Origin of the sequence: Candidatus Uabimicrobium helgolandensis (assembly GCF_041508025.1) — a bacterium.
In the GTDB taxonomy this organism is placed as follows: domain Bacteria; phylum Planctomycetota; class Uabimicrobiia; order Uabimicrobiales; family Uabimicrobiaceae; genus Uabimicrobium; species Uabimicrobium helgolandensis.
In genome coordinates, this window is the sequence record NZ_CP165719.1 from 6,742,391 (window position 1) to 6,973,076 (window position 230,686).

Here is a 230,686-nt window from a genome sequence, read left to right on the forward strand (position 1 = left end):
TGACTGTATTGTGGACCAGGGTAACGAATGCGATCAAGATGCAAACCATCAATATCATAGCGCGTAACTAAATCGCGGATAACTTTGCGTAGATATTCTTGTACCTTTGGGTTTCCCATCGAAAAGTAGTAGTAAGCCGCTGCCTTCGCGTCCATTACTTTGCCATCTTCATCAATACATACCCATGGGTCTTTAGAATTAGGCCCATGTTTGTAAAAAATGTGGTTTTTATTTTGCGGTGGTTTTCTATCAACCCACAACACCATAGGTACTGGATTAATATAAGCGTGAAATTGAATACCATGTTTACGTGCTTGTTTGATAGCAAACTCTAGTGGATCAAAGCCAGGATCTTTACCACCTATTAATTCAGACCATGGTTCTAATTCACTTGGATATAATACATCTGCTTCACCGCGGATTTGAAAAAAAACAGCGTTAAAATTTGCTTTCGCCATATCTTCAAAGCATTTTTGTATTTTCGCGCGACATTTTTGAGGGTCTTTATCCGGCCATTCAAAACGCGTAACCCACAAACCTCTTAACTCTTCATTTTCACTCACCAACATTGGCAAGCACAATAAACATATTAACAGTACACTAATTAATTTAATCATAATTAACAACCTAAAGTATGGAATACCCATCCTGATTTGAAAAACTTGTATTTCTTGTTTTTTGGTGCTATAAACATAGTAGTGATCTATCTAGTCACTGCTCATCATGATAACAAAAAGCCCATCTTCTCGCAAATTCAAAGATCGATATTTCAAGGAGCAACAAATGAAGGCTATTGTAACTGTCGTTAGCTGTCGAAACTCACATTTTGTCAGTAAAAACAACTCCCCACTAATTTCTCTTATTACCGGACTTGGTGTTGAAGGAGATGCTCATATGGGAACAACAGTAAAGCATCGTTCGCGTGTTGCGAAAGACCCAACACAACCAAATTTGCGCCAAGTACATTTGATTCATAATGAATTATACGATGAGTTAAAGGAAAAAGGATTCGAAGTTAGTCCAGGACAAATGGGAGAAAATATAACCACGCGCAACGTTGCTCTTTTAAAACTCCCTACAGGAACAAAACTTTATTTAGGAGAGTCCGCCATAGTTGAAATAACTGGATTAAGAAATCCTTGTAATCAATTGAATCAGCTACAGGAAGGCTTGATGAATGCTGTTTTAGATAAAGATAAGGAAGGTAATTTAATTCGTAAAGCTGGAATTATGGGAATTGTTATTGCCGGAGGAATTGTTAAACCAGATGATATAATAAAAGTCGAATTACCCGAAAAGCCACATAAACCATTAATGCCGGTGTAATACTGAACGTTGCATGTGGCAAAAGCGTTACCAAGCATGCAACGTTCAAGATAACGAGAGCGTTGATCTTTTTTGTATAAAGTACAAGGAAGATCAATCTAATTACTTTATTTTTCTCGCGTTTTATACACACGTACATAGTCAAAATATACATGATCGGGAAGTACCGCTTTTGTAATATCTCCTGTCCACTCTGCAACCTCTGTGCTGAGAATAATATATTGATGGATATGAGAAACCGCTGTTTTTGTTCTCCATGTTTCTTTTCCATCTACATAAAAAATATAGTGCTCTTTTGTCCACTCAACTCCTACTGTGTGCCACCCAGTACTTATCGGTATTTTCGGATGGCGTGGTCGCCCTTCTCTTTTATGGTGCTTGCCGTAACCGTTCCAGTGAATTCCTTGTAGAAGTTGTCCACCATTAGTAGTAAGGTATTCAAATATATCAACCTCTACTCCTGATTTATGCGGATTATCGGTATACATACTTATTTTAGGAGACATTAACCAAAATGTTGGCCAATGACCTTGCTGAGTCTGAAATTTTACACGACATTCATAATAGCCAAATCGGTGTTCAAATTTTTTGTGAGTGCTAATCATACCTGTATAATAATTAGTTCCATTTTTACTTGTTGTAATAATTAGCTGTCCTTTACCATTTAGTTTTACTGCCTCGACAACATTCATGCCACCTTTTCTTTTGCCAAGACCACGGTAACTCCATTTTCCTAAATCTAACTTTGTACCATCAAACTCATCTTGCCATATCAAGTTGCTATTTTTCGGTGAATGAATGATTTGAGAATATGTAGTGCTTATTTTCGAACCGCATAACTGCAATAACCATTTTTGCGCATCATTTTCACGTGGTTGGGCGTGACAAACTGCTCCATAGCGTTTCTTGTTGGCATAAAAAACATCCAGACAATGTCCGCTAAATTTGGATGTGAGAGTGTAGTACCCCTTGTATTCGCTAGGTTGAATGAGCCATTTTTGTAAGTCAGAATTATCGGGTTTTGCATGACATAGTGGTCCACCATCAATTCTGTTGCCCGCAAAAACTTCCAAACGGTAGCCACTAAACTTAGATGTTAATGTGTAATATCCGGGCTCTTCCTGTACAGGAGAAATTAACCATTGTTGTGTGATAACTTTACTGTTTTTATCTTGGCAAATTGGACCTTTGTTTGTTTTGTTTTTCGCAAATATCGTTAGCGCGTAGCCGCTAGATTTAGCAGTAAGAGTGTAATAAGCTTGTGCAATCTGTTCGCCAAAACAGCAACAGTGAGCGATAATAAGTATTAATAAATACTTCATTGTATTCTCTTTCAGAATAGTTATATTTTACATATGTTGATATTCGAATAGAAATTGTAGTCTATCTCACTAAGTGCTATCTTGGTTGTTATGTTAAATGTCGATAAGCTGTAATAACTTATTCAATCGATAACACTTTTGTTAGTCAAGTACATTGACGAACAGAAAATAAAATAGTTTAGAGTGGGTCATTAATTTTGAAAATACAATTTTATTTGTGTTTTGTAGGTGTGGCATGTCGTAATCGTTGAGATCAATAGGGAAGTGAGGTACTAGAAATTTTCTGTATATCAGTAAATAAAAGAGCATATCGAATAAATTATAGATTCGTAGATATTACATTTATTCAACTCAATTAAACGGTTATAGTCGCGTTTAATTGAATTAAGTAAAGCTATCTATTTTTCTCTTTAAAACGATTATGCATCGCTGGAGTCAGGGTCACTTAGAAAGTTTTCCGAAATAGGCTCGATACTACTCACAGTATTACAATATAAGACAATGATATTTTAACGACATCTGTTATTCTCACGTCCTAATTGCGGTATTTTTTTATTTCTTTTTCTAAAGCTAAGAGTTCTTCAGTTCTATGGGATTGAGGATCAATGGCAAGTGCATTTTGAATAGCCTCGACAGTCAAATCCCAATAAATTTTTGCCTTGAGTAAGTGTTGTTGTTTTTTTTGTTGTGAAGTAACTAAAGACTTTTGGTAACTTTCCATTCCTTGGCTGTGATATATATGAGCTTGTGCTTCGTAAACTTTGTACTTTTCGTTTGCGACCATCTTTTCTATATTGGCAAAGGAAAACCAAACTAGAGCCAAGAACAAAAATCCTATTATTAGATAATCTACGGTTTGGAGATAGTGAAGCCGTAGCTTTGTTTTCTTACATATTTTTTCAAAAAATGTGTCTTTGTAAGCAATCATTTCACTATCATTTAGATAAGCATTTATATCTTGTAGTAACCGTTTGGTGTTGCTATATCGTTGATTTCGATCTTTTTCTAACGCTTTTTGTGCTATAGAAACAAGACGACGATTTAATTTGTTTTTGATATCTTTTTGGGAAAAGTCAATTGGATCGTTGATCGTTTGCATAAGCAAAGCCATAGGAGACATTCCATCGTATGCAGGACGCAGGTATATCATTTCGTAAAGAATTGCACCAAGACCAAAAATGTCAGCACGAATGTCGACTTGTTCTCCTCTGCATTGTTCGGGAGGCATATAACCGGGAGTTCCGACCATTTCTTGCGGATTACTCTTCGCATTTATTGTGCGATTTTTAGCGATACCCCAGTCCAATAAATATACTTGACCATGTGACGCGATCATCACATTATCTGGCTTTAAATCACGGTGGATAATTTTGCGATCGTGGGCATAACTTATTGCCTGACAAATTTTTTCAAAGATAAGTAATCGCTCATTTATTGGCCAACATTTTTGACTCCGTTTTACTTCATCAATTACTTCATGAAGAGTTTGTCCTTCAACGTGTTTCATAATCAAATGTAAATTACCATTATCCTCCATAATATCGTAAATTGGTACGATATTTGGATGTTCTAACTGCGAAGTAATTTGCGCTTCCGTTAAAAACATTTCACGGTGAATTTTGTCGGTTTCTCTTTTTAGCGATTTCTGCACAACATTGCGTTGAAGAGTATTGTCTCCAATCAAATATATGCTTCCCATCCCTCCTTCAGCAATTTTTTTTAAACGTGAATAACGTTGGGATGGCGATTTAGATCTGGGATCGACTGTGGGTTTGGAGTTTCTGCGAATTGTAGGCTTGGGATTCGAACTAGCTTCGAAAAAAGATAGATCTAAGGTAGTTTTTTGTGGTTGTCCTACCGTGGATTTGCATTGTTGGCAAGGAAAGGGAATTTTGTGAAGGTCTACATTATACTTTTGTCCACAGAAACCACACTCTAAAGATAGTTTTTGCATGAATTTCTCCTAGATATAAATTAAAATTTTGAGCGGACTTTATTGTTCGCTCAAAATTTGATATTTACTACTTAATGAGTTTTTTCCATCTTTTATCTTTTGGAGATTTCTCTTTCCATTCTTTACTTATTTTTTTCAAAATAGACTTAGTTTTAGGATCTAAGTGGTTTTTTAATAGTAAGGCACTCTTATAAGCTTGATCAAATTCTTTTGTTTGAATAGAACTCAACGACAAGTATTGTAACAACTCTACGTCTTTTGCCGAAATTGCTAAACCTGTTTGCGCTTCTTCTAGTGATTTTTGGTAATTTTTATTTAGATAAAAGTTTTTTGCAAAAGAGCGATGTTTGTTAATTTTTTTGTATATCTCAAGTGTAAAATCCACTGGTTCTGAGAATGGAGAGAAAAACCCTTTCTCATTTTCAACACAAACACGTAAATAAAATATTCCATCTTTATCAGGGTGGTTTTGCAAAGAACCATTTGCCTTTTGTAGTTGGTCTTCAAACAAAAACAAATTAAACTCGTCGTCTACTGCACACTCCCAGTAATACGCTCCTGCTCCACTCACTCTTTCACTTTTTACAGAAATTGGAACTTGCGTAACATTACTCGCAGAATTGGGCATTTTGACTACTGGAGTAACTGGTAAATCAGAAGGTGCTCCAATTCCAGAAGAATCTACGACCACACCTTGCCCTTCATCAACTACTGCTAAATCTCCTTGATGTTCAACTTCTACTTCTCCGGAGAAAACAGAAACAATTGTCTTTTCTTCTACAAGACGAATATTTGCGTGAGCATTTAAGAGATTTACATTTCCTTGAGGAGTATTGACAATGATGTTTTCATTATTTTTTACTTCTAGAGAGCCCGTTGTTAACTCAACTTTTTTATTTTCTGTAAATACTACATTCGCTTGTGAGTTAAGCTTTATAACACCTCCGTTTGGCATTTGTAAAAAACATTTCGATCTTTCTTTTAAGCTAACCGACATTCCTTCGGGTACCTTATCTCCTACTTTCAAAGGTGTTTGCTCTTCATTCTCGATAAAAGCTCCTCCCATGAGATAAATCACTTTAATCTCACCGGAACTCTTTAAATAATTCATAGCACCGTAAGCCGCTACAGCTAAACATGCTAGTATAAATAATGGCTTTATTTTACTCATAAAAATATCCTAATAAATATTAGTGCAACTATTGTTAGGAATTTACATTCCCGTTTTTATGTGCTAGTATGCCTTTCTCCACTGGAGAAAAGACTAACACTTTATAAAAATTCCTTTGGAAACTATATCACAAATAAAGGCTTATCTCAAACTGTAAATCAAAGACCATATACATAAAGACAATTAGAATCTACTAGATTTTTTCAGTGTAAATCACGTATACTTGACGATTTCCTATAGCACTCGATAAAACGGTAGTCCCTACAAGAAGGGAAATTTTATGTTTCCAAGTAATACACTCCCTCCTCATTTAAAAAAACTAGATAAAGAATTTTTCGATATTCGCAGAGTTGATGAAAAAATAGGTAGCGCGCTAAAAAAGAGTCCTTTATTGCTATTACCAAAAAGAGATAGATTTTTCGATATTGTGCCAGTAGGTTTTAATTACACAATGTTGAGCTGTGTTTCTCCTCAATGGGCCGAAGAACTTCTCCTTATTAAAGTGAAACTAAAGATACTTTTTCAAACATATTATGAACTTGCGGATCTATCCCACAATTTACAACACTCTCAAAAAATTATATTACTAGAAGAATTATATAAACTTCCTTTGCTGGATAAACATGTAGATTCTAAGCGATTAAAAGGAGAAGAAGCCGAGATTTTAAATTTTTGCATAGACCTATGGCAGGAAATAATAAATTTTTTACCTAAATTACCATACTATCATGTATTTAAAAAATTCTTCTTTTTCGACGTCCAACAATTTTATATTGCAAATCGCTATTGGCAGCTGATTCGTAAATACCCTGAAATGTCAAACAAAGTGGAGAATCGTTCTTTTCTCTCGCACCATATGGGAATTGTTATTGGAGGTGTTCTTGACTTTATGGGAACAACAGAAGAATGTTTTGATGAGCTTGGAGCGATGAGAAATATTCTTTATAAAGCGCAAATAATTTGTCGCATTAGTAGAGTCCTCAATACTCTTCAGAGAAGTATTCTCCATGAAGATATTAGTAATGAAGTAATAGCAGTTGCCATAGAAAATATGTTACTCGCCACAGAAATTCGAGGAAAAAGCAACAAAGAACTCAAAGAAATATTTGCTCCTGTCATTGAGAAAATACATTTGGATATAGAAAAACTTTATCGAGAGATTTCAACATCTTCTATTACGAGTTTTTGTGTTTGCGACTTTGCTCGTGGATTGAAAGCTCTTCATCATCTTTTTAATCGTTTTTATGATACTGGAGAAGTACGCTATATTCACTGGGATGATGTAGACAAAATAGATATAGTTTAAAAACATAGAATGTTATAAACGCAAAATATTACTTTGGCTATTCTAAATAACCGCCAAAAGTATTACCTGTTCGCATTTTGTTCTTTTAATTTCGAGCTTTGCTCCTTAGTTACACAGCTGTAGCTGTGCTCTCGTCGCATCGCACCAGAAAATTAAAATCCTGTATTCAATGGGTAACTACTTTTGCTAGGTCACTTATTAAAATAGAAACAACGATTACTGGTATCCATGTTGAGAAAGTGAAATATACTATGTCTACACCTTTTAAACTCCCTCCACATATACAAAAACTAAGTAAAGATGAATTTGATCTACACCGAATTTCGAACGCAATTGCTGATCTTCTAAAGAAATATCCATTATTTAAAGATCGTAATCCCGCTCTCTTTTTGCGTTTTCTTCCTACCGGATATAGCTATGTTACCTTGTCCTGCGTCGCTCCTGAGTATGTAGAAGATCTTGTTACTGCAAAAACAAAAATTGGAATGTGGATTACTCTATATGATGATCTTGCTGACAATCCCAAATACCGAAATTTAAAGCTATTGGAAGAACTTTATAAAATTCCCAATCAAAATCAGCATATTGAATATACTAAATTAAACGAAGAAGAGAAAAAAATTGTGGAGCTATCTTTAGCCTTATGGGATGATATTTTTGCAACTATATCGAACCTTCCACATTACCAAAGATTCAAAGAATTCTTTGAATTCGATATCCAACAGTTTTATGTTGCTAATCGTTATAGTGAATTGGTAAGCGAATATCCAAAGATGGCAAACCAAACAGAAAATCGCATCTATTTATCATATAACATGGGAATGGTAATTGTGGGAATGATGGACTTAATGGGAATGCGAAATGGAGTGTTTGCAGAATTAGGAGCAATGCGCAATATTCTTTTTCAAGGACAAGTATTGGGACGTATTAGCAATGTATTAAACACTCTGGAAAGAGAGTTAAAGGAGGGAGACTTCACTAATGAGGTGATCAGTCTTGCCTTGCAAAATATGGATCTTAATCTCAATGACTTTGAAGAGCGAAGTAAACAAGAGTTAGAAGAGATCCTAAATCCTTTGGCTGAAAAATTACTTGAAGAAAGAAAAAAACTCTACCAAGAAATCCGCGAAATTTCTATAAAAACATTTGATGTAGATACCTTTGTTTCAGGGTTACAATCTTTACATGAACTCCATGAAAATATGAAAAGCAAAATTTAAAGTACAATAGATTTATTTTTTCGACACTCATCAAGAGCACAAGTAAAAATTCTTTTAGCTCTTATATTGAGATCATCGCGCCCAACAAGTTCTTCTAGCTTTTTTTCATTATACGGCTGGATAATTTGCAACCATAGATTTTGTATTTCTTCTTGTTCATAGTTCCAAGGATGCTCATAGTGTTCAGCTATTGTTTTCAATGGAAATTTAAATATTATTTGGTCAAGTTCAAGAAATAAAAGGCTAAGATTTCTTGGTTTCATTGCCCATTTCCAATCCTGAAAACGATTTCAAAGCTTTTAACCAAACAAAGAAGTATTTGTTATAACTCGCCAAAAATTCTGTTTTTTTACTAGGGCGTGTCATCATTCAATACAGATAAAAATATAACGGATTCATTTAATGATACGCCAGTAGTATCGAGCCCGAGCCCGTTTGCGAGCCCGCGCCCGAAAACTTTTTGAGAGCAACAGAAAGTGATTTATTGGTTCAATACTAGTTTTTTGCGATGGAAAAAGAAACTTTGCTTCTTTGATAAATTGTTAGTGAAAGTTTCGGAAATGGGCTCGCAAACGGGCTCGGGCTCGAAAAAACACACAATATTTTGAATGATAACACGCCCTAGAAAGTTTTTGGAAACGGCTCGATACTGCTCGCAATATCAGAATATAAAACAAAATAATAAGTTTCTGTTAGTCACTATAACTTATATATTATTTACCTCAAATATTTACAGAGTATGTTATCTCGCGTTAAATGTGAGATAACATACTCTGTTTATTTGCTTAACGCATATATTAACAACTATTTATCTTCTATCATTTGCTATTACCAGCAATTTCCAGAATTTGGCAGTTTAGTATAGCTTTTGTATTTCCAATTGCGTTTTCCCTTTGGAGATAGTATGCCTAAATGAATAGTTACTCCACCAAGCCCTATAGATAGCTGCAAATCACTGCTCCAATAATTCGCGCATAGATAACCTTGTGCTTTGGCGCGGCTTTTGGCAGATCGAAAATCAAGATCTACAGCGAAAGCCTGTACATGGTCACTCCCTTTAGCACCACCAACTTTTTCATTGTAGCATGAGGGTCTCCACCAATTACGCATTTTTACAGGCTCATTTACTAGCGCACGTAATTTATCTGCAAGTAAAGCAAGGGCAGCGCCTTTGGCCCAATCACCATGCGATGGCAAGAGATTGTTAAATCCGCATTGTCTAGCTATATCTGGATGGTTTGGTCTTGTCATTTCTTTTGCGGAAAAATATCTCACTCCAACAGCATCAAGATACATTTGAAATCCATCCACTGTTTTAGGAAACATTGTTGGTTTTACTACACTACCACCTAGTTTTCTAATAACATTTTCAAATGAATTAGCACTGATTGTAGCTGGAGTATTTAAAATTTCGTTGTGCACTTTAAATGCTACAATGTTAGTAGGATTTTCTGCTGTTTCTTGGCTTCCTAAAATATCACCATTTGGAGACATGAAGTAAACTCGGTTGCTTGCAGATGTGCTAATGGCAAATATACCTTTATTTTTGTCCTTACCATCAGGCAAGAAACTTACTGCTAATGTTCCAGTTCCTTTTTGCCCAAAGGAATCGAACAATTCAACATGTTTAATTTCTTTACCTCTTCTCAAAATGATTATACTTGAACCAGAGGAATCATTTTGCGAATTTGTGACGACAAATGAGCCAGCACCATAAGTAAGGCCCTTGAGGAATTTATGTCCTGTATATATAGCATTTTGTCCATCTACAACTGTTTTACCAGTATTAAAATTGGCTGGTACTCCTTCACTATTGAATACAGACACTGAAGCGTTTTGTGGGTTTGTAACCAAAAATACATCATCACCAAAAACAATTTCTTTCGCCCCAAATCCTACGAAACTTTTGCGAGCAGGCAAAGAAATTTCCATGGTTTCGCCTTCTCTATAGACTAGTGTTTGTAGGGTTGTGTTCTGTGCATGGTTATTCTTAGATAAAGTAGTCAAATCGCGAACGTTAGGGTTTTTGAAAAAATAAACATCGCCATCAAAACTAGTAACAGCAAACAATCCATTACCAAAACTAACATTACCCGCTTTACGAGAAATAGTTATGTGTCCTCTATATTGACCATGTTCATCGATAAAGAAAAGCCCTTTATTACGAGATAGTACAGCAAACTCTCCATCATGAAATGTTATAGATTGAATCAGGTCTCCAGCAGCAATACCTTCCTTAATGATTTTCCCCGAACGGTTGATTAAATCAACTTGTCCTTGCTTCATTTGGGCTACTGCTAATATAGACCGGGCTTCATTACTCGCTAAACTTCTAATGCGAACATCCTTTTTTAGAAATAAAGCTTTGTTTTTTCCCAACTCTATAGGAAATGTATGTAAACTAATTTTGTGCGAACTACTACTACTAACAGCAAATACATCAACTAGATTTTCTTCTGCTGTAACGCAACAATCTTCTGCCACACCACAAATTTCTTGTGCGGTGATACAGTTAATAATACCAACTAAAACTACAATCGCGATTTTAATCGTATTTTTCATTTTTACCTCCCAAAAATAAAGTATTTTCTTACTAGTATATTTATAATCGCTAGTTATTCTATGAGTCCAAATATTTTCTCTATAACTTCTTGGTCTTCTGCATCTATTGCTTTTTGATACCACACCATAGCTTTGTGCATATTTTTAGTTACCAATTTTCCTGCTTTATAGATAGAGGCAAGCTTTTTCATTGCGATGCTGTTTCCTGCTGTTGCAGATACTTCCCACCACTCTATCGCTTTTTCTAAATCTTTTTTTACGCCGTGTCCACTAAAGTAACAATTTCCTAAGGAATAACTAGCTAGATTGTTTTTAAATCTATGAGCTTTCTGATACCATCTAACAGCTTTAGTATAATCTCGTCCAGTGCCAATACCATGAAAAAAACAATCTCCTGCAAGATTCATTGCATATGGATCTCCAAGTTTAGCAGATTCCTGGTATAGTTCTAAAGCTTTGTTTAAATTTTGCTTGACACCTTCTCCTTTTTGGTACATAAGACCTAAAAGTGCAATAGCAGTTGAGTCTTTGTTCTCTGCTGCTTTTTGAAAATACTCCATTGCTTTTTTGAAGTTTTTTTCTACTCCGATTCCACCTCGATGCATATGCCCTAAAAAATAGTACGCTTTATCATAATTTTGTTTTGCTGATCTTTTTAACCAATAAATAGTTTCTTTGTCATTCTTTATCGTAGCAATCTGATCTTTGAACATAAATGCTAGCTCTACTTGAGCTTCTGGAGATTCATCTTTTGCCGCTTTGTATATCCATCTCTTCGCTTCTTTATAATTTTTTCTTTGTCCTTTTGTGCCATGTAAATAGGTTTTTCCTACTTTAACCATCGCCTGGATATTTTGTTGTACAGCAAGTTGCAATTGAGGAAGTTTATTTTTGGATTCTAAACCATTTTTTTGGCAGTATATAAGGTTTTGTTTGGCATCTTGCAAACCAAAAAAAGATGCTTTCTCGTACCACTTTACCGCACGTTTATAGTCTTGTCTAACTCCTTCTCCACTATAATAACAATTTCCTAAAAAATTCATTGCATAAGGATTGTCTAAATTTGCCGCTTTTAACCATAAGTAGATAGCTCGTTGTTTGCTTTGTCTAACTCCAACTCCATAGTAGTAACAAGCTCCTAAATCGTATATTGCAGAACTATTGTTGCATGCCATTGCTTTCCGCCACCACTGCAAAGCCACTTCATAATCTTGCTCAACACCTTCTCCGTAGTAAAAGCAACATCCTAGGTTATACATTGCTTGAGCATTATCATTTCTAATAAGGTTACGATACCAGTAAACTTTTGTTTCATGATCGATAACCGACGTGAGTTTCTGGTCGCTACTTATGATCATACCATCAACGTAGTGATCAAGAATAGCATTAGCAATATCGCTTTGACCAAATTTTACAATACGAGATTGTTTTTTTTCTGATCGAGATATAATACCGATTACCCCACTGGAGTCAATAACTGGTCCACCACTAAAACCAGATCCCAAAGGTTTGTCGAGAACAAACCATTCGTTTTTAACAGAAGTAACTAGTAAGTCTGTTTTTACTTGTGGATTAACGGTAGAAGGAAAACCCCACGCTTTTACTTTTTGTTCAATAACTGGAGATGTGCTAGACAAAGACAACTGTTTCAGAGTAAGTAAACGACTATCTTCTTTAGAAAGTTTTAGGATAGCAATATCTTTATCTGGAGAAATATAAATAGTGGTAGGAGTAAAACTACTGCTACTTACCCGTACCCTACAATTACTGGAGTGAATTTTATTGTTTTTAAGAGAAAAGTCTATCTTGCCTAATTTTGCAATTTGGCTAGGCATTTTTCCTGTTACTACATGCCTTGCCGTTATAATATAGTCACCGATTAAAAAACCAGCGCCTGATACGATTTCTGAAAAAGTAGACGTTTTAGTTGTTGTTCCCCATAGTTTGCGAGGCTCTTGGTAGGTGCACTTATACTCTATTTCACTAGCAATATGGACAATTTTATCACTTTTTTGAGCAAATAGAAAATGGCTAGCAAAAAATAAAAGCAAAGTAATGATATAATTATTAAACATACAAATATCTTTAATATTTTCCGAAGGGAGCGTTTACAACATTGTAAGCCACAGACATTAACACTTTTTCAATAACTTTGATAACCTTGTCTTCTGTTTCTTCATCACCTTGAATATACATTGCAGTGAGTACTCCACTTGCAAAAACAACCGCAATAAGCCCCGTTCCTAAAAAAACTTCTTTTCCTGCTGCATTAGAATCAACTTGCTTAATTTTCTTCAAAGCAAGGTTTTCTTCAAGTTTGTCTTTTGCTAAAACAGCATATAGATGAAACATTTGAGCAAAATAAACATTACTTGGATCATAAGCAACAGCTCTTTTAATTTTCTTTAATGCTTGCTTGTGGACTACGAGAGCTTCTTTTTCGTCATTGATGTTATTTGTCCATATTGAATACGCAAGTGCTTGTAGTGCATAAAGACCAGCCTTGTCTTTGTTTTCTTTTAAGTAAAAAAAGCCCTTCTCGTAGAGTTCTACAGCTTCTTCAAATTTATTCATAGTGGTCAAGGCCGAACCTGAATAAACATAATTCTGAAAAGTATGATCGCCAGCTTTAATATCTTTTTGAATTTTTACTAAAAGTTCTTTGGGTTTTTCACACATTTCTTTAAAGTCAAAAATAACTTTTTCTTCTGTATAAGCAACTACACTGAAAAATATACACCCAAAAACAATAAGGATTTTCATTGTATTTCCCCTCAAAATTTCGTATTTAAAATACCTAAAGCTATTATAGCTACCACAAGTAAATTTGTCCAGAAACAGATGTTTAAAGTACAATTTGCGTTAATATTTTCAACATTGTTACTTCGAGAACACTAAAAAACTACCTAAAGCAAATTATAATTTAGCCAAAGCTAACCTACTTTAAATAGAAAAAACAACGCTAGAATTATTTAACGGAATTTCTGACAATGAAAAAAAACAGCCCAAAAATCGATAAGTTCATCAAAGAAAACAACTGTGTGTGCTTTAATGTACGCAAAATATCGCGATTAGTCACCCAAGTATACGATGAAGCTTTTCGCTCTACAGGTTTTAAAGCAACTCAAATAGCAGTACTTTTTTCGGTAAGCGATCTATCTCCAATAACAATTTCCCAACTAGCACAAGCAATGACCACTGACCGCACTACTATTTCAAGAAACCTAAAACCATTGCAACGAGAACACTTGGTTCTTATAAAACCTGGGGAAGATAAACGCCAAAAAAATATTCATATAACCACTAAAGGAAAAAAACTAGTAGAGGAAATACTACCATTGTGGAAAAAATGTCAGCAGAAATTATTTTCTGCTATCGGAGATGAGAGATTGGCAAAAATACTAAGTGAATTAGCTGATATTAGTTCTATTATTCAAAAAGAGCCTTAGATTTGCTACACTTTAATTACACTTTACTCCTCACTTTTCTTTTCATAGAATTGGTAAGCATTTTTTTAAGTTCCTATTGTGACTATGGAAAAGAGTTCTTGTCTATAGCGCGTTTTTTTGTTTACATATAGACAATTATTCCTTAGGTGTATTGACATTTGTTTTCCTGATAACTTACTTCCTAGAGATTAACCTCCTTACTTTCAATTACAGTGAAATACTTCACAACAATTAAAAAAATTTAAATTTCGATACGCCCTAACTACAATTAATTCCGTTAATAAACGACTGTTGCAAAACACAATAAAATTAAGCGATGTAATGGAATTAATCACAAAAAAAATTATGGAAAAAAATGAATATAATACAAGATCAATCGGTAATCAATCGCTACAAAATACTAAAAGAAATTGGTAGTGGAGGTATGGGGCGTGTGTATCAGGCTTATGATAACAAGCTTGAAAAGCAAGTCGCGATTAAAGTACTATTGGCAGGCAAAAATGCTACAAAGGAACAAAAAAAGCGTTTTTTGCGCGAAGTAGAGGCCATTTATAGTTTACGCCATAATAATATTATTTCAATTTATGATATTTATTCACAACCACAACTATTTTTTTCCATGGCCTATATTGATGGAAGTAGTTTAAAGGATTATCAACATCAACATTCGCGAAAGCAAATGATTAGCATTCTTATCAAAGTAGCAAAAGCAGTTCACTACATGCATGAAAATGGAGTAATTCATCGCGACTTGAAACCAAGTAACATTCTCATTTCGAAAGAAAATGAACCGATTATTATGGATTTTGGTTTAGCAAAAATAATGCATTCTGCTGATAATTTGACACAAACAGGTGATGCCATGGGAACTGTTAAATATGCTTCACCAGAACAAATTTTTGGAAAACCTGTCGACAAAACTACCGATATTTATTCACTTGGTGTGATGTTGTATGAAATTGTTTACAAACGCCCTCTTTTTGATGCACAAAGCCACGAAAATTTGTTATTTGCCGTCTTAAATGAAAAGCCTAATTTTTCTAAAAAAAGTGTCGCAAAAGAATTGCAAATGATTTGTCAGAAAGCTCTCGCAAAAAAAACCAAAGAACGCTATCAAAATGCTGCGCAATTTGCGCGTGATTTACGTAACTTTCAAAAAAAAGCCAGAGTAACAAATCGCCCTCCTCAGAAATCACCTGCATTACCAATTACTTTAGTTAGTCTCGTATTGATTGTTTTTTTAGCAATATGGTTTTTTCAATCACCTAAAAATAATATAGAACAAACACACAAACAATCAAAAACGCAAAAAAATTCTGTAGAGAAACAAGCCCAAAAGCACTTTGCTAGCCATAAAGAACACTTTGCTAACTATCAAAAACACTTTGCTAATGATGAATTTCAAAAAGCTTGGGAAGAATTAAAGTTAGCCATCTCTGATTCTCCCAAACCAGCATATCATGTTCATGCATGGATTTTAAACAGTCAATTGGTAAGAGATGCCTGGCTCGAACCTATCAGGACACGTAAAATGCAGCTCATAAACAAGCAATTTTTACACCAAGAGAATTTAGAAACCGTTTTAGAAAAAAGTGATGATATTCTCGATATTTATGCTCTTGCCATACTAAAAATCCAAAAAAATCAGCTCAATGATTCTCTTCTTTTACTCGAAAAATGTTGGAAAAAAGCGCGCTACCTTCCTGCTGCTGAAAGGTTATTTAGCCTATACTACAGGCAAAAGTATCCATTTGAAAAGATAGAAAAGTTGTTTAACAGTATAGAAAACAAAACGGCGAATTTGTACATCAACTATATACACATAAGCAAAAAATACAACAGAAATAACCAACATATGTATTCAATAGCAGCTGAGCTAGGAAACATCAATGCGAAATGTAGCATAGGAGACTTTTCGGCAACGCACTTCGCTCGTGCTCTTCGTGGAAAGTGTCAAGAGTTATTAAAAACGCATTCTAAAGATGCCGCATTTTGGTTGCAGAGACTACAGGAAAAACAACAAGAACTCTTAGCGTATAATTTTTACGAATTAGAAGATTTTGCAAAGATAAAAAACGTCAAGAAAGCTAAAGCGCAACATCATTTTCAAAATTATCTTTTATTGTTAGATTGTTTTTATATTGATCTCGCTTGGCACGAAATAAAAAAAGCCATTGAATTCGAACCAGATAACTTTGTGTACTATGTATGTGCGTCTGAAATTTTAATGATTATTGCGAATCAAATATACCACAAGCCACAAGATAAAGGCCTGGTGAGACCTCTTAAGCGCAAAATTACAACACAGACACTTGAGATTACAAAATCGCTACCTAAGAATAATAAGCACACTCATGCAAAATATGCAAGAGCTTTGTTAGCCTTATACGCCCAAAAAAAAGCGCACGCAGCAAATCTTTTTGAGAATTGTTACCGTGAAGGAATAAAAGAAGCTGGACGTTATTCTGTAAACATCTCAAAAAACTCAAAAATCAGAAATGCATATATCGATAAAAATTTCCACAGCAATAATCCATCCGCATTAATGATGCTTTCCTTAGGAAGGGTAACAAGAAACCCCAAATACGACCAAAAAGCAGCATCTCTTGGTAATATTAACGCTCTATGCACTATATACGCAAATAGTCAAACATCCCTTCGTCAGTGGTTATTTATTGCGGTGTTTGATTTTTATCGCATTTTTTCTGCGCTGCGCGATGTCGCATTACGCACCGGAAGACCACAAGATGCAAACTACTGGTATGAACACATGCAACGCAAAGAAAAACAATGGTTAGGTTATACAATGGATAGTTTACGTCAGAAGTAATACCTTCATTCCGAAATTTCACAACTTTCCTTATATAGCACAAATTGACATTTAGATTTTATAAAAGAGCGTTTAGATTCACATTTTTTAGTGCAATTAAATTTATCTTTGTTTATAGTTAAGGAATAAATAAACTTATTCCTTAACTAAGTTACCTAAACTACTAACAAATTTAAGGGCAAAAAATTGCAGTATCATTATTCCCTGCGAATCATTCTCTTGGCTTTCTTGTGCATATTAACCGCATGCAAAACAACCACCGATTTAGATATTTGGCCTTTAGTATACTACGAAAAAAATAAAAGTGAACAGACAACACAACTTGACATGCTTGCTTCTGTTTACTCTCAAACTGATTCGTTAGAAAAAACAACCTATTCATTTCGCCCTTTCTTCGTCGGAGAATTTTCTAAAGACGGCAAAAAAAGTGAGATTCTTGCTTTATGGCCACTAGTTCGTTACACTAAAGAACCAAACGATACTCTCGTCAGTGTACTACCGTTTTACTACAGTAGAGACTTAAAAAAAACTAGCACTGGAGAGCGCGACTACGATTGGTTTTTTTTACCATTTGCTGCATTTGGTGGCTCTGATACCAAAGAAGGTTCTTATCTTTATATGGGATTTTGGGGAAATATCAAAGGGCTCCTTGGTTATGATGAGATTACAGGAAAACCTTTTCCTTTTTATGTAACTGCTAAAGATGGTGAATATTTTTCGCAAGCATACATGTGGCCTTTTTTTCGTTTTGGTAACGGCGATGGTAAAACCTTTCGTTTTTATGCATTTTTATATAGCTACTATAAAAATAAAAACAAATATGAAAGACGTAGTTTTGTCTGGCCTTTTGTACATTATAATAAAGAAGATTTAAACACCAAATATCCGCGAACAGATTTTATGGTCTTCCCGCTATATGGACAATCCACCAGCGAACAATCTTTGGCTTGGATGTTTATGTGGCCATTCTTCTCTTATTCTGCACACGACAATGGATATAGAGAGTATAATCTTCCTTGGCCTTTCTTCAAATACCGTAGCGCAAAAGGCATTGATGAATTTCGCATATGGCCTTTTTATTGGAAAAATAATCAAAAAGATGGTACCCAAAGTCACGAAGACTTAGTTTTAATGTGGCCTTTCTACTGGTCCTTTCAAAGTGATTACCCTACACATACAAAGAAAAGCTTGTATATATTACCTTTTTACTCACAACATTGGAGCAAAGGCAAAGATGCGAATGCTAAAGAAGAGATGCGTTTAAAAATTTGGCCTATTTTTGATTATAATGTTAAAGAAGACGGTTCTTTTCGCAGCCGCATTTTAAGCCCACTGTGGTTTGAAGATTATGTTCCTTATGGGTTTGAAAAATCTTGGTTACCACTGTTTACTTTTTTCGACTACAATCAGGGAAATAATGGAGAGAAAGCAGTGACCTTCCTTGGACCACTTTATACAGCAAAGAAAAAGGATAACTTAGAATATCAGCGTTTCTTATTTTTTTCATATAAAAATGAAAAAATACCAAAGGGTGATCAAGGTAGATTTTCAGTTTTAGGTGGGCTTTTTGAATACAACTGGCTTTCTAGTGAGCGTGGTTTACGATTCTTCTATTTGCCTACATGGCCAACTTGGAGTAAGTAATGATCGCTAAACTTGGAAAGCAAATTATAGATATCTTTGAAAATTTAGGTTTCATCTGCCGACTATTTTGGGCAACTCTAAAATGCTATAAATCTGTCATTTTTCGTTCGCGAATGATCTTGGATCAATTTTTTATTTGCGGTATACAGAGTTTGCCTGTAACAATTGTCGTTGGTGTTTTTACTGGTATGATACTTGCGTTGCAGTCAGGTCTTATTTTAAAAGATTACCGCTTAGAAAATTACATTGGCGTTGTTATTTTACTTACAATGTGTAAAGAAGCTGGTCCATTCATGACCGCTTTTATTCTGGCAGGTCGCGTAGGGTCAGCAATGGCTGCAGAGCTTGGCACAATGAAAGTCTCAGAAGAAATAGACGCCTTAGAAGTTATGTGTATAGATCCTGTAGAATATTTAGTTTTGCCGCGAATGATCGCTCTCGCAATTTGCGCACCAATTCTTATTGTTTATGTCAATTTACTCGGTGTTCTAGGGGGGGCAGTTGTAGCAAAATACCAAATTGGTTTAGAACCAGTTATATATTTTAAACGCATTTTGACTTATATGAGCACATACAACCTTACAATTGTATTTGCTGGTTTGCTCAAGGGCATTGTGTTTGGATTTATCATCACATCTGTCAGTTGCGCTTACGGATTGCGAGCTCGCAATGGTGCCGAAGGTGTTGGAGAAGCAGCACGCCAAAGCGTCGTCTATATTTTTTTGATGGTTCTAATCAGCAACTATTTTATGTCAGCACTTATTGAAAGAATATTTGGAAGTTGATGATGATTGAACTTAGCGATGTCTACAAAACACTTGATGGTCGAAAAATACTACAGGGATTAAATCTATCTATCCGCGAAGGAGAAACTTACGTAATTATAGGCCGCAGTGGTACAGGTAAGAGCGTTACTCTTAAAAATATAATTGGCTTAATGCAGCCTGATCGCGGAGAAGTCAAAATAATGGGACAATGTATCAGTCAAATGAGTAAAACAGAGTCATATGAAATTCGACAAAAAATGGGAGTACTATTTCAAAGTGGTGCTTTGATTAATTGGTTAAATGTAGAAGATAATGTTGCTTTACCTCTGACAGAACATAAACGCCACTTACCAAAATCAGAAGTTGTTGAAATTGTCAGGCAAAAACTTGAGTTGGTTGAATTGTCTCATGCGGGAAAGCGTATGCCTTCTGAATTGTCTGGAGGAATGAAGAAACGCGCGGGTTTAGCTCGTGCAATCGTTGGTGGACCTAAAATTATTTTATATGACGAGCCAACAAGTGGACTCGATCCAGTAATGAGTAACCAAATCAATGACCTTATTATTTCTATGCAAAAAAAACTAGGCGTTACATCTATTTGTGTTACACATGATATGTCTTCTGCCTATAGAATTGCGAATCGCATTGGTATGATATTCGAAGGAAAAATTATTGAAGAGGGCACTCCCCAAGAAATAAAAAACACTCAGAACCCGATTGTAAAACAATTTATATCAGGAAGCACTGTGGGTCCTTTAACACAATAGAAAATACGCAATAGAAAGAATAAAATGGACAGTGCGTTTTTACAAAATATACAAAAAAAATACAATTTGCCAAATTTTCGCATAAATCAAATGCAAAAAGCTTTTTTCGAGCAAAATATATCGAGCTATGATAAAATCAGTACACTATCGAAAAGTTTGCGATTGCAGTTAGCCAACGAAAAAATATTATCTTTTTCGGTGCACCATTTAGCGGCTTCGCAAGACAAGAATGCTTATAAAGCAATACTGCGGCTTCACGATAATCGTTTAATCGAAACTGTACTTCTTAATCCTAAACCTGGACTATGGTCATGTTGTATTAGTAGTCAGGCGGGATGTGCTCTTGCTTGCACTTTTTGCGCTACAGGAAAATTAGGATTTATGCGTCACCTAACTTCAGAAGAAATAACAGACCAAGTTCTTTTTTGGCGCTTTTTTATAGAAGACAAAAACTTGAAAGCCCACCTAAGTAATGTTGTTTATATGGGTATGGGTGAGCCCCTACATAACAAACAGGAAGTATTTGCAAGTATTGATGAATTAACAAATCCCAAAACTTTCCGCATTGGAGCACGTCATATTTCAGTATCAACATCGGGCCTTGTTCCTGCTATGTACGAATTTACTGACAAATTCTCGCAAGTAAACTTGGCAATTTCTTTACATGCTGCAACTGATGAAGAGCGTTTAAAAATGATGCCGATAAATAAAGCTCATCCTCTTAGGGATCTTATCCAAGTGGTAAATTACTATTTAAATAAGAACAATCGCAAGGTTTTTATGGAATATATACTCTTAAAAAATGAAAATGACCGCTTGCAAGATGCTGAAAATCTTGTCAAACTTTATAAAAATATTGAAAAAAAGCACTTAGTTCACACGAACTTAATCGTGTATAATCAAATAGATAGTCACCACTGTGAGTCATCAAAAGCAAAAGCGCGCGAGTTTAAAGAGTACCTACAAACACATGGTATTTCAGTCACTATTCGCAAAAACTTAGGACGCGATATTGACGGAGCTTGTGGACAACTAGCTTTAAAAGAAATGAATACAAATCCACATATAGGGCGTGTTGACACACCCTAAATTTAATTTAGGAGCTTTTAGTGAGAAAATTATATATCGTCGGATTGTTGTTAATGGTAGCCCTTACGAGTTGCCAAACTGTTAAATATACAGCAGAACCAACGCCACTGATCACTTTTAAAAAAGTACAACCACTACCTGAAAACTTTCACTACAGTGAAAACGTTCATTTTTTCTTATGGGGAATTACTCCAAATCCAGCAACAGTGAATATCACGAAAATAGCACGTGAGAACGGAGCACCTGCAGGACTTACTAACTTAAGAATTTATGAAGAACTGACATTATGGACATGGTTTATTAATTTTATTACTTTAGGTATTTATTCTCCTCGTTATGTTGAAGTGCATGGAGTAAAAATCCCTGGGGGCTTAGATCTATATTAGACGGAGGAAGTCATGAAAAAGTTAGCTGTTGTTTTATTTGTACTATGCGTATTATCAGGATGTCAAATTATAGAATTAGAAAGTACAGGAGGACAAGACGTACAACTTTCTAATACAAATTGGTCTCAAGGACAACCTGTATATGCTCACAAAAAAGCTTGGTATATTATAGATCTTGGTCCTGTTAATGATGCTTCTTTGCGAAGTGTTGTACGTCATAAACTGCCTCGAAGTGGTGATTTACATAGCGCAACTATTACTACAACATTTAATTGGTTTGATAGTGTTCTTCGCTTTGCTCAGGATGTTTATATTGGACTACCTATTGTTGGTTCACGTACGATTATCGTTGAAGGTCAAACAAATTATTAAGAATGGAAAGTTATTATGCCAACATCAGATGACTTAGAATTCAAAAACGTTGTTCTTGAACGAAACTTAGTTTCACCTGAAAAAATAGAAGAATGCCTTCAAGAATTAGAAAATTATGAAAAAGCTGGTATTCCTAAACCATTATCAGGTGTACTCCTTGACAAAGAACTGATATCCCAAGATCAGGTAAGTGGCATATACAAATTGCTAAATAAAGGCGATATGCACTTTGTACGTGGTTATACTATATTAGAGACTCTAGGGCAAGGTGGCTTAGGAATTGTATATAAAGCGCGACGCGACAATACGGGAATGTTAGTAGCATTAAAAATCATGTATCCTAATTTTTCTAGTAACAAAGAATTTGTCCGGCGCTTTATGAAAGAAGCTAAATTTTCTTGCCAACTTAGTCATATACATGTTGTTAAAGGTATTGATTTTGGTGATTCTAATGATGTTTTTTATTTTGCAATGGAATATGTCGAAGGTTTTACTTTAAAACAGTATATTAAAAATCTAGGGCGTATATCTGAAAAAGAAGCTATTGAAATAATTCTGCAAGCAACAAAAGGATTAAAACACATAGAAAATCAGAATCTAATTCATCGTGACATTAAACCAGATAACATTATGTTGACTCAAGAAGATCAAGTAGTAAAATTATGCGACCTTGGATTAGCAAAATGTATGGAAGATGCTTTAGAATTAACAGCTCCAGGAGTTGTTATGGGGACTCCGCATTATATGTCTCCAGAACAAGGAATTGCCGGTGGAGTAATAGATATTCGTTCAGATATATATTCTTTGGGAATTACGCTATTCCATATGGTTAGTGGGGAAGTGCCTTATCAAGGAAATACTGCTGTAAGCATTTTAAATCAACATGTTTCCTCTGATTTACCATCTCCAAAAGACATTAAGACCGATCTATCTGAAAGTATATGTAGCATTATTTCAAAAATGATGGCTAAAAAACAAGAAGATCGCTACCAGTGTTGTCAGGATCTTATTGTTGACTTAAATAGATATTTAAGATCTGAGCCTCCTCTTCTTGTTAGTGAAGTGCGCGTTATATCAAATCAACGCAATGAAGAAATGGATATTACTCAGCAACGCACTGTTGCAATGAGCACAACAAATCCACAAATAGAGGCAGCAGAAAAAGAAGAAAAAATTACTTCATCAGAGACGGCAACAGCTAATGCCTTAAAGCAACAAAAAGCAAATGTTGAACACTGGGAAGAAATCACAAAAACTCCGTCAAAACGAATAGGATTGCGAGTTGGTGTCTTATTTTTCTTAGCCGCTGTTTTAGGCTCTGGTTATCATTTTCGCGATGAAATACGCAATTATGTTGAATACCAGATATTAGAAAAAAAACCAGAAAAAACAATTATCGATAAGCCTAAAAAACAAATACCAAAAATATCTCTACGAGAAAAATCTCTAAAAAATTTCAATTCCAAAATAAAAGCAATTAAGTCTAAAAATTTATCAGAAAGCGACCTTAAAGATACGATGTCTTATATTCCTGAAGGCAAGTATTCTTTAAATGATAAAAGCTATACTGAAACAAATGGATTTTGGATAGATCGTTATGAAGTAAGTAATAAAGACTATTGGGAATTTTGCCAAGATACTCAATATCCATTGCCAAAACATTGGAATAATGAACCTCCTAAGAATATGAATCTTCCTGTTGCGAATATTACTTGGTATGATGCAAATATTTATGCTTCGTGGGCAGGAAAACGCTTACCTACAGAAAAAGAATGGGAATGTGTTGCGAGCTCATTAAAAGGTCGTGCTTATCCTTGGGGAAATTCTTTTAATGCAAAGTATGTGAATGTCAATTCGCAAAAAGTGACTGAAGTCGATTCCATGTCAAAAGGAAAAACTCAAAACAATGTTTTTCATATGGCTGGTAATGTTTGGGAATGGACAGATAGTTTTTTTAGTGAAGAAAAAGACAATCAAGTAATTAAAGGAGGAAGTTTTTCTTATGGAGAGAAAGAATCATTGTCATCTTATCGAGACGGCTTTTATCCTCACTCATCTAGAAAAGATATTGGTTTTCGTTGTGTATATTCGAAGAAGTAGTTTATTTAGAGCGTGTTAACACGCCCTAACTCAGAAAATAAATATTTTTTGTATATAAAATCACAGAAAATTCTGTGATTTTATATATTTCAGTCAAGTAAGATGTATTATCTTACCATTCTTCGTCGCCGGAATCATCGCCAGAGTCATCTCCGAAATCGTCACCGAAATCATCGCCTCCATCGCCGAAATCATCACCGCCAGCATCGTCGCCAGCAGTATCATCACCGAAGCCATCATCACCAGCAGCATCGTCACCGAAGCCATCGTCACCAGCAGCATCGTCACCAGCAGCATCGTCACCGAAGCCATCATCACCAGCAGCGTCGTCACCGAAGCCATCATCGCCAGCAGCATCGTCACCGAAGCCATCGTCGCCAGCAGCATCGTCACCAGCAGCATCATCACCGAAGCCATCGTCGCCAGCAGCATCGTCACCAAAGCCATCATCGCCAGCAGCATCGTCACCGAAGCCATCGTCGCCAGCAGCATCATCACCGAAGCCATCGTCACCAGCAGCATCGTCACCAGCAGCATCATCACCGAAGCCATCGTCACCAGCAGCATCATCACCGAAGCCATCGTCACCAGCAGCATCGTCACCGAAGCCATCGTCACCAGCAGCATCGTCACCGAAACCATCGTCACCAGCATCATCACCGAAGCCATCGTCACCAGCAGCATCGTCGCCACCACCGACAGTATCATCGAAGTCGCTCGTATCATCAGAACCGCCGATTGTATCATCGAATGTGCCATCAGCAGGCAAATCTTCCATTACAGGATCAGAACCACCTGTAGAGTCAGAGAAATCACTTGAAAAATCACTTGATGAATCAGAAGAACCGCTATCTCCGCTATCTCCGCCGAATAAACCGCCGTCTCCTGAATCAGAAGAACCGCTATCTCCGCTATCTCCGCCGAATAAACCGCCGTCTCCTGAATCAGAAGAACCACTATCTCCGCCGAATAAACCGCCGTCACCTGATGAATCAGAAGAACCACTGTCTCCACCGAATAGACCATCACCTGATGAATCAGAAGAACCACTATCTCCGCCTAGTAAGCTGTCGCCACCTGAGCTATCGCCTCCAAGTAAACCATCACCACCTGAAGAACCATCATCGCCACCAAGTAAACTGTCACCACCTGAACTGTCACCTGATGAATCGGTATCTGTATCAGTATCTGTGTCACCAGAATCTGCTTTAGGTCGTTTAGTTGAAGTTTCAAATTTTTCTGGAGCGCGTGGAGTAGGCTCTTCGTTCATTAAATCAAAAACGTTGTATGTTGCCGTGTTTACAACGCGTATTGGAGTGTCAATAAATAGCGTTTTTGCTACTTCGCCAGGAGAAGAACACCCCACAACAAGTAAAGTAAGCAAGCAAACAACAAATACACTTTTAAGCATGTTGTATCCTCTTTATCAGAAATTTGTCAGAATATTCTAACATGATATTTGATGAGTTGAAATATTAGGTTATCTAACCTGTACATCGCAAAACAAATGTTTTATAAGGCATATCTTTTCAATAGATATGTTAGGACGTGTCCCTATTAAAATCGTACAAATTCGAATTATTTTAGATAGTAGCACTTTTGAAGTGCGTAGATATTGTTATGTGTTTTAAAGTAACAAAACTAATATCTAAAAGCACCGAATTATGTAAATATGAATAGGAACGCCCCAAGTAAAGATTTTTTTGTTTAAACGCATTATCTTTTCACAACAAATTATTATTTTACAAAATATGTTATATCTAAAAAACACGTTATCTTTACGCAAATTTTGCGTTAAATATATCTATTATCACTATTTTTGGCTTATTTGACAACTATTATTTAAATTTTATTTACGTCTAAGTTGTTAAACGAGTAAGTTGTTATCATTCAGTACGCAAAAATGACAAATGATTTTTGATATTCAGTAATTTGTTATACTGATGAATGTATTGGTAAACTAATGATAAATTCACTTCCTACACTAACTTTACTTGTTACATTTACTTTTCCCTTATGCGCGTCAACAATAGAAGAAACTAAGGCAAGTCCCAATCCAGTTCCTTCTATTTTCGCAGCACGTCGGTCTTCTACGCGATAAAATTTTTGAAAAATGCGTTGCTGTTCGTGTCTTGGAACACCAATGCCGTTATCTTTAACGCGTATTTCTAAATATTTACCTTTTTTCGCACAACTAATTACAATGTTTTTGTTTTCTTTTTCTGTATACTTATATGCATTGGAAAGTAAATTCATGAGAGCTTGATTAACAGCGTCTACGTCAATAGCTATTTTAGGTAAATTATCATTAATATTGAGCTTTATTGAGCAATCAGGTCTTTTTTCTTGGAACTGAGTTGAAGTACTTGCAATGACTTTCCCTAAGTCTTCTTTTGTAAAATAAAAATTACGCTTATTTTCTTTCATTTTGGCAAAATCGAGAATACGATCAATAAGTCTACTTAAGCGATCACTTTCAGCAGCAATAACATTCAAGCATTGTAATTGCTCTTTTTCATCATCAACACGTCCCATTAACAACGTTTCAACAAACATTTTTATTGATGTTAAAGGTGTTTTGAGTTCATGAGTCACATTGCTCACAAAATCCGATTGTAACCGAGAGCTTTTTATTTCTTTGATAAAAGAAGATATAAAAACATAGAGCCCCATGAACAACAAAATAATAACAAAAAATATTCCACCGAAATAAAGATATGACTTTTGGCGCGTTAAATTTTCTAAAGAACTCGCATTTTGAGAATAAATAGCAATACTCCAAAAAGGGAAACTAGGAGATATCGGGCGTGATATGATTAAATGCGCTTCTTTATTAATTGTATTAATAGAGTTTCCAGCGTCGTCAATAATGGTAAGGAAAAATTCTTGCCCTAATTGTTTATTACTAACAATAGAACTCAAGCTGTTTTTTAATGCATCGATATTAATTTTGTATAATGCAATGTTATAGGCAAAACGAAAAAAATATATAAAATGTTGTTCTTCCTTATCTTTATACTGGAGATAACCACTGATCTTATTTTCTTTTTGGATATAATCAATTAAATGATGAATTTTTTTTAACAGCTGTTCCTGCTCTTGCTTTTTTTCATATAAAGTAATTATTTGAGAATGTTGCTGCAGTAAATTGTTTTTTACTTCTGATGGTAGGTCGTGATTATTTTTGATTTTTTTTATATCACTGTTAACTATTTCTTTGTAGTATTCGTAAATATTTTGCGGTATGCACAACTTGTTGGCATACAAAAACTCAAGAAGAAACAAGCTATTTTCATGTGCTTTTTTCATATCTTGTTGGTATTTGCTTATTGATATAATCTGCAATTTAGCATTTACCACAAGCTGAAACTCACGGAGACTTTTCGAATCCTGAAATAAAGTAGCCAAATCGTTATAAGTATCTAAAGCTTTGGCGTAACTACCATTTTTTTTATAACAGCGTGCGATTGCCAATAAAGTTATTCCCAATGTTGTTTTATCTTTAGGAATTTTCCGATAAGCCTCTATCGCACTAAGGTAATCACGCTTTTGGAATTCATAGTAGTGTCCCTGTTGGAATTCGTTATAATTATGCAAATCTAAAGTAGTGAGTTCTGAGAAATTTTTATTGCGTTGTGCAGGATAAATTGTTTTACCATTACGCACGATAAAAATATGAGAGTAAAGTGGGTCTAATATTTGCATTTGACTTAATTCATTTTCTGCGTACTCTTTAAGAGAGAAGTAAATTTTATCCTCTTTTTCTTCCAGTTTCTCAGCAATTCTTTGTTGTGTACTTCTTAATAAATGTAGGTACGTCTCTTCTATTTTTCTAGTGATAATCGCTTTTTGGCCAAGTATGGCATAAATAGCAAATGACGACAGAAGTATGCTGGGAAAAGCTAAAAGAAAAATTTGTGATATAAAAAATTTACGATAATTCATAATTTAGAAATACTCTCTAAAGCCAAATTGTAAGCAAGATAAACGTTAACATGCCTACTCTACTTGCTGAACTTTTTGCAAACGATCATTGCGATTATCTAACTGCTTATGCGATATTTCGCTAAAAGAAATAATTTCATTTTCCAACTTGTTATCAGAACAAATAGTCAGGAATTTATCAACGAGCTCAGTAAGTGTACTCATATAACCTTTGAGTTCTTCTGAATGTGAAAGAGCGGTTTGTAATTCCGTATGGGTTTCCATATAGCGCTCTGAAATTTCAGTTGCAAGATCAGAAATGGAGATAGTAGCTTCTGATTGTGTTTCGGCGGAATTTGCAATTCCTGATATCATTCCAGTTACTCTTTTCGCGCCAGCAACAATTAACTGTAAATTGACTCCTGCCCTTACGGCAAAAGCAGTACCTTGGTCAATTTCTTTTTTGCTGTTATCCATTGCTTTTACTGCAGCTGTTGATTCTTCTTGTATGGCTGACAAAGTTTCGGCAATTTCTTTAGTTGCATGAGTGGTTTTTTCAGCGAGCGTTCTAATTTGATCTGCAACAACGGCAAATCCTCGTCCTTGTTCTCCAGCACGCGCTGCTTGAATTGCAGCATTCAAAGCAAGTAGTTCTGTTTGATCTGCAATGTCATCAATGACATTGATGATGTCTCCTATTTGATGAGAGCGTTTTGCAAGTTCTTTCATCACTTCTGCTGAGTTAGAAACAGTTTTTGTGATTTTATTCATATGTAGAATAAGCTGCTGAACAACTTCACCACCTTTTTTAGCATTTGTTTCCGATTTCCGAGAAGTTCCCACTGTTTTATCAGCACTTGAAGATACGTTCTTAATTGCTGTCGAGATATTTGTGAGGGAAGCGGTCATTGTTTTTACTTTTTCATTTTGTTTGTCAAGCGCCACGTAAACCATTTGTAATTGTTGAAAAATTTCCGTTAAGTCTGAACCGAAATGTTCATTCATTCGCAACGTTTCACTTACAGAAGATTGTAAATTGATTTTACGTTCTTCTATACGATTCTTTAAATTTTCTGTTAGACTTTGGTTTTCAACAAGCACTCGCCTAGCAAAATCTACTTCTTCGAGTACGTCCTTTTTGAACTTTGCAATTTTTGGCCAAATGCCATTAAAAATAAGAACAGAAAATACATAGACAAAAAGACTACCAACAGAACACAAGCAAAGTACTAGAAAAACAATGTGTGGAATCATCTTCTCTAAAGTAACCTGTACTTTATTACCAACTATTACCACTACAGCATCGCGAAAACTTACTGTGGAAACGATGACTTTTTTTCCATTTATGGAAAAAATTTCTGTGGTATCGCGTTCTATTCTATCAGAAATAGATAAAGGCAAATTGGTAATGCTCAAATTCCCCCACCCTCCAAGGGATTTCCATTTATTTTTTTCATCTTCCACTAATAAATCGATACCATATTCTTTACCAAGAAGAGGATGTAAAAAACCTTGCCACTTTTTTTCTAAGCTGTTGAAAGATGTTTTTCCTGTTAGGCAGTCAGCTGGTATTTTTGCTGAAATACTGCGGCATAATTCTTTGACTTTTTCTTGGTAGTGGTCATTATGAATAGAATGTAAACTCATAACAAGCACAGTAACACTTATAACACAAAGAATCGCCAAGAAGGTTAGAAAAATAACGAAGACTTTCACACCTAGGCGATGTCGAAAAAGTTCCCAGCGCATATTTACCCTCATTCTATTTCGTCATGCAAAATTTTGTCAATATCCAACAACATAATAATTGAGTCTTCTGTTCGGGCTACGCCCTTAGTGCATTCGCTATCAATTGTATTTGTTATAGTAGAGGGCTTTTGCACAACATGTTTATCAATTTTACGAATTCCTAAAACCATATCTACTAAAAATCCTACCAGAGATGCTTCAAACTCAATTACAATAACTCTTGTGCGATCTTTATTTTCAAGAGAGGCTAATTTAAACCTTTTGCGTAAATCTACAATCGGAATGACAGTACCGCGCAAATTAATAACACCTTCAATAAAATACGGGCTTTTAGGAACTATTGTAATGTCAGGAACACGAATGATCTCTTTTATTTCGAAAATGTCAAATGCAAACATTTCCTTACCTATTTGGAAAGTAACAACCTGGGTATGATCTTCTTCGTGATTTGTATCTGCACTTTGATTGGACATATCATCAAACCTTACTAGATTCTAGTGCTTCTCCGTTAGAAAAAAAACGTAGATAACCTTGTAAAGTAGATACTTGGGACAATATTTCTTCAGAATCTCTTTTGATTTCACTAATCACTTGTAAATTGTCCACAACAATTCGATCCATATCATCAATATCTTTTTTCGCAACGTTACTATGGGATTTTTGATGTTCTACCGTAGTAGAAAATTCTTTCGATATTTTTGATATTTCTTCAATATTCGAATTGATTCTTTGATTCAAATTAACTTGATTGCTGTAACTTTCCTTTAATTTTTGAATCAACTCGTTAAATTGATCAATAGAAGAGGCAATACGGCGTAATGAGCGTCCACCTTTTTCAGCCATGACTACGCCTCCTTCGACTTCTTTCTTTCCTCCTTGCATTGACGACACAGCACTTGTCGCCTCAACTTGAAGACCTTTGATCATAATCACAATTTCTTTAGTTGCTTTTTGGGTTTTTTCTGCAAGATTACGCACTGCCTCTGCAACCACTGCAAAACCACGTCCTTGTTCTCCTGCACGCGCTGCCTCAATTGCAGCATTTAACGCAAGCAAATTTGTCTGGTCAGCAATATCATCGATTACACTAATAATTTCGCCTATTTCGTCGGAACTTTGTCCTAAATTTTCTAGCTTTTCCGAGGCACCTTTTACATTAGAAGATATGCGATCCATTCCTTCTTGCATTTCGCGAATAACTGAATTTCCTTCTTGTGCTACATCTACTGCCTCTTGAGAAATTTTGCTTACATTTTCCATTGTTGTCGATTCAATGTTTATCATATCGTCAAGACTCTTTACTACTTGGCAAGTTTTTAAAGTCGATTCAGAAAGATTTGTGGCTCTCGTTGATAGGCGATCAATACTATTATCTATCTCCATAGATTTCGTCAGTAGTTTTCGCATAACATCTCCCTGACTTTTTGTACTCTTACCAACCTTTTCAATACGCAACACCACATGTTGGACAAGGCGAACAATTTCTCGTAAATTTTTCTGGAGGTTGTGTAAAGAATTAAACGTTTCTTCGTAAAAAGAGTCAATGCTCTCCATTAAATCGCTAATGCTATCTTCGGTAAAGAAAATTGTATTTATTGAATTGTAACGTTGAAAAGTCTTCTCTTTTGTTCGTTTACTGAGCATTTGAATGCGATTTTCAATATGCCACCCTAACAAATACCCTAAAAAAACAGCGGTAAAAATGGAAAATATCCACGCAAACCCTAAAATATAATAACTCGAAACGTCTTTGCTCAATTGCAAAGTGATCGCTGTGATCATTGCTGACACAACACTAATTAAAATTGCCTTTGCTTGAATGGATATCCTCATATCAATTCCCTATCAGTAATCTTTGTATGGCCTCTATTAATTTTTTATCGTTACACGGTTTGGTAAAATAATTATCTATTCCAACTTCCATACCTTTAATGCGATTTATAATCTCGCGATGACTAGAAATTACTATAACAGGTATGTTTTTGTATTGGGGATCTTTTTTTATTTTTCTTGCAAACTCATAACCGTCTATATCTGGCATTTCTAAATCAGTTAGAACTAAATCTATGTAATAGTTCTCTAATTGTCCTAAAGCTTCTCGACCATCTTGAGCTTCAACAACTCGAAAACTGGCACTGTGCAAAGCTTTGCAAATTCGCTTTCGTTCGTTTTTTGAGTCTTCCACAACAAGAATAGTATAACGTCGCTCTTTAGAAGTTTCTTCATCTTTTTGTCTAACTTCATGTTTTACAGCCCCCAAATTAACTTTTTTGGGAAGTAAACGCACTACTCCTGCTAAATCTAGTATCAAGATAACGCGACCATCTCCTGCCAAACATGCTCCCGAAATCCCAGGAATATTATCTAAAATATTTCCCAGTGATTTTACAACAATCTCCTGTTGCCCTAATATTTTATCGACAACAAGTCCGATACTTTGGTCGGCGACGCGAGTGATGATGACGTACACTTTATCACTTTGCTCTTGACTTTTAGGCAAAGAAAACAATGAACTTAAACGAATAAGAGGAATGATATTTTTGCGAAACCTAATCACTTCTTGGCCAGAGACTGTTTCAATTTTGTGGGCGTAAGTACGAATTGTTTCTACAACAGAACTTAAAGGAACAGCAAAAATCTCATTGCTGACGTTAATTTTTAAAGCTTGGACAATTGCAAGAGTCAATGGAAGACGTATTGTAAACACCGAACCTTTGTTTATTTCCGAAGAAATCTCAATAAAACCATTTAATTTTTCTATATTGCTTTTTACAACATCCATTCCAATACCGCGGCCTGAAATACTCGTTACTTCTCCCGCTGTAGAAAAGCCTGGAGTAAAAACTAAATTAACTAAGTTTTCAGGAGGAACATGTTCAATATCCGCAAGCGAAACAATTCCCATGCCAAGAGCTTTGGCTTTTACTTTTTCAGGATCTATTCCCTTTCCATCGTCGGAAATTCTTATAATAATTTGATTTCCTTCGTGGTAGGCAGAAAGGCGGATTACTCCGGTGACAGGCTTGCCTTTTTTTTGTCTTTCATCTATTGTTTCTATACCATGGTCAACAGCATTACGTAACAAGTGGATAAGAGGGTCACCAATTTCTTCAATCACTGATTTGTCAAGTTCTGTATCAGCCCCATCTATAACTAAATTTACTTTTTTATTAAGTTCGCGTGCTAAATCACGTACTGTACGATTAAAACGATTAAAAATTTTTCCGATGGGTTGCATACGCGTTTTTAAAACAGCCATTTGTAATTCAGAAGTCACAAAATTCAAAAAATCGGATGCAGAATTTAGCATCTGCTTACTTTGTTGAAGTTGTTCTGATTTACTTGTTAAAGACTTTGACTTTTTATAATGAAAGTCATCACCAACAACATCCTCTAAGTGGTGCATAGCTTGTAATAGTTGATTACGACCAAGAACAAGTTCACCAACTAAATTCATAAGGTGATCTAATCTCTTTGTGTCTACGCGAATATTTGTATCCTGAGGTAAAGCACTTGGTCTTCTTTGTGTTTCGTTCATATTGTTGTCTATAGAATTCAACAATACTTCTTGTATTCGTTGCGTTTGTTGGGCTGATATTTTGGGTTTTTGTAGAGTCCTCGTTCGCAGTAAAAATTGTCGCAATTGCTTCTCAATAAGATCCTCGTCTAAATCAATACTTGGATTTGAGAAAAGAGTCTTTATGCTGTCAACGCTACGCAATATCGAATCCATAATTTCGGCTGTCATCATAAGTTTATTATTACGGAGAGCATCCATCACATCTTCAGCAGCATGCGCAATTTTTCCCATTTTGAAAAAATTTTTCTTACCTTTAAGAAAATTGGCAGTGCCTTTTATCGTATGTAAGTGTCGAAAAATACGTTCAATATATTCGCTGTTTTGTGGTTCTATTTCAAGTGTCACAAGATCTTGGTCTATTTTTAGTAATAAGTCTGTAGATTCGACAGTAAAATCATCAATGATTTCTTGGACATCTTCTTCATCTAAACCTGTATCTTGTTCTACAAATTGTTCACTTTCTTGTTGTGGAGGTTCCGAAGATAGCGTGCTTTGTAGGTGATTACAAGTGACTTCGATATCGAAGTCACTTATTTTTCCTTGCTTTTCATTAAGAAATAAAATTTTGAGGATATCTACGGCTTGCAAAATATAATCCATAATCTCAGAAGAGACTCGTACTTTTCCTTCAAGTAACACACCTAAAACATCTTCAGCCACATGGGATACTTTTGCCATTTTTGCAAAGTTGGGCTTTTGTTCTAAGAAATTAGCGGTTCCCTTTATTGTATGTAGGTTACGAAAAATTCTTTTTAAACATTCGTTGTTTTCAGGATCAGCTTCTAAAGCAACGAGATCTTGATCTATTTGCTCTATCGATTCTGTTGCTTCAATAATAAAATCGTCTATGATTTCCTTGATATCTTCTTCGTCCATATTACAATTTTTCTTTCACATATTGAATGCGTTCTTTTACTTTTTTTACCATCGTTGCATCGTGTAGCTTTTCGTAAAGTTGTATCGATTTTTCTAAATACCATAGTGAGCGGGCATAGTTTTTGTGATTGTAATGCAAAATAGCGATGTTGTTGTAAGAAGTCGCGATTCCGCGTTTGTCATTTAACTTTTTAGAAATATCAAGATCCATATTGTAGTACTTTAGTGCTAATTCGTAATTGTTTTTTGCATCATGAATTAGACCTATGTTGTTATAGGAAGCAGAAAGACCAACATAATCACTAATAACATTTTGAATTTTAGCGCTTTTTTCAAAAAAGTTTAGTGCGTTTTCGAAATCGGCTTTTTCTTTATAAAGAAGACCAATGCTATTGTAAACATTACCGAGTAGGCGATTCTCTCCTATTTTCTCTAGCATCTCAGAACAGCTTATATAACAAGCCAAAGCTTTTGCTTTGTCTCCTTCCAATTTATAAATAAGTGCTTCTGTTCCTTTTGTAGTTGCAATTCCTTTATAGTCTTTGATCTTTTGATATAACTTACGGCATTCCATTAGTGTTTCTAATGCTTTTTTGAGTTTATTAGTGTGAGCCATAACCACTACCATATTATTATATACTTCCGCGATACCTTTTGTATTTTTAATCGATTGATAAATCTTAAGGCTATCGTTGTAGTGTTTATTCGCTTTATCATATTTTTTTTGCGTATAGTACAAAACACCTAACTCGTTGTGAATATCTGCCAAACCTTCCTGGTCTTCGTTGCGCTTGTAGATTTCTAGTGAGCGAAAATATTTATCTAAAGCTGATTTATACTGCTTTACTTTAAAATCTTGCTTACCTGATTTGAAAAAACATTTTGCCAGCTTTTTCTCGTCGCCGAGCTCACGAAGAATAAACATCGATTTTTCAATGTACAGCTTGCTGTCATCTGTTTTATCTAATTTTTCGTAAACTTCACTTAAATTCATATATAAATCGACTAATGCAACTCTATCGTCTAACACTTCGTATACATTTAGAGCCTGTAAGTAATTAATTACGGCTTTTTCGTAATCGTAATTTTGTTGGTATATTTTTGCAGTAGTGTATTTTACATTACCTATTTTATACTGGTCCCCAGTATCAGAAAATATTTGCAGTGCTTCATCTAGAAGGTCGAGAGATTTATCCTTTTCTTTTTGTAAGTAATAAATGCGAGCTACATTTTCTAGGGCATACCCTACTTTATTTTCATTATTTAAATTTTCATATGTTTTTTCTTGTAACTGAAAATACTCTATTGCTTTTGGATAGTTGCCTTTTTTCTCTTCGAGATAACCAAATTCGCTATACAAAGAAGCTTCGAGGTATGTGTTTTTAATTTTTTTATGCAGAGGTTTAATTTTTTCTAAAAACAAAGCTGCCTTTTCGTAGTCATTCATTTCGCGATGGGCTTGTGCTAGTAACAAAGATATTTCTAGTTCTAGATTTGTGCCTTGGACTTTCTTAACAATTTTGTAACTTTTTTTGTATAGTTTGGTTGCACGCTTTATATTCCCACATTTTTGATAACTTCTTGCTGCAAGAATTAAAACCGAAACTTCATCGTATTCTTGGATAATTGTTTTTATAGTTTCAGAAAGTTTTTCAAACATAACAGCAGCAGCAAAATAATGACGCGTACTATATAAATAAGTAGCTACATCTGCAACTGCGACTAAACAACTTTCATTCTCTGCCTGAAGTAATGCTCCCACAAATTCATCAATAGCATTACCTTTTCCTACAAGATAATTACAAGACCTAACTTTAAAAAGAAGTATTTGTGAAGTAATTCCACGCGCAAAAGCATTGTAATTTCCTGCTTTTTTTATGACTAGTGCCAAACGATCAAAATATTGTTTATCAGCTAAACGCGTTAATGCAAAATAAACAACGCCAACCAAGGGAAAGTTCCCTTTTTCCAATTTTTGTAGGTATGAGATTAGGAGATCATCGCCGTGTTGTCCGGATAAAGCAAAGCAGCGATAAAATAGGTAGTATTTTACTAAAGATATAGGAATATCTAGACCAGTTACTTCACCTTGTCTTTCATATGTTGATACCCATTCTACAATTCCTTTTTTTCTTAGTATTGGAACTGCCGCTGTAGAAGAAAGATTTATCATACTTTGCACAAAATCATCATTATCAGACTCAACAACCTCATCTAAAGTAATATTCATACGTGCTGATCTCACCAACACTTCTGTATATTTATCAATTAAATCGCGGTATTTTTTATTTATGCTAATCTCGTTCATAACGAAGCCTTCCATAATATCTCGTATGCCAAGATTATAAGGGACTTCGCGATTTTTAAGTGCTTGGATGAAAATAAAAGCAAGCGATGGGTTCAATATCATCGCTCGCAAATCTTGGGAAAAAGAGTCATATGGGGTTACTGGACCAAGCTTACGATTTGTAACAGCGCTATACAACGCTTTACCTACAAAAAAAGATGGCAAACTTAGTTGATAGTGATGTAATCTCGATTCAACTAAAGGGCATTTTCCCTCTATTGGCATGAACATACTCAACTTTAAATATTTTTTCAAATATAAGTAAAAAATGCTGGAAACAGATAAAATCACCTTGACATTTTTTTGGTATTTATGAGTAAAATTAGTTATCGCATTTACTAATTTTTCAGGTTCAGGATTATTGCTTATTTCGTCGAAAATTAAAATGAGTCGTTGCGGTGTTTCTTGAAATTTATTTATAAAATCATTATAAGAAAAGTAGTAATCGAGAAATGTTTCAATATTTGGGCAAATAGCATCTACAAAAACAACAACATCACCTTGTGAAGACCATTTCCTAGCTCTTTCTAGAAGCAAAGTACTTTTCCCGGCCCCAAACTCTCCGCTCAAACAAAACATTGGATAAAGATTACTTTTGTCCACGAAACTTTCTAAAACAGATTCGCAATTTCGCCGAGGAAAATATTGATTGTATAAACCACACTCTCTTAGATCTCTTGCGCGGTCCTCTATTTTTTGGAAAGAAAACTCCCAAATATTTTTTACGTCTAATGGTTTAGAGAAACACAACTGATATTCTTGCCAAAGTGCCTGATAATCTTCATAATGCTCTCTGATAGCGACTTCGTGTTTATAGCCAGAATAGTACAATCGCTTACTAGAGGCGAATTGAAAAAGAAACAGCTCTTTGTTGGTAAAAGACTCTTCGCGAATACAATAATAACAGTCTTGGTATACAACAAAGGGATGAAGAGATAAGAATATATTTTTTTTCTTATTATAGATGTATACATGGTGTTGTTTTAATTTTGTCGTGGTGTTTAGTTCGTATTGTGGAAATTTGCTACTTGTTCCTTGGAAATAACAAATAAGATAACTAGAAGGGGTTTCTTCTTCCACTGCAATTAGCAGGTACTGGCCGAGTAAATCATCCATACTTTTAAAAATAACATCAAGTGCCTTTTCACATAAGTCAAGGTAAGATGAAATTTCATCTTCGTTAAGAATGTCTAAAATCGGTATGATGAACTGACCTATTTCCCATAAACAATCCAAAGAGTTTGTTGTTCGATCTTCGTATTTTAAATCTTTAATTTCTCTTAGATAAACATGGCTTTGTTGTAACTTGATTATCCACGACTTTATGTCGCTAAAAACGGGATGAGAAATATCTTGACTTAGTAAGAGTTTAAATGTCTGAAGAGTATTACTTTCATAGAGAAATTGCCGTGAGAAAGGATCATGGTGTTTGAAACAACCCAGCCGTTTTTTTTCGCGATATACAGAAAGGAGTACTAAGTTGATATAACGCAACAAATATTCATTTGTCTGCAATAGCGTTCTAAGTCGATCTTTGGCTTCTTTTTGTCCTACAAACGACTTGTACATAGAAGCTATTGGAAAAGGATAGTTATCAAGAATATAGTTTTTATTCATCACCTTGTGACGAGGATACCAACAACCAAGTGGTCTAAGCCAAAACTGATTTGCCACTCAAATGCAAAAATCAAATTGACTTACCTCGTATCTCCTTTTGTGAGTAAAAATAGTCATCAACTCTTTCTAAGTGATATTCAAAAGTATTTTCACCGCATCTCTTAAGTTTGTCTCTTTTCTAACTTATTTTCGTTAAAAAACTTGCGTATAGAGTTGGGTAACTACTTTTGTTAGGTCACTTACTCACTTACAGTAGCAGCTGAAAATACTGCCGCATTTTTAAGTGTAAGTTAAACAAAAATGTAGACATGTTCATATAAAATTTTCATTTTAATAGCTATCTTTAAAAAAGGCAAGTACTTTTGGTTAGAGAGTAACGCTCTTTGGTCTAAGGCATATAGAAATAAATGCGATACTCTACTACTTGATCTTTTATCCGCCAGTGTCGTTCTCTCTCTTGTAGAAATAAATTATGTGTGTTCGAAATACTTAACCGTGAATAAAATTCACAGCACATTATATTATTTCTGTATAACTAAACTCTCTAAAATAGAGAGAGTAATGATTTTCTCATTGATGACTGGTAGCTATTTCACTACAATATAAAAACTTAAATCAGCAAAACATTAGTGTTTGATTGGTTATAAATGCTAAGTTTAGTGAGTCACTAAAAAAGGAATGACATGAATAAAATTTTACTAATAGTAGTTTTTTTTACTGTTGCTTGTGGTTCTACTCAAAAAAATTCTTCTTCGCAAAATAGTAGTAGCAACAACGCCTACGAAACAGCAAAACAAACTTGGGCTGCTGGCGATGAACAAAAAGCCAAACAACTTTTTATTCAAGTAACAAAAGAGCTCGCAGCGAAAGATAATCTTAGTTCTACAGAACACCTTGCTCTAGGGGATAGTAACTTCTATTTACAGAACTATGAAAAAGCACAGTATTACTTAGGAAAGTACTTAGAAACAAATAGTAGTGATACTATAGCGGTTTGTAAAATGGGAAAGACGAAATTTCACATGGAGTTCTACAAAGATGCAATTCCATATCTTCAGAAATGTCATAAAAATTCGCCGCAAGATGCACAAATTAGCTATTTTTTAGCTCGCAGTATGCAAAAATCTAACCAAGGTGTAAATAAAGAAGCATTAACTTTATATCAAAAAAGTGCTGAAAATGGCAACACGAAGGCAATGCTTGAGTTAGCAGAAATTTATCGTTATAACAAATACAATTCTCGTGCGAAGAAGTTATATGAAAAATACATTCGCCAAGGAGGCAAATTAGGGCCTCAAGCGCAAGAGTGGCTAAGTGGACAACAACCACCTGTTGTAGCAGTTGCACCTACACCAGAACAATCAACTTCAGTAGAAGTACCTGTAGAAGAAGCGCAGCCAGAAGAAATACTTATGGTTTGTCCTGTTTGTGGTCGTTTAGGAGAAAAAGACTCACAGTTATGTACTTTTGATGGGGAACCTTTAGAACCGCTTAATTAGAGTATACATTTAGATTTTATTGAGTTATTCTAAAGAGTAGCAAGACTTTGAAATATTTAAGTTTTCTTCAACTAACCGACTTAATAAATTGAGTGCTACAGTTCTATTTTGCGAGTAGAAAGAAATAATCTATCCATTTTGGATACAAAATAAAAGAGGTTATTTCTTTCTACATTTTTTATTCTTTGGAAATTTTAACACGCATAGTGAAATTTTGCGTCATTTCTTTGTCTGTTTTTCCTTGCTGTTGAACATTTAGTAGCAAGTGGCTTAGAGAATCTGAATTATTTTTAATGAAAACAAAACCGCGATTTTGTTCTTGTGGCCCTAGCAAAACACCTTTAAAATGTTTCTTATCATAATCAATTTCAAGAAGTTCGTTTGAAATACTCACGCTTTCGTGAATACCTGGCGCAATAAAAACCCCAGGTATAATAATGATCCAAAATGGAATTGCTCTGCTGTGGGAAAATTTTACATTTTCAATCACTTCAGAAATAGGTACAGGATTTAACTTATCACCTTTTTCAGTAACAATTGCAATATTTTGATTTGTTATTTTAAATGGGCTATCTGCGGTATTTTCAGCATTCAATAATATACTAGTGTATCCTTTACTAGCTAGATCCATTCCTAAGTATTGTTCATTTTTTTTACCGCTTAGTTTTGTTGCTGCTATACGTAAACCGTTTTTATCGGCACTATTTATATCTTGACTAGCTGGCTGCTTCAGATTATCCATTTCTAAAGTGTCATAGCTAGCAGTACATCCGATAAAAAAAGTAGAACACAGTAAAGATAGAAAAAAAAGTTTCATTTATTCTCCTGTTCACGTTTTAGATGAGAGTTTATAGATTTGCGATTTAGTAATTATAGGAATATTCAAATGCACGGCAAGTTACTTTTTTTACAAAAAGCTGTTTCTTTAAATTATCTTCCCCAGCAAAAACTCAGCGAACTTCTCAAGTTATATGGCACAACCATACCTGAAAATATAGAAGATATACTAATAGACCAGCAAATATTAACAGAGGAACAAGTCAGAACAGTTTATAATAAAATCGAAATACAAAAAGAGGTTGCTCGATTAGATCAAACTATTAGCGAAGATGAAACCATTAAAGCTGGAGATAGTTTGATAATAGCTAACGAAACGCAAAGTGATATGAGCGAAGGCTCTCACTTAGATGTTTCATATGTTAGTAATAACGATAATATAATTGATTTTTCAGAAGATTCTCAAGGAGCGCCTCTACACTTAACAATGCCTGAAGGAAATTCTCAGGAACAAAACTTACATCAAACAATGCCTGAAGCTTTACAAAAAAATATACCGTTAGATGTTACAATGGCTGCAGGTAATGAATATTCAACAGAACAGCCTTCTCTTGATCTTACAATGGCTGCAAATGATAAAGGTTTATCAGAAAATTTACCTCTTGATCTTACAATGGCTGCAAATGATAAAAGTTTATCAGAAAATTTACCTCTCGATATAACAATGCCTGCAATAGGCGAAGGGGCCCCTGTAGAGCAGGTAAAGCCAACAACATCTTTCGATATGACAGTAACAGACAACGAACAAGATAGTATTATTTCTACAAGTGATAAAATTTCGTTTCATACACTTAGTGATTTCGAACGCGGTAAAATAAGTGCGCAACTTCCACAAGCAGGTAGCTCAGAGGATATGGCCGTTGCTCAGAAAGCTGTAGAGCAGAAAAAAATAAGCGTTAGTGATTTACAGAGTTGCATGAAAGAGAAACAAAGCCTATCACAAACAGGAAACAATATTTCGATATGCCAGTTACTCTTAGAAAGAGATGTTCTTTCTCCAAGTGAAATTCTTTCTCTTATGAAAGAAAAAAAAACAGAACCTGCTGTTGTTGCTACAGCTGGTCAACACTTTGCCCCTGGCCAAGTACTCGCCGACAAATTTCGTGTTGAGAAAAAATTGGGTAGTGGTGGTATGGGGGCTGTTTACAAAGTGCAACACACGATGATGAGTAACCGTTATTTTGCCCTCAAAATAATGCACTCTAACATTGCCGCAAACGAGAATAATTACCGCCGATTTGTTCGCGAAGTAGAAGCGACTATGAGTGTTATGCATCGCAACATTATACCTGTTCGCGAATTTGGCCGTTTAGAAAATGGTAGTCCATACCTAACAATGGATTGTAGTACGGGACAGCCACTTGATGAGATTCTTCAAAAAAACTGGAATAAAGACATTCCAAGATCTTTAGAAATTACTAAGCAAATATTGCAAGGCTTAGAGGAAGCGCATAATAAAAGCATAATTCACCGCGACTTAAAACCAGCTAATATACTTGTCGAAAAAGATGAGCAGCAAAAAGATTTAATCAAGATAGTTGACTTTGGGTTAGCAAAATTAGTAGAAGAATCCGAGATAGAGTCTATTACGCAAGGTGCTATAGGTACACCATTCTATATGTCTCCGCAACAAGCAGGAGGAGAAAAAGTAGATCATTGTACAGATATATATGCTGTCGGAGTAATTCTTTATGAAATGACAACAGGAAGCTTGCCTTTCAAAAGCAATACTTTACGCGAACTTCTAAAAAAGCAAATGTTCGAATTACCAGACCCACCAAAAACTGTGCGACCTGATTTGCCTGATAACTTAGAACGCATCATTTTAAAAGCATTGTCAAAACCAGTAGAGGAACGGTATCAAAACTGCGCTGAGTTTATTGCAGATATAGATCGCTTTCTCGGCGGAGAAAAAGTTGAAGCGAAAAAAGTTCGCAACAAAAACAGCAAACCTTTACTGGCAATTGCAGCCACCATAGTTATTATTGGTGTAGGTACTATCGGATATTTTGCAATGTTTAATAAAAATACGGCCCCAGCAGGAGAAAGTGGTACAGCAGGGACCTCTAACCAACAAATTAACAATACGAATAACTCAGAACGCTTTAAAGCTTTTGAAGGCAAAATCAACATTTATTTACAGCAAAAATTATGGCAAGAAGCACGCTCTATTTTAACGCAAACAGTTAATATGAATTTATCGGTAGAGCAAGTCAATAAAGTAAGTGAATATAGACGCTTAATTGATCGCAAAATTCAAGAGCAATTAGATTACCAAACTCTCACCACAAGTGTGAATATTGCACGTAATCAGCAGCAATTTGAAAAAGCAATTGCTCTACTCACTGCCTATCAAAAATCTCACCCAAATAATTCGTACGAAGAAACGATAAAACAACAACTAAAAAATATAAAGGATTTTCGCAAACAAAATGAGCAACAGCAACAGCTACAAGAAGAGTATCAATTTTCAACGGCCAAGAATGAGCTGCTTTCTCTAGTACAACAAAAGTTGTGGCAAGCTGCTTACAAAGCTCTTTTAGATTTAGAAAAGCTCCCTGTTCCAAATAAAAAAGCTGAAAGTGAAATCAGCGAAGTAAAAACCAAAATTGTTCAGCGTTTGAACGAAGCACGTGAATACGAAAAAACAAAAGTATCTACGGAATTACAACAAAGCAAAAAACAGTATAAAGAAGCTTTACATTTATGGCAAACATACAAGAAAAAACATCCAAATAGCGAATATAGGCAACAAGTTCAACAAAAAATTTCTTACTTAATTGAGCTACAAAAAGCTAATAACAAAAGTGAACAACAACAACTTATTCGCGATGCACAAAATGCACTAAAGAATAGAATGTATAAAAAGGCCCAAGAACTTTGTAGAAAAGCACTAAAAATAAACTCCAAGAGTAAAAGCGCTTTGCTATGTTTAGGTAAAGCATATTACTACCAAAAGCAATATAAAAAAGCTGTCAAGCCTTTAGTTATTGCTAATGATCATCATAGCGAAACGTACTATATGTTAGCGCGCATTTATTTGAGAAAATCGCAGAAAAAAGCTATTTTCTATTTAGAAAAGTCTATAACTGCTGCAAAACGCGAAGGCAACAAAAAAAATATAGTGTCGCGTAGTATTACTCTTGGAGAACTCTATGAAAAAAAACGACAAACAACACGCGCTTTACAAACATATACAACAGTTTTAGGCTATATCGAAAAACAACGATCTCAAAAAAAATACCTCGATCTATTCCGTAAAGTAGGAATGATGTTATATACAGCAGGAAAAACAGATGAAGCGGGAAAACACCTAAAAATATATCAAAATTTAGGAGGTAACAATTCGCGTGTAAACGAAATTATGATACAATTTACGAACTATACGCCACTAAATTTCAATAGTAAATGGAAATACCGCACATCAATCAATAATAATAATTCGTATAACACATACATCATTGCAGCTATTCAAAATGATGAATATCTTATTAAGGTAGATGGTCGTGTTGGGGATGAACGTTGGTATAAAAAAGATGGATATATGGTCAAAAAATTTCGAAATGGAACCACCGACAAAGTACTAAAATACCCTCCTAAAAAACAAATGACCTGGACAAGTGAGTTACCTCGTTATAAGGTAGAGTATCGTATAGTAAGTGTTTCTGAAAAAATTCAAGTTCCCGCAGGAACATTTGATAATTGTATAAAATTAGAATTAAAATATTCTAACAATTCTCAGAGATATTCCTTCATCTACTATGCGCCAGAAGTAGGAGAAGTAAAACAAGAAAAATATCTAAATGGCCAGAAAATATTTACCAAAGAATTAATTGAATATAGCCATTGATAGGAGTGAATATGCAAAGATATTTCATTATTTTCATACTGATTTTAGTAAGCACATATGCGCAAAATGTCGAAGACAATCAGAACGTCGAAGACAATCAGGACATCGAAAACAATCAGAACATCGAAAACAATCAGAACATAGAAGACGATCAGAACATAGAAGACGATCAGAACATAGAAGACGATCAGAACGAATCAAACAACACAGAAGACTCTGGTGATTCTCTTGAAGAAACATCTTCCGCAATAGATTCTTTGCTAGAGGAAGCGATTATTTTATTAGAAGAATCAAAATATAAAGAATCACTTTTAGCTATAGAACAAGTGTTGGAGGAAGAACCCGATAGTGGCATAGCTCTTTTTATCAAAGGCATGATATTTATTCGTACTCAAAAAACAGACGAAGGCTTAAAACTATTACAAAAAGGTAAAGAGCTTGGAGCTGATTTATCTATATATCAACTAGAAGTTGGTCGTGCCTATTTTTTAAAAAGAATGTATCCGAGAGCGATCGCTGCTCTCTCTACTTTTGAAGAAGAATCTCCTGGTGACTCCGAAGCGATTATGCTTCTTGGTTATTCTTACTTTTTTGTCAAACAGTTTAAAAATGCCCAAAAATATTTGCGCGTTGCGTTAGAACGCGACGCAGAAGATACAGATGCCATTCATTACTGCTTAGCATTATGTGCTATTCAACTTAAACAACGCAAAGAACTAATGAAACGCATTGATTCTACGATCAAAGATAAACGTAAAAGCTGGTTTCAAAAATCGGCTTTAGAGCTTCGCGACCTAGCAGAAGATTACAAAATTGCTGAAGCAGAAAAACCATGGTGGATTCAAGCGCAGATAGGAGGAGGTTACGATAGTAACCCTCGTGCTTTCGGAGATGAAATTCCTGTAGATGTTGATCAACGCTACGACTTTTTTGTCTCGTATTTTTTACGCGGAGAATACCACACCAAAATAGGGGTTGGCAGCGAAGTTTACATAAAAGGTTCTATCTTTGGTCGAAAATACGTAGAGCTAGCTGATGAAATCGACCAAATTGCTTTCGAAACTGAAATAGGCTTTCGCCATGATTTTAACGATGTTGTTAACTTTAAAACAGGTGTGCGCAACCAATATTATCTCGTTGATTATGAACCTTTTGCTAATGATTTTGACGTGTTTGCTGACTTTACTATATTTCAAACAGAATGGATATATACTGAGTTTGGCTATACACTTGAATACCGTTTCTTTTTAGATGATGTCAATGATGATGACGACGAACTAGGAGGTTTTTACCATTTTTTTCGTTTAGCCCAGTCTTTTTATCTAAAACCAATAAAAGCAACTTTAAAGGTCGGCTACAATCATTTACTCACATCAACAGAAGGCGAAAATTTTGACCGCAATGAAGGGTCAATTTACGCAGCAATGAACGGTTATATTTTAAAAGATAACTATTACGGAATTCGCCTAGAGTATCGCTACCGTGACTTCAACAATGATAATTCTATTGATAATGAAGAGAGGGGGGATCATGTTTATTATGGTCAAGTGTTCTTTGCACATAAAATCATGGATTCACTCTCACTCTTTTGTTCCTATACCTATGAACGAAATGATTCTAATTTAGCCGATTTTGATTATAGCCGCCAAGTTTTTACCACAGGAATCATCGCCAGCTATTAGTATTGCTAAAATTACCTCGATAAGACACAGAACAATAACTACCTCTCTCTCTTGGAATACGAATAAACATGTTTTCATACAATGTCAAATATTCAAGAGAGGGAAGTAGTCCTATCTCTTTTGGTATTTCTGCTATTTTGTTATTGTCAAGATGCAATTCTTCTAGAGAGGTAAGCTGATTTATATCTTTTGGAATCTCTTTTATTTGGTTTATTCCCAATGTTAAACCAGTAAGAGAAGAAAGTTGTCCAATTTCTTTTGGAATTTTTGTTATTTGATTATTGCGCAGAAACAGAACCTCAAGAAAAGAAAGCTGTCCAATTTCTTTTGGAATTTTTGTTATTTTGTTTGTTCCGAGCGACAGCGAAACAAGAGAAGAGAGTTTCCCAATTTCTTTTGGTATTTCTATTATTTTGTTGTCATCAAGCCGCAGTTCGACAAGAGAAGAAAGTTGCCCAATTTCTTTCGGAAGACCTGCTATTTTATTATGATCAAGTAGAAGTTCGACAAGAGAAGAAAGTTGACCTATTTCTTTCGGCATTTCTGCTATTTTATTATTACGTAAATAGAGCCAAATACATTTAGAAAGTTGGCTTATTTCTTTTGGAATTTTTGTTATTCTATTCTTATCCAGTTTTACAAATACTAAAGAAGAAAGTTGACCTATTTCTTTTGGAATATGCTCTATTTTGTTACCACTTAAATCGAGAATTTCAAGAGAAGATAGTTGTCCAATCTCGTTTGGAATTTTTTCTATTTGATTGCTACTCATTTTTAAAACTTTAAGAGAATCAAGTTCTATCCATTTTACTTTAACAATTTTGTTACCACTCAGGTTGAGAGTTCTAAGACGGAAAAGTTCCTTCATTTCCTTTGGAATACTATTTATTTTGTTATTGCATAGGTTTAAAACTTCGAGGGATGAGAGTTGACCAATTTCTTTGGGAATTTCTTCAATTTTATTACTACTCAAATTGAGATTTTTTAGATTCGTTAAATGAAAAATCCAATGAGGAATACAATCTAGTTTTTTATTCGAGAGATCGATATCAACACTACTCCCGCGAAAAGAGCAATTGTCAAATTCACATCCTACAAAACTATCAACATCAATTTCTTCTAAGTAAAAAGTACAAGCCAAATATCTAGTATTTGGCTGTATTTTTTTTAATGACTTTCCTTTAATTACTTCCATGAGCTATTTTTCTTAGCGAATTATTTTTCGTGTATATGTTCCGACAAAAAGAGTCATAATAAATAGTCCAAAGAAAGCTTCGGTACTCACAACATATGGCATGATACTATCAAGTCGTGGTTGAATGTCACCAAAGCCCATTGTTGTAAACGTAGCAAAGCTAAAATAAGTCGCTTGCGCAAACCCAAATGGCATAGATTCTGGTTTTACCAGGGTATCTGGAAAATAACTGTAAACAGCGCCAAAGAACAGAATAAAGCTAATCGCTACAATGGTGATATTGAGTGGTCTTGTTCCATAACCTGTCGCACGATCAATAAGTATTCTTTCAAATAGCGAAAATGGTAATTTGCCTAAATAAAACAACTTATTAATAAACGAAGCCGCTTTCATTTTTTCAATGTTTTCTTTAGTACGATACTTACGTTTTGTTTGACGAAATTTAAAATATGCCCAGTCCTCTTCTTCATGTAATCCACGTTGATAAAAACTTTCTTTAAGAAGTAGATACTCCTCTGCGCACTTTTCATATGATGGTTTTTCTGGATTTTCATGTATTAATTTACGGCGAATTTGTTTGGCTTCAACCACCATGAGATCTACTGCTGCTTTATAAAAAGATAAAGCGTTGAGTGTCGCCCCACTTAAATCTAAACGACGATTAATGTTCGCATAATCAAACGTTATTTTTGCAAACTTACCACCTACTGCAGAGAATTCTTGGTTGCAATATACACTGTCAAAACAAATATAGTCATTAGCACGCACATTAATAAAATTGGCCTGTTCGCCAAAGAAGCAGTTGGCAAAATGCGCCTCGTTTACAAAGGTAACGTTTTCAAAAATAGCGCGTTTGTGAAAGCGCGTATTGGTAAAATCACTATTACCATTAAACTGTGCTGGTTTAATTTCTGAAACACTTTCACCTAGGCTACGCCTGGTATGTGAGTCTAAATTAAAAAGTACTTCATTATTGAATTGCGCGTTTAAGAAAGTAATGTTGCTAAAAGAACTACCATAAAAAAAAGAAGACTGTGCAAATTGAGCGTAGGAAAAATCCGTTTTTTCGTGAAAATGTGCATTTTCAAATGTAACATTACTGCGAAAGGCGGAACGAATAAAATCTGCATCTTTGTGGAATACCGCTTTTTTGAAGTCAATCTTTCCATCTATTTTCGATTCGCGAAAAGCAAAAAAGCAATCGACATCTATTTCAGAAAAGTCAATATCTGTTTGTGCTGTAATATAATTAAAAGAGGCATCCTGACCTTTAAAATTTACTTTTACAAAGTGTGCCGCTGCACGAAAATCACATTTATCAAAATGACCTTCTACTTCAAAAACAGCATGATTAAAGGAAATGGTATTGTTAAATTGCGATCCCCAAAAATAAGCTTGTTCTTTGAAGTGTGCATGTCCAAAAATAACTTCTTCGAAAAATACACAATCTTGGCAAGACATGAGTGTTGAAAATACACAGTGCCCAAAAACCACTTCCCCTTTAAATTTACAATTTTTTAAGATCATTGCATTATCAAACTGAGCAGCAACTGCTTTATCAGAACTTCTTTTCTTGCCAGCAATAAAAGAACCTTCAACAACAACATTTTCTAAGTGTATTTTGTGCTGTATTTGGCAATCTGTTAAAATTATTTCACCAATAACACAATTGAAGATTTCAATATCGCTGGTTTGCTTTTGTAAATTAAGAATTGGAATATAAAAATTTTCAATTTTTTCGCCAGCTTTTTTTAGAACATCATCTATATTTAATGTGGTTAAATTATTATCCACAAGGCTCTCCTAACGACTATCACAACCAGTATTAAATTTCGCCCAAATAGGAAGGTGATCGGAGACCATGCGCGCCGAACTGCGATCAATATTACCGTCAGGATCGCGAAAATGTAGAGAATCATACTCGTACACTTCTTTTACTTGCGACCAATCCTCTTCGCTATTGTGCATCCAAATCATATTGTCGTTGACTCTTTTACCATAGGTCATTGTTTTTTTCGCTACAGTAACTTCTCCGCGCAAAGTAATAGGATGAACGACAATTTTTTTCTTGCGAACATTTTTCCACAATTCGCCATCAATACCACCGCGATTAGGATCGCAGTTGAAATCCCCAGCAACAATGATATCTTCTACGGCAAATTTTTTATTGAGAAATCGAAAAACTTTGGGAATGAGTTTAAAATCATTTCTCCGCGGAAGATCTTCTTCCTTCGAACCCTTAGGAGCAAGATGCACTGAAACCAAGCAAAAATCAAAATTTTCCTTTCTCGCTTGAGGGTTCTTAAATTTATCCTTGCGCACTTCAAAAAGAGCGTAGTGTGGCGGTCTTTGCATTTCTAAATCGCGTAGCATGCCTTGAGTTTTGAGTTTTACTAATCGATTGTCATAAATAATAGGAAGAAATTCAGCTGTATTGCTACTTACACCCATTTTTTCAGGATATGTCATACGATAAGCCTCTTGCCCTATACGCATATTGAGAACTTCAATTACCCGCTCTACAGCTTCTAAGTTATCGCCTTCCACTTCTTGAATTGCAATAACATTAAATTTGGCTTCATGCAAAATATCGGCAACAATTTCAGGAATAGTATACTCCTTATTTTTGTAAGGTATTATTTTTTCCATTTTGCTTTCACCAAAATTTTGAATATTCCACGATGCAATACTAAGACTTTGGCGTTTTTGACTATCGAGAGTATTTAAACTCTCTTGCATACGTCGAAGACGCTCATAGCGAAGTACAATAGCTCGTTGTAAATTTTTCTGTGCTTTATTTATATATACGAAAGCCTGTTTGCGATGTTCTTGAGCTTCAACAATAAACTTTCCGCCTCGTTTCTCTAAAACGTTTGCTAAAGCTATTTTATTGGAAGCCATGCGGCTATAGTTACTCGCTGTGGCTTCCAATAATTCCGCCTCATTCGTTCCTGTATCACCAACGACAGAAATGTGACAACAAAAAAACAAAAAACAAAAAATAAAAATTCTCATAATTTAGCTCTTTAAACCAATACCGCGGCTGATAAAAATTAGATTTACAATAAAAAAGATAAAAATGAAAACAACGAGCATTGTTAACCCAAACCACACTCCGATATCCGACACCCCTAAAAATCCGTATCTAAAACCATTTACCATATAAAGGACGGGGTTGAAGAGAGACACCTTTTGCCAAAAGCTTGGAAGTAGTTCAATAGAATAAAAGACTCCTCCGAGATAAATAAGCGGTGTTAGTACGAAGGTTGGTATGATATTAATGTCATCAAACTTTTGTGCAAAAATAGCATTGGTAAGCCCTATAAGTGAAAATAGAAAAGCTGTTAATATAACAAATGCCACTGTTGTTATTGGATGGACAATAGCAAGTGGTTCAAAGATCAAAGAGGTTGCCGTAACTAAAAACGCAATAATAAGTCCGCGTAACATTCCTCCACTACAATATCCCAGAATAATAATGTATGAAGGTGTTGGCGAAACGAGTAACTCTTCCACCGATTTCTGAAATTTAGTCCCAAAAAAAGATGAAACAACATTGCCATAAGTATTTTGGATAACTGCCATCATAATAAAGCCAGGTACGACAAACTGCATATAAGTGAAACCTTTGATTGGTTTGATTTGCGAGCCAATAAAAGCGCCAAAAATAATAAAATAAAGTGTTATACTAATTACTGCTGGTAGTAAAGTTTGCGTCCAAATACGCATGAAACGCGCTACTTCTTTACGGAGTATAGTCATAAAAGCAATAAATTGTTCGTGGGCATTCATTTTTTTGTCAACCTGATAAAAAGTTCTTCTAGACGATTTGCTTTGTTGCGCATACTTTTCACTTGAATATCTTGCGTAGTTAATTGAGAAATAACTTCATTGAGGTTTTGGTCCTTATGTAAATCTAGGCGAATAGTGGTGTCATCTATTTTTTCCAATGAGTAGCCTGTAACTTCCTGCAAATCCCTTATTTGATCTCTAGTATCGATAATAAAACTTTCGTGATCTAACTGTGCAAGTAAACTTTTCATAGATGTATCTTGGATAATTTCACCATGATCAATAATTGCAATATTTTTGCATAATTGTTCGGCTTCTTCCAAGTAGTGAGTCGTAAGTATAATTGTCGTACCTTGAACATTGAGTTGTTTTAAAAAATCCCACATTTCCCTACGTGTTTCAACATCAACGCCTGCTGTTGGTTCATCAAGAATAAGAAGTTGCGGACTGTGCAAGAGAGCCCTTACAATCATTAATTTACGCTTCATGCCACCAGACAGTGTACGCGCAACAGCCGCGCGTTTTTCCCACAACCCCAATTTTTTTAGCAATTCTTCCGCGCGTGGCACTGCAATTTTACGTGGAATACCATAATACCCAGCTTGATTAACAACTATTTGCATTACTTTTTCAAAAACACTAAAGTTAAATTCTTGAGGAACCAAGCCGATATATTTTTTAGCAAGGTTTTTTTGTTTTGTTATATCCTTACCAAAAATTTCAACATCTCCGCTACTTTTGTTGACAAGACTAGATAAAATTCCAATTGTCGTAGATTTTCCTGCACCATTAGGACCTAGTAGTGCAAAAAAATCACCTTTATCTACCTTAAAACTAATCCCCTTGAGAGCAACAAGGCTACCGTAAGATTTCTTGAGTTGCGAAATGTTTAATGCATATGTCATTAAAAGTCTCCGTCAGAATCCCAATCACCAAAGCCACCGTCCTCTTCTAAATCGCCACCTTCACTATCATCTGTAGTCTCTTTTGAATTCTCATTTTCTTCTTTTGAATTCTCGTCTTCTTCTGATTTTTCCTCTGATGAATCCCAATTACCAAAACCATCATCACCGTTTTCTTCCGTATTTTCTTCCTCACTATCCTCTGGCTCTTCTTCTAAGAATTTATCGATTTCACTACTATTTTCCCATTCATCATAACTTTCATCCTTAGAACTTTCTTCTACATTCTCTAGTGACTCATCATCGTCAAGATAAGTATCATCTTCTTCTAAAAAGTCGTCACTTTCTTCACTAGATTCTTCTTCGCTAGATTCCTCTTCGCTAGATTCTTCTTCGTCAAAATCACCTTCTGCCCAATCATCTTCTTCCCAATCCAGATCATCAAAATCAGATGTAACTCCTTGAGGTGTTTGTTCTTCTTCTTGAGTGCCCTCTTCTTCTTTTTCAGGAGCAGCATCTTCTTCTTCACTTGTTACCACAACCTCATCGCTTTGTTCACGTGGATCTATAACTTCAAATTGATCAGTAGTGTAGGCATTTTGCGGATTGTCAGGAAACTCGAAATATAAATCTTTGTCATTCCATACAATCAGAGTTCTATCTTTGGGATTTGAACACTGTCGCGCGCGGAAATTAACAACATGGCCACATTTAGAACAAGTCGGAACCCATACCTTTTTGCGGTTGTCTCCTCCTGCTCGCTGAACCCAGTTTACTGAGGCTACAGATGTACAACTGCAAGCGAAAAGAGCTAGAACGATAAGCACTCTATTTATATTCCTGATTAGTTTCATTTATTACTCCTGCTTTGGATTCTTAGACAAAATTTCTCGTTTTAGTGAAAATGTCACTGTTAAGTGAGTCGCAAAAAGTTTTTGCGACTCACTTAACATCTAATTTCATTTAACTATATATATTATGATATATCAACTATCTTGGCAAAAACTTACAAAAAATGCTATCATTTTTACATCATATAAGTTAGATTATTCCTATTTAGGAATAGAATATGAACGGAATAATTGTAAAATTTGACGCCAAAAAAGGTTTTGGATTTATACGTACAGATGATCAGGAAGATCAAATATTTGTACACGTTAAAAATATCAAAGGAAAAAAAGCTCTCGAACCAGGAGAAAAAGTATCGTTTGGGGTTAAATACGGGGATAAAGGCCCTGAAGCTGTTAATGTAAAACCAGGAGGTAAGCAAACATCGCCATTTGTCTTTTTTTCATTGGTCGGTTTTGCTATTGTTGCATCGTTAATGTATGCGATGACAAAATACGCTGGTATTCATTGGGGAATTTCGTATTTCGTGGCAGTAAATATCTCTGTGTTTTTCCTATACGGTCATGATAAAAGAACGGCAAAAGCACAAAAAGGTGGCATGAGAATACCAGAAAATACACTTCACTTTTTTGCTTTTATCGGCGGAACACCCATGGCTTTTGTCAGTCGTCGTTTTTTTCGACACAAAACAGTAAAGTTTTCTTTTGTGGTAACCTTTTGGATTGTTTTTATCGCTCAAGTACTTCTTATTTGGAAATTTTGGCCACTTATACATTCATAAGGAATACTCATGTTAAAACTGGTTATAGCACTTAACATATTTCTCCCCATTATCTATGGACTAACCACAGTTTTATACGGCCGTTATTTTATTAATAAAAAGCTGAAAACAGCAAAATGGGCTTCTTTTTTATTGCTATGTGGAACATGCTTGCATTTAGTTTTTCTGGTAGCGAAAGGATGGCATTTTCAGCGATTTCCGATAGAAAGCTCTTTTGAATCTCTATCAATGCTAGCTTTTGATATCGCTGTTATTTATTGCGTAACTGAACGACTAAAGCGCGAATACACTACCGGAATTTTTTTCTTGAGCATTGTTACCTTGTGTCAAACTGTATCGACATTGTTATTTCGCGGCGAAAAAACCACTAACGAGCTACTTGCCAATCCACTTTTTGGGGTACACGCAAGTTTTACATTACTCGGATTATCAGCTTTAGCAATTGCAACACTCTATGCCCTCATGTACTGTGTGCTAGCTAAGCAAATCAAGAAAAAACAATTTGGTATTTTATATGAAGGTTTACCCGACTTGGAAACTCTAGATTCAATGAGACAAAATGCGACAATATGCGGTATCATTGTCTTAGGTATAGGCATTCTTTTAGGGCATTTTTGGGCTTACAAGTTGTTTGGACACTTTGGGCTAGCCGATCCCAAAGTATGGATTACCGATATTGCCTTGTGTGCATACGCTACTATTTGGTGGTCAACTTGGAAGAGTGGTGTCCACGGATTACGCACCAATATACTTTCTGTGTGGTTGTTTGTTATGCTATTTACTGTGGTTACGGTTCTTGAATTCTTTTTGAATACTTTTCATAGGTTTGTGTAATGGAAAACGAACAAGTTGTTGTCATTGGTTACGATCACAAAAACACCCCTGTAGAATTTCGCGATAAGATCTCTCTGACTTCTGATAAAGTAATTTCATTCACAAAAGCTGTGGGGAATAATAATAGAATTCAAGAAATTGCCATTGTTTCTACCTGTAATCGTACCGAGTTTTATATTGTTACTCCTAAGCCAGAAGCATTGTTGTGTTGGTTATCATGGCAATACCGCTATAACAAGCAATTTGCATTTCCACACCATGCTCCGAAACCAAATATCTTGTACAATCAAAAGGCTGTACGCCACTTGTTTTCTGTCTCTAGTGGTTTAGAAAGCCTTATTCTTGGCGAAGATCAAATTTTAGGTCAGGTAAAGGAAAGTTACAATTTGTTACTTTCTAGTGGCCGTAAATTTCCACTGCTCAATAAACTTTTTGAGCAAGCGATTGTTGCAGGAAAAGCAGTAAGAACACAAACTACTTTATGCCAAGGTGCTGTTTCTATTGGATTGGCAGCTGTTGAATTGGCACGTAAGATATTCCGAAGTTTTGAAAAACACCGTATCTTACTTATTGGCGCTGGCGAAACTTCTGAATTAGTGGCAAAACATTTTGCTTCGTTAGGTGCAAAGCAGTTCATAATTGCAAATCGCACAAGAGAAAAATCGCAGGCACTTGCAGAAAAATTTGGTGGAAAAGTTATCTCTCTTGAACAGATTCCCATGGCTCTTAGCGAAGTAAATGTTGTTGTAACGGCAACTAATTCTCCGACATACTTAGTTGGTTATGAAGAAACTAAAAAGATTCTGAAATTGCGTAGTGGCCCTTTACTTATGGTTGATATTAGCACTCCGCGTAATATCAATCCAGGTATAAAGGACCTCAGTCAAGATATCTTTTTGTATAATATTGATGATTTGAGAAATGTAATTACTAACAATATCGAAAAACGAAAGTCGCAAATACCTGAAGCACAAACAATTATCAATTATTATGCTGATAATTATTTAAAATGGCGCCGTTCACTCAATGTCACTCCGACAATAAAAGCTGTTGTTCGTTACTTTGAAGAAATTCGCGATAAAGAACTGGAAAAATTTTCAAATAAAGTCTCTGCACAAGAATTTCAAAATTTAGAAAAACTAGCCAATGGCATTATCAAGAAAATTCAACACCAACCAGTCATTACATTACAAAAAATGGCACGCAAACAACAGTTAGATGTATCAAAATTACATCTGATATCTGAAATCTATAGTACAGAGCGTAATTAATACAATGGGCAAAACCGTTGCATAAAAATAACAAAGGTTACTATTCACCGATCCACGAAAAGAATAATATAGAAATGAGTTTGTTTTGACGTATTGCCGCGGGCACTGTCCCCCACATCTTTTTTGCAATTATAAGAACTTTGTTTGTATGTAGCCTTTTAAATTTTAAAATGCAACCAACGCCCACGATCTGCTTGACCTCGACAAGCGTAAAACTCTCCACTTTGTGGGGAAAAAACAACACAGGCATCTGTACTATAAATCCCAAGAGTATTTTCTTGGCGAACACCTAGCTCACCACCTTTATCATCAGCAAAATATTTTTGCAAATCAGCTATTGTTACCTGGTCGTTTGACTGTAATAATTCGCTTAAACGCTGTTGGCGAAAAATGGTTGATTCATCAGGGACGCAATTTTCGTATTTTTTTATCTCTTTGTCTAACGCATGATTACAGTGTACATAAAAGCCTTCCTGATGCTTTGTTACCACCGATTTTTGAACAGAGGATTCAATTCCGTAACCAACTCCGTTCTTATCTGCTAGATAGTGGTAATGAGCACTTGCTCTAGGGGCTTTTGTAATATTTAACAATGCAGTATTTGCATCTGGTGAATTGAGCGCGCGTTGGATAATTGCTGTGCGCGGAGTACCTGGTTGTGCATCCCAAGTCAAAAGATTCGTAGAACCAAGTGCCACACCTTCAGCATTTATTCCCATAGAATAACTCGGTAAAAGTCCTAAGCACCAATTTTCAATTCCCGTTGTTGGTTTACGATGTATAAGGCAGAAAAAAGGCATGTCAGCGGTGAGCCAGTCCCAAGTTTGTCCTATAAGAATCCTATCATTTGCTGTACGATCACCACAAACAATAACACTTGAACAACCAAAACGATGATTAGAACCACTAAAAACAAGTACGTCGATAATATCAGTCATATGTGATAAAAAGAGATATTCCAAAGATACACCTGCAGCACGAGCGATACCATAAAATTCATCATAGGACTCTTCATAGAAATTACGCATGTGTCCAATGCACTCGTAAATAACAGCGGTAAGTTGCTCGGCATCATAATGACGACCCGCTTGAGCGATAATTTCTTGCGTCCACTTGTAGTGAATTTCGCATAACTCAATAATTTCTTCACGAAAACATTCGCCAATGCTCTCGCCCATATGTCGAAATGTACCACTGAGCTCTACAACAGGTAATTCATATAATGACATCGCTCCTCCAGTTCTACTTATGATCTAAGAGTTCTTCCTTAAATTTAGCAGCAAAAACAATTCTCACGAATCCTTGCTTTGTCTGCGGTAAACCGTGGCATACATCTAATAGCCCAATTGTTGATTCAAAAGGAGCATTGATATCATGATCAAGAATCATATTAATTTGATCGACATTTTTGAATCGACGAATTTGCAGAATAAGTTTTTTAAGTAAACTATGCAACTGCTTGTAGCGTTTTTGACCTGTAAAAACATGATCACCAACTAAAATCCTCTTGCCATCGGTATGAATAATAATATTTTCTTTCTTTTTACGATCATTGGGCGGATGCCCCATTGAATCTTTAGGTAGATTTGAACCCAATGTTCCCTCAAGGGTAAATGTTGGTGTAAGACAGATAAAAAAAATAAGAAGTACCATAAGCATATCAATAAACATAAAAGTAAAAGCACTGTGTAGTTTCACATCGTTTTTCATATTAATTCCCTTAGTATAAAGAAAACAAGTTGCCAAAGTTATTCATTTAAACGTAAAAAAAATGAAAACGTTCACTTTTCTTTTATTGAGAAGGGACGTAGCAATTGGAATATGCACCTAAAACGTATAATATTTTTTTGAGCCCGAGCCTGACTTCAAAGCTTTTGATCAAATAAAGAAACATTTGTTACAACCCACAAAAGTTCTACCTTTCTACTAGAAGGTTTCGCAAGCGGAAAGAAGTTAAAATGCACCTTACTACACTATAACACACCTACCGTCAACATAGGCGCTTCGCAATTTCCCAAATTCACTAGCTATAGTGGTATAGTATCAGTTTGAAAAAAATAAATCTGTAGAAAGCGGACGCGCACTTAGAAACGGGCTCAAAGCGGTTCATAGTATAATATAAGGTAATGAGCAATAATCAATTGAAAAGTACCGTTATCGATATAATCTCTTAAGATGATTGATTCAACTGTAATCACAGCACAGTAATAAAGAAAAGATCAAGGATTAGGAAAAGTAGCGAAGGACTTAGTACAAAAATACATGTTATTTGTGATACATCAGGGAATTGAGCAGATTTTTGTTTCACAGCAGGGCAAGTATATAATCTAGTGGGAACTCAGAATTTTTAGCGGCTATAGGTTAAATGATGTCGCGTTTTAAGTAATAAAGGATTTAAAATGAAATAAAATGGAATGGAATAAAACTTTTAATTTGAAAAGAATTTTACAACTGCGGGGTTTCCCACAGTTGTTTATTATAGAAACGTTATTATTTTTTTACTTTAAGTTTCCATATTCTTACGTTTCCATCTTCGCCTGTCGCTGCCATTTTTGTCATATCAGCAGAAACTGCAACACCATAAAGTCTTTTATCACTTACTTCTTTAGCAAAACGAGACATTCCGGATTTTACAGACCAAACAGCTGCTTTACCATCTTTAGCACAAGAAGCGAGGAAAAGGTTGTTTGCGAAAAACACAAGACTAGTGACATTTTTTTCATGACCAGTCAAAGTTTTAACAACTTTTTTTTGTGCAATATCCCAAATGTAAATAGCTTTTTTAGTACCAACTGCAAGCATTGTTCCATCTGGAGAGTAAGCAAGGGCTGTAGGTTCTTCATAGGTTTTCTTCAGCTGGCCTCCCATTAATTTAGAGACTTTTCCGGTAGCTACATCGCAAATTTTCACAACGTAGTCGTCGTCGCCAAAAGCAACCGTTTTTCCATCTGCTGAGAAAGCTATAGCAACTACTTCATCGTTAGCTTTAACAACTTTGCTGTCTCCTGTTTCCATATTCCAAATAACTACTTGATCATCGCAACCAATAGCAACGATATTATCCGCATTTACTGCAGCAGAGTAAGCACGGCTACTATAACCAAATTGCGATAGTGCATCGTAGTCTTCTTCTATTTCCATAGCGACAACTTTTTCTTCTTTCGCACAAACAAAAGTTTCTCCGTCTGCACAATAGATAACTTCGCGTACAGCAGCGCCTGTACTCATTTTCTTAACTTCTTCGCCTGTTTCTGCATCCCAAATACCTATTTGGTATATGTTACCAGATACAGCGATGTGTTTTCCATCGTTAGAAAATGAAACGCTGTGCATATCGTATGAATCAAAGTGAATAGTATGAAGAATTTTTGGTTTAGGTGGTCTTTGTGCCCAACTAAAACTAGAAACTATAAAAACAATTATGATAGCTAAAGTAATATGTTTATTCATGTTTATCCTTTATAACTTAAAAATGAATAACACTTTACAATGAAATGCCATTGTACATAACTATTTCATTTTTTCCAATCCTTTCTTTATTTTTTAATATGTAAATCTTGGTGTTTTTTGATAGACTAAAGATCTGCTACAAAGTAAAGGATTTTAAGATAGAGTTCTATAACAGATCAAGGCGTGTCGACACGCCTCAGTTTATTTTAAATAAAAGGGGATGGTTGTGAAAAAACTATTGAGTTGTTTTATTATAGTTTTTTTAGTGCCTGCTTTTGCTGATACACTTTATACACAAAAATCACAACAAGCTTTTTCAGCACTACAAAGTTTACTTACGCAAGAAAAGCACGATTTACATGAGTATCATATCTCTGTAAAGCGCTTGACTGAAAATGATCCACACGCTATTCGTTATGTTGTAGCGAACAGTGTGGCTATTTTGGGAAATAAAGCCCGTGGTTATAAATTGCCTCGCACAACGGTAAACAATGCTATTTTTGGCAAAAATATTCTAAGTGGTACATTTGTTACTTATTCTAGTTATATCAAAGATAATTCTATAAGCGTAAAATACAGTGAATTAACACCCGAAGAATTTAAACAACTGACAATTTTTGCTTACGCAAAAATGCCTCGCGACTTCATAGTTCAAGTTGATAACAATGTATATCATCGTGATCAAATCATTGACGAGTTAGAGCGAAGTAGCGATTTAGGGAAGTTTTTTTTACATGTGGAAAAAACTTTTCTAAAAGCAGCAGAAAACAATTTTTGGGAATTCGAGTTAGAATCACACACTGACGCAGATGGTAATCTAGCGGTAGATAGTTTTGCGTTTGCAGCTGATAGTAAACTTTTAGCTACTGTTCAACTAAACTGGCGTGGTATTCACGAATCATTTACTAACGCTCAGTTCACAGTAAACGGTCAGGAAATTCACAATGGTGAAGCGCTCAATTACGAAGCTTATCAAGTGGTTTACGATGTAAAAGCTAAAAACAATACTTGTCGTGTTACTGCCGAAGGTGGTCCAAAAGACGCGCTTGTAAAAGTTGTTTTAGCTGACTGCGGCTGAAGTAAGGGCGGAAAATAGATACTAGTTTAGTATCAGAAAAATAATAAAAAGCTCTGGCATAATTGTCAGAGCTTTTTTTTGGAAAAGCAAAATAAAAATGAAAGCATATATGTTTCTCATTGTTTTTTTTATCTCAAGCTGCGGTCATCTTTTTTTTCATCCACATCGTAATCAGTACACCGAAAAGTCGAAGCAAATCGTATTTCAGACAAAAGATGGATATCAGTTACAAGGACGTATTTTGCGCAATTCTCTAGCAAAATGTAAAGGTGTTGTTATTCATTTTCATGGCAATGCAGCAAACATGGATAACCACCAGCCACAAGTAGAATGGCTAACCACATATGGCTACGATGTATTTATGTTTGATTATAGAGGATACGGTGAATCCGAAGGAACAGCAAGTCGTTACGGTTTACTTCTTGACAGCGAAGCTGCTATTGATTTTGTTATTTCGCAAAATCAGTGGAAACAAATATATCTTTTTGGACAAAGTCTTGGTGGAAATCAAGCAATTTCTGCGCTAAATAAGAAACGTCAAAAACATATCGACGCCATAGTGATAGACTCGTCTTTTTATACTTATGCTAGTGTAGCTAACGATATGATTGGTGGTTGTTTCTTTACCTATCCGCTTACATGGTCCCTTGTTGGCGGAAACTGTTATAGTGCAGCAAGCCATTTGCCACACATAACAACGCCCATATTTATTTTTCATGGAAAAAACGACAAAGTGATTGATATTTCTCATGGTTACAACTTATACGAAATAGCTAACGAGCCTAAAAAGTTTATGGCTGTTGATAATTGTCGCCATTTGTACGCAACGGGTAAATCACATGTTCGCCAACAAATGATGCAATTTTTAGATCTGCCGCGTTAACCTTGTAAATAAATCGTAAATCTCATTGTTGTCTATCTGTAAAGTCGCATCACCTACAGAAAGCTCAAATTTATGGTAGCCAGGTAAGACAGTTGGAACCAGTCGATTAAATAACCAAATTTTACTTTGTTTTGCCAACTGTAATGCGCGCTCTTCGAGTGTACTTTTATCTCCATGTAAATACACATGCATCATGTTAGTCATTGGTTCTTCGGGAGTAACTTTTATATTGGGAATTTCGCGAAGAACTCGTGCGATATCATTTGCTTTATGGTAATAGCTTTCCATTTTAGGAAGGCGCTGTTTAAAGCACTGTTCTGCCGACAAAATATAAGGGTACAAATGAACGAGATCACCTCCGTGGCGACGTTTCCATATTTTAGCCTCAGCAATAATGTTAGAATCTCCTGCTAATATTGCGCCAGCTATACCACCAATTCCTTTATAAAAAGATACATATATACTATCAAATAAACTACAAATCTCGCGATAGCTCTTTTCGTAAAAAGGCTTACACTCCCATAATCGTGCACCATCAAGATGCAGAGCAATATTTTTATTTTTTGCCCACGAACAAATATTTTGCAACTCTTGCCACGATGGTAAAACTCCACCAATCTCTCTCTGAGGTAATTCGATAAGAAGTGCTGCTATAGGGACATTTAAAGTGCGTAAATCGTCAAAAGCAAAAACCCGGTGTGCTTCACCAACGTATACACTATGCAAATTATGCAAGTATTCGTAACCTTTGTGCTCATGAAGTTCTAAATGACTTTTCGGATGAAAAGCAATGTTGTTTAATTTTTTGCGCTGCGCCCAAATGCGTAGAGCTATTTGCTGTGCCATAGTACCACTAGGCATAAAAACGGCTGCTTTTTTCCCCAACAAATCGGCAATAGAAATTTCAAAGTTGCGAATAACATCTCCTGTACCGTAAACATCAGCAGTTATTTCTTCACTCATATTTGCAGCTATTTCAGACAGGATTTCTTGTGGTCTTTGGCGTGGATGGCCTGTTAAAAAACGCGTGCAATTGTTTAGAATTTCTTGCATAGTAATTCCATTTCATCATTATCGATAGTTAGTCACTTGTGTATTAAATTTTCTTTGGGTATGAATAAAACGTTATTCTCGTCTTACACAAGTAAGGTCTTATCGTAAGAGCGTACAAAATAAAAATACAAAATGCCAAATAGCCAATTTGTTATTTTCGCCCAATAAATTTTGCAAAAAATTCCTCGTGGCGAAACGCGAGCGAGTGCTCTTTTTTTGCTTTGTCACTACTTGTCAAAGACTATCACATTCTTTTATCACCTAAAGTTGTAAAAGATCCCATGTAAAATATATTAATCGTTTGCTATAATAAACATTTCTTGGTCATTATCAAAACAATAACCAAATCAAACATAAAAAAGCAATTAGTTAAGTGAGTCGCAAAAAGTTTTTGAGCACGTTTCAAGTCAGCGTAGAATTTGAGTGTCAAAGAAGGACAGCCTGAGAGGCACATAACTGTAGCTATGTAACCGAAGGCTCAACGCCGCTATAACACTCAAAGGCAAGCTGCGTGCTCTTAAAAACTTTTTGCGACTTGCTTAAAGCCCAAGAACAAATTGACGAATTTCAAAGTTATTGCAAGAAAAAATTCAAGAAATACAAGATGTACAAGAGCAAATAAATGAAAAAAATCAAAATAACAAAAAATAAGCTTTGATAAAAATATAGTTTCGAGATACTTTGTGAAACCATTTAATTATAAGGAATTCTAAATTTTTGATAGCTTCTTGCATCTACAAGATTGTTCTCATAAAATAGAGATCTTGCAAATATAACTTGACTCAAAAAGGATAGCAATGGCAAAATATGTAATAGGAATCACCGGAGAAAAAGGAAAAGGCAAAACGAGTTTTGTTCATGTGCTGACATATCTCCTAAGCATCAATGGTTATGCAGCAACAGTTCTAAATTTTGCGGACTATATCAAAAAAATTGCCCGCGAGTGTTTTGGAGAAGATATTGGTAGAATACATGGAAAACTCAGTGAAAAAGAACGTCATTTACTTTGCAGTATAGGTGATGCTTTGCGAGGTATAGACCGAGAGTGTTTAATCAATGTTGTTCGCCGCCAAATAGATAATAGTGAAGGTTTTGTTATTGTTGGCGATGTTCGTTTAAAACGCGAAGCAGATATTGTACACCACTATAATGGTATTCTTGTAAAAATTGGAAGTAGTGTGCACAATCGCAATGAAAACTATCTTAAGAATCATATAACAGAACAAGAAATAGCAAACATCCAAGCCGATTTTTTGGTAATCAACGAGGGAACATTTTCTGACTTAATTGAAGAAGGTAAGAAAGTTCTTTCTCATTTTATTCCAAATCAAAATTGGAAAAGCTAGGGGGATTCATGTATAAGAAATACTTATTATGTATAGTGGCGCTATTTGCCACTCATCTATTTGCAGGCGTTGTCGTAGTTGAAGTTTCTCCATCAAAAATAAATTTGCGACCAGGGCAAAAATATACTTTTGTTGCGCATGCTTTTGATGCACAAGGAAACGAAATATTTTTTCGTCCAGAATGGCAGGCCTCTGGAGGAGTTATTGACCAAGAAGGAAATTACACTGCTGGAAGCAATTCTGGTATATATGAGATCATAGCATCCCATGCAGCCACAGGAGCTCATGGCTCTGGTTCAGCAATGATCGATTACCGTAGTACCCGTTTTCCTAAAGAGACACCTGTAACTTCTAGAAAAAAAATTCAGAGTTTGCGTTTAACTCCTGGAAGTATTACTGTAAAACCGCGACAAAAAATACAATTTATTGTCCAAGCATATGATGCAAATGGAAATTCTCTAAAACCTCCCAAAAGACTTTTATGGAAAGTTTCTGGTGGATCGATTACACCAAGTGGATTATATCAAGCTGGCGGTGGTTCAAGTGTTCAAAACATTCAAGTACGAACTCATGATGGGATATATGCAAACGCTCAAGTATATATCAATACAATTCCTGGAAGAATTTCTCGTCTTCAAGTTAGCCCATCCGTTGTCAATTTAAAACCAGGAGACCAATACCGATTTTTTGCGACAGCATATGGCAACACTGGCAAAATTGTAGCTTTGTCACCTAGATGGAAAGCAACAGGTGGAACCATTGACAGCAATGGCATGTACTATGCAAGTAATATTCCAGGAACATACATTGTTGAAGCAAGTGGAAATAATGGTCCTCGTGGAACAGCAACAGTGAACATTAGTCGTACTTTTATTTCTGATGTAGAAGTTTTCCCTAAATCTGCTATTTTATCTCCGGGTCAAACACAGCAATTTACTCTAAAAGCCTACGGTGGTAATGGTAGTCTTGTTACTGTCTACCCGTCTTGGAGTGCAACAGGAGGAGTAATACAAGCTAATGGAGTTTACCAAGCAGGAAGCATAACGGGAGACTACACTCTCAACGCAACTGTTGAAAATTTCAGCGTAAACGTCAAGATTTCCATTCGTCGTCAAAAACGCTTAACGCGAATTGAAATTGCTCCAAACCGTGTGAGATTAATACCTGGGCAAAGCTTTCAATTTCAAATAGGTGGTTACGATCAGTATGGTGGAAAAATACCTTTGCGAAAAGTTAGCATTAACTCGACTGGAGGACGCATAGACGCAAACGGTTTATATGTTGCTGGAAGAAAAACTGGAAATTATACGGTTGAAATCTTTACCCCTTCAGGGCTTAAAAGTATTACGAATATCGAAATTTTCGACAGTTCCGCGCCTACAAAAACAAACACTATTGTAGATAATGTTGTAGATAATGTTGTAGACAATACTCTTGATCGTGGTAGTGAAGTAGACTCCTCTATGAGTGGTGGTGTTGACAGTGAAATGGATAGTGGTTCTGAAGAAGACAGTGAAGAAAATTCTGGTGTAAAATGGTTGACAATTTCGCCGCAATTTGCGCCAACGGTCACAGGTGCAGCAACGAAGTTCGAAGCAAAAGGTTATGATGGATCTGGAAAAGAAGTACCTTGTACTATAAAATGGCGTTGCACAGGAGGTACAATTTCGAGTAATGGAACATTTGTTGCCGGTAATAAACTTGGTAAATTTAAAGTCCAAGCTCGCGTAGCTAATGTAAAAACATTGGCTCATGTTGTAGTAAAAGCAGCTCCAAAACAAAAACCGAAACATCAGATTATTGTTATTCCACCAAAAGTTGTTTTAAAACCTGGGCAACGATGCACTTTTAACGCTCAAATTAAAGGCGAATTAACAAAAACCCCAAAACTTGAGTGGCAAGCGGCAGGTGGTAAAGTAAATAATCAAGGAGACTTTGTTGCTGGAAACGAGCCAGGGGACTACACAGTTACTGTTGAAGAAAAAAGTTTAGGAGTAAAAGCGAAAGTAACAGTGACAATTGAAAAAGTAAAAGAAGCCCCTAAGAGCGTAGCAGGAGCAATACGTCTCACAAAATGGTATGTAAAAACAAATAAATCAGGTCTTGCAGACATTCATATTGAAGGTAAAATGCTTCTTGAAAAAGCAAGAATGTTAAAATTACTTTTACACCGTAAAGGTCAAGAAGAACTAGTATATCAGCTTATTATAAAAAAAGATCAGCGATTTAGCATCCAGGGAAATTATTATGTAGCTGGTGGCACAAAACTAGAAATAGTGCTCTACGATACCGATGGTAATGTACTACATCGTGAAAGCAAATAAAACTATTTAAATTTAGAAGCGTGTTGACATCACATCAATACGCTCTATGTAACCAGCCAAAATATATTTAGTGTGTATTGACATTAAAATTTTATATAATTAGATATGCTCTCATTTGACAGAATTTTGACTGGTCGTTTAAGGCGTGTCCATATTTATATTACAACTAAAATGGACGCGTTTTATATTCGGCGTTTAACTCTAGGATGTAATATTTATGACTGAAACAATAAAAGAACTCGAATCTATAACCATTCGTTTTGCTGGTGATTCCGGTGATGGTATTCAGGTTGCAGGAACCCAGTTTACAAATACTTCTGCTATTTTCGGCAATGATATTAGCACATTTCCCAATTTTCCCGCTGAAATACGCGCTCCTGCTGGTTCTCTTGCAGGAGTGAGTGGTTTCCAAATTAATTTCTCAAGCCGCGATGTTCATACTCCAGGAGATAGTCCACAAGTTCTTATTGCGATGAATCCTGCTGCTTTAAAAAGCAATATTAGCGATTTAGAAGTTGGCGGTGTTGCGATTGTCAATACTGATAATTTTAAAGCGCAAAATCTCAAAAAAGCGCAATATGAAAGCAATCCTTTGGAAGATGGTTCTTTACAAAAATATCAAGTATTTGAAGTTCCAATCACTACTCTAAATCGTGAAGCACTAAAAGAAATCGAAGGGCTTACCACTAAAAATATCGACCGCTGTCAAAACTTCTTTGCTTTAGGACTTACTTTTTGGATCTATGATCGTCCTTTGGAACATACAAATAGTTGGATAGAGAATAAATTTGCCAATAAACCAGAAGTCATTGCTGCTAATAAAAAAGCATTGGAGATGGGATACTATTTTGGCGAAAACACCGAAACATTCCAAATACGTTATCGTGTAAAACCTTCCAAACAAACTCCAGGTATATATCGAAAAATTACTGGAAACGAAGCTCTAGCGATGGGACTGGTTACCGCAGCACAGTTGGCAGGAAAACCGTTATTTTACGGCTCATACCCAATTACTCCTGCTAGCGACATACTTCATTATTTAGCCGCAATGCGTCATTTTGATGTGCGCACTTTTCAGGCAGAAGATGAAATTGCCGCAATTGGTTCTTCTATTGGAGCAGCTTTTGGTGGTGCTTTTGCAGTAACGGGGACAAGTGGCCCCGGAGTGTGTCTAAAAGGCGAAGCAATGGGACTAGCATTAGTGCTAGAAATTCCTCTTGTGATTATAGATGTACAACGTGGAGGACCAAGTACTGGTTTACCTACAAAAACAGAGCAGTCCGATTTGCTTATGGCAATGTACGGACGCAACGGAGAAAGCCCTATTCCTATTATAGCACCATCGACTCCTTCTGATTGTTTTAATTGTGCTATCGAAGCTTTTCGCTGGGCTGTGTACACTAACGGGCCTGTTATTTTATTGAGTGACGGTTATCTAGCAAACAGCTCTGAACCTTGGAAAATACCAGATCCTAGTACTTTACCAAAAATAGAAGTAACACACCCACAACCAACAGAAAATTTTCTACCTTACGAACGTGATCCTGTTACTCTAGCGCGCCCATGGGCAATACCAGGTACTCCTAAACTCGAGCATCGTTTAGGTGGACTAGCAAAACAACCAGGTACCGGAAATGTTTCTTACGATCCTGATGATAATCAGCAAATGGTAAACGACCGTGCAGAAAAAACAAATCGCCTAACACAGATTATACCTGATTTAAAGGTAAACGGTCCTCAAAGTGGTAAACTATTAGTTATCGGCTGGGGTGGTACTTATGGAGCAATTCACAGCGCTGTAGTACAAGCTCAAGAGCAAGGAAAACAAGTATCAAGTATACATTTACGTCACTTATTTCCATTTCCAAAAAATTTAGGTGATGTTATTGGCAATTTTGAACAAATTCTCGTACCTGAACTCAACATGGGACAGTTACTCGTACTTCTTCGCTTGCACTTTAAAGCTGATTTTGTGTCTTATCCAAAAGTTCAAGGACAACCTTTTAAAATACAAGAAATTTTTGACCGTATTGTAGAAATAATATAAAGGAGTCAACATGAGCACAACAAAAGATAAAACTCCTACAGCTCTGACTAAAAAAGATTTCACTTCAGATCAAGCTGTACGTTGGTGCCCTGGTTGTGGTGACTACGCCATACTAGCACAAATGCAAAAAGTATTACCAGAATTAGGTATTGCCAAGGAAAATATAGTGTTTGTTTCAGGTATTGGTTGTTCCAGTCGCTTTCCTTATTACATGGATACTTATGGTTTACATACTATTCATGGTAGAGCAACAACTATAGCAAGTGGTTTAAAAGTAGCAAACCCTGATCTTAGTGTATGGGTAATTACAGGAGATGGTGATGGACTTTCTATAGGAGGAAACCATCTACTACATGTTCTGCGGCGTAATGTAAACTTGAATATCATACTTTTTAATAATCGAATTTACGGACTCACAAAAGGACAGTATTCTCCGACATCTCTTCCTGGACACAAAACAAAATCTTCACCAATGGGATCGATAGAGCAATCGTTAAATCCTGCTGCAGTAGCTATTGCAGCAAAAGCTACTTTTGTTGCGCGCACTCTTGATCGTCATGTCAAGCACATGGGCGAAACCCTAAAACAAGCTGCAGCACACCAAGGTACATCGTTTGTTGAAGTATTACAAAACTGTCCAATCTTTAATGACAATGCTTGGGAACCTGTTTCGAATACAAAAACGCGCGGTGACAACATGCTTACTCTTGAGCATGGAAAACCGATGGTTTTTGGTAAAGAAGTTAAAAAAGGCATTAGGCTCAATGGTTTAAAGCCGGAAGTCGTAGAACTTAACGACGAAGTAACTGAAGATCAAATGTTAGTCCACGACAAAGAAGATGAAATGCATTCTATTCTTATTAGTCGTATGCATCACCCAGAGCATCCTATTCCTTTAGGTATTATTCGCCAAGTAGAAAGACCTTGTTATGAGCATGCGCTTATAGATCAGGTCAAAACAGCGAAAGAAAAAAAAGGAAATGGCGACTTAAAACAACTGTATCATTCTGCAGATACTTGGGAAGTGGAGTAAGTAAATATATTATTTACATGGTTCGGCGGTCTTGTACCGCCCGACCTTCGCAAATAACTATATAGATCCATTTTCGGACGGTACTGCAAATGCAAACAATTACGTATTATTCATTTTGAGTTTGTAATATGAGTGATACGGCTATCTTGCATCGCACTTAGTTTAAGTGTTTAGATTGTCGAGTATTGCAAAAAAACTTACAACAAGAATTCTAGGACATTTATGAAAAAAATTATTGCGCGTAATCCATGGTTACTATGTCACGAAAATAAGGAAGCAACTCTACGTTTATTTTGTTTTCCATATGCCGGAGGTTCAGCAACGGTTTTTCGTAAATGGTCAGAATCTTTACCTGAAAATGTTGAAGTATGTGCTATACAGTTACCAGGACGCGGTTCGCGATTACGCGAATCTTTACATACAAATATGAATGAATTGGTCAGCGATTTAAAAACAGCAATAACTGACATTATTGATGAAATGCCATTTGCTTTTTTAGGTCATAGTATGGGTGCTCTTGTTGCTTTTGAATTATCTCATATTTTGGAAAGTTCTCCTTCACATTTATTTGTTTCTGGGCATCGTGCTCCACAATTGCCAACTCGTTTTTCGCCGATATTCAATTTATCAGAAGAACAATTCTTGTCAGAAATTAAAAGTCTTGGTGGTATGCAACCGCAAATCTTAGAAAATCGCGAGTTAATGAATCTATTGTTACCATCTTTACGTGGAGATTTTGAAGTTTGCGATACTTATGTTTACAATCAAAAAACGCGCTTAGATTTTAGTATTACTGCAATGGCAGGCATCAATGATCCTCGCGCAAATAAAGAAGAAACTGAGCAGTGGCAAGAACAAACAAATGATTCTTTTGCGTTTCATATGTTACCTGGAGATCATTTTTTTCTAGACAGTCATGCAAATTTGTATTTTGAAATTCTAAATCGCGAGCTTTACAATTATTTGTAGGTGAAAAATGTTTTTTCCTTCTAATTTTTGGTTAAACCTTGAAGACGTGTCTCTTGGGGAGAACCATACTCATATTTGGTACATTTCTTTACAAGCAGAAAAAGACGAATTAAATTATTTTTCACAACTTCTAAACGATGAAGAATTAAAAAAAGCCGCGAGGTTTCATTTTGAAAAACATCGTGTACATTTTATTATAGCAAGAGCAGTGATGCGCATACTCTTGGGTAAATATTTAGAAAAGTCTCCTTGTAAAATTAATTTTATATATGGAGAACATGGAAAACCATACATAGAGAAAAATCCTATTTTTTTTAATATTTCTCATTCTGGTGATAAAGCACTACTTGCTGTAAATAAGACACACGAAGTTGGTATTGATATAGAATTAATGCGAGATAATGTATCTTGTGAACAAATTGCTACAAGATATTTTTCCCAAACCGAAGTACTGGAGCTCGCACAAACACCGCTATCGCAGAAAAAAACGGCTTTTTTTCGTGGTTGGTCACGTAAAGAAGCTTATATCAAAGGATTAGGTGACGGCCTTACAATGCCACTCGCAGATTTTTATGTACCGCTAATGGCGACAGAAAACTTAGCTATCACCCACAACAGTAATTCGCGATCGTGGGGACTATGGCACCTTGATGTCGGTGACGACTACGCAGGAGCTGTTGTTCTACAAACTTTGAATACTACAATACGAAAATATACTTATAATGGATGATCTTTCAAGAAATTTAGACTCTTTGCGTCAAGAGCGCAATAAATGTATACGCGAACATAAATGGAATGAAGCGATTGACGTAATTGAAAAAATGATTCAGTTGCTACCAACTCCCTCATTTTACACGCGCAAAGGGATGATTGAAATAAAACTTAAAAGATATGGCGAAGGAATTACTAGTTTAAAACAAGCTTTGCATATCGAACCAAGCTATTTTAAAGCGCGGCAAATTTTGATGAAGTTAAGTGCGCGTATGGCAAAAGTTGGCGATGATCCGCTTGATAATCTGATGTCTAATTCACAGGCAATGTTAATTTACAACGAATCTGTCAATAGTGATGCTGATAGTTTAGAATCTTTAGATAAAACATTTACAAACCCAGATGGAACACTTCTCTTAATACCTGACTCCGACGAGTTAGCTCAAGCAATTTCTCCTCCAAGTGATATCACTAATATGTCTGCGTTGCCACAACAATTTGGTCAATACAAAGATTTGCGTCTCATTGGTTCTGGAAGTATGGGAATTGTTTATAGAGCATATCATCCACAGTTAAATAAATATTTCGCTATCAAAGTTATTCATCCAGAAAACAATGTTGATAATGAAGTACTACAACAAGAGGCAGAACTTCTTTCGCGCCTTCATCATCCAAATATAGTTAATATTCATGAAGTAGGTAACTCTGAAGGATCGTATTTTATTGTCATGGACTACGTAAAAGGTGAAACTCTGAATCAGTACATCCAAAAAGGTAAGTATACCTATAAAGATGCGCTACAAATTATTAAATTCATTGCTCTTGCCATCGATTACGCCCATCAAAACCAAATTATACATCGCGATTTAAAGCCATCAAATATTATCATAGAGCAAGACACTTGCTTACCAATAGTTATGGATTTTGGTCTAGCGGCAAACGTTCATACATTAAGCAAGATAAAACGAAGTGTTTCAGGAACACCTCGTTATATGGCTCCAGAACAAGCAATGGGATTAACATACAAAATCTCTCCGGCAACAGATGTCTACGCTATTGGTGCCATGCTATACGAAATGTTAACGAAAGCTCCGGTAGTATCAAATACAATGCCCAAGAAAACGCTGCAAGAAATCGTAACTAATGAAGCAACACGTCCAACAAAAATAGCCAAAGATCTTTCTCCGGAAATAGAAGCTATTTGTATGAAATGTTTATACAAAGGTTTACGTTATCGCTATTTTAATGCACAAGAGCTGGCTGACGATATCACTCGTTATTTTGATGGAGAAGTAGTGTTAGCACCAAAACTCACTTTTGGCAATAGAATAGTACGTCGTATCAGACGCAGTAAAAAACTATTTTTTATAGTATTTTTGTTTGTCCTAGGCTTTTGCAGTATGTTAACTTCAGCGATGCTCAACTTCAATAGCAAAGCATCATCTCTTCGTAAAAGAATAGTGGAAATCTCCAGATTAAATTACACCAAGCAAGCTCTCTTAACAAAATACCCAAGTAATACATCACAAACATCTATAGAACTGGAAAAACATTGGGAAATTTCCATCCACAACTATCTACAAACAATTGCCCTATTAAAAAATCTTTACACTTTATCTAGTAACCCAAAAATACATGACAACATACGCTCATTAAATAAAGAATTATTAGAGTTAACAAAATCTAGTCCAGTAAAAAATCAGTCCTTCGAGCATTTATACACTCAACCAGCCACATATTTTTTTAAGAGTGATTACAAAATTATTACTGAACAACAAAAACAAGACAACGAAAAAGGCAAACGTTTTGTCAACGACATTATGGAAAAAGCACGCTTGTCTACAAACGAATACGAAAAACTACTACTCCAATCAATACACGCAACTAGTTCTTTTGTTACCGTAGCAATGATCGGTTACATAAATTCTTCGAATTTCGCACAGCAAAAACTCGCCCTTGATTATCTAATTACTGTAGACGCAAATTATGGCAAACGAAATATTAAAGAAATCCTTCTAGAAACATTGAGTACTACAGAAGCCAACTCTAAAAACACTAAAAAAATTGAATTATTGGTCGATGCACTCAAGAAGTTGCGCAACAAGAACGATAAATAAGAGAGCAAGTTTTCGGAAAGAGAAAAAGCCGAGCCGCGGGCCACGAGCAATGGACATTTGATAAATAGGAATGAACCTCAATGGAAATTATTAATTTTGGCAAAGGCTATCCTGCAAATGTATTATTACCACACACTTTAATGCAAAAAGCCTGTGAAAGTCATTTACAGGAAGAAAAAAAGCTGTTTTTACACTATGGACATAAGCAAGGTGAAGAAAAATTTCGCGAACTATTAGCAAGTTTTTTACAACAAAATTACAAAACTGCTATAGAGAAAGAGGACCTACTTATTACCTGCGGAGCTTCGCAAGGTTTGGATTTAATTTGTCAGCATTTTACTAAACCAGGAGACACTATTTTTATAGAAGAACCAAGTTACTTTTTAGTATTTAAGATTTTTACAGATCGCGGCTTAAACTTAGTCCCTATTAACACAGGCAAAAACGGTTTAGACTTAGCAGAGTTAGAATCAAAACTAAAAGCTCACAATCCGGTTTTTTTCTATACTATTCCAACATTTCAAAATCCTGGAGGTACTACTCTCCAAGAAGAACAGCGCCAAAAACTAGTAGCTCTTAGTGAAAAACACGATTTTTTAATCGTTGCAGATGAAGTGTATCATTTATTAGATTACTCGATGAGATCTCCATTTCCTTTTTGTCACTATAGTAAAAGAGTTTTATCTTTGGGATCATTTTCTAAAATTTTAGCACCAGGGTTGCGTTTAGGATGGATTCATTGTTGCTCTACTCTTTTAAATAAAATGCTGGAAGATTCAGTATTAGGGAGCGGTGGAGGATTTAATCGCTTTATTTCTGGTCAAGTGTATAGTTTTATAAAGTTAGGCTTTCAACAGCAACATTTAAAATTATTAATAGGGTCTTATCGTCTACGTTCTGGAGCTCTGTACTATTTTTTAACTACTATTTTACCAGATGTTATTTGTTCTCCTCCCGAAGGAGGGTATTTTTTATGGGTAGAACTTCCAAAAGGAATAAATGCGCAACAATTATTAGAACGTGCTAAGAAGCATGGAGTTACATTTCACCCTGGCTATAAATTCTCTACACAGAAAAAGTTAAACAACTTTATTCGATTAAGTTTTTCTTTTTACGATTGCGATATACTAGAAGAAGGAATTCGGCGTTTGGCAAAGTGCTTTTAACAACGGTACTCTAACGAAAAGATATCAAAATAGAAATAGATAATCTTTTCGAAGAGCACTCAGTAAAGCTTCATTGCATCCTTGGGTCGAACAAAGCTCAACGAACGACATTACAATAGTCGACAATCGCTTCAAAATAAACCTTAGCAACTTTGCGTACGCGGCTAGATACTTTTACTCCAGCAATTTCATCGTCTTTTGTTGCTAGTAAAATGGATTTCTCGATATTGTCCTAACAAAGAGATTCACCATAGCTCATTTCCTTTTTGCCACTACAGTAAAAAAACAGAATTTTTTGCGAGTTGTAACAAATGCTTCTTTACTTGATTAGAAGCTTTGAAATCAGGATCGGAAATGGGCTTGAGCTCCAAAAACATTCTGATGATAACAGGCCTAATGTGAAAATAATTTCGTTATCATTGAAAATATTGGTGGCACAGATAATTATTGGGAAGTTAAATAATTGCGACTAGTCTATATATTAAAAAGCTGATCGTGGTTAGTAAAGAGAGTCATTGATACAAACTCTCTTTATTTTTTTCTTTTTTCAATAGAATAAACCATTCCTCCGTGTTGAGAAGATCCTGTGACCACTTGCTTCCCTGAGTTAGAAACATCTAATGCTTGACCACCTTGCTCCCAAGAAATAAGCAAATTACCTTTTGAATCCCACAAGTAATTCTGACCGCAGGCAAAGAACACACGATAGCTATTATCAATAGCTATGTCACCACTCTCTTCGACTTTCTTTGTCCATTGCAAACCTTTTTCTATGTGATATAAAGTAACAATCCACGATCCTTGATTTGCATATAAAACAGTGAAATGACTACCATCACTAGATGCGTCCGCTGCGATTATATTATTTCCTTCGACAATATCAAAAAATAGCTTTTCTTTACCATACTCATCGTATACGATAATATCACTATTTGTTTGAATAAATATTAGTTTACCATCTCCAGAAACACAAATTCCCCAAACTGTCCAGTCGCGAGCATCTATATCATTCTCCCAAATTCGTTCACCTTTTATAGTCAGACACAAAAGTTTTTTTCCTGCACTCGCATAGATTTTTTCGTTTACAGTTGCAACTTGCCACTCACCAAATTCCAATTTTTTTCGCCACAAAAGTTGGCCGTTTTTAGAAAAAGTAGTTATGCTTGAACGTTCTGATCCAACAACAACAAAGTCACCATGTTCAGAAACAACTAAACTCTCTGTTGTTCCAAGTGGATCTTCTTTACTATAATTGTCATCTGGAAGTTGACTTTGCCATAAAATTTCACCACTAGTTTTAGCAAGTATTACTGAATTTACAGTATCACCTCCAAATGCGATATATTCTCCATCAGCAGATATGGCAGCTTTGTGTAATTGATATATTTCAGGAAAAATAGCCAATTTTTTGGCCATTAATCGCACATAATGCTTTTGGGATTTTTCTTTTGGTTTTGGCTTCGGCTTTGGTTTTTCTTTTTCTTTTTCTTTTTCTTTTTCTTTTAAAGAATGTGCTTTCTTATGAATTTCTTCATTAGATGTCGATGAAAAATGGGCAATCATTAACAAGGAAGACACAAGAACACATACTACAAGTATAATTATTACAGAATAATTATTTTTATTTGCCAAATCTCTTCGAACTGATTGCCTTGGATTTTTTTTTCTTGTATAACGCACTAAATCATAACGCAAAAGACGTGCACTTTGCTGGCGTATTTTCTTATCTTTGCTCAAAGACTTTAAACAAATTTTATCTAAACTTGGTGGAATTTTTTTATTGTATTTACTTGGGGGATTTGGAGCTTCGTTTAGAATTTGTAAAAAAAGATTTGCTAACGATTCATTTTGGAATGGCGCTCGGCCAGCAAGTAATTCATATAAAATCACTCCAAGTGAATATACATCGCTTATGGCATCAATTTGCGATAAATCCCCATTAGCTTGTTCTACAGACATGTACTTTACAGTTCCAAGAACTTGACCATTTTGAGACAAATCCGTTCGCGAATCTACTGATTTTGCCAAGCCAAAATCTAAGACCTTTGGTTGTTGATTTGCGTCCAACAAAATATTTCCAGGTTTTAAATCGCGATGTATAACACCTGCTTCGTGAGCATAATGAACCGCTTCGCAAACTTTTATCATAATATCTATCGTTTTTAAAATGCTTATCTTTGTTGTTCTCATATAGTCTTTTAAAGATTGCCCAGCGATAAACTCCATGGCCAAAAAAGGCTGTTTGTTTTCGAAACCAATATCATATATCATAGCAATATTAGGATGACTTAACTTTGCCATCATCTTTCCTTCTCGCAAAAACCTCTCTAGTCCCTTTTTTGCGTTTAGTGCTGTACTGTTTAGTATTTTTAGTGCCACAATTCGCTCTAATTGTATATCTTGGGCTTTGAAAACCTTTCCCATTCCTCCTCGACCAATCTCTTCGATAATTCGGTAGCGACCAAATTGCTTACCTTGATACTCACCAGTAAATGTAATGCTTTTTGTAGTTGGTAGACTCTGATATGTCTTATCAGAAGACCAATAAAATACTTGATGACAGTAACTACATTTTTTTTGCGCATTGTTTTGGTTGTAATCTTGAGTGTTGTGCTTGCAATTAGGGCAAATTAAATCCATCTTGGTATTCCTATACTACAAAAGTTTATGTATTCGAGAACAGATAATTAAAGATTATCATTATAATTATTTAAAGAGATCAGACTCCTAAACAAACTCAAAGCTACTTTTAATACTTCTCCAAAACTCAAAATTTTCTTAGGCAACATTTTTAACAGTATCTGTTATTCTCATCTGGATAATGACATACCTAGAGTTATTTTATAAATAAAGTTTAAATGCTAACTATAAAATATATCTATGTCAATGATTGAATTACCTACAAAGTCCCCCTAATAAGAGAGCACAAACAAAGCTTCTACAGCTAAAATAATCACAATTATTGCCCATACTGTCGCTAATTTCATTTCACTTCGATTTCTAACACTAAAAATTGTCAATAAAAGAGAAACAGCTATTTTTTATTGAGTCTGCTATTGAATCAAACAACGAATATTTTAATATCATCAAAAATTTTTTGAACCGATCTTTTACTATTAACGACTTAGTAATCAAAAGGAGAAATGGAGCATAAGGATAGTTTATAATGAAAAATAAACAAAAGATATATTTGGAATACCTAGTTTTAAACAGCCAAAAAGGTGACAGTGAGTCCTTACAAATTTTAATCGAATACTGGCAATCTCGTTTGTTAAAACATGCATGGTATATTACCGCAGATCGCGAGGCTGCCCAAGATATTGTTCAAGAATCATGGTTAGCGGTAATGAAGAGTTTGCGAAACTTGCAAGATCCATCACGATTCCGTTCATGGATTTACCAAATTACCACAAATAAGTGCATTGACTGGATTCGACATTGTCAACGTCAGAAAAAATGGCAGAGTGAAGTACCAAAAAATTTATCTCAAAGTGATAAAACACAAAATGATACAGATGAATTTTACGTTGCTCTTAACTCTCTTAATCAGCAACACAAAATAGTTTTGTCTCTTTATTATTTAGAAGAAATGAGTATTACTGAAGTTGCTGAAATCTTAAATCTATCTAAAGGGACAGTAAAGTCGCGCTTATATCATGCGCGAGAGAAACTTAAACATAAATTGAAAGGATTGGAAAATGGATGATTTAGATAATAAAATAAAACAAGCGTTACAAGTTGAAGAGAAAGAAATATTGACACTATTTGACCAACAACAATCTCTACCTCAAATGATTATGGATACCTTTCGCGGCAAAAATCGCTGGCTATCGGTTTTGGTATATGTATATATCTTTCTTTTCTTCGGATTTTCAATTTACTGCGCGGTAAAGTTTTTTAATGTAGAGACAACGCGCGAGCTTATTGGTTGGGGACTTGGTTTTGTTTTTAGTCAGCTTATTGTCGCTATGCTTAAAATTTGGTATTGGATGGATATGCAAAAAAACTCCATTACTCGCGAAGTAAAGAGGCTAGAGCTACAAATTTCTCATCTCGCTGAGCTACTCAAGAAAAATCTCGAAAATAAATCTGAATAGAAACGATATTCTCTTTAGTTACAAAAGGCTAAGGTGCGTCGATATTTGAATGGATCACTATGATTGCCCCTTACCATCATACGTGTAAAGTGAAGAACGCACTTTTTTATGCGATACTTTCATCTCGCTTGATAGCCTCCGACAAGTAACGACAAGGTTTAAAAAACTGATTGACACTTATGTAAGCGTACGATGTTTCGCATTTCGCAATGTTCGGCGTAATTAAACAATGGTCTTGAGCGCGAGAGAGTACAATACATACATCATAATCAAAACAATAATACCTACCCTACAAGTAATAATTTTTGCGAATAAACTGAGGCTGTTCCTTAGCGATGGTTCAGGTAATTTATCTTGTGGTGAAATGCGAATTTTTTCTTTCAACATATCAATAGCATATTGTTTAGCAATATCTATTCCATAAAATCCCATGTAATAAATGTCTCGGTCAAAAAGATTTCTTTCTTTAAGTTCTCTTTTTATAAGATATTGTTCAAATGGATCTTTAGAGTAAACAAGTTCTATTAACTCTTTATCGTTCAATCGTATAATATTTAGCGCTCTATCTTGTTTTTCTTGCGATTCCAGTATAAATCTACCGCAACGAAATTCAGTAAATGCTAATTCATTAAGTTCTTTAAACGCTTTATGTTTCGAATTATGAGAGTCTTGCATATCTATATATTTTGTGAAATTTAATTTACTGTATCTCACTATTATTTGGGATTTGGTGGTGTTTGCTTGCAAATTTCTTGTTGTGAAGCAGTGAACAGTTATTTCTTTATAGCTAATAATCATTTTATTTTCATTTCTAGTGCTAAAAATAGATTATTATAATTGCGACATAGAAATAGCTAAAAAAACTGACACCTTTATTGCAGGTGTCAGTTTAATTTGTAGGATTTACTTGTGTAAACGTCCTGTAGAGAATTCAGCATTGCCGTTGCCGTGCTCATCTTGTGCGTGGTTTTGAGGAACGTTGATTGTGGTTGGTTGGGTATCTATTTGGGCGCTAAAGTAGCCACTACCTATTTTTTTACTTGGTTTAGCTTCATATACTTTATCGCGGTTTCCGTTTGCAGTGAAGCGGATTATACCACTATTTACATATTTTGTTTTGTGTAGCAGGTCATACTGGGTTGCACCTGGATATTCTAATCGGAAATGGATAGTGTTTCCTGCTTTGTAGCAGTGTGAGATCCATAAATTTTTAGATGGTGTTACTTCGAATTCATTTGAGATGCCAGAGTATGGTTTTAGCTCTGTGGTCCACGAATCCTTGTATTTTCCGCTGTGAATTATACGGTAAGTGCCTAATGGTGCGTCTGCTGGTATATCCCAGATCACTTGTATTTGTGATTGATTTTGTCCTATGCGATTCCATAGAAACGCGGTGTCTAAATCGTAATCGAATTTTACTGGTAACCACTCTTCGCCTTCTTTGCGTTCTATTACAAAGAAACTATCGTTGGTTTTGAATGTGTTGCGAGGGTTTGCGCCCCAAAAAGTCATCGACGCTACACTCATACGTTCTACTTGTGCAGGCATTTCTTCCGCGACATCACCAAAATCGGCGTAAATTGGTGCTTCGTCGTATGTTGACTCATCGAGAGGTGTTTGTTTACCTGTCAGGTCACGTGGAGTTGGTCCTGATGGTAGTTGAGTGTTGTTGGCTATCGACTCTGCTAATTCAGCAAAGAGTTGTTGATATGCGCCGCAGGTCCATTGACCGAATAAAGTTGATGCACCTTCGTAGTGCTGTTGGTTATATTCTTCGCGAGTTGCTACGTAGTTTGAAAAAGCATTGGTTGGCGAAGCTATAATGAAAGTATCAACTCCTTGTCTCTGCAAGTGTTCTTTTGCGGCTTTGCGCATGCGTCTTCCAGCATGAGTTGTTGTTTCCGCTGGCACACCTAGAATTCCTAGGTTTCCAATAGTGAACATTTGTATTGGTAGCACTTCTGGTGTCCACGGTGTTGGAAATTTTCCTGTTTCGAGAAATATTATTTTCGTTCCATGGGTAGAATCATATTTTCCTTTGTACAAACCTTCTTTTATATAAGGTAAGTTACTTGGACCATCGCGTTCTACTCCTGCAGTAAAGTTAATCCCTAGTGCTGCAAATGTTGTTTTATAATCGCGAAGACCGTCGGTGTATTTTGCTTTTACAGTTAAGTCAGAAAAATCAGTGTACATATGACGAAAATGAATTACGGGCTTTAGCTCTGTTGTTGCGCTTTGGTAGAGTTCCCATGCTTTGTCAAATTGTTTTTTTCCTGCGATAGCACAACTAGCATAGTCATTGACTCCGCCACCTTCCATATTGCCCACCGTATTGGCACTCACATCGCCAAGAGTACTATTGGCAAAAGCAGCGACAAATGTATCTTCTGTGGTTGTATAGTCAGTGCCTTTTTTCATTTCAAATAAGCGCTCTGCCCAACCTTTGTTGTCACTAGAAACTAAGCGATTTGTATTGTCTTCGTCTGGGTTTCCTGCATCAGGATGTGCAAAAAATATCGATGTTGTGTGAACACCAAACCATGAAATCATACCGATTTCTTTACCATCTAAACGCTGGAATTTTAATACAGTCATCATTTCATCAATAGGCGTATGAAGATTTGCGTCAACGTTTGCCATATATGCTTCTAACGAGCGGTTAACTGCCGCCCCTTTTAGCTCACCTTGGGCCATAAAAATTTTGGCAGGTGCGATGTTGTTATGTGCGCGTGAAATAGATTCGCAGATACCATCGACAATAGTGTCAAAATTACGCTGACTAAAACCTAATACATAAGTATTATAAAGTGTGTACCATGCATATCCACCAGGGCCACTGTGAGTATGATTGGCATTAAGCATAACATTTTTTACATTGTAAGTGTCACCGTACATTTGTTGTAATTTTTCAACAACTTTAATTTTGATTCCCTGCGGAATAGCCCACAAGTCACTACATACAAAAGCAACTCGTTTACCATCAGCTTCAATTACATAAGCTCTAGAGCGCAAACGCGTATGAATTCCTCCGGTTTTCATTTCCATACGGGCAAAACCAGCCATTGTTACATCGCCAGCAGGACCTGTAACATCGTAAATACCCGTACCGACAAGAAAGCCTTCGGCGTTAGCAGTTACAGTTAAACACATTGCGCATAAAATAGTTAATATATACCTCATGTTCTCCCCTAAACACATATAGGATTAAATTTGTTTTATAACTAAGGACATGCCCTAAGCTTATTTATTATAGTAACTTAGTTTATTATAATCAATAGAATTGCGGTGGAGATTACTTGGTTTGATTTTGTTTGTGTATATTATGTTATTATGGTTACGGATTAGCAATAGCAAAGCCAATGGCCGGTACAATAACAGCCAAAATTGTTGTTCTCAACAAGTTTGTTATTAAAGATATCTACACCGCGGTATATTTTGCAACGACTAATGCGAATATTGTCACAGACCGGAATAGGAAAACTATCTATGATATAATCTCGCAGATTGTTTCGCTTACTAATTTCAGCAAACAAATGAAAAAGAGAAAGCCATACACTTTCACCAATAGCACGTATGCGGCGATTGAAACGACTTTTACTTAGCATTTTTTTGATGTCTCACGAGATTCGAACCGCGCACATCGAATTTGTAAGAGTAATACCAGACTATACGACAACTTTTATAGGTCGCAACTTGGGTTAGGAATATCTACGCGTTTTTTCTTATATAAACGTTATCTACTTTATGGTAACATGACTTGATGGTAAAGCAGCTTTTTCGACGTGAACTCTTTACCCACAAAAATTCCCTTCTGTTTTTTTGCTTGATATTTATTTAGTCGATTTTCGTCGGACGTGTCGACATTATATTGCTCATCAACGTAAAAAATTGTAGAGAAAGTGGTTCCTAAAATAACTTGATCTATCACCAACTCTTGGTTTAGAAACAGTGTAAAACAGTAAAGTTGATTTTAGCAGATTTTCTCTTGAATTGCTTTATTGGTGCAAGGAATGAAAAAAAATACGATATTATTTTTATAATAAGTAAGATAAAACGATTACAAACAAAACTTCTATTTTGGAAAGTCTTATGATACTCAAAAAAAACGTTTTGCGGACAATTTTTTGTTTTTTACTATTTAGTTTGATGTTGGGTTGCGAAAAGAAAAAAGATATTAGTGAATTAAAGCCACTATTTCTCGCTACTAATGTTCGTAAAAACTATGTAACGTTGATTGATCCTAAAGAACCATATTCTTCTTTTAGGATTGATGTAGAAAAGCTTGTAAACGCTAAAAATACAAGAGATGTAGCTTATGGTAATGATTTTTTTGCAACAGCAAATCTACGTACTCACAATGCAACAATGATAAATTTGAATGACCCTCGAAATCCTGTAGAAGTTAAGCTTGCAAATGCTAAAAGTCCGTATGCTATAGCATATGGCAATAAATTTTTTGCCATTGCAAATATCCACAGTAACAATGTTTCTCTTATTGATTCAAATAATCCCAAAACGTCTATAGAAGTCAAATTTACAAATGCCAAAGGGCCAACCGATATAGTATTTGGCAGCAAGTTTTTTGCGACGGCTTGTGGTTATCTAAAAGATATTATTGTCTTTATTGATCCTAAATCTCCGCAAACTCCTATAGAGGTTAATATTGGCGAGCTAGTAGGTAGTTCCTCATCTCGCTCCATAGCTTTTGGGAGCGGTTTTTTTGCTGTATGTTGTAGTAAGAGTGTTGTTTTATTAAAAGAAGATAATTTACAAAAACCAATTAGAGTTATACTCTCAAAAGAGGAAAAAGTTAGGGATATTGTATTTGGGAATGGATTATTTGCTGTTATAGGTGTTGAGGATAATGTACTTCGATTTATTGACCCAAATGCGCCAACAAAAATAAAAGAAATTAGGGGTAGTAACGCTAGCTCTGAAATAGCTTCTGGAAAAGGTTTTTTTGCTATTTATAGAGAGTACGGTAGGTCCGTAACACTTGTAAACGCAAAGAACTTTAAATCTACAGAAATTAAAATCGCGAAGTTTGGCGCGAAACTTGTTGGTGGAATGGCTTTTAACAATGGACTACTGGCAATTGTACTGGATGATGAAGTAGTTTTTATTGATCCTAAAACATCAAAAAAAGTAGCAAGCGCTAAAGTGGAAGCTTCTTCTATCTATGCAAAGTAAAAAATCTTAGGCATTTTACCGGAATAGGGAAACTATCTATGATATAATCTCGCAGATTGTTTCCCTTACTAATTTCAGCAAACAAATGAAAAAGAGAAAGCCATACACTTTCACCAATAGCACGTATGCGGCGATTGAAACGACTTTTACTTAGCATTTTTTTGATGTAGCCATGTTCAGCTAAAAAGTTTCGTCCTTTTTCAAAGTTGCCAGAAAAGTAGAGCATAGAAACTAATGCTGTTGTCATAATTTCTGAATTAGTCATTTTAACTTGAGGATATTCTACGATCTTGAGTGCTTGTGTTATCTCATCACATATACAGAAAACAATTATAATTTCTTTTTCCATGACTTTCTCCTTCTTGTTTTTCCTACTTTAAGAGAAGAGTCGTTATAACAGTATAAAAAAACGATGTGTGCAATTCGATTTTTGAGGTTCGTGGTCGTGGATCGATATTCCATGTGCGAAAATTAGACTATTAACTTTGAAAGCATACAAATTATTCTATAGAGTAGTTTTTTGATTTTCTCTTTTTCTTTTGAGTCTATTATTTGGGCTATCTTGGCAACATCGAATACTGCACTACATTCATCTGCTGATGCTCTTACTATAGAGAAAAACCTTGCTTTCTCTTTTTTGCTAAATTTGGCATTGCCTTCTGCTATATTAACTGTAACCTGATGGCATTTTCTCCATCACATTAAATGTTTCTTTTGTATATTCTAGTGATACTTGATATACATCTAATTTTTCATGATTAAAATTCATTGCATTACCCTTACTTCGTGCCATGTGCCACGACTGCGTCTCACGAGATTCGAACCGCGCACATCGAATTTGTAAGAGTAATTATACCAGACTGTACGACAACTTTTATAGGTCGCAACTTGGGTTATTTTATACAAACACTATGTACTAATTTTCGCCAATAATTTGAATACTGCTAAACCAAATATACAATCCAGCTGAATTTAGAGAAATTTCAATACTGTTGCTGTCCTTGATTTCTAAAATAAGTTTATATTTTTTTCACAAATTCAGATTTTAATTTCATAGCACCAATACCACTGATCTTGCAATCAATGTCATGATCTCCATCAACTATGCGAATATTTTTAACTTTTGTGCCTACTTTTACAACAGCAGAAGAGCCTTTAACTTTTAAATCTTTGATTACAGTAATTGTGTCACCGTCAGACAAGGTATTACCGTGCGCGTCTTTTACTACATCTTCATCAGCATTGTTGTTATTTTCTTCTTTTACAAACCATTCGTGTGCACATTCTGGGCAAATATACATATCGCGATCTTCGTATACATATTCCGAGTTGCATTTTCTACATTTAGGTATTTCTGACATTACTGTTTCCTTATGTTTTTGTTTCTAGTAAATAGAATATCTTTTGATAATAAGCATTCTAACATAAATATTTTACCTGCTTTACACAATTTCACTTTCAAAACTAAGTTGATGGTATTGGCTGAAATGTGTATAATAAGTTTTCCTAGACTCGCTAGAAAACGGCTGGGTCTTGGGCGTTATGTAAAAAACTTACAGTCAATAGGCTTGTTTTACATACACAATTTTCAAAAAATCTATCCAGACAATTTAAAATTGTAAACAAACGAGTCTTAAACAGGGGAGTTTTAATTATGAAGTATTTTGTTTGTGTTTTTGTGTGCTGCGCAGTTCTTTTTGCGCAAGAAAAACCACAAACTTTAGCGGAAGCTTTAGGTTATGATTCTGATGCTAAGGTGGTGATTTTAAATGCTGATGATTTTGGCATGTGTCATGCAGAAAATTTAGGTACACAAAAAGTGTTAGAAGCAGGTATTGTTAGTTCTGCAACTATGATGATGCCTTGCCCTTGGGTTCTTGAAGCAGTTGAGTACGTGAAAAAAAACAATATGAAAAATATTGGTGTTCACGTTGCTTTGACTAGTGAATGGAAACGTTATCGTTGGGCTCCAGTAAGTCGTAGTCCTTGGGGTGGAAAAAGTTCTCTTGTTGACGAAAAAGGCTATATGTGGCCTGGTACATTAGATGTAGAAGCTTACGCTGATGTCGAAGATGTTAAGGCAGAAGTACGCGCACAGTTAAAAAAAGCTCTTGATCTTGGTGTTGATCTTTCACACTTTGATTCGCATATGGGATCCTTGTATGGTGTTGCTTCTTTTCGTGTAGAACTTTTAGCGGCGGCTTATGCTTATTCTTACGAATTTGGATTACCGTTTCGCATGCCTTTTATCGAAGGAATGGAGCCTCTGCGCGAAAAAGGTTTTGCTGTTCTTGACGATTTAGTGATCGGTGCTGGCCAAGAGCCAAAAGACCCTAAAGGACGCAAACAGTATTTTGTCGACTTGCTAAAAAACCTTTCTCCAGGCGTAACAGAAATCTACATTCACCCTGCGGTAAACGGTGAAGAATTATCACGTATAACTGGTTCGGCAAAAACACGCCAACTTGATATTGAGATTTTTTGTGACCCTGAATTAAAACAAGTTATTGCCGATGAAAATATAAAAGTTATTGATTTTACATCTTTGCGCAAGTGGCAACGCGAGCAAATGAATTGGAATCCTTCTTTTAAAGCAGAAGATGTTTACGATGAATATGTTGCTATTTTAAAAGAAATTTTTCACGGCGAAAAATTCCAACGTTCAGCTAAATTGAAAAATCTTCACAATGTTTGCAAGTGTGAGTAACAGTACTAAAACATAACTCTCACATTACAAAAAAAGGAGTATATCTTAGACAAAGATATACTCCTAAACCTTAACCAAATAAATACAACTATTTCTATAATTTTTTCTTTTTTTTATTAGGGCATACTGATGTTTAACGTTTCTATGTTAGTATACCTTGCATACCTACCGCTATTTAAATTTTGATACATATTATGAGTTATGGCAAATTTTTTTATCTTTTTTTAAAATTCCTGGGCTATTTTATGCGCTTTTTTTATTTCTTTCTCTACGCAAAATGAGTAAAAGCGGTGTATAAACAAGAAGCAAAAAACTTATTTGTATTGAAAATAGAAGTACAATTTCTTGGTGCAACTCTACATCACTTATCATATTCAGTGCTTTGTATAATTGTAGCTGTTGATGTTGCCAAACAGCGCCACAGGTATTTATGGTCATAAATAAATACAAACCATAGCGCGCGAAGATCTTTCCCTGCATGAGACTTAGAGATATAAAAACTAATGTGCTTAGAACAACAACACCTATCGCGATTGTTGGAACAATACCACTTCCTCCACTGCGCATAACTTGCATTACCATTGATAACCAAACTAACATAAATAAAATAGTTAATAAAAAGAATATACCACTATAAACAAGTATCATTATTGGTACTTTTGGTATAGGAGTAGTACTCAAAAGTAATATTTTTTTGCATGTAGGGCAAGGGCGCTTTTGATTTAGTAGATGGTGCGGAACATAAAATGTACTGTTGCAATTTGCGCACTTTGCTTGGGTTTTGGTTTTTTCCATATATAAACCTATCATTGTCTAATATTTTACAAAATTTGATTTTTTTCAAAAAGTAGTTGCTTTAGAAGTGCATAAGACTTTACTACTTTTTAAAGTAATGAGTTTATTAAAAGTACCGAATTATGGGAAACATAAATAGGAACTGTTGCTGTTTTTAGAATAGCAGTAAAATTTTCTTTTGCTTTGATGTTCTCAGTCAAATATAATTAGCGCAAATAAACTATTTTGAAGGTTAAACACATGGATACAACAATCGTACTAGGTGCTGGATTAGATCCGTGGAAAAATCTAGCCATAGAAGAACATTTGCTGCGAAATTTGCGCGCGAATGAATGTATTTTGTATTTGTGGCAAAATCAAAATACGGTTGTCATTGGAAAACATCAAAACGCCTGGCGCGAATGCCAAACTAAATTACTGGAAGAAGAAAACGGTAAATTGGCACGTAGGCTTTCAGGTGGAGGAGCCGTTTTCCACGACACAGGAAATTTGAATTTTACATTTCTTGTTGATCGTCAATTCTATAACTTAGAAAAACAATTACAAGTTATTCTTTCAGCTGTACAAAATGTTGGAATATCTGCAAAATTTAGCGGACGCAATGACTTAGTAGTTGAAGATAAAAAGTTTTCGGGTAATGCTTTTTACCTACGTTCTAAAAAAGCTTTTCATCATGGAACGATTATGGTTGATGCTGATCTTGGTAAACTTTCTAGATATCTGCAAGTTTCGAAAGAAAAAATTGAATCCAAAGGAATAAAATCCGTCCAAGCAAGAGTCGCCAACCTTACCAAATACGTTCCTAGTTTAACTATTGACACGATGAAAGAAGCGCTTGTTGATTCTTTCTCGCAAATCTACGAAGGAAATTCGCAAAACCTAGATGTCAATAGTTTAGACCAAGAAAAAATCGCTCAACTGGAAGAAAAATATACTTCTTGGGAGTGGCGTTATGGTGAATCGCCTAAATTCGACATTACTTTAGATACGAGATTTCCTTGGGGTGGTGTTGAGATTGGCCTACATCTAGAGCATGGAAAAATTACCCAAGCAACAATTTATTCTGATGCGATGGATGAAGAATTCATTGAAGATTTACCTGGTGTAATGGAGGGAGTATCCTTTCACTCCGAAAAGATAGCAGATAAAGTACGAGACTACGGACAGAAAAACGGTTCAGTCCGTGAATCAATGGTAAATGATCTTGCTTCGTGGCTATCTACAAAAGGCTTTTAAGGTGAATGTTATGACAAAGAGAAAAAACATAAAAGAATATGATCGCGATTTTTTGTTAAAGTTACTCAAAGAAATGTTGTTAATTCGGCGTTTTGAAGAACTAACAGGCAAAATGTATCGCAAGCGAAAAATTGGTGGATTTTGCCACTTATATATTGGGCAAGAAGCAACATGCGTCGGAACTATTGCAACCTTGGATCTTTCTACTGATTACGTAATGACTGCTTATCGCGATCACGGACACGCAATTTCTTGTGGTATGCATCCAAATAGTCTCATGGCAGAGCTCTATGGTAAAGCGACTGGCTGCGTCGGTGGAAAAGGTGGTTCTATGCACTTTTTCGATAAAGAAAAACACATGCTAGGTGGACATGGAATTGTTGGTGCTCACTTGCCTTTAGCAGCAGGGTTTGCTTTTAAAATAAACTACAACAAAGAAACAGGTGTTGTTCTTGTTTATTTTGGTGATGGTGCTATTCACCAAGGCGCTTTCCACGAAACGCTTAATATGGCAAAAATTTGGAATTTACCTATCATTTTCATTTGCGAAAATAACTTATATGGTATGGGAACAGCTCACTCACGCGTTTCTTCTGTAACTGATTTTTCTGTCATGGCCAATTCTTACGGCATGCCTGGTAAAAAAATTGATGGTATGGATGTTCTTAATGTTTATGAAGAAACCATGGAATATGTGAAGCTAGCAAAAGAAGAAAAAACACCTTCTTTTATGGAAATTAGAACATACCGTTACCAAGGACACTCAATGAGTGACCCTGCAAAATACCGCGAAAAAGATGAACTTCAGGAATACAAAAATAAAGATTCTATTGAAGTGCTTAAAAGCGAGATGATCGAAAACAAGCTTCTAACAGAAGATGAATACGCAGCGATGGACAAAGAATGCAAAGAAGTGAGCCAACAATCTGTAGAATTTGCGGAAAATAGCGACGAACCACCATTGTCCGCACTGTATGAAGACATTCTTTTATAATTAGAAAGGCAAATTTTATGGCTGAAATTACTTTTCGCGAAGCTTTGCGCCAGGCGATGGACGAAGAAATGGCTCGCGACGAAAGCGTTCTTCTTATGGGAGAAGAAGTAGCGGAGTACAATGGAGCATACAAAGTAAGTCAAGGTCTATGGGAAAAATATGGCGATCGCCGCGTTGTAGATACACCAATTACCGAAGAAGGGTTCACTGGAATCGGTATTGGGGCGGCAATGGCGGGTCTGCGTCCTATTGTTGAGTGGATGACATTCAACTTTTCTATCCAAGCTTTAGACCAAGTATTAAATAGTGCAGCAAAGATGCTATATATGTCAGGCGGACAGTTTAACATTCCTATGGTTTTTCGTGGACCAAACGGACCTGCTGAATGGTTAGGGGCACAGCATTCTCAAGCTCTACAAAGTTACTTTGCGCATATTCCTGGTTTAAAAGTAGTTGTTCCTTCTACTGTTTACGATGCCAAAGGGCTTCTAAAAAGTTCTATTCGTGATAACAACCCAGTCATATTCATGGAAGGTGAATTGATGTATGGTTGGAAAGGTGAAGTTCCTGAGGAAGAATACGTAATACCTCTTGGAGTTGCCGACATCAAGAACGAAGGAACAGATGTTACTCTCGTCGTTCATGGAAAACCATATAGAATAGCTATGGAAGCTGTGAAAGTACTAGAAGATCAAGGAATTTCAGCAGAAGTAGTTGATCTACGTACCATTCGTCCTCTCGATGAAGATGCGATTTATGAATCAGTACGCAAAACAAATCGCTGTGTGGTAATCGATGAATCTTGGCCTTTTGCAAGTGTTGGTTCGCATATCGCGTGGCTGGTATCCAAAAATTGTTTTGATGATTTAGATGCTGAAGTAGAGCTCATTTCCTCTGAAGACGTTCCAATGCCTTATAACCATACACTAGAACTTCATGCACAACCTTCAGTAGAAAAAATTGTAGACGCAGTCAAAAGAGTTATGTATTTAGATTAGGGAAAAACATGGCAGAAAAAATTGAAATGGTTGCTCTTTCTCCTACAATGGAAGCTGGAGTAATCGTAAAATGGTCCAAAAAAGTTGGCGATGAAATAAAGTCTGGTGATGTTCTTTGCGAAGTGGAAACCGATAAGGCAACCATGGAATACGAAAGTATGGACGAAGGAACTCTTCTTAGCATAATTGTCGACGAGGGAGCAGAAGTTCCTGTTGGACAACTCATCGCAATTATAGGCGAAAAAGACGAAGATGTCAGCGCTATAATTGAAGAAGCAAAAAAAGCACCTGTTAAAGCAGAAGAAAAACCAGCCGCAAAAGCTTCGGAAGAAAAAGCACCTGCTAAAGCGGTGAAACAAACAAGTGGTTCGAGACCAACAAGTCGCTCTGGCAAAATCAAGGCTTCTCCTCTAGCGAGAAAAATGGCTGAAGAAGCAGGCGTTCCACTTAATTCAGTAGACGGAACAGGTCCTAATGGACGCATTATTAAACGCGATATAGAGAAAGCTATCGCTGATGGCCCAGCAACTCAAGTTGCCTCTTCAATGCGCGAACAAGTTATTCAAGTATCTAAGAAACGAAAAATTATTGCCCAACGTTTAGCTGAGTCTAAATACGGTGCTCCTCATTACTACTTGAAATTGTCCATTAATATGGAAAATATCATCGCTGCGCGCAAACAAATCAATGCCAAAGCAAAAGAAAAACTTTCAATGAATGCTTTCATTGTAAAATTTGTTGCTGAAGCACTGCGCAGACATCCACAAGTAAATGCATCGTGGCAAGGTGATACTATTGTTCAATTTGGTCAAGTCGATATTGGTTTAGCAGTAGCGCAACCTGATGGGCTTATTACTCCCGTGGTACGTAATTGTGAAAGCAAAGGGATTGCTGCGATCGATCAAGATATGAAAGTACTTATCGACAAAGCTCTCAACAACCGCTTGCAACCACAAGAGTATACAAACGCGACTTTTACAGTGAGTAACTTGGGATCTTTTGGCATCGAAGAATTTACAGCAATCATCAATCCTCCAGGAGCAGCTATTCTTGCCATTGGTAAATCAGAAAAGACCCCTATTGTAACAGCAAATGATCAAATTGTAATCAAGCCAATGATGAAAGTCTGCCTATCTTGCGACCACCGTGTAATTGATGGTGCCGTAGGCGCAACTTTCCTAAAAGACTTGAAAGATATGATGGAAGATCCTATTCGCGTATTGCTATAAACTAAGGGGTTCACAATGGCAAAATATGACTATGATTTATTAGTTATTGGTTCTGGACCAGGAGGTTATGTCGCAGGAATTCGCGCTAGTCAACTGGGAATGAAGGTAGGAGTTATAGAAAAAGATAAACCTGGAGGGGTTTGTCTTAATATTGGATGTATTCCTTCTAAAGCTCTTATTCATCAAGCTCATATGTTCAGTCACATAAAAGATCTTGAAGACATGGGTTTAAAAGTTGATACTTCTGGTTTCGACTATACTAAAGTTTTCGAAAAATCACGTAAAGCCGCTACTGATTTATCCGGTGGTATAACGTTTTTGTTGAAGAAAAACAAAGCTGACTATATCGTCGGCGAAGCTAAGTTGACAGGTCCTCATCAAGTCACTGTTGATGGCAATAAAAAAATCACGGCCAAAAACATTATGATTGCAACTGGATCTAGCCCAAGAAGTATACCTAGTTTTCCTATCGACGAGGAAACAATTGTTACTTCCAATGGTGCACTCATGACAAAAAAACTTCCGAAGAAATTACTTATCCTAGGAAGCGGCGCTATTGGAATGGAGTTCGCTTATGTGTGGAGCTCTTTTGGTGTAGAGGTTGAAATTGTAGAAATTGTCGATCGCGTTTTGCCTATTGAAGACGATGAAATCGGCAAATTTATAAAAAAGACCTTTGAAAAACGTGGTGTCAAATTTCATCTTGGAACTATGGCAAAATCCTTAGAGAAAAAAGACGGTAAAGTAAATGTAACGGTATCACAAGGCGAACAAGAACGCGTTATTGAAACTGATATGGTTCTCGTTGCTATTGGCCGCGCACCTAATTCACAAAATTTAGGTTTAGAAAACCTTGGCATTAAAACAGAAAAAGGTTTTATTCGCGTAGGCGATTACTATCGCACAAATATACCAAACATTTATGCAATAGGCGACGTTATTCACTCTCCACTTTTAGCTCATGTAGCATCTAAAGAAGGTGAAATTGCTGTTGAGCATATGGCAGGACATAAAACGGATAAGAAAATGGATGCACTCCTTATTCCATCTGCTGTATACTGCGAGCCACAAGTGGCCAGCTTTGGATACAATGAACGCACTGCAAAAGAGGCAGGTATTAAATTCGAAAAAGCTGTTTTCCCGTACCGCGGTGCTGGAAAGTCTGTCGCAATTGGTTGCCCTGAGGGAATGGTGAAGGTTTTATTCGATCCTAAACACAAAGAAATCCTTGGAGCACATATTGCAGGTGCACAAGCAACAGAACTGATACATGAAATTCTCCTTGCGAAAAAAGCAGAGCTTCTTCCTGAAGATCTAGCTACGATGGTACACGCACATCCAACTCTTTCTGAAATTATTATGGAAGTGATGCGTACGGTCGAAGGTTGGCCAATACACGCATAAGACCTAAGTGACTTATTCACTTATTAGACAGAGTTTAGGGTGTGCCCTATAACTCTGTCTATTTTTATTTACAATTGCAAGTTTTTGTATCACTCATACGTTTTTGTATATAAGTGGCTCACAAACTTTTGCGGGTTACTTAGCGTAAGCAATTGTATTATAATTTTTCTATCATTCATTCTAGGTAAAAAATATGAAACACACAGCGATTAAAGACGCTTTACAAGCGAAAAAATTTGATGAAGAGATTACTATTTGCGGCTGGGTAAGAACGCGCCGCGACTCTAAAAAGTTTTCCTTTATGGAACTAAATGATGGGACGTGTTTTGCAAGTATTCAGGTGATAGCAGATTCTGAAATAGACAGCTACAAAAATGTTTTGAATGCAAGCACTGGTTCGTCAGTAAAAGTAATCGGTCTTTTGAAAGAATCTCCTGGCAAGGGACAAAAAGTTGAAGTTCACGCGCAAAAAGTAGAGATTTTTGGAGTCGCAGACAGTGATTATCCTTTACAAAAGAAACGTCATTCTCGCGAGTTTTTGCGCACAATAGCACATCTACGTACGAGAACTAACACTTTTGGAGCTGTTTTCCGCGTGCGTCATGCAGCTTCTTTTGCGGTAAACAAATTTTTTAATGAACGCGGATTTTACTATTTGCATACACCTATTATCACAGCTTCTGATTGCGAAGGAGCTGGACAAATGTTTCGCGTTTCAACTTTAGATGCTATTAATCCACCTCTGAACGAAAAAAAAGAAGTAGATTACACTAAAGATTTTTTTGCTGAAGAAACCAGTTTGACGGTATCAGGACAATTAGAGGCGGAGCTATTCGCCTCTGCACTTTCGAAGGTATATACTTTTGGGCCAACATTTCGCGCAGAAAACTCCAATACAGCGCGTCATTTAGCCGAATTCTGGATGATTGAGCCTGAAATGGCTTTTTGTGATCTAGCAGGTAACATGGATCTCGCAGAAGAATTTATTCGCTACGTAATAAAATATGTACTCGAAAACTGCGAGGAAGATATGCAGTTTTTTAACAAATGGGTAGAAAAAGGTATCATTCAAAGCCTAGAAGACTTATGTAAGTCTGATTTTGAGCGTATGACCTATACTGATGCGATTAAAGTCTTGGAAAAAGCGAACAAATCGTTTGATTTTCCTGTAAAATGGGGAATAGATATTCAAACAGAGCATGAACGCTACTTAACAGAAGAGTACCACAAAAAGCCTGTTTTCATCACTGATTACCCGCGAGATATAAAAGCATTTTATATGCGCGTTAACGATGATGAAAAAACTGTCGCAGCGATGGATCTTTTGGTTCCACGTTTAGGCGAAATAATAGGCGGTTCACAAAGAGAAGAACGCCTTGATGTCCTCAAAAAGAACATGGCCAAGCACGACTTAGATGAAGAAACATATTCGTGGTATATGGACATTCGCCGTTATGGAACAACACCTCATGCGGGTTTTGGTCTTGGTTTTGAGCGCCTCATTATGTATTTAACTGGAATTGAAAACATTCGCGATGTTGTCCCATTTCCACGTACACCAGGAAGTGCTAAATTTTAAGGAATTCATTATGAAAAATAGTTGGTTGAATCGTTTATATTACGGTAGTTTGGGACTATGGCTCGGAGCAATTATCGCCGAAGTTTTATCTGCTATTAGCATTTTTTCTATGGCGCGCGAGTACAAAGCAACTCCAGGCGTTGAACCATTCAATAACCCACTGTTTGCCGAATATAGTAATGACATTGTTGCTGGTTTTATTGCCAATAAGATGTTCAACATGATGCATATTTTAGAGATAGTATGTTTTGTGATTGTAATAATGGCAATTATTCTTACTTTCAAAAAAGGTGAAAAGATAAAGCAAGTCCCTGTAATGCTAATTGTTTTTGCAGGTTTAAGCATACTTTTTACCTATCTGTGGATCAGCCCAGCAATGAGCGGACTGAAAGAAACTATGTACAATCCTGCCGTTGAAGAAGCAGCGCGTAATGTTGCACGAGAGGGTTTTGGTTCTTATCACAAAATAACTGAAAAACTCATTTCTCTGGCTGGAATTGCAGTATTTATTGCCTTGAATATGAAAAATACAAAAGAAGTCTAAGTGGCCTGGCAAAACTAGAAATCAAAAGAATAAAAATGCCATAAATACTTTTGGCGGGTCACTTAGATTACTAGTACTCTGGAACATTGATTTTTACCCTAACTTGAAATATCGGAAAGACGCTAGTTTGCAATGCCCTCCTGGCTACTCTAGTCGTCCTCCCACCAGAGGATTTACTTATTGTTCATTAAAACTGAAAAAACAAAATTGCACAATCTACACTTCATTACAGTGCTTCAAACTAAAATTGTGTTTTTTCAGTTTTTTTTATATACGTAAACTCCTTTGTGAGGGCATAGCAAACTAAGTTTTCAAAACCACACGCAATTTTTTAAATACAAAAAAACAAACATCTTGTTATTAAATGTACTATGGTTATAGTAAACGTTCTATTGGTTTTAGTCGCAATTGGCAACAAGCAGCTTTTAGTAATGAAGGGAACATCGCTTGTCTTTGATCAAAGTTATTTAGTAGATAAAGAACTCTTTTTTCGTAAATTGAAAAAATGCGATTTAGTAATAAACCAGCATACAAAAGAACAAGATTCAGTAGAGCAAGATACTATAAAATCTATTCGAAAAATCGAAAAGTATTTACAAAAGAATCTATAATGGATAACAAAATGCACAAAGAAAAACTTACCACTATCATTGCTCATCGCGGAGCCTCTTTCTATGCCCCAGAAAATACAAGCACTTCTATTTTACTTGCAATAAAAATGAATCCTCATTATGTTGAAACTGATGTTCAACGAACAAAAGACAATCACTTAATCATATTTCACGACCCCAATTTAAAACGCACAACAAATGTATCTGAAGTTTTTCCACAGCGCATAGATGATCCCGTTGGTAGTTTTACTCTTTCAGAATTGCGACAATTAGAAATAGGAAGTTGGTTTAATAATATTTCTCCTAAGTGGGCACGAAACTCATTTTGTAAGTTGCAAATTTTGACTTTTAATGAATTTTTAGATCTAATGACAAATTCTTCATGTGGAATATTTATCGAAACAAAAACCCCATCTTTGTATTGTGGTATTGAGCAGCAAATTGTCGATGAACTCAATATTCGAGAAAAAAACAATGCTGACATTATTTTGCAATCCTTTGAATTAGAGAGTATGAAAAAATTTAAGAAGTTAATCTCCTTACCACGTATGTTATTGGTAAATCACTTTCAAACTAAAAAACGCCCGTTTCGCAAATTTGTTGAAGAAGCAAAAGGAGAAGTCGATGGAATTGGAGTTGCTGGTTACATTGGTTGGCCGCAAAATTTAAAACAAATTCATAAAGAAGGATTAACATCTCATTGTTTTACAATAAACAAACCGTGGCAATTGCGTTTACTTTATATGTTTGGTGCTAGGCAACTTGTTACTGATCGTTGTGATTTAGCAATGAATTTATTTCATGGCTACCCTAAACAAGATATAAATGTTTTACTAGATGAACTTGGTTACTAACAGGAGAGACTCATGGCTCACGAACACCATCACGGAAACTGCCACCATCACCACCATGGCGATTTAAAAGGTAAAAAACTATTATTGTCCATACTACTAAATACGACAATCACTTTGGCGCAAATTGTAGGTGGAATTATTTCTGGTAGCTTATCCTTGATCTCTGATGCATTACATAATTTAAGCGATGTTATTTCTTTAGTTCTTAGTTATGTGGCAAATCGTCTAACACAAAAAAAATATACTGTTGAAACTACTTTTGGCTACAAACGTGCAGAAATTATGGCGGCTTTTATTAATGCAGTTATTCTCATTGGTGTTGCATTATTTTTAGTAAAAGAAGCCTTTGAAAGATTGTATGAACCAGTTGTAATTGACTCAATGTGGGTTATTGTTTTAGCTATTTTAGGGATAGCTGTTAATGGTGGAAGCGTTTTGCTTCTGCGCAAAGAAGCTAAAGATAATATGAATATACAGGCCGCTTCTTTACATTTGTTTTTTGATATGATTACTTCAGTAGCAGTGCTTCTTGGTGGCATTGCAATATACACTGCACAAGTATATTGGGTAGACAGTTTACTATCTGTTTTAATTGCCATTTATTTAGTTTACTCTTCTATTGGATTGGTCACTAGAACACTAAAGATATTAATGCAGTTTGCCCCGCAAAATATTGATATAAAAGCCATTGAAGAGCAAGTTTGTCAAATAAAACCCATCGCCAATATTCATCACGTTCATCTATGGCAACTTAACGATAAAGAGATTCACCTAGAAGCGCACATTGATTTTAAAGAAGATTTGAAACTCAGCGAAGCTTGTCAATATATTAGACAGGTAGAAGAACTATTATGTGCGCAATTTTCGATAAATCATGTTACTCTGCAAGCGGAATATGGATGTACAGATAGCAAAGAACTTATTGTTGACGAAAGAAAGCATCATCACTAATGTTCGGAATAAGGCCCAGTCACTAAAAAATATTTAAGGTTTTATTATGAGTAGAATAAAAACAGTTTCTCCTAAAGAAACTATAGTAAGCAAAGAATTACAAAATGTATATAAAAAATTAGGTAGTGCCGCAAATGCACATATTCTGCAATTACAAAGCTTACACCCACAAGCAATGCTTGACCATTACAATCTCTATCTAACATTGATGTTCAAAAGCTCACCTTTATCACGAAAATTCCGCGAAATGATTGCTGTGAGTGTATCGCGCTGGAATAGTTGTGATTACTGAATAGAGCATCACGGAGAGGCTCTTCGTAAATTATGTTCTGCGCAAGAATTCACAGATTTTAGTGATAAATTTCTCGACAGTTCAGTGATATCTAACAAAGAATTACAAGGACTACTTTTTGCTAAAAAATTAACTGTCAAAGTTAGCAATGTTGCCACTGCAGACCATCAAAAACTATTAGATGCTAATTACAACGACGAAGAAATCTTACATCTTGTACAGATCACATCTTATTTTAATTTTGTCAACAGAATGGCAGAAGGTTTGGGAGTAAAAATAGAAACAATGACCTAACCCAGTAACATTACTCGTCAATATGTAAATGAGGAGAAGTTCCTTTTCCTCGTAATTCAATAACTTTATCAGGACGATCTTGGGTTAAGTAAGTTGTTAACTCAACTCCCATATCTTTCAACTGCGTTAAAAAAAGTAGTTTTTGATCTTGGCCTTGCTTTGTTTGGTCTTGTTGTAAAGCTAGTTTCTCTTTTTGTATTTCAATATCTTGATTATGGCGTAGTTTGCGCTGTTCCATTTCATGCGCTTCTTGCTCTCGTTCTTGCTTACGGCTTTCAATAGAGCGATTATACTCTCTCTCATGTCTTAAATCTGCTAGCTTTTGTTGTTGCTCTTCAGTTTCGCGCTCTAATTTTAATTTAGTGCGCGTTTCTATCGCTTGACGATGCATATTTTGTAAAGCTTCGCTTGTAGCATAACCACGGTAAACAACTTTATTTATTTTATAACCACATTGATTCGCTCGGTTTGTCAGTTGCGGATAACTTTCTAGCAAGTTTAATTTATCGGTATTGTTTTTCAGTTCTTCAAATGTGTATCGTCCAACATAATCAATGACATCTGAGCTAGCAGCATTAATAAAATCACCTATTGGATCATGAGTTTCATCGAGCATTTTTTCCACATTTGTTAATTCAAAGAAAATCATCAGTTTCATTTCTAGTACAACGTCGTCCCCTGTACTCACATCTGCAACGTCATGGTACATCTGATCGGGCATTAACCACAATTTTTGAAATTTAAGGCCTCCTGCTTGTTTAATACCGCTGCCATCAATTACTCCGTGCCAACTAAATGTATGTAACCATTCTCCTGGTTCTGGAACAAAAAGTTCTGGTCCGCAAACAATACGACGCGCTAAAGATCCTTCTTCATTTTTTGTATAGACAACAACAGCTTCTTTTCCTGCCAATTGTAATGCATCTTCTTTTTGAATTTGCGCATGAACGCGTGGGTCTTGCCACATTTCTTGCGGACCGATAAGATGCTGTTGCGAACCATCACGCTTTTTTACAATCAAAAACTCTCCAGGGTAGGCAATGTGTTGTTGCAATGATTGTACTTTTTTTCCCCAAAGAGAAATGCGTTTTGGACCCTCTATAATTTCCCCGTCACCTTTTTTTGTCGTAACTAAAACTTTTTGTCCTTCAGGAATGATATAAGACCACATTTTTCTTTCCTCTCCATAATTTGCATTTTGTTTTTGGTCAATGACTTTTTTTATTCGCTGAGTAATTCCCATGTCTTGTTGCAACATTGCCGTTTTTATCCGCTCAGAGAGGTCGAACTCTTCTGGATTTACAACTAAACGATGACGTTGTTGTACCGACGCTTGTTTCGATTTCATTGGTCGGTTTTGCGACATGCTTGTCGGTGCACTTCTCGGTACGTTTTTCTGAATACCCTCTTGAAGTGCACCACTCTTTTTCATCATTTTATATCTCACGTATTATCCTTTTTACATTACCAGTCCTACGTTTATAAAAGAAATATTCGGAAATGATTTATTGTTACTTATTTAGGACCTTGATCTAGTTGTATTATTCATTTTTAATAAAAAATACTAAACATTGTACAACAAAATATCTAGTAATTTTTCAATAAACTGCTTGAGTTCTTTCCGAAATCAAACACAATATTGTCAAATCTAAAACTCTCTAAAGGATTTGTATACTAATTTAGCTTTTTCAACTGGAACAAGTCGTAATTTTATATTTGACATTACAGAACGATCGTTTTAAAATAAATTTACGTGTATTCTTTATCCTATTTCAGAACCATCATTTTAAAAGGAATTAAATATGAGTTACGATATCAAAAATAAAGTGGCGTTAGTAACAGGTGCAAATAGAGGTATTGGTAAAACAATTGTAGAGGCCTTTATCAAGGAAGGTGCTAGTAAGGTATATGCTGCTGTACGTAAGTTAGATTCAGCAAAAGAATTGATTGAAAAGCATGGGGAAAAAGTTGTGGCAATTGAGGTTGACCTTAGTAAACCAGAGACAATTGCCTCTGCAGCACAAAACGCTCAAGATGTTGAAATTTTGATTAATAATGCTGGTGTACTAACCACTGTGAATTTATTAAGCGACGAAGCTATTAAAACTTTGGATTTCGAATTTGATGTCAATTTGTACGGTTTAGTGCGTATCGCTCAGGCTTTCGCCCCAGTGCTAAAGAAAAATGGTGGTGGAGCTCTTGTACAACTCAATTCAATTGTATCTCTTAAAGCATATTCAGATATTGCTATTTACTCTGCGTCAAAAGCAGCATCTTACTCTATTACCCAATCGCTGCGTGGGCTATTAAAAGAACAAAACACACATGTACTTAGTGTGCATCCTGGCCCAATAGCCACAGATATGGCAGCAAGTGCTGGAATTTCTGACATCGCAGAGTCAGCAACACTTGTCGCCGATGGAATTATTGACTCTCTAAAAACAGGAGATTTTCACCTGTTCCCTGGATCTATTGCAAAAAATCTTGGAGAAGCTTATGCAAGCTTCGCACAGAATGCGATAGAAGCAACAGAGTAGATTTTTTATGGTTTTTGATTTTAGTAACAAACGCTATCATAAACATCTAAGTGGCCTGTACATTGTGTGCAATAAGCAAATTTTGACAAGTCACTTATTACATTGATTCAAAATTATTTATAATATAACGCAAAATTTACGAATCAACGTATTTGTCAAGGAGAACATTATGCCGCGACTAAAAGAATACCAAAAAGAAGAGGTACTTCACGCTGCCATGAATGTCTTTTGGGAAAAAGGATTTTACGGCACTTCTATTAGCGATCTTGTGCAAGCAACAGGTTTGAACAAACACAGCATGTACAAAGAGTTTGTCAACAAAAATGGCTTGTTTAAAGCATGCATTGAAAATTATGTAAAGGAAGTGATGAAGGACAACATAACATTACTACTTAGAAGTCCTCTTGGTATTGACAACATCAAGGCATTTTTTTATAAATGCATTGATTTTTTGTCAAAAGAAGGGTGCAAGAGTTGCTTTCTTGTCAATAGTGTTACTGAAAAAGAAGTACTTAACAAAGAAGTTAATGCTTGCGTCAAAATGCATTTACTTTCCCAAGAAAAAATTTTCTACGATTGTTTACAAGCATCACAACAACGTCAAGAAATATCCTCTGAAAAAAACATCCAAACGCTATCAAAAATGCTCATGTGCTTTCTCGAAGGTATGAATATCATGGCAAAAATTCACAACGATCGCGATAGTTTAGTAAAAGTCACTGAGCAAATTTTTACACTTATTGATGATAAAAATATGAACGATAAAACAAGGTAAATGCGCGGCCTGAGCTATGTCAGCTGCCGCAAAGAAAATCTATTCTATCAAGTTGCCGTAAAGAAAATCTATTCTAAATTAAATTTTGTAAATAAGTGATTTCTTCTGATACATTTTCTGGGCAAACATACCTTGCTACTTCATCTCGTATAATTTGCTTATACACATCAATAGTGTTTTTCAAAATTTGTTCTATTTGGTATTTTGTCGTAAAAAAATACTTCGCTAAAGTTAAATAGCATGGTTTTTCTTTAAAAATAGGCATGCAGAAAGATTTATATTTTCGGCTAAAGTATTCTCGATTATGACGAGGTGCGTATTTTTCAACATAATCTGAAAATACTTCCTCTAAGAAAATTCGATTATTGTATGCTGAAGGCTTCTTGAGTTCTCTAGGAAATTTTTCAATTAAATCACCAAAAATAAGCTTGTTGAGGCATTGGCGAATTGATTTTTTATTTGGCATTACCTCTCCATTTTTTATCAAATGGCTAAAAGAGGTTTCTATTTGTTTTTTTAGAAAATTCCAATCTTGATTCTTCAAATCTATACTGTAAAAACCGTAGTTTTCCTCAGGCACATCATATGTAAAATATCTATCTGTGATCATTTGATTTAGCTTTGTTGATGCGATCTCATATTTTTGCTTCTTTGTTAGGTTGTCAATGTTTAGTTTATTGATACTTTCATCTTCTTTTTGTAACTCATTGAGCAGGGCATTTATCCGTACAAGAGAAGAAGGCTCAAACAAAACACGATGACTGTATTGAGAATATGACTTAAAAATAAAATAATCGCTATCAGTTTTAAATTCATATTCTAGATGCATTCGGGAGTCAACAATATCTAATAGTTTTTCCGTCCAATAACGATTAAATCCATTTGCCATGTGTTCTTCTAAATGTTCGTAGTTATAGTTTATCTCATTTTCAAAAGCATTTTGTTTTTTTTGAGTTTTGTCCCTGATAAACCTAGTTAAAGCGACAAGTATAAAAGACCGAAATTTACCTTTTGTTTTTGATGCTCTTTCAATCCATTTATTTTCCAAAAATAGAGTAAAAAACTCTTGTGTTAAGTCTTCAGCATCTAATTTGTGATATTTTTGTACAGATTTGTAAACTGGTTTCCAGTAATCGTGGCATAATTTTTCAAGTGCTTCGTTATTTTCGTTTTGAGCTTTTAATATTTGAGACCAATGAGTGGTTTTCCACATAAATTTACCTATTTATAATTAGTTCTAGATTTATTTTGTAGTTATTGCGCTTTTCAATTGAAATAACACTTTGATTTTGAAGATATTACTAAGGTTTGTCATCGCTCAAAATGTTTTTTTGAGCCCTACCTATAGGGCATATTTACATAAGATACTTGGTTGTTATCTATTGCATTTGGATGTGTCTGCTCTAATTTATGTTATTGGAAAAAATTGATTTTTTGTCTGACATTTTACAAAAAAAAGTAGTTGATTGTACGCTGACTGCAAATATAATCAAAAAATATGTAAATGCGAGGTATACCCTGTTCAATGCGACAAAGAAAGAGAAGTATGAGAGATTCAAATGAAATACGAAATTTACTCGGTTTTGGCATTACTAAAAACGATGATCCCTGTTCTATGAACTTAAATTTAGAAAAATATCCAAGAGTAGATTTCTATTGTGGAAAAAAAATAAATCACTATCTCCTTCTTCACGAGATAGGTCGCGGAGGTATGGGAGTGGTGTATAGTGCTCTTGATACTAATCTAAATAGAAAAGTTGCTCTAAAAATCATTTTGCTACCTGACACACAAAACTCAAATAAATTATTAAGAGAAGCCAAAGTTGTTGCACAACTCAACCATCAAAATATTATTCGTATTTTTGAGGTTTATCACTCCCCTATTTTCTTTTTTACTATGGAATTGATAGATGGCATATCTTTACATCAATTTATATACAACCATCGTAAAAAGGTAAAAAACAAGGAATACTTTCTTAAACTTGCTTCTATTTTTGTAAAAATCGCAAATACACTAAACTTTGTTCATGAAAAAAGCATTATTCACCGAGATATAAAACCTGAAAATATAATGTTAGATGGTAATTTGAATCCAATTGTTATGGACTTTGGAATTGCGAAATTAGATACAAAAACTATGAGCAACGAATTTAAAGGCACTCCTATTTACATGTCTCCAGAACAAATAGAAGGGAAGAAACTAACACTTTCTACAGATATATACTCTTTGGGTGTTACTCTTTACGAAGCTATTTCAACACAATGCATTTTTCAGAATAGTACAATTGTAAATTTATTTTATCAAATTATTCATGATGATCCCATTTCTTTGAGATCTATAAACCCAAAAGTTCCAAAAGAGCTAGAGGCTATCTGTTTCAAATGTATGTCTAAAAAAGCAAACAAACGATATCCTAGTATGACTCATCTTGGAAACGATCTAAAAAAATATATCAATGATAAGCCTGTTTCTGCAAAACCAATTGGCAATATGGAAAAATTAGCGAAACTAATTATTCGAAATAAATTATTAACGATAACTTTAGTTTGTGTAGCGTGTATTATAATTCTTCTGCTTTATATATCTTTTAAAGCAAAAGATTATCAGTTACAAATTGCACAAAATAAAATTGAAATAGGAAATAAACTACAACGCGAAAAAGAACAGTTGTATTTAAAAAGAGATTTACAACTAGCATATCTATCGGTAAAAGGGCAAAAAATCAATTCTGCACAAAAATATTTGGATGATGCTAAAAAAAAATCCTATTCTTCCAAAAATGCAGTTGAAATCAATTGGTTGCAAAACAAAATTTCACCTCAAAAATTAGAAATGAATATCTTTGATGGTAAAAAAATTTTATCGTTAAACAATGGTTTTGCGTTAGTAAAATCTTCGTCTATCTTATTTTACAAGTGGGATTTTTCAAAAAAAAATAAAATATCTATTCACAATATTATTAATGTAGGAGTAAATCTTGACACAAATAAAATAGCTATTATACATGGAGAGAAATCTTATTTTGTAACGGTTTACGATTTACAAACATGTAAACCTCTTTTTCGTCACACTTTGAATTACCAAAATGAATCTAGTTGTTATTTTTATTCTAACGATACACTACTTTTAGCGGGGAATAAGCAGCTCAACATTTTTAAAATTAATAGCTTCCACCTACAAAAAATAAGCCAACTTTCTCATCATCAAGGATCTTTTGTGGTAAAATCATTTACTAAGAAAAAGAATACCTTGTTTTATACTCATGGTGAATATATTTTTTACCACGATTTTTCCAACAAAAATCCCCATCGCTTTACTTTTTCGCAAAAATCTGAATATTGCGCTAGCGCATATGATCGTGAATCTGACTCTTTAGTTGTAGCATCTTTAAGTGCATTGTCTTTTCTGGACAGTCGTACATTTACAGAAAAAAATGTTATACATAATGATTTTTTTTCTACGGTTTTGAAAATTAGAACAAGTAAAGACTATGTCTTTGCTTTAGGTAAAAAAGGTAAAATTTTCGTTCTCAACAAAACAACAGGCGCAACAAACTTAATACACAACAAACAGAAATTAATTGATTTTATCATTCATCAAGAAACGATTTTATGTATAAGTAAAACAATGATGTTTGTCTACAATTATAACGACCTTGATAATCCTAAAAAATTGAATGAAGGAATTAGTGCAAAGTCTGTATTTGTAAATAAGAACTCGTTCAACACCTGTTCTGCCCTAAATGAGTTATTTGTATACAATTTAAAGGAACATAAATCTAAAAAGATATTTTTATCTCCAAAACCTTTTGGTCGTCTTCACCATTACTTTTTAAATCCTAAAAATAATAAGGTATTCTATACAGTGTCTTCTCCTCGAGAAATTTATAATCATAATGAAAAAATCACTCATTGTTTTCCGCACGCTTTCGAAATAATTCATGCTCGTCTTAATAACTTACTTTATCTTTACAACCAGTTCAAGGTAGATATCTGGTGCTTGCAACAAGAAAGAATTATTGATAATTTTTCATTTCCCATCTTCAACTCTCCCCCTGTTAAAACCGCTACTATCTGTCCAGAAGAACGTTATATATTATTTGCATTCAGCTTTTTTACAAAAAAAAGTTTCCTCTGCGTTTTTGATACAAAACTAAAGACATATCAAAAAATTGAAATAAAGTACCAGGGAGACAATATACGCATCAAGATTATCAAAGTTGGAAAACAATATTTACTACTCATATCTTTCGAAAAGGTTATTCAAGTATGGAATTTTAATAAACTGCTAAAAAACGAATATTCTTACTTTCAGCTAAACGGGCATAAATATGATATTACATGTTTTACACCTATTCAAGACGGCGCAAAACTTGTTTCGATAGATAAAGAAAATCATTTTATTTTCTGGGATATATCTTCTAAATATTTTGAGAAAGACCGTTTACTTCTTGATTTCGATACAGAATTTAACATCTTAGATTGTGCTTATGTTGAATCATTAGATCAATTAATAACAGTTGGCAGTAAAATTCTTGTTTGGGATTTTGGTCGCAAAATGAAGGAGATAAAACTAGAAGATTAGGACGTTAACTTACCTTAGATTGTCAAACTTTTTGTGTAACCTTCAAAAAAAAATATAAAATTATCTTAAAATTTCAGATGAAAAATTGCTTTCTTCCAAATATAGAAATAGAAGACAAAATGTAGCATAGTTCTACTTGTAAACGATGATTCTATGCTTTTAATAAAAATCTGTAATTTTATGAAAAAAATCAAGACCACATTTTTTTGAAGGGTAAAAAATGAAATATCTACTATTTTTATTTGTATTTGTAATAACAATAAATGCAAGCGTTTCTATTCAATCAGTTTATACTCAAATAGAAAAGCTTTCTCAAGATAAAGACATGTTGTTTTCTCATAGAGATAGTGCTTCTGTCTTATCTTACGTTTGGGGATTATCAAAAAATTATACAGTAGAAAATCTGCTAAGTAATGAAAATACCGAAATTACGCACAAAAAAGTAATTGGCGCATTTGGAGCAATGATAAAAGATAAACAAATTTTTCTTTTAACAAATACAGAATCACAATGTATCTCTTTATCTCCTCATAAATTTGGCATTATCACAATGGAGCAAAATCAAAAAAATGCCATTTATATTTCACTACCAAATAAATCTAAATTTTTAGACAAATCTGTTACTATTTTTCCAACAAACAATGATAAAAAAATCAAAAAAGCAAACCGTATGTTTCATGAATTCTTTGGCAATACGATTCTTGGCGTTTCTGTTTATGCAAATGGTCATCTTCTCATTCACCGAAATGACGATATTCTTATTTCTCAAAGAGTAGAAAAAGGGAAAATATATCCCATTTCTATGGCAAAATTCGGTATGTCAAACATAGGTTTTGTTATGCAGTTAGATAGTGAAGATATACATGGAGACATTTGTCAAATTCATTATTTAGAAAAGTCTACCAATGTCAAAAAGCCTATACAAAAAAAACAAAAGTAAACTCTATGTTTAGAAGCAGTTAGAAAAGTAGAAATTACGTTGATTTGCGATGCTCCAAGGGTGTTTACGTATATCAAAAAGTACTGAAAAAACGCAATCTCAATTTGAAACACTGAACTATAGATATTTCAAAGTTGTGCATTAATTTTTTTCAAATCCAAAGAAACATACGTAGTCCGTAGCAGGACAGCTGACATAATCAATAGGAGGCATCGCAAATAATCGTAGTTTTAAAAACATCTGCTATTTTTTGAATGATGACACGCTCGAACAAAGCAACACTGTTTTTTACGAGCACATGTTTTAAACAACGAATCATTGATGTATTTTCTTTTCTATCACCATTGGCACACCACCACCAGGTAAAAAAGTTACTCCACGACGCACAGCCGAAATAGGTTTGTTACTACGTAATTTTAACTGGAAATGAAGTAAAATATATGCTAATACAATTTTCATTTCATAAAAAGCAAAATGAATTCCCAAACAGCGCCGCGCACCACCACCGAAAGGAATGTATTCATACGAATTATATTCCCTCTCAATAAAGCGCTTCGGGCGAAATAGGTGTGATTCTGGATATAAATCTGGACGATGATGCATTAGATAAATACTAAGAACGACGTTTGTTTTTGCTGGTAGTGTATGCCCCATAATAGACATTGGACGTTGAAGTAAACGTCCAACAGCTGGAATTACTGGATATAAACGAAGCGTTTCACGACATACCGCATCAAGATAAGGTAGCTTTGTAATAGATTCGATATCGAAGTTATTGCAAAATGGTTGTAATTCGCAAGATAGTGTATCTAAAATTTGCGGATCGCGGTGAATCCAATAAAAAGCCCATGCTAATGCTGAAGCTGTTGTTTCATGTCCTGCAAGAAGTAGTGTTAGTAATTGATCTCGTAGAACTTTCTCAGACAAACCATTGCCATTTTCATCGCGTATAGCTAAAAGGCGTGAAAAAATATCTTGTTGATTTGGTTTTTTTTTACGAAGTTTAATTTCTTCGTATATAAGTCCATCTACTACTTTGACCATTTTTAAGTACTTTCCCCACGGGGTAAAAATACCAAGATCTTTTTGAAATGCGGAAGAGTATAGGAAAATAGCATTTTTCCCATTGAAAACCGAAATATAATCAACAAGTACCTGTTTATACTTTTGGAAACGATCCCCCTCTTTTAAGCCAAAAACCGCTTGTAAAATTACCTCTAATGATATATTTTGCATGACTCCTTGTATAAATACATGAGAATCTTTTGCCCATAACTCAGTATTTTTTCGAGTAGTATCTCGAATAACAGATCCATAAACGCGCATAGCATTTCCAGTAAATGCTGGTGTCATAAAGCGTCTCATGTTTAGATGTTTATCACCATCGATAAGCAGTAAAGATTCTCTTCCCAAAATAGGTCGTAATGATTCACTAACAGGTCCAGCGAACACATCATTATAGTGTGCAGTAAAAATCTCGCGCGCCGCTGTAGGGTCAGTAAAAATTAAAAATGGAGTTTTGGGTTCTAACATTAAATAAAAAGGATCTCCATATTTTTGTAAACATTTACTGATATAACTTGGATTCCTTATAAGAGTGTATACTTGCCACCACCAAGGCCTAGTAGGGCCAGGAAATGTCTCTTCTATCATTTTGTTAATCCTTATTACTTTTACTGGTGCGCGTCGACATTTAAGTGAGTCGCAAAAGTTTTTGAGCACGTTTCAAGTAAGCGTAGAATTTGAGTGTCAAAGAAGGACAACCTGAGAGGCACATAGCTGTAGCTACGTAACCGAAGGCTCAACGCCGCTATGATACTCAAAGGCAAGCTGCGTGCTTTTTAAAAACTTTTTGCGACTTGCTTAAAAGAATAACTATAATAACTCAAGTCACCACCTAGAAGTAACAGGAAAAAATAAAAGCCAAAATAAAAAAGACAGTCTTTAACTCGAAATTAAGTGACCTCACAAAAGTAATTTCAATTCTTTTGTGAGTAATCTTTTGAATAAAATCAGTATCTCCACAAAAAGCACTTTTTGAATTTTTCTTCCTGACATAGAAATACTATATTATATGACAACTTTTATAGGTCGCAACTTGAGTTATAATAATGTAACTTCGTTAGCACAAGTCGTTACCGCTCATTAACGTAAGTATATTCTTTCAATAAAATCTTTGTTGTTTGCCCTTTATAGCGAACAAAAGCTTCAAAAGTAGCGCTTCCCGCTTCAAGAGCTACTGCTTGAAAACGATGGGTTTTCGATTGTTGTGATTGCAAGGTGAAAGTAGGAATTTGCTGTAAGTTACTCAATTTTATATTTGAAGATGTTTTAACAATAACAGATATGTTTTCAACGGGGATTTCTCCAGCGTTAGTAATCGCAATACAGAATGTTCCTATTTGCCCTTTTGGCAGTGGATCTACTGTGTCATAGCATTCCAAAACAATTACTGGCTTTTTTGCTGGTACTACCTGTATTTTTTTTGGTATGTGCAACTTAATATTACGTATTTGGGTTTTAGCGTTTTGCGGTAAAGAAAAGCGAATTCGTCCTGACTCACTAGTTGAAAGAACCTCTAAGTGTTTGATACCTCGCCAATAAGTGATTCGCTTTTTATGCACCTTAAACTTCCACGGCACCCAACGTTCTTTTAGAGCATTTATTTGAGGGATTGTTACAGTATTCCCAATGTCGTTATTGTCACAGTGAAAATTGACGTTCATGTTTTGTTCAATACCTTTTACTTCAAAGGACAGTATATAATCGCTCATATCTTCTGTTCCAGTAGTTACGGTAATAGGATTATAATATGAAGAAGAAGTGTTATGTCCTTTTAGTATGTTGTTTTCAAATTGCCAATCTCCTTTTACTCTCCACGATTGCAAATGAGAATTGTTAAAATGACTTCGTAATTGTTTTTGTATTTTTGTTTGATAGGCCTTATACAGGCCCGAAATATACTTTTGTTCCTGCTTTGCTATACGCCGAAAATATTCAAAATAGAATGTTTTTTCCCATAACTGCAGTGCTTCGTAATAACGCTTTTTATCGACTAGTTCGCTGCTTTTCTTGTTTGCCTTTAGGTAATATAGAAATTCGTCTATCATACCATCAACTCCTGGAGACCACATTTCATCTATTAGAAATGCAAAACCTAGGGCAAACAAAGGAAGCTCTACACCAAAATTACTATGGATTTTTCCATGTAGTGCTCCGCGTTTGTTGTGCATAGTAATAACATCGCGATCGCAATACTCCAGAAATGTACTTGCTCGTGGAAGGTCAGAACTTTCAATACGCAGTTTATCTTCCAAAAAGTGCGGGAAAGATAACATGGTACTGTAAACGGGAGGAATTACCTGCTTCCAATCAATGTAACAAGCAAAACTAAACGGTAGTTTACCTAAAGACTCTAACTCAAAAGCTGGATGTTTATCTGCAACATGATCTATTACATCCATTAAGTTTTGAGGAAAGCGGCTAAACACTAGATATTTTCCGTCCTTATAAAATGCAAAGTTGCCAAATAATACCCGCAATATTTTTCGAATTTCACTGTGACCATAACCTCCATGGTAATAATTTTTCTTACTTTCCATATGAAAAATTTGTTGTCCCCTGTAGCTACGCGACACTAATTTATAGCCATATATACTCAGAAAATTTTCGATATAACTGCGAAACTCTTTGTGCTTTTTTATTTCAATTGCTGCAATAAATCGCGGTGGTATTTTTTGTAGTGACTGTGGTAAATGAAACAATGCATAGTTACTGCCTAAGCTGTCAAAAAAATCTTGGAGACGGAATCCAAAAAAAGTTTGTTCTGTTTGTTGAAGATAACCTTGCACTTCTTTGTAACTATGCGGCTCTATTTTTTTTGCCGCTCGATGAATTTCATGCCAAATTTTCGCTATTTCCCAATGCAAAGCAACCATTCCCCAAGTATTTTTAGGAATAAATTTGCTAATCGCAAGATCGAGCTCTCCTGAAGGCAGGAATACATTAATGCCTCTTGCGTTACCAAGAAGTGTAGCGTTTTTTAATCTATCTTCTAGCTTTTTCTTTTCGCGCAATAAATCGCGAAAACTAAATCTTTTCTTAAGCAATTTTGATGGATCAAGTATGCGTTTTGCATCTATTTTACGGCGAATATTAATATAGAACTGTGTTAGTATTTTGGCATCATCTACAGCAAAGCTAATTCCACAATTTCGCCAATCGCGAACTCCTAACGCCTGAAGTATGTTTTTGAGCCCTCCATCAGCAGAAAGGCGAATAATCGAGTTCACTAAACGCTCAACATTTAAATAAAGAAACAAAGAATTTGGACGCTTCACTTTGTCGTAGTACTTTGTAAATTCACTATTTTTTTGTAAATTATTACTAGGGTTTTTCCAGTTATTCAGCATATTCTGCATTAATGATTTTCCAGTGGTTACAAAAAGATAATCATCAACCAACGTGTAGTAGTAAGCGTTTTCTAATCCTTTTAGAAATTGTACTTTGTGACCCGAAAGAGTAATTTCATGTTTCCATTCAGGTATTTTTGAGGTAACACGTTCCAATAATTTTTCTAGATTTTTCTTGTGGGCAATGCGAATAACAGCAACCATCTGCGGCGGCTTAGATCCATTTGGAACATCTGTTAAAGCAACTGATATTTCCCCGGCAAATAAATCCCACAATTGATGTAGGTTTAAGTTGCTTGCGAACTCAAAATTTGCAGAAAAATCGCGCAACAATTTCGAAAAATTTTGATTATTTTTCAAATGGCTTAATTCAGGATGAGTAATTAAATTAAACATATTTGTGGTAACAACTTTTTCGCTCAACTTTTTAACGTCAGAACAAGAAACTACGGCAAAAGTATCTTTGGGAAAAACTTTGGGAAATACAACATCTTGCGCATAGGTACAAATCAAAAATGCGAAAAAAAATATCGTTCTATTCATAAAAATACCTTTTCTGTAACGGATGAGACAAAAAACATTCGACAGCCCAAACCATTAATTTAAAGCGTGATTTCATAATTATATGGAGTGCGATGCTCTCTTCGCTTACTTCGCAAGCTTTTCTCTCCTACGGGAGAGACCCATGCATCTCTTTTGTAAAAACAAAATAGTTGCGAGTTACGCCCACTCAAGTCTCGCGAAGGATAGGCATCGTATAAAAACACAAGTGAATAGTGTTAACTCTCACTTTATAAAACCAAATGGAATTATTCGCTTAGTACGTGTGTTCTTTCAGTAACAACTATTTTCCCTTGCAAATCATCAAAGGTAATTGTCGCTGGAACATTAAAACTACCAGAAATAAGGAGTTTTACATTTAACTTACATTTTAAGGTTTTATTTGGTTGAATCACCGCTGGACCAAAGACAATACTTCGGTTTTTAATCACTTTGTAGGTAGCACCAGAGGCTGACACAAATTGCATGCTTTCAGGTAAATCAACTTGTAGATGAGCATTTGTTATTTGTTTATTACCTTGGTTTTTTACGGTGAAAAAATATTGGGTATTTTCGTTTTGAAAAACGGGGTCGACAGTATCATTAGCTTGAATATATACGATAGGCTCTTCATATTCAGGCTGTATTTGTTTTTCAACTTGTAAGCGCAAGTTGCGAATGCGTACTTGAGAATTTGCTGGTAAATGGATGCCGAACAACCCTGATGTCGCGTTAGCGTTTACAACATAGTGCTTTAGTCCATACCAGTAACTAATACGGTTTTTGTGAATTTTAAATTTTAATGGTATCCACTTTCCTTGTTGTTCTTTACGTTCCTGAAATGAGATACTTTTGTAAGTAGGCGATCCGTTAAATCTTTCGTTCCAGTGAAAAAATATTTGGAAATTACTCTTGATGTCTTTTACTTCTAAATGAATAACATAATCCTCTAGAGCATTCTCGCCTATAACCGCTGAAAAAGTGTCAGGCGATTCGTTTTTTGCAAATAACTCTTCATTTTGCCATTTCCAATCGCCGGTAACATGCCACCCTGCTAGTGCACCATTAAACGATTTTTGCAAACGATTGACTAACTGACTTGTTGCTCCGTTGTACTTTTCTTTTAGTTTTAATTTTTCATTTTTAGCAATAAGACGAAAAGATTCAAAATGCGCTGTTTTCTCTAAAGACTCCCACTTGCGGTAAGCAGCATAAAATCGATTTTTACTTACTAATTCCACAACTTTTTCATTTACGCGCAAATGTTGATCTAGTTCTTTAAAAAATTTGCTAGTAACTGGTCCCCAAACATCTCGAAGTTGTAACCACAGCAATCCCTGCGCTACATAAAAATCAAAATTGAAATTAGTTCTCAATGAGAAAGTAGCTTGTTCACTCTCTGCCTCAAATCCTCCAACTACTGGAGAGAGATACTTGGCAATAGTAGACATGCGCGGAATATCTACTGATTTGATATCGCTTCCCAAGAAAGAAGAAATCTCACCTTCCCAAGAAGGAATAAAAGGGAGTAGAGTGTTGTAAACAGCTGGAAGGAGTGCGTTCCAATCTAGGTAAAGCAAAAAACTATACAAGCCGTGCTGTTTTACAGGAGAAATCTTTGAAATAGACAAAGGTGTCATGCTTTGTTGTGTATCGATTAGATCCATTAAATCTTGAACGATGCGGGTAATAAATATCTGATCGTTATCAATATAAAACGAAAAAGTACCAAGCAGCATGCGCAAATTTTCTCGTTGTTGTCTGTTTATTTGAACAATTGGATTACCGCGATATGTTGTTTGTCGTGATAAGTAGTACAACGTTTTGCCTTTGTATATTTTCTCTTTAAATTCATAATGAAGTAGATCAAACAACATTCCTAAAACTTTTTTAAGAAGTTTTGGGTTATTTGTATTTGCTGTCGCAACTAATCGAGGGATTAAACCTCCGGTAGGGTCAGGCAAATGAAATAGCGCATAATGTGGTCCCACAGAGGAAAGAGCTTCACTAACTGTTGTTTCCAAAAAAGCCTTTTCAAATTTACGAATATTATCATAGAAAGTGGTGTAAGAGTTTTCTTTAGGATAGCCTTGTTGTTGAAGTTGTTTTTCGTAGTTGTTATAACATCTTAAAAACTCACTCCACAACTCACTGCAGTTAACATTTTTTGCGATCCATCCTCCGCTGTTTTGAGGTATATTTTTTTCTATGTTTTGATTAATAGGCTGCAAGTGTAGTAGGCGATTAATACCCTTGTTCCCTTTTGCAACTAAGCGCATTCGCGATACAAAATGTGGTTTGTCAATCGCAAAAGAAGCACAAATCGCTTTCCAATCAAAAACCCCCATAGATTGCAAAGCTACTTTTTGTTTAACTGGCATATAGCCTTCAACGATATGCAAAAATTTTTCCATGTCAAAATAATAACTAAGAGCACTATTAGCAAATATTGTAGATGATTTTTGATACTGCGGTGTATCTTTTAGACGATTGCCTTGCTGTGATATATTTGTAAGCATGTCACTCATCAATTTCTGTGTGGTTGCAAATAGTAAATTATTGTCCACAGAAGTGTAGTGTAAAGCTGTTTCTAAACCTTTGACGTAGGAAATTTTCTGCCCGCCAACATCGTAACTACCTTTCTCAATCGGAACGCGTTTTATAAGAGAATCAATAAGTTTTTGAGCATTTTCTCCGTGCTGTTTGTGGTCAATAATTACCGCCACTTGGATCGGTTCAGAGCCACTAGGAATATCCACAAGCGCTACCGAAACTTCTCCCGCAAAAATAGCTAAACTTTCCTTTAAAGAAAGTCCTGTAGCAATTTTTAGTCGTTTTGAAAAATTATCCCAACTGTATTGTTTTTCGATTTCAGTAATAAGTTTTTTGATTTCAGGTTCTTGTAGGAAAGAGTAGAGGTAAGTTTCTTTGAATTGTTTTTTTGTTAACTCGATATCGGAAAATGAAATGACTGCTAGACTGTTTTTAGGAAAAATGTTGCTATAGGTGATGTTTTTTTCTTGTGCTTGTAAAACGCACAACGAAAAAACCAGGAGATAAAAAATCTTTTTCATCAAAGGTTCCTTGATAGTGACAATCTTATAATACATAGAACTTCACGATTGAACAGCTGTTAATACGAGAAATGCATAGTATTGTTTGCTAATTAATTTAGTTGTATTTTACAAGTGACCGTATGGTCACTTAGATAAAAAAAAAAACAAAAGTTCCTAGAATTACCTAAAATTTTTTATTATGGCAAAATTGTAATCACTCTGAAGAATAATTGGTATGTTGGTGTTTAGGTTGCTGTTTAAAAATGAAGCAGTAATTTTATAGGTTTAATCGAGTGCTGTTTCTTTTTACCTGATGGCATTTTCTCCATCACATTAAATGTTTCTTTTGTATATTCTAGTGATGCTTGATACATCTAATTTTTCATGATTAAAATTCATTGCATTACCCTTACTTCGTACCATATGCCACGACTGCGTCTCACGAGGGATATATTTAGGAAGTGTCTCTAGTTTATTTGGGTTTCTAACACCAATTTTAATATCTATTTGCGCAACTAAGGAATAACAAAAAAATAAAACAATTAAAATTATTTTAGTCATATTTTCTCATCCAAAAATAAAGTCAATTATAGTTTATAATCTACATAATGAATCAAACAGCTTACTTGAGCTATTCACTAAATGCTTAAATAGCTTTATTTTAGTTTACTTACACATATAATATATACTGCATTCAAGTTCTTTTTGGAATTTTAACCAATACAAGTTGTAATAAGTTCATATTCTTAGAATCATTATAAACTATTTCTTTAAGGAAAGATAAATGAATTCAACCCCAAAGTACTTAGGGAAATATAGAATTGTAAAGGTGCTTGGAAAAGGGGGAATGGGAACGGTTTATCTTGCCTATGATGAGAAATTAAAAAGAAATGTCGCAATAAAAGTAACAATCCACAGCGATATGCGTGCAAAAAAAAGAATGGTCCGCGAAATTCAAAACTTGGCTGATGTTCAGCATCCTCATATCCTCAAAATATACGAAGCTTTTATTGTTGATAATATGCCATGCCTTGTGATGGAGTATATTGATGGTATAACACTCGACCAGTGTATTCAATCAGGTAACTTATCAATGGTAGAAAGAGTTTATATTTTCGAAAAAGTAGTAGAGGCTATTGACTACGCGCATCAAAAAGGTATTATCCATCGCGATATCAAACCGTCAAATATTATCGTTGATAAAAATAAACACCCCTATGTAATGGATTTCGGGCTAGCAAAGAAGCTAAAAGTAGATTCCGATTTGACGAAAACAGGGTCATTTCTAGGCACAGCTCATTATATGTCACCAGAGCAAGCAAATGGTGAAATAAAGACACTAGACGCGCGATCTGATATTTATTCACTTGGAACAACTCTTTATGAACTTATTTGTAATACACGTGTTGTAAAAAGTAGTTATTTAATTGAAATTCTACAAGAAGTAAATTGTAAAGACCCTGTGCCACCAAGAGAAATCAATGATAAAATCCCACAAGATCTAGAATATATATGCTTAAGAGCATTACAAAAAAACAAAAAATATCGCTACCAAAATGCAGGTGTTTTTGCTTGTGATTTGCGCTATTTTTTAGAGAAAAAGCCAATAAAAATGCGGCAATACTATTGGCAAAAAAAAACAAAACTCCTTTTACTACTAGCATCTGTCCCTCTTGTCGTCATAGGTATATTCTTTGCCACAGTTAGGCCCACAGAAAAGCACGTAAAAATTGATATAGAGGACCACGAAGTGCTACTCAATAATGCTTTTAACTTAGTGGGAGCAGAGCTGTATGGTGAATCCCTTGATGTTTTTAATTCCTTGGCGAATAAAGATCTTACTGCCACTCATAGACAAAAATTGTATATTGGTTTACTCATCGCTAATGCCAAACAACAAAACTGGTCATTAGTATCAAAGTACTACCAAAAATATTTTAAAAAGCGAAATAACTCTCATGCAGACTTGATCATGGCGCAAATGTTTTTTACTTTAGGAGAATGGTCACAAGCCAAAAAATATTTTCCGCAACAAGTTGAACCAAAAAATGCTTTAGACTTCTACTACTTACAAGGACGTATTTATTATAGAACACAAGAATACAAGCAAGCAATAAATGCTTTTGTTAAAGGAACAGAAACAGCTTCAGCAATAATATCATCAGAGCAATATCGCACCCTTTCTCTTCTTAAACTCTATCATGCAAAAGCGCATTTTCAAGCACACAAAACAAATCAAATCCCCTTACATTTACAAAAAGCAATAAAAATATTGCAAGCTCTAACATCCAAACTTCCTCGCAATGTGGAAGTTTTTGAGTATCTAGCAATGAGTATTGCTAAAAAAGGTGATCGTCTCAATTTAGTTAAAGCAGAAGCACATCTACAAAAATGCATAAAACTACAACCTCAAAATTCAAAATATCATAATCTTCTAGCAAAAGTCCAAACAGACATGAAAAAATACAACGATGCCCATAAAAACATTATGCGCGCTATTGAATATAGTTCTGCTAATCCAATAGCGGCTATGTCTAGTTTTTTAAAGCTAGCTTATTTTGATGCAACGAGACAGAAAGACTGCTCTTTGGCGATTTTGCACTATAGTCAGACCTTTGCAAAAATCGAAAGACCTGATTTTATTGAAAATAAAGTGAAAAACATTGCTAAAAAATATCATGAGGCTTACATTCAATTGAAGTGGTGGCGTCAGCAACACAATAAGCAACAAATAAAATTAAGTAATGACATTGTTTCTTCTGAGAATACAGTGAGTGTTTATATAAATTTATTACGTCATCACACTCACTTACAACAGAAAGTCGCAAGTTATTTATCAAAAAATAATTTATCTTCTGAGAAAAACAAATGGATAGAAAATGCTCTACACAGATCTTTGGCAAAAAGAAAAAAAGAAATCAATGCCGCTAACTACTACCGATTAGCACATTTATACCTACACAGTCATCGCACTATATTTGAAGAATCTAATAGCACAGTAGACTACAGCAACATTAAAGAAATTTTTTGCTCAGACACAGAGCCTTTACATCGGTATCTCGCAGCAAAAGCTTTGTTGTTCATTGGAAAATCTCGCTATCTCGAACAACAAATTGTCTCACCTTCCTCATCAATGAATAAACTTCTTTGTACAATTGTATTACGCGAAGCTTTAATGACAGTTGATTGGCGTACTATTGCTGATTATTTTAGAAGACGGGATAATCCTTCGTATTTTATATCATTAGCCGCAATACGTTCATTATATATTCTAGGAGAAGATAATTCAGACAAGATACCCCTTATTAAACGTTTGCTATTTAGCAAACAGAAGAGCATTCGTATTTATGCTGCTGAACTCGTTTTCAAAATGCAAACAGTTACCCCAAAGATGTGGAAAAAAGCGGAAGGTATTTTTTTAGAATCGATGAATGACAAAAAAATAAAATATCGCTCCTTTAGTCATTTTTGCTTTTGGCATAATAAAAAAGTACAGAAAACTTTTTTACAATATCAAAATCAATATGTAAAAGGATGGAAAGAGCCAGAGAAAAAAATGCGTTTGGCGATGATTAGATCTATCCCACCCAATTTTGGAAAGGTAGAAAAGATAAGTAATTTTGCAAATTACTTAGTTGAATGCATTCGAGAAGAAAAGTCAGTTAGTTCTCTACAATTAGATGCGATCAACTTGTTAGCGACATACAATCCTAATCATTCGTATCTTCATAAAATTATTACATCAGAAAAGCAACATCCTATCGTACAAATTGTCGCTTACTTTTGTGTAGTAAACAACAAGTTTTTCTTAGTTAACAAAAATCAAAATATGCAAGAACTAGAACATTTCGTTAACAATATTCCTCGTATTTTGAAAAATGTTGATTATGTTCGTGACCACTTACAACAAGTAAGTAAAAAAAATTATCACCCACACTACAAAATGGCAGTTTATTATTTATCAGCTATTCTTGGTTGTCATATGCTGGAAACAATAAAAACAGAAAATGTCCAAGCAAAAGCTCATATCATTCGTAGCTTGTGTTCTCAAAAATACGGAATTGTACATAACATAGTCCAAACTTACAACCATCGCATGACTAATTTTTTTGTAAACGCTTATAATCGAAAAATCGCTGATAAGTGGAACACTAAACAGAAAAAACAACTAATCAACAAATATGTTCGATCTAAAAATTCAATTATTCAAAAAAATGCACTAACAGCGAAATATACATATGCTTCTGAACAAGAGCGTTATGAGCTCTTTACAAGATATAAGAAAAAAAGTGCAGTACATCGAAAACAGTTAGCACAGTCAATATATAACTCTATGGAATTTCGTTTACACTTATTTTCAGATATGCTGGCAACGCACTCTCCTAAAGGTCATTATTATCGTTACTTAAATCAACTACTCGACTCGATAAAGAAAAGTAACGTAACGCGATCTAAGATGCATAATTGTATTGAACACGCTTTAGAACTCGATCCACAGAATATAAAATATCTATTTGAAAAAGCATGTATTCTTCTTAGTGAAGGAAAAATACTCGCGGCGATCAAAAAACTACGAATAATTTTAAATTTACCACACGACAAAAACCATATTTTCCAAATAGATCTTGCACGTCTTCAATTGGCAGAAATATATTGCGAAGACACAACAATGCAATCTGAAGAAAAACAACGACTCATTAATCAGCTTATTGGAATCCCACCGAAAAACATAATCCTTAAGCAAGACATAGTATACCTTCTTAAGACAGGGCGAATATACGCAAATTTAGGTTTATGGAAATGTGCACGCCAAATTTTTGACCACGTATATTTCCAACTATACAGAAAAATGTCAGTTCCTACCGCTTTTAAAATTAGTACCAAAAACTTAAATGAAGGTGATAAAGAAAGAGTGGTGAATTATTTACAAAAATTAACGCTATACGAGGTAAACAAATAAGTATGGTTTGCGTTATTGAACCCAAAGAAAAACAGACTACTGTTGACCGAAAGAAATTTACTAATGAAAATCTTTCTCGCCGGATTTGGGCTATTTTAATCCGTTTGGATCCCTGATTTAGCCAGAATGGCAAAATAGATATTTAGTTATTAAATCAACAGTAGGTGAATGAAATCCTGGAAAGGGATACACAACGACTACTCTACAATTGTTTGTTGAACAAGTGTACGAAATTTTTCACCTAACTCATTTGAAAAAGGCCAAAACTGGGTAAACATTAATGCAACAAGTTGCTCTTTAGGATCGATAACAAAAAATGTATTTGCAGCTCCTGCCCATTGAAATGCTCCTTTGCTGCTTATGGTATGTGCGAGTGCTGGGTCTTGCATTACTGAACCTCCGATGCCAAATCCGTAACCCCACATTTTTCTTCTTGTTCCATAAGGAAGTTGTTCGGTGTTTAATTGGTTCAGCATCATAAATTCAACCGTTTTGCGACTTAGTATTTGCTTGTCTTTAAATTTGCCCTTTTGTAAAAGCATGGTGCAAAAATTCATATAGTCTTTTGCCGTAGATACTAAACCACCGCCCCCAGAGAGAAATGCAGGAACGGAACTAAAATAACCAATGCGCGAATCAAAAGGAACTATTTTGTCATCTTTCGATGTATAAAGTACAGTAAAGCGATCGATTTTATCTACGGGCACGTAAAAATCGGTATCATTCATTCCTAGAGGTTCAAATATTCGTTCCTTTAGAAAAACATCAAATTTTTGACCTGAAACTACTTCGATAAGATATCCTAGAACATCTATAGAGATACTATATTCCCATTTACTTCCAGGCTGATGTTTTAAAGGCATTTTAGTAAGTTTATCAACAAACCCTTTAAGAGAAGTATTACGGTCAAGTATTTTTGCATCTACATACATTGTGTCTACAGGTGAGCTAGCAAAGTATCCATAAGTCAACCCTGCAGTATGAGTTAGTAAATCACGAATAGTCGGTTCGCGCTCCATGTCTTCTACTTGTATACCTGCTTCATTTTCAGCAACAAAAACCTTAAGATCTTTAAATTGAGGTATATACTTAGAAACAGGATCGTATAACTGAAAGTGAGCCTCTTCATGTAATATCATAACTGCGACGCTGGTAACTAGTTTACTCATTGAGTATATACGAAAAATAGTATCATCTTGCATTTTGCGGCCGCCAATTTCTGCAACCCCTTGGTGCTTAAAATGCACAATTTTTCCGCGACGCGCTATCATTGTAGACATCCCTGAAATTTTTTGTTCTTGAATGTATTTCCCAAGAATTTGTTCTAATTTCTCTAGTCTTTGAGGAGATAAACCCATGCTAGAAGAAAAATCTTGGCTCAGAACACTACAAAGACAAAAAATCAATATTGATATTTTTTTCATATGTACAAAAGCAACTGTATTCAATAATCACATTATCTAAATGATCTAAAAAAAGTAGAAATTTAAAGCTCTACATTCAATAAGTAACTGCTTTTGACAGGTCACTTAGTTGTTGAAATACAAATGCTTTTCTTTCCTTTCTATCCAGTGACTAAATATTTTCGCCTAAACAACCTAGTAACTTTTGTTAAGTCGCTTAGAAAGCACTATGCAAAATAGATTCTTCTATGTTAATATATCTAATAATTTATCAAGAATAATTACAAAGGCCGGCAGTGAATTATAATCACCATTATTTCATTCTACATTTCTTCAGTAAACAAAAATGCACAACTTAATTGTGTCATTTATTGATATTTCATTTTTAATGTCGTCTTCAGAGAACCTAAAAAATGAATAGATACTATAACATTATTTTTAATATGTTTGTTGTTGTTTGTGGTTTTTTGTTGGGAATTTATTGGTATCACTATCGGCTTTTTCCCATTGAAATTTTTTCACAAAAACATAAAATCAAACGATATACTCAAGATACTTCTTTTTTTAAAAACGAATTGTTTGTTAATCAATCGAATAATCGTGTATTCGATGATTTATTTGTAATACAAATACCTACATACTGCACTAAAAATTTAGTGATTTATACACAGACAGAATTAACTATCTACATGCTATTCCCACAAACAAAATTACCAGATAGTTGGCAAAAAACAAATATTTCTGTAGAAGTATTAACTCCTTGGGAAAGTTACATCACTGTGGCGAAAAAACAACTTCTTCCCGGAATTACAGTACTAAAACCATCTCGAAGATTTTTATCACCTATACTACTGGACATAAAATTAGAATCGATTAAAGGTTTTAATTTTTTTTATCGCTATGACAAATAATCTCAAGAAATACTTCTCAATACTTCTATTTTTAATTGGATTTATATTAGGAGCTAGTTGGTATAGGTATAGAGTATACCCTTTTTATACTATTAAAAATTACTTGTCTTTACAAAATAGTAAACTGGTAAAATACACCAAAAATACATATATTTTTAGTGACCGTATATACATTAATTTTTCTGATGATTCGCGCTTAGAAGGAATGTATTTAATTCAGGTTCCACGCCACTGTAAAAAAACACTTATTGTAAACGCCAAAAAAAAGATATCGATCTTTCGCTTAATTATGTCTAAAAACATCGATAAATTCTCAAAATGGCAGAAAACAAATATAAAAGTCGAAATACAAGGGTACTCAGGAACTCATGACACGGTGATAACAAAAAAATTTCCTGCTGGAAAAATTATTTTAGCTAACTATGAATGGGTTTTTGCACCTGTTCTTATTGAAACAGAATCCCCAAATAATATTTCTTTTCATTTTGAATAGGATATGTCAACATACGGAGTAAGAATGTTTATACTTGATATATTTTCTCTGCAACAAAATATCGATTTTTCATTACGTTCTCTAACAATTAGCTTATTACTAGGTACATTGCTGTCTTTGGCCTTAAAGATTCATTACCAGCGTTTTGGAATGTCGTTGTCTAATCGCGTTGCTTTTTCTAAAGTTTTTGTATTTATTACTTTAACTACTACTTTAATTATTAGCATCGTAAAGTCATCTATTGCTTTATCTTTAGGTCTAGTTGGAGCGTTGTCGATTGTTAGATTTCGCACACCAATAAAAGAGCCGGAAGAACTTGCGTATTTATTTATGTGTATAGCTGTAGGTCTTGGTTTGGGAGCAAATCAGTGGCTTGCCACTATTGTTGCTACAACTATTATTCTTATCGTTACCATCAGATGGAAACGCAGTGAAGATCAAAGTCTTTTTCTTTCGTTGGATTGGGAAAAATCACACAATATTGACCTCGATCAATTGCAAAATTGTCTTTTAAAGTTTATATGTGATTGTGATCTACGTCGTTTTGATTCACGAGACGAGCGCGAAGAAGTAATTTATTATATAAATATTGCAAACAGCGATAACCTATTGTCTCTTATTCAAAAGCTAAAAACTGATTTTCCGCAAATTGGTATTTCTTTTCTCGATAAAACGACTATTCCAGGTGTCTAATGAAGATAAACGCGTACAAACCTAAAAGCAAACCGAAAGTAAAGAAAAAACCCTGGCTATTTATCTTGTGTTTTTTACTAACAGCAGCTCTTACATTTTTTATCGGTTTCTATAATGGAATAAAATACCGAAGCTCCTTGTTAGGAGAACTACAACTACGAGGCTTTACTCAACGCAGCAATTCTTTTTCCGTAGGAGCTAAAAACTTTTTACGTACTCTAGTAAAAGCTCCTAGTCGCTACTTGCAAACGTCTAATGCTACAAAAATCTATATAAATATTAAGTTCAAGCATTTTGATAAGTTGCAAAAAAAACGCCGTAAAGCCCTTTTCATCGGTCGCCTGATCAAGAATGATGATGATTATGTCCCTGCAAAGATAGTGATCAAAAACAAAACATTCTCGGTGAAATTACGTTTAAAAGGCGATGATCTAGATCATCTAAAAGGCAATAAACTTTCTATGCGAATAAAAGTACGCGAAGGAAAACATATTTTTGGTATGCGTCGTTTCTCTCTCCAAGCACCACGTACAAAAGGCTATCAAGCAGAGGCACTAATTCATGATCACATGCGTACAGAGGGTATTATAGCACCTCGATACTTTTTTGTAGAAACATACATAAATGGTTCAAACATTGGCGTCATGGCAGTAGAAGAGCATTTCTCTAAAGAGATACAAGAGTTTAATCAAAGACGTGAAGGTATTGTATTTCGACTTGATGAATCTTTATTATGGGAAAGCACGCGTAAAGGTCACCCTCAAGGGGTTTATGATTCTTATAGTACAGCAACTTTGAAAGCATTTCATCCTAGCCGCATTGCCAAAAATCCTCTTCTGCAACAATACTTTGATAATGCCATTGGTTTATTTCGCGGTTTTTTGGAAGGTAAATTAGAGCCAGAAGAGGTTTTTGATCTAGAACTTTTTGGGAAATTTTTTGCGATCAATGAAATATGGAATACCTTACACGGTTTACGTTGGAACAACATGAGGTTTTATTACAACCCTATCACCACCAAAATAGAACCTGTGAGTTTTGATATTAACGCCAACAGTATTCAAGCAAATGACTTACTTGTCATTCAACATCGCTTTGCTACTTTTCCACAGCATATGATGCGTTCTAATAAAATGCGCAAAGAATATATACGTAATTTACATAATATAATCCCTAAAATAGTAAATGGCAATATCGTCGAGCTACTGCGTAAAAAAGAACAACAATATTTAAAAACTATCTTTGTCGATTCGCCTATGATTGCACATTTTTCTTTTAGCAACTTAGTAAAACGTGCACAATCTTTGTCGCAAATTACTATAGATAATATTACCACATATCAGCCTACACACAATATAAATGCAAAACATTATTACCCTCAAATACTTCATGCTTATCTTGTCAAAAGTCCTGCAAAACATATAGAAATTCACAATATTATTAATGTGCCTATTGAGATCGAGGCTATACAAACCAAGAGAAAAATTTCACAATCTTTTCCTATCGAATTGCCAGCAACTTTATTTGCACAAACCCCACAACAATGGAATGTGCCCTATGAATTTTCACCACAAGAGCAAATAGTTGTTGTGGCAAGAATTAAAAACGATAAACAAAAATATTACATAAAAGCGGTACGCTATCCAAATACGATGAAAAAATCTCCTTTACCACAATTAGAGTTGTCAGATATTCTAAAGAATAATGCTTTTTTAGCGCTTGATAAAAAACGTATTGTCATAAAAAAAGGTGAGTGGGTAGTTAAAGACTATATTGCTTTTCCCAACGGAATCAATTTACATATTGAACCTGGATGTACATTAAACTTTGCAGAGAAAGCTGGTTTCTTAGTTCATGGGGCTCTATTATGTCTAGGAACAAAAGATGCTCCCATTCATCTACAAGCAGCAGAAAACAAATGGCGAGGTATTGTTGTGATGAATGCAAAAGTACAGTCGCAATTGTCACATGTACACATAAAAAACACCAAAGGACATAATTTTTCACAGTGGACATTAACTGGGGCCATTACTTTTTACAAAAGCAATGTTCATATTAGAAATAGTACATTGGAAAATAACGACTGCGAAGATGCATTAAATATTGTGCAGGCGAAATTCTCTTTACAAAAAGTCAACATATTCAATACTGTTTCAGACGCTTTCGATGCAGACTTTACAACAGGTAGTATTAAAGACTGTCACTTTAAAGATATTACTGGCGATGCTATTGATACAAGTGGATCACAAATAAAAATAGAAAATACTCTTTTAGAGAATGCCAAAGACAAAGCGCTTTCTTTTGGAGAAAAAAGTAATGTGCAGGCAAAAGGCATCCAAATACATAATTGTGGAACAGGAATCGCTGTAAAAGATACATCATTTTTAGAAATCTCAAGAAGTACTTTACACCATACAAAACATGTCGCACTCATGGCATACATTAAAAAAAGCGAATTTGCAGGGGCACGCATCATCGCAAAACAATTAGAGTTTATTGGCAATAACAAAATAATAGCACAAACAGGTAGTGAGATTAATATAGACAACAAAGATGTTGTTTCTCAAGATATTGATATTGACAAAATATATAAAGATGGCTATATGAAAAAAGACCAATAATATGGAATATCGTTATGAATTAAAGTTTTTACTTACAGCAACACAGCTTCATACACTTTTAATGGATATACGTCTCCATCCTTTACATTTCCAAGCGCATTATCCTGAAAGAGTTGTCAATAGTCTTTATTTTGACACTCTTGATTTCGATTGCTATCGTGATAATCTTACTGGCCTAAGCAAGAGATCAAAAGTGCGTTATCGTTGGTACGGTAGTCATTTTTTGAACAAAGAAGGTCAGTTACAAGTAAAAACGAAAAGCAATTATTTGGGATCAAAGTTAATATTTAGGGCAAAACAAGAATTTTACAATAAGAATGATTCTTGGCGTACTATTACGCGCAATTTGCAAAAAGTGATAGAGCCGCAAGCCAAAAAATGGCTTGAGATATACTATTTTCCGACTCTTATAAATAGTTATTATCGTAAATATTATATCGATTTAGAACATAAGATTCGCATAACTGTTGACCACAAGCAAACAATGTATGAGCAAGTATCACGCTCTACACCAAATACGTTAACCAAACTTAATATTCCCAACATTGTGATTATGGAAGTGAAATTTGCTAAAAACTCATATGAAACGGTGTCACAGATGCTAAAGAAATTTAATGTTCGTTTAACACGTTATTCTAAATACGCCCACGCTATCTCACATTTTGTTGAGTTTTAGGTAGAATTATGAAAAACCATTTACTGCAAGATCGCTATCAGCTAGTATCTCCCATTGGCAGTGGGGGGACAGGAGTGGTTTATATTGCTTTTGATATGAAAACTTCTCAAAAAGTGGCGATAAAAAAAGTGCAAATTCTTTGTGAAGATAAACTACAAAGTATGCAAAAAGAGTATAATTTTTTACAAAGAGTAGAGCATATTAATTTAGTCAAAGCTCATCAATTTTTTGTTGTCGAAGACTATGCGTATATTGTATTGGAATACGTTTATGGTAAAACTTTGGCAGACATTCTAAGTAAAAATAAACACTCCGTTTGCCTAATTAGTCAACTAGCTATTGCCAATCAAATTGCACGTGGTGTTGAAGTGCTCAACACAGGAGGAATCATTCACCGCGATATAAAGCCACAAAATATTATGCTCAACATCCAAACAGGTGAAATTAAAATCGTAGATTTGGGGATTGCAAAAAATGCAGAAGACAGAGAAGCTTTAATCGATGACATTACAGGAACCTATGCCTATATGAGTCCAGAACAAACAAGAGGTAAGATAAGCTGGACAACTGATATATTTTCCTTAGGGACTGTACTATACCAATTTTTTATCTGGGGAGATACTTCTCCTTTTGAAACAAAAAACATATACCAAACCATTGAGAGAATCCAAAACTATAACCCCCTTGATATATGTAGTGTTCTCGATTTTGTTCATGCAACAAATAAACAAAAACAAACATACGAACAAATCTCTCAAATTGTAGAAAAATCTTTGTCTAAACTTCCACAATTTCGTTGGGAAAATGCAGGCATTGTCGCCGACTTATTTTTTGATTTACACCAAAAACTACTCAATGATATTAACGATGAACCGCAAAATTATAAAATCACAACTTCAAGACAAATCTCTCCACAGCTACAAGGAATGTTACATTCTATGCGCAACAATTATAAGTCGATTTAAAACAACATCTTTGCTATATATAAAGCCAGTAATTATCGGGAAACTTTATTTGAGATTTCCTTTTTAGATAGAAGATATTCACATACACACTCCATATGACAGAGAACTTCGTTTATTCAAATATACCATCACTAACGCTATTGTATTACTTATAAAATTAGCTGTTCCTTTGCTTGTTTTAATTGATTTTCACTTAGAATGTATATAGTTGTACATAATATCTACCAAACCAAAAACCTCTCGCCAATCGTCATCTTTTTTCTTAATCAATCTTAGTGATTTTCGAAAATTTTTAATCGCTTTTTCTCGCTCACCCATTCGATCGCAAATTTGTCCTCTAAAATAGTAATACTGAAATACATTCTCTTGAATTCTAATCGCTCGAGTGCAAACGTCCATAGCTTCTTTCAGTTTACCCTGGACCATCAGTATTTGTATATATCTTTGAAAAAATGTTGTTTTACTGAAATAATCTAGCCCTTTGTTCTCTAACACTTTCTTGTATATAATATCCCAGTCCTCCATTGGTAAATCTTCTATAGGAGTTTTCTCTTTCCGTGCTTTCTCATAATCCAACGAGCTTCGAGAAAAATACAGCCATATGTTTTTTTCAAAATCTAGTTCAATAGCTAAAGAGTAATGTTGGCGTGCATCATTATATTTTTTTTGCTTCTTATAACTTTTAGCCAAATAATAATGCATCCAAACGCGATTCTCTTTTTTTTCTTTGTTTATAGCGATTCTCATCGTATTTAAGCCACGATTATTATTTTCAATATTGACAAGAGCGTAACCATAATACAACTGTAGCCAACAGTCCTTAAGATTTTCATCAAAAGCCTTTTTGAAAACCGTTACCATTTTACCTTTCCATTCATTGAGATCATCTCCTTCTTCGAACTTACGTTTAAAAAGGTTTTTTGCAAGTAAATCCAAAGTTTTCGAATTATAAATATTTAACCAATATAGATCTTCTATATAAGAAATAGATTTTCTTTCATTCTGTTTTTCATATCTTTTAATTGCAAGATCTATAAGTTTTTGTTCTATATTAACAAGCGTCGACAAATAAGAAGCAGCGATACTATGCAAATCAATATTTACTTTTCGGCATTTTCGTAAAAATGCGTAGTAGTCTTTTAACTTTTTAAAGTCATTAGTCGAAATTATCTGTTTTAATGTCTTTCCTTCAAAATTGTAATTCTCTGCTAATATTTTAAAATATTTTTGGGTAGTAACATTGTAGTGGTTCGCTTTATTTTTATAGTACACCGTGGTATATATCAGAGTAACGAAAATTAAAAGAACAACAATAAAAGCAAGTATTCGTAATAATATTTTATTACTATGTAACGAAAAAGATTTTTGCAGTTTTATATCAACTTTCTTGCCTTCGATAAAATTCTTTAAATCATCAGCCAGATTTTTTGCATTTTGATAGCGATCTTTAGGTTTTTTACTTAAAGACTTTAAACATATATTTTCTAACGGCTTAGGAATCTTGGCTTTGATTTCTCGTGGAGGTATTGGCAGGCGATTTACAATATCGTGCAGTAACATAAATGAGCTACCATTTATAAAAGGTGCCCGTTCAGTAAGTAATTCGTAAAGAATAACACCTAGAGAATAAACATCACTACGTTCATCAATTTTGCGATTTTTTCCTTGGGCTTGTTCTGGAGACATGTAGGTGATTGTTCCTAAAATCATGCCCGATTGGGATAGTTTTTGATTCTCATTGAAGTTTTTTGCCAATCCAAAATCCATAATAATTGGTTTGCGATTTGGGTTGATCATGATATTGGCGGGTTTTAAATCGCGATGAACAATTCCTTGTTGATGGGCATAATAAATAGCTTCGCAAATTTCAATAAGAAGTAATGTAATCTGCTTTGTCGACAATGTATTTTTTTTGTAAAATGCCCCTAAGTCTTGCCCTTCAATATAATCCATTGTGAAATATGGTTGATTCTTATAGCTACCAATTTCATGAATATGAATAATATTAGAGTGCTTTAACTGCGCCATGGTTTCTGCTTCGCGCAAAAAACGTTGTAAATCATCTTTTTGTAATTTCGTTGGCATTTTCAAGGCGACATATCGCTTAAAATAACGATGAAAAGCCTTGTATACAATGCCCATTGCTCCATGCCCTAGCTCTTCAACTAATACATAATTTCCAAAAGCAATGTTATTGTTTTTGTTCTCTAATTTTAAAGTTTTTGTTTGACTAAAATTTACATCATCGCTATTACCTAAAGCTTTTGTCTCGTCAAGATTTTTGTCATCATTATTTGTCATGAGTATTCTCAAAAAATACTTAAAATTTTGGGGCTAGCAAAACAAGGCTACGTTCAAAAGCAAAGAGTCAAGCAAACATCCCTTATTTTAACATCACATTTCTAAGATGTTTTTTCACTAGTACAATTTGTATACTGTAGTAAATGTATTTCAAAATCTTCTAATGTATCATTTTCATTAACCAAATTTATTAAATGATCTAGCTCATCAACATAATTAACTTTTTCTATTTGCTCATAAAAAAAGCCTGATATTTTTTGATACTTGTTTTGTAATGTACGGCGTAGCTCTTCGCGTTTTCCTTGCATGCGTTGTAACATTTTCTTTTCATCTCTACATCCAATGAGTTGTGCAATCCAAAAACTCCACTCTTCGGCACCAATCTGCTTATATATATGCCATAGTTTTCGAGCATAGTGCGATTTTTGAACAGGATTATTACTGATAAGACGCGTAATACTGTCTTTAGCAAGTCTTTTGTCTTTAAATTTTACGTGTAAAGCGGCAAGAATTTCAAAGGAGACATCTATAATCGGAAATATTTCAATAAGACTTTCCGCTGCTTTGAGTGCCGGTATTTTCTGTCCGACAACAGCATATGTTAAGCTAAGAGAGTACTGCAATTCATAAATACGCGCTTGGTGTTCGCAAAATTTACTCAAGGCGAGTGCAACCTCTCCTATTTTTAGAGCTTTGCGAACATTACCTTCTAGCATATAAAGCGCCCAAAGTCCATGCGCTCCTGCAGCTTTTATTTTTTCTTCGTGACTTGCGTACATCTTATGAAAGTAATGAGAAGCTTTATCTCTGTGATCATCACACAAATAAAGCCACCCTAGCGCTTCATAAGCATGGATATCACCAACTGGCAGTAATAAATTGAGCATCCACACATTTGAAAAATCATTGAATGTTTTTTCAAAATACAAACGAATGGTGGTATACTCATCGCAGATAGTATCCACTTCACCATAAGCCATAAAATGATTTTTAATTTCGGCAACAGCTCCAGCAATTAAACAAGTGCTTAGCCATTTTTCGTACCACTCTAAGAAATTTTCACTATCTTTGTGCAGCTCACCCTTACTGTGATTATATTTCCATACTTGCTGACTTTTTTTACCTGAAAGCACAAGCAAGAATATACTACCACAATCACTATCCGCAATAGGTAAGCAACCATCAAACATCCACTTCAACTCTTCTTGCGATGTTAAACCTCCCACTAAATAGTAACTATCTAATGTAAGGCGATTTGGTTGCGAAAGAGACCAATTATTATTGCGAACTGTGTGTAGCGATTTTTCGAGAGTGTATACTCCGTAAGCTGGTCCTGCTCCTCCATTTCCTAATTCTAACAGAAATGTCCGATAGTGATATGGAAACGAAGTATATTTTGTTTCCATATCACTTACTTGTTTCTCAGTAAGAGCAAGATGCAAAGAGTATTTGTGTAGATCAGCACCTGATAAAAAAAATGCCTCATCTAGTTTTTTAAGTGCATTTAAATATTTTTTTAAGTATTGCATATTTCTAACTAGAATTTTAGTCGTCTTGGTATTTTTCTTTTAACGCTTCGATAACACTAGCATCAGCTAATGTTGTTACATTACCAACAGTACGTCCTTCTGCAATATCACGAAGTAAACGACGCATAATTTTTCCCGACCGCGTTTTAGGTAAATCTGCTGTAAAAATAATTCTTTCAGGTATTGCAAATTTGCCTATTTTTTCAACAACTAATTTCTTGAGTTCCTCTATGAGATCATCATTGCCATCGTTCCCTTCTCTAAGAGAAACAAAAGCAACCATAGCCTGTCCTTTTATTTTGTGATCAATCCCTATGACAGCTGATTCCGCAACTTTAGTATGAGAGACAAAAATACTTTCAAGCTCTGCTGTACCAATTCTATGCCCCGAAACATTGACGACATCATCAACTCGTCCTAGAATCCAAAAATATCCATCCTCATCCTTACGAGCACCATCTCCTGGAAAATAGATATTTTTCCATTTAGACCAGTACGTTTGTTTAAAGCGTTCTTCGTCGCCATAAATACCACGTAACATACCCGGCCATGGTTTACGAATTGCAAGAAGACCAGCATTTTGTTCCTCGCCATTTTTGTCGAGAACACAAGCATCTATACCAAAAAAAGGTAAAGTTGCACTACCAGGTTTTGTCGTTGTACACCCAGGAATAGGAGTAATCATCATTCCTCCTGTTTCTGTTTGCCACCAGGTATCTACAATTGGACAGCGTTCCGCACCTATCACTTTATGATACCACATCCATGCTTCAGGGTTTATTGGTTCTCCCACTGTTCCAAGAAGACGCAGTGAAGATAAATCGTATTTATTTGGCCACTCATCTCCCCACTTCATAAAAGTGCGAATAGCGGTAGGAGCAGTATAGAAAATATTTACGCTATACTTTTCGACTAATTCCCAAAAGCGTCCTTTGTGTGGAGTATTTGGAGTTCCTTCGTACATAAGACATGTAGCACCATTTGCGAGAGGTCCATACACAATATAACTATGCCCTGTAATCCAACCAATATCAGCAGTACACCAATAAACATCTTCTGGCTTTAAATCAAAAACATATTTCGAAGTGTAATAACTGTATAGCATGTAACCAGCAGTTGTATGAATAATTCCTTTGGGCTTTCCAGTTGTTCCACTTGTATACAACAAGAAAAGCATATCTTCACTATCCATTTCTTCGGCAGGACAATGAATAGAACATTTTTCAACAAGGTCGTGATACCAAATATCTTTTTCTGGTTCCATTGTGCAATCAAACTGTTCTGTCTTACAACGCTTAATAACTATATTTTTTTCTATAGAAGGGCAATTTTTTATAGCCTGATCAACAATATTTTTTAAAAGTAAATGTTTACCGCGTCGCCAAGCTCCATCAGAAGTGATAGTAATTTTCGCTTGGCAATCATTAACACGATCACGGATAGATTCGGCAGAAAAGCCAGCAAATATAACAGAGTGTACAGCGCCAATACGGGCACAGGCAAGCACTGAAATAGCAAGTTCGGGAATCATTGGCAAATATATCGCAATACGATCGCCTTTTTTTACTCCCAAACTTTTCAAACCATTCGCCATTTTGTTCACTTTACGAGCTAAATCAGCATAAGTCAGTACTTGCTCATCTCCAGGCTCACCTTCCCAAATAATAGCTGCTTTATTGCGCGTAGCGCTACCCAGATGCCGATCAATACAGTTATAACAGATGTTAGTTTTAGCATTTTCAAACCAGCGGAAAAAAGGCGGATTATCTGCGTTTAAAACGCGATCCCATTTTTTGAAAAAATGTAATTCAGATGCAGCTTCTGCCCAGAATTCTTCTGGATTTTCGATACTTTTTTTATATTTTTCTTTGTACTCAGCTATTGATTGCAATTTAGCATTTTGTTGAAAATTACTTTGAGGTTCAAATGTTCTTTTCTCTTCTAACACTGTTTTTAAGTTTTCGTTTTCCATGATTTCCCTTAGGGATGTGGTTAAAATAAAATACCTAGCTAAAATACAAAATTTTCAGCTAGGCATTTTAGCATAGCCATAGTTCTGTTGGTTTATAATAACAACGTTATAGTTGTACAAGAAGCACGAGATGATTTCATGCATTTCTTACTACTTCCAATTTCCATCTAAAGGTATAAATTCGAGGTACTCATCGATACGCATTTGCATACTATTTTCAACATATGTTGTTAGTTTCGCTATCGATAAATCTAAAATGTTTTGATCTGTGGCAAACTTGCGAATAATTAAGGTTTTATCTTCACTACCAGAAGCAACAATGTTTTGATTTACACCAAAACTCACACACGTTGTATTTTCGTTGTGATTTTTTAATGAAATTTTGCACACGTCGAGCTCAACATCCCAAAGAGAAAGAAAACCGTGTGCATCTACTGCAGACAAGTCATTATCGCCAAAAAAAGCAAGGTCGCGAATAAAGTAATTATGAAAAAATAGATTTTTTTGCAAGCTGAAGTCTTTAGTCGACCAGATTTTGATAGCCCCATCAGTAAGCCCTGTGGCTATCAAACTACCACTCTCATTAAAAGCAATCGATAAAACTCCAGCGGTCTTAACATTTATGACACCTATTTCTTTCATTGATTTCGCATTCCACAAAGAAACTATACGTCCAGCACAATATGCAAATGTTTTAGTATTTTTATTGTAGATACTAGAATATGCCCAAGCATTTCCTGTGTATATTTTTTTAAGTTTTTTAGATGAACGAACATAAGCATTGTTTTTATCAGTTACAAGTAGGCTATCGTCTCCAACGTAAGTCAAAGAGAATATACGCTGGTTAGTTCCCCGAAAACTAAGCAATTTTTTGCGATTTTTTAAATCAAATTCTTGGACATCAATAAGTCCAGAAGTTGCTACTTTATTTTGCGAAGGGTGAACAGCTAAAGCATAGCGGGCTAATTTGGTTTTAATTGTTTGTTTTAGTTTTCCATTTTGGTCCCAGAAATCAAGATTACCATTGCCGTTACATGTAATAAATTGATTTTTCTTTGTCAAAAAATCAATATCGGAAGCTGGATAATTTCTTTGAGGGATTAAATTTGTAGAATTTTGTTTATCAAATTGCCACAAACGTAAAGTCTGGTCTAAAGAAAAAGAAGCCATGTATTCACCATCTTGGTGCATACTTATAGATGTAACAACATCTTCATGCCCTTCAAGAACAAAATCCACATCTTTTCGGTATGTATTATATATATGAATTTTGTTATCTTGTGTTCCTAGAGCTAATAATTGTTCATTTTCTACCATATCAATGGAATAGATACGCCCCCCAAGACTAGGTAGAATCAACTTGTAGTAAAGCGCTGGACTGAATACTTTTACTGTACCTCTTTCACTAGAACTCAAAATACAATTTTTTCTAGCAATCAAGTGTCTTATAGAAGAGTCGTGGAGTCGTACAGGAACTACTTTACTTGATTCTAAATCATAAGCGTATAACGAGCCGCCTTGAGCAGTGCTAAAAAAAATATTTTTTGTTTTATCAAAAACCACCTTATTCATTGGCTTTTGAGTCATCGTTGGAATTTGACGTATAGGAGAAAATGAATTAGTGTCCCAAATTCGTATATTATTCTCTATATCTAGCGAAATAAACTTCTCACCATTAAAATTAAATTTTGCTTGTATAACAGGTATTTGATTGGTAATTTTCTTAATAATTTTTCCAGAAGCCACGTCCCATAAGTAGATATGGGTTTTTCCAGCAACAATAATTATCTTACCATTAGGATGGAAATCAATATCATATAAATGAGTGCTTACTTTATCCCAATTAGACTGTGCAATATTATTTAACACTGTCATTTGCCCATTATTTCCTACAGCAACTAAAAGTGCTGTTGTAGGAGAAAAGGCCATTGCGTTTATTTTTTCTTTTAAATGAAGAATCTCTTTACATTTAGGAGTAAATCCGTGGCGATAGGAAAGTTTTTTACGCAACTTAGCTATAGAAAAATGTTCTTCCTGTTCTTCGGCATGTTGCAAAGCCTTAGCATAAAGTAAGCAAGCTCTTTGATAAAAACCCTTTTCCCATTGCAAATCACCTAGCGATTCAAGGCGCTCAATATTTTTTTCTGATGAGACTTTACTATAAACACGTTGCAAATCGCGAAATTCATTTGCACTTGCTCTCACTTTAAACACCAAAAAACCGCATATCGCGATTAAAGGCACAAGAAGCATTAAAAATAAAATAAACGGACGATGTTTTTTGAATTTTTTACTACTTTGTTGCCAAATTGTAACACCTGGTGATGAGAGCATTTCCCCTTGTAAGTAACGATCGATATCTTCAGCAAGAGCACCTGCACTATTGTAACGATCTTGAGGAGATTTCTGTAATGCTGTCATACATATAGTTTCGACTTTGACAGGTAATCGACTGTTATACTTTTTAGGAGAAGCAATATCTTCATGGAGTACATTGTAAATAATCTTAGCAGGATTATCTCCGCGAACAGCAGGAACTCCAGAAACCATAAGATAAAGAATTGCTCCAAGTGCATAAACATCTGTTTCAGGACCAACCATTTTGTTTTTTCCACTTGCTTGCTCAGGAGCCATATAACGTGGTGTTCCGAGAATAGCTCCCGTTTTGGTTACTTCCGTCGACAATTCTGTATTTTTAGCTAAACCAAAGTCCATAATAATAGGACGCCCTGTGCGATTGTTAACCATTAAGTTACTCGGTTTTAAATCACGATGTATAACTCCTTTATTGTGAGCATAATCCATAGCAAGCGAAACTTCTTTAACAATTTCAAGAGAGCGTCTTAGAGATAATTTTGTATTTTTGAGAATCAAAGACAATGGTACTCCGTCAACAAAATCCATAACGATGTAATCCATGTCATCTTCCATTTTCACATCGTGTACTTTAACAATATTATCATGCTGTAGTTTAGCTGTTAATTGTGCTTCAGCATAAAAGCGATTGCGTTCCTGCGAAGATATTTCACTGGTCCGCAACATTACCTTTACTGCAACCGTTTTATCTTCTTGAGGATGGTACGCTTTGTATACCTTTCCCATTCCTCCTGTACCGATTTCTTCTAAAACACGATACGGGCCAATTTGCCGCGTAGGAATTTTTCCAGTAGTATTGAGCTTAAACTGTTTGTTAGGGACAATAATCTCTTGTTCAGTCGCTGTCTCTTGGATAGAGGTGGTTTGCTTTCTTAATTTTCGCGTATGGCGCGCTTTATTAACATCATTTTCAGACAAATTAGATACATCAGAGATATTCATATCTCGATAGATGTTTTTAAGAATATCTAGTTCTTGAGCATTCAGAATTTTTTGCTCTAGTAGTTTTTCTATTGCTTTTTGTAGTTGCTCTGTAGTTATATGAGACTTCGTAGTACACTGTAGTGTATAAGACGCTTCGCGGCTTTTAAGATTATTAAGTTTTTCTTGTAAAAGATTTTTACAAATATCTTCATCTAAAAAACTTAATTGTTGGCAATGTTTTAATATACAGTGCTTTACAAATATAAATAATAATCCATAAATTTGTTGATTAGTTAAACTAATCTTATTTTGGATTAAAAACTCTTCAAAACTTACTTCAGAAGACACAGTCTCTTCGTAAGATTCACGAGTAATATAATTTAGTTTTTTAGCAAAATATGCCAAGCATTGACTTCTCTGATCCATATCAAATCCCAGAACTCTTCAAATAATGTTGTTCTAATTGAATTGGCCACACATAATTGTTTGCCCACAAAGTAATAGCTCCATTACTTGCTCCTGATACTGCCATTTTTGCATCTGCAGTAATAGCCATGTCGCAAATCGAATTATTATGGGCTTCTATTCTTAATAATTTTATTTTTTTTATCGCATTCCAAACATCAATAAATCCTTCTTCAGTGCCAACAAGTATATATTTTGCATCACCCGTAATCGCAATACTCGTTATATTTTCTAAAGAAAAATGTATTTTTCCTTGATTACGTAAATTCCACAATATCAAATTATGCGGAGGAAATTTACACATCGAGACCGCTATTTTTTCGTTTGCTGAAATCAAAATCTTGTTTATTTCGCGCGTATGAGCATTTATTTTACTTAGGTTTTTTTGTTGCTTTTTGGGAAGAAAGTAAATATTGCCATCACTACCACCTGCAATGACAAGCGATCCGGATAAGTTAACTCCCAAAGTCGATAGCTCAGTTTGCATTGAGTATTTTTTTTCCGGTTTTTCTCCTCTTAAATGCCAAAGTTTTTTTTTCTTAACCAACTCTCGCAAATCCCAATGCTTTATTTCGCCTTTACCATCACATGAAATAAGCTTAGACTCATTGTAACAAAAAGACAGCCCTACAATCATAGATTTATGAGCAACAATCTTCTTTTGCAAAGTCTTCTTTTGCAAACTATATAAATGAATTTCTCCATTTTTCAAACCTAAAGCTGCTTGGTATGCATCGGGAGTAACTGCTATACTTGTAATATCTACATCTAATCGAAGCTCATAAATCAGTTTTTTATTCGCTACATCCCAAACTTTAACACAACGATCTTCTCCAACAGAAACTACATTTCTATTGTTAGGCGTAATAATAATTTTGTTAATAGATTTTTTGTGACCTTTTAGTTGGCCATATTCATGCCAAAAAGGCGTTTTGGGGACCTCGCCTCCAGCAATAATATCTTTTGCACGTTCCAATGCATCGTTTACACCACACTTTTTTTCCCCTAAGCGTAAAATATTCCACGCTTTTTGTCGCAATTCTTGAGGAATCACCAAACTAAATTTATCTGCCTTAGGAACTATTTGGCACGTATCTTTCCGTATTTCGCAATAAATCATAGCCCCTACACGATTGTAAAAATCATCAACAGTTGCATGATCTTTCTCACAAAGCATTTCGAATAGTTTTAATGCTTTGGAAAATTCACCTTTTAAGAAGAGCCACTTGGCTTTTTTACGAGCTAAACTAGGAAAATTTTCAATATCTTGCACTTGTTCTAAAAGCTGTAACGATTTTTGCATATTAGTGCGCTTTTCAAGAGCTCCACCCACCATAATCTCAATAACTTTACTAGTGTCAGATGTTTCTTGCAAAACTTGGTTAGCCTCTAGCCAAAATTCTTCTAAAGAAAATGATTTTGTTTTTAATTGCAGTAGCAACAAATTCAAATGCGCGTATAGATAATCAGGACTTTCTTTATGTATATATGACAGTATACTAGTTGCTTCCTTCACATGTTCACTGCCTATTTTTAATAATGAAACAGCTTTGTTATTCTCTTCTTCCCACTTCGACAATACAGACGCTGAAATTTTAGAACGTCGATAGCTTTTTTTACATAACTGCTCATAAATTGTTTCGAGCTGCTTTTCTATTTCAGCAAAGTTTCCAGGTCGCTCTTTATTTGTTTTCGCTAAACATTTCATAACCAATTCATATAATTCGTTACGCGTTTTATGGTTAAATAAAGAAATTTTGACAACAGATTGTTTTTTTATATGTCTTGGTGTGCGATATAAATGGGCATGTAACCATCCAGTAGTTGAATTTGCTTCAAAAGGGAATTTTCCACAACTAATCATTTCATAAAGAATTAAACCAAAGGCATATATATCAGTCGACTCATTGACTTCTTTACTTGATGTGTATTGTTGAGGTGACATATATTGAGGAGTGCCGAGTACTTGATTTGTTTCAGTAAGTTCTATTTTTGAAACCAAGTGCCGACCACTCATCTTAGTGCTTTTGCTTTTGCGTGGCAGAACTTTCAGTTTTGATAGCCCAAAATCAGTTATCTTAACTACCCCAAATCGTCCCTCTTCTTCTTGAATAATAATATTCTTGGGATTTAAATCACGATGAATAATTCCTTTTTCATGAAGATGATCCATTCCACGACAAATTTGAATGGCATAGTCCAAAACTTTTTCAAGGTATAATTCTTCTCGTTCTTTTTGACTTTGTTTGATAACCTCTTTTAGCACAGAACCTTTTACATATTCAATAAACAAAGTAGGTTTATTGTTAATACGGTCAAAATATATAGCAGAAACAATATTAGGGTGGTGTCCTAACTGCAGCCATGCAAGAACTTCTCTTTCAAATCGATCCATATGATCTTCAGAAAGACAATACTTCATTGCCAGAAGTTGTTGTGTTTTAATATCAGAAACTAAACAAACAGCCCCCATTCCCCCCATACCTAATTTCTTAACGTATTGGTACTTTCCTGCGAGAATATCACCTTTTTTTATACTAATACGCCCTGAAATGGCGTACATTTTTTCTAAATCTTTCATTTTATTGGAAGCTCGATGATAAAAGTCGTTCCTGTATTTAATTGACTTCTTACAGAAATAGAGCCTTGGTGTTCTTCTATGATTTTCTTCACAATAGACAATCCCAAACCTGTTCCTTGCTCTGTTTTTGTATAAAATGGATTAAAAATTTTATCTAGATCTTCTTCTTTTACTCCACGCCCTGTGTCTTCAACAAAAATTTTAACAACATCGTTTATTGTTGCTTTTATGGTAATAGAGCCATTCGTTGTTGCGTTTTTAGCATTACTAATAAGATTGAGTAAAACTTGGTGTAATTTTTCTTGACTACCATACACTTGTAACTCTGGATTCATTTGTATTTTAAGTTCTACTTTTTTTTCTACTAGATCTTGTGCAATTAAAGATTCAATTTTCTCAATAATATCCATTAAACAAAAGTGAGTAAAATTTTCTTTTTTTGAAAACATCAAAAGATTGTTAAGTATTTTTTGACATCTCTTTGTTTCCTCTATAGATTTATCAAGATAATGAGATACATTTTTGAGTTCTTCAACTGAGATATTCGGTTTTTTTAAAAACCCGAGAAACAACGATATAAACCCGCTAACACATGACAAAGGAATTCGTATGTCGTGCGCAATTTCTGCGGCTAACTCCCCCAAAAATACAAGCTTGTTTGACTGTTTTAAGTCGATACTTTGTTTACTAGCACTTTGTAAAATCTGCGAAAGTGAAAATTGAAAATCGTCTTTCACAAGAGGAATTGAAAAATAATCATGTACCCCATGTTTTAAAAAAAATACAGCCTCGCGAACAGAGGAATTTGAACTGCACACAATTAAAAATACATTAGGGATTACTTTTTTTATCTTGTTGATAAAGGAAATGGGCTTTTTTACGTACGAAGTATTAAAAATGATAAATGTTGGGGATAAAGACGGTATTTTTCTAAATACGGTCAATTCATCGTCAATAAAACAAATATCAATATTAGAAGGAATGAATTTATTGTATTGTTTTATTGTAATGGGATCATGCTCTAGAATAAGACAACAAGTTGTCTTTGCCATAATTCAACTTTCGAAATACTGAATTTATAATTGATCACGATGTTCATATTTCATTGGAACTAAATCATATTTTTTTATTGCTTTTGTCAGAAAATATACTGATATAGCACCACCAACTAGTGTTAAAGCGATACCAGGTGTATCTAATATTCCATGAGCAACAGGATGGAATTTAGGATTGAACAAGTCAACATGAGCAACATAATAATCTGGAAATTCGTGAATATGTAAACTTTGTGTTGGTCTGTTATCTCGAAACTGTTTTAACTCACCTTTTGACAATCCCATATTTGTTTCTTCAAAAAAAGAGGGAAACTCTTGTACATCTTTTTTTGAAATAGTGATAAACTCACCTGTGCGAATGCATTCTTCTCTAACTTCTTCCCAGTCCATTTAATTACCAATGCTGTTGATAACATCAATGCCGCGAATAGATGTTTTTAATAGACTTATTCTAGCACGAATTTCTACATAATCAGAAGGATTTGGAACAAGTTCTAAATACTCATGTAAACAATCTAATGCCTCTTGGTATGATCCTAATCGATAATAAGCATTTACGAGATCTTTCCTGATTTCACCGTCCATATTTTCGACTTCGAGAGCTCTCTTAAATTCGTTTATTGCTTGTTGATGTTCGTTTACATCGTAATAAGTAATTCCTAGGTTGTAACGGTAAGAGGTATTTTCAGGATCTAAATCTATTGCTTTTTGATATGCGTTTACTGCTTGAACAAATCTTCCTCGTTTTCGATAAGCATTGCCCAAATTGTTATATGCTTTTGAGTACGATGGTTCAATTTCGATTGCTTTTTCATATGCATTTACAGATTCTTCGTAGCGCTGTAAATGAAAATACGCCATCCCAAGATAAACATATACTCGATGGTTGTTTGGTTCTAGTTCCAAAATTTGCTGCCAGGACTTCAGACTTTTTTCATACTGCTGTTCTGCAAAAAGCGAAGTACCTTCTTTATAAAATTTTGCGATTTTTTTATTTTGTTTGCTCATTACGACTAAGGCTTCCAAATATTTAGTTGTTTTGTTTTAGCACTTTTTTCCGAAGACAAAAATAAGTCTGTATACTTCGAGTTAATAGAAGGTCCTCCGACTTTTGCGTAGCCATATTCTACAAGTTCTTTATTCACAAAACAGTAATGAAGCATCGGCGTTGGTGCAAAGACATATGCTAAATGATTACCATTTTTGTCGCGTTTTTTATCTCCGAACTCTAAAAGAACTCGACTCTTAGCTCTATCAATCACCAATAAAGTGTTTGCGTCTTTTGCTAAATCAAAGAACTTTTCGCCTTTTTTAGGAGCCGAAACATTAATATATTTTATAATACGTCCGTCTTCCAGCTCAATAGTGTCACCACTAATAACTTTTTTCACTTGTATGAGTTCTGTTTTTTCGACAACCTTTTCTTGAGGTTTGTCATTGTAAACATGAACTTCTGCAGGACCACATGATACAAACAAGCACAGTATAGAGATATAAATTATTGTTTTCATTTACCCTACCAGCTGTAAATATTTATTGTAAAACGCTAAGGCGTGTCAACATTTAGGTTTTAAATTAAAATCTGAATTATTTTAGGGAGTAGCGGGCATTTTGAAAACACAAAGTCACACTCTGCAATTAAAAGTAACAAAGCTAATCTCTAAAAGAGTCAAATTCTAAGGAAGACAAATGCTGATAATACCTGTTTAACATAACCAAATTCTAAAAATAGAAAAACAGGAACTAGCCCTAATATCTAGTTGCTAACATCTTACTCATTATATACAAAAACAAGAGTATTGAGCAATAATAAAATAAAAATGCTCGTCGGTAATGATGGGTTGTTTTGTGGTGGGTTGTTTTGCGGTAATAAACTATGACTTCGGGAAGAAGTCATAGTTTGTAGTAAGTTGTTAACTACTACTACCAACATTTAGCTTCATTTTGCGTCCAACTTTAAAAGTAACAACATTTCTAGAAGGGACTTTTACGGTGTCACCTGTTCTTGGGTTTCTTCCCACTCTAGAAGCACGTTCCTTTACTTGGAATACGCCAAAATCTCGCAATTCGATTCTATTTCCTTTTTCTAATTCCTCAGTAATGCAGTCTAGAAATCGTTGAATCGTATCTTTGGTACCTACTTTTGTTTGCTTGGTTTCAACAGAAATTCTCTCAACCAGCTGTTTTTTCGTCACAGTTGCCATGTTTTGCCTTTCTAAATTTCAAAGCATGGAAAAGAAAATTATTTGTACCTAGTACCTTGAAAGCCACTTTAAGCAATTTAGACTAAACTTTAGTTTTATATTAGAAAGCATAGCTTTGGCGTGCGCCTAAAAGTAAAGAGTCAGCTAAACCTTTTTAAAATTTGCTTTACTCAGCCTATAATAAAAATAGGCTAAAGTAAACTACCACAGTGGTGCTGCAGTCGAAAACTTTAGCCAGATATTAAAATATCATTTTGTAAATGTAATCATTATATTGTTTTACATCGTTTAGTCAACAGAAAAATTCGATAGTTTTCAAAAACTATTAGTAGAAATGTTCTAAGAGCGCCTCGGCATTTATCTTCCTTATAATTTGGCTACTTCAGGCATTAGTTTTGTTACTTTTTAATTGCGAAACTATACTTTCAGAATCCTACTTCCTAAAATATCTCGCATTATAGGAAAACCTAAATAGTGAATTTTTAGTTAACATGTTGGATTTAAACGCGTTGCATGATATTCGATGTGATTTTCGATAAAAGAAGCAACAAAGTAATAACTATGATCATAACCTTCGCGAATATTTGCAACTAGAGGATACTCATTTTTTTGACACGTTTCGTGAAATGTATCGAGATATAATTCGCGGTCGAGAAAAGGATCATTTGCTCCCATTTCAATGAGAATATCTATTTTAACAGTAGCGGTTTCAACAAGAGAGTTGCTATCGTATAATTTCCATGTATTTTTATCAGAACCGAGATAACCACTCAATGCTTTCTCGCCCCAAGGGCAAAGACTTGGTGCGCAAATAGGGGCAAACGCTGAAACAGAGCAATACTCTTCTGGATTTCTTAGAGCAATCATCATAGCACCGTGTCCCCCCATTGAGTGACCACTTATAGATTTTTTACCACTAACAGGAAAATTTTTTGTGATAATATCAGGTAACTCTTTTACTACATAGTCATACATATTATAGTGTTTTTTCCATTTAGCTTCTGTAGCATTAACATAAAATCCTGCACTACTACCAAAATCCCAAGAGTCATCTTCTCCTTCGATATTACATCCTCGTGGAGAAGTATCTGGCGCAACAATAACCAAATTGTGTTCAGCTGCATAACGTTGAGCGCCAGCTTTTTCCATAAAATTTTTCTCTGTGCACTCTAGCCCTGATAACCAGTAAAGTACAGGTAATGGATCCTCAGAGTTCGCTCCTTGGGGTAAAAAAATAGAAAAATTCATATCGCAATTGCAACTGGAAGAAAAATGTTGAAAAAACTTTACTTCACCACCAAAACAATTTTTTGAAGCTGTACATTTTATAGCAGTCATGTCTATCCTCTAAGATAAAGAAATTACGGAACGAATACTTTTTCCTTCATGCATAAGGTCAAAAGCTTCATTGATTTTTGCAAACGGTAGGTTATAAGTAACCATGTCATCGACGTTGATTTCTTTGCGTAAGTACATTTCAACATACTCTGGTAATTGCGATCTTCCTTTTACTCCTCCAAATGCAGTACCACGCCACACCCGACCTGTTACTAATTGAAAAGGACGCGTCGCAATTTCTTGTCCTGCACCTGCCACACCAATAATAATAGATTCTCCCCAACCTTTGTGACAACACTCAAGAGCCGAACGCATTAAGTTCACATTACCTACACATTCAAAAGAATAATCCACACCACCATCAGTCATATCAACAATAACATTTTGAACTAATTCGTCATATTTTTTAGGATTTACACAGTCCGTAGCTCCCAACTGCCGCGCAAACTCAAATTTACTCTCATTGATATCAACAGCGATAATTCTTTTTGCCTTGGCAATCACTGCTCCCTGAATTACACTAAGGCCAATACCTCCTAAACCAAACACAGCAACTGTTGATCCTGGCTCTACTTTCGCCGTATTAAATACCGCCCCTAATCCTGTGGTCACACCACAACCAAGTAAACAAACTTTATCTAAAGGAGCCTCTTTATTGATTTTTGCTACAGCAATTTCAGGTAATACAGTGTACTCTGCAAATGTAGATGTCCCCATATAGTGGTAGATGGTTTTGCCATTTTTAGAAAACCGCGACGTACCATCAGGCATAAGGCCTTTTCCTTGAGTAGACCGAATTGCTTGGCATAGATTCGTTTTTCCCGACGTACAAAATTTACATTTTCCGCACTCTGGTGTGTAAAGAGGAATTACATGATCACCTTCTGCCACAGAAGTAACACCTTTTCCAACTTCCATGACAACAGCTCCTCCTTCGTGACCTAATACGCAAGGAAAAAGCCCCTCGGGATCAGCTCCTGAAAGAGTATAAGCATCTGTATGACAAACACCTGTTGCCACCATTTTTAACAAAACCTCCCCTTCTTTAGGACCTTCTAAATCTATATCTTCTATAACTAAAGGTTTTTTCGCTTCCCATGCAACAGCAGCACGTATTTTCATTTTATTTCTCCAAAGATGATTTATTGAATACAGAGGCATTATTATTTTTATGAAATTTATAATACTACTGATTGTAATTTTTGCAAAATAAAATTATGGTAGGTAGCCCAAATCATGAAGAGAAGGAGAATTCTCTAAAATATCTGATAGTTGTTGTGGTTGTAAAAACGACTGCCATTTTGCACTATTTTCTTTATAGATGTGAGAATGTGTTTGCGGAAAATAATCGAGTTCTAAAAACTCAAATATTTTTTGTGTTGTTGTCGCAGGCTGCTCTAATAAATTTTCATAGCAAATATCTAACCATGAAGACTTTGAAAAATTTTTTTGGTGTTTTTTGGCTTGTTGAATACGAGATTCCCAAGCATGAGCCATTTTTTTTGCTAGGCTCCATTCTTGCCACTCGAAAAAATGCTTCTTACTTTCTATTCCGTACCAAGGCTGAGGCCAAGAAGAATCTTTTCCTACTTTTATCTTTGTTGAAAAGCGTCTAGTCAATCGGTCATAGTGTAGCATAGAAGTAACAACATCGCGCGCATCGCGATAGATATGTAAAAATTGACTTTGAGGAAAAACTTCGCGCAGTAGATTTACATTGATTAAATTTGAGTGGGATTTATCAGCGTAACGTTTAATATTTACAGGAATATAACAAGGAGAGAATATGCCATGTCTGCGATATTGAATTTTTTGACACCCCGAAGAACACTTTTGACACTTGCGCCATGTTTTTTTCCAAGCATTATTATATAAATATTTAACATGTTTTCTTGTTAAGAGATCATTGTGAATTTCACTATGAAAACACAGATACTGTGAATATTTGAAAGTTGTAGGATATTCAATCAAACAGTGAATATGAGGATGTTTTTTTAGAACTTCCCCCAACATACATGTTCCCGATCTCGAGCAACCAACAATAAAAATAGGATTCTGTATCATGTTTACTTTTTGCTTGGAATAGAAAAACTAGCAGATGCCCAAAAACTATCAAAATCAATATTGGGAGTAGCCATATGTTTTTTTATAATAATAGCTGCAATTAACCATTTTCCAGACATAAGCTTAAGCTTAGCTTCACCATTATCTCCCGTTTTCATCACCGTTTCCGAATAATCTTCTAGAGATATAATTCGCAGTTTATGGTTTGCAACAGGTTTGTCGTTATGTAATAGCAGTATATTAAGATCTTCAGATTCTGCAAGATCATAGGGATTGTTTTTACAAACTAATTCTAAAGGCATACCTACTTTACAAGGATGATATTTTTTTTCTTTTCCAACTTGGATAAGTGTTTTTGCGCAACGTAAATAATATTCGTGAATAATCTCCTTTTTGGGAATATCAACATCAGTCAATACTTCTTTTTTGAGATATTCTTGGAACCGTTCTACGGGGAGAGACGACAAACTTGTTAAGCTTTCGTAAGTTACAGTATAACACCCTTCTTTTGCTGTTCTAAAAAAACCAGCAGGAGAACGTCCATCAATACCAACAATTGGCGTGCTTTTTTGCTGATGGTTTAACAGGAATTTTTTGATATGGTAAGGGTTCCTTGTATACTCTTCAGCTTCTGTTACATGACCAATAAAAATTTTTATTTTAGTAATATCATTTAAATTTGGTGTATAAAAAGATGGTTGTAACCAAAATGTGTGCGCGTTAAGAAATGTGCATAAGCCCAAAAAAAATAGCAAGCAACATTTAATCATTATTTGTTACCTTTCACCTAGGATGTGTCAACATTTATCAGTACTAGTGTAAATCAATAATAGCTTATCAACCAATTCATAAAAAAAGAGGGGAAATTCCCCTCTTGTAATAAAACTTTATAACACAATTTGAAATAGGAGTATCCTACTATTTCCATAACTCATCTTATAGATGATCGCGATCTAAAAAGCCTTCTAATTTCCGAGCACGTACAGGGTGTTGTAGTTTTCGTACGGCTTTTGCTTCTATTTGGCGAACGCGTTCGCGAGTTACGTTAAATAGTTTTCCCACCTCTTCTAATGTGTATGTATAACCATCACCTATACCGTAACGCAATTTGATAATTTCGCGTTCGCGATATGTTAACGTTTGCAAAACACTTTCTATTTTGTCTTTCAACATTTCGTGTGTGGCTGCTGTAACAGGTGATTCAGCTCCTTCATCTTCGATGAAATCTCCAAAGTAAGAATCATCGCTTTCTCCAATTGGGCGGTCTAATGAAATAGGGAGCTTCGCTATTTTCATCACGCGTTTTGTTTCATCAATGGAGATGTTTGTTTCTTTTGAAATCTCTTCAATGGTTGGTTCGCGACCTTTTTTCTGAATTAATTTCTTAGACACATTACGCAATTTACTCATCGTTTCGATCATATGTACAGGAATACGAATCGTTCGTGCTTGTTCTGCAATTGATCTGGTTATTGCTTGCCTAATCCACCATGTTGCGTATGTTGAAAACTTGAATCCTCGACGGTATTCATATTTTTCAACGGCCTTCATTAAACCGGTATTGCCTTCCTGAATTAAATCGAGAAATGTTAGACCTCGGTTTCGATATTTTTTAGCAATAGAAACTACAAGTCTTAAGTTACCACTAGACAATTTGCGTTTTGCACTTTCATACTCTTCGTATCGTTCCTCTACTTGCTCCACGCGTCGTTTTAGCTTTTCTGGGCTTTCTCTTGTCTTGAATAACAGTTCTTCTAGATCTTTTTTGAGTTTTTTTACTCTTGATGTTCGCCGACGATTTCCTTCGATTTCTTTTAATTCGCGTAAACACGATTGTACTTTACGCGATAGTTTTTGTAGTTCTTGCATCATCGGACGTATTTTTTTGGTTTGTAATCCCAATTCTTCTAAGAGAATAACACCTTTTTTTCTGCGGCTTCTGATTCGTTTTACTAATTTTGTTCTCTCAGAAGACAGAGGCTTACTACTCAAATACTCTTTAAAATCTTTTCTGTTCTTTTCTAACATTTTACCTAAAGTCTCTATATTTTCAAAAAGACGAGACTCCATATCGGTTTTTTTGAGTTCAAGAGTATTGTTACCTCGAAGAGTTCGGTCAAAAGCCAACTCACCGTTTTGTACATCAATAAGTATCTCAAGAGCAACCTCTAGTGAAACTTCTGACTCCAGTACTTTTTTGCGAAAACGCTTTCTTGTAAGTTCTATTTTTTTTGCTAATTTTATTTCTTCTTCTCTTTTCAAAAGCGGAATTTCACCCATTTGGGTTAAGTACATACGAACAGGATCGTCAATACGCTCACTATAAGTATCTTCGATGATCATTTCTTCATCAATTTCTTCATCGCCTTCTCTAAGATCGCGATCTAAACTGATATCAGTACTATCTTCATCGATTAGTTCAATTCCATGCTCATCAAGAGTCATCAAAATGTTGTCTAACTTTTCTGGGTCCTCATCTGGAAGCAAGTCATTAAACTCGTCGTAAGTAAGAAATCCTTTTTGTTTTCCTGTTTCTAAAACAGCTTTCAAGTCGGAATCAACGACCTTTTCCATAGAAGAATTCTCCTTTTATTCTATATCTCGCATGCGAGTTTTACAAACTTCTTGAGCATCCAATAGTATTTGTTTTTGTTGTTCTTCGTTCTCAGCAGAAGTAAGCAGTTGTTGTCGCAGCTTATTCATTTGAGCTCTTTTTTTCTGGCGTATTAGACCTTTTATTGTTCTTTTTAATCGTTCTGCCGTTTTTTCAAGGTTTTCAAGATTTTCGCTGTAATAGATAGACACTAGTTCTTGACCTACTTCTGGCTCTAATTTAGCAGAAAGAGAGGCAAGTTCTATAGGTTGATTTTTTGCTATATATTCCGCTACAATAGATGCTATTTTTGCAACTTTAGGATCGTGAAAATCGCTAGCACTGTAATACTCAAATACTTTAGCTCCTAAATTTGGATGTTGCATTACAGCCGCAATAACAAAGTTTTGTTCTGCTAATGCCAAAGCATTCACATAAGACTGTGTATTTTGCATAGGAGGAACAGAAGTTTTTTTTCTTCTAATTCCTAACTCAAGTAGAATATTATCTAAAGGTACATGAAAAACATCTACCATTCTTTGTGCAAACAATCTTTTTGTAATTTCATCAGGAATAGTAATTACCGTTTTTGATAATTCGCGTATAACACTTCGCTTACCTTGTATAGTGCTTATATCATATTGTTTTTTATGTTGCTCCAACTCAAAATCAAAAAAATCCTGAGCATTGTTTAACATATCGCGAAAGCCATCAATTCCATACTCACGCATAAAATCAAAAGGGTCGAGTTTTTCAGGCGGAACAGCTATTCTTACTTCTATACTTTTCTTTAAAAAATGTTCTAAAGAACGAGAGGCAGCATTCATTCCAGCAGAATCGCCATCGAATACTAACGCCGCGCGTTCCGAATAACGTTTAATAAAACTTGCATGTTCCGGTGTCAAAGCCGTTCCTAACGTGGCAACAGCCCCACTAAATCCTTTTTGATGGGCCATAAGTACATCAGTGTAACCTTCCATAATCACAATTTGTTTAGACTGAGAAATAGTTTCTCTTGCCAAGTGAAAGGCATACAGCGTTTTTTTCTTTTGGAAAAGAGATGTTTCCGGAGAATTTAAGTACTTTGGCTGATCTTCGCTGCTCAAAACTCGCCCGCCAAAAGCAATTACTTTTCCACGGCTGTTCCATATCGGAAATATAATACGATTACGAAAACGATCATAATAACCATTTTCTTTTTGTATGATAAGACCTGCATCTAACAACACCTGCTCTTCAAAACCTTCTTGCTTTGCTTCTTTTAAAAAATTATCCCACCCTTTAGGAGCATAACCAAGTTCAAATTTTTCCATCGTGCTCTTGGTTATTCCGCGATACAGCAAATATTCTCTTGCTTCTTTTCCTTGCTCACTTGTCAAATACCTTTGAAAAAAAATACTTGCCCAATTTAGAGCTTCCATAACACCAACATTTTTCTTTTGTTCGCGTTCAAAAGCTTTACTTTTTTCTGGAAGAGGGATATTGTATTCTTTTGCGAGGTATTCAACCGCTTCAGGAAATGAAGAGCCTTCTATCTCCATAACAAAATGAAACACATTACCTGCTTTTCCACATCCAAAACACTTAAAAATTTGTTTTTGAGGACTGACGACAAAAGATGGAGTTTTTTCGTTATGAAATGGACAGCAAGCTTTGTAGTTTGCTCCGGTTTTTCTTATCTCCAAGTAATGAGAAATAACAGGAATAATATCAGCTGTTTCTCTTACTTGTTCTATGAATTCATTGTTAAAGTGTTGAGCCACTTATGTTTCCAATAAATTAGAGTTAAAGGAATGGTAAATTTTGTGGAACATTTAATTATACTTTCTACGTAACCATTGTGCAACATTTTTTATTATAAAAAAAGTTTATATTTTTTTTATTGTAAAACACAGAGTATTTGAGGACCCAGATACAATCATTCATTTCCATTATAAAACGAAAAGTGTATGTTACCCATTTTTACTTCTGTGTTGTTTGTAATAACTTGCATATTTTTTTCTATTTTTTGACCATTTACAAACGTGTTACTATTCATCGATTGTAAACAAAGAGTGTTGTCTTCTACAACAAGGTAAGCATGCCGTTGCCCCATACTCAAAGTTAACTTTTCATCCTCAGGCAAAATAATAGTGCACTTTGCCGTTCACGGTAAAGCAATTCCCGAAATTCCGCAACTATCAGCTTTGATTCTCTCCATTTCTAAAGACAAACAAATTCACGATACATTTCTACACTTAGAAAATATCGCCAAATTAAAACTGAAAGCTGATTTTGTAAATCTATCGGCATGTGAATCTCGACTAGGTAGGATATACGCAGGGAAGGTTCATTGGTCTAGTACAAGAATTTATAGTAGCATACTACAAAAAACCAAATGGCCCAAATTATAGATCTTCAAGAGAAGAAAGTGTTCCTATTTCTTTTGGTAGCTCTACAATATTGTTAATTTCAAGAGATAGTATCTCAAGAGAATAAAGCTGTCCTATTTCTTTTGGCAGCTTTTTAAGTTTGTTATTGTTTACATACAAAACTGCTAATGAAGAAAGCTGCTCTATTTCTTTTGGTAACTTTACAAGTTTGTTATTCTTTAAACATAGAGTTTTAAGAGAACAAAGTTGTCCTATTTCTCTTGGCAACTTTATAAGTTTGTTGTTGTTTAAAGAAAGATGTTCGAGAAAATGTAGTTGTCCTATCTCTCTTGGTAATTCCGTAATCTCATTGTTATCTAGAGATAAACTTTGCAAAGAAGAAAGTTGTCCTATTTCTTCTGGTAATCTTGTGAGCTTGTTTTTATGTAGATTTAAATTTTCAATAGAAGAAATAGAAAAAATCCATTTGGGAATTTCTTTTAAGTTCTTCTCTGATAAATCGACAGAAAGTCTACTTCCTCGAAACGAACAATTGTCAAAACTCACTCCTGTTAATTTTTCAGGATCTATTTTCTCAAGATAAAAACAGCAACCCAAATGCTCTGTATTCGGCTCTACTTCATGAAGTGTTTCCCCTCTAATTTTATAGCGTTTCACGCTTTACTCCATTGAAAACTAAGATCTGCTACTGTTTAAACTAAGCAAACCAACTTTTATCAATTGTAATATTCCCGCCACTGATAATTACCCCAATTTTTTTGTTTGTTACAGCTAGTTTTTTTTCATATAGAGCTGCCATTCCCAACGCACCAGTGGGCTCCACCACTAGCTTCATTCGCTCCCACAAATAGTGCATACTATCGATAATAGAGTTTTCCGATACCGTTAGCATTGTATCGACATAACGCAAAACGAGTGGAAATGTTATTTTTCCTAGGGAAGGCGTGCGTGCACCGTCAGCTATTGTAATCGGATTGTGCACAGAGCACAATTTCTTACTCATAAAAGATCGCGTTGCATCATCGGCTTGTTCCGGCTCTACACCTACAACTTGGCAATTAGGTGAAAGGTGTTTAGTGCTAATGGCACTACCAGAAAGTAAACCTCCACCGCCGCAAGGCACTAACAGATAATCTAGCTCTCCCACTTCCTCAAGAAACTCCTTTGCCACTGTACCTTGCCCTGCAACAATATCAACATGATCATAGGGAGGGATAATAGCAAGTTTGCGTTTTTTTGCTACGTCTTGCGCAAGTTCTTCTCTTGTTATTTTTTCGCGATCATAAGTAATGATTTCTGCTCCATATGCTGCTGTCGCATTCATTTTCACTTGTGGCGCATCTTCTGGCATAATAATAGTAGTGTTCTTTTTTAAAAGTTTTCCCGATAAAGCGATCGCTTGGGCATGGTTTCCTGAAGAGTACGCAAGGATGCCACTATTATTATCACCTATTTTACTCATTGCGTAGTAAGCTCCGCGAATTTTAAAAGCCCCCATCTTTTGGAAATTTTCGCACTTGAAGAATACGTTATTTCCGGTTAGCTCATTGATTATTTGCGAAGTAAAAACAGGTGTGTGGTGAACTATATTTTGCAAAACGCAAGTTGCGTCCTTTATATTATCGTAACAAACGCTCATTTGTACCTCGAAAAGTTTTTTGATATGATAGTTGTAATAATTAATAAAATTTGCCAAAATAGATAACTATGTAAATAATTAATTGAAGTAAAAGTACTTTGTTTTTACTAGTACAAATGCCTTCACTTCAACTAAAACGGTTGCAATTCATCATAACGAATCAAGATATATTTAGAAAGGTAATTCATGAGGTTAATCACTTTTGTTGGTATTGTACTGAGTATATTTCTCACAGTTTCCTGTGGAGAAAGAAAATCTACTCAAGGTAAAACATATTGGCACTCAGAGGATGGTGCTCCTACAAAACTAGATCCTATTGAAAGTGCTACAACATATGCAAACAGAATTACAACTGCTGTATATGATACTTTGTACGAATACAAATACTTGAAGCGCGGTCCTTATGAACTTAAGCCTAATTTGGCAGAAAAAATGCCACAAATTAGCGAAGATGGCTTAGTCTATACAATCAAAATTAAACAAGGTGTTAAGTATATTGACAATGCTTGTTTTAAAACAAAGGACAATCCAAAGGGCGAAGGGCGCGAAGTAATTGCTGAAGATTTCGTTTATTCTCTTAAACGTCATTTTGATCCAAAAAACAGCTCACAAGGATCATGGCTGTGGCGTGATAGAATAGTAGGTCTTGATGCTTGGGGAAATGAAGCAGAAAAAGCAGGAACTACAGACTACAGCAAAGTAATCGAAGGTTTAAAAGCTACAGACAAGTACACCATACAAATGACATTAACCAAACCATACCCACAAATTCTTTATACTCTTGCGATGGGTTTTGCATCTGTTGTGCCTTATGAGTCAGTAGATAAATATGGAAAACAACTTACTACAAACTTGGTAGGTTCTGGTCCATTTATGCTCAAATCTTTTAATAACACGAAGGTTGTTTTAATTAAAAACCCGAACTACCGCAAAGAAGTTTTTGACATCTACTATGAAGGTTATGATGAAGAAAAGCACGGTTTTACAGGAATCAAGGCTCTTCATGGCAAAACGCTTCCTATCGTTGACAATGTCGTTATCAGTTTCATGAAACAAGACGTGCAACGTTGGAATTCCTTGAATAAAGGAAATGAAATTCACTTTGGAGTCATCCCAAAAGACCAAATTAAAAATGCGATCATAAACAAAAAACCTCCAACAATTACTCCTGAATTAGCTAAAAAATTCCATTTTGCTTACGAACGCGAAGCTGGGTTTGTATTTTCAGTATTTAATATGGACGACCCTACTTTTGGATATAGTGATGACCCTAAACGCAATGAAATGAACAAAGCTCTGCGTTTAGCTATTCGCAAAGCTTTCGATTGGCAAGATCGTATTGATACATTTTACGCTGGTATAGGCGAACCTTTTGTAGGTATTATCCCTCCAGGAGTTTCCGGTTATACCGAATTTCCTAATGATTCTATTACTCGCGATGTAGAAGGTGCCAAGAAACTTCTAAAAGAAGCTGGTTGGACTGCTTCCAACTTACCGATATTCACTTATCCATACGCTGCCTCAGCAACATCTACGCAATTTTTTGAACAAGTGCGCGGCTGGCTTGTAGAAATAGGTTTTCCAAAAGACAAAGTTCAACCACAAGAGTTTTCTTCTTTCGGTGACTTGAATAAATCAATGAAAACCAGAAAAAACATAATCAACGCTTATGGTTGGGGACTAGATTATCCTGATGCTGAAAATGTAATGCAACTTTTCTATGGCGAGAATGCATCTCCTGGTTCAAACGCATCTAACTTAAATCACCCTAAATACAACGAACTTTTCGACAAAGCTAAACCAATGCCTGATTGTGAAGAAAGAACGAAGTTATACAAACAAATGACAGAAATTCTTTTAGAAGAGTGTGTTGGAATGTTCGGTTTTTCTCGTACACGTTTAAAACTATGGAGTAAAAAGACAATTCAATATCCTACTCGTGAAATACTGAGTAACGTATTCAAATACATAGATGTTATCGAAGAAAAGAAAATCAACAAAAAGAAAACCAAAACAAAAAGTAAAAACAAAAAGAACAATAAGAAAGACACACCAAAAAAAGAAAGTAAAAAAACAAATGGCGAAAATAAAGCCGAAAACCCTTCAAAGAACAACGATAAATAAGGAAAATAGAGTTTAATGGATACCTTACGATATACTCTACGTAAGCTATTGTATAGTGTCCCCCTGATTTTGGGGGTCACCTTACTTAGTTTTACTCTAATGGTCTACTTCGGACCAGATATGGCCTATGAAAAATTAGGAAAAAATGCGACCATAGAAGACTTAGAACGCGAACGTGAAAAACTCGGACAGAACAAGCCTTTTATTGTGCGCTACGGTAACTTCCTCCAATCTGTTGTTACCTTCGATTTTGGTGAATCAAATTCAACCAACCGTAAAGTAACGGAAATGTTTTCGAGTACTATACCTGTTTCAATTCTCGTTGCCTTGCCAGGCTTTGTCTTTGGAAATCTCATAAGTATTGTCTTTGGGTTATGGGCCGCCTATCATAGGGGGCGGCGTTTAGATAAAGGAATTATGGCTGGTGCGGTAGTGGGGATGAGTATTAGTTTTCTCATTGTAGTAATTGTTTTTCAATTACTCTTTTGTTCCAGTAGTGGACTCAACTGGTTCCCGTCAACAGGCTGGGAAGTAGGAATGAATCTCCAAGAATTTAATATTCTCGATTATATGGAATACGTTACCGTACCGACCCTATGTACTATTTTTGTAAGCGTAGGTTATAACACTCGCTTTTATCGTGCGGTTTTTGTCGAAGAATTGACAAGAGATCACGTAAGAACAGCAAAAGCTTTTGGCTGCGGCCCTGTACGACTTCTGTTCAAACATGTTTTAAAGAACAGTCTTATTCCTATACTTACGCGGATCATACTTTCACTTCCTTTTGTAATTATAGGTGGAAGCATTATCATTGAATCGTATTTTGGGATACCTGGAGTAGGATCTGTCGTTTACGATGCTATAGTTAACGGCGACCAACCAGTTACTAAAGCAGCTGTTGTTTGTACAGCGATTCTTTATTTAGTTTTCTTAACACTAACCGATATTCTTTATCAAGTTGTTGACCCACGGATTTCATTAAAATGACAAATACACAAGAAAACATTAAACGAGAGACCCTCTGGAGCAAAGCTTTTCGCAAATTTTTTCGCGATAAAATGGGCGTACTCTCTTTTAGTATCGTATGTTTATACGGTATTATTGCCCTTGGCGTGGCTTTGGGATTGTGGGCCACCGAGTGGAGCGAACTAAATCCTACCCACAAAGAAGAAGGACCATCTGTAGAATTCTTGTTTGGTACAAATGCACTAGGACAAGATGTATACCAAAGAACTATTTTTAGCACCAAAACAGCATTCGAAGTAGGTTTAGTAGTTGCCCTTGCTGCAACAATACTAGGAGCTGTTGTTGGTTGTATCTCTGGTTACTTTAGTGGTACATGGATCGACGAATTCTTTTTGTGGATCATAGGTTGTATTGACTGTATTCCCTTCTATCTCTTTGTGGCTGCCGTTGGTTTCGCCGTCAATACATTTGCAGTGTATTTAAATGCCAGTTGGGGAATTAAAGGCTTTGAGTACTTTGCAATGCATATCGCAATGATCGCAACTTTTTGGACAGCCACCGCTCGTTTAGTGCGCGGTGAAGTTATCAAGCTAAAACATCTCGAATTTGTAGAAGCTGCGCATGCGATCGGAGTTCCTGGTTCTAAGATTATTTTCAAGCATATACTTCCAAACACTTTTCATATTTTATTAGTACAAGCAACCATTGCTTTTGTTAGCGCGATTAAATCAGAAGTTATCTTGAGTTATCTTGGCCTAGGTGTAAAAAATACAGTAAGTTGGGGAAAAATGATTGCTGAATCAACTCAGCAGGTACCTGCTGGAGTTTACAATAACTTTTTTGCCGCTTCTGTTTTCTTATTTGTTCTTGTGATGGCGTTCAATATTTTTGCTGATGCCCTGCAAGATGCTTTAGATCCGAAAAAAGTTTCATAGAAAAGTAGAAAGAAAAAATGACTACTCCACTTCTTAGTGTCAAAGACTTAGTGATTGAATTCAATACGGAAAATGGACTAATAAGAGCCGTAGATCGTATTAGTTTTGATATTTTTGAAGGAGAAACCGTTGGCTTAGTAGGAGAATCCGGTTGTGGAAAGTCCATTACCTCTCTTTCTATATTAGGCTTAATTCCTTCTCCTCCTGGACGTATTGGTACAGGATCAAGTATTAATTACAAAGGCCGAGAACTCGTCGGTTTATCAGAAGAAGAACTACGCGTAATGCGTGGCCATGATATTTCCATGATTTTCCAAGAGCCGATGACAGCGCTCAACCCTGTTTTCACAGTGGGAAACCAAATGATGGAAGTTATTATGCGCCATAAGAAAGTTAATAAAAAAGAAGCTTTAAAAATGGCAATCCAAATGTTAGAGGATGTAGGAATACCTGCTCCTGCCGAACGCGTACATAATTATCCACATCAAATGTCAGGTGGTATGAGACAACGAGTGATGATTGCAATGGCTCTTTCATGCAACCCACATTTGCTCCTCGCCGATGAACCGACTACTGCATTAGATGTAACCATTCAAGCACAAGTGATGGACTTGATGGGCGAAATGCAAAAGAAACAAAACATGGCAGTAATTTTAGTTACTCACGACCTCGGAGTTGTAGCAGAATTCTGTCAACGTGTTATTGTTATGTACTGCGGGCATATTGCTGAAGTAGGAACAGTGGACCAAATCTTTAATAGTCCACAACACCCTTACACCAAAGGTTTACTCGCATCAATTCCTCGTGTTTTAGACGAAAAAGTTGAGTTTCTACCCACAATAGAGGGAACGGTTCCCGACTTGGGCAATTTACCATCTGGATGTCGTTTTGCAGATCGTTGTGAACGCGCAACAGAAGAATGCAAAGTTAAACCACCAGAGCTATCAATAAACGAAGAAACGCAGGCCGGCGTCGCTTGTTACCACCCCTACAAATAGAGGATCGCCATGGATAATTTACTCGAAGTTAAAAATATAAAAAAATACTTCCCTATCAAAGGTGGCTTTTTTCGCACAGTAGTGGGAAATGTAAAAGCTGTTGATGATGTGAGTTTTACTTTACAAAAAGGTAAAACCTTAGGAGTAGTAGGTGAATCAGGTTGCGGAAAATCTACTTTAGGAAGAGCTGTTCTGCGTTTGCACGAACCAACAGAGGGTGAGATAATATTTGAAGGAAAAGATATCACCAAATACTCTCCTGAAGAAATGGTGGCAATGCGCCGTCAATTGCAAATTATTTTCCAAGATCCATTTGCTTCTCTAAACCCGCGATTAACAGTATTTCAAATCATCGTAGAACCACTAGAAATACATAAGATAGGAACACCACAAGAGAGATACGATAAAGTAGTAAGCCTCATGGATCTCGTTGGGCTAAGACGTCAATACATGCACCGCTATCCACATGAGTTTTCAGGTGGACAGCGTCAACGTATTGGTATAGCAAGAGCACTAACAATGAACCCTAAGTTTATCGTAGCAGACGAACCGGTTTCTGCACTTGATGTATCTGTACAATCGCAAGTATTAAACTTAATACGTAAACTACAACAAGAGTTTGGTATTTCATTTTTGTTTATTGCTCACGACTTAGCTGTAGTCCAACACATTTGTGATGAAGTGGCTGTTATGTATCTTGGACGAATGGTTGAAAAAGCCAAGGCCGAAGATTTGTATAAATCACCAAAACACCCTTATACACAAGCGCTACTTTCAGCTATTCCTGAACCCAATCCAAATCGCAATATAGATCGCATCGTACTAGAGGGAGATGTTCCATCTCCAATCAATCCTCCTAGCGGATGCCCTTTTCACCCACGCTGTATTCACGCAAAAGAAATCTGTAAAGCAGTAGTTCCACCTGTAATTGATACTGGTACAGAAAATGAACACATTGTACGTTGTCATCTATTTTCAGAAGAGGAACAAGCGAGCCAACAAAAATAAATTACCAAACAAATTCGTTGGGCTCTGCCCAAAGGTATTTAATAGAGTTTACAAACTCTATTAAATACTTTTGATATAGAAACACATCCCCATTAAAATACAAAACATACGATCAATTCTTAGAAAGACAATATGTACAAAATCTCAATATTCATATGTTTTTGTCTCTTAACAAGTTGTTTACGGCACCATTCAACAAATGAATACCAGATTTTGCCTAACACTTTTTTTTCTGTTACTCATAAAGGACAAACAAAACTCGCAGTAGAATACCAAGAAATATTCATCTCTCTAAAACAAAGTTTTATTCAAACCTTAGATAAAAAATACTTTTTCACAACTACCAAAAAAGATATGCAGTCTCTGTATTCAAAACTAAAAAATGCCCAAATAAAAAATACAGGTAACATAGAGAAAGAAACTCTTTTTATTATACAAAGCGGAAAAAAAACAGATAAAAGATTAAACTCAATTTGGAATCTTAGCTCATTTGTATACATAGTAGAAAACTTTGTCGATAAAAAAATGGCGCTGCCGTTTCGCCTACCACTAACAGCTCCTCGCGATCTAGTAATAGAAATAGAACAACACAATGATCTCTTTTCTGAATACGGAAAATATATACGATTATTAATCGGAGAAGGGCATATGTCTCTTATCGATAAAGAGCGAAAAGAATTACACCGCTTTGATATTTCCCAAGAAGATTTACAAAGTTTTATTCGTATATTACGCCAAAAAAAATTCATGTGGTTACAAGACAGTGAAAACTACGCAACCATTAAAACTGTAGTTACTTGGGGTGAAAATCGTTTAGAAAAAAATATCACTATCCCTAGCTTATATTCTTATATTGAAAAACAAAAGCAGTTGTATTCTTTTCCTAGTAAAGTAGTAGACAATCTACAAATTGAAATTTTATATGAAACAGATACCCCAAAAACCAGAAAAGAAATCTATCTTTCATCCACGACAGGTTACCTATACATTTTGGACACAAAAGGTAATCGAACACAATACCAACTAGATATGACACCACGCATCATTTATAAACTTCTCACTACAATATCCAAAAACCAAAAACTAGGTACTGCTGCAAATATGATTGTAAATTGGGACAATAGTCGTGTCGAAAAAAAAATAACTCTTACGTCTTTCAATGCAATTGAAAAAAAAATTCACGAACTTTTAAAAAAGCAACAAGTAAAATAGCTACGTGTTCTATTTAAATATTCCAATAGTTTTTCAATCCTATAATGACTAGCTCTATTCCAAATACTGCGAGCACTTTCGATAAAGTGCACGCATATCTTCAACAACAAGATACAAACACGGTACGAGAATAAGAGTTATTAATGTTGCAAAGACAATACCAAAACCTAAAGAAATGGCCATTGGAATAAGAAACTTTGCTTGACGAGAAGTTTCAAATATCATCGGCATCAAACCACAAAAAGTGGTAATTGTTGTAAACAAAATTGGCCGAAAACGTTGACATGCACCACTGACCAGCGTGTCAGTGATAGAACCATCTTGTTCGCGTTCACGCAAACGATTTACACAATCCACTAACACTAATGAATCGTTAACGACAACTCCAGAAAGAGCAATAATCCCTAGAATGCTTGGTATACAAAGCGTATAACCCATAATGAGGTGACCGAGTATTGCACCAACAAAACCAAATGGTATCGCAAACATTATAATGAGAGGTTGTACATAACTGCGAAACGGTATCGCCATAAGAGCATACACAACAAAGAGCGCTAAAATAAAAGTATTAGTAAGCCCTGATAACGATTCACGATGATCTGCTTGGCGTCCTTGAAAACTAGATATTAAGCCTGGATACATTTTTTTTAATCGCGGTAGAATTTCCGCCTCTATTTTATTCAAAACTTCGAGAGTTTTTCCTCGTGGTTCGACATTTGCTGTCACCTGAACGACTCTGCGTCCATCGCGGCGGTTAATTGCAGTGTAAGCATAACCACGTTGCCACATAGCAATTTCATAGAGCATGACTTCGCGACCTTGTGAGGTTCGAACGATCATTTGTTCTAAATTGTGTTCGCTAATACGCTCTTCTTCCGCTAACAACACTTTAATTTTTACCTCATTTCGCCCTCGTAATTGACGAGTAACTTCAGCTCCTAAATAGGAATTACGCAGCTGCCTTGCTATTTGCGTTGAAGTCAAGCCCAAAGCTTTTCCCTCAGGTAACACAATAAAATCCAATTGCTCTTTTCCTTTTTGATGTCCATCATCAACATCAGCAGTATATTGGAGTTCGCTAATTGCAGTTGCAAGCTCTTTACTCGCCTTTTTTAGAACCTCAGAATCACTATATGACAACTCAATCGTAAGCGCTGCTCCACTACTTGGCCCTCCAGAGTCAGCGGCGAACCTAGCATACTCAGCTCCTGTAATTTTACCACTTTTATCACGCCACCTATTGGTAAACTCGGTTGTTGATATACCAACTTTTTTACGACTATTTGCATCCACTAGATAAGTGCGAACACGTAAATTGTGACTACCATCTTTTCCTACTTCAGCAAAAATACCTTTGACAAATTTTTGTTCAATTTCGTCACGGCTAGCAATAGCAGCATCCACAATTTGTTCACTAATTGAAAAAGTTTTACTAATCGGAGTACCAAAAGGCATAATCACATTCACATTGGAGTAGTCGGACTCAATACGAGGAAAAGACTGAAACCCCATGCGACCACTCATCGTCCATGCACCTATAATCATCAAAATAGTCAGCGACACTGCCAAAGCAATATAACGCAAAGGAAGTAACCAGCGAATAATAGGGCTATAAATATTATGAACTCCCCACATTAAACTAGAGCTAAAGATACGTTGAAATCGAACTAAAAACCCAGTTGACTCATTACTTTTTTGGTGTCCTAAATGCGCTGGTAACACATATAAAGATTCCAAAAGAGAAATGGTAAAAACAGTGATAACCACCACTGGAATTTGCCAAAAAAACTTTCCCATTCGACCGGGCATAAAATACAAAGGCATGAAAGTAACTATATTTGTCAAAATGCTAAAAGTAATAGGGGCTGCCATATCTTTTGCGCCCGCTATAGAAGCATCTAAATGCGACATTCCTTTTTCGCGATACTGGTAGATATTTTCACCAATGACAATAGCATCATCGACAACTATCCCCAAAGCAACAATATAGGCAAACAAAGAAACCATATTAAAAGAAAGACCTGTAAAGGGAAGAATAAGCATTGAGCCCAAAAACGAAATAGGTATTCCCATCATAACCCAAAATGCCAGACGAATTTCTAAAAATAAACCTAAAGATACAAGTACAAGTAATAAACCTATCGCAGCATTACGAAGTAATAAGTCCACACGCTGCTCAAATATAATAGAGCGATCACGTAGAATAGAGACATTTAAATTTTTAGGAAGCACACCATACAATTTTTCAAGGCTATTGTTTACTGCAGCAGAAACTTCAACTGGAGTTTGCCGACCAATACGAAAAATTTCAAGCATTACAGCAGGCTTGCCATCAAATGTCGCGATATAATCGCTTTCTTCAAAGCCATCATTAATAGTTGCGATTTCTTCGAGAGTAATTTCACTACCATCGGTGTTAGTAATAATTGGAATTTGAGCAAATTGCCTTCCATAATCGCGGCGCTCAGTCATCCGCAATAAAATTTCACCATTTGCAGCTTTAATCGCACCAAATGGTAACTCTAATGAAGAACTGCGCACGCGACGCGCTATCTCATCAATGGTAAGGTTATAGTAGCGCAATGTCTCCTGGGAAACTTGAATGCCAATTTCCATTGCAGGTAAACCAGATACTTCTATTTGCGTTATATTTGCATTGCGTAGTAAATCGTCACGTACAACTTCAGAATAATAATGTAATGCGCGGCGATCAACATCTCCATAAATAACAAGGTCTAACACTTGGCGTTTGCGCGAGACAATTTGTACACGCGGTTCTTCAGCATCCTCAGGAAATGTTCGAATACGTTCTACTTCATCGCGAATTTGGTTAGCGAGTTTTTGTAAATCCTCACCTTCAACGAGTTCAACACTAACAGTGCCTGAGCCTTCGCGCGCTTCTCCTTGTATTTCTTTCACACCTTCTAAATTCCGAATGGCCTCCTCAATCGGCTTAACAATACCTTTTTCAACTTCTTCAGGGCTTGCTCCGGGATAAGCAACAGACGCTCGAACTACGTCCAAATCTATTTCAGGAAAAACCTCTTGTTTGATATAACTTAGGGCAAAAAAACCACCGATCAAGCATATCAACATAACTAAATTTGCAGCGACAGAATTCTTAGCCATCCATGTTATTGAACCAGTAGGTTTATCATTTTTCATTATTGAATCTCTTTCACTACCATGCCAACTACTGCCCCAGGAATTTGCGATACGATCATTTTTTCTCCACTTGCAATTCCGCTATCTACGAAAACATAATCTTTTTCGCGCCACACAATATTAATCAAACGTTTTTGCAATTGATTATCTACAAGTACCCACAAAAATCTTCCATCCTGAAGATATTGACGAGAAATTTGTATCACATTATTGAGCGTTCTTCCTTTTATTTCTAAACGAACAAAAGAACCCAGTAGCAAAATAGGTTTCTCTGAACTTGTTTGTGAACGTAGTAAAGGATCCTTGATGCGAATAAGTAGTTTCGCCATCTTACCTTCTGGTTCTAACTGTGGTAACAAGCGCTCTACGCTGCCTTCGCGAAAAATATTTTTGGCCCAGGAACGGTCCGTTACCTTTACGACACTTCCCTTATTACCACTTCTAGGCAAAGTAATCCATGACAACTGGCGTACAGGAATTGTCGCTTCCACCCAATAATAATCCACAGCAACAATCGTTGCGATATTAGTGCCTTCTGTAACTGTAGATCCTAGCCCTACGCGTTTTTCTATAACAAAAGCATCAAACGGAGTAGTAATATTTGTATATTTTAAATTCTGTTGTGCTTTTTCTAACAGTATCAACTGTAAACTAACCTGCTGTTTTGCAAGCACAATATCTTGCTTTTTTAATTTCAACGCTTCGCGTTCCGTTTGTAATTCACTGAGGCGCAAACGTGCATTTTCTAACTCAGAATTTTTTTGAATAGTCGTCGTTTTAGCAACCTCATATACTTCTTCACTAGTTAGTTTCCTTTGTAAAAGTTGCTCTTGACGCTGCGATTGTTGTAAAGCATTTTCGTATTGTTTCGTTGCTGATTTGAGATTCGCTTTTGCTTTTTTTTGTTCTACAACAAGACGCTGCTCGGCAACTTGATAATCTTGCTGCGCTCGTTTAAGTTGCGCATCTGCTATAGCCAATGAAGCCTCTGCTTCGGCAACATTCCGCTTCTCGTTAATCGGATTAATTTTGGCTATCGCACTTCCTTTTTTTAGAAATCCTCCAGGAACCAAAGATGGCGAAACGCTCAATAACTTACCACTTATTTGAGGAAAAACATCAATTCTCTGCGATGGTGTTATTGTACCCATAGTAGCAATATTCGTCGTATAGCTTTTAGTAGTCACGACAATCGTTTTAACAAAAGCTTCTCGCTGCGACGTTCTTTTTCGCACTTTTGGCTTTGTTTTCATAAGAAACTGAGTTATCAAATATCCTACATATATAATAATAACAACAGTAAGTAAATGTACTGTGTATCTGGTAATAAGACGTGCCCGAGAATTGCTGTTTTTCATAGTGAGCCTCGTTATGTTAAATAATTTTTTCAACTACAGCATTAGGAATAAAGCGCGTTCACTATCCACTATACTAGTGTCGAGAATTACCTTTTTCCAGTGGTAAATAAAGACTAAATATCGTTTCGTTGTTAACGCTTTTTACTTTTATAAATCCATGATGTTTTTCTGCCAGCGCTTTACATATCGCCAGCCCTAAACCAAAACCTTTATTTGTCGTACTAGAGGATGATATACGATAGAAACGATCAAAAACAAAGGGAATATCCTCTTTTGCAATTTCTTTACCAGTATTTTTTATCGTAAGTACAGCATAATTAGCATTTTTAGATAATAAGATAGTAATAGATTTGCCCAACGGTGTGTTTTGAAAAGCATTATTCAAAAGATTTTGAACAATTTGCTGAATCCATAGAGGGTCTCCTGTTACATAAATATAATTGTCAATATTTTCTATTATAGTAATCTGAGAATCGTCATGTACTTTTTGAAGTTGCCTTTTGGTATTTTCGATTATTTCTGCTAATTCTATACTTTGCGATATAGCAATTTTCTTTTCGCCTTCCGCTTGAGCAAGTAGTAATAATCCCTGTATTAAACTATTCATTCGTTCAATTTCATTGAGCGTGCACGATAAAGTTTGTTCATACTCAACAGGAGAACGCTCTCGGCGAAGTAATACTTCGATATCACCGCGCATAATTGTCAGTGGCGTTTTTAATTCGTGAGATGCATTACTTGTAAATTTCTTTAATGTTGTAAATGAGTTCTGTAAGCGCGAAAACAAACTATTAAGAGTTATCGACAATTGGCCAACTTCATCATTCTCTACAGGATAACTAAGTCGTTCACTAAGATTCTCGACACTAATACGCGAAGCATTTTTTGCTATTTCGCGAAAAGGTGCGAGTAGTTTATAAGAAATGTACCATGCACCAATAACAGAACACAGTGTACAAAGAATAACCAATGAAATAAGAGTAAATGTTAACTTATTTAGTTTGTCATTCTCCACTTCTTGCAAATAAAATGCTCGGATAATAAAAGTACCTTCCAAGCTTCTAAATAAACGCGCAAAGGTGAGAAATTTATTATCTTTTGTGTACACATATTTACCAATAAGACATTCTTTATTTTGTAACTCAATATTATGAGAAGCGTAGAGCAATCGCCCTTCACTGTGAATTTGTATTGCGATAAACTGAGTAATTTTATTAGATTCTCCTTGGTGATGTAAGTGAAATTTTCCATGCGAATCAAAAAAATTACGAACGCTTTGGTTGATAGTAAACATCAATGATTTTTGTATATTTTGTTGGATTTGGTGCGTATGCAACGTGTATAGAATTGTCGAAAACAAACACAATGTTAGCGTAACAAAAGAGGCAAATACAAAAGTAAACTTAAAGCGAATAGTCCTATTCGTTTTGGAGAACATAACCCACTCCATAAACAGTTGAGATTTGCGGAATTCCTTCGCGATGAATTTTTTTACGTAAAGACCTAACTGTCACATCAACGACATTACTACCAATATCGTGAGATTGTTGCCACACATGATTGAGTATTTGCGTTCGCGAAAGCACTCGGTCTTCATTGGCTAAAAAATAACGTAGTAATGCAAATTCTTTTTTAGTTAGTGAAATATATTCGTCTTCGATAAAAACCTTAAACGCCTCAACCTGTAAACGGATCTTTCCAACAGAAAGCACCGAAGAGCTATGTGAGTTTCGACGGAGAAGTGCGCGAATACGAAAGAGCAACTCTTCAAAATGAAATGGTTTGGTAAGATAGTCATCACATTCATTTTTAAACCCCAACCTTTTATCGCTAATAGTATCCTTAGCTGTAAGAATAAGTACAGGAGTCTTTTTATTAGATTTGCGAAATAAAGCTAAAAAATCAAAACCATTCATTTTAGGTAAGGATACATCAAGTATAATGAGATCATATTCACAATATTTTATTTGTTCTAAAGCAAGTTCCGCAGATTCACAAGAATCAATCGTAAAACCTTCTTCAATAAGTCCTTTAGAAATAAAGCGTACAACGCCTTTTTCATCTTCAATTAACAAAATGCGCATAATTTTCCATAACTTAGAAATACTCTACTGAGTAGTAAATTTATTTGTTCCCTGGAACAACTGTTCAAAACAAACGATAGTGATTTTCAGCAAGCACTTTAAAATGGTGTGTTGCTGCTTCCTCGCCGTGAAAAACTTCATAAAAAAAATGGCGAATTGCTAATTTTTTATAAGGAGAAGGGCCTCTAAAATATTCATGATAAATTCCAGTTACTTCCGAAAAATCAACATAAATTGCGGGAGAATTATCAGTATACCCTGCTTGTCCTAAACGCAATCTACCTTTATTCTTAAATATTTGCGATAAGCGCAAAACACGATCACAACGACTATAGGGAATATATATTCTTTGTGCAAAGTTTATCTTTTTTAGCAGCTGTTCATGATTTTCAAAATGAATATCAGCAGCGTTGAGAATAACATTGTCAAATAGTACGTCCGGTAGTGTATTTTCATAGTTTTTTAAGAAATTCTGTAGTACAATATTTCCCATACTATGAACAAATAGAGAACACGATTTCTTATTTTGAGCGAGATATCCTTTCATCTTCTGCAAGCAAAGCTGTAGTTCATCACTTGAATTTTTTGCATTTTTAATAGGGTATCCCACAATCCAACCAAAAGAAGGCCAGCGAAACATACAAACCTCAACATCATAATGCTTTTCAATGTACGGAATAACAGATATCTGGCTACGTAAAGGTTCCGGTCCTTTGCCATTAACATACAAAAGTAATTTCTTTTTAGATTTGATATTATTGTGCATAAAAGAATCAAAGTCTTGTTGTGCTCCAAACACATATTCTTTACCATTTGACGCAACTAGCGCTGTACTTGAATTTTTACACGCAAAAAATAAAAAACTACATACAATGCACATAGAAAAAATACGCTGCTTCATTTTATACTCCTCATAACCAGTGGCCAATTGTAGTTTATGAACAGAAAGTAGGTACTTTATAATGAATGATATTGCAGACATTGTCAACAAACTAAAGCAAAGTCGTCGTCTATTATTTGTAACAGGGGCAGGAATGTCAGTTGATTCAGGAATACCAACATATCGCGGTATAGGAGGATTATATAATAACAATGAACTTATCGAAGGTATGACAATAGAAGAAATAATGTCTGGTCATGTAATGCGTACAAATCCAGAGCTTGTATGGAAATGCTTAGCTTCAAATAGTTCTTTTTTTAAAGACGCCTCTCCAAATCGCGGCCACGAAATTATTGCAGAGATGGAGAAAAATTTTGAAATTTGTGTATATACACAAAATGTGGATGGTTTTCATTCTCTTGCAGGATCTACAAATGTAATAGATGTTCATGGCAATACACGTGTTCTTTGTTGTATGAACTGCGACCAAAGAGATTCTCTTAACAACATAACTCAACTTAAAATTCCTCCTCTATGTACTAAATGCGGAAAAATCATGCGACCAAACGTCGTTCTTTTTGGCGAAATGCTTTGCCCAACAAAAATGACTGCATTATCTAAAGAAATGTTAAAAGGTTTTGATATGGTTATCATAATTGGAACATCAGGACGTTTTCCTTATATCGTCTCTCCCGTTTTTCAATTATACAAGCACGGCTCCTTTGTTATTGAAATAAATCCTGAAACAACTGAGATTTCCGACTTAGCCAATATTCACCTTGTATCTGGAGCTAGCCAATCTTTAGAAACTATCTGGTCAATGTATTTGAAACAATAATTAGAATGCTAAAAGCACTGATCAATTACAAACTACTTTGTAATCGTCATTTTTGGAATATTGCAATGAGAAAAATATTCTATGTTATATTTGTTTTTAAATCCAAATATGCGGTAATATTAACTCCTAGAGTAATAACTCTTGTAGAAGTAACTCCTGCAGAAATGAAAAATCTCAATCGTGCCAACTGGGAAAAAATAGAGCTAGAGACGTTTGACCCCACTCCTTTAGGAACGAAAGATCTCAATTATACTAGTTGGGGAAAGAAAGAATTATATTGGTATTTGAATGGAGGAATGGGTTTTGATACAGGAACATATACATTACTATATGATCTTGGCCATTTATATCGAAGAAAGCTAGAAGCTTACGAAAAGTATAAGACAAATCGCAAAGAATAAACAAACTCAATAGAAACATTATAAATATCAAGTTTTTTGTGATCAAAGTTAACTATAAAAAAAGGCGATAGACGAAAACAGCTAAAACCACTGATAACTTATAAAAGTATTCTTCGTTAAAACATACGGCTTTTATACTAATTTTTGTTGCAAAATAAAAACTAATAAGTAAAATAAGAACAGTTGTCGGTTACTACATCAAACAAGAATGTTGCATTTTTAGTTTAAGATTATTTTAGTTAAGTAACATTCAATGTTAAAAATTTTATAGGTTTAATTCAACGGTTAATTATTTAGATCGGTATAGCTCATTGTGAAAAAGATAATTTCAGGAGGACAAACAGGGGCTGATCGCGGAGGTTTAGATGCCGCGATAAAATTAAATATTGAACATGGGGGATGGTGTCCAAAAAATCGACGTTCAGAAGATGGATCAATTCCATATTGCTATAAACTAAAAGAAACAGTTAGCAGCAATTACAAAGTGCGCACGGAACAAAATGTTATCGACTCAGACCTAACACTAATTTTTACTCCTGGCAAAGCGAGTGGTGGTTCCTTACAAACAATTCGCTTTGCCAAAAAACACAGTAAAAATTATTATCACATAGATATTTTTGGAGTTAAAGAAGAAAATTTTCAACTTTTGGTTACGTTATTGTGTCACTTTGATAGTATTTTAAATATAGCAGGATCACGCGAAAGTAAGTTTCCTGGTATTAAGAATTACGTAAAAAACATGCTTTGCGAGGTTATAGAACATATCAACCAAAAAAACAGGTAATATTTTTTACTATATAAAAAATATTGCGTGACAAAAAGCAAATTACGGTCGTTATAACCACAGTAATTCACAGACTACTTTCTTCCATAATCGTCTTCGAGTCTTTCTATATCGTCTTCACCAAAATAACTACCTGTTTGTATTTCAATAAATACTAGGTCTTTGTCACCGCGATTTTCAACACGATGGATAGTTCCACAAGGAATATCAACGTACTCTCCTGGTAATTTAGTAATTTTGTTTTCGTTGAGAGTAATAATCGCTTCTCCTTGAATTACGTACCAATGTTCAGATCTTTTTTGATGTCTTTGTAGGCTAAGGCGTCCTTGCGGAGAGACAACGATCTTTTTTACTTTATGATCTTTTTCATCGTTTAGAACTGTATAGTATCCCCAAGGGCGAGTATCTGTTTCCATTGACATTTGACTTTCTAGCTAAAAAAATTTCGGTATATAAACGGTGTAATTAAGAAGAAAATCCAATATAAAATAAGAGCTAATACTAAAGAGTGCATAAAATAGTGAAGTTTTTCTTTTAATTTTCTCTTTTGAGTTTTAGGAACTATTTGATATATCACGATACAAGCAATCACTATAAAAACCAAACTTCGAATTTTAAGCATCTTGGTACAACTTATACTTGGTTATGTATTCTCTAACCGACTCTGGCACAAAATAGCGAATAGGATTTTTTTGGTGGCATTTTTGACGTATTGTAGTAGAGGAGATGAACACAAGAGGTATTTCAATTAAATTGCGGTATAACTTTTGATATGTTTCTTGAGGTATTTTCGTTTTGAGCTTTTGTAGATTTGAAAAGGGATAATCAGGGCGGCTAGCAACAACAATTTCGCACTCAGTTAATAAATCTTGCCAGCGATACCATTCGGGAAGAGAAAGAATGTTATCAGCACCAATAATAAATGTAATCGCTTCGTTTGTCTGCATTTTGAGTTTTTGCATTGTTTTATATGTATGGGAAATATGATCTGACTTTAGCTCTATATCTGATATTTCGAAAAAAGGGTTATTAGCTATGGCAATTTGAACCATATTATATCTATGTTGTGGTGAAATAGATATATTCTTCAATGGCGGTATTTTTGATGGAATAAAAATTATTTTCGATAAATTCATTTTTATCCTTATTTCTTGCGCTAAGATTAAATGCCCTACATGGATTGGGTTAAAAGTTCCCCCAAGTACACCTATAGCCAAAGTAAACTCCTACGAATTGCTTTGTTTTTCTTTTGAATCAAGAATTTCATTTATTGCTTCGAGTTTCTCAATTAAAGAAAGAATGCTGCGACTTTGTATATGATCTAAAGAAAAATTTTTGTGGAAACGTTTTTTGGCCTTTACCATGAATTAACCTCCGTAATAGTGGATGATTATATTAGCGATTCACAAAAATAGTTACCAACAAAATGCGAGGTTTATTTTTTAACGTATAACTATAGAAGTAACAACGTTAAAAGATAAAAGAGCACTAAGTGATAAACACTTTTGGCGGATCACTTAAAACATTTAGTTGCATACTATTATTCTATGGTTATTTTTGCATTTTGTCTAAAAAAAAATATTTAGTGCTTCTAAACGCATCCTAAATAAATTTGTTCGCTAGTTTTTTTTGTAAAAGATATCTTCTATAAAAAAAACTCTTTTCGTTTTTTAACCACGGATTACGAATACTCTTCACATGTTTTTCAATGTAGTGGTTAAGCCTTTTCTCCCATTCTAAATAAAAACGCGTTGAAAGATGGTTATTTTTGTTTGTTTTACACTCTAACCACAAATCTGCTAAGTCAAGGTAGTGTACATCTACTATTTTTTGAGGATTTGTTAACATTTGAATTATTCGTTGCAATTGAAGTTTGCATTCTTCTATGTGAGTTTCAATATCATGTTGCTCATATGTCTTGGGAACTTGATCAATCATTAATTGTTCGTAATGTTCTATAACCAGATTTTCTTCAACATTCAAATTTTTAATAATAAATCTATAACTAACTAATACTTCAGCATACATTACGTATAAATCTCGCCGCGAATAACGCATAAAAAACGCAAAAATAATAAAGTCTTTCCACGGTGTTATTAACTCTATAGGGTTTGGAACAAAACTTTTCGCGAAATCCCACAATGATTTTTTAGCGGTTTCTTCCATTTGAGATGTTGTAAGAATAGACAAATCTCGCTTCATTTCATCTAAACGATAGCGAATCTCTAAAACCAGCTCCAAGGCAATAACTTCATCAACATATTTGTTTTTAGTATAAGGGCAAAAATGTGGTAGGCAAAATAATCTCGACATTTGGTAACGCGCAATTTGCAATTCACTATTTATTCCCTCTATTTGCTTTTTAGAATCTCTCCTTTGTATACGTTTTTTTATGCTCTTGCTAATTTTCCAAGTACGATAAATATTATTAACGTAACCAGCAATAAAATCAAGTAAACGATCAACAAGATGTATAACAACGAGAACACGTAATCCGACAATCGCTTGTAGCGATTTAATAAAAGATTCCGACTGAGCAATAGTTCTTTCAACAATTCCAGGACGTCCGGCCTCTTCGCTTAACATTGCCTCAAATATTGGAATATCTATTCCAGCAATACTGTATTGACGTTTAACATACAAAAACAACATTTTGAAAACATTGACTACTCCAAGAAACAAAAATTTTGTCACAGAATAAGCGAGAATAATAGGAATTTTTATAGGCGCAATGAGTATGTTAAAAATTTTTGGCAATATTCTTAAATTAAGACTCTCTGAGAGCGCGTTAGAGGCTAATTCTCTGTCAACCAAATCAGTTGATTCCGTAGCTTCTCCAGAATAACGCTGAAAAACTTTGCTGTGCTTTCCAGCAGTAGAAGAAATGACTTCAGGTTCTTCTCTTAAATCTTGCTCTACTTCAAATACTTTTTCTTGTTTTTTGTCATGTTGTAATCGGCCCCTAGTAGCTTTTTCATCTTTCTCTTCTTCGGGGTGGGATCCATAATAGATTTCTATTAAATCAGGGCTCAAAAACTCTTTTATTTTCTTTAAAATGCGCCCCTCAGTTTTAAAAAGCACTTCCTTATCTATAGTCACAGAAAAAGTTCTTTTACTTTTAGATAAACGAAGTGGCGTTGTTTTTTTTCGCTTCTTTGGTTTCTTTAGATCAAGTATTTCCTCATGAACTCGTTGTTTCAATCCTAGCATTTTTTGCAAATTGCGAATAGGTATTTCGTTAATAAAAGATGTTGTTGTTCGTGCCAGACCAGGAAAATCTCTCTCATCCAAATCTCCTGGAATGTATTTTTCTAGATCGGCCTTATATATATGTAGTTCGTTATTACAGTAAAAAGCTATTATTTCTCCATTTGCCACGAGTGACAAAACTTGAGATAAATGCACCTCTGGTATTTTTACAAATTCCTGAATATGCTCCCTTGGAAATAAAAAATCAACAATTTCATCGTAATCAAATATAACTTTTTCGCAACGATAATCTACATTTAAAATCCCTTTGTACACACATTCCAGGAGCTGTTGTTCGTTGACCTCAAAACATTTACAAATGCTCTCTATCGTAGAAACAACCAATAAGTATGGTGAAATACGTTGAGGAAAATACCTCGCTCTGTACAAGTAGTTACAAGGTTTTTTTTCTATATACTGAGCAATATACGTTTGTATGTTGTTCTCAGTGACTTCTGTTGTTTGTTGTAACAATGTATGATATATTTTATTTTTTTGCTGCTGCAAGTGGGAAACATTAATACGATTATTGCGCGATATTTGATGAAGGTAATGCATCGCTATTTTCTGATAAACTGTTTGATTATGTACATGATACAAAAATAGATTTACTATCATTTCCCAAACAGCATTATTACCATGAAAAATTTCCCATTGTAAAATAGCGAGTAGAAATTCATTGTGCTTTGATTGCTTTAGTAACGAAGTTACAACAGATGATATTCGCATAATTACTATCCAAAGGAGACACATATGGAAGAGTTATTTAGTTCTGGTTATACACAAATCAAATTTATTCCTTATACAACTGCACATTTGGTAGTGCTTGGTGTTTTCTTTCTACTATGCGCATTTCTTTTTTTGTTGGATAAACTACCTAAAAAATACCAAACTATCTTTCGTTACACCCTTGTAATAATAATGCTGTTAATAGAAATTTCTTGGCATATTAATGAATGGTATTTTGGTTATTGGAAATTAAAGTATGGATTGCCACTTCATTTATGTTCAGTAACATTATATATGGCTATTTTTTCTCTTGCGAGAAACAATACTTTTTTCTACAATTTTTTATTCTTTTTAGGCATATGCGGGGCTGGCCCAGCATTATTTATTCCCAATACAATATATGGTTTTCCGCATTTTCGATTTTGGCATTTTTTTATTTTTCATGGCGGGATAATACTTGCAACACTCTATATGACGGTCGTTGAAAAAAACCGCCCACAATTATCATCTATAATACCAATAGTTATTACAATGAATATTTATATAGCGCTCGTAGGCGTAATCAACTTCTATCTTGAGAGTAATTACCTATTTTTATGTGAAAATGCAAGAGGAACGAGTTTTTTAGGTCCATGGCCTTGGCATATACTAGGTATGGAAATTATGATGATAACTTTATTTTTTGTTATTTACATTCCATTTTTTTTCACCGCAACACGCAAAACTAACCTAAATTCATAATACTCATAGTAAACATATCTCTCAAAACATTTACCACTTGCGAAAATTTTAATTGGCGCAATCTGTATAAATTTTGGCATCTTGTGCTATTGTGTAAATTTTTATATTCTTTATAATAAACACATATTGAGTTTTGATTCAGATAGTTTCTTAATCAAAATTCACACAAAGTTAGTCTAACTAGTTATGGAATGTTATGATAGCTCAAACTGCAAAATTTCCTGTTGATCCAGCATGGAGAGTAACACTAAAAGATTTGGGAATAGAAGAAAGCAACATTCTTCGTCGCGCACAATTACCCAATGATCTTTTTTCCCGAGAAAACTTCCTGCTAACAACACAACAGTACTTTCGATTATGGGAGAGTTTAGGAGAACTATTTTCGAGCCCCATTTTTCCTTTGCAACTCGGACAAACAGTTCCAGCAGAATCTTTTAATCCTTCGGTATTTGCTGCTCTCTGTAGCCCATGCTTAAATATTGCAATGAAACGCTTAAGTCATTATCAGCAACTCATTGGTCCGCTAATACTTACTATAAATGAAGACGAAAAAACAACTACTGTTTCGTTTGATTGCCTCTACACAGATTATCCTATGCCTGATATTTTTATTGCCACAAAGTTTGTTTTTTTGGTTCATCTTGTACGATTAGCTACACGCGAAAACATAAAACCTTTATTTATTTCATCAACAACACGCTTACTTAATCACAGTGATTATACTCAGTACTTTGGTATTACACCTATGCACTCCTCTGAAAACAAATTACAATTCTGCAATAATGATGCAAAGCGACCTTTTCTAACCGAAAATCAGAATATGTGGCAATTTTTTGAACCAGAATTGAAAAAGCGTTTAACAGAGATGGACACCAAAACCCCCTTTTCTCTTCGCGTTCATAGTTGTTTGTTCAAATTATTACCTAGTGGATTTAGCTCTGTAGATGATGTAGCAGAAAAACTTGCCATAAGCAAGCGTAGCTTACAACGCTATTTAAACAACGAAAATACAAATTTTCAAGTAGAGTTAAAAAATGTAAGAGAAAGACTTGCAAAACATTATTTAACAACAACATCTCTATCTAACACACAGATTTCCTTTTTATTAGGCTTTAGTAGTTCCAATTCTTTTGTCCGCGCTTTTCGTTCTTGGACAGGAAAAACACCACAAAGAATTCGCAAGGAAAAAACCTAAATGTCAACACACTCTAATTAAAATAATAAATCATTCAACAGAAAGAACTTGACAATGAAAGCTTCATGGAAAAAAAAGATTGCGATTACACTTGGTATACTAGGTTTTGTCATCACAATATGTTTAGTGTTTGTTAAAATTTTATACGGAGGAGGAACATTTTATCCTTCGGTCAATACTACACCCATAAAACAAAACTCACTAAAAGTTTTAACTGAACTCCCTTATCCTCCAGGAATGGTAGCAAGCTCTCAAGAAGGCAGATTGTTTTTTAATTACCATATGTTACACAAACCAGAACGCTTCTCACAAGCAACTCTTTTCGAATTTGTTGATGGAAAAAAAGTACCATTTCCAAATATAGAAACCCAAGATAAGTTTTATCATGCTATGGGAATTACAGTAGATCATCATCAAAGACTATGGGTTACAATTCCTCGCGGACTAGATGGAAAACAGCCATCTAAGTTACTAGCTATTGACATCAACACTAAAGAAATTGTTTTTGAACACCAGTTTAAAGAAGGTGTTGGTATCTTCGCTCAAGACTTAAGAGTATCTCTAGATGGTAAAACGGTCTATTTAGCTGATTGCGGTTTCTTACCACTAGCTGTACCTTCCCTAATTGTTCTGGATATAGAAAGCAAGTCGAGTAGAGTACTACTAAAAGATCATAGCACCTTGGCTCCTCAGAATTGGCTAATTCAGCGGCAAGATGGAAAACCGCACCAACTGTTTTTTGGTCTACTAAGTTTTAAAGTAGGATTTGATGGTTTAGCAGTTAGTAAAGACGGACATTGGCTATATATGGCGGCCATGTCTCACGACACAGTATATCGAGTACCAACTAGAGTCCTAACCGACAAAAATTTAGATGATGAAAAAATATCAAGTTTTATAGAAGAAGTGGGAAAAAAACCTTTAAGCGATGGAATAGAATTAGATAAAGACAATAACCTAATCATCACAGATGTTGAGTATGGCTCATTGGCAATACTAACACCTGAAGGAAAATTAAATACATTGGTTCAAGATAAACAAATCAATTGGTCTGATAGTATAACTATTGCCAATGATGGTACAATTTATTTTACCGATAGTCGTTTAACCGATTTAATTAATACTCTTGCCCAGCCAGCTTCCAAAGAAAAAATTATCGCCAATGGCCCATATAAAATTTACAAAGTTTTACCTTAAAATAGGGCGTGTCATCATTCAAAATATTGTGTGTTTTTTCGAGCCCGAGCCCGTTTGCGAACCCGTTTCCGAAACTTTCACTAACAATTTATCAAAGAAGCAAAGTTTCTTTTTCCATCGCAAAAAACTAGTATTGAACCAATAAATCACTTTCTGTCGCTCCCAAAAAGTTTTCGGGCGCGGGCTCGCAAACGGGCTCGGGCTCAATACTACTGGCGTATCATTAAATGAATCCGTTATATTTTTATCTGTATTGAATGATGACACGCCCTACATAGTCCACGAAAACAATGCTAGAAACCAAATATATGGCGACGAGATGTCTTGTCATAGCCGTCGCTACATCTGTAAAATACTAAACTGCTCTCTAAAAATTCTAATTTTGTAAAAATCTAAACGGTCACATTCTAACGGTTAGCAATAATTGTTTCTAAAACTTTCTCATCGCGATAAAATAAATTCATCGTGTCAAAAGGTATGATTCTTCCATCTTTATGAACAATGTGAACACAAGATTTTTTTACGCCTCGTACATCAAAATTGTATGCGTCGTAAAACTGCATTATAATAATGCGAAATAAATTTTTATAACTCAGCTGTGGCATTTTTATTTTGGGAATACAACACATTACTGACTGCAATTCACTAGAAGCACTTTCATTGGAAGCACCTGTACTAAATATCTTTTTGAGTTTCTTGCGTATTTCAGGGAGATTTTCCAAATTTATAGTATTTTGCGATGTATCAAGTAATTCTTCGGGGTTAAAAAATCGCGTCAATGGTACGATATCTCCCTTTAGTTTTAAAGCATATGCCATTGCAATTGCATCAGGATGGCAAGGCACAGGTACAATATCCTCTGCTGAAAATAATTGCGATTGTTCAAGAATAGATGTTCTTACTTCTCCAAGAGTCATTCTATCTTTTTGTGGGTCAAAATTTTCTAATCTACCAGCAATTTGTGTTGGTTGGTAAGTAACACCGCGTATACATTTTTGGGTCACTGCGTAATCAAGTATTTTACCAATTTCTTTATTGTTTAGTCCTTTTTGCAAAGTAACAACTAGTGTAGTAGAAATATCAAATTCGTTTAAATTAGAAATAGCTTGCTCTCTAATTTTTGTCAGATCTTCTCCTCGCAGTGTTTTTAAAACTTCTGGGTCAAAAGAATCAAACTGTAGATAAATTTCAAATCCAGGCATATAAGAAGCGAGCTTTTTGACAAACTTTTTATCTTTGGCTATACGAACTCCATTAGTATTTATCATCAAATGGCGAATCGGTCGTTTTTTCGCCATGTCGAGAATCTCAAAAAAATCTGGATGTACTGTCGGCTCACCTCCACTAATTTGCACAACATCAGGCTCACCTTCGTTAGCAACCACAATGTCTAGCATTTTCTCAATTTCATCTAGCGAGCGGTGCCTTCCCATATTTGGCCCTGATACGGAATAACAAGTGGGGCATTTTAAATTACAGCGATCAGTAACCTCAATAAGTGTTAAACATGAGTGCTGTTCGTGATCTGGGCATAAGCCGCAATCATAAGGACAACCATATTTAACTTCCGTATTGAATTTTAATGGTAAGTCGCCTGGCTTGTTAAAATCGCGGCATTTTTTATAATACTCTGCATCTGTTGAAATTAATACTTTTTCGCGTCCGTGCTCTAGGCAATTTTTAAGCATGTATACCTTATCATTTTGTATAACAATTTTTGCCTCTAGTTTAACTAAGCACTTACTACAAACACTATTTGTAAGCTCATAATAAACATAATTTCTTGTTGCCATGACTCACCCCAACCTAACAATATTAAAAGATATCACCATACAACTCCCCATTCCAATGAGAAGAACCAAGAACATAGAGAGCAAGTATTCCCCTGAGTTTGTTTTAATTTTTTTACGTGCGGCATGAACTAATTCAGCTATAGCCATCGTAAAACAAAGGAAAGAGTGAAGAAGTATACTAAGCATAAAAGGGACAAGGAGCTCTTTATTAAAGAACATTCCTATGTTAAAAAAGATATGAGCTACAACCATAATTATAAGATTAATTTTTACAATTTTTGACATATGGACCTCTCAAAATCTTCGACCTACAATATTAATTGACAGTATACAACTCCCCATTCCGATGAGAAGCACTAAAAACATCGACAGCATATATTCTCCGGCTTTTGTTTTAACTTTTTTACGTACACCATGAACCAGTTCAGCGATAGCCATTGCAAAACAGAGGAATGCATGTATTAGCATAGTAATCATAGAAACGAGAATTAATTTTTCATTAAAAAATAGTATTGTGTTAAAAACAATATGGTAAGTTACAAGTATGCGAAGATTAATTTTTACAATTTTTGACATATATAATACATCCTTTTAAAAAATAGTAACAAATTCCGCAAACACAAGCTACTTGTATCGCAGATATTCCAATAATATCATATTGATAGATAGGTTTTATAAACTCAATTAAGAATCTCCACCACAGGTAAAAGACCATAAATAGTTCAAACAATAAACCATCTCTAAAAGAACATTTACTACGCGATACGCATAAAAATAACCATAAAACAGCAAGTACCAATATTTCATAAAGAGCTGTAGGATGCCTTTTTAAACCATCCCCTAAATCCATACCAAGAAAAAAAGTAGTCTCAATGCCATGTGTACCATCTTCAATACCCGAAAGAAAACAACCAATGCGCCCTATCATCATTCCTAGAATGATAGGAAAACAAAATAAATCGCCAGAAGAATGTTTTTCGCCAATTATTTTTTTTACGAGCTCTACCCCTATAAGACCACCAAGAAGTCCACCAACAATGGTTTTTGTAGACATAAAGAACACCATTTTTTCAAACGTCGGCAACATAAAAAAAGATGGGTGTTCCAGCATTCCCAAAATCTTCGAGCCAAAAAAGGCTCCGCCAGCAGCACCTACAATTATAATAAACCTATTTTCGGAATTGATTTTATCTTTTTTATTACTACGTAGCCGTATGTAATAACGGTAGCTGATTATATAAGCAAGAACCTCAAACAAAAAATGAGAATCGATGCCAACTCCTGCTATTTTGAAATCAAAAGGTAGTTGCATTTTTATTTTTATCCATACAAGCAATTTTTATAAATTGAAAAAACAAAGGGTGTGGTTTGTGTGGTCGCGATTTGAATTCAGGATGAAACTGGCACCCTACCATAAATGGGTGATTTTTAATTTCCATTATTTCAACAAGATCTTGTCGTTCATATATTCCTGAGAATATTAACCCAGAGAGTTGGTTTCTAAAATAGTTATTAAATTCGTAACGATGGCGATGGCGTTCGTGAACAATATCTTGATTATAAGATTCATAAGCAATACTTTTACGTAATATATTACAAGGATAAGAGCCTACGCGCAGAGTTCCTCCTTTTGACTTTTTATTCGATTGCCCTGGCAAAAAATGAATAACATGGTTTTCTGAATCAGAATATTCATCAAATTCTTCTGAGGTAAGTTGCGGGTTGTTTAAAATATACCTGGCATACTCAATTGCCAAGATCTGCGCTCCTAAACAAATTCCTAAATACGGAATATTATGAATACGTGCATATTTAGCTGCGAGTACTTTTCCTTCAATGCCGCGATTGCCAAAACCTCCTGGCACAATAATCGCTTTTATTTTCTTTATCTTTTCCCATTCGTTGCTTGTTTGAGACTCCAAACGTTCCGCATTGATCCACACAATATTCAATTTACAACCGCACGCATAACAAGCTGATTTTAAAGCTTCAATAATAGAGATATAAGAATCTTCTAAACGCATATATTTACCAACGAGTCCTATACTTAGTTCTTGATCCGAAGCGTTGATTTTTTGAAGTAGTTTTTCCCACTCTTCAATATTGGTTTGTAAATTTTGCAATTGCATTTTTTCAGCAATAAGTTCTGTGATTCTGTGCTCATAAAATTTAACAGGAACTTCATAAATCGAATTGGAAGTAGTTACCGGAATCACAAAGCGCTTTTCAACTCCGCAAAACAACGATATTTTATCAAGTAAAGCTTGTGGTATCTTGTAATCAGCGCGCGCTAAAATAAAATCAGGTTGTATACCTTGGCGTTTAAGTTCTCGTACAGAAAGTTGAGTTGGTTTTGTCTTAAGTTCTTTTGCTGCTTTCAAATAAGGTAACAATGTCATATGCATAGACAAAACGTTTTTGCTTCCTAATTCATTGCGAAATTGACGCATTGCCTCAATAAATGGCTCTCCCTCAATGTCACCGATAGTGCCTCCTATTTCGATGATCATGATATCACATTTACTTTTTTTTGCCGCTTGTTGAATGCGTTCTTTAATCGCATCAGTAATATGAGGAATAATTTGAATTGTTCCTCCTAAGAAATCTCCTCGGCGTTCTTTTGTGAGAACCTCTGTGTAAATCTTACCTGTCGTAACCGTCGAATCTTTCGAAAGACTGACATCAATAAATCGTTCGTAATGTCCAATATCAAGATCTGTTTCTGCTCCATCATCTGTAACATAAACTTCGCCGTGTTGAGAAGGACTCATTGTACCAGGATCTATATTTAAATAAGGGTCTAATTTTTGCACAAAAATTTTATAACCACTTGCCTTAAGGAGAGCCCCTATCGAGGCACTAGCAATTCCCTTTCCCAAAGAGGAACAGACTCCGCCTGTAACAAAGATATACTTTGGAAACGTTCGTAAATTTGTCATGTACTTACCTATTAAATCATTAGAGAGAAAGAGATTGTAAATGCATTCAACAAACAGGTCCTATAAAAATTGATCGCTATCTCAACAACGCGCCGTTTTACGCTTTTTACCAACACGCTCTTTGTCAATTATCTTTTGTATAGATTCTGTCGCTAAAGGAACTTTACAAGATGTACTTCCCATATTAACTTCAACTTTACCAATTTTTTCAGCGATCTTCATTGCCTGTTTTGTTAATCCTGTAATACTAGCACCAACAGCAATAACAAAGCCATTCATTGTATAACGCACTCGATTAGGCGCTTTATCAATTTCTTTAGGAATGCGGTTGAGTAATTTTTTATAATTAGTAATATCCAAATCTTCATCTTGTTTAAGTGTAGAACAACAAGATAAAGTAGCCCAACCAGCAGCAGCAATACCTTCTTTGTCTGATTCTATCCACTTAAGAGCTAAATCATAACCATGCTTACTTTCTGATGCAATCCAAGCGACAGTGTACTCACTTAGCATATACCAATAAGCTTTCTTCACCCATTTATTGAGATCTTTCTTGGTAATTTTACCTTCGTCAGTAATAAGTCCAGCAAGATACATTGCATCAGAATTTCCAGTATCGTAGAGATCCAAAGATAACTGATAATCTTTTTTTACTTTTTTCTGAATTTTCTTAAGATCTTGAACTTTAACCCCGAAAAGCGGCTCTTTTGCTCCGTGCTTCAAACCTATTTTTTTAGTATTTTCGTTACTATAACTTTTGAGTTCATCCATTACTTCTGTAACCGTCATAGTAATAGTTTGCTTTTTTGCCATGAGCCTCTCCTTTTAGTTAGAACATTTGATAAATTAAATGTAGTCGTTTACTTGTGGTATTGCAAATAAATTTTTAGGCGTACTTTTATCATTTAATTTTTGTTTTGTTTGAATTTTATAAGTAATTCAGAGAAAATAGTACTTAAGTACATCTTCAATATCTTTTGTATTTACAATAACTTATTGTGCAAGCAGCGTAACAAAATAATTATGTTAATCGCAAACAGAAAGAAAAAAATGACTCAAATATTTATCTCTTATCGACAAAGTGATAGCATGGACAATGTTGGTCGTATACATGACCGTTTGGTTTCTCAATTTGGTCGTGATCAAATTTTTAGAGATTCGTTTTCCATTCCTGCAGGAGTTCATTTTGTTGATTTTCTAAAAGAAAAACTCCGCAACAGCAGTTTGGTTTTAGTAGTAATTGGAAAGCAATGGCTAAAAGCAAAGGATAACAACGGCAATGTTCGCATTTTCAATAACGAAGATATCGTGAGGGCGGAAATATCCATAGCACTCGAAAATAATATTCCAATAATTCCTCTTTTAGTGCAAAATGCAGAAATGCCAAAAGAATCAGAATTACCAGAAAATATTAGTCAACTCACTTACCAAAATGGTATACGTATTCGCCAAGATCCTGATTTTGATCGCGATATTGAAAATTTAATATCCACTGCAAAAAACATTTTACAACTTGCCAATTTTAAATTTTCTCAAGAATGCACAGTTAACGGTAACATAATAAAAGAATATACACACATTCCTACGGGAATAGAATTTGTTCAAATTCCTTCAGGACGATTTGCGATGGGAAGTTCAACAAAAGATGATATGGCTTTCGATTCTGAAAAATACCGGCGCGAAGTCACTATCGACTCATTTTTGATGAGTAAATACGCGATTACCCAAGACATTTGGAAAAAAATCATGGGAAAGAATCCTTCTTCATTTCAATCAGACAAAGCACCAGTGGAACAAGTAAGTTGGGAAATGAGCCAAGAATTTTGTAGTAATACAGGTTTAAAACTACCAAGTGAAACGCAGTGGGAATATGCTTGTCGTGCTAACACCAAAGATAGATTCTATTGGGGAGAGCAAATAAATAGCGACTACTGTTGGTACAAAGATAATTCGCAAGAGAGGCTCCAAGAAGTTGGACAAAAACTACCAAATAACTTCGGACTACACGACATGCTTGGAAATCTCTGGGAGTGGTGCGAAGACTCTTGGACTAAAAATTATGAAGAGTGCCCAACAGATGGAAGCCCATATAGGGATAGTACGAAAAACTCAAAAGTATTACGCGGCGGGAGTTTTTGGAATTCAGCAAAACGATGTCGTTGTTCTAGTAGAGGAAATGAAAAAGTAAATACTTTGAGTAACCGTATTGGATTTCGTGTAATCTTCTCTTGTTAGACACAATCAAAACCAAGTTCGTATGCAGCATTAATTTTGCCCAATTTGAAGTTAGGGCAAAACTAATACTGCAGAACACTAAACTTTAGAAATCGATAATGAATTTACCGTTTTCGTAGATAAGCTCGTCATCTGCGTAAATCTGACCATTTCGCATATCACAAACCATATCCCAGTGAATTGCCGATTTATTAACACCACCAGAGACAGGAATGCTACTACCTAACGCCAAGTGTACTGTTCCACCAATCTTTTCATCAAACAAAATATTTTTGGTAAATGTTTGGATATTGTAATTTGTTGCGATAGCAAATTCGCCTGCGCGTCTTGCTCCTTCATCAGTGTTAAGCATCGACTCAAGAATTTCTTTACCGCGTTTTGCATCTGCGTGTACTACTTTTCCCTCTTCAAATTTCAGTTGTATATCTTCAACTTCTTTTCCATGATATACTCCCGGAAAAGAAAAACGGATAGTCCCATTTACTGAATCTTCTACTGGTCCGGTAAACACTTCACCATCAGGGAAATTAATACGTCCATCACAATTAACCCAAGTACGTCCTTCTGCACAAAAACGCAAATCTGTCCCCTCAGAAACTATTCTGAAATTCTTTTTACCCATTAAAAAAGCACAAATTTTTGCTTGTTCTTTACTGTAATTACGCCATAACTCTGTTGGATTCTCTTCGTTTAAAAAACATGCTTTAGCTAAAAAATCTTCGTAACCGCGAAGTGACATTCCTGCTCCCTGTGCTAGAGCATTATTAGGAAATTGAGTAATGCATAACTTAAGATCGCTATCGCACATCCTTTGCATAAACTTGGTATTTAAGTCTTTTTTAGCTTGTGCCCGTTTAGCCATTCTTTCAGAATCAACACCAGCCATAGACTTGATATTCTCATTGCCTAAAATGACTAAAAAAGCATCAAAATGCCCTACTTCTAATACTTTTAATGGGGATATATAAGCCAGCTGCTCATCTGAAGCATGTAAATAGTATAATTCGTTTAACTCTTCTACCATAACATTAACAGTAAGATTTGCTCCTTTTTGCAAAGCTTGTTTATAGACTTCCTGGACCAAAAGTAAACTAGGAATATGCGTTTGAATGCAAAGGTTATCTCCTTTTTGGATGTCCATAGAGTAATCAACAAGTACTTTGGCAAATTTTTCGATTGCGCAACTTTTCATGATAATCCTTTCTGTAAGTATTGTAAGTCATTGCGACTTATAAGTTGAGTTTTATAGCTTACTTAACTTCTACGATCATTTCAATTTCTACAGCAACACCCAAAGGCAAAGAACTCATTCCAACCGCAGCGCGCGCATGTTTTCCATTTTCTTTTCCAAAAATTTCTACAAGTAAATCAGAACAACCATTGATAACAGTAGAATGTCCCGTGAAATCTTCGCTTGCATTTACCATTCCTGTTACTTTTACAATTCGCTGAACATTATTCAAGTCGCCGACAGCTCCTTTCAAGGATGCAAGTAAACCAATTGCACAACGGCGAGCAGCTTCTTTACCTTGATCAACGTCAAGATCTTTTCCTACCTTACCCATGATAAGTTTTCCTTGCTCATCAATAGATATGTGCCCAGATAAGAAAATTAAATTACCAGTGCGCACTGAACGTACAAAGTTGGCCTTAAACGGGCGAGGTGGTTGCAAAGTAATTCCTAAACTTTTAAGATTTTTCTCTGCATCAACGCTATTGTCTTCTCCATATATGTCTTGATGAGAAGTTACAGTAATAAATACCGTACACACAGTAAAAATGATAGCGATAAGTAATACTTTTTTCATTTTTTTTCCTTTTAATATAGGAGTGTCTAAGACAGTGTAACTAAAATAAAACAGTTAAACTTTAAACTATTGTTCAATAAGACCTGACGAGTACAAAACATCAGCAATAGACTGAGCAATTAGCGCATAACCTTCTGCATTGGGATGTATAAGATCAGATTTAAAACTTTTTTTTGCTAGAACTTTTTGCAAAATATTTCCTTCGTATACTAAACTATATTTTGTAGCTAATTGCGGATAAAACGCTGCTGTTGAAATTATAACAGAGGGACGTGGAACACCAATAAGAACCACTTCAATATTTTGCTGTTGTGCTAGTTTAATCATCGCTTCAAGATTTGCAATTGTAGACTCTTTAGAGTGCCTACGTAAAAAATCATTTCCTCCTAAACACAACAATAAAATCTTAGGGGAGTATTTTTTTAAAACTTGGGGTAATCTACGTAGTCCTTGTTTTGTCGTTTCTCCCGACACTCCACAAGCAATCACTTCTCTGCCTAAAAGCTTAGACAAAATACTTGGGTAACTGTTATTTTTTGTCGCTCCGACGCCATATGTAATACTATCACCAAAAGCAACGATTACTTCATCATCACTAATTGCAGCTTTCTTTACACTGCCACAACTTATCACAAACAACACGACTAAAAAAAACGCGCCACATCGCATATACTCTCCTTTATTAAACGCCCTATATATTTGCTTTGAACGTCTATATTGAACAAGCAATTTAATAATATCAATCTTCTCTTCTATCAATTACGCAATAAATTATCACGTCCCTCTCAGATATAATTCAAAAGTAGATGATTTATAATCACGATAGTCAGGATCATTTCCGCTATTAAGATTAGAAGTAAATAATGAAATACAGAGCTCCCTTAACAATACAATTCATTTACCTCATCAAATGCCACTTTGTTATAGAAAATGGGAAATATTTCGATTTGAATTGTTTAAGAGAGGACGGAAAATAATGATATTTTATCTATCAGTGTTATTATTTTTCGGAATGCATTCCAAATGCTTAACCAATAAATAAAATACTTGTAAAATTTGGTACATTATCTTCCGCCACATCCCTGATGTTATGATTTTTATTGGGTGTGATGTAAAAAAGACCTGGATAACCAGGTCTTTTTTAGCAAATTAGTGAGTTCCGCAGAAAGGATCAAATTCAGCATTGACTTTTTGAGCGACATATTCTATTTCAGCATATATCTCGATGTCAAAAAGACAATTGCTAGTCATAACAAGCTTTCCATCTTGATCACAAATGAGTGTTGCTTCTTCCGTTTCTGATTCATCAATCTCAAAACGAGCAACTAAATCATCAGAAGGATCTTCACCTTCCGCTTCTTGTAGTTTAAAATCATACTCATCGCGAATGTGAACAGCAAGACTCAGAGTACAGTCCTTGGTTTCACCACTTGGATATTGTACGCGGAAATTGAGTGGAGCTCCAGCATGAATAGCCGTGGTTTCAGCAAGAGTTTCTTTTAATTGAATAGAAGTATTGACAGCAAATTGCGGATCAAATTCTTCTTCAGACTTAATTGCTTTACTCTTGCTAGAAGCATTTTCTTCAGACATTTCATCATCAGTTTCTTCTTCAACACCGTCGTCTTCTAATATGCCATCGTCTTCGGCCTCTTCATCGTCGTCGGTATCTTCAGGGTTTTCTTCTGAATCTTCAGCATCTTCATCAAATACAACATCTTCGTTATTTTCTTCTTCTGTCGCTGGTTCTTCTTCTGGCTCTTCTTCTGGTTCTTCTTGGTATGGATCTTCTTCATACTCATCTTCATCATCATCATTTTTAACATTGCGTGCGCGATAATCACTTATCGACTCGATGATTTGAGGTACAACTTCACCTTCTACTGGCTCATGGTAATCTTGCAAGACAATAGTTGTTTGTCCCTTCGGTAGGAAAAAGCAACGAATTGCCATATCAGAGTTTACTTCAAAACCAACGACATATTCCTCGCGGAATTGACGGAAATTTTCGAAGTCATGATCAGCAGCAACAGCTTCAGCATCTATAAGACCTAAGTATTGAGGCTCTGCTCCTTCGAAGTCTATACGATAAATCCAAAACTTTTCTTGAACTGGACGGAAATCTTTAATAGAAGTGCGCGCAACCGTTTCTTCTTTATCCCAATAAGATTTCACATTAAGTTCTTGGCCTTGTCTAAAAATAGTTACCATAGCTACCAATGAGTCATAAGCAATACGACATGGTAGATAACTAAACAAGTTCTCAATAATAAGCTCAATTTGATCATAGCCATCGCGTAGTAATTGTCGCGTTTTTTCGTTGAATGGATCTACGCGAACAGATTCCATATAACGACCAATACATGCTCCTAACGGAACAGCAGTTTTTGCAGAGTCGCGGTCAAAACGTACATTGGCAGGATCATAATCGAAAATACCTGATGTTTCGGTAAATATTTCATGAGCACCTTGTTGTACAGCTTTCATATTACAAGACAAACCAGAGAGTATCAAGCGATCGATACGATCTCCTTGAGTTTCATCAGTACCTTGAAGTCTTGCAATGGCTAAACTAGCGGCCAAACTAAGTGACTGTTTAATGGTATCCATTATCACATTGTTCATATCTTCTTGTGTTACCACAAGCGCTAAATCATCTTGTTGGATGGCACCAGTTTCAACCAACCAACCTTGTGCCATTTGCATAAAGTTGTACAGTTGTCCACTATCGAGTTCTAGTTCATCTGGCCAGTTTTCTGGCAAAGTACTTGCCATTACTGTTCCAAAGTTTTCGATAATAGGGGTTCCTAGTGTTTTCTTAAGCTCATCACTAATTTCCCACAAAGTAAAGAAGTTAGAAATCTTGCTACTATCATCGATAAAACGCGTTGGAATTACTTTATCAATAACTTTCTCATTGAGATTATCGTAGTTACGCAAGTTTTGCGATGGGTGTACAGTCCACTCTAACAATGCTCCTGGACGATAACGAGGTAAAGCTTCTGGATCATCTTCGTTGTCAATAAGATCGTCAGGCATATTCATCATTAACTGACCTAGAGGACTATCCATTGGTGGTTCTAAGTTATTTTGGGTAATATGAGTAAGTACTTGATCTGCTAAACGCGATTTTAAATAACGAAAAACCCAAAGCGTTAATAAGTCACCACCAAGATACGCATGACCAGTCGTTCCCAATAAGCGCGGTGTGATACGGAAATAAGATCCACCATGCCCGCGGTCTTCTCCAGGTTCAAATATTTCAATTTCTTCATAAAGAAGCTGTATAAGTGCGATATCTGTTGTTCCACCACCTAAATCATAAAGAAGTATATTTTGATAAGAGCGTCCATATTTGTCTTTACGACTACGAGCCATCAAACCATGCATACCACAAACAGGGTCAGCGCCTATCTCACGCCAAATATGGAAAATAGCTGCTGCTGTCGCTTCATCAAAACGCGTATCCACTTCGCGAATATTCAAGTCATTCAGAATTTCGCGTAGTAAGTGCCGACTTGCAGCAGGATAAGAAGTAGGAAATGTTGCTACAACTGAACATAACCATTCAGCATCTTCAAATTTACCTTCTTCACTGCGACGATGAATGTCACTTACTGAACGTGAAAATAATTCTTTATAAGTAATTTTTGCCAATGTTGCTGAAGGAAAGTTTACTTCTCTTCCCCCAGACTCTGCTGGCACAACTGATATTATCTCATCACGCCCAAAGTACCTTTTACTTGATAATACAAATTGACGAATATCAAGTTCCCCAGTAGCAGCACTATGAAGTAATAGTCCAACACGCGCTCCCATATCGATCTTAGTTTCTTCTGTTAGACGATCAGGATCTTCACTTTCAGGTGCATCAATAATTTGTAGCACACTAGAAATTGGTGCTGGACCAACGTTCTTATCAAGCTCTAAAACAAAATATCTTTGAGATTCTAAATTTTGGGAATCAATACTCGCTTCAAAACCTTGCATAGTTTCACTAGCAACACCTTTAATTGCTTCGCTATCGCCACCGTCTTTTACAAAATTAGATAAACGTCCAATTAACTCTGACAAAAATTGGATGCGTAATTTTTCATCGAAACGATTGAGTGCTTGCGTAATATCAGTTTTAGGTGCACCACACTCAGGAAATTCAGCGGTTGGAATAACAAGCGTTAGGTTTTTTATAAAAACATCAACACTATCTGGCTCTAAAGAAGATAAATGATCTGTCAACCACATATCCATCCATTCGCACAAAGCTTCCCATTGATCTGTACCTAATTGCCCACGTACCTCTTCTGCGGCAAAAGATGGATCACGCACTGCAACAGACGAGTTTGCTGTACCATAGTCAATAGCAAGTAAACCACTGTAGACATTTGCAACTGTAGCAGCCTCTTCATCTTCACCTTCATACTCATCTTCGCCTTCTGTATACTCATCACCATCTGCTCCGTCAGCATCTTCAGAATAATCTGGTTGCTCATCGTCATCATCAAAGTGATTTTCCTCATTTCCTTCTTCTAGACCTTCATCTTCATCTTCATTATTTTCAGAATTTGTATTCAGCAGGATTTCTTGGCGGCATTTATACTCAACAACTTCACCACTCTCCGTAGTTTCAACTAATTTAACCAAAACAGGTATTTTTACAATATCAGCCTCAGGTAGTAAACTAGTATCTGTCAAAGTGCGAATAGGAATATCGACAACAACTTGTTCTCCTGCTTGATCAATCGTAAAATTAGAGACCGCGATAATTTTCGCAAGAATTTTACGAACCTCTTGTTTTAATTTAGGAGATTGTAAATTCCATTTGGAAGGAAAAGCTAACTTCAGTTCAAATTCTTGAGGAGAAGAATCCTCAGAAAGTCCATCCAAAAAATAACGTAGAGGCTGTTGATCCTCAATCGGATGGATTTCAATACTTTTTTGTTCAGGGTAAAACTCAGCGTTTTTCATTACAATGTGGCGAGGGCTAAGATATTTGACTTGAAATTTTAGGCCTTACATGCAAAATATTCCTCGCACTTCCTTTCTGAATATCAAAATATCCATTTAAAATCCGTAATAACTTGTTGCAACACACTCAAATATTTTTTTGCATTTGTTGCTACGGCGCGTCGACATTTGTCTTCCTTACAAAAACCTAAATGTTAACACGCTCTAGTACTAGTACAGTATCTATATCAAGTAAATTTACAGATATTGAGCTAACACACTACCAGGGCGTACCATTCCTATTAAAATCAAAAAAGATCTTTTTGTTTTTTTGGCTGCTGTAATCAGCTCTCATTCAAAGTTATGAGACTATTATTATAGGTTTTCTATGTCTATAAAACAACTTATTTTTTGGCATGTAAATAATTGTGAAGTGCATATAGAGCTAACAAATAAGAATGTGCACCAAACCCTTCAATACGACCAAGGCAAACAGCGGCCAAGTGCGAAAGGTGGCGAAAAGATTCTCTAGAATGTGTATTTGATAAGTGAACTTCAACAACTGGGAGCTTAACACTTGAAATTGAGTCGCGAATTGCAACAGAGGTATGAGTATACGCGGCAGGGTTTATAATAACTCCATCAACATTTTCATAATGTGCTTGCTGAATATATTCAACTATTTCCCCTTCATGATTTGACTGGAAAAACGCCACTTCTAGTTTTAATTCATTAGCTAAAGTAGTGATTTTTTTATTGATCTCCTGCAAAGATAAACGTCCATATATCTCTGTTTCCCGTACCCCGAGCATATTTAAATTGGGGCCATGTATCACATAAATATTGAGCATTACTAGTACCTCTTAATAGCTTCAGTAATTACTTCGTGTAGTAAATCAACATCTGCATTGTTGAGTATAGTTACTTTACCTATTTGTTGCGGGGCAATAAATCGTATTCCTACTCCATCGCGCTTTTTATCGTATTTCATTGCTTCAATAATACTATTTGTAGAAAGATCGCGAAATGAACAACTTTGAATAACATTTGCAAAAGTACGTTCTATATCTTTTGTTGTTTCTTCATCGCAAATACCAAGTTTTAGAGCAAAATGAGCGGCAACAATACAACCAAAAGCCACAGCCTCCCCGTGTAAATAACAGCTATAATTAGTAACAGATTCAATAGCATGTGCTGTTGTATGCCCAAGATTCAACCACATTCTGTTTCCCAAATCGCGTTCATCATCTGCAACTATTTTCATTTTTAAACGTACACAAAGTTCAACGATTTCGTTAATTCTAACAAATGGCTCAAAACCATCTTTGCCCCAAACACTCTCAGAAATTGAAAATAGTTTCTCATCGCCAATTACACCCATTTTAATGACTTCTGCCATACCAGAATATAATTCTCTAGTAGGTAATGTTTGTAAAAAAGATGAGTTGATGATTACCGCTTGCGGCTGATAAAAACTTCCGATAAGGTTTTTAGCACCACACGCGTTTACCGCCGTTTTTCCACCAACAGATGCATCCACTTGTGCAAGAAGTGTTGTTGGAATTTGAATAAATGCCACTCCTCGCATATACACAGAAGCAAAAAACCCTGCTAAATCTCCTACAGCACCACCACCAAAAGAAACAACAAGTGCTCCGCGATCAAAATTATGATCAAGCGCCCACTGTGTTATTCTTTCTATCTCTCCAAGATTTTTCGATTTTTCAGCATCATGCACTACATAAACTGCATCTTTTTTCAAATACTCAGGAAGAGTATCCTTATGATGCCCAAATGCTTTTTCATCAGCGATAAGCATTATTCGCTTTTTAGAGAACAGCTCTATTATCTTCGTATCTTCAAAAATAGAAATGTCACTGATAAAAACATTATATTTTTTTGGGGTTTCTTCTGAAATAGAAACAGAAACTACTTGCGAACTTACCATTCTTCGTCATCTTCAGAATCAGGATCTTCATTGTCTAAATATTCATCCTCCGATGAAAAATCGTCTGCCCATAAGTCTTCATCCTCTTCGTATTTTATTTTTTTAGGTCGGTATTTTTCTATGCCACTTTGTTTCAGCTTTTGATGAGTAAGTTTAAAACTAGGGAGTTTATCTTCTTTCAAAAGTAATTTTTCTACTGTGTGGAATTGTTTTAACCAGCGTTGGCTTTTCTTCACACTCTTTTTGGCAGCATTAAGATGAGTGTGAATCTCTCTTCCCTTTTTAGTTATATTCATGAATCTAAACAACTCTGTACGATTTTTAAATTTTTTCAAATATGACATGATCGCTAAACTTTTGTGGCCTCTGCTTTCAAGTACGCGCCCGAGTACAATAAAACCATCGATAAAGTGTTGATCATTGCGTAGTAAAGTAAGTAATTTCTCCATACTTTCAGAGCTAAAGTTATCGTAAAATCTTTGATTATTATAGCTTGCGCCCAAAAAGTTTTCCTGTGCTATCTTACCATTGTATTTTGCATACCATTTTAGCATTTTCAAATACCAGTCGCCAAGCCCCATATGGCCTTCTGGTTTTATTTTGAGTGCTTTTTTCATGTAGAAAACAGCACTGCGATAATCTCTTTTTTTCTTCGATAAAACCCCAAGATTTGAAAGTACTTCATACTTATTAGGGTTTTTTTCTAGCAAAGATAATAATATTTTTTCTGCTAGATCAAATCGCTTTATTCGTATATAGCTCACCGCCAGGTTGTTTTTTTCTCGATCAGAGAGGGAAGATTTGCTAAGCAAATTCGAAATACGATGCTGATAATACAACTCACTATGATGTGCAAATTGACCGGTGATAATATCAAAAACTTTTGTATTCTCTTTTACTACTAGTTCATCGACAACAGTATCTTCATCCCAAACACAAGTATTTCCATTCGCAACTAAAAAAAATATACTGAGTAGCAGAACAAATTTCATAATTTATCTCCTAGTTTAATTTTATTTCAAACTATTAGGGCCTGTCATCATTCAAGCTAATGAAGCCAAATAATGCAAGAAACTAAGTATACAGCCGCTAAAAAATTCTGAGCAGTTTTGTCGTACCGCGTAGCAATAGCTCGATATTGCTTGAGTTTGCAGAATAGATGTTCTATCAGATGGCGAGATTTATAAAGGTGAACGTTTTGAGCCCGTTTCCGAGCCCTAGCCCGCTTCCGAAATCTTATCCTTGCGCATAAAATTGTAGAGTATTTACCAAAAGGCCACTCTCACCTTTCTAATCAACTCCAGCCTGCTGCTTTGTCGATTTCTTTAAATATAGCAGAAGGCGCTGGTGAATTTTGTTCTGCCGAGAAAGCTCGTTTTTATAGAATTGCTCGCCGATCTGCTACTGAATGTGCTTCTATTATTGATATCTGTCGATGTTTAAAACTAAGTGACTTGACAAAAGTAGTTACCCGTTGAATGCAGGGCTTTATTTTTATAGCGCGGCGCGACGAAGGCGCGCAGCCGTAGCTGCGTAACAGAGGGGCAACAAGGCTAGAAAATTAAAGAACAAAATGCCAATGGGTAAATACTTTTGGCAGGTCACTTAGTAAAACAAAATCTTCTGGCCAACGAACGAGAACTTCTTTTGCTAGTTGTAGCAATGCTTACTCGTTTGGTCAAAGTTCAAGTAAAAACGTAAGACTTAAATTGCTAGACGAGATCGGGCTCGAAAAAATAGACAATACTTTGAATGATGACAGGCCCTAATTGTAAATAGCAAAAAATAACTCCTAGCTCATAACTTGAATTATGTTAACCTAACGACACAACGAAAACCAATGTGAGCTTCTGTAGTCGTTGGTAAAAAATGACCACGTCGCGTATTTTTTAGCGCCAGTGCTGGTGTATTCCATGCTCCACCTCGAACTACTTTTTCTTTGCCTGCTGCCGGTCCTTGGGGGTTTTTCATTACAATATGCCTGTAATAGTCTCTCTTGTACCAATCAAAGCACCATTCCATCATATTTCCAGCCATATCCATACATCCATAAGGAGATTCGCCATCTTTATATGCTGTAACTGGCGTTGTTTTAGCTAATTTTGCTTGTGAAAAATTGGCTTTAAATGATTGCTCTGTTTGCGGCGAGGCGTTTCCCCAAGGATAATGACGTTGTGGCGACGGATTTTTTTGAGTTTGTTCTTTGTCTAAAAATAATCCGCCCTTCGCAGCTTTTTCCCACTCTGCTTCTGTAGGCAACGTTTTCCCGGCCCATTTTGCGTATTTTTCCGCATCTTTCCACGATACATTTATCGCTGGTTCGTCATCGCGTATCTTCCACTGTGTAGTAGGTAGGTAACCACGCCACTTCATCCAACCATAAGTGTCTTTTAAATAATCTTTATATTGTCTCCAAGTAACAGGGTACTTGTCAATAAAGTATGAACTTAAATAAATCTTATTTTGCGGTTGCTCATCCATTTTGGCATACACTTCTTTTGCTCCCATTAAAAAAGGACCGGCAGGAACGTAACACAATTCACTTTGGTCTTTAGAGCAAACGTAACCCCTTGATGATTTTATTACTCCAGTAGGAACAACTAATTTAGTTCGACTTTTGGAGATTGTTTTTTTCGAAGAATTGTATCCAATTGTTTTTTCTATTTCTTTTGCTAACTCTAGCGCTGAAAAACGCTTTTCTGGCTGAGGATGAAGCATTTTTTTCAAAAAATGGCCAACTTCACTTTGCAAGTTTTTCGGTAAGGAAATTACTTTATCTCCAGGAATATATTGCGAAGTAACTAAAAACACTAACGTTTTTCCTAGACTATATATGTCACATTTCTCGCTAGCATAACCCTTTTGTTTTTGTTCTGCGGAAGTATAAGCATCTACTTCCGCTACTTTTTCGCGAATAATATGTTTTTTGGGCAGATGCTTCCATTTAGAAGTAATTTGCAACCACTGAGGAGCGACACTAAAATAATTACAACAAATATCTGTTACTTTTACACTGTCACTTTTAGGACAATATAAAATAGAAGTTGGACGTATATTACCATGGGCTTTCTTATTACTATGCAAAGTATGCAATCCTTGGCTTACATACATAACAATTCGTAAAGCTTCTTTCACCTCAAGAGGCTTATCTTTGCGTACTCCCATAACATGTTCGCGAAGGTTATGACCTTCAAAAAATTCATTTACAATGTATAGCGATTCGTCTCGACCGTGAATATCATGAATGCGAACAAACCGCGGATGTTCCATATTACGAATATCATGCAATTCATCTATGGCATTTTGATTGCTTGGTATTCGCCAAAACAACCGCACCACAACATCTTGATTTTCTATTTGATCAAAACACCACAATGCAATTCCTAAACTACCAACTCCAAGTATATGTTTAAAAGAAAAACGTTGGTAATCGTATAGCTTTGGAATATTGCGATTTGCAATCATCTTACGTAAGTGTTTTTCTGCAGATGCAACATCTCCCATGTTAAGTAGCGTGTATAAATAGTTTTTACAAACAACACTATATTTTTCTGGGCTAAGGTTATCATTGAGTGCTATTTTAAAATAATTTACCGCCTCTCGCGGAACCTCTAAAGCATTAAGAATAAGACCTAAGTCGTTTGCGACCATCGATTTTTGCTTACTTTTTTGTAATTTAAGAATATAACTTTCAGCCTTTTTTACTCGATTGTGAAACTGTGTGAGTTTATCACGAACAAAGAAATGACGAAAGTTAACTCTGTGTCCAAGAATTTTAATTACTGGTGCGATGATATCCTTTACTTTTTTTACCTCAGATTTTATAGCTGAAGTTTCTCGAAGCACTTTTTTCGTATTTTTTGGCTTTGACTTAACTTCTTCATTATTTGCCGTTGGTTTTTCTGTGGCAGGATTGTTTTCTTTTACGATAATTTCTTCATTTGTTTTATCATGGCTTTGCGTAAAATCTATATCTGTTTGCCAGATTTTTACACCTTCGCGAAAAGAAGCGCTAATTACAACTTCTGATGTTTCAGAGTCAATAGGAACTTCATTTGTGATTATATTTTCATGATGTTTATTTGATTGTCTTTCTAACAAAATAACATCTTTATCATTGTTTAAAACAATAACATCACTCTCCAAAAGAGAGTCGTCTTTTGCTTTCGAGTTTTTCACAAAGTTTCTAGTCTCTCCCAATGGAGCTTTTTGCGATTTTTCGACTCTCTTACTTAAAGTAGAAATTTTTTCGTTTTCGCTATTTTTTTCAACGCTTTTACTAACAGGCGTTTTTAACTCTTGAATTTTTCGTTCAACTCTTTTACTCACAGGTACTTTTAGTTCTTGGGTTTTTCGTTCAACTCTTTTACTAACAGGTGCTTTTAGCTCTTGAGTTTTTCGTTCAACCCTTTTACTAACAGGTGCTTTTAGCTCTTGAGTTTTTCGTTCAACCCTTTTACTAACAGGTGCTTTTAGCTCTTGAGTTTTTCGCTCAACTCTTTTGCTCATACGCGGTATATTCCTAATCGTTTTTTCAATTCTTTTACTTTTAGGAATAGTAGATTTTTTTTTCTCTGTAGGAAAGCTCGTGCGAGCAGTAATTGTGTTAACACGATCAGTTAAACTATGTTTAGATGTATTTCCTGAACGCGTACCACTACTGGTAACCCCAGGGAATATTTGTAACGATTCTAATACTTTTAAGGGTTTTTTATTAGCTAATAAAAACTGATTCATTCTCTCGTAAGCGCTCTCATATTTTTCAATTTCGTTGGCCATTTTTCGAAGCTGAACATTAGAAGAACTATTCATTAGAGGTGTTAGATCTTGTTGTATGTATTGAGACTTTCGTGCAACGAACTCGATACGCTTTTCCATTCCTTTATAATCGAAAAAATCTTTAGGAAATTCAAAAAATTTGTTATTAAACCATGCTCTGCGAAAATGAAAATTGGCAAGTTTTGCTAAAAGATTATTTTGACGAATAAATGAAATCCCTAAATCGTCTTGAGAGCATTGTAAGATAGACGAAACACCTTTGGTAAAACTTCTTGGCAACGCAGCAATTATTTTTCCTTCACAAATTTCATAAAAAACATCCTCAATTATTTGTAAAGATAATTTTTCAATGCGAATTAGTTTATCTATGTTATTGCTTTCCAACATCTTGTTACATATGTCAAGCGCCTCTTCTTTGAGAGTTGAATAATCCACGTCTATTATAATAGGAAAAGAGCTAAATATTTCTTGTACATAACTTTTCTCATCTTTTACATGACCAAGTTTCTGATTAAGAGCAACTTGTATGCTCTTAAAAGATGCAGTGACAGCTTGTTTAAAACAATAGTGAACATGTTGTTCCTTGACACGATGTTTTTGAAACAAACCGTGTAAATCGCCACTACCACCGAAAATAGGGTCATGAGAGGCAAAAACAGCAATACGCGCTACCATATCACAACAAGACTTGAAAAACTTTATAGATCCAGACATAAATTGTTTGACTACCTCCCAATTTGGATACCAAAACAATCATAAATGCTAGGGACGCCCAGTGCAATGTTACATTGATTTTCGTTCTCAACTAAAAGTAGAAAATACAAGGTTTGCGATACTCTCTACTGAAAAGTAATCAGCAGAAACCAGTGGTATCGCAAACCAACGTATATTCTACGCTTTAATTTTAATCAAAAATTAATACCACAAAACTAAATTTAGCGTTGATCCCAAGCTTTTTGATACTGTTGCAATTTCTTTTTAGAAACGCCCCCAAGAGCAGCAATAGCACCGACAACGCGCACGCGACTTAAGTCTTTACCAAGAAACTCCATCGAGTGAAAAAGAGGCGGAGCTACTTTTTTTCCTGAAATGGCCACAAATAGAGGGTGTGTTGCTTCACGTAATTTCCATTCAAAAAATTCAGCAACTTCTTTTATTTTTTCTTCGATAAGTGCTGCATTCCAAAATGGTGATTCTTCAATAGCAAATAAGAATGTTTGCAAAAATTGTGCTGTTTCTTTATCATTTTTTTTCTTTGGTATTAGATCGACAGCGTCAACTTTAACTTCTCTTGCCCATAGAAAACTACAAAGAGGAATAAAGTCACCTAGAGTATCCATTCTTTCTTGAACGCATGATATAATTTCGGTTAAAAATTCGCTACTAAGTCTCCAGTTATTCAAGCGTTCTTGTAAAGCTTCTGATTTTAAATCTTCGCGAATATATTTACCGCTCAACCATTTCAATTTTACAAGGTCAAAAGTAGAACCACCAAGACTTATGCGCTCAATATCAAAATCTTCGACCATTTCTTCCATTGTAAATTTTTCTTCACCACTTGGCCGAGAATATCCCATGAGCCCCAAATAATTCAAAAGCGCTTCAGCTAAGTAACCAGCATCGCGATAGTAAAAAATGGAAGTTGGATTTCTTCTTTTCGAAAGTTTTGAGCCATCAGCATTGAGTAAAAGTGGCATATGAATAAATTCAGGTTGTTCCCAACCAAACAATTTATACAAAAGTACGTGTTTTGGCGTGGAAGAAATCCACTCCTCTCCACGAATAACATGAGATATCTTCATTAGATAGTCATCAACCACATTAGCAAGATGGTAAGTAGGAAATCCATCGGATTTTAGCAGTACTTGATCATCTATTTCTTTATAGTTGTAAGTAATACGACCGCGTAAACGATCTTCAAAAACACACTTTCCACTTCGCGGAACTTTTAAACGAACAGTAAAGGGTTCCTTGTTATTCACTTTTTGCGCCACGATATTTTCCGAAATGTGACGACATTTCCCATCGTACTTAGGAGATAGACCTCTTGCCATTTGATCAGCTCGCATTTTAGCAAGACGATCTGAAGTACAAAAACAACGGTAAGCACCGCCTTTTTGCACTAACTTTTCGGCATGTTGACGATAAATTTCCGTTCGTTCACTTTGTCGATAAGGTCCATATTCTCCTCCGACATCAGGCCCTTCATCCCATAAAAGACCCACCCACTTTAGAGCATCAAAAATATTTTTTTCGTATTCAAAATGAGAGCGCGTCTGATCAGTATCTTCTATACGCAAAATAAATTTCCCGCTGTTTTTCATCGCAAAAACTTTGTTGAATAGAGCGATATAGGCAGTTCCTACATGAGGAGCTCCTGTAGGGGACGGGGCTATTCTTACCCGCACATGTGACATATTTACATCCTTTGATCTAGGCAAATTAGGACTACTTTATATAAAAAGTAATCCTCTGTAGCAAAATGTTTCAAGATGAATTCATATTATGAGTTTATTTTAACAATATTTTTATATATCCGCAAAAAAATGTTCAATTTACTTTTTTTATAGCTATAATTAATATACAAGCTAGAGTATGTGATGAGGTAATCTGCGTACATATCGAGTGAACTCTTGTTGTTGTTTTATTAAACTAGAACTAGATTATCTAAAGCAAAATTGCGCAACCTGTCCACATAAGCTGTTGTTCCTTATTGCCTTACAGTAAAGATCCACTTTCCAATTTGTTATGTAGTTCTAGAGAGCCAAACTGCTAAAACTTTATTTTTGGGTAAAAATGAAATCCCCTCTACTCTTCAATGTTTCGATCCCTGCGAATACTAAATATTTGTCCAGTATTCGTAATTTTTGGATGGATAACAGTTGCAAAGCAGGTGTGTGTAGTAACACAATGCATGATGTTGCTCTTGTCCTAGAAGAGCATTCTACAAATATTATACGCTATGGTTATTGTGGTAAAGAAGGAAATATAAAGTTTTCATTTAAAATAAGAAAAAAATCAATAGAAATACTTGTTCGTGATCGTGGCTGTTCTTTTTGCCAAGAAATCATCAACAAAGCCACGATGCCTGATTTTGCAAAAACATGTAAAATCGGAAAAATGGGAATTCCAATTATCAAAGAATTAATGGACGAATTTTCATATACACGAACAGCGCATGGTATGAATATTTGGAAACTAAAAAAATTTACAGAAAGATGAGTCATGACCATCGAAGTAGAAGATTTAAGTAAACATAGTTACCTAGTCAAACTACAAGGCAGTTTAGATTTTGAGTCTGCTAAAGTGGTAAAACCTAAATTTGTAGAAATTACCAATCTGGAAAATATTAAATTGCTTGTTGTGAACATGGAAGAAGTTGATTTTTTGGCTAGTGAGGGATTAGCAAGTTTTCTCGTTGCACTTATGCGCATGGAGAAAAAAGATGGCCAAGTTTGGCTAGTAAAAACTCAACCTCAAGTTATGCGAGTATTCAAGTTGACTAGGGTTGAAAATCGCTTTCGCTTTTTTGATTCTTTAGAAGAAGTTCACAACAACCTTCCTTAGGAAACAACAATGGATGCTAACAACAATATTAACCATACACAAACATTAAAAACAGCTATTGAAAAACTGAAGAATCTTGAGAAAGGAGAACTTCCAACATCCACATATCTAGACAATTTTAGTTCGTGGTTGTCAAATCGCGTAGATGATTGGGAAAAAAACTTTTTAAGAATTGGTTTAGTTGGAATTACATCGGCAGGAAAATCTACTTTTATCAATGCTTTAGCTGGCGAAGATATATTACCAAGAGGCGCACAACCAACTTCTGGTATTTTAGTGGTATGTCGTAAATCAAATGAGCGCAAACTCAAAGTACTATTTACAGATAAAAATGAATACAATTTCGAAAACGAAGAATGCAATTCACTGTGGGTAAAGCGCTATGCTGATGAAGCAGAAAATCCAAATAATGAGCAAAATGTTCAAGAAATGCACTTGTACTTGCCAAAACTAATGATTCCACCTAAATATGATCTTATTGACTCTCCAGGACTTGATGCCTTTGGACTTCAAGGACACGAAGAGCTAACTTTGCGTACATTGATACCTCTTGTCGATGTTGTGCTTTTTTTGACAACCACAAAATCAACAAGTGATAAAGAGAACCTAAAAGCGTTAGCGAAAATATGTCGTGAATCTAAACCTACTATTGTCGTACAAACCCATAAAGACGCTGTTGAAGCGCGTTACGGCAGAGGTGGTAAGGTGATTGAAACCACCGAGGAAGTTCTAGAAAAGCATCAAAATCGCGTCAAAAATTTATTACACCAAACTATTGGTTTAGAAAACGCTCACATTATTCAAGTTTCTTCTATCGAAGCCTTAAATATGCGCCTAAAATCTCCAGATGTTGATCCTACAACTATGGAAAAGTGGGGCGAAAGCGGTTTTGGAGAAGTGACAGGTGTACTAGGAAAATTACACGATAAGGTTTCTCAACAAATAGCAGGTAAACGCCTACAACTGATACTCAACGAAACGCAAAAACTCGCTGATCGCGTAAAAATGGACTATTTTAGCGCAAGAGGAAAAGAAAAAGAAGCCTCTCATTTTCGCGAACAACAAAAACAAAGACTAAACGATTTACAAAATGATATACCTGTTGAAACTGACGAAGGATTTCCAAATCTTGTTGAACTTCAACAAAGCATATATAAAGTAAAAGAAGATTTTTTAGTTTCCATCGAAGAATGGGAAGACGAAAAACTAGATAACCTAGCTACAGCTGTTCGCGATAAAATAAAATCCGTAGAAAACGTTTTTTTCAAACAAGCTGATGCAATAGAAGAACGCCTCAACGCTATTGCCTTAGAATTATCTGTTGATCTACAAAACATTAGCCCCGAAGAAGCGCAAACCATTCCTGATATGCCACAGTTAAAAAGATACGAGCAAGTTGTGCGCGTAGATGTTCTTGAAGAAGCAGGCGCTAGCTCAAAAATGAAAAGATGGATGGGAAAACTATTCAAAAAAGATAATTGGGGGTATACAGAAAGAGAAGTAACAGAAAACTTCGTAGATCGTGAAGCTCTTAAAGAAGGCTTACTTGATTACCATAGTATCTACTTAGTAACTCTAAACAACTACCTAAAGACTTGGAGCCAAAGTTGGTTTCAAAACGTAGGGACAATTCTCACTGTTCTAGCAAAGAAAAAAGACGAACTAAACACCAGTGCAGCTGATCATGATCCAGAACCTTACCGCATTCTTTTAAATCAATTACGAACAGTCCGCGATTGGCTCGATGCCGCACTACAACATAGCGGCAAACAACACACCATGGGTTTTAGTGCTTTAAAATATAAAAAACGTCGCAAAACGCTAGAAATGGCGACAACAAGAACTTTACACTACACCAAACTAGCTCTTCCTATCTTACGTGCATGCCGTACACTTATTTTTAATCACAAAACATATCGTTTTTGGCATGTGAGTCGCGAAATATGCCCTGAAAAAAAAGAACACAAAGTGCTGATTTCCACTCCTTTTTCCCAAGAAATGGCCAATTACCTCACTATGGTTGGCGATTTAGCACTAGATGAAAATGATCTATATTCAAGCATTATTGTCTACGGTTGTGGGCTAGCTGTTCCAACATCACTCCCGATAAAACATGTTTCAAGTGATAGCAATGACCATCGCGAAAATTGGTTCTTAGAAAAGACTAAGGTTATCATTGTCCATGATAAAATCTTTGAATCCGAAGATGCGGTAGAAACATTTTCACAGATTGTCAATCAAGTAGATGTTATTTGGCGCGCTGTGGACTTTCACCAAATTGGACATGAATGCACGCGACTAGATAATTTACCAATAAAAGATATACTAGAAAGCAACAAGAACAAATTAGCTTACATTGGTTTTGGCGCCGGTCGTTTGCTAAAAGGAGGACAATTTATAGATGCCTTCAAATCATATCAACGTCTAAAAAAATCACCTGGATATGGTCTTCGTCCATTTGTTTTAGGTGATGGAGAAGAATTGCTGACATCACTGTTATGGCTTGCAAATAGTTTAGGAGACAAAGAGTCTGTAAGTGATGAGCTCAAAGCATTAGAAATATTAACAAGAACTCAACCGCGACTTATTAGTGGTCGCGAAGGTTTTATCCGTAATTTTTTCAAAGATGTAAAACAATTTTCTAGTGAACAAAAATCACTAGATAATTTTTCTCTATAGGATATGTACCTATTTAGATTTTTGTAGAATTCGAATTATTTTAGGTAATAACAAGATACTTTAAAATTACAAGTTAGTGCTTAAAATCGAATTAATAGGGACACACCCTAATCTAAAATTAAAAGAAAAGAAAGGTCTAGTAATGGCAGAGAACGATATCCAAAAAACAGAAGCAGAATATGCTGGATTTGTAGACCAAGGAACACGGGCTGTTTTAGAAGAAGCTGTCCAAAAAATAGTCGAAACTTTTGCACAAACGGATGCCCTAGAAGACATACTTAGTTACCTAGAAGAAATGCGGGAAAATTCTTCGCGAACTGATGAAAGAATCAAGGAAATACAACAGCGTGAAAAGCAAATCAACGATCGTATTACTGTGTCGGAAACTTCTATACGCAATTTACTACAACGCATTCAAGAAATGGAAGTACAAATATCAAAAGCTACTGATCAAATGGAACAATTCGTCGGTCATTTGGTGAGCTTAGCAAAATTCTTCGAGCAGCCACCTTTGAAACGTATGTTTGGTCGTTTAGAAGTAACAGAGGAGGAAGTTGAGGAAATTGAAGATATAGTAGAAGATGACGAACAAAAATAAAAAGTGTTTTGTTTAGATTTTCAAAAATAAAATATGTTTGAGAGCCCGTTGTAAAATCGCCACCAATTTTAGTCGATTAGCAATTTTATAACAGGCTCTGACATATAAAAGCTCGGAATAGAGCTTTTATACTAACAAACTATTTATTTGCTTTTGCCCAGAATGTAGAAATTCCAGGATCACCAAAAAGATGGTAAACTTCAAAGTAATATTTAGTTAAAGGAGAATTTGCTTCTTGGACAGCCATGTTACCAGTTAGCATCATCCCTGAATTTGTAAATTCTTTTAATTTTTGAAAGCTATAATCGTAAGCACCTGTTCCTGTATCAGGGCGAAGAGGAGGTAGTCCTTTTTCTATATTACTAGTTATGCTGGTATAGCCAACACCCCACCATAAGTCTTCATCCCAAAACGTAAAGCTAGTTGCACCAATAAACGCAACAGCTCCTTTGTCTTTTGCGCGTACCATTGCTTCCGAAAAACAAGTATCTACATCAAAAGCTCCTGTTAAACAACAATTCGCGACAATAACAGGATACATTGAATAGTTAGTCAGGTTTTTTATATCCCAATTTTTCATTTCTGGGTCAACAAAACCATCTTCTACACCATGAGCAGTATAATTGAATATCCCAATACCACGATTAAAAGCATTTTTAATCGCATCTACATTTTGTTGAGAATCAGTAGATAAAAATGTATTCTCTTGTACATCCTTGTAGCCACTCTTCGCTGTAAGATAGTACTTTAAAGCGTAGCGTAAATGAGGAATACCTCTTTTTTTGGTAAAATGAGCATCCCACCCTGCAACAAGAAGAATTTTATTTAGATATTCGTTATCCAAAGACTGTGCATTTTCATAAACAATTGTTTTGTCTATTTGAGGTTCTAGATCGGCAATTGTCTTTGCAGAAAATCGTCCACATAAAACATCGGGAATAAAATCATCCCCTTTAAACAAACTATAATTCAAATCAGTGACATAAGCCCCTTGGGTCCCTTTCCACGCTGGTATTTGTTCGTTATCACCAACTAGAAGAAGAAAACTTGGAGTAATTCCATCACTTGGTTTATCGTATTGTTTTTGAAGATAAGCTTTAATCTTGTCTGTTGTTTTTCCAATTTTATCAGTATACGCCGTTACAATTTTATAACCTTTTTGTTCCTTATGATCAATAAAACGTTGTAGAGAATTCTTGAACATTGGATCAGAAACAATTAGATACTTTAAAGGCGCTCTTTTTCCGCGGAATTTTGACATTGTTTTACTTGTCATCATGCGTGTTGTAAGAGCGTCAAAAGAAGGAGATGCGTACTTATTTTTAAATGCACTCACTTTTTGCATATCGAGTTTCTTATAAGTAAGTTTTACGACAGCGTCGTTATAAAACTTAATCTTATTTTCTACTGGACTATAGTTTGCAAGTTGCATTTGTAACAGAATCAACCTGTAGTTATGCATAACCCCTACTTCTCGCACACGAAGTGGGCTCGTTTTAGAATACTTTGTTATGTATGCTATAGGATTCAATTTGTAATCAGAAATTTCATCTTGCTTACAAACAGAAGGTTGGTATGGAGAAATAGGAGAATGAATTCCAATTGTTTCTAAATCGAACTCGCGTTCTACCACAGATTCAACTTTTGCTGTTACTTCACACCCATAAGGAACCTCAACAAGTCGACTAGCAACTGGTAATTTTGGTGTTCCTTCTTTATTGGTATTGAAACAACCTGGAACATATAAGCGAGTAAATTTCCCTTTGCTTGTTTCTACTTCTTCTGTAAAAACAGACTTTATATGAAATTTAATAGTTGTAGATCCGACATTGGAAGACAAATCTTCTTTAACAATTCTCGTATTTGTTTCCTCAGGTGTCCTACTCAAAAATATTTCATCGGCAAAAAGCAACGAAATAAAAGGTACCACTAACAATGTTAAATATTTTTTCATGAAAAATTTGGCTATCTAATAAAATAGCCACCTCCAACATAAAACCTCCCTATGTGGATATCAACAATTTTACGAAAATGTTGTTGATAGTATATACACAAAAATGTGTATCTCTTAAAATTACACTCTGTAAAAATTCGTAAACTTTTACTATAAAAAAAACAAAATACATAGTAAATATAATCGAAATTTACGACTGTAAGTTATATAATATAACTGTTATGACAAAAACATGCAATTACTTTTTATTCTTACCATTCCTATTTCTAGCTTCTATCTCGATAATATCTTCTTTACCAATCATAACAAGAGATCTGAGCAAAAAAAAAAGACATAAAGCGTTGTAATAAATAACCTTGCATCCATATCCTTCTTGAAAAACTATAAAAGATAGCTTATAATAGCTATTAACTAACCATAAGATCATCAAAAGAAGCTATTTACATTTAAACAACTAGGTGCAATCCCATAATTGCGAAAAAAAAAATCATTTTCGTGCGACCTCACCTCAACTACTACACAAGCCTTTTCTCTTCCACAGGAGCCATGCATCTATTTTTATAAAAAACAGTTGTGAGTTATTTCAATCGTAGCGCAATAAGCAACCTGACAAAAGCATAGTCCCCTCATATTGGGAGAATACAATGAAAAAATACATTTGTTTACTACTATTAACTATTTTGTGTTTTACACAAGAAAAAAGCGTAATAATAGAAGATATTCCTCATATTCAGCAAAAGCCTGATTTCTGTGGAGAAGCTTGCGTCGCAATGTATCTACAAAACAGAGGGATAAATATGACTCAAGACGAGGTATTTAATTTTTCACCTACAAAAGCAGGTTTAGGACGCGGTTGTTATACACCTGAATTTGCTGTCGCATTAAAAAATATCGGATTTGAAATAGGCAGGGTTTGGTATAAAGCTCCTTCTCCTAATTACCAAAAAGGTGTCAAAGAGCAATGGAAACAATTATATAAAGACTTACTAAAAGGTATCCCTTCTGTTGTATGTATGCACTATTCAGATCGTCCAAATACCACAGAACATTTTCGTTTAATTTGTGGTTATGACGCTGTAACAAAAGAAATTATATATCATGAGCCAGCCGTGGCAAATGGTAGCTACCAAAAAATGAAACTCAAACTTTTCTTAAAGCTATGGCCTTTAAAATATAAGCTCGCTAACTGGACACTAATTCGCATCCCTTTGAATATCGACTTAAAAAATGTAAAACGTTTCAAAACAACAGAGCGCTTTACAAAAGCAGATTACGCACAACATATTATGCGCACAAAAAAAATCTTACCACATAAAAATTTTACAATTATGGTTCAAAAACCTTTTGTGGTAATAGGAGATGAAGACTCACGTGTAGTTCATAGTCGCGCACAAAGAACAATTAAGTGGTCTGTCGATCTATTAAAAAAAGATTATTTCAACAACGACCCCGACCATATTATAAATATATGGTTGTTTAAAAATAAAAGTAGTTATGTAAAAAACACCTACAAACTTTTTGGGAAAAAACCCCACACCCCTTTTGGCTATTATTCGTATAAAAACAAAGCACTAGTTATGAATATTAGTACTGGTGGAGGAACATTGGTTCATGAAATAGTGCACCCTTTTGTTGCGAGTAATTTCTCGCAGTGCCCTTCTTGGTTTAACGAAGGACTAGCCTCTTTGTATGAGCAGTGCCGCGAAAAAAACGAACAAATCTATGGTCTGACCAATTGGCGTTTAAAAGGATTGAAACGCGCGATCATCGCCAAAAAAGTCCCTTCTTTCAAAACTCTTACTTCCACATCAACTTATGAATTTTACAATGAAGACCCTGGAACAAACTATAGCCAAGGGCGATATCTTTGTTATTATTTACAACATAAAAAACTACTGCGAAAATTTTACCACTCATTTGCTAAAAATTACCGCCAAGATCCAACAGGATATAAAACATTGCAAGCCGTTTTACAAACAACAGACATGCAAAAATTTAAAAAAGATTGGCAAAAATTTGTTTTACAATTGAAATTTTGAGTTCGCTTCTTTTATTGACGCGTAGAGTATGGTTTCGTATGATGCGTATGCGAATTTTTTTAGCATTTGTATTTTAGGAAAAGAATATGGACCAAAAAGACGAAAACTCAGAAACCAACGAATTCGATAATACAATCATTGAAGTACCTGCAAGTAAAAACAATAATACGCGTACATCATTAGAAGGTCGCCAATTTGGATGCTACAAAATTTTAACAGAAATCGGTAGAGGTGGCATGGGAGCAGTATACAAAGCTCATGATCCACAATTAGATCGAACTGTAGCTCTCAAAGTTTCATTACAAGAAAACGACGAACGTTTCTCACGTGAAGCAACAACTATGGCAAAACTAACGCACCCAAATATCATTAACATTTATGGCTTAGGTACCGAAGATGAACGTCCATATTTTATTATGGAGTATATTGAAGGTATTTCGCTACGGCAATTTCTAGAAAGATATTCGCCATCTTATAAGCAAATTAGTGAATGGATGGTTGCCATTAGTGGCGCTGTCCACTATGCCCATCAACAAGGTGTTATTCATCGCGACCTGAAACCATCGAACATAATGCTGGCAAACGACAAAGATCCCAAAGTAATGGATTTTGGCTTAGCTAAAGACATTACTGAACAAAAACAACTTTCGCAATCGGGTACGATTATTGGTTCTTTATTTTATATGGCTCCAGAGCAAGCTCGCGGGGATATACACAACACCGATGCCCAAACGGATGTTTACATGTTAGGCGCTATTTTATATGAAACACTTGCTCATAAACCACCTTTTGAAGGTAGCCACATAGAACTTTTATACAAAATCCTTCATGAAGAACCAATTCCTCCTAAAGATCTTGTCGCCAACGTTCCTATTGAGCTTGAGGGAATATGCCTAAAAGCAATGGCGAAAAATAAGAGTAAACGTTACTCTTCAGCTGATGAAATGGTTACCGACCTAGAAAATTTTCTTAACCATCAAAAAATAACAGCACGACCTCTAGGTAAAGTAGGGCGTAGTATTCGCAAATTTAGACGTAATACTTTAGCTCCTTGGTTCCTAATCGTTTTACTCGCCAATGCGATTATTCTTTATATGTATCTATTTCAAACTCCTAAATCACTTATCCGCGAAATACAGATAGAAGCCTTAGACCACAACAAGAACAACAAGCAAGTTTTCAGCGACAATGATACTATTCAACTTGCCATTTCTTGGACCACAAAAAGCGTTGGACACTACACACATATAGAGGTGTATGGTAAAGATATAAAGTTGTGCAGTAGCGAACAAAAAAATATAGCGGGAGAAAATAAAATATATGTTCCTATTACTCTTAACGATGAGATAAGTGAGGAAACGACTGTATCTGTCATCTTCGATTTAGGAAATACACTTATTAAACGCGATATTTCCTTGAAGTTAAATTTTTCTGAAATGAGTGCTTTTCGCGTTGATGCTAAACGCACAGGTTTTTCCAACGAACCAGGTATAGACACTTTGAATGGCATTTTATGGAAAAGAAAAGTCAATTACTCTGTGAATAAAATGCAATCATCATCTCCTATTGTATATGGAGACAACGTTTATGTTGTCGGCAAAAACTTTTCCATTAATTCTCAAGTGTTATATTCCTTAGATAAATTTACCGGCAAAGAAAATTGGCGCCACAATGCTGTGATAAAACAAGTAATTGGATCAAATATACAAGGATCTCCAACAATTACTTCTCGCTACGTTACCGTTTCTCTAAACAACGATTTGTATTGCCTTGAAAAAAAAACCGGCGATCTTCGTTGGCGTCTTATCGAAGTCATGACTCCCGAAGAAAAGCAGCGCTTTCCCGCTATTGGCATAAGAACAAATACTTCGCCAGTTGTACATAAAAATAAAATTTATATTGGCGGCGACAACATCCACAGTTTTGTCAACTCAAAAACAGGAAAACCGACATGGAAAAAAAATAAATTCCATTGGTCAAGTCATATTCAAGACAGTGGTTCAGATAGTCTAGCAATGGATGAGGAAAACCTTTACTATTACCAAGGATTTAACAATTACATTCCACAAAAACATGATTTTATTGGCGCAAGAAAACGCAGTAACGGTAAAGAAATATGGCGATACCGCGTCCCTACTCGTTCATTTTCTCCTACAATACCTGCAGTAGGTAACAACAACATTTACTCATTAGTAGGTAATACCTTGTATTGTCTTGAAAAAGAAAACGGCACTCTTATTTGGAAATTTACTCCAGAAACAAGACAATTTATCTGTGACATACCCGCAAAATACAGCGAAGATTTGAATACTGGTAAAATAAATAAACCCCTTGAGCGCGAACTAGCAAGGCACTTCCGTGCTTATTATCTACGCGACATAAAAACAATCGAGCCTAACAAAATATGGACAGGGGTGATGTTTAACAATCGTCTAGTGTACACTTTTGAAGCGAGTGGTGACATTATTAAAATTTGGGGACAGCACGTAAGTGTTTCTTGTCCTGCAATCACAAAAGATAGCGTATACTTCACAAGCCGCGACCAATTTGTATATGCTGTTGATCGCAGTAGCGGAAAAATACGCTGGAAGTACAAAACCGGTGGCCCAATATACGCTTCTCCAACTGTCGCACGTAAGACCCTCTACATCGGAAGTGATGACAACACTCTTTATGCACTAGACTGTAAAACAGGTCAAGTAAAGTGGAAGTATGAAATAGAAGCCGCCATAAGATCATCAGTATCGGTTTCAGAAGGGAAAGTCTATTTTATGAGCACTTATGGTATTCTTTATGCTCTACATTGATCAAAGAGCATATCTACATCCGAAGTAAGGAAAAATATGATATTATTCCACGGAACACTAGAACAAAACATCAAGAGCATTAAAAAAAATGGCTTGTTTACTCAAACTTTAGATCAATGGATTATAGAAGTAACAAATGCAAAAGTTTGTTGCGTAAGCAATCAACCTACTTCTGGAGAAGGTGGAAATGCTTCATTTTTTGCTTATGGAAATGCTCAAACAAAAAATCAAAATGGTTATTTGGTTGTTGTAGACTTAGATCAAGAGGTTTTCAAACAAAAACTCGTTACGGTTTTTGATAACAAAATACTCGATGATTATGTCCGATATCATTTCTTTATTCGTGAAGAATTCCGCGCTATCGGTTATAAACTATATAAGGCCATCAATAACTATCGTAGTAAAGACAACTCACTTAAACGACTTGATAATTATCTAAGTAGTGCAAGGGGTAAAATACTATACGAAGAAGACCAAAAAAAATACTACCGCAAACTTTATAGCGAAGACAGAAAAAATTTTCAAATCTTAGATATAACAATAAGTGATGAATTTTACGATTTTATACAAGCCATAGGAAAATGGCAACCATTCTACCGTTTTTTAGAATTGCATTTTGGAACCTTAGAAGAAAATCTATATAACAACTTTCAAGCAAAAAATGCACACTTAAAAAATAAAGTGTTTTGGGAAAAATACTACACTCATTTTCCCATAAAAACCGTAGAAGCAAAAGAAAAGTACTTTGAACATTGGTTTTCTTCGCAGTGGCTATCTTTAAGACAACAACAACAATTAACTGAAAATTGTCAAATTTTAGTAAAGGATATTGAGCCCTTGTATATAAAAGGCTTTATACACATCACTACTCCTTCTGGATTTGCAGGAAAATTTCGTTCTTGTCGTTCAAAATCTGGTTTTGCAAAAGAAGTATGGAAACAGGTACATCGTTTAAAGGAATAAAATATGAACTATGATTTTCACCAAGTTCTTTCAGGATACATGGAAGTGGCAGTAGGAGTTGCAATTGCTGTAGCGATATTAGTATTAACACGTACTCACGAAAAACGCAATATACGCTCACGAAGATTACTCGACATTCACTCAGGTATAGCAAAAGCGTATCATTTAATTTGCGATGCACGTTGGATTTGTCGCCCACGTCCAACAAATATAGACGCTTACTTTCAATTGCTTGTGGCTATTGGAGGCCAAAGAGGTATTTTTATCGATGCTCTCAATGAAATAAAAAGCGCATCTTTATTGAGCAAAGAAGACACAGAAATAGCAAACGAAACACTTTGTTCTATCGACGAATATTTATTAGAATTATTAGAGGAGTCAACAGACTTTGACGAAAAAACTGGCTTGCCAATACCCAAAGGCGATGAGCTAGGTGGGTTGTTTGAAGATAAAACGCATTTTCCTCTTTACCGAGATTTTGTTTCTGTATGGTCTACTTTGGCAAAATCAGAAAAAGGTTGTATGGCAAATAATCGCTTCAGAAAACCATACAAAAAGTTAACCAATTTACTTGAAAAATATCTCCAAGAATAGGTTAAACAAACGCATGTATAACGCCAAAAAGCGTTATACATGTAGCAATAAAATTACTGTACCTTACGTACAGAAATAATTTTTATCTCTTCGTTAGGTTTACTTGCAGTTGCTGGCGCCTTAGCAATAGCATCAACAACATCCATTCCTTTAAGAACTTTACCAAAAACAGTGTGCTTTCCTGTTAACCATGGAGTATCAATTACATTGATAAAAAATTGAGATCCGTTGGTTCCTGGCCCTGAATTAGCCATCGCTAAAACGCCGCGTTTAGGCTCATGAGACTTAAGCGAATTATTGTATATGTATCCCTGATTAGCAAAACAATCTGCCAGAGTCATTTTTCCAACAGCTGCTTGAACTTCTGCCGAGCGCTTTTGTAAACCGGCCTGAATTTTTTGTTGTACAGCTTTTTGAGCTTCTGGTGTGCGCTTTTGCAAATCCTCTTCGGATACTATTTCCATTTTTATAAGAAGGGGCATAAGTATCATTTGATAGAATTGTTGTTGAGAACGAATTCCGGTGCTTTGGTGTGGGCGACCTCCTTGAAATGCAAGAACTTTGTCCAAACCTAACGACGTTGCACTCATTTCATCTTCAAATTTATACCCTGGATCACCAGTCCCTGTTCCTAGAGGACATCCACCTTGAATCATAAATTGAGGAATAACACGGTGAAAAATAAGCCCATCATAATAATTTCGCGTAACTTTTTCTTGGGTCTTAGCATCAGTAAATTCTTTTTTACCTTCTGCAAGATCTAGAAAATTTTGTACTGTTTTTGGAGCTTCCTTAGCGAAAAGCTCTATGTATATATCTCCCTTGCTGGTTTTCATAATCACCACAGGATCATCGGCATACTCTTTTTCAAGTTCCTGGGCAAAAACAACAGCAGAAATAGATAATAATGCTATAAATAAAAATTTCATCAAATTCTCCTAGGTTGAACATCTATAATTAGCACATATTTTACAATTAACTTTTATTTTTTTATGCTCTGTAATTATGTACTCTCATTTTGAGAAAGGCATAATTTTTTTTTAAAAAGATCAGTATAAAAATTAAGTTAAAGTTAAAGGTACAGATTATAGCAGATGTTTTTTATAAAAGACAAAAATTAATGTTTATTTGTTCATAGCTGTCCTGCAAAATTTAGTGCACTTACTTGAGCGACTCACTTAAATATTGTCGCCGCCACTTCTCATGTTCTTTTTCGCTGTAAGGCAAAAAGTAAAAAATAATCGCTGACAATAATAAAAAACAACCAACCCCAGGTCCAAACATATACGCAATGTAGCTAGCTATTTGCATAGTTTGCGCTTCATTAGGAATAAAGCCAATATGTTCAAGCCACAGTCCGCAAAGAGCGATAGCCACCGCTCGCGAAACTTTAGAGCCCATGCGCCAGACGCCAAAATAAAGACCTTCTTGGCGTCTTCCTGTTTGGGCCGCATCGTAATCAACAGTATCGGCAACAATCGCATCAAGTAACGCTGTAGCTCCTACCATAATTCCACCTAAAACAGCGGCACACAATGGAAAAAACATATTATTTTTTGGAAAAAATGGATAGCTAAATGTTGTCATAATTGCCAGAGACAGAATACCTCCGAAGGCAGGCCACTTTTTCCCATATTTTTGCGAAATTTTTACCCAAAACACAATAGAAAGACAAACAACAAGAATAAAAACCCCTATTATTACTTGGGTTTTTTGCTCTGACAACTGCAAGTAATATTTATAATAGTACATAGCAAAAGTAGAATTTATAGCCAAACCAATTGTTGCAATAACATAAGAAATAAGTAAATACAAAAAGACTGTATTTTTTGTTGTCTGTGGTATTCCCGAGAATAACTTAGTGGTTTGCGTTTTATCAACAGGCGCATTATCGTATTTATTTGTTGAAAACACAGTAACAACAGAAGACAAAAATACAACTACTGAGATAAAATAACCATTAGGAAGAGCTGCTGCTAGTAGCGCACCAATGTTAGCAAATAGAAAACGCCAACCGTATAGCTCGGTGCGCTCGTCACTATCTTCACTCAGTTCTCCTCCTAATGCAGCGTGAGGGATAGATAAAATTGTCATACTAGTGTTGAGTATAATATAACTAACAAGTAGATAAGAAAATTTTTGCCACTGCGAATCAAGCTGCGGTGGATTCATAATCACTAAAATAGATAGCGCAAGAAAAATACCACCACAAAAAATAAATGGTGTTCTTTTTCCTAATTTTGTAGTCGTGCGATCAGAGATAACACCAATAACAGGGTCAGTAATTGCGTCCCATATAACAGCAAGTGCTACCGCGTATCCTGCGTACCCCGCATTTAAACCAATCGTATCGGTATAAAAAATGAGTAAATACAAACGCATAACCATTTCAACGCCAATAATACCTAGTTCTGCAGTCCCATACCCTATTTTCGTACGTAATTTCATTGTATCCCTAACACTTCATTTCTAAGCTTTTAACTGGGCGCATAACACGCCCTTGTATTTATTTTTTACTAAGTACAGCACTTTGCTTTTCTCTAACCTCGTAGCTACTCACGATAGGAATTTGGCCTTGTCCACCAGAGTTTTGATAGGGAGATGCATTTGAAATAGTTGTATCAAAAAGTAACTGATTACCTTGTAATTTATAGGTTGTTAATAAATAACCAAATTGTGCACCGAAATGCGTATGCAACGTATCATTCACTAAAAAACTAGAAAGCATAATAGAGTTTTTTTCATCTATTGTGTACAATCCGCGGCGGCGATCTATAATAACAAGCTCATAATTACGCACTTGACTATCATAAATAATTTTCCATCCCCAACGATTTGGATCGTTGGTCTTTTCGATACGCAATTCCATTTGGATATTGCCAATCACACCATTTGCAGTATGCCTTACCAACGTTCCTTTGTAAACCCCAGCCCAGTCTTCGGGGAACGAGAGTTTCTTTTTAGTAAAAACATCACTCATAGTCAATTGTGGCCATTTTTTCTTAATACCTGTAAAATCTCCTATGTAATAGTCTCCAGGAGACTTTACATTTTTGCATTTAAGAACCGCAAAATTTAGTATAACAAGACCAAACTCAGCATTAACATTTCCTTTAATTGTGTATGTCTTGCCTTTTTCCACTTCCATAGGAAGTTTCGGTCCATAAGACAAACGAATTTCAATTTCTCCGGTTATTTGCGAAGTAAAACTTTCTAAGAAAAAGCCTGCTGGAGCTTTCACAGATACGCTAGCAATACGAATCTCCGGAAAATCAGGATCGATGTTCAAATCAACACGATGGGTCTCTGACTCAGCAGCAATGCAAGTGATTGCTAATAATAAAACAATATATTTTTTCATACGAAATACGCGAAAATACTCTCGCTCCCCTTTCAGTTTTAGTTTTTGATAACTAATACGTATAACACATCTTAATGATAAAATCTATTCTACCTAAAACAATTGAAAAAGTCACCTGTCTTTAGTTAAGCAATTTTTGCGTAAACAGCACAAATCATTTAATAATAATGAGAAGAAACGAGTGGCAAAAGTGAACAATAACACATTAGTCCCAATAGAAAAGCAAATACAACTATAATCACAAGTCCTATACCGTCAAACGCTTTGCTTGATAAGCGATCACAGTAATAACGTTGCGTTACAAATATAGCAAACAAAAAAATAACGTACACTCCAAAATAATAGAAAACTCTTACATAAACAAGACAGATTTCACAAGAACGTTCTTTCAAAAGTGCAATAAATTCATCCCAAACCCAAAATGTGTTGTACAATCCAAAAAAAGCAGTATTTTCTAGCAAAAATAAAAACCAAAAGCAAAGTAAAAGCCTTCGTTTACGATACTTATTTTCTTTTTTCATAGTATCAATCTCCGCATTGAAGTGAGCAACAAGACTCGCATGCAATATGAAAATTATCATCAACAAATATAAGTGGATAATACATCATAACAGCAGAGTAATTCTTAACACGTCATTGTCAAGTAGGCTCCGGCATAAAAAAATACTGTCCTGCGAAGCCATAAACCTCTGACTGTTCTATTGCAAAGTACAGAATAATTACCAGTTCCAATAATATAATCATCAGAAGATCCACAAATCATCATACTTTCTGCTTTTTTTATAAATTCCTATCTGACAAATAACTAGGCATTTATAAGGTTCAAAGTATTTAAAATATAAATTTTCCATTAATATAAGCGCATACTGAGCAATAAATTATGCAGGGAGTACATAATTCAACAATTAAAATCCAGTAACTCCACTTTGGACAATTACGAAATTGTAAAAGAATAATTAATAAGAATGCAATACACTCGTAAACAATTACCATCCAAAAATGAGATTCAAGAAGATCAATAAGTGCCATGTTGTTAATAGTTTTGCTGTTCATATAAAAAAACTGCCTATCACATATTTCCATCTTAAATAACGCTATATGATGAGCGAACCAACAAAAGACAAAAAATAAAAACAAACAAACATGAATCGCCCCATAATGATTAACAATCTTAAGAATTTTTCTAACTTTCATTTCTTTATTCCTAATAATAATTATAAGAAACGAGCGGCAACAATACACAATAACACATTAGCCCCAGTAAAATAAAAGCCTTCCTTTGCGATACTTATCTTCTTTTTTCATAGTATCAATTTCCGCGTTGAAGTGAGTAACTAGGCTCGCATGCAATATGAAAATCATCATCAATAAATATAAGTGGATAATACATCATAACCACAGAGTAATTATTAACACGCCATTGCCAAGTAGGTTCTGGAATAAAAAAATACTGTCCTGTAAAGCCATAAACTTCTGATTGTTGTATTGCAATGCGCGACCAGATACAATAACTACCTATATAGAGAATAATTACCAGTGCCAAGAATTTGTTTTTGAACATAAAATAACTCCAATTATTTGACTTTAAGACTTACAAAAAGATGATGATGTCTTTTGTAATATGGCACAAAAAACTCATACTTAAATACACCTTAAGTACTCTTATGTTCAAATAAATCGAAAATTTTATAAGGAATAATACATGAAATGGATATATATCTTTATAGTGTGTAGTTTTTGTTATACACAAACAGATACCGAGATATATTTATTTGATTTGCAAAAAGTGGAAATTGTACACCGTTTATCAGATGGTACGCATCAAATAGAAAATTCGTACATTTTAGAAAATGGCAAAAACATAACCAATCGTAACGGCTATGATAATCAACCGTATTTTTCTTTAGATAGTAAACATGTTTATTACAGCTCTATTCGCGGAGAGAAAAACTCAGATATATATCGTTATTCTTTAGTAAATAATAGTACTCAACAAATAACAACAAGCGAAGAAGCAGAATACTCGCCAACAATTTTAAATGATAAAAATGATTTTTCGGTGGTACGCGTTGAAAATGATAAAAAACAGCGTATGTGGAAATTTTCGGAAGGAAAAGCGCAAGTTGTTGCGGAACAAATAGATCAAATTGGTTATCATTGTTGGTTAGATAACACAACAATAGCAGTATTTCGCATTGAAAAAACAATGAATCTAAAATTGATTGATGTTAAAGATGGTAAGATGCAACACGCAACTAACAACATCGGCAGAGCATTGTTTCTCAACCCCAACGACAACAAATTGTTGTTTGTTAATAAAGAAAACGAAAAACAATTTACTATTTGTAAATTACTTAACTATAAGGAAAAAATTTCAATAGAGAAAATAACTGATGTCGTAGGAAAAGGAGAAGATTTTGCGTGTACGATAACAGGCAAAATTATTATGGCTAGTGGTAACAAGGTATATATACGACAACAACATAAGTGGAGTTTAATTTTTGATGGTAAAAATGAGTTCCAAGGTACATTCAATCGTATAGCAATTAGTCCTGACAATACAAAAATATGCATCGTTTTTGAAAAAAATATTCCCAAGGAAACAAATTAAATATCAATAGCGTAGTTTAATATTTATAATGGACAAAAAAAGCGTACTCTTCCGGGAAAGAGTACGCTTTTTTTGCAACTTCTAATTTTACAAACAACTATTCATTTTCTGATGGCAATTCTTCAGTAGAATCATCATCATTTTCCTCTTCGTCCTCATCGTTTTCAAGTGCATCTAATGAGTATGGACTAAAGAGCGAAAATGAGACATCTCCGCCAAACATATCATCAACAGATGTTAGATCACCATTGAAGAAGTTACTATTGAGTGCTGGAGAATATGTCATCGTAGTACTACGCTCTTCAAATATCCCTTCCATTGCTGAATTCGAAGAAGAAATTCTAATTTGATGTTGAAACCCAAGAAGATCAGCTTCCTGGAACTGAACAACCCAGTTACCACCAGAAGGAACTATCAATGATTTAAATGCAACAAGTCGTCCAGCAGTATCGTAAAGATGAACAACTTGCGTTGAACCAGGTGTTGCTGAACCGGCGTATATCGGAGCAATAGAGAGTAATGGTCTTACACCCTCTCCATCGGAAGTACTATTTCTAAAGATTAGTAAACTCTCTGAGTTAAACTGCTCTCCTGCCAAAACTTCAAATCGATCAAAACCATCAAAAGCCCCAAATACAAGATTAATAGGGTTAGTTGCCGTATCTACATTGCTATTTACCACAAATGAGCCAGGATTCGCAACAACTCTTGTTCTAATCACAGGATCATTTTCCACTTCTTGGACGTTATCAACAGTTAATTCAAAACTTAGTTCAACATCGTTAACAATCCCGTCGAATATCTCTACTCCAGAAATATCAACATCTCCAAGATCGACAACTAACTGTTGTGCATCTGCGTCAAAATTAACACTAACAGGCTCGATAAGCGTGCCATCATTGAGATTCACTACTACGCTATCAGGATCTGCTGTGGTTCCATCAGGAACAGTATAAGTAACCACAACGTTTTGTGTGATGGCCTCAATCAAATCAATGTCACTTGTTACTGTAAATGTATCACCGTCTTCTAAAAAGCCTAAATTGTCAGGAATAAAAGTACGAATCTCCACTTTGGCTTCCGCAACAATTAAATTAGTGTCATCCTGAACAGTTTGCGTTAATTCTTCTACACCAGCCGCAGGATCACCATCTACCGATTCAAAAACGACTTCTGCGTCTGTAGTACCTAAATCTTGAAGAGGAAGAATACCATCGTCAGCTATCATGTCGTATTCAATCACAATTTCATCTTCTAATTCTAGTAAATCAAGGCCAAGAGCCTCCAAGTCAACAACTAACTCTCCTGTTTGCGAGTCAAAAGTGAAATTGTTATTCACTGGAATATCAGTAGTTACCTCATTATTTATTAATGTAACAACAACAGAGTCTTCAATAAACGTTAGCCCGTCATTAATAGGTAGTGTATCTCTAAAAGTTAAATCAAAACCGTCAGCAGTACTTGCATTTGCGTGATCCACCGTGTTGCGAATGCGAAGAGTATCACCTGCATCAATATTAACAAGATCAAAAACATCTCCATCTTCATCCACACCAAATAGTTCTTGCACAAGTTCGATAATTGGTTCTGCGACAACAAAGTTTACATTTTCAGCTGTTATTGGTGCGTCTGTTGTATCTGTATCAACTGTTGCTCCCTCTAGAGCGAGAACATCATTATTTGCATTTTCGACATTGTCATTTTCAAGAACTAGGTTGTATTCTATAACTAAATCAACCGCATTTTCATTGAAATTGTCTTCTCCAACAATTACTAACTGATTAAACACAATCTCCAAATCGCCATCATCATTAACAGAGATATTGTCAGGAACAATTTCATTTCCATCTTTATCTACAACACTGATACCGTTAGCAATATCCTCTAACAGAACTCCATCAGGCAATGGCTGCGCAATTACAAGATTGTTATGTGTACCTTCAACAAGCCCAACCTCTGTTGTAACTGGTATTGGCTCTCCAATAACAAAAACACCATCATCACCAATAACCGTCTCTATTGTGATTTCATCACCAACCGCAACCGCACTATCATCTTCTGCACTGCGATCACCATCATGAGTAACCGAAGCATCTGTATTCAGTAGATCATTCGGCTCAACTTCATCAAGTATAGTCAAGTCATATTCAACTATTATTTGATCACCTAACTCCAACAAATTAAGTCCATTATCTACAAGAATTTGTCCCAAATCAATTTCGATAGTGCCATCTCCATCTGGATCTACGTCATTTGCAGAAAGTGTAACATCTATTGTTCCACCATTTCCATCTGGTATAATAACAACAACAGTATTATTTGCATCAGTAAACTCCGTATCATCAGGCAATGTATCCTCAAAAATCTGTGGAATACTATCTCCTTGACTATCAGCTGCGTGATCAATCGTATTTTGAATAGTTATTGTATCCCCAGCATCAATATCAATAAATTGATTACCATCGGTATCAACAACAACATCATCATTTGCATCTAATATTACTTGATCTAGTTGTAGCACTGGTATTCCCAATACTATTGGATCGACATCTTGTACTGCATCTATCGCTGCATCATTTGCATCGTCAAATGTGGCATCTGTTGTTACATCAAAATCAGGATCATCGATATCATCGATATTATCTAATGTAGCTTGGTAATTAATCGCTACCTCATCGTTTGCACTAAATCCTTCTTCTGCTATTACCACACTACCATCATCAAACACAAACTCCAGCTCACCAGTATTTGCATCGAAATTCACGGTAAAGTTTGCCGCGTTGCCATTACCATCTTCTATGCCGCTGATAGTAAAATCTGCCGCACTTACTGCACCGTCGCCATCTACATCTACTGGTATTAGTCCTACAGGCAACACTTGTGTTACTGTAAAACCGTTAACTGTCGCTTCAGTCATATCTATCAATGTGTCAATTGTTATTGTGTCGCCAACATTTACGACTCCTAGTGCATTACCGTCTCCGTCAGTCAGATTTGTGGTTATCACTAATCTGTCTGCTACTGTTACTGCGTTTGCATCTTGTGCATCTCTCGTGCTGTCATGTGTTACTTCTGCATTTGTCAGTAAGTCATCCGCTACTTGCACAGTGTCTTGTACTGACACATCGTAGGTCACAATCACTTGTTCGCCTTGCTCTAGCACACTTCTATTTAGCTCTGCTGCAAGGTCGATATCGATGTCACCGTTTGCGTCTATCGCATCCGCTGCCGCTAGCGTTACTGTTTCGACCACATCGCCATTCACATCTAGTAACTCAATCGTCACATTGTTCACCACTACCAAATCATTGTTTGGCAGATCGTCAGTGAAGTTCTCTAGTATTGCTGCTCCAACACTATTATTTTCGTGACTCACTGTGTTCACTATTGTCAGTGTGTCGCCTGCATCTATTTGTTGATTGTTGTCAATCACACCGTCGTTATCTGCCACTAAGTCGCCATTCGCATCGTTCACCACTTGGTCTACCGCTAGTACTGGTACACTCACTACTATGTTGTCACTGTCGTCGTCTTCTAGTGGTGCGTCATTGTTGTCGTCTTGAGTGATCGTTGTCTCTACTGTTTCATTTGGATCAACTATCGCGTCAGCATTGTCTAGCGTCGCATTATATGCTATTGTCGCTTCGTTGTTTGGACTAAATCCATCTTCGCCTGCGAATACCACATCATTTAAGAATGTAAATGTTAGCGTTCCATCCGCTGCGTTAAATGTTATCGCTACATTTGCTGCATCATCTGCTGCTATTGCATTTCCATTCGTATCTAGTATGCCGTTGATCACAAACTCATTTGCATCTACCAAGTTACCATCCGCATCGAATCCATCTGGAATGAGTCCCTCTGGTAGTACTTGAGTTATCACTAAGTTCGAAGCCGTTCCTTCTGTTGCATTGATCACATTGTTTATCGCTACTGAGTCACCTACATTTAGTGGGTCTGACTCTGGAGTTAGCGTTGTCTCTATTTCTAGTAGAGGTGATACTGTCACATCGTTTGTGTCATCCAGAGCTACACCGTCCGCGGTCACTGCCGCATTCGTTCCTAGCACTTGATTCGCTTGTACCACATCTTGCACTAACACATCGTATTCTACTGTCAGTGTCTCGCCGTTACCTAGTTCGCTAATACCGTTTGCTTCCAGCACTGTGTCTAGGTCGATTGAGATGTCTGCGCCACTTACTGCATCCGCCGCAGCTACTATTATTACTTGATCATTGCCATCTACGTCTGTTACTGTCAGTGTTATGTCACCTACTAACTCAGTTCCTACTGCGATTTCGTTAGTAAATGTCTCTAGGTTTGATGCTCCTAGCGATGCTGCGTTGTGACTTATCGTGCTTTGCACTGTTAGTGTGTCGCCCGCATCCACTTCTTCGCCCGCTTCTTGTGCATCTGCACCATTGTCATTTACTATTACAGTATCACCTAGCAAGATCACTTCATCTAGCTCTACTTGTGGTAGTAAGATGTCTATCGGATCTATGTCTTGGTTCGCATCGATTACTGTGCCGTCCGCATCAGTGTAAGTCGCGTCAGTTGTTACATCGAAGCTAAATACATTGTCGCCACCGTCGTTGCCTATTAGGTCTGACACATCTTCTACTATTGTATCGTAAGTGATAGTTATCTCATCGTTCGCTGCAAACCCTTCTTCGCCAGCCACTACATGGTTGCCGTTGAAAGTGAATGTCACTGTATTGTTATCTGCGTCGAACACTGCGGTTACGTTTGGTGCGTTTTGGCCTTCTTCGACTATGCCGTTGATCACTGCATTGTCAAGGTCTGGTGTTACGCCCTCTGGCAACACTTGTGTTATCACTAGATCTGGGTAGGTTCCCTCAGTTGCGTTCACATCCAAGTTCACTCGTATCGTATCACCTAGCTCCGCTTCCGTAATCGGTTGATCATTTTCATCGGTCAGCGTTGTCACTGGCTCAATCACTGATGGTACTGTTATCGCGTTTGCGTCTTGTGCACTTCTAGTGCTATCGTGTGTTACTTCCGCGCTTGTCAGTAAGTCATCCGCTACTTGCACAGTGTCTTGTACTGACACATCGTAGGTCACAATCACTTGTTCGCCTTGCTCTAGCACACTTCTATTTAGCTCTGCTGCAAGGTCGATATCGATGTCACCGTTTGCGTCTATCGCATCCGCTGCCGCTAGCGTTACTGTTTCGACCACATCGCCATTCACATCTAGTAACTCAATCGTCACATTGTTCACCACTACCAAATCATTGTTTGGCAGATCGTCAGTGAAGTTCTCTAGTATTGCTGCTCCAACACTATTATTTTCGTGACTCACTGTGTTCACTATTGTCAGTGTGTCGCCTGCATCTATTTGTTGATTGTTGTCAATCACACCGTCGTTATCTGCTACTAAGTCGCCATTCGCATCGTTCACCACTTGGTCTACTGCTAGTACTGGTACACTCAGCACTATGTTGTCACTGTCGTCGTCTTCTAGTGGTGCGTCATTGTTGTCGTCTTGAGTAATCGTTGTTTCTACTGTTTCATTCGGATCGACTATCGCATCCACGTTATCTAGCGTTGCGTTGTATACTATCGTCGCTTCGTCATTTACACTAAAGCCATCTTCTGCTGCAAACACCACATCTTCATCAAATGTAAACGTCAGTGTTCCATCCTCTGCGTTGAATGTTATCGTTACATCTGGCGCGTTGCCTTCCGTGTCTAGTATACCGTTGATCGCAAACTCATTTGCATCCACTAAGTTGCCATTGGCATCGAATCCATCTGGAATCAGTCCTTCTGGTAGCACTTGAGTGATGACTAGGTTCGTCGCTGTTCCTTCGGTTGCGTTAATCACATTGCTTATCTCTACTGAGTCGCCAACATTTAATGGGTCTGACTCTGGAGTTAGCGTTGTTTCTATTTCTAGTAGAGGTGATATTGTCACTTGGTTTGTATCAGCTAAATCTACACCGTCTGCTGCGACTGCCGCGTTTGTGTCTAGTGTTTGATTCGCTTGCACTACATCTTCCACTAACACATCGTACTCTACAGTTAGAGTTTCACCTGTTCCTAGTTGATCTATTCCGTTATCTTGCAACACCGCGTCTAGATCTATCGAAATGTCCGCTCCACTCACTGCATCCGTTGCCAACACTGTTATTTCTTGCTCGTTGCCATTCGCATCGGTTAATGTCAGTGTTATGTCACCTACTATACTTGTTCCTGTCGCTATCTCATTTGTAAATGTCTCTAGGTTTGATGCTCCTCGCGATGCTGCGTTGTGATTTATTGTGCTGCGTACTGTTAGCGTGTCACCCGCATCCACCTCTTCACCCGCTTCTTGTGCATCCGCACCATTGTCATTTACTATTACAGTATCACCTAGCAAGATCACTTCATCTAGCTCTACTTGTGGTAGTAAGATGTCTATCGGATCTATGTCTTGGTTCGCATCGATTACTGTGCCGTCCGCATCAGTGTAAGTCGCGTCAGTTGTTACATCGAAGCTAAATACATTGTCGCCACCGTCGTTGCCTATTAGGTCTGACACATCTTCTACTATTGTATCGTAAGTGATAGTTATCTCATCGTTCGCTGCAAACCCTTCTTCGCCAGCCACTACATGGTTGCCGTTGAAAGTAAATGTCACTGTATTGTTATCTGCGTCGAACACTGCGGTTACGTTTGGTGCGTTTTGGCCTTCTTCGACTATGCCGTTGATCACTACATTGTCAAGGTCTGGTGTTACGCCCTCTGGCAACACTTGTGTGATCACTAAGTCTGGGTAGGTTCCCTCAGTTGCGTTCACATCCACATTCACTCGAATGGTGTCACCGAGCTCTGCTTCTGTTATCAGTTGATCGTTCTCATCGGTTAGCGTTGTCACTGGCTCAATCACTGATGGCACTGTTAGTGCGTTTGCGTCTTGTGCATTTCTTGTGCTGTCGTGTGTTACTTCTGCACTTGTCAGAAGATCATCTGCCACTTGCACTGTGTCTTGTACTGACACATCGTAGGTCACTACCACTTCTTCGCCTTGCTCTAACACACTTCTGTTTAACTCCGCTGCTAGATCAATATCGATGTCACCGTTTGCGTCTATCGCATCCGCCGCTGCCAGCGTTACTGTTTCGACCACGTCGCCATTCACATCTAGTAACTCGATCGTCACATTGTTCACCACTACCAAATCATTGTTTGGTAGGTCGTCGGTGAAGTTTTCTAGTGTTGCTGCACCTACACTGTTGTTCTCATCATGAGTTATGGTGTTGACTATTGTTAGAGTGTCACCTGCGTCTATTTGTTGATTGTTATCAATCACTCCTGCGTTATCAGCGATCACATCGCCGTTAGCGTCTTCCACAACTTGGTCCACTAACAACACTGGCACACTCAGCACTATGTTGTCACTGTCGTCGTCTTCTAGTGGTGCATCATTGTTGTCGTCTTGAGTGATCGTTGTCTCTACTGTTTCATTCGGATCTACTATCGCATCCACGTTATCTAGCGTTGCGTTGTATACTATCGTCGCTTCGTCATTTACACTAAAGCCATCTTCTGCTGCAAACACCACATCTTCATCAAATGTAAACGTCAGTGTTCCATCCTCTGCGTTGAATGTTATCGTTACATCTGGCGCGTTGCCTTCCGTGTCTAGTATACCGTTGATCGCAAACTCATTTGCATCCACTAAGTTGCCATTGGCATCGAATCCATCTGGAATCAGTCCTTCTGGTAGCACTTGAGTGATGACTAGGTTCGTCGCTGTTCCTTCGGTTGCGTTAATCACATTGCTTATCTCTACTGAGTCGCCAACATTTAATGGGTCTGACTCTGGAGTTAGCGTTGTTTCTATTTCTAGTAGAGGTGATATTGTCACTTGGTTTGTATCAGCTAAATCTACACCGTCTGCTGCGACTGCCGCGTTTGTGTCTAGTGTTTGATTCGCTTGCACTACATCTTCCACTAACACATCGTACTCTACAGTTAGAGTTTCACCTGTTCCTAGTTGATCTATTCCGTTATCTTGCAACACCGCGTCTAGATCTATCGAAATGTCCGCTCCACTCACTGCATCCGTTGCCAACACTGTTATTTCTTGCTCGTTGCCATTCGCATCGGTTAATGTCAGTGTTATGTCACCTACTATACTTGTTCCTGTCGCTATCTCATTTGTAAATGTCTCTAGGTTTGATGCTCCTCGCGATGCTGCGTTGTGATTTATTGTGCTGCGTACTGTTAGCGTGTCGCCCGCATCCACCTCTTCACCCGCTTCTTGTGCATCCGCACCATTGTCATTTACTATTACAGTATCGCCTAGCAAGATCACTTCATCTAGCTCTACTTGTGGTAGTAAGATGTCTATCGGATCTAAATCTTGGTCCGCGTTTATCACCGTATCGTCTGCGTCCGTGTAAGTCGCATCAGTTGTTACATCGAAGCTAAATACATTGTCACCGCCATCGTTACCTATTAGGTCTGACACATCTTCAACTACTGTATCGTAAGTGATCATAATTTCATCTGCTCGCTGCAAACCCTTCTTCACCTGCCACCACATGATTACCGTTGAATGTGAATGTCACCGTATCGTTGTCTGCGTCGAACACTGCCGTTACGTTTGGTGCCGCTTGGCCTTCTTCGACTATTCCTTCGATCACTACATTGTCAAGGTCTGGTACCACTCCATCTGGTAATGTTTGTGTGATCACTAAGTCTGGGTAAGTTCCCTCTGTTGCGTTCACATCCACATTCACTCGAATGGTGTCACCGAGCTCTGCTTCTGTTATCAGTTGATCGTTCTCATCGGTTAGCGTTGTCACTGGCTCAATCACTGATGGCACTGTTAGTGCGTTTGCGTCTTGTGCATTTCTTGTGCTGTCGTGTGTTACTTCTGCACTTGTCAGAAGATCATCTGCCACTTGCACTGTGTCTTGTACTGACACATCGTAGGTCACTACCACTTCTTCGCCTTGCTCTAACACACTTCTGTTTAACTCCGCTGCTAGATCAATATCGATGTCACCGTTTGCGTCTATCGCATCCGCCGCTGCCAGCGTTACTGTTTCGACCACGTCACCATTCACATCTAGTAACTCGATCGTCACATTGTTCACCACTACCAAATCATTGTTTGGTAGGTCGTCGGTGAAGTTTTCTAGTGTTGCTGCACCTACACTGTTGTTCTCATCATGAGTTATGGTGTTGACTATTGTTAGAGTGTCACCTGCGTCTATTTGTTGATTGTTATCAATCACTCCTGCGTTATCAGCGATCACATCGCCGTTAGCGTCTTCCACAACTTGGTCCACTAACAACACTGGCACACTCAGCACTATGTTGTCACTGTCGTCGTCTTCTAGTGGTGCATCATTGTTGTCGTCTTGAGTGATCGTTGTCTCTACTGTTTCATTCGGATCTACTATCGCATCCACGTTATCTAGCGTTGCGTTGTATACTATCGTCGCTTCGTCATTTACACTAAAGCCATCTTCTGCTGCAAACACCACATCTTCATCAAATGTAAACGTCAGTGTTCCATCCTCTGCGTTGAATGTTATCGTTACATCTGGCGCGTTGCCTTCCGTGTCTAGTATACCGTTGATCGCAAACTCATTTGCATCCACTAAGTTGCCATTGGCATCGAATCCATCTGGAATCAGTCCTTCTGGTAGCACTTGAGTGATGACTAGGTTCGTCGCTGTTCCTTCGGTTGCGTTAATCACATTGCTTATCTCTACTGAGTCGCCAACATTTAATGGGTCTGACTCTGGAGTTAGCGTTGTTTCTATTTCTAGTAGAGGTGATATTGTCACTTGGTTTGTATCAGCTAAATCTACACCGTCTGCTGCGACTGCCGCGTTTGTGTCTAGTGTTTGATTCGCTTGCACTACATCTTCCACTAACACATCGTACTCTACAGTTAGAGTTTCACCTGTTCCTAGTTGATCTATTCCGTTATCTTGCAACACCGCGTCTAGATCTATCGAAATGTCCGCTCCACTCACTGCATCCGTTGCCAACACTGTTATTTCTTGCTCGTTGCCATTCGCATCGGTTAATGTCAGTGTTATGTCACCTACTATACTTGTTCCTGTCGCTATCTCATTTGTAAATGTCTCTAGGTTTGATGCTCCTCGCGATGCTGCGTTGTGATTTATTGTGCTGCGTACTGTTAGCGTGTCGCCCGCATCCACCTCTTCACCCGCTTCTTGTGCATCCGCACCATTGTCATTTACTATTACAGTATCGCCTAGCAAGATCACTTCATCTAGTTCTACTTGTGGTAGTAAGATGTCTATCGGATCTAAATCTTGGTCCGCGTTTATCACCGTATCGTCTGCGTCCGTGTAAGTCGCGTCAGTTGTTACATCGAAGCTAAATACATTGTCGCCGCCATCGTTACCTATTAGGTCTGACACATCTTCAACTACTGTATCGTAAGTGATAGTAATTTCATCGTTCGCTGCAAACCCTTCTTCGCCTGCCACTACATGGTTGCCGTTGAAAGTGAATGTCACCGTATCGTTATCTGCGTCGAACACTGCCGTTACGTTTGGTGCCGTTTTGGCCTTCTTCGACTATGCCTTCGATCACTACATTGTCAAGGTCTGGTGTTACGCCCTCTGGTAACACTTGTGTGATCACTAAGTCTGGGTAGGTTCCCTCAGTTGCGTTCACATCCACATTCACTCGAATGGTGTCACCGAGCTCTGCTTCTGTTATCAGTTGATCGTTCTCATCGGTTAGCGTTGTCACTGGCTCAATCACTGATGGCACTGTTAGTGCGTTTGCGTCTTGTGCATTTCTTGTGCTGTCGTGTGTTACTTCTGCACTTGTCAGAAGATCATCTGCCACTTGCACTGTGTCTTGTACTGACACATCGTAGGTCACTACCACTTCTTCGCCTTGCTCTAACACACTTCTGTTTAACTCCGCTGCTAGATCAATGTCGATGTCACCGTTTGCGTCTATCGCATCCGCCGCTGCCAGCGTTACTGTTTCGACCACGTCGCCATTCACATCTAGTAACTCGATCGTCACATTGTTCACCACTACCAAATCATTGTTCGGTAGGTCATCGGTGAAATTTTCTAATGATGCTGCACCTATGCTGTTGTTCTCATCATGAGTTATGGTGTTGACTATTGTTAGAGTGTCACCTGCATCTATTTGTTGACTGTTGTCTACGACTCCTTGGTTATCGGCAATTACATTGCCATTCGCGTCTTCAACTATCTGATCTACTAGCAGTACTGGTGCAGCCAATTGTATTGCCACGGGATCAATGTCTTGTACTGCATCTACAGTATTACCATCGTTATCAGTAAATGTTGCGTCTGTGGTGATATCAAAGTTAAAAATGTTGTCATCTACTCCATCGTCATCTACAAGAGTATCAGCATCAACAATAAGGTCGTAGAGAATTTCAACTTCACCATTAGCACTAAAGCCATCTTCACCGCTTATTATACTACCAACCGGAAATGTAAATGTTAGAGCCCCATTATTTTCATTAAAAACTACAACAGGAACAGCAGCATCTCCATCGCTATCAACAATTCCGCTTATAGTAAAGTCATTTGCATTAACAACTCCATCTCCGTTGGTGTCGGGAATTAAACCAACAGGAAGAATTTGAGTTACCACTAAGTCATTATAAGTAGCTTCCGTTGAATCAATGAGTGTCTGAACTTTTATAGTATCTCCGATATTTACAGTTCCTAGAGCGTCACCATTTTCATCGGTTAGTGTTGTAGCGATTTCAAGTTTAGTGCTAACTTCTGTTTGTTCGGTTGCTTGTTCTGGTGCCTTGTTATCATGAATAAGCGTTGCTGTTGTTACTAAATCTTCTTGAACTTCAATAGAGTCATCTATTCTCACATCATACTCGATCACACGAACTTCATCTGCGCCTACTTCACTTACATTCTCGTCAAGTTGGTCAAAGTTTAGAGTAAATTCTGTGCCGTTAAATGTAACCAAATTAGCATCAGCAGGGTCAATAGTAGCGAGGACATTGCCATTACCATCAAGAACTGTAATGTTACCTTCTATAGTAGTGTTATTTGGAATAGTATCGCTAAAACTATCGATAATCGCTACCGCAGTATTTTGAGCATCAGCATGATCAATAGTGTTGCGGATACGAAGAAGGTCACCAGCATCTACTGGATTATTTGCGACATCTGTTGCATCGAATTCTTGGCCACCATTTACTAAGAATAGTTCTTTATCTAATTCTAGGTCTCTATCAACAACTTTAAAAGACGTTTCAGCATTTACATCAACTACGCTTTGCTTGAAGTTTCCGATGAAAGAATCTCTTGGCAATTGATTTTGATTAGATTGGAAAACAAATACAATTTGATCTACTTCTGAAAAAAACAATTCGATATTAACATCAGGGTTAAAATCGATA

General features: G+C 35.6%; 173 protein-coding genes (2 of these 173 cut by a window edge). 80 read left to right on the forward strand and 93 right to left on the reverse strand.

The window, feature by feature from the left end; translation table 11 throughout:
- Nucleotides 1-617, reverse strand: partial view of a family 10 glycosylhydrolase gene (locus tag UABHE_RS25055; RefSeq protein WP_372366045.1) — the 5' portion only. Its footprint begins 2,230 nt before the window's first position; 617 of the gene's 2,847 nt are visible here — the first part of the coding sequence; its start codon is at nucleotides 615-617; its stop codon lies off the left edge, out of view.
- Nucleotides 618-783: 166 nt separating this feature from the next.
- Between UABHE_RS25055 and UABHE_RS25060 the strand changes: the two genes are divergently transcribed.
- Nucleotides 784-1,326: an MOSC domain-containing protein gene (locus tag UABHE_RS25060; protein ID WP_372366046.1), complete on the forward strand. Its 543-nt coding sequence runs from the start codon at nucleotides 784-786 to the stop codon at nucleotides 1,324-1,326.
- Nucleotides 1,327-1,433: 107 nt separating this feature from the next.
- Here the strand turns inward: UABHE_RS25060 and UABHE_RS25065 are convergent, their stop codons facing one another.
- From UABHE_RS25065 to UABHE_RS25075, 3 genes are all read right to left on the reverse strand, one after another.
- Nucleotides 1,434-2,648, reverse strand: coding sequence for a family 16 glycosylhydrolase (locus UABHE_RS25065; RefSeq protein ID WP_372366047.1), 1,215 nt, complete (start codon nucleotides 2,646-2,648; stop codon nucleotides 1,434-1,436).
- 535 nt (nucleotides 2,649-3,183) lie between these two features.
- Nucleotides 3,184-4,602 carry a serine/threonine protein kinase gene (locus UABHE_RS25070; protein ID WP_372366048.1) on the reverse strand — a complete coding sequence of 473 codons (1,419 nt, stop codon included), beginning with the start codon at nucleotides 4,600-4,602 and terminating at the stop codon, nucleotides 3,184-3,186.
- 67 nt (nucleotides 4,603-4,669) lie between these two features.
- Nucleotides 4,670-5,773, reverse strand: a complete 1,104-nt coding sequence (locus UABHE_RS25075; protein ID WP_372366049.1) for a FecR domain-containing protein — start codon at nucleotides 5,771-5,773, stop codon at nucleotides 4,670-4,672.
- Between the two features lie 280 nt (nucleotides 5,774-6,053).
- On the opposite strand from UABHE_RS25075, the gene UABHE_RS25080 reads away from it, so the two are divergent.
- Together UABHE_RS25080 and UABHE_RS25085 are read left to right on the forward strand one after the other, a co-directional pair.
- On the forward strand, nucleotides 6,054-7,079 hold the full coding sequence (locus tag UABHE_RS25080) for a hypothetical protein (protein ID WP_372366050.1): 1,026 nt from the start codon (nucleotides 6,054-6,056) through the stop codon (nucleotides 7,077-7,079).
- A 251-nt stretch (nucleotides 7,080-7,330) separates the two neighbouring features.
- Nucleotides 7,331-8,299: a hypothetical protein gene (locus tag UABHE_RS25085; RefSeq protein WP_372366051.1), complete on the forward strand. Its 969-nt coding sequence runs from the start codon at nucleotides 7,331-7,333 to the stop codon at nucleotides 8,297-8,299.
- Here UABHE_RS25085 and UABHE_RS25090 read toward each other — a convergent pair.
- The 4 genes from UABHE_RS25090 to UABHE_RS25105 form a co-directional block, all read right to left on the reverse strand.
- Nucleotides 8,296-8,562, reverse strand: coding sequence for a hypothetical protein (locus UABHE_RS25090; protein WP_372366052.1), 267 nt, complete (start codon nucleotides 8,560-8,562; stop codon nucleotides 8,296-8,298). The two genes, UABHE_RS25085 and UABHE_RS25090, sit on opposite strands and share 4 nt — an antisense overlap.
- A gap of 565 nt (nucleotides 8,563-9,127) precedes the next feature.
- A complete protein-coding gene (locus UABHE_RS25095; protein ID WP_372366053.1) occupies nucleotides 9,128-10,861 on the reverse strand; it encodes a D-Ala-D-Ala carboxypeptidase family metallohydrolase in 1,734 nt (577 codons plus the stop codon).
- Between the two features lie 53 nt (nucleotides 10,862-10,914).
- A complete protein-coding gene (locus UABHE_RS25100) occupies nucleotides 10,915-12,936 on the reverse strand; it encodes a bifunctional trypsin-like peptidase domain-containing/SEL1-like repeat protein (RefSeq protein WP_372366054.1) in 2,022 nt (673 codons plus the stop codon).
- A 10-nt stretch (nucleotides 12,937-12,946) separates the two neighbouring features.
- Nucleotides 12,947-13,624 (reverse strand): hypothetical protein, encoded by a 678-nt coding sequence (locus UABHE_RS25105; RefSeq protein ID WP_372366055.1) that lies wholly within the window; start codon nucleotides 13,622-13,624, stop codon nucleotides 12,947-12,949.
- Between the two features lie 227 nt (nucleotides 13,625-13,851).
- On the opposite strand from UABHE_RS25105, the gene UABHE_RS25110 reads away from it, so the two are divergent.
- The 9 genes from UABHE_RS25110 to UABHE_RS25150 all read left to right on the forward strand — a co-directional run bounded on the left by UABHE_RS25110 (nucleotide 13,852) and on the right by UABHE_RS25150 (nucleotide 24,265).
- Complete coding sequence (locus UABHE_RS25110; RefSeq protein WP_372366056.1) at nucleotides 13,852-14,310, forward strand: MarR family winged helix-turn-helix transcriptional regulator; 459 nt, start codon at nucleotides 13,852-13,854, stop codon at nucleotides 14,308-14,310.
- A 355-nt stretch (nucleotides 14,311-14,665) separates the two neighbouring features.
- Complete coding sequence (locus UABHE_RS25115; protein ID WP_372366057.1) at nucleotides 14,666-17,140, forward strand: serine/threonine-protein kinase; 2,475 nt, start codon at nucleotides 14,666-14,668, stop codon at nucleotides 17,138-17,140.
- Between the two features lie 186 nt (nucleotides 17,141-17,326).
- The gene (locus tag UABHE_RS25120) at nucleotides 17,327-18,784 is read left to right on the forward strand and encodes a hypothetical protein (protein ID WP_372366058.1); all 1,458 of its coding nucleotides are present in this window, start codon (nucleotides 17,327-17,329) and stop codon (nucleotides 18,782-18,784) included.
- Entirely contained in the window at nucleotides 18,784-19,569 is a 786-nt protein-coding gene (locus UABHE_RS25125; protein ID WP_372366059.1) for an MlaE family ABC transporter permease, read from the forward strand. The genes UABHE_RS25120 and UABHE_RS25125 overlap by 1 nt, the downstream gene beginning before the upstream one ends.
- Complete coding sequence (locus tag UABHE_RS25130; RefSeq protein ID WP_372366060.1) at nucleotides 19,569-20,318, forward strand: ABC transporter ATP-binding protein; 750 nt, start codon at nucleotides 19,569-19,571, stop codon at nucleotides 20,316-20,318. The genes UABHE_RS25125 and UABHE_RS25130 overlap by 1 nt, the downstream gene beginning before the upstream one ends.
- Nucleotides 20,319-20,342: 24 nt before the next feature.
- Nucleotides 20,343-21,407 carry a 23S rRNA (adenine(2503)-C(2))-methyltransferase RlmN gene (rlmN, locus tag UABHE_RS25135; protein WP_372366061.1) on the forward strand — a complete coding sequence of 355 codons (1,065 nt, stop codon included), beginning with the start codon at nucleotides 20,343-20,345 and terminating at the stop codon, nucleotides 21,405-21,407.
- Between the two features lie 20 nt (nucleotides 21,408-21,427).
- Complete coding sequence (locus UABHE_RS25140) at nucleotides 21,428-21,793, forward strand: Bor/Iss family lipoprotein (RefSeq protein ID WP_372366062.1); 366 nt, start codon at nucleotides 21,428-21,430, stop codon at nucleotides 21,791-21,793.
- A gap of 12 nt (nucleotides 21,794-21,805) precedes the next feature.
- Complete coding sequence (locus tag UABHE_RS25145; RefSeq protein WP_372366063.1) at nucleotides 21,806-22,165, forward strand: hypothetical protein; 360 nt, start codon at nucleotides 21,806-21,808, stop codon at nucleotides 22,163-22,165.
- A 15-nt stretch (nucleotides 22,166-22,180) separates the two neighbouring features.
- A complete protein-coding gene (locus UABHE_RS25150; protein ID WP_372366064.1) occupies nucleotides 22,181-24,265 on the forward strand; it encodes a protein kinase in 2,085 nt (694 codons plus the stop codon).
- Nucleotides 24,266-24,358: 93 nt separating this feature from the next.
- Here the strand turns inward: UABHE_RS25150 and UABHE_RS25155 are convergent, their stop codons facing one another.
- Nucleotides 24,359-24,991, reverse strand: coding sequence for a hypothetical protein (locus tag UABHE_RS25155; protein ID WP_372366065.1), 633 nt, complete (start codon nucleotides 24,989-24,991; stop codon nucleotides 24,359-24,361).
- Between the two features lie 26 nt (nucleotides 24,992-25,017).
- On the opposite strand from UABHE_RS25155, the gene UABHE_RS25160 reads away from it, so the two are divergent.
- The gene (locus tag UABHE_RS25160) at nucleotides 25,018-25,716 is read left to right on the forward strand and encodes a hypothetical protein (protein ID WP_372366066.1); all 699 of its coding nucleotides are present in this window, start codon (nucleotides 25,018-25,020) and stop codon (nucleotides 25,714-25,716) included.
- Nucleotides 25,717-26,200: 484 nt separating this feature from the next.
- Here UABHE_RS25160 and UABHE_RS25165 read toward each other — a convergent pair whose 3' ends face one another.
- From UABHE_RS25165 to UABHE_RS25190, 6 genes are read right to left on the reverse strand one after another with little or no spacing between them, the layout of a single operon-like run.
- Nucleotides 26,201-28,210, reverse strand: coding sequence for an ATP-binding protein (locus UABHE_RS25165; RefSeq protein WP_372366067.1), 2,010 nt, complete (start codon nucleotides 28,208-28,210; stop codon nucleotides 26,201-26,203).
- 54 nt (nucleotides 28,211-28,264) lie between these two features.
- A complete protein-coding gene (locus tag UABHE_RS25170; protein WP_372366068.1) occupies nucleotides 28,265-29,938 on the reverse strand; it encodes a methyl-accepting chemotaxis protein in 1,674 nt (557 codons plus the stop codon).
- A gap of 8 nt (nucleotides 29,939-29,946) precedes the next feature.
- Complete coding sequence (locus UABHE_RS25175) at nucleotides 29,947-30,411, reverse strand: chemotaxis protein CheW (RefSeq protein WP_372366069.1); 465 nt, start codon at nucleotides 30,409-30,411, stop codon at nucleotides 29,947-29,949.
- A 4-nt stretch (nucleotides 30,412-30,415) separates the two neighbouring features.
- Nucleotides 30,416-31,771 (reverse strand): methyl-accepting chemotaxis protein, encoded by a 1,356-nt coding sequence (locus UABHE_RS25180; protein ID WP_372366070.1) that lies wholly within the window; start codon nucleotides 31,769-31,771, stop codon nucleotides 30,416-30,418.
- 1 nt (nucleotide 31,772) lies between these two features.
- A complete protein-coding gene (locus UABHE_RS25185; RefSeq protein ID WP_372366071.1) occupies nucleotides 31,773-34,394 on the reverse strand; it encodes a chemotaxis protein CheW in 2,622 nt (873 codons plus the stop codon).
- Between the two features lies 1 nt (nucleotide 34,395).
- Nucleotides 34,396-38,415, reverse strand: a complete 4,020-nt coding sequence (locus tag UABHE_RS25190) for a tetratricopeptide repeat protein (RefSeq protein ID WP_372366072.1) — start codon at nucleotides 38,413-38,415, stop codon at nucleotides 34,396-34,398.
- A 626-nt stretch (nucleotides 38,416-39,041) separates the two neighbouring features.
- Between UABHE_RS25190 and UABHE_RS25195 the strand changes: the two genes are divergently transcribed.
- Nucleotides 39,042-39,857 (forward strand): tetratricopeptide repeat protein, encoded by an 816-nt coding sequence (locus UABHE_RS25195; RefSeq protein ID WP_372366073.1) that lies wholly within the window; start codon nucleotides 39,042-39,044, stop codon nucleotides 39,855-39,857.
- A 178-nt stretch (nucleotides 39,858-40,035) separates the two neighbouring features.
- On the opposite strand, the gene UABHE_RS25200 is transcribed toward UABHE_RS25195, so the two are convergent.
- The gene (locus UABHE_RS25200) at nucleotides 40,036-40,674 is read right to left on the reverse strand and encodes a hypothetical protein (protein ID WP_372366074.1); all 639 of its coding nucleotides are present in this window, start codon (nucleotides 40,672-40,674) and stop codon (nucleotides 40,036-40,038) included.
- A gap of 69 nt (nucleotides 40,675-40,743) precedes the next feature.
- On the opposite strand from UABHE_RS25200, the gene UABHE_RS25205 reads away from it, so the two are divergent.
- The gene (locus UABHE_RS25205; protein WP_372366075.1) at nucleotides 40,744-44,544 is read left to right on the forward strand and encodes a protein kinase; all 3,801 of its coding nucleotides are present in this window, start codon (nucleotides 40,744-40,746) and stop codon (nucleotides 44,542-44,544) included.
- Nucleotides 44,545-44,555: 11 nt separating this feature from the next.
- Nucleotides 44,556-46,226 (forward strand): CDC27 family protein, encoded by a 1,671-nt coding sequence (locus UABHE_RS25210; protein ID WP_372366076.1) that lies wholly within the window; start codon nucleotides 44,556-44,558, stop codon nucleotides 46,224-46,226.
- On the opposite strand, the gene UABHE_RS25215 is transcribed toward UABHE_RS25210, so the two are convergent.
- The 6 genes from UABHE_RS25215 to UABHE_RS25240 are packed head-to-tail and all read right to left on the reverse strand — an operon-like array spanning nucleotide 46,210 to nucleotide 52,969.
- A complete protein-coding gene (locus UABHE_RS25215; protein WP_372366077.1) occupies nucleotides 46,210-47,421 on the reverse strand; it encodes a leucine-rich repeat domain-containing protein in 1,212 nt (403 codons plus the stop codon). The genes UABHE_RS25210 and UABHE_RS25215 overlap by 17 nt on opposite strands.
- A 12-nt stretch (nucleotides 47,422-47,433) precedes the next feature.
- Complete coding sequence (locus UABHE_RS25220) at nucleotides 47,434-49,215, reverse strand: potassium channel family protein (RefSeq protein ID WP_372366078.1); 1,782 nt, start codon at nucleotides 49,213-49,215, stop codon at nucleotides 47,434-47,436.
- A 9-nt stretch (nucleotides 49,216-49,224) separates the two neighbouring features.
- Nucleotides 49,225-50,436, reverse strand: a complete 1,212-nt coding sequence (locus UABHE_RS25225; RefSeq protein ID WP_372366079.1) for a hypothetical protein — start codon at nucleotides 50,434-50,436, stop codon at nucleotides 49,225-49,227.
- Nucleotides 50,437-50,439: 3 nt separating this feature from the next.
- Nucleotides 50,440-51,213 carry an ABC transporter permease gene (locus tag UABHE_RS25230; protein ID WP_372366080.1) on the reverse strand — a complete coding sequence of 258 codons (774 nt, stop codon included), beginning with the start codon at nucleotides 51,211-51,213 and terminating at the stop codon, nucleotides 50,440-50,442.
- Nucleotides 51,210-52,118 (reverse strand): ABC transporter ATP-binding protein, encoded by a 909-nt coding sequence (locus tag UABHE_RS25235; protein WP_372366081.1) that lies wholly within the window; start codon nucleotides 52,116-52,118, stop codon nucleotides 51,210-51,212. Before UABHE_RS25235 ends, UABHE_RS25230 begins: the two co-directional genes overlap by 4 nt.
- The gene (locus UABHE_RS25240) at nucleotides 52,118-52,969 is read right to left on the reverse strand and encodes a hypothetical protein (RefSeq protein WP_372366082.1); all 852 of its coding nucleotides are present in this window, start codon (nucleotides 52,967-52,969) and stop codon (nucleotides 52,118-52,120) included. Before UABHE_RS25240 ends, UABHE_RS25235 begins: the two co-directional genes overlap by 1 nt.
- A gap of 215 nt (nucleotides 52,970-53,184) precedes the next feature.
- Here UABHE_RS25240 and UABHE_RS25245 point away from each other — a divergent pair, with 215 nt between their 5' ends.
- The 3 genes from UABHE_RS25245 to hemA are packed head-to-tail and all read left to right on the forward strand — an operon-like array spanning nucleotide 53,185 to nucleotide 55,850.
- Nucleotides 53,185-53,745 (forward strand): DUF1294 domain-containing protein, encoded by a 561-nt coding sequence (locus UABHE_RS25245; RefSeq protein WP_372366083.1) that lies wholly within the window; start codon nucleotides 53,185-53,187, stop codon nucleotides 53,743-53,745.
- A 9-nt stretch (nucleotides 53,746-53,754) separates the two neighbouring features.
- Nucleotides 53,755-54,579: an inner membrane protein YpjD gene (locus UABHE_RS25250; protein ID WP_372366084.1), complete on the forward strand. Its 825-nt coding sequence runs from the start codon at nucleotides 53,755-53,757 to the stop codon at nucleotides 54,577-54,579.
- Entirely contained in the window at nucleotides 54,579-55,850 is a 1,272-nt protein-coding gene (gene hemA, locus UABHE_RS25255) for a glutamyl-tRNA reductase (RefSeq protein ID WP_372366085.1), read from the forward strand. The genes UABHE_RS25250 and hemA overlap by 1 nt, the downstream gene beginning before the upstream one ends.
- Nucleotides 55,851-56,008: 158 nt before the next feature.
- Here the strand turns inward: hemA and UABHE_RS25260 are convergent, their stop codons facing one another.
- From UABHE_RS25260 to UABHE_RS25270, 3 genes are all read right to left on the reverse strand, one after another.
- Nucleotides 56,009-57,079, reverse strand: coding sequence for a C45 family autoproteolytic acyltransferase/hydolase (locus UABHE_RS25260; RefSeq protein ID WP_372366086.1), 1,071 nt, complete (start codon nucleotides 57,077-57,079; stop codon nucleotides 56,009-56,011).
- A 13-nt stretch (nucleotides 57,080-57,092) separates the two neighbouring features.
- A complete protein-coding gene (locus UABHE_RS25265; RefSeq protein WP_372366087.1) occupies nucleotides 57,093-57,560 on the reverse strand; it encodes an ExbD/TolR family protein in 468 nt (155 codons plus the stop codon).
- Between the two features lie 780 nt (nucleotides 57,561-58,340).
- Nucleotides 58,341-59,300, reverse strand: a complete 960-nt coding sequence (locus tag UABHE_RS25270) for a WD40 repeat domain-containing protein (protein ID WP_372366088.1) — start codon at nucleotides 59,298-59,300, stop codon at nucleotides 58,341-58,343.
- Nucleotides 59,301-59,526: 226 nt separating this feature from the next.
- On the opposite strand from UABHE_RS25270, the gene UABHE_RS25275 reads away from it, so the two are divergent.
- Both UABHE_RS25275 and UABHE_RS25280 read left to right on the forward strand, forming a co-directional pair.
- Nucleotides 59,527-60,378, forward strand: coding sequence for a hypothetical protein (locus UABHE_RS25275; RefSeq protein ID WP_372366089.1), 852 nt, complete (start codon nucleotides 59,527-59,529; stop codon nucleotides 60,376-60,378).
- 97 nt (nucleotides 60,379-60,475) lie between these two features.
- Nucleotides 60,476-61,261, forward strand: a complete 786-nt coding sequence (locus tag UABHE_RS25280; RefSeq protein ID WP_372366090.1) for an alpha/beta hydrolase — start codon at nucleotides 60,476-60,478, stop codon at nucleotides 61,259-61,261.
- Here UABHE_RS25280 and UABHE_RS25285 read toward each other — a convergent pair.
- Nucleotides 61,244-62,314, reverse strand: coding sequence for a low specificity L-threonine aldolase (locus UABHE_RS25285; protein ID WP_372366091.1), 1,071 nt, complete (start codon nucleotides 62,312-62,314; stop codon nucleotides 61,244-61,246). The genes UABHE_RS25280 and UABHE_RS25285 overlap by 18 nt on opposite strands.
- Nucleotides 62,315-63,111: 797 nt before the next feature.
- Between UABHE_RS25285 and UABHE_RS25290 the strand changes: the two genes are divergently transcribed.
- The 8 genes from UABHE_RS25290 to UABHE_RS25325 all read left to right on the forward strand — a co-directional run bounded on the left by UABHE_RS25290 (nucleotide 63,112) and on the right by UABHE_RS25325 (nucleotide 74,027).
- Complete coding sequence (locus UABHE_RS25290) at nucleotides 63,112-63,660, forward strand: hypothetical protein (protein WP_372366092.1); 549 nt, start codon at nucleotides 63,112-63,114, stop codon at nucleotides 63,658-63,660.
- Nucleotides 63,661-63,668: 8 nt separating this feature from the next.
- Nucleotides 63,669-65,984, forward strand: coding sequence for a hypothetical protein (locus UABHE_RS25295; RefSeq protein ID WP_372366093.1), 2,316 nt, complete (start codon nucleotides 63,669-63,671; stop codon nucleotides 65,982-65,984).
- A gap of 217 nt (nucleotides 65,985-66,201) precedes the next feature.
- The gene (locus UABHE_RS25300; protein WP_372366094.1) at nucleotides 66,202-68,031 is read left to right on the forward strand and encodes a 2-oxoacid:acceptor oxidoreductase subunit alpha; all 1,830 of its coding nucleotides are present in this window, start codon (nucleotides 66,202-66,204) and stop codon (nucleotides 68,029-68,031) included.
- A gap of 10 nt (nucleotides 68,032-68,041) precedes the next feature.
- Nucleotides 68,042-69,064: a 2-oxoacid:ferredoxin oxidoreductase subunit beta gene (locus UABHE_RS25305; protein WP_372366095.1), complete on the forward strand. Its 1,023-nt coding sequence runs from the start codon at nucleotides 68,042-68,044 to the stop codon at nucleotides 69,062-69,064.
- 222 nt (nucleotides 69,065-69,286) lie between these two features.
- Nucleotides 69,287-70,033 (forward strand): thioesterase II family protein, encoded by a 747-nt coding sequence (locus UABHE_RS25310; RefSeq protein WP_372366096.1) that lies wholly within the window; start codon nucleotides 69,287-69,289, stop codon nucleotides 70,031-70,033.
- 7 nt (nucleotides 70,034-70,040) lie between these two features.
- Nucleotides 70,041-70,763: a 4'-phosphopantetheinyl transferase superfamily protein gene (locus UABHE_RS25315; protein WP_372366097.1), complete on the forward strand. Its 723-nt coding sequence runs from the start codon at nucleotides 70,041-70,043 to the stop codon at nucleotides 70,761-70,763.
- Nucleotides 70,756-72,861 carry a protein kinase gene (locus tag UABHE_RS25320; RefSeq protein ID WP_372366098.1) on the forward strand — a complete coding sequence of 702 codons (2,106 nt, stop codon included), beginning with the start codon at nucleotides 70,756-70,758 and terminating at the stop codon, nucleotides 72,859-72,861. Before UABHE_RS25315 ends, UABHE_RS25320 begins: the two co-directional genes overlap by 8 nt.
- Before the next feature lie 80 nt (nucleotides 72,862-72,941).
- A complete protein-coding gene (locus UABHE_RS25325) occupies nucleotides 72,942-74,027 on the forward strand; it encodes a PLP-dependent aminotransferase family protein (protein ID WP_372366099.1) in 1,086 nt (361 codons plus the stop codon).
- Nucleotides 74,028-74,558: 531 nt separating this feature from the next.
- Here UABHE_RS25325 and UABHE_RS25330 read toward each other — a convergent pair.
- Nucleotides 74,559-76,667 (reverse strand): protein kinase, encoded by a 2,109-nt coding sequence (locus UABHE_RS25330; protein ID WP_372366100.1) that lies wholly within the window; start codon nucleotides 76,665-76,667, stop codon nucleotides 74,559-74,561.
- A gap of 526 nt (nucleotides 76,668-77,193) precedes the next feature.
- Here UABHE_RS25330 and UABHE_RS25335 point away from each other — a divergent pair.
- Nucleotides 77,194-77,733 carry an RNA polymerase sigma factor gene (locus UABHE_RS25335; RefSeq protein ID WP_372366101.1) on the forward strand — a complete coding sequence of 180 codons (540 nt, stop codon included), beginning with the start codon at nucleotides 77,194-77,196 and terminating at the stop codon, nucleotides 77,731-77,733.
- The gene (locus tag UABHE_RS25340; RefSeq protein WP_372366102.1) at nucleotides 77,726-78,124 is read left to right on the forward strand and encodes a DUF6768 family protein; all 399 of its coding nucleotides are present in this window, start codon (nucleotides 77,726-77,728) and stop codon (nucleotides 78,122-78,124) included. The genes UABHE_RS25335 and UABHE_RS25340 overlap by 8 nt, the downstream gene beginning before the upstream one ends.
- A gap of 222 nt (nucleotides 78,125-78,346) precedes the next feature.
- On the opposite strand, the gene UABHE_RS25345 is transcribed toward UABHE_RS25340, so the two are convergent.
- The 3 genes from UABHE_RS25345 to UABHE_RS25355 all read right to left on the reverse strand — a co-directional run bounded on the left by UABHE_RS25345 (nucleotide 78,347) and on the right by UABHE_RS25355 (nucleotide 81,732).
- The gene (locus UABHE_RS25345) at nucleotides 78,347-78,922 is read right to left on the reverse strand and encodes a hypothetical protein (protein ID WP_372366103.1); all 576 of its coding nucleotides are present in this window, start codon (nucleotides 78,920-78,922) and stop codon (nucleotides 78,347-78,349) included.
- A gap of 105 nt (nucleotides 78,923-79,027) precedes the next feature.
- Nucleotides 79,028-81,307, reverse strand: a complete 2,280-nt coding sequence (locus UABHE_RS25350; protein WP_372366104.1) for a neutral/alkaline non-lysosomal ceramidase N-terminal domain-containing protein — start codon at nucleotides 81,305-81,307, stop codon at nucleotides 79,028-79,030.
- Between the two features lie 161 nt (nucleotides 81,308-81,468).
- Nucleotides 81,469-81,732, reverse strand: coding sequence for a hypothetical protein (locus UABHE_RS25355; protein ID WP_372366105.1), 264 nt, complete (start codon nucleotides 81,730-81,732; stop codon nucleotides 81,469-81,471).
- A 484-nt stretch (nucleotides 81,733-82,216) separates the two neighbouring features.
- Between UABHE_RS25355 and UABHE_RS25360 the strand changes: the two genes are divergently transcribed.
- Nucleotides 82,217-83,317, forward strand: coding sequence for a hypothetical protein (locus UABHE_RS25360; RefSeq protein ID WP_372366106.1), 1,101 nt, complete (start codon nucleotides 82,217-82,219; stop codon nucleotides 83,315-83,317).
- Here the strand turns inward: UABHE_RS25360 and UABHE_RS25365 are convergent.
- The 3 genes from UABHE_RS25365 to UABHE_RS25375 all read right to left on the reverse strand — a co-directional run bounded on the left by UABHE_RS25365 (nucleotide 83,301) and on the right by UABHE_RS25375 (nucleotide 84,678).
- Nucleotides 83,301-83,666: a hypothetical protein gene (locus tag UABHE_RS25365; protein ID WP_372366107.1), complete on the reverse strand. Its 366-nt coding sequence runs from the start codon at nucleotides 83,664-83,666 to the stop codon at nucleotides 83,301-83,303. The genes UABHE_RS25360 and UABHE_RS25365 overlap by 17 nt on opposite strands.
- 122 nt (nucleotides 83,667-83,788) lie before the next feature.
- Nucleotides 83,789-83,983: a four helix bundle protein gene (locus UABHE_RS25370; protein ID WP_372371680.1), complete on the reverse strand. Its 195-nt coding sequence runs from the start codon at nucleotides 83,981-83,983 to the stop codon at nucleotides 83,789-83,791.
- Nucleotides 83,984-84,336: 353 nt separating this feature from the next.
- On the reverse strand, nucleotides 84,337-84,678 hold the full coding sequence (locus UABHE_RS25375; RefSeq protein WP_372366108.1) for a zinc ribbon domain-containing protein YjdM: 342 nt from the start codon (nucleotides 84,676-84,678) through the stop codon (nucleotides 84,337-84,339).
- A 293-nt stretch (nucleotides 84,679-84,971) separates the two neighbouring features.
- Here UABHE_RS25375 and UABHE_RS25380 point away from each other — a divergent pair, with 293 nt between their 5' ends.
- On the forward strand, nucleotides 84,972-86,024 hold the full coding sequence (locus UABHE_RS25380) for a polysaccharide deacetylase family protein (RefSeq protein WP_372366109.1): 1,053 nt from the start codon (nucleotides 84,972-84,974) through the stop codon (nucleotides 86,022-86,024).
- Between the two features lie 243 nt (nucleotides 86,025-86,267).
- Here the strand turns inward: UABHE_RS25380 and UABHE_RS25385 are convergent, their stop codons facing one another.
- A complete protein-coding gene (locus tag UABHE_RS25385; protein WP_372366110.1) occupies nucleotides 86,268-86,819 on the reverse strand; it encodes a hypothetical protein in 552 nt (183 codons plus the stop codon).
- A 240-nt stretch (nucleotides 86,820-87,059) separates the two neighbouring features.
- On the opposite strand from UABHE_RS25385, the gene UABHE_RS25390 reads away from it, so the two are divergent.
- The 12 genes from UABHE_RS25390 to UABHE_RS25445 all read left to right on the forward strand — a co-directional run bounded on the left by UABHE_RS25390 (nucleotide 87,060) and on the right by UABHE_RS25445 (nucleotide 97,805).
- Nucleotides 87,060-88,055: a lipoate--protein ligase gene (locus UABHE_RS25390; RefSeq protein WP_372366111.1), complete on the forward strand. Its 996-nt coding sequence runs from the start codon at nucleotides 87,060-87,062 to the stop codon at nucleotides 88,053-88,055.
- 10 nt (nucleotides 88,056-88,065) lie between these two features.
- On the forward strand, nucleotides 88,066-89,049 hold the full coding sequence (gene pdhA, locus UABHE_RS25395) for a pyruvate dehydrogenase (acetyl-transferring) E1 component subunit alpha (protein ID WP_372366112.1): 984 nt from the start codon (nucleotides 88,066-88,068) through the stop codon (nucleotides 89,047-89,049).
- A gap of 17 nt (nucleotides 89,050-89,066) precedes the next feature.
- A complete protein-coding gene (locus tag UABHE_RS25400) occupies nucleotides 89,067-90,047 on the forward strand; it encodes a pyruvate dehydrogenase complex E1 component subunit beta (RefSeq protein WP_372366113.1) in 981 nt (326 codons plus the stop codon).
- A gap of 8 nt (nucleotides 90,048-90,055) precedes the next feature.
- Nucleotides 90,056-91,276 (forward strand): pyruvate dehydrogenase complex dihydrolipoamide acetyltransferase, encoded by a 1,221-nt coding sequence (locus UABHE_RS25405; protein WP_372366114.1) that lies wholly within the window; start codon nucleotides 90,056-90,058, stop codon nucleotides 91,274-91,276.
- A gap of 15 nt (nucleotides 91,277-91,291) precedes the next feature.
- The gene (gene lpdA, locus UABHE_RS25410) at nucleotides 91,292-92,680 is read left to right on the forward strand and encodes a dihydrolipoyl dehydrogenase (protein ID WP_372366115.1); all 1,389 of its coding nucleotides are present in this window, start codon (nucleotides 91,292-91,294) and stop codon (nucleotides 92,678-92,680) included.
- A gap of 193 nt (nucleotides 92,681-92,873) precedes the next feature.
- The gene (gene asnS / locus UABHE_RS25415) at nucleotides 92,874-94,259 is read left to right on the forward strand and encodes an asparagine--tRNA ligase (RefSeq protein WP_372366116.1); all 1,386 of its coding nucleotides are present in this window, start codon (nucleotides 92,874-92,876) and stop codon (nucleotides 94,257-94,259) included.
- A gap of 10 nt (nucleotides 94,260-94,269) precedes the next feature.
- Complete coding sequence (locus tag UABHE_RS25420; RefSeq protein ID WP_372366117.1) at nucleotides 94,270-94,803, forward strand: hypothetical protein; 534 nt, start codon at nucleotides 94,270-94,272, stop codon at nucleotides 94,801-94,803.
- A 431-nt stretch (nucleotides 94,804-95,234) separates the two neighbouring features.
- Complete coding sequence (locus UABHE_RS25425) at nucleotides 95,235-95,414, forward strand: hypothetical protein (RefSeq protein ID WP_372366118.1); 180 nt, start codon at nucleotides 95,235-95,237, stop codon at nucleotides 95,412-95,414.
- Entirely contained in the window at nucleotides 95,414-96,268 is an 855-nt protein-coding gene (locus tag UABHE_RS25430; protein WP_372366119.1) for a glycerophosphodiester phosphodiesterase family protein, read from the forward strand. Before UABHE_RS25425 ends, UABHE_RS25430 begins: the two co-directional genes overlap by 1 nt.
- Nucleotides 96,269-96,280: 12 nt before the next feature.
- Nucleotides 96,281-97,219 (forward strand): cation diffusion facilitator family transporter, encoded by a 939-nt coding sequence (locus UABHE_RS25435; RefSeq protein WP_372366120.1) that lies wholly within the window; start codon nucleotides 96,281-96,283, stop codon nucleotides 97,217-97,219.
- 46 nt (nucleotides 97,220-97,265) lie between these two features.
- A complete protein-coding gene (locus UABHE_RS25440) occupies nucleotides 97,266-97,511 on the forward strand; it encodes a peroxidase (RefSeq protein ID WP_372366121.1) in 246 nt (81 codons plus the stop codon).
- Nucleotides 97,512-97,595: 84 nt separating this feature from the next.
- The gene (locus UABHE_RS25445) at nucleotides 97,596-97,805 is read left to right on the forward strand and encodes a hypothetical protein (RefSeq protein ID WP_372366122.1); all 210 of its coding nucleotides are present in this window, start codon (nucleotides 97,596-97,598) and stop codon (nucleotides 97,803-97,805) included.
- A 10-nt stretch (nucleotides 97,806-97,815) separates the two neighbouring features.
- Here the strand turns inward: UABHE_RS25445 and UABHE_RS25450 are convergent, their stop codons facing one another.
- Complete coding sequence (locus UABHE_RS25450) at nucleotides 97,816-99,252, reverse strand: hypothetical protein (protein ID WP_372366123.1); 1,437 nt, start codon at nucleotides 99,250-99,252, stop codon at nucleotides 97,816-97,818.
- Nucleotides 99,253-99,607: 355 nt separating this feature from the next.
- Here UABHE_RS25450 and UABHE_RS25455 point away from each other — a divergent pair, with 355 nt between their 5' ends.
- Nucleotides 99,608-100,342, forward strand: coding sequence for an SDR family oxidoreductase (locus UABHE_RS25455; protein ID WP_372366124.1), 735 nt, complete (start codon nucleotides 99,608-99,610; stop codon nucleotides 100,340-100,342).
- Between the two features lie 169 nt (nucleotides 100,343-100,511).
- On the forward strand, nucleotides 100,512-101,117 hold the full coding sequence (locus tag UABHE_RS25460) for a TetR/AcrR family transcriptional regulator (RefSeq protein ID WP_372366125.1): 606 nt from the start codon (nucleotides 100,512-100,514) through the stop codon (nucleotides 101,115-101,117).
- Between the two features lie 73 nt (nucleotides 101,118-101,190).
- Here the strand turns inward: UABHE_RS25460 and UABHE_RS25465 are convergent, their stop codons facing one another.
- Nucleotides 101,191-102,330: a hypothetical protein gene (locus UABHE_RS25465; protein WP_372366126.1), complete on the reverse strand. Its 1,140-nt coding sequence runs from the start codon at nucleotides 102,328-102,330 to the stop codon at nucleotides 101,191-101,193.
- Nucleotides 102,331-102,663: 333 nt separating this feature from the next.
- Between UABHE_RS25465 and UABHE_RS25470 the strand changes: the two genes are divergently transcribed.
- A complete protein-coding gene (locus tag UABHE_RS25470; RefSeq protein ID WP_372366127.1) occupies nucleotides 102,664-105,702 on the forward strand; it encodes a serine/threonine-protein kinase in 3,039 nt (1,012 codons plus the stop codon).
- Between the two features lie 220 nt (nucleotides 105,703-105,922).
- Nucleotides 105,923-106,642, forward strand: a complete 720-nt coding sequence (locus UABHE_RS25475) for a hypothetical protein (RefSeq protein WP_372366128.1) — start codon at nucleotides 105,923-105,925, stop codon at nucleotides 106,640-106,642.
- Between the two features lie 315 nt (nucleotides 106,643-106,957).
- On the opposite strand, the gene UABHE_RS25480 is transcribed toward UABHE_RS25475, so the two are convergent.
- From UABHE_RS25480 to UABHE_RS25495, 4 genes are all read right to left on the reverse strand, one after another.
- The gene (locus tag UABHE_RS25480; RefSeq protein WP_372366129.1) at nucleotides 106,958-108,295 is read right to left on the reverse strand and encodes a cytochrome P450; all 1,338 of its coding nucleotides are present in this window, start codon (nucleotides 108,293-108,295) and stop codon (nucleotides 106,958-106,960) included.
- A gap of 482 nt (nucleotides 108,296-108,777) precedes the next feature.
- Nucleotides 108,778-111,597 carry a DUF4836 family protein gene (locus UABHE_RS25485; RefSeq protein WP_372366130.1) on the reverse strand — a complete coding sequence of 940 codons (2,820 nt, stop codon included), beginning with the start codon at nucleotides 111,595-111,597 and terminating at the stop codon, nucleotides 108,778-108,780.
- Nucleotides 111,598-111,863: 266 nt separating this feature from the next.
- Nucleotides 111,864-114,668 (reverse strand): hypothetical protein, encoded by a 2,805-nt coding sequence (locus UABHE_RS25490; RefSeq protein ID WP_372366131.1) that lies wholly within the window; start codon nucleotides 114,666-114,668, stop codon nucleotides 111,864-111,866.
- Nucleotides 114,669-114,983: 315 nt separating this feature from the next.
- Nucleotides 114,984-115,211: a hypothetical protein gene (locus tag UABHE_RS25495; protein ID WP_372366132.1), complete on the reverse strand. Its 228-nt coding sequence runs from the start codon at nucleotides 115,209-115,211 to the stop codon at nucleotides 114,984-114,986.
- A gap of 223 nt (nucleotides 115,212-115,434) precedes the next feature.
- Here UABHE_RS25495 and UABHE_RS25500 point away from each other — a divergent pair, with 223 nt between their 5' ends.
- Entirely contained in the window at nucleotides 115,435-119,610 is a 4,176-nt protein-coding gene (locus tag UABHE_RS25500) for a protein kinase (RefSeq protein ID WP_372366133.1), read from the forward strand.
- A 197-nt stretch (nucleotides 119,611-119,807) separates the two neighbouring features.
- Here UABHE_RS25500 and UABHE_RS25505 read toward each other — a convergent pair whose 3' ends face one another.
- Nucleotides 119,808-121,034, reverse strand: a complete 1,227-nt coding sequence (locus tag UABHE_RS25505; protein ID WP_372366134.1) for a serine hydrolase domain-containing protein — start codon at nucleotides 121,032-121,034, stop codon at nucleotides 119,808-119,810.
- 392 nt (nucleotides 121,035-121,426) lie between these two features.
- Between UABHE_RS25505 and UABHE_RS25510 the strand changes: the two genes are divergently transcribed.
- The 6 genes from UABHE_RS25510 to UABHE_RS25535 all read left to right on the forward strand — a co-directional run bounded on the left by UABHE_RS25510 (nucleotide 121,427) and on the right by UABHE_RS25535 (nucleotide 127,372).
- Nucleotides 121,427-121,924, forward strand: a complete 498-nt coding sequence (locus tag UABHE_RS25510) for a hypothetical protein (RefSeq protein WP_372366135.1) — start codon at nucleotides 121,427-121,429, stop codon at nucleotides 121,922-121,924.
- 103 nt (nucleotides 121,925-122,027) lie between these two features.
- Nucleotides 122,028-122,417 (forward strand): hypothetical protein, encoded by a 390-nt coding sequence (locus UABHE_RS25515; protein WP_372366136.1) that lies wholly within the window; start codon nucleotides 122,028-122,030, stop codon nucleotides 122,415-122,417.
- A gap of 24 nt (nucleotides 122,418-122,441) precedes the next feature.
- A complete protein-coding gene (locus UABHE_RS25520; protein WP_372366137.1) occupies nucleotides 122,442-123,110 on the forward strand; it encodes a DUF4956 domain-containing protein in 669 nt (222 codons plus the stop codon).
- Nucleotides 123,110-125,731 (forward strand): right-handed parallel beta-helix repeat-containing protein, encoded by a 2,622-nt coding sequence (locus UABHE_RS25525; RefSeq protein ID WP_372366138.1) that lies wholly within the window; start codon nucleotides 123,110-123,112, stop codon nucleotides 125,729-125,731. The genes UABHE_RS25520 and UABHE_RS25525 overlap by 1 nt, the downstream gene beginning before the upstream one ends.
- Before the next feature lies 1 nt (nucleotide 125,732).
- Nucleotides 125,733-126,407 carry a VTC domain-containing protein gene (locus UABHE_RS25530; RefSeq protein WP_372366139.1) on the forward strand — a complete coding sequence of 225 codons (675 nt, stop codon included), beginning with the start codon at nucleotides 125,733-125,735 and terminating at the stop codon, nucleotides 126,405-126,407.
- An 8-nt stretch (nucleotides 126,408-126,415) separates the two neighbouring features.
- Nucleotides 126,416-127,372 (forward strand): serine/threonine protein kinase, encoded by a 957-nt coding sequence (locus tag UABHE_RS25535; protein ID WP_372366140.1) that lies wholly within the window; start codon nucleotides 126,416-126,418, stop codon nucleotides 127,370-127,372.
- Nucleotides 127,373-127,561: 189 nt separating this feature from the next.
- On the opposite strand, the gene UABHE_RS25540 is transcribed toward UABHE_RS25535, so the two are convergent.
- The 17 genes from UABHE_RS25540 to UABHE_RS25620 form a co-directional block, all read right to left on the reverse strand.
- Nucleotides 127,562-129,673, reverse strand: coding sequence for a protein kinase (locus UABHE_RS25540; RefSeq protein ID WP_372366141.1), 2,112 nt, complete (start codon nucleotides 129,671-129,673; stop codon nucleotides 127,562-127,564).
- Between the two features lie 101 nt (nucleotides 129,674-129,774).
- Complete coding sequence (locus tag UABHE_RS25545) at nucleotides 129,775-131,202, reverse strand: SMI1/KNR4 family protein (RefSeq protein WP_372366142.1); 1,428 nt, start codon at nucleotides 131,200-131,202, stop codon at nucleotides 129,775-129,777.
- Nucleotides 131,203-131,218: 16 nt separating this feature from the next.
- Complete coding sequence (acs, locus tag UABHE_RS25550; protein ID WP_372366143.1) at nucleotides 131,219-133,174, reverse strand: acetate--CoA ligase; 1,956 nt, start codon at nucleotides 133,172-133,174, stop codon at nucleotides 131,219-131,221.
- A gap of 150 nt (nucleotides 133,175-133,324) precedes the next feature.
- On the reverse strand, nucleotides 133,325-136,900 hold the full coding sequence (locus UABHE_RS25555; RefSeq protein ID WP_372366144.1) for a WD40 repeat domain-containing serine/threonine-protein kinase: 3,576 nt from the start codon (nucleotides 136,898-136,900) through the stop codon (nucleotides 133,325-133,327).
- Between the two features lies 1 nt (nucleotide 136,901).
- Nucleotides 136,902-139,520, reverse strand: a complete 2,619-nt coding sequence (locus tag UABHE_RS25560; RefSeq protein ID WP_372366145.1) for a protein kinase — start codon at nucleotides 139,518-139,520, stop codon at nucleotides 136,902-136,904.
- The gene (locus UABHE_RS25565) at nucleotides 139,517-140,572 is read right to left on the reverse strand and encodes a sensor histidine kinase (protein WP_372366146.1); all 1,056 of its coding nucleotides are present in this window, start codon (nucleotides 140,570-140,572) and stop codon (nucleotides 139,517-139,519) included. The genes UABHE_RS25560 and UABHE_RS25565 overlap by 4 nt, the downstream gene beginning before the upstream one ends.
- A gap of 24 nt (nucleotides 140,573-140,596) precedes the next feature.
- On the reverse strand, nucleotides 140,597-140,965 hold the full coding sequence (locus tag UABHE_RS25570) for a hypothetical protein (RefSeq protein WP_372366147.1): 369 nt from the start codon (nucleotides 140,963-140,965) through the stop codon (nucleotides 140,597-140,599).
- Nucleotides 140,966-141,583: a tetratricopeptide repeat protein gene (locus UABHE_RS25575; protein WP_372366148.1), complete on the reverse strand. Its 618-nt coding sequence runs from the start codon at nucleotides 141,581-141,583 to the stop codon at nucleotides 140,966-140,968.
- A gap of 5 nt (nucleotides 141,584-141,588) precedes the next feature.
- On the reverse strand, nucleotides 141,589-142,086 hold the full coding sequence (locus UABHE_RS25580; RefSeq protein WP_372366149.1) for a thermonuclease family protein: 498 nt from the start codon (nucleotides 142,084-142,086) through the stop codon (nucleotides 141,589-141,591).
- Nucleotides 142,087-142,488: 402 nt separating this feature from the next.
- Complete coding sequence (locus UABHE_RS25585) at nucleotides 142,489-142,779, reverse strand: HU family DNA-binding protein (RefSeq protein WP_372366150.1); 291 nt, start codon at nucleotides 142,777-142,779, stop codon at nucleotides 142,489-142,491.
- A gap of 486 nt (nucleotides 142,780-143,265) precedes the next feature.
- A complete protein-coding gene (gene fghA, locus UABHE_RS25590; RefSeq protein WP_372366151.1) occupies nucleotides 143,266-144,117 on the reverse strand; it encodes an S-formylglutathione hydrolase in 852 nt (283 codons plus the stop codon).
- A 9-nt stretch (nucleotides 144,118-144,126) separates the two neighbouring features.
- Nucleotides 144,127-145,239 (reverse strand): S-(hydroxymethyl)glutathione dehydrogenase/class III alcohol dehydrogenase, encoded by a 1,113-nt coding sequence (locus UABHE_RS25595; RefSeq protein WP_372366152.1) that lies wholly within the window; start codon nucleotides 145,237-145,239, stop codon nucleotides 144,127-144,129.
- Between the two features lie 93 nt (nucleotides 145,240-145,332).
- On the reverse strand, nucleotides 145,333-146,181 hold the full coding sequence (locus tag UABHE_RS25600) for a sulfotransferase (RefSeq protein ID WP_372366153.1): 849 nt from the start codon (nucleotides 146,179-146,181) through the stop codon (nucleotides 145,333-145,335).
- Nucleotides 146,182-146,183: 2 nt separating this feature from the next.
- Nucleotides 146,184-146,951, reverse strand: coding sequence for a DUF4198 domain-containing protein (locus UABHE_RS25605; protein ID WP_372366154.1), 768 nt, complete (start codon nucleotides 146,949-146,951; stop codon nucleotides 146,184-146,186).
- 166 nt (nucleotides 146,952-147,117) lie between these two features.
- A complete protein-coding gene (gene rpoD / locus UABHE_RS25610; RefSeq protein ID WP_372366155.1) occupies nucleotides 147,118-148,755 on the reverse strand; it encodes an RNA polymerase sigma factor RpoD in 1,638 nt (545 codons plus the stop codon).
- A gap of 15 nt (nucleotides 148,756-148,770) precedes the next feature.
- Entirely contained in the window at nucleotides 148,771-150,537 is a 1,767-nt protein-coding gene (gene dnaG, locus UABHE_RS25615; protein WP_372366156.1) for a DNA primase, read from the reverse strand.
- A 155-nt stretch (nucleotides 150,538-150,692) separates the two neighbouring features.
- A complete protein-coding gene (locus tag UABHE_RS25620; RefSeq protein ID WP_372366157.1) occupies nucleotides 150,693-150,899 on the reverse strand; it encodes an FHA domain-containing protein in 207 nt (68 codons plus the stop codon).
- Nucleotides 150,900-150,906: 7 nt separating this feature from the next.
- Here UABHE_RS25620 and UABHE_RS25625 point away from each other — a divergent pair, with 7 nt between their 5' ends.
- Nucleotides 150,907-151,167: a CHAT domain-containing protein gene (locus UABHE_RS25625; RefSeq protein WP_372366158.1), complete on the forward strand. Its 261-nt coding sequence runs from the start codon at nucleotides 150,907-150,909 to the stop codon at nucleotides 151,165-151,167.
- Here the strand turns inward: UABHE_RS25625 and UABHE_RS25630 are convergent.
- A complete protein-coding gene (locus tag UABHE_RS25630; RefSeq protein WP_372366159.1) occupies nucleotides 151,162-151,803 on the reverse strand; it encodes a leucine-rich repeat domain-containing protein in 642 nt (213 codons plus the stop codon). The genes UABHE_RS25625 and UABHE_RS25630 overlap by 6 nt on opposite strands.
- A gap of 40 nt (nucleotides 151,804-151,843) precedes the next feature.
- Nucleotides 151,844-152,785, reverse strand: coding sequence for a threo-3-hydroxy-L-aspartate ammonia-lyase (locus UABHE_RS25635; protein ID WP_372366160.1), 942 nt, complete (start codon nucleotides 152,783-152,785; stop codon nucleotides 151,844-151,846).
- A gap of 186 nt (nucleotides 152,786-152,971) precedes the next feature.
- On the opposite strand from UABHE_RS25635, the gene UABHE_RS25640 reads away from it, so the two are divergent.
- The 6 genes from UABHE_RS25640 to UABHE_RS25665 all read left to right on the forward strand — a co-directional run bounded on the left by UABHE_RS25640 (nucleotide 152,972) and on the right by UABHE_RS25665 (nucleotide 160,028).
- Nucleotides 152,972-154,909 carry an ABC transporter substrate-binding protein gene (locus UABHE_RS25640; protein WP_372366161.1) on the forward strand — a complete coding sequence of 646 codons (1,938 nt, stop codon included), beginning with the start codon at nucleotides 152,972-152,974 and terminating at the stop codon, nucleotides 154,907-154,909.
- 15 nt (nucleotides 154,910-154,924) lie between these two features.
- Nucleotides 154,925-155,896 (forward strand): ABC transporter permease, encoded by a 972-nt coding sequence (locus tag UABHE_RS25645; protein WP_372366162.1) that lies wholly within the window; start codon nucleotides 154,925-154,927, stop codon nucleotides 155,894-155,896.
- The gene (locus UABHE_RS25650) at nucleotides 155,893-156,810 is read left to right on the forward strand and encodes an ABC transporter permease (protein WP_372366163.1); all 918 of its coding nucleotides are present in this window, start codon (nucleotides 155,893-155,895) and stop codon (nucleotides 156,808-156,810) included. Before UABHE_RS25645 ends, UABHE_RS25650 begins: the two co-directional genes overlap by 4 nt.
- Nucleotides 156,811-156,827: 17 nt before the next feature.
- On the forward strand, nucleotides 156,828-157,808 hold the full coding sequence (locus UABHE_RS25655) for an ABC transporter ATP-binding protein (protein WP_372366164.1): 981 nt from the start codon (nucleotides 156,828-156,830) through the stop codon (nucleotides 157,806-157,808).
- 9 nt (nucleotides 157,809-157,817) lie between these two features.
- Nucleotides 157,818-158,816, forward strand: a complete 999-nt coding sequence (locus tag UABHE_RS25660; protein ID WP_372366165.1) for an ABC transporter ATP-binding protein — start codon at nucleotides 157,818-157,820, stop codon at nucleotides 158,814-158,816.
- A 213-nt stretch (nucleotides 158,817-159,029) separates the two neighbouring features.
- On the forward strand, nucleotides 159,030-160,028 hold the full coding sequence (locus UABHE_RS25665; RefSeq protein ID WP_372366166.1) for a hypothetical protein: 999 nt from the start codon (nucleotides 159,030-159,032) through the stop codon (nucleotides 160,026-160,028).
- Between the two features lie 54 nt (nucleotides 160,029-160,082).
- Here the strand turns inward: UABHE_RS25665 and UABHE_RS25670 are convergent, their stop codons facing one another.
- The 5 genes from UABHE_RS25670 to UABHE_RS25690 all read right to left on the reverse strand — a co-directional run bounded on the left by UABHE_RS25670 (nucleotide 160,083) and on the right by UABHE_RS25690 (nucleotide 167,536).
- Nucleotides 160,083-163,193: an efflux RND transporter permease subunit gene (locus UABHE_RS25670; protein ID WP_372366167.1), complete on the reverse strand. Its 3,111-nt coding sequence runs from the start codon at nucleotides 163,191-163,193 to the stop codon at nucleotides 160,083-160,085.
- Entirely contained in the window at nucleotides 163,193-164,551 is a 1,359-nt protein-coding gene (locus tag UABHE_RS25675; protein ID WP_372366168.1) for an efflux RND transporter periplasmic adaptor subunit, read from the reverse strand. Before UABHE_RS25675 ends, UABHE_RS25670 begins: the two co-directional genes overlap by 1 nt.
- Before the next feature lie 73 nt (nucleotides 164,552-164,624).
- On the reverse strand, nucleotides 164,625-165,989 hold the full coding sequence (locus UABHE_RS25680) for a sensor histidine kinase (RefSeq protein ID WP_372366169.1): 1,365 nt from the start codon (nucleotides 165,987-165,989) through the stop codon (nucleotides 164,625-164,627).
- Nucleotides 165,970-166,635, reverse strand: coding sequence for a response regulator transcription factor (locus UABHE_RS25685; protein ID WP_372366170.1), 666 nt, complete (start codon nucleotides 166,633-166,635; stop codon nucleotides 165,970-165,972). Before UABHE_RS25685 ends, UABHE_RS25680 begins: the two co-directional genes overlap by 20 nt.
- Nucleotides 166,636-166,699: 64 nt before the next feature.
- Nucleotides 166,700-167,536: an alpha/beta hydrolase gene (locus UABHE_RS25690; protein WP_372366171.1), complete on the reverse strand. Its 837-nt coding sequence runs from the start codon at nucleotides 167,534-167,536 to the stop codon at nucleotides 166,700-166,702.
- Between the two features lie 61 nt (nucleotides 167,537-167,597).
- Here UABHE_RS25690 and UABHE_RS25695 point away from each other — a divergent pair, with 61 nt between their 5' ends.
- The 3 genes from UABHE_RS25695 (at nucleotide 167,598) to UABHE_RS25705 (ending at nucleotide 169,538) form a co-directional block, all read left to right on the forward strand.
- The gene (locus UABHE_RS25695; RefSeq protein ID WP_372366172.1) at nucleotides 167,598-168,353 is read left to right on the forward strand and encodes an NAD-dependent deacetylase; all 756 of its coding nucleotides are present in this window, start codon (nucleotides 167,598-167,600) and stop codon (nucleotides 168,351-168,353) included.
- Between the two features lie 65 nt (nucleotides 168,354-168,418).
- Nucleotides 168,419-168,754 (forward strand): hypothetical protein, encoded by a 336-nt coding sequence (locus UABHE_RS25700; RefSeq protein ID WP_372366173.1) that lies wholly within the window; start codon nucleotides 168,419-168,421, stop codon nucleotides 168,752-168,754.
- Between the two features lie 313 nt (nucleotides 168,755-169,067).
- Complete coding sequence (locus UABHE_RS25705) at nucleotides 169,068-169,538, forward strand: putative molybdenum carrier protein (protein WP_372366174.1); 471 nt, start codon at nucleotides 169,068-169,070, stop codon at nucleotides 169,536-169,538.
- 74 nt (nucleotides 169,539-169,612) lie between these two features.
- Here the strand turns inward: UABHE_RS25705 and UABHE_RS25710 are convergent, their stop codons facing one another.
- From UABHE_RS25710 to UABHE_RS25725, 4 genes are all read right to left on the reverse strand, one after another.
- Entirely contained in the window at nucleotides 169,613-169,960 is a 348-nt protein-coding gene (locus UABHE_RS25710) for a phosphomannose isomerase type II C-terminal cupin domain (protein WP_372366175.1), read from the reverse strand.
- 192 nt (nucleotides 169,961-170,152) lie between these two features.
- Nucleotides 170,153-170,755: a nicotinate-nucleotide adenylyltransferase gene (nadD, locus tag UABHE_RS25715; protein WP_372366176.1), complete on the reverse strand. Its 603-nt coding sequence runs from the start codon at nucleotides 170,753-170,755 to the stop codon at nucleotides 170,153-170,155.
- A 9-nt stretch (nucleotides 170,756-170,764) separates the two neighbouring features.
- Nucleotides 170,765-170,902, reverse strand: coding sequence for a hypothetical protein (locus UABHE_RS25720; RefSeq protein ID WP_372366177.1), 138 nt, complete (start codon nucleotides 170,900-170,902; stop codon nucleotides 170,765-170,767).
- Nucleotides 170,903-171,140: 238 nt separating this feature from the next.
- Nucleotides 171,141-173,516 carry a hypothetical protein gene (locus UABHE_RS25725; protein ID WP_372366178.1) on the reverse strand — a complete coding sequence of 792 codons (2,376 nt, stop codon included), beginning with the start codon at nucleotides 173,514-173,516 and terminating at the stop codon, nucleotides 171,141-171,143.
- Nucleotides 173,517-173,540: 24 nt separating this feature from the next.
- On the opposite strand from UABHE_RS25725, the gene UABHE_RS25730 reads away from it, so the two are divergent.
- From UABHE_RS25730 to UABHE_RS25740, 3 genes are all read left to right on the forward strand, one after another.
- Nucleotides 173,541-174,257, forward strand: coding sequence for a TIGR02206 family membrane protein (locus UABHE_RS25730; protein WP_372366179.1), 717 nt, complete (start codon nucleotides 173,541-173,543; stop codon nucleotides 174,255-174,257).
- A 196-nt stretch (nucleotides 174,258-174,453) separates the two neighbouring features.
- Nucleotides 174,454-175,452, forward strand: a complete 999-nt coding sequence (locus UABHE_RS25735; protein ID WP_372366180.1) for an AraC family transcriptional regulator ligand-binding domain-containing protein — start codon at nucleotides 174,454-174,456, stop codon at nucleotides 175,450-175,452.
- 54 nt (nucleotides 175,453-175,506) lie between these two features.
- Complete coding sequence (locus tag UABHE_RS25740) at nucleotides 175,507-176,649, forward strand: SMP-30/gluconolactonase/LRE family protein (protein ID WP_372366181.1); 1,143 nt, start codon at nucleotides 175,507-175,509, stop codon at nucleotides 176,647-176,649.
- A gap of 407 nt (nucleotides 176,650-177,056) precedes the next feature.
- Here UABHE_RS25740 and UABHE_RS25745 read toward each other — a convergent pair whose 3' ends face one another.
- From UABHE_RS25745 to UABHE_RS25765, 5 genes are all read right to left on the reverse strand, one after another.
- Nucleotides 177,057-178,442: a radical SAM protein gene (locus UABHE_RS25745; RefSeq protein WP_372366182.1), complete on the reverse strand. Its 1,386-nt coding sequence runs from the start codon at nucleotides 178,440-178,442 to the stop codon at nucleotides 177,057-177,059.
- A 294-nt stretch (nucleotides 178,443-178,736) separates the two neighbouring features.
- Nucleotides 178,737-179,018: a hypothetical protein gene (locus UABHE_RS25750; protein WP_372366183.1), complete on the reverse strand. Its 282-nt coding sequence runs from the start codon at nucleotides 179,016-179,018 to the stop codon at nucleotides 178,737-178,739.
- Nucleotides 178,996-179,754 (reverse strand): prolipoprotein diacylglyceryl transferase, encoded by a 759-nt coding sequence (locus tag UABHE_RS25755; protein WP_372366184.1) that lies wholly within the window; start codon nucleotides 179,752-179,754, stop codon nucleotides 178,996-178,998. The genes UABHE_RS25750 and UABHE_RS25755 overlap by 23 nt, the downstream gene beginning before the upstream one ends.
- Nucleotides 179,738-181,381: a CTP synthase gene (locus UABHE_RS25760; RefSeq protein WP_372366185.1), complete on the reverse strand. Its 1,644-nt coding sequence runs from the start codon at nucleotides 181,379-181,381 to the stop codon at nucleotides 179,738-179,740. The genes UABHE_RS25755 and UABHE_RS25760 overlap by 17 nt, the downstream gene beginning before the upstream one ends.
- An 81-nt stretch (nucleotides 181,382-181,462) precedes the next feature.
- On the reverse strand, nucleotides 181,463-182,170 hold the full coding sequence (locus UABHE_RS25765; protein ID WP_372371681.1) for a DNA alkylation repair protein: 708 nt from the start codon (nucleotides 182,168-182,170) through the stop codon (nucleotides 181,463-181,465).
- A gap of 261 nt (nucleotides 182,171-182,431) precedes the next feature.
- Between UABHE_RS25765 and UABHE_RS25770 the strand changes: the two genes are divergently transcribed.
- The gene (locus UABHE_RS25770) at nucleotides 182,432-183,616 is read left to right on the forward strand and encodes an SUMF1/EgtB/PvdO family nonheme iron enzyme (RefSeq protein ID WP_372366186.1); all 1,185 of its coding nucleotides are present in this window, start codon (nucleotides 182,432-182,434) and stop codon (nucleotides 183,614-183,616) included.
- Between the two features lie 85 nt (nucleotides 183,617-183,701).
- Here UABHE_RS25770 and UABHE_RS25775 read toward each other — a convergent pair whose 3' ends face one another.
- From UABHE_RS25775 to UABHE_RS25810, 8 genes are all read right to left on the reverse strand, one after another.
- Nucleotides 183,702-184,808, reverse strand: coding sequence for an aminopeptidase (locus UABHE_RS25775; RefSeq protein ID WP_372366187.1), 1,107 nt, complete (start codon nucleotides 184,806-184,808; stop codon nucleotides 183,702-183,704).
- Nucleotides 184,809-184,866: 58 nt separating this feature from the next.
- On the reverse strand, nucleotides 184,867-185,424 hold the full coding sequence (locus tag UABHE_RS25780; RefSeq protein ID WP_372366188.1) for a RidA family protein: 558 nt from the start codon (nucleotides 185,422-185,424) through the stop codon (nucleotides 184,867-184,869).
- A gap of 66 nt (nucleotides 185,425-185,490) precedes the next feature.
- Complete coding sequence (locus tag UABHE_RS25785; RefSeq protein WP_372366189.1) at nucleotides 185,491-186,093, reverse strand: arylesterase; 603 nt, start codon at nucleotides 186,091-186,093, stop codon at nucleotides 185,491-185,493.
- A 480-nt stretch (nucleotides 186,094-186,573) separates the two neighbouring features.
- A complete protein-coding gene (locus tag UABHE_RS25790; protein ID WP_372366190.1) occupies nucleotides 186,574-190,389 on the reverse strand; it encodes a hypothetical protein in 3,816 nt (1,271 codons plus the stop codon).
- Nucleotides 190,390-190,772: 383 nt separating this feature from the next.
- Complete coding sequence (gene aroQ / locus UABHE_RS25795; RefSeq protein ID WP_372366191.1) at nucleotides 190,773-191,219, reverse strand: type II 3-dehydroquinate dehydratase; 447 nt, start codon at nucleotides 191,217-191,219, stop codon at nucleotides 190,773-190,775.
- A gap of 2 nt (nucleotides 191,220-191,221) precedes the next feature.
- The gene (gene aroB / locus UABHE_RS25800) at nucleotides 191,222-192,316 is read right to left on the reverse strand and encodes a 3-dehydroquinate synthase (RefSeq protein WP_372366192.1); all 1,095 of its coding nucleotides are present in this window, start codon (nucleotides 192,314-192,316) and stop codon (nucleotides 191,222-191,224) included.
- A complete protein-coding gene (locus UABHE_RS25805) occupies nucleotides 192,310-193,308 on the reverse strand; it encodes a tetratricopeptide repeat protein (RefSeq protein WP_372366193.1) in 999 nt (332 codons plus the stop codon). The genes aroB and UABHE_RS25805 overlap by 7 nt, the downstream gene beginning before the upstream one ends.
- A gap of 56 nt (nucleotides 193,309-193,364) precedes the next feature.
- Entirely contained in the window at nucleotides 193,365-193,556 is a 192-nt protein-coding gene (locus UABHE_RS25810; protein WP_372371682.1) for a transposase, read from the reverse strand.
- A 13-nt stretch (nucleotides 193,557-193,569) separates the two neighbouring features.
- On the opposite strand from UABHE_RS25810, the gene UABHE_RS25815 reads away from it, so the two are divergent.
- Nucleotides 193,570-193,794, forward strand: a complete 225-nt coding sequence (locus tag UABHE_RS25815) for a four helix bundle protein (RefSeq protein ID WP_372371683.1) — start codon at nucleotides 193,570-193,572, stop codon at nucleotides 193,792-193,794.
- Between the two features lie 331 nt (nucleotides 193,795-194,125).
- Here UABHE_RS25815 and UABHE_RS25820 read toward each other — a convergent pair whose 3' ends face one another.
- Together UABHE_RS25820 and gltX are read right to left on the reverse strand one after the other, a co-directional pair.
- Nucleotides 194,126-197,809, reverse strand: a complete 3,684-nt coding sequence (locus UABHE_RS25820; protein WP_372366194.1) for an SUMF1/EgtB/PvdO family nonheme iron enzyme — start codon at nucleotides 197,807-197,809, stop codon at nucleotides 194,126-194,128.
- A 221-nt stretch (nucleotides 197,810-198,030) separates the two neighbouring features.
- A complete protein-coding gene (gene gltX / locus UABHE_RS25825; protein ID WP_372366195.1) occupies nucleotides 198,031-199,512 on the reverse strand; it encodes a glutamate--tRNA ligase in 1,482 nt (493 codons plus the stop codon).
- Nucleotides 199,513-199,891: 379 nt separating this feature from the next.
- Between gltX and UABHE_RS25830 the strand changes: the two genes are divergently transcribed.
- From UABHE_RS25830 to UABHE_RS25845, 4 genes are all read left to right on the forward strand, one after another.
- Entirely contained in the window at nucleotides 199,892-200,317 is a 426-nt protein-coding gene (locus UABHE_RS25830) for an ATP-binding protein (RefSeq protein WP_372366196.1), read from the forward strand.
- Nucleotides 200,318-200,320: 3 nt separating this feature from the next.
- A complete protein-coding gene (locus tag UABHE_RS25835) occupies nucleotides 200,321-200,662 on the forward strand; it encodes an STAS domain-containing protein (protein WP_372366197.1) in 342 nt (113 codons plus the stop codon).
- A 9-nt stretch (nucleotides 200,663-200,671) separates the two neighbouring features.
- Complete coding sequence (locus UABHE_RS25840; protein ID WP_372366198.1) at nucleotides 200,672-203,341, forward strand: dynamin family protein; 2,670 nt, start codon at nucleotides 200,672-200,674, stop codon at nucleotides 203,339-203,341.
- Between the two features lie 142 nt (nucleotides 203,342-203,483).
- Nucleotides 203,484-203,939, forward strand: a complete 456-nt coding sequence (locus tag UABHE_RS25845; RefSeq protein WP_372366199.1) for a hypothetical protein — start codon at nucleotides 203,484-203,486, stop codon at nucleotides 203,937-203,939.
- 139 nt (nucleotides 203,940-204,078) lie between these two features.
- On the opposite strand, the gene UABHE_RS25850 is transcribed toward UABHE_RS25845, so the two are convergent.
- On the reverse strand, nucleotides 204,079-205,893 hold the full coding sequence (locus UABHE_RS25850; protein WP_372366200.1) for a C25 family cysteine peptidase: 1,815 nt from the start codon (nucleotides 205,891-205,893) through the stop codon (nucleotides 204,079-204,081).
- 644 nt (nucleotides 205,894-206,537) lie between these two features.
- On the opposite strand from UABHE_RS25850, the gene UABHE_RS25855 reads away from it, so the two are divergent.
- From UABHE_RS25855 to UABHE_RS25870, 4 genes are all read left to right on the forward strand, one after another.
- Entirely contained in the window at nucleotides 206,538-207,932 is a 1,395-nt protein-coding gene (locus tag UABHE_RS25855; protein WP_372366201.1) for a C39 family peptidase, read from the forward strand.
- Nucleotides 207,933-208,018: 86 nt separating this feature from the next.
- Nucleotides 208,019-210,739, forward strand: a complete 2,721-nt coding sequence (locus UABHE_RS25860) for a protein kinase (protein ID WP_372366202.1) — start codon at nucleotides 208,019-208,021, stop codon at nucleotides 210,737-210,739.
- A 36-nt stretch (nucleotides 210,740-210,775) separates the two neighbouring features.
- Complete coding sequence (locus UABHE_RS25865; protein ID WP_372366203.1) at nucleotides 210,776-211,702, forward strand: hypothetical protein; 927 nt, start codon at nucleotides 210,776-210,778, stop codon at nucleotides 211,700-211,702.
- Nucleotides 211,703-211,705: 3 nt separating this feature from the next.
- The gene (locus UABHE_RS25870; protein ID WP_372366204.1) at nucleotides 211,706-212,296 is read left to right on the forward strand and encodes a hypothetical protein; all 591 of its coding nucleotides are present in this window, start codon (nucleotides 211,706-211,708) and stop codon (nucleotides 212,294-212,296) included.
- A gap of 53 nt (nucleotides 212,297-212,349) precedes the next feature.
- On the opposite strand, the gene UABHE_RS25875 is transcribed toward UABHE_RS25870, so the two are convergent.
- The 5 genes from UABHE_RS25875 to UABHE_RS25895 all read right to left on the reverse strand — a co-directional run bounded on the left by UABHE_RS25875 (nucleotide 212,350) and on the right by UABHE_RS25895 (nucleotide 217,218).
- Nucleotides 212,350-213,225: a peptidylprolyl isomerase gene (locus UABHE_RS25875; protein WP_372366205.1), complete on the reverse strand. Its 876-nt coding sequence runs from the start codon at nucleotides 213,223-213,225 to the stop codon at nucleotides 212,350-212,352.
- A gap of 232 nt (nucleotides 213,226-213,457) precedes the next feature.
- A complete protein-coding gene (locus UABHE_RS25880) occupies nucleotides 213,458-214,744 on the reverse strand; it encodes an MFS transporter (protein WP_372366206.1) in 1,287 nt (428 codons plus the stop codon).
- 58 nt (nucleotides 214,745-214,802) lie between these two features.
- Nucleotides 214,803-215,657 (reverse strand): hypothetical protein, encoded by an 855-nt coding sequence (locus UABHE_RS25885; protein WP_372366207.1) that lies wholly within the window; start codon nucleotides 215,655-215,657, stop codon nucleotides 214,803-214,805.
- Between the two features lie 158 nt (nucleotides 215,658-215,815).
- Entirely contained in the window at nucleotides 215,816-216,178 is a 363-nt protein-coding gene (locus UABHE_RS25890) for a hypothetical protein (RefSeq protein ID WP_372366208.1), read from the reverse strand.
- A gap of 788 nt (nucleotides 216,179-216,966) precedes the next feature.
- Complete coding sequence (locus UABHE_RS25895; RefSeq protein ID WP_372366209.1) at nucleotides 216,967-217,218, reverse strand: hypothetical protein; 252 nt, start codon at nucleotides 217,216-217,218, stop codon at nucleotides 216,967-216,969.
- Between the two features lie 141 nt (nucleotides 217,219-217,359).
- On the opposite strand from UABHE_RS25895, the gene UABHE_RS25900 reads away from it, so the two are divergent.
- A complete protein-coding gene (locus UABHE_RS25900; RefSeq protein ID WP_372366210.1) occupies nucleotides 217,360-218,268 on the forward strand; it encodes a TolB family protein in 909 nt (302 codons plus the stop codon).
- Nucleotides 218,269-218,365: 97 nt separating this feature from the next.
- On the opposite strand, the gene UABHE_RS25905 is transcribed toward UABHE_RS25900, so the two are convergent.
- The 3 genes from UABHE_RS25905 to UABHE_RS25915 all read right to left on the reverse strand — a co-directional run.
- On the reverse strand, nucleotides 218,366-226,801 hold the full coding sequence (locus tag UABHE_RS25905; protein ID WP_372366211.1) for a beta strand repeat-containing protein: 8,436 nt from the start codon (nucleotides 226,799-226,801) through the stop codon (nucleotides 218,366-218,368).
- Entirely contained in the window at nucleotides 226,785-228,596 is a 1,812-nt protein-coding gene (locus UABHE_RS25910) for a hypothetical protein (RefSeq protein WP_372366212.1), read from the reverse strand. The genes UABHE_RS25905 and UABHE_RS25910 overlap by 17 nt, the downstream gene beginning before the upstream one ends.
- 196 nt (nucleotides 228,597-228,792) lie before the next feature.
- Nucleotides 228,793-230,686 carry the 3' portion of a hypothetical protein gene (locus UABHE_RS25915; protein WP_372366213.1) on the reverse strand. 1,382 nt of this gene lie beyond the right edge of the window, so the window shows 1,894 of its 3,276 coding nt (coding positions 1,383-3,276); its start codon lies off the right edge, out of view — the gene reads right to left on this strand; its stop codon occupies nucleotides 228,793-228,795.

What these genes read in the sequence shown, in the direction of transcription:
- UABHE_RS25380 (WP_372366109.1), top strand. Translation starts at nt 84,972, where the DNA reads ATGAAGTATTTTGTTTGTGTTTTTGTGTGCTGCGCAGTTCTTTTTGCG.
- UABHE_RS25870 (WP_372366204.1), top strand. Translation starts at nt 211,706, where the DNA reads ATGAACTATGATTTTCACCAAGTTCTTTCAGGATACATGGAAGTGGCA.
- UABHE_RS25865 (WP_372366203.1), top strand. Translation starts at nt 210,776, where the DNA reads ATGATATTATTCCACGGAACACTAGAACAAAACATCAAGAGCATTAAA.
- UABHE_RS25345 (WP_372366103.1), bottom strand. Translation starts at nt 78,922, where the DNA reads ATGATTATTAGCTATAAAGAAATAACTGTTCACTGCTTCACAACAAGA.
- UABHE_RS25250 (WP_372366084.1), top strand. Translation starts at nt 53,755, where the DNA reads ATGTTAAAACTGGTTATAGCACTTAACATATTTCTCCCCATTATCTAT.
- UABHE_RS25185 (WP_372366071.1), bottom strand. Translation starts at nt 34,394, where the DNA reads ATGGACGAAGAAGATATCAAGGAAATCATAGACGATTTTATTATTGAA.
- UABHE_RS25285 (WP_372366091.1), bottom strand. Translation starts at nt 62,314, where the DNA reads ATGCAAGAAATTCTAAACAATTGCACGCGTTTTTTAACAGGCCATCCA.
- UABHE_RS25090 (WP_372366052.1), bottom strand. Translation starts at nt 8,562, where the DNA reads ATGAAACCAAGAAATCTTAGCCTTTTATTTCTTGAACTTGACCAAATA.
- UABHE_RS25835 (WP_372366197.1), top strand. Translation starts at nt 200,321, where the DNA reads ATGACCATCGAAGTAGAAGATTTAAGTAAACATAGTTACCTAGTCAAA.
- UABHE_RS25530 (WP_372366139.1), top strand. Translation starts at nt 125,733, where the DNA reads ATGGAATATCGTTATGAATTAAAGTTTTTACTTACAGCAACACAGCTT.
- UABHE_RS25740 (WP_372366181.1), top strand. Translation starts at nt 175,507, where the DNA reads ATGAAAGCTTCATGGAAAAAAAAGATTGCGATTACACTTGGTATACTA.
- aroB (WP_372366192.1), bottom strand. Translation starts at nt 192,316, where the DNA reads ATGGTAAGTTCGCAAGTAGTTTCTGTTTCTATTTCAGAAGAAACCCCA.
- UABHE_RS25215 (WP_372366077.1), bottom strand. Translation starts at nt 47,421, where the DNA reads ATGGAAGTAATTAAAGGAAAGTCATTAAAAAAAATACAGCCAAATACT.
- UABHE_RS25455 (WP_372366124.1), top strand. Translation starts at nt 99,608, where the DNA reads ATGAGTTACGATATCAAAAATAAAGTGGCGTTAGTAACAGGTGCAAAT.
- UABHE_RS25115 (WP_372366057.1), top strand. Translation starts at nt 14,666, where the DNA reads ATGAATATAATACAAGATCAATCGGTAATCAATCGCTACAAAATACTA.
- asnS (WP_372366116.1), top strand. Translation starts at nt 92,874, where the DNA reads ATGAAACACACAGCGATTAAAGACGCTTTACAAGCGAAAAAATTTGAT.
- UABHE_RS25725 (WP_372366178.1), bottom strand. Translation starts at nt 173,516, where the DNA reads ATGCGAATATCATCTGTTGTAACTTCGTTACTAAAGCAATCAAAGCAC.
- hemA (WP_372366085.1), top strand. Translation starts at nt 54,579, where the DNA reads ATGGAAAACGAACAAGTTGTTGTCATTGGTTACGATCACAAAAACACC.
- UABHE_RS25565 (WP_372366146.1), bottom strand. Translation starts at nt 140,572, where the DNA reads ATGGCAAAGACAACTTGTTGTCTTATTCTAGAGCATGATCCCATTACA.
- UABHE_RS25855 (WP_372366201.1), top strand. Translation starts at nt 206,538, where the DNA reads ATGAAAAAATACATTTGTTTACTACTATTAACTATTTTGTGTTTTACA.
- UABHE_RS25755 (WP_372366184.1), bottom strand. Translation starts at nt 179,754, where the DNA reads ATGCAACTACCTTTTGATTTCAAAATAGCAGGAGTTGGCATCGATTCT.
- UABHE_RS25085 (WP_372366051.1), top strand. Translation starts at nt 7,331, where the DNA reads ATGTCTACACCTTTTAAACTCCCTCCACATATACAAAAACTAAGTAAA.
- UABHE_RS25745 (WP_372366182.1), bottom strand. Translation starts at nt 178,442, where the DNA reads ATGGCAACAAGAAATTATGTTTATTATGAGCTTACAAATAGTGTTTGT.
- UABHE_RS25480 (WP_372366129.1), bottom strand. Translation starts at nt 108,295, where the DNA reads ATGATAGAAGAGACATTTCCTGGCCCTACTAGGCCTTGGTGGTGGCAA.
- UABHE_RS25680 (WP_372366169.1), bottom strand. Translation starts at nt 165,989, where the DNA reads ATGTTCTCCAAAACGAATAGGACTATTCGCTTTAAGTTTACTTTTGTA.
- UABHE_RS25305 (WP_372366095.1), top strand. Translation starts at nt 68,042, where the DNA reads ATGAGCACAACAAAAGATAAAACTCCTACAGCTCTGACTAAAAAAGAT.
- UABHE_RS25270 (WP_372366088.1), bottom strand. Translation starts at nt 59,300, where the DNA reads ATGAATAAACATATTACTTTAGCTATCATAATTGTTTTTATAGTTTCT.
- UABHE_RS25770 (WP_372366186.1), top strand. Translation starts at nt 182,432, where the DNA reads ATGACTCAAATATTTATCTCTTATCGACAAAGTGATAGCATGGACAAT.
- UABHE_RS25195 (WP_372366073.1), top strand. Translation starts at nt 39,042, where the DNA reads ATGAATAAAATTTTACTAATAGTAGTTTTTTTTACTGTTGCTTGTGGT.
- UABHE_RS25080 (WP_372366050.1), top strand. Translation starts at nt 6,054, where the DNA reads ATGTTTCCAAGTAATACACTCCCTCCTCATTTAAAAAAACTAGATAAA.
- rlmN (WP_372366061.1), top strand. Translation starts at nt 20,343, where the DNA reads ATGGACAGTGCGTTTTTACAAAATATACAAAAAAAATACAATTTGCCA.
- UABHE_RS25065 (WP_372366047.1), bottom strand. Translation starts at nt 2,648, where the DNA reads ATGAAGTATTTATTAATACTTATTATCGCTCACTGTTGCTGTTTTGGC.
- UABHE_RS25355 (WP_372366105.1), bottom strand. Translation starts at nt 81,732, where the DNA reads ATGCTAAGTAAAAGTCGTTTCAATCGCCGCATACGTGCTATTGGTGAA.
- UABHE_RS25095 (WP_372366053.1), bottom strand. Translation starts at nt 10,861, where the DNA reads ATGAAAAATACGATTAAAATCGCGATTGTAGTTTTAGTTGGTATTATT.
- UABHE_RS25575 (WP_372366148.1), bottom strand. Translation starts at nt 141,583, where the DNA reads ATGAGCAAACAAAATAAAAAAATCGCAAAATTTTATAAAGAAGGTACT.
- UABHE_RS25880 (WP_372366206.1), bottom strand. Translation starts at nt 214,744, where the DNA reads ATGAAATTACGTACGAAAATAGGGTATGGGACTGCAGAACTAGGTATT.
- UABHE_RS25440 (WP_372366121.1), top strand. Translation starts at nt 97,266, where the DNA reads ATGAGTAGAATAAAAACAGTTTCTCCTAAAGAAACTATAGTAAGCAAA.
- UABHE_RS25260 (WP_372366086.1), bottom strand. Translation starts at nt 57,079, where the DNA reads ATGTCATTATATGAATTACCTGTTGTAGAGCTCAGTGGTACATTTCGA.
- UABHE_RS25765 (WP_372371681.1), bottom strand. Translation starts at nt 182,170, where the DNA reads ATGACGGTTACAGAAGTAATGGATGAACTCAAAAGTTATAGTAACGAA.
- UABHE_RS25460 (WP_372366125.1), top strand. Translation starts at nt 100,512, where the DNA reads ATGCCGCGACTAAAAGAATACCAAAAAGAAGAGGTACTTCACGCTGCC.
- UABHE_RS25750 (WP_372366183.1), bottom strand. Translation starts at nt 179,018, where the DNA reads ATGTCAAAAATTGTAAAAATTAATCTTCGCATACTTGTAACTTACCAT.
- UABHE_RS25490 (WP_372366131.1), bottom strand. Translation starts at nt 114,668, where the DNA reads ATGAAAAAGATTTTTTATCTCCTGGTTTTTTCGTTGTGCGTTTTACAA.
- UABHE_RS25205 (WP_372366075.1), top strand. Translation starts at nt 40,744, where the DNA reads ATGCACGGCAAGTTACTTTTTTTACAAAAAGCTGTTTCTTTAAATTAT.
- UABHE_RS25510 (WP_372366135.1), top strand. Translation starts at nt 121,427, where the DNA reads ATGAATAGATACTATAACATTATTTTTAATATGTTTGTTGTTGTTTGT.
- UABHE_RS25570 (WP_372366147.1), bottom strand. Translation starts at nt 140,965, where the DNA reads ATGGACTGGGAAGAAGTTAGAGAAGAATGCATTCGCACAGGTGAGTTT.
- UABHE_RS25710 (WP_372366175.1), bottom strand. Translation starts at nt 169,960, where the DNA reads ATGTCAATGGAAACAGATACTCGCCCTTGGGGATACTATACAGTTCTA.
- UABHE_RS25685 (WP_372366170.1), bottom strand. Translation starts at nt 166,635, where the DNA reads ATGCGCATTTTGTTAATTGAAGATGAAAAAGGCGTTGTACGCTTTATT.
- UABHE_RS25785 (WP_372366189.1), bottom strand. Translation starts at nt 186,093, where the DNA reads ATGCGATGTGGCGCGTTTTTTTTAGTCGTGTTGTTTGTGATAAGTTGT.
- aroQ (WP_372366191.1), bottom strand. Translation starts at nt 191,219, where the DNA reads ATGCTCAATATTTATGTGATACATGGCCCCAATTTAAATATGCTCGGG.
- UABHE_RS25650 (WP_372366163.1), top strand. Translation starts at nt 155,893, where the DNA reads ATGACAAATACACAAGAAAACATTAAACGAGAGACCCTCTGGAGCAAA.
- UABHE_RS25560 (WP_372366145.1), bottom strand. Translation starts at nt 139,520, where the DNA reads ATGAAAGATTTAGAAAAAATGTACGCCATTTCAGGGCGTATTAGTATA.
- UABHE_RS25430 (WP_372366119.1), top strand. Translation starts at nt 95,414, where the DNA reads ATGGATAACAAAATGCACAAAGAAAAACTTACCACTATCATTGCTCAT.
- UABHE_RS25595 (WP_372366152.1), bottom strand. Translation starts at nt 145,239, where the DNA reads ATGAAAATACGTGCTGCTGTTGCATGGGAAGCGAAAAAACCTTTAGTT.
- UABHE_RS25175 (WP_372366069.1), bottom strand. Translation starts at nt 30,411, where the DNA reads ATGTCCAATCAAAGTGCAGATACAAATCACGAAGAAGATCATACCCAG.
- UABHE_RS25760 (WP_372366185.1), bottom strand. Translation starts at nt 181,381, where the DNA reads ATGACAAATTTACGAACGTTTCCAAAGTATATCTTTGTTACAGGCGGA.
- UABHE_RS25240 (WP_372366082.1), bottom strand. Translation starts at nt 52,969, where the DNA reads ATGAAACTAATCAGGAATATAAATAGAGTGCTTATCGTTCTAGCTCTT.
- UABHE_RS25670 (WP_372366167.1), bottom strand. Translation starts at nt 163,193, where the DNA reads ATGAAAAATGATAAACCTACTGGTTCAATAACATGGATGGCTAAGAAT.
- UABHE_RS25540 (WP_372366141.1), bottom strand. Translation starts at nt 129,673, where the DNA reads ATGACAAATAATGATGACAAAAATCTTGACGAGACAAAAGCTTTAGGT.
- UABHE_RS25500 (WP_372366133.1), top strand. Translation starts at nt 115,435, where the DNA reads ATGAATTCAACCCCAAAGTACTTAGGGAAATATAGAATTGTAAAGGTG.
- UABHE_RS25400 (WP_372366113.1), top strand. Translation starts at nt 89,067, where the DNA reads ATGGCTGAAATTACTTTTCGCGAAGCTTTGCGCCAGGCGATGGACGAA.
- UABHE_RS25310 (WP_372366096.1), top strand. Translation starts at nt 69,287, where the DNA reads ATGAAAAAAATTATTGCGCGTAATCCATGGTTACTATGTCACGAAAAT.
- UABHE_RS25210 (WP_372366076.1), top strand. Translation starts at nt 44,556, where the DNA reads ATGCAAAGATATTTCATTATTTTCATACTGATTTTAGTAAGCACATAT.
- UABHE_RS25360 (WP_372366106.1), top strand. Translation starts at nt 82,217, where the DNA reads ATGATACTCAAAAAAAACGTTTTGCGGACAATTTTTTGTTTTTTACTA.
- UABHE_RS25820 (WP_372366194.1), bottom strand. Translation starts at nt 197,809, where the DNA reads ATGTCTGGATCTATAAAGTTTTTCAAGTCTTGTTGTGATATGGTAGCG.
- UABHE_RS25230 (WP_372366080.1), bottom strand. Translation starts at nt 51,213, where the DNA reads ATGAATGCCCACGAACAATTTATTGCTTTTATGACTATACTCCGTAAA.
- UABHE_RS25655 (WP_372366164.1), top strand. Translation starts at nt 156,828, where the DNA reads ATGACTACTCCACTTCTTAGTGTCAAAGACTTAGTGATTGAATTCAAT.
- UABHE_RS25525 (WP_372366138.1), top strand. Translation starts at nt 123,110, where the DNA reads ATGAAGATAAACGCGTACAAACCTAAAAGCAAACCGAAAGTAAAGAAA.
- UABHE_RS25100 (WP_372366054.1), bottom strand. Translation starts at nt 12,936, where the DNA reads ATGTTTAATAATTATATCATTACTTTGCTTTTATTTTTTGCTAGCCAT.
- UABHE_RS25495 (WP_372366132.1), bottom strand. Translation starts at nt 115,211, where the DNA reads ATGACTAAAATAATTTTAATTGTTTTATTTTTTTGTTATTCCTTAGTT.
- UABHE_RS25895 (WP_372366209.1), bottom strand. Translation starts at nt 217,218, where the DNA reads ATGTTCAAAAACAAATTCTTGGCACTGGTAATTATTCTCTATATAGGT.
- UABHE_RS25150 (WP_372366064.1), top strand. Translation starts at nt 22,181, where the DNA reads ATGCCAACATCAGATGACTTAGAATTCAAAAACGTTGTTCTTGAACGA.
- UABHE_RS25695 (WP_372366172.1), top strand. Translation starts at nt 167,598, where the DNA reads ATGAATGATATTGCAGACATTGTCAACAAACTAAAGCAAAGTCGTCGT.
- acs (WP_372366143.1), bottom strand. Translation starts at nt 133,174, where the DNA reads ATGGAAAACGAAAACTTAAAAACAGTGTTAGAAGAGAAAAGAACATTT.
- UABHE_RS25425 (WP_372366118.1), top strand. Translation starts at nt 95,235, where the DNA reads ATGAAGGGAACATCGCTTGTCTTTGATCAAAGTTATTTAGTAGATAAA.
- UABHE_RS25180 (WP_372366070.1), bottom strand. Translation starts at nt 31,771, where the DNA reads ATGAGGATATCCATTCAAGCAAAGGCAATTTTAATTAGTGTTGTGTCA.
- UABHE_RS25580 (WP_372366149.1), bottom strand. Translation starts at nt 142,086, where the DNA reads ATGAAAACAATAATTTATATCTCTATACTGTGCTTGTTTGTATCATGT.
- UABHE_RS25060 (WP_372366046.1), top strand. Translation starts at nt 784, where the DNA reads ATGAAGGCTATTGTAACTGTCGTTAGCTGTCGAAACTCACATTTTGTC.
- UABHE_RS25545 (WP_372366142.1), bottom strand. Translation starts at nt 131,202, where the DNA reads ATGCAATACTTAAAAAAATATTTAAATGCACTTAAAAAACTAGATGAG.
- UABHE_RS25860 (WP_372366202.1), top strand. Translation starts at nt 208,019, where the DNA reads ATGGACCAAAAAGACGAAAACTCAGAAACCAACGAATTCGATAATACA.
- UABHE_RS25390 (WP_372366111.1), top strand. Translation starts at nt 87,060, where the DNA reads ATGGATACAACAATCGTACTAGGTGCTGGATTAGATCCGTGGAAAAAT.
- UABHE_RS25830 (WP_372366196.1), top strand. Translation starts at nt 199,892, where the DNA reads ATGAAATCCCCTCTACTCTTCAATGTTTCGATCCCTGCGAATACTAAA.
- UABHE_RS25375 (WP_372366108.1), bottom strand. Translation starts at nt 84,678, where the DNA reads ATGTCAGAAATACCTAAATGTAGAAAATGCAACTCGGAATATGTATAC.
- UABHE_RS25315 (WP_372366097.1), top strand. Translation starts at nt 70,041, where the DNA reads ATGTTTTTTCCTTCTAATTTTTGGTTAAACCTTGAAGACGTGTCTCTT.
- UABHE_RS25155 (WP_372366065.1), bottom strand. Translation starts at nt 24,991, where the DNA reads ATGATACGAGCGACTTCGATGATACTGTCGGTGGTGGCGACGATGCTG.
- UABHE_RS25885 (WP_372366207.1), bottom strand. Translation starts at nt 215,657, where the DNA reads ATGAAAAAATATATTGTTTTATTATTAGCAATCACTTGCATTGCTGCT.
- UABHE_RS25660 (WP_372366165.1), top strand. Translation starts at nt 157,818, where the DNA reads ATGGATAATTTACTCGAAGTTAAAAATATAAAAAAATACTTCCCTATC.
- UABHE_RS25840 (WP_372366198.1), top strand. Translation starts at nt 200,672, where the DNA reads ATGGATGCTAACAACAATATTAACCATACACAAACATTAAAAACAGCT.
- UABHE_RS25265 (WP_372366087.1), bottom strand. Translation starts at nt 57,560, where the DNA reads ATGAAAAACGATGTGAAACTACACAGTGCTTTTACTTTTATGTTTATT.
- fghA (WP_372366151.1), bottom strand. Translation starts at nt 144,117, where the DNA reads ATGACTGCTATAAAATGTACAGCTTCAAAAAATTGTTTTGGTGGTGAA.
- UABHE_RS25730 (WP_372366179.1), top strand. Translation starts at nt 173,541, where the DNA reads ATGGAAGAGTTATTTAGTTCTGGTTATACACAAATCAAATTTATTCCT.
- UABHE_RS25485 (WP_372366130.1), bottom strand. Translation starts at nt 111,597, where the DNA reads ATGAATAGAACGATATTTTTTTTCGCATTTTTGATTTGTACCTATGCG.
- UABHE_RS25405 (WP_372366114.1), top strand. Translation starts at nt 90,056, where the DNA reads ATGGCAGAAAAAATTGAAATGGTTGCTCTTTCTCCTACAATGGAAGCT.
- UABHE_RS25735 (WP_372366180.1), top strand. Translation starts at nt 174,454, where the DNA reads ATGATAGCTCAAACTGCAAAATTTCCTGTTGATCCAGCATGGAGAGTA.
- UABHE_RS25775 (WP_372366187.1), bottom strand. Translation starts at nt 184,808, where the DNA reads ATGAAAAGTTGCGCAATCGAAAAATTTGCCAAAGTACTTGTTGATTAC.
- UABHE_RS25325 (WP_372366099.1), top strand. Translation starts at nt 72,942, where the DNA reads ATGGAAATTATTAATTTTGGCAAAGGCTATCCTGCAAATGTATTATTA.
- UABHE_RS25555 (WP_372366144.1), bottom strand. Translation starts at nt 136,900, where the DNA reads ATGGATCAGAGAAGTCAATGCTTGGCATATTTTGCTAAAAAACTAAAT.
- UABHE_RS25605 (WP_372366154.1), bottom strand. Translation starts at nt 146,951, where the DNA reads ATGATTAAATGTTGCTTGCTATTTTTTTTGGGCTTATGCACATTTCTT.
- UABHE_RS25875 (WP_372366205.1), bottom strand. Translation starts at nt 213,225, where the DNA reads ATGAAATTTTTATTTATAGCATTATTATCTATTTCTGCTGTTGTTTTT.
- UABHE_RS25225 (WP_372366079.1), bottom strand. Translation starts at nt 50,436, where the DNA reads ATGAGAATTTTTATTTTTTGTTTTTTGTTTTTTTGTTGTCACATTTCT.
- UABHE_RS25505 (WP_372366134.1), bottom strand. Translation starts at nt 121,034, where the DNA reads ATGAAAAAAATATCAATATTGATTTTTTGTCTTTGTAGTGTTCTGAGC.
- UABHE_RS25520 (WP_372366137.1), top strand. Translation starts at nt 122,442, where the DNA reads ATGTTTATACTTGATATATTTTCTCTGCAACAAAATATCGATTTTTCA.
- pdhA (WP_372366112.1), top strand. Translation starts at nt 88,066, where the DNA reads ATGACAAAGAGAAAAAACATAAAAGAATATGATCGCGATTTTTTGTTA.
- UABHE_RS25850 (WP_372366200.1), bottom strand. Translation starts at nt 205,893, where the DNA reads ATGAAAAAATATTTAACATTGTTAGTGGTACCTTTTATTTCGTTGCTT.
- UABHE_RS25585 (WP_372366150.1), bottom strand. Translation starts at nt 142,779, where the DNA reads ATGGCAACTGTGACGAAAAAACAGCTGGTTGAGAGAATTTCTGTTGAA.
- UABHE_RS25805 (WP_372366193.1), bottom strand. Translation starts at nt 193,308, where the DNA reads ATGAAATTTGTTCTGCTACTCAGTATATTTTTTTTAGTTGCGAATGGA.
- UABHE_RS25640 (WP_372366161.1), top strand. Translation starts at nt 152,972, where the DNA reads ATGAGGTTAATCACTTTTGTTGGTATTGTACTGAGTATATTTCTCACA.
- UABHE_RS25075 (WP_372366049.1), bottom strand. Translation starts at nt 5,773, where the DNA reads ATGAGTAAAATAAAGCCATTATTTATACTAGCATGTTTAGCTGTAGCG.
- UABHE_RS25535 (WP_372366140.1), top strand. Translation starts at nt 126,416, where the DNA reads ATGAAAAACCATTTACTGCAAGATCGCTATCAGCTAGTATCTCCCATT.
- UABHE_RS25845 (WP_372366199.1), top strand. Translation starts at nt 203,484, where the DNA reads ATGGCAGAGAACGATATCCAAAAAACAGAAGCAGAATATGCTGGATTT.
- UABHE_RS25475 (WP_372366128.1), top strand. Translation starts at nt 105,923, where the DNA reads ATGAAATATCTACTATTTTTATTTGTATTTGTAATAACAATAAATGCA.
- UABHE_RS25720 (WP_372366177.1), bottom strand. Translation starts at nt 170,902, where the DNA reads ATGGTAAAGGCCAAAAAACGTTTCCACAAAAATTTTTCTTTAGATCAT.
- UABHE_RS25330 (WP_372366100.1), bottom strand. Translation starts at nt 76,667, where the DNA reads ATGGATTTAATTTGCCCTAATTGCAAGCACAACACTCAAGATTACAAC.
- UABHE_RS25335 (WP_372366101.1), top strand. Translation starts at nt 77,194, where the DNA reads ATGAAAAATAAACAAAAGATATATTTGGAATACCTAGTTTTAAACAGC.
- UABHE_RS25385 (WP_372366110.1), bottom strand. Translation starts at nt 86,819, where the DNA reads ATGGAAAAAACCAAAACCCAAGCAAAGTGCGCAAATTGCAACAGTACA.
- UABHE_RS25780 (WP_372366188.1), bottom strand. Translation starts at nt 185,424, where the DNA reads ATGAAAAAAGTATTACTTATCGCTATCATTTTTACTGTGTGTACGGTA.
- UABHE_RS25675 (WP_372366168.1), bottom strand. Translation starts at nt 164,551, where the DNA reads ATGAAAAACAGCAATTCTCGGGCACGTCTTATTACCAGATACACAGTA.
- UABHE_RS25125 (WP_372366059.1), top strand. Translation starts at nt 18,784, where the DNA reads ATGATCGCTAAACTTGGAAAGCAAATTATAGATATCTTTGAAAATTTA.
- UABHE_RS25130 (WP_372366060.1), top strand. Translation starts at nt 19,569, where the DNA reads ATGATGATTGAACTTAGCGATGTCTACAAAACACTTGATGGTCGAAAA.
- UABHE_RS25290 (WP_372366092.1), top strand. Translation starts at nt 63,112, where the DNA reads ATGGCAAAATATGTAATAGGAATCACCGGAGAAAAAGGAAAAGGCAAA.
- UABHE_RS25165 (WP_372366067.1), bottom strand. Translation starts at nt 28,210, where the DNA reads ATGAATTATCGTAAATTTTTTATATCACAAATTTTTCTTTTAGCTTTT.
- UABHE_RS25790 (WP_372366190.1), bottom strand. Translation starts at nt 190,389, where the DNA reads ATGAAAAACGCTGAGTTTTACCCTGAACAAAAAAGTATTGAAATCCAT.
- UABHE_RS25300 (WP_372366094.1), top strand. Translation starts at nt 66,202, where the DNA reads ATGACTGAAACAATAAAAGAACTCGAATCTATAACCATTCGTTTTGCT.
- UABHE_RS25350 (WP_372366104.1), bottom strand. Translation starts at nt 81,307, where the DNA reads ATGAGGTATATATTAACTATTTTATGCGCAATGTGTTTAACTGTAACT.
- UABHE_RS25170 (WP_372366068.1), bottom strand. Translation starts at nt 29,938, where the DNA reads ATGCGCTGGGAACTTTTTCGACATCGCCTAGGTGTGAAAGTCTTCGTT.
- UABHE_RS25700 (WP_372366173.1), top strand. Translation starts at nt 168,419, where the DNA reads ATGAGAAAAATATTCTATGTTATATTTGTTTTTAAATCCAAATATGCG.
- UABHE_RS25105 (WP_372366055.1), bottom strand. Translation starts at nt 13,624, where the DNA reads ATGAAAATCCTTATTGTTTTTGGGTGTATATTTTTCAGTGTAGTTGCT.
- UABHE_RS25645 (WP_372366162.1), top strand. Translation starts at nt 154,925, where the DNA reads ATGGATACCTTACGATATACTCTACGTAAGCTATTGTATAGTGTCCCC.
- UABHE_RS25280 (WP_372366090.1), top strand. Translation starts at nt 60,476, where the DNA reads ATGAAAGCATATATGTTTCTCATTGTTTTTTTTATCTCAAGCTGCGGT.
- UABHE_RS25600 (WP_372366153.1), bottom strand. Translation starts at nt 146,181, where the DNA reads ATGATACAGAATCCTATTTTTATTGTTGGTTGCTCGAGATCGGGAACA.
- UABHE_RS25235 (WP_372366081.1), bottom strand. Translation starts at nt 52,118, where the DNA reads ATGACATATGCATTAAACATTTCGCAACTCAAGAAATCTTACGGTAGC.
- UABHE_RS25295 (WP_372366093.1), top strand. Translation starts at nt 63,669, where the DNA reads ATGTATAAGAAATACTTATTATGTATAGTGGCGCTATTTGCCACTCAT.
- gltX (WP_372366195.1), bottom strand. Translation starts at nt 199,512, where the DNA reads ATGTCACATGTGCGGGTAAGAATAGCCCCGTCCCCTACAGGAGCTCCT.
- UABHE_RS25465 (WP_372366126.1), bottom strand. Translation starts at nt 102,330, where the DNA reads ATGTGGAAAACCACTCATTGGTCTCAAATATTAAAAGCTCAAAACGAA.
- UABHE_RS25470 (WP_372366127.1), top strand. Translation starts at nt 102,664, where the DNA reads ATGAGAGATTCAAATGAAATACGAAATTTACTCGGTTTTGGCATTACT.
- UABHE_RS25635 (WP_372366160.1), bottom strand. Translation starts at nt 152,785, where the DNA reads ATGAGCGTTTGTTACGATAATATAAAGGACGCAACTTGCGTTTTGCAA.
- UABHE_RS25145 (WP_372366063.1), top strand. Translation starts at nt 21,806, where the DNA reads ATGAAAAAGTTAGCTGTTGTTTTATTTGTACTATGCGTATTATCAGGA.
- lpdA (WP_372366115.1), top strand. Translation starts at nt 91,292, where the DNA reads ATGGCAAAATATGACTATGATTTATTAGTTATTGGTTCTGGACCAGGA.
- UABHE_RS25435 (WP_372366120.1), top strand. Translation starts at nt 96,281, where the DNA reads ATGGCTCACGAACACCATCACGGAAACTGCCACCATCACCACCATGGC.
- UABHE_RS25890 (WP_372366208.1), bottom strand. Translation starts at nt 216,178, where the DNA reads ATGAAAAAAGAAAATAAGTATCGTAAACGAAGGCTTTTACTTTGCTTT.
- UABHE_RS25900 (WP_372366210.1), top strand. Translation starts at nt 217,360, where the DNA reads ATGAAATGGATATATATCTTTATAGTGTGTAGTTTTTGTTATACACAA.
- UABHE_RS25365 (WP_372366107.1), bottom strand. Translation starts at nt 83,666, where the DNA reads ATGGAAAAAGAAATTATAATTGTTTTCTGTATATGTGATGAGATAACA.
- UABHE_RS25340 (WP_372366102.1), top strand. Translation starts at nt 77,726, where the DNA reads ATGGATGATTTAGATAATAAAATAAAACAAGCGTTACAAGTTGAAGAG.
- UABHE_RS25420 (WP_372366117.1), top strand. Translation starts at nt 94,270, where the DNA reads ATGAAAAATAGTTGGTTGAATCGTTTATATTACGGTAGTTTGGGACTA.
- UABHE_RS25110 (WP_372366056.1), top strand. Translation starts at nt 13,852, where the DNA reads ATGAAAAAAAACAGCCCAAAAATCGATAAGTTCATCAAAGAAAACAAC.
- UABHE_RS25320 (WP_372366098.1), top strand. Translation starts at nt 70,756, where the DNA reads ATGGATGATCTTTCAAGAAATTTAGACTCTTTGCGTCAAGAGCGCAAT.
- UABHE_RS25200 (WP_372366074.1), bottom strand. Translation starts at nt 40,674, where the DNA reads ATGAAACTTTTTTTTCTATCTTTACTGTGTTCTACTTTTTTTATCGGA.
- UABHE_RS25690 (WP_372366171.1), bottom strand. Translation starts at nt 167,536, where the DNA reads ATGAAGCAGCGTATTTTTTCTATGTGCATTGTATGTAGTTTTTTATTT.
- UABHE_RS25245 (WP_372366083.1), top strand. Translation starts at nt 53,185, where the DNA reads ATGAACGGAATAATTGTAAAATTTGACGCCAAAAAAGGTTTTGGATTT.
- UABHE_RS25070 (WP_372366048.1), bottom strand. Translation starts at nt 4,602, where the DNA reads ATGCAAAAACTATCTTTAGAGTGTGGTTTCTGTGGACAAAAGTATAAT.
- rpoD (WP_372366155.1), bottom strand. Translation starts at nt 148,755, where the DNA reads ATGGAAAAGGTCGTTGATTCCGACTTGAAAGCTGTTTTAGAAACAGGA.